This window comes from Aeromicrobium sp., assembly GCF_023146395.1.
GTDB lineage: Bacteria > Actinomycetota > Actinomycetes > Propionibacteriales > Nocardioidaceae > Aeromicrobium.
Genome location: NZ_JAGLCD010000004.1, coordinates 283,114 through 506,683, shown reverse-complemented (window position 1 = coordinate 506,683; position 223,570 = coordinate 283,114). Strand labels below are relative to the sequence as shown.

229 protein-coding genes, 1 tRNA gene and 1 riboswitch (2 of these 231 running past the window's edge) are annotated in these 223,570 nt (G+C 71.2%); of the genes, 90 read left to right on the top strand and 140 right to left on the bottom strand.

Annotated elements, in window-relative coordinates; all coding sequences use genetic code 11:
• Window positions 1–1,010, top strand: the 3' portion of a protein-coding gene (locus KAG51_RS04515; protein ID WP_290581053.1) for a M20/M25/M40 family metallo-hydrolase. It extends 298 nt beyond the left edge of the window; 1,010 of the gene's 1,308 nt are visible here — the last part of the coding sequence; the start codon falls outside the window, past its left edge; its stop codon occupies window positions 1,008–1,010.
• Window positions 1,011–1,023: 13 nt separating this feature from the next.
• On the opposite strand, the gene KAG51_RS04510 is transcribed toward KAG51_RS04515, so the two are convergent.
• Together KAG51_RS04510 and KAG51_RS04505 are read right to left on the bottom strand one after the other, a co-directional pair.
• On the bottom strand, window positions 1,024–1,212 hold the full coding sequence (locus KAG51_RS04510; protein WP_290581051.1) for a DUF5703 family protein: 189 nt from the start codon (window positions 1,210–1,212) through the stop codon (window positions 1,024–1,026).
• A 15-nt stretch (window positions 1,213–1,227) separates the two neighbouring features.
• Entirely contained in the window at window positions 1,228–2,178 is a 951-nt protein-coding gene (locus KAG51_RS04505) for an aldo/keto reductase (protein WP_290581049.1), read from the bottom strand.
• 48 nt (window positions 2,179–2,226) lie between these two features.
• Here KAG51_RS04505 and KAG51_RS04500 point away from each other — a divergent pair, with 48 nt between their 5' ends.
• The gene (locus tag KAG51_RS04500; RefSeq protein WP_290581047.1) at window positions 2,227–3,069 is read left to right on the top strand and encodes an undecaprenyl-diphosphate phosphatase; all 843 of its coding nucleotides are present in this window, start codon (window positions 2,227–2,229) and stop codon (window positions 3,067–3,069) included.
• A gap of 19 nt (window positions 3,070–3,088) precedes the next feature.
• On the opposite strand, the gene KAG51_RS04495 is transcribed toward KAG51_RS04500, so the two are convergent.
• Together KAG51_RS04495 and corA are read right to left on the bottom strand one after the other, a co-directional pair.
• Window positions 3,089–4,312 carry an HNH endonuclease signature motif containing protein gene (locus KAG51_RS04495; protein WP_290581045.1) on the bottom strand — a complete coding sequence of 408 codons (1,224 nt, stop codon included), beginning with the start codon at window positions 4,310–4,312 and terminating at the stop codon, window positions 3,089–3,091.
• Between the two features lie 124 nt (window positions 4,313–4,436).
• Window positions 4,437–5,396 carry a magnesium/cobalt transporter CorA gene (gene corA / locus KAG51_RS04490; RefSeq protein ID WP_290581043.1) on the bottom strand — a complete coding sequence of 320 codons (960 nt, stop codon included), beginning with the start codon at window positions 5,394–5,396 and terminating at the stop codon, window positions 4,437–4,439.
• Window positions 5,397–5,470: 74 nt separating this feature from the next.
• Here corA and mshC point away from each other — a divergent pair, with 74 nt between their 5' ends.
• Window positions 5,471–6,694, top strand: a complete 1,224-nt coding sequence (mshC, locus tag KAG51_RS04485) for a cysteine--1-D-myo-inosityl 2-amino-2-deoxy-alpha-D-glucopyranoside ligase (protein ID WP_290581041.1) — start codon at window positions 5,471–5,473, stop codon at window positions 6,692–6,694.
• Between the two features lie 14 nt (window positions 6,695–6,708).
• Here the strand turns inward: mshC and KAG51_RS04480 are convergent, their stop codons facing one another.
• Window positions 6,709–7,560 carry a PAC2 family protein gene (locus KAG51_RS04480; protein WP_290581039.1) on the bottom strand — a complete coding sequence of 284 codons (852 nt, stop codon included), beginning with the start codon at window positions 7,558–7,560 and terminating at the stop codon, window positions 6,709–6,711.
• Between the two features lie 19 nt (window positions 7,561–7,579).
• Complete coding sequence (gene metH / locus KAG51_RS04475; protein WP_290581037.1) at window positions 7,580–11,368, bottom strand: methionine synthase; 3,789 nt, start codon at window positions 11,366–11,368, stop codon at window positions 7,580–7,582.
• A 238-nt stretch (window positions 11,369–11,606) separates the two neighbouring features.
• Between metH and KAG51_RS04470 the strand changes: the two genes are divergently transcribed.
• The 3 genes from KAG51_RS04470 (at window position 11,607) to KAG51_RS04460 (ending at window position 14,080) form a co-directional block, all read left to right on the top strand.
• The gene (locus tag KAG51_RS04470; RefSeq protein WP_290581035.1) at window positions 11,607–12,368 is read left to right on the top strand and encodes a hypothetical protein; all 762 of its coding nucleotides are present in this window, start codon (window positions 11,607–11,609) and stop codon (window positions 12,366–12,368) included.
• A 126-nt stretch (window positions 12,369–12,494) separates the two neighbouring features.
• On the top strand, window positions 12,495–13,334 hold the full coding sequence (locus KAG51_RS04465) for a hypothetical protein (RefSeq protein ID WP_290581033.1): 840 nt from the start codon (window positions 12,495–12,497) through the stop codon (window positions 13,332–13,334).
• A gap of 86 nt (window positions 13,335–13,420) precedes the next feature.
• The gene (locus KAG51_RS04460; protein ID WP_290581031.1) at window positions 13,421–14,080 is read left to right on the top strand and encodes an HAD family phosphatase; all 660 of its coding nucleotides are present in this window, start codon (window positions 13,421–13,423) and stop codon (window positions 14,078–14,080) included.
• Window positions 14,081–14,089: 9 nt separating this feature from the next.
• Here the strand turns inward: KAG51_RS04460 and KAG51_RS04455 are convergent, their stop codons facing one another.
• Entirely contained in the window at window positions 14,090–15,013 is a 924-nt protein-coding gene (locus KAG51_RS04455; protein WP_290581029.1) for a PD-(D/E)XK nuclease family protein, read from the bottom strand.
• On the opposite strand from KAG51_RS04455, the gene KAG51_RS04450 reads away from it, so the two are divergent.
• The 18 genes from KAG51_RS04450 to KAG51_RS04365 all read left to right on the top strand — a co-directional run bounded on the left by KAG51_RS04450 (window position 14,997) and on the right by KAG51_RS04365 (window position 33,398).
• The gene (locus KAG51_RS04450; protein ID WP_290581027.1) at window positions 14,997–15,923 is read left to right on the top strand and encodes a site-2 protease family protein; all 927 of its coding nucleotides are present in this window, start codon (window positions 14,997–14,999) and stop codon (window positions 15,921–15,923) included. The two genes, KAG51_RS04455 and KAG51_RS04450, sit on opposite strands and share 17 nt — an antisense overlap.
• The gene (locus tag KAG51_RS04445) at window positions 15,920–16,825 is read left to right on the top strand and encodes a tRNA (adenine-N1)-methyltransferase (protein WP_290581025.1); all 906 of its coding nucleotides are present in this window, start codon (window positions 15,920–15,922) and stop codon (window positions 16,823–16,825) included. The genes KAG51_RS04450 and KAG51_RS04445 overlap by 4 nt, the downstream gene beginning before the upstream one ends.
• A 99-nt stretch (window positions 16,826–16,924) precedes the next feature.
• Window positions 16,925–18,673: a proteasome ATPase gene (arc, locus tag KAG51_RS04440; protein ID WP_290581023.1), complete on the top strand. Its 1,749-nt coding sequence runs from the start codon at window positions 16,925–16,927 to the stop codon at window positions 18,671–18,673.
• Complete coding sequence (locus KAG51_RS04435) at window positions 18,674–19,141, top strand: GNAT family N-acetyltransferase (protein WP_290581021.1); 468 nt, start codon at window positions 18,674–18,676, stop codon at window positions 19,139–19,141.
• A gap of 69 nt (window positions 19,142–19,210) precedes the next feature.
• A complete protein-coding gene (locus KAG51_RS04430) occupies window positions 19,211–19,903 on the top strand; it encodes a TetR family transcriptional regulator (protein WP_290581019.1) in 693 nt (230 codons plus the stop codon).
• The gene (locus KAG51_RS04425; protein ID WP_290581017.1) at window positions 19,900–20,829 is read left to right on the top strand and encodes a TIGR01777 family oxidoreductase; all 930 of its coding nucleotides are present in this window, start codon (window positions 19,900–19,902) and stop codon (window positions 20,827–20,829) included. The genes KAG51_RS04430 and KAG51_RS04425 overlap by 4 nt, the downstream gene beginning before the upstream one ends.
• A gap of 36 nt (window positions 20,830–20,865) precedes the next feature.
• The gene (gene dop / locus KAG51_RS04420; protein WP_290581015.1) at window positions 20,866–22,374 is read left to right on the top strand and encodes a depupylase/deamidase Dop; all 1,509 of its coding nucleotides are present in this window, start codon (window positions 20,866–20,868) and stop codon (window positions 22,372–22,374) included.
• Window positions 22,375–22,437: 63 nt separating this feature from the next.
• Window positions 22,438–22,632, top strand: coding sequence for a ubiquitin-like protein Pup (locus KAG51_RS04415; protein WP_290581013.1), 195 nt, complete (start codon window positions 22,438–22,440; stop codon window positions 22,630–22,632).
• Window positions 22,632–23,459: a proteasome subunit beta gene (gene prcB, locus KAG51_RS04410; protein ID WP_290581261.1), complete on the top strand. Its 828-nt coding sequence runs from the start codon at window positions 22,632–22,634 to the stop codon at window positions 23,457–23,459. The genes KAG51_RS04415 and prcB overlap by 1 nt, the downstream gene beginning before the upstream one ends.
• 16 nt (window positions 23,460–23,475) lie before the next feature.
• Window positions 23,476–24,171, top strand: coding sequence for a proteasome subunit alpha (prcA, locus tag KAG51_RS04405; RefSeq protein WP_290581011.1), 696 nt, complete (start codon window positions 23,476–23,478; stop codon window positions 24,169–24,171).
• 5 nt (window positions 24,172–24,176) lie between these two features.
• A complete protein-coding gene (gene pafA / locus KAG51_RS04400) occupies window positions 24,177–25,538 on the top strand; it encodes a Pup--protein ligase (RefSeq protein WP_290581009.1) in 1,362 nt (453 codons plus the stop codon).
• Between the two features lie 94 nt (window positions 25,539–25,632).
• Window positions 25,633–26,643, top strand: a complete 1,011-nt coding sequence (locus tag KAG51_RS04395; protein WP_290581007.1) for an FKBP-type peptidyl-prolyl cis-trans isomerase — start codon at window positions 25,633–25,635, stop codon at window positions 26,641–26,643.
• Between the two features lie 39 nt (window positions 26,644–26,682).
• Entirely contained in the window at window positions 26,683–27,651 is a 969-nt protein-coding gene (locus tag KAG51_RS04390) for a WYL domain-containing protein (RefSeq protein WP_290581005.1), read from the top strand.
• Window positions 27,648–28,622, top strand: coding sequence for a WYL domain-containing protein (locus KAG51_RS04385; protein ID WP_290581003.1), 975 nt, complete (start codon window positions 27,648–27,650; stop codon window positions 28,620–28,622). The genes KAG51_RS04390 and KAG51_RS04385 overlap by 4 nt, the downstream gene beginning before the upstream one ends.
• Window positions 28,622–28,888: a Sec-independent protein translocase subunit TatA gene (tatA, locus tag KAG51_RS04380; RefSeq protein WP_290581001.1), complete on the top strand. Its 267-nt coding sequence runs from the start codon at window positions 28,622–28,624 to the stop codon at window positions 28,886–28,888. The genes KAG51_RS04385 and tatA overlap by 1 nt, the downstream gene beginning before the upstream one ends.
• A 48-nt stretch (window positions 28,889–28,936) precedes the next feature.
• On the top strand, window positions 28,937–29,704 hold the full coding sequence (gene tatC / locus KAG51_RS04375) for a twin-arginine translocase subunit TatC (RefSeq protein WP_290580999.1): 768 nt from the start codon (window positions 28,937–28,939) through the stop codon (window positions 29,702–29,704).
• Window positions 29,701–30,612, top strand: coding sequence for a diacylglycerol kinase family protein (locus KAG51_RS04370; protein ID WP_290580997.1), 912 nt, complete (start codon window positions 29,701–29,703; stop codon window positions 30,610–30,612). The genes tatC and KAG51_RS04370 overlap by 4 nt, the downstream gene beginning before the upstream one ends.
• Before the next feature lie 35 nt (window positions 30,613–30,647).
• Window positions 30,648–33,398, top strand: a complete 2,751-nt coding sequence (locus tag KAG51_RS04365) for a DEAD/DEAH box helicase (protein WP_290580995.1) — start codon at window positions 30,648–30,650, stop codon at window positions 33,396–33,398.
• Here the strand turns inward: KAG51_RS04365 and KAG51_RS04360 are convergent.
• The gene (locus KAG51_RS04360; protein WP_290580993.1) at window positions 33,389–34,300 is read right to left on the bottom strand and encodes a 5'-3' exonuclease; all 912 of its coding nucleotides are present in this window, start codon (window positions 34,298–34,300) and stop codon (window positions 33,389–33,391) included. The two genes, KAG51_RS04365 and KAG51_RS04360, sit on opposite strands and share 10 nt — an antisense overlap.
• Window positions 34,301–34,398: 98 nt before the next feature.
• Between KAG51_RS04360 and KAG51_RS04355 the strand changes: the two genes are divergently transcribed.
• The 4 genes from KAG51_RS04355 to KAG51_RS04340 are packed head-to-tail and all read left to right on the top strand — an operon-like array spanning window position 34,399 to window position 38,363.
• Window positions 34,399–34,977, top strand: a complete 579-nt coding sequence (locus KAG51_RS04355) for a hypothetical protein (RefSeq protein ID WP_290580991.1) — start codon at window positions 34,399–34,401, stop codon at window positions 34,975–34,977.
• Between the two features lie 40 nt (window positions 34,978–35,017).
• On the top strand, window positions 35,018–36,100 hold the full coding sequence (locus KAG51_RS04350; protein ID WP_290580989.1) for a Xaa-Pro peptidase family protein: 1,083 nt from the start codon (window positions 35,018–35,020) through the stop codon (window positions 36,098–36,100).
• Between the two features lie 11 nt (window positions 36,101–36,111).
• The gene (lnt, locus tag KAG51_RS04345; protein WP_290580987.1) at window positions 36,112–37,611 is read left to right on the top strand and encodes an apolipoprotein N-acyltransferase; all 1,500 of its coding nucleotides are present in this window, start codon (window positions 36,112–36,114) and stop codon (window positions 37,609–37,611) included.
• The gene (locus tag KAG51_RS04340; RefSeq protein ID WP_290580985.1) at window positions 37,608–38,363 is read left to right on the top strand and encodes a polyprenol monophosphomannose synthase; all 756 of its coding nucleotides are present in this window, start codon (window positions 37,608–37,610) and stop codon (window positions 38,361–38,363) included. Before lnt ends, KAG51_RS04340 begins: the two co-directional genes overlap by 4 nt.
• Window positions 38,364–38,365: 2 nt before the next feature.
• On the opposite strand, the gene KAG51_RS04335 is transcribed toward KAG51_RS04340, so the two are convergent.
• The 7 genes from KAG51_RS04335 to KAG51_RS04305 all read right to left on the bottom strand — a co-directional run bounded on the left by KAG51_RS04335 (window position 38,366) and on the right by KAG51_RS04305 (window position 45,361).
• Window positions 38,366–38,749, bottom strand: a complete 384-nt coding sequence (locus tag KAG51_RS04335; RefSeq protein WP_290580983.1) for an RNA polymerase-binding protein RbpA — start codon at window positions 38,747–38,749, stop codon at window positions 38,366–38,368.
• Between the two features lie 101 nt (window positions 38,750–38,850).
• The gene (locus tag KAG51_RS04330; RefSeq protein ID WP_290580981.1) at window positions 38,851–40,170 is read right to left on the bottom strand and encodes an MFS transporter; all 1,320 of its coding nucleotides are present in this window, start codon (window positions 40,168–40,170) and stop codon (window positions 38,851–38,853) included.
• Window positions 40,170–40,901, bottom strand: coding sequence for a glycerophosphodiester phosphodiesterase family protein (locus tag KAG51_RS04325; RefSeq protein ID WP_290580979.1), 732 nt, complete (start codon window positions 40,899–40,901; stop codon window positions 40,170–40,172). Before KAG51_RS04325 ends, KAG51_RS04330 begins: the two co-directional genes overlap by 1 nt.
• A gap of 24 nt (window positions 40,902–40,925) precedes the next feature.
• Complete coding sequence (locus KAG51_RS04320) at window positions 40,926–42,419, bottom strand: UDP-N-acetylglucosamine 1-carboxyvinyltransferase (RefSeq protein WP_290581259.1); 1,494 nt, start codon at window positions 42,417–42,419, stop codon at window positions 40,926–40,928.
• A gap of 69 nt (window positions 42,420–42,488) precedes the next feature.
• Window positions 42,489–43,460 (bottom strand): DMT family transporter, encoded by a 972-nt coding sequence (locus tag KAG51_RS04315; RefSeq protein ID WP_290580977.1) that lies wholly within the window; start codon window positions 43,458–43,460, stop codon window positions 42,489–42,491.
• Window positions 43,457–44,119, bottom strand: a complete 663-nt coding sequence (locus KAG51_RS04310; RefSeq protein ID WP_290580975.1) for an MBL fold metallo-hydrolase — start codon at window positions 44,117–44,119, stop codon at window positions 43,457–43,459. The genes KAG51_RS04315 and KAG51_RS04310 overlap by 4 nt, the downstream gene beginning before the upstream one ends.
• Before the next feature lie 36 nt (window positions 44,120–44,155).
• On the bottom strand, window positions 44,156–45,361 hold the full coding sequence (locus KAG51_RS04305) for an oxygenase MpaB family protein (RefSeq protein ID WP_290580973.1): 1,206 nt from the start codon (window positions 45,359–45,361) through the stop codon (window positions 44,156–44,158).
• Between the two features lie 44 nt (window positions 45,362–45,405).
• Between KAG51_RS04305 and KAG51_RS04300 the strand changes: the two genes are divergently transcribed.
• Genes KAG51_RS04300 through KAG51_RS04285 form a run of 4 tightly spaced genes read left to right on the top strand, consistent with a single transcriptional unit; the run spans window position 45,406 to window position 48,035 of the window.
• Window positions 45,406–46,017 (top strand): TetR/AcrR family transcriptional regulator, encoded by a 612-nt coding sequence (locus tag KAG51_RS04300; protein ID WP_290580970.1) that lies wholly within the window; start codon window positions 45,406–45,408, stop codon window positions 46,015–46,017.
• Between the two features lie 26 nt (window positions 46,018–46,043).
• Window positions 46,044–46,904, top strand: coding sequence for an alpha/beta hydrolase (locus KAG51_RS04295; protein ID WP_290580969.1), 861 nt, complete (start codon window positions 46,044–46,046; stop codon window positions 46,902–46,904).
• Window positions 46,905–46,950: 46 nt separating this feature from the next.
• Window positions 46,951–47,616: a 4a-hydroxytetrahydrobiopterin dehydratase gene (locus tag KAG51_RS04290; RefSeq protein ID WP_290580967.1), complete on the top strand. Its 666-nt coding sequence runs from the start codon at window positions 46,951–46,953 to the stop codon at window positions 47,614–47,616.
• The gene (locus KAG51_RS04285; RefSeq protein ID WP_290580965.1) at window positions 47,613–48,035 is read left to right on the top strand and encodes a tetratricopeptide repeat protein; all 423 of its coding nucleotides are present in this window, start codon (window positions 47,613–47,615) and stop codon (window positions 48,033–48,035) included. Before KAG51_RS04290 ends, KAG51_RS04285 begins: the two co-directional genes overlap by 4 nt.
• On the opposite strand, the gene KAG51_RS04280 is transcribed toward KAG51_RS04285, so the two are convergent.
• Window positions 47,980–48,576 carry a TetR/AcrR family transcriptional regulator gene (locus KAG51_RS04280; protein ID WP_290580963.1) on the bottom strand — a complete coding sequence of 199 codons (597 nt, stop codon included), beginning with the start codon at window positions 48,574–48,576 and terminating at the stop codon, window positions 47,980–47,982. The two genes, KAG51_RS04285 and KAG51_RS04280, sit on opposite strands and share 56 nt — an antisense overlap.
• Window positions 48,577–48,661: 85 nt before the next feature.
• Between KAG51_RS04280 and KAG51_RS04275 the strand changes: the two genes are divergently transcribed.
• On the top strand, window positions 48,662–50,881 hold the full coding sequence (locus tag KAG51_RS04275) for an MMPL family transporter (protein WP_290580961.1): 2,220 nt from the start codon (window positions 48,662–48,664) through the stop codon (window positions 50,879–50,881).
• A gap of 7 nt (window positions 50,882–50,888) precedes the next feature.
• Window positions 50,889–51,905 (top strand): LLM class flavin-dependent oxidoreductase, encoded by a 1,017-nt coding sequence (locus tag KAG51_RS04270; protein ID WP_290580959.1) that lies wholly within the window; start codon window positions 50,889–50,891, stop codon window positions 51,903–51,905.
• A gap of 18 nt (window positions 51,906–51,923) precedes the next feature.
• Here KAG51_RS04270 and KAG51_RS04265 read toward each other — a convergent pair whose 3' ends face one another.
• Genes KAG51_RS04265 through KAG51_RS04255 form a run of 3 tightly spaced genes read right to left on the bottom strand, consistent with a single transcriptional unit; the run spans window position 51,924 to window position 54,290 of the window.
• Entirely contained in the window at window positions 51,924–52,481 is a 558-nt protein-coding gene (locus tag KAG51_RS04265; RefSeq protein ID WP_290580957.1) for a dihydrofolate reductase family protein, read from the bottom strand.
• Window positions 52,482–52,490: 9 nt separating this feature from the next.
• A complete protein-coding gene (locus tag KAG51_RS04260) occupies window positions 52,491–53,093 on the bottom strand; it encodes a class I SAM-dependent methyltransferase (protein ID WP_290580955.1) in 603 nt (200 codons plus the stop codon).
• 9 nt (window positions 53,094–53,102) lie between these two features.
• On the bottom strand, window positions 53,103–54,290 hold the full coding sequence (locus tag KAG51_RS04255; RefSeq protein ID WP_290580953.1) for an HNH endonuclease signature motif containing protein: 1,188 nt from the start codon (window positions 54,288–54,290) through the stop codon (window positions 53,103–53,105).
• A gap of 86 nt (window positions 54,291–54,376) precedes the next feature.
• Here KAG51_RS04255 and KAG51_RS04250 point away from each other — a divergent pair, with 86 nt between their 5' ends.
• On the top strand, window positions 54,377–55,156 hold the full coding sequence (locus tag KAG51_RS04250) for an alpha/beta fold hydrolase (protein WP_290580951.1): 780 nt from the start codon (window positions 54,377–54,379) through the stop codon (window positions 55,154–55,156).
• Here the strand turns inward: KAG51_RS04250 and KAG51_RS04245 are convergent.
• Window positions 55,077–56,081 (bottom strand): EamA family transporter, encoded by a 1,005-nt coding sequence (locus KAG51_RS04245; protein ID WP_290580949.1) that lies wholly within the window; start codon window positions 56,079–56,081, stop codon window positions 55,077–55,079. The genes KAG51_RS04250 and KAG51_RS04245 overlap by 80 nt on opposite strands.
• 46 nt (window positions 56,082–56,127) lie before the next feature.
• Between KAG51_RS04245 and KAG51_RS04240 the strand changes: the two genes are divergently transcribed.
• Window positions 56,128–56,634: a MarR family transcriptional regulator gene (locus tag KAG51_RS04240; RefSeq protein ID WP_290580947.1), complete on the top strand. Its 507-nt coding sequence runs from the start codon at window positions 56,128–56,130 to the stop codon at window positions 56,632–56,634.
• On the opposite strand, the gene KAG51_RS04235 is transcribed toward KAG51_RS04240, so the two are convergent.
• Window positions 56,549–57,022 carry a hypothetical protein gene (locus KAG51_RS04235; RefSeq protein ID WP_290580945.1) on the bottom strand — a complete coding sequence of 158 codons (474 nt, stop codon included), beginning with the start codon at window positions 57,020–57,022 and terminating at the stop codon, window positions 56,549–56,551. The two genes, KAG51_RS04240 and KAG51_RS04235, sit on opposite strands and share 86 nt — an antisense overlap.
• Before the next feature lie 41 nt (window positions 57,023–57,063).
• On the opposite strand from KAG51_RS04235, the gene KAG51_RS04230 reads away from it, so the two are divergent.
• Window positions 57,064–57,660, top strand: a complete 597-nt coding sequence (locus tag KAG51_RS04230; RefSeq protein WP_290580943.1) for an HD domain-containing protein — start codon at window positions 57,064–57,066, stop codon at window positions 57,658–57,660.
• 693 nt (window positions 57,661–58,353) lie between these two features.
• Window positions 58,354–58,491: a hypothetical protein gene (locus KAG51_RS04225; RefSeq protein ID WP_290580941.1), complete on the top strand. Its 138-nt coding sequence runs from the start codon at window positions 58,354–58,356 to the stop codon at window positions 58,489–58,491.
• A 104-nt stretch (window positions 58,492–58,595) separates the two neighbouring features.
• On the opposite strand, the gene KAG51_RS04220 is transcribed toward KAG51_RS04225, so the two are convergent.
• From KAG51_RS04220 to KAG51_RS04195, 6 genes are all read right to left on the bottom strand, one after another.
• Window positions 58,596–58,799: a hypothetical protein gene (locus KAG51_RS04220; protein ID WP_290580939.1), complete on the bottom strand. Its 204-nt coding sequence runs from the start codon at window positions 58,797–58,799 to the stop codon at window positions 58,596–58,598.
• Window positions 58,800–58,889: 90 nt separating this feature from the next.
• Entirely contained in the window at window positions 58,890–59,912 is a 1,023-nt protein-coding gene (locus tag KAG51_RS04215; RefSeq protein ID WP_290580937.1) for a zinc-binding dehydrogenase, read from the bottom strand.
• A gap of 3 nt (window positions 59,913–59,915) precedes the next feature.
• The gene (locus tag KAG51_RS04210; protein WP_290580935.1) at window positions 59,916–60,467 is read right to left on the bottom strand and encodes a pyridoxamine 5'-phosphate oxidase family protein; all 552 of its coding nucleotides are present in this window, start codon (window positions 60,465–60,467) and stop codon (window positions 59,916–59,918) included.
• A 30-nt stretch (window positions 60,468–60,497) separates the two neighbouring features.
• Window positions 60,498–61,493 (bottom strand): phosphotransferase, encoded by a 996-nt coding sequence (locus KAG51_RS04205; protein WP_290580933.1) that lies wholly within the window; start codon window positions 61,491–61,493, stop codon window positions 60,498–60,500.
• Complete coding sequence (locus KAG51_RS04200; RefSeq protein ID WP_290580931.1) at window positions 61,490–62,029, bottom strand: AAA family ATPase; 540 nt, start codon at window positions 62,027–62,029, stop codon at window positions 61,490–61,492. The genes KAG51_RS04205 and KAG51_RS04200 overlap by 4 nt, the downstream gene beginning before the upstream one ends.
• 58 nt (window positions 62,030–62,087) lie before the next feature.
• On the bottom strand, window positions 62,088–62,723 hold the full coding sequence (locus KAG51_RS04195; RefSeq protein ID WP_290580929.1) for a LysE/ArgO family amino acid transporter: 636 nt from the start codon (window positions 62,721–62,723) through the stop codon (window positions 62,088–62,090).
• Between the two features lie 72 nt (window positions 62,724–62,795).
• Here KAG51_RS04195 and KAG51_RS04190 point away from each other — a divergent pair, with 72 nt between their 5' ends.
• Entirely contained in the window at window positions 62,796–63,677 is an 882-nt protein-coding gene (locus KAG51_RS04190; protein ID WP_290580927.1) for an ArgP/LysG family DNA-binding transcriptional regulator, read from the top strand.
• A gap of 10 nt (window positions 63,678–63,687) precedes the next feature.
• Here KAG51_RS04190 and KAG51_RS04185 read toward each other — a convergent pair whose 3' ends face one another.
• Together KAG51_RS04185 and KAG51_RS04180 are read right to left on the bottom strand one after the other, a co-directional pair.
• On the bottom strand, window positions 63,688–65,109 hold the full coding sequence (locus tag KAG51_RS04185; protein WP_290580925.1) for an NAD(P)/FAD-dependent oxidoreductase: 1,422 nt from the start codon (window positions 65,107–65,109) through the stop codon (window positions 63,688–63,690).
• 58 nt (window positions 65,110–65,167) lie between these two features.
• Entirely contained in the window at window positions 65,168–65,560 is a 393-nt protein-coding gene (locus tag KAG51_RS04180) for a hypothetical protein (RefSeq protein ID WP_290580923.1), read from the bottom strand.
• Window positions 65,561–65,695: 135 nt separating this feature from the next.
• On the opposite strand from KAG51_RS04180, the gene KAG51_RS04175 reads away from it, so the two are divergent.
• The 3 genes from KAG51_RS04175 to KAG51_RS04165 all read left to right on the top strand — a co-directional run bounded on the left by KAG51_RS04175 (window position 65,696) and on the right by KAG51_RS04165 (window position 68,124).
• Window positions 65,696–66,634, top strand: a complete 939-nt coding sequence (locus tag KAG51_RS04175) for a DUF808 domain-containing protein (protein ID WP_290580921.1) — start codon at window positions 65,696–65,698, stop codon at window positions 66,632–66,634.
• A gap of 133 nt (window positions 66,635–66,767) precedes the next feature.
• On the top strand, window positions 66,768–67,547 hold the full coding sequence (locus KAG51_RS04170) for an aldolase/citrate lyase family protein (RefSeq protein ID WP_290580919.1): 780 nt from the start codon (window positions 66,768–66,770) through the stop codon (window positions 67,545–67,547).
• Window positions 67,548–67,596: 49 nt separating this feature from the next.
• Window positions 67,597–68,124, top strand: a complete 528-nt coding sequence (locus KAG51_RS04165; RefSeq protein WP_290580917.1) for a DUF1992 domain-containing protein — start codon at window positions 67,597–67,599, stop codon at window positions 68,122–68,124.
• 15 nt (window positions 68,125–68,139) lie between these two features.
• Here the strand turns inward: KAG51_RS04165 and KAG51_RS04160 are convergent, their stop codons facing one another.
• Window positions 68,140–68,760 carry an L-threonylcarbamoyladenylate synthase gene (locus tag KAG51_RS04160; protein ID WP_290580915.1) on the bottom strand — a complete coding sequence of 207 codons (621 nt, stop codon included), beginning with the start codon at window positions 68,758–68,760 and terminating at the stop codon, window positions 68,140–68,142.
• Between the two features lie 22 nt (window positions 68,761–68,782).
• Window positions 68,783–69,157 (bottom strand): VOC family protein, encoded by a 375-nt coding sequence (locus KAG51_RS04155; RefSeq protein WP_290580913.1) that lies wholly within the window; start codon window positions 69,155–69,157, stop codon window positions 68,783–68,785.
• Window positions 69,158–69,277: 120 nt separating this feature from the next.
• On the opposite strand from KAG51_RS04155, the gene KAG51_RS04150 reads away from it, so the two are divergent.
• The 4 genes from KAG51_RS04150 to cobA are packed head-to-tail and all read left to right on the top strand — an operon-like array spanning window position 69,278 to window position 73,530.
• Window positions 69,278–70,081, top strand: coding sequence for a phosphoadenylyl-sulfate reductase (locus KAG51_RS04150; RefSeq protein ID WP_290580911.1), 804 nt, complete (start codon window positions 69,278–69,280; stop codon window positions 70,079–70,081).
• A gap of 55 nt (window positions 70,082–70,136) precedes the next feature.
• Window positions 70,137–71,048 (top strand): sulfate adenylyltransferase subunit CysD, encoded by a 912-nt coding sequence (cysD, locus tag KAG51_RS04145; RefSeq protein WP_290580909.1) that lies wholly within the window; start codon window positions 70,137–70,139, stop codon window positions 71,046–71,048.
• The gene (locus KAG51_RS04140) at window positions 71,048–72,325 is read left to right on the top strand and encodes a GTP-binding protein (RefSeq protein ID WP_290580907.1); all 1,278 of its coding nucleotides are present in this window, start codon (window positions 71,048–71,050) and stop codon (window positions 72,323–72,325) included. Before cysD ends, KAG51_RS04140 begins: the two co-directional genes overlap by 1 nt.
• 5 nt (window positions 72,326–72,330) lie before the next feature.
• A complete protein-coding gene (cobA, locus tag KAG51_RS04135; RefSeq protein WP_290580905.1) occupies window positions 72,331–73,530 on the top strand; it encodes a uroporphyrinogen-III C-methyltransferase in 1,200 nt (399 codons plus the stop codon).
• A gap of 103 nt (window positions 73,531–73,633) precedes the next feature.
• Here the strand turns inward: cobA and KAG51_RS04130 are convergent, their stop codons facing one another.
• Genes KAG51_RS04130 through KAG51_RS04115 form a run of 4 tightly spaced genes read right to left on the bottom strand, consistent with a single transcriptional unit; the run spans window position 73,634 to window position 75,405 of the window.
• Window positions 73,634–74,083 (bottom strand): SRPBCC family protein, encoded by a 450-nt coding sequence (locus KAG51_RS04130; protein WP_290580903.1) that lies wholly within the window; start codon window positions 74,081–74,083, stop codon window positions 73,634–73,636.
• Between the two features lie 8 nt (window positions 74,084–74,091).
• Window positions 74,092–74,487: a hypothetical protein gene (locus KAG51_RS04125; RefSeq protein ID WP_290580901.1), complete on the bottom strand. Its 396-nt coding sequence runs from the start codon at window positions 74,485–74,487 to the stop codon at window positions 74,092–74,094.
• Complete coding sequence (locus tag KAG51_RS04120; RefSeq protein WP_290580899.1) at window positions 74,480–74,845, bottom strand: hypothetical protein; 366 nt, start codon at window positions 74,843–74,845, stop codon at window positions 74,480–74,482. The genes KAG51_RS04125 and KAG51_RS04120 overlap by 8 nt, the downstream gene beginning before the upstream one ends.
• On the bottom strand, window positions 74,842–75,405 hold the full coding sequence (locus KAG51_RS04115) for an alpha/beta fold hydrolase (RefSeq protein WP_290580897.1): 564 nt from the start codon (window positions 75,403–75,405) through the stop codon (window positions 74,842–74,844). Before KAG51_RS04115 ends, KAG51_RS04120 begins: the two co-directional genes overlap by 4 nt.
• Here KAG51_RS04115 and KAG51_RS04110 point away from each other — a divergent pair.
• Genes KAG51_RS04110 through KAG51_RS04095 form a run of 4 tightly spaced genes read left to right on the top strand, consistent with a single transcriptional unit; the run spans window position 75,358 to window position 77,729 of the window.
• Window positions 75,358–75,555 carry a hypothetical protein gene (locus tag KAG51_RS04110; protein WP_290581269.1) on the top strand — a complete coding sequence of 66 codons (198 nt, stop codon included), beginning with the start codon at window positions 75,358–75,360 and terminating at the stop codon, window positions 75,553–75,555. The genes KAG51_RS04115 and KAG51_RS04110 overlap by 48 nt on opposite strands.
• Before the next feature lie 41 nt (window positions 75,556–75,596).
• Window positions 75,597–76,202 carry an ECF RNA polymerase sigma factor SigK gene (gene sigK, locus KAG51_RS04105; RefSeq protein ID WP_290580895.1) on the top strand — a complete coding sequence of 202 codons (606 nt, stop codon included), beginning with the start codon at window positions 75,597–75,599 and terminating at the stop codon, window positions 76,200–76,202.
• On the top strand, window positions 76,199–76,891 hold the full coding sequence (locus KAG51_RS04100) for an anti-sigma factor (protein ID WP_290580893.1): 693 nt from the start codon (window positions 76,199–76,201) through the stop codon (window positions 76,889–76,891). Before sigK ends, KAG51_RS04100 begins: the two co-directional genes overlap by 4 nt.
• A 28-nt stretch (window positions 76,892–76,919) precedes the next feature.
• The gene (locus KAG51_RS04095) at window positions 76,920–77,729 is read left to right on the top strand and encodes an alpha/beta fold hydrolase (protein ID WP_290580891.1); all 810 of its coding nucleotides are present in this window, start codon (window positions 76,920–76,922) and stop codon (window positions 77,727–77,729) included.
• Here KAG51_RS04095 and gcvP read toward each other — a convergent pair.
• The 10 genes from gcvP to KAG51_RS04045 all read right to left on the bottom strand — a co-directional run bounded on the left by gcvP (window position 77,669) and on the right by KAG51_RS04045 (window position 86,201).
• Entirely contained in the window at window positions 77,669–80,494 is a 2,826-nt protein-coding gene (gene gcvP / locus KAG51_RS04090; protein WP_290580890.1) for an aminomethyl-transferring glycine dehydrogenase, read from the bottom strand. The two genes, KAG51_RS04095 and gcvP, sit on opposite strands and share 61 nt — an antisense overlap.
• A 67-nt stretch (window positions 80,495–80,561) precedes the next feature.
• Window positions 80,562–80,656, bottom strand: a riboswitch (glycine riboswitch).
• A gap of 93 nt (window positions 80,657–80,749) precedes the next feature.
• On the bottom strand, window positions 80,750–81,340 hold the full coding sequence (locus KAG51_RS04085; protein WP_290580888.1) for a MerR family transcriptional regulator: 591 nt from the start codon (window positions 81,338–81,340) through the stop codon (window positions 80,750–80,752).
• Between the two features lie 155 nt (window positions 81,341–81,495).
• Window positions 81,496–81,957, bottom strand: coding sequence for a bifunctional nuclease family protein (locus tag KAG51_RS04080; protein ID WP_290581257.1), 462 nt, complete (start codon window positions 81,955–81,957; stop codon window positions 81,496–81,498).
• Window positions 81,958–81,962: 5 nt separating this feature from the next.
• Window positions 81,963–82,667, bottom strand: a complete 705-nt coding sequence (locus KAG51_RS04075; protein WP_290580886.1) for a MerR family transcriptional regulator — start codon at window positions 82,665–82,667, stop codon at window positions 81,963–81,965.
• A complete protein-coding gene (locus KAG51_RS04070) occupies window positions 82,660–83,106 on the bottom strand; it encodes an FHA domain-containing protein (RefSeq protein WP_290580884.1) in 447 nt (148 codons plus the stop codon). Before KAG51_RS04070 ends, KAG51_RS04075 begins: the two co-directional genes overlap by 8 nt.
• 75 nt (window positions 83,107–83,181) lie before the next feature.
• Window positions 83,182–83,556 carry a glycine cleavage system protein GcvH gene (gene gcvH / locus KAG51_RS04065; RefSeq protein WP_290580882.1) on the bottom strand — a complete coding sequence of 125 codons (375 nt, stop codon included), beginning with the start codon at window positions 83,554–83,556 and terminating at the stop codon, window positions 83,182–83,184.
• 49 nt (window positions 83,557–83,605) lie between these two features.
• Complete coding sequence (locus tag KAG51_RS04060) at window positions 83,606–84,424, bottom strand: DUF881 domain-containing protein (protein WP_290580880.1); 819 nt, start codon at window positions 84,422–84,424, stop codon at window positions 83,606–83,608.
• Entirely contained in the window at window positions 84,417–84,749 is a 333-nt protein-coding gene (locus tag KAG51_RS04055) for a small basic family protein (RefSeq protein ID WP_290580878.1), read from the bottom strand. The genes KAG51_RS04060 and KAG51_RS04055 overlap by 8 nt, the downstream gene beginning before the upstream one ends.
• Window positions 84,746–85,582, bottom strand: a complete 837-nt coding sequence (locus tag KAG51_RS04050; protein WP_290580876.1) for a DUF881 domain-containing protein — start codon at window positions 85,580–85,582, stop codon at window positions 84,746–84,748. Before KAG51_RS04050 ends, KAG51_RS04055 begins: the two co-directional genes overlap by 4 nt.
• A 4-nt stretch (window positions 85,583–85,586) precedes the next feature.
• Window positions 85,587–86,201 (bottom strand): CDP-alcohol phosphatidyltransferase family protein, encoded by a 615-nt coding sequence (locus tag KAG51_RS04045; RefSeq protein ID WP_290580874.1) that lies wholly within the window; start codon window positions 86,199–86,201, stop codon window positions 85,587–85,589.
• A gap of 185 nt (window positions 86,202–86,386) precedes the next feature.
• Here KAG51_RS04045 and KAG51_RS04040 point away from each other — a divergent pair, with 185 nt between their 5' ends.
• Window positions 86,387–87,004 (top strand): superoxide dismutase, encoded by a 618-nt coding sequence (locus KAG51_RS04040; protein WP_290580872.1) that lies wholly within the window; start codon window positions 86,387–86,389, stop codon window positions 87,002–87,004.
• A 73-nt stretch (window positions 87,005–87,077) separates the two neighbouring features.
• Here KAG51_RS04040 and KAG51_RS04035 read toward each other — a convergent pair whose 3' ends face one another.
• On the bottom strand, window positions 87,078–89,078 hold the full coding sequence (locus KAG51_RS04035) for a bifunctional copper resistance protein CopD/cytochrome c oxidase assembly protein (protein ID WP_290580870.1): 2,001 nt from the start codon (window positions 89,076–89,078) through the stop codon (window positions 87,078–87,080).
• On the bottom strand, window positions 89,071–89,610 hold the full coding sequence (locus tag KAG51_RS04030) for a copper resistance CopC family protein (protein WP_290580869.1): 540 nt from the start codon (window positions 89,608–89,610) through the stop codon (window positions 89,071–89,073). The genes KAG51_RS04035 and KAG51_RS04030 overlap by 8 nt, the downstream gene beginning before the upstream one ends.
• 63 nt (window positions 89,611–89,673) lie before the next feature.
• Here KAG51_RS04030 and KAG51_RS04025 point away from each other — a divergent pair, with 63 nt between their 5' ends.
• The 5 genes from KAG51_RS04025 to rocD all read left to right on the top strand — a co-directional run bounded on the left by KAG51_RS04025 (window position 89,674) and on the right by rocD (window position 94,482).
• Entirely contained in the window at window positions 89,674–90,186 is a 513-nt protein-coding gene (locus tag KAG51_RS04025) for a hypothetical protein (RefSeq protein WP_290580867.1), read from the top strand.
• A gap of 86 nt (window positions 90,187–90,272) precedes the next feature.
• Complete coding sequence (locus tag KAG51_RS04020; protein ID WP_290580865.1) at window positions 90,273–90,998, top strand: YcnI family protein; 726 nt, start codon at window positions 90,273–90,275, stop codon at window positions 90,996–90,998.
• Entirely contained in the window at window positions 90,995–92,632 is a 1,638-nt protein-coding gene (locus KAG51_RS04015; RefSeq protein WP_290580863.1) for a copper resistance protein CopC, read from the top strand. Before KAG51_RS04020 ends, KAG51_RS04015 begins: the two co-directional genes overlap by 4 nt.
• The gene (locus KAG51_RS04010; protein WP_290580861.1) at window positions 92,629–93,261 is read left to right on the top strand and encodes a DUF1775 domain-containing protein; all 633 of its coding nucleotides are present in this window, start codon (window positions 92,629–92,631) and stop codon (window positions 93,259–93,261) included. Before KAG51_RS04015 ends, KAG51_RS04010 begins: the two co-directional genes overlap by 4 nt.
• Window positions 93,262–93,270: 9 nt before the next feature.
• Window positions 93,271–94,482 (top strand): ornithine--oxo-acid transaminase, encoded by a 1,212-nt coding sequence (gene rocD / locus KAG51_RS04005; protein ID WP_290580859.1) that lies wholly within the window; start codon window positions 93,271–93,273, stop codon window positions 94,480–94,482.
• Between the two features lie 205 nt (window positions 94,483–94,687).
• Here rocD and KAG51_RS04000 read toward each other — a convergent pair whose 3' ends face one another.
• From KAG51_RS04000 to KAG51_RS03970, 7 genes are all read right to left on the bottom strand, one after another.
• A complete protein-coding gene (locus KAG51_RS04000) occupies window positions 94,688–95,860 on the bottom strand; it encodes a glycosyltransferase family 1 protein (RefSeq protein WP_290580857.1) in 1,173 nt (390 codons plus the stop codon).
• A gap of 74 nt (window positions 95,861–95,934) precedes the next feature.
• Window positions 95,935–96,519, bottom strand: coding sequence for a TIGR00730 family Rossman fold protein (locus KAG51_RS03995; RefSeq protein WP_290580855.1), 585 nt, complete (start codon window positions 96,517–96,519; stop codon window positions 95,935–95,937).
• On the bottom strand, window positions 96,516–97,292 hold the full coding sequence (locus KAG51_RS03990) for an inositol monophosphatase (RefSeq protein WP_290580854.1): 777 nt from the start codon (window positions 97,290–97,292) through the stop codon (window positions 96,516–96,518). The genes KAG51_RS03995 and KAG51_RS03990 overlap by 4 nt, the downstream gene beginning before the upstream one ends.
• A 32-nt stretch (window positions 97,293–97,324) precedes the next feature.
• Window positions 97,325–97,942, bottom strand: coding sequence for a dihydrofolate reductase family protein (locus tag KAG51_RS03985; protein WP_290580852.1), 618 nt, complete (start codon window positions 97,940–97,942; stop codon window positions 97,325–97,327).
• Window positions 97,943–97,991: 49 nt separating this feature from the next.
• The gene (locus tag KAG51_RS03980; protein WP_290580850.1) at window positions 97,992–99,185 is read right to left on the bottom strand and encodes a dipeptidase; all 1,194 of its coding nucleotides are present in this window, start codon (window positions 99,183–99,185) and stop codon (window positions 97,992–97,994) included.
• Entirely contained in the window at window positions 99,182–100,288 is a 1,107-nt protein-coding gene (locus tag KAG51_RS03975; protein WP_290580848.1) for an alanine/ornithine racemase family PLP-dependent enzyme, read from the bottom strand. Before KAG51_RS03975 ends, KAG51_RS03980 begins: the two co-directional genes overlap by 4 nt.
• A complete protein-coding gene (locus KAG51_RS03970; RefSeq protein WP_290580846.1) occupies window positions 100,285–101,445 on the bottom strand; it encodes a DUF1611 domain-containing protein in 1,161 nt (386 codons plus the stop codon). Before KAG51_RS03970 ends, KAG51_RS03975 begins: the two co-directional genes overlap by 4 nt.
• A gap of 150 nt (window positions 101,446–101,595) precedes the next feature.
• On the opposite strand from KAG51_RS03970, the gene KAG51_RS03965 reads away from it, so the two are divergent.
• The 4 genes from KAG51_RS03965 (at window position 101,596) to KAG51_RS03950 (ending at window position 103,890) form a co-directional block, all read left to right on the top strand.
• Window positions 101,596–101,775, top strand: a complete 180-nt coding sequence (locus KAG51_RS03965; RefSeq protein WP_290580844.1) for a hypothetical protein — start codon at window positions 101,596–101,598, stop codon at window positions 101,773–101,775.
• 63 nt (window positions 101,776–101,838) lie between these two features.
• Window positions 101,839–102,876 (top strand): GTP 3',8-cyclase MoaA, encoded by a 1,038-nt coding sequence (gene moaA / locus KAG51_RS03960; protein ID WP_290580842.1) that lies wholly within the window; start codon window positions 101,839–101,841, stop codon window positions 102,874–102,876.
• Between the two features lie 37 nt (window positions 102,877–102,913).
• Window positions 102,914–103,414 carry a MogA/MoaB family molybdenum cofactor biosynthesis protein gene (locus tag KAG51_RS03955; protein WP_290580840.1) on the top strand — a complete coding sequence of 167 codons (501 nt, stop codon included), beginning with the start codon at window positions 102,914–102,916 and terminating at the stop codon, window positions 103,412–103,414.
• A complete protein-coding gene (locus KAG51_RS03950; RefSeq protein ID WP_290580838.1) occupies window positions 103,414–103,890 on the top strand; it encodes a molybdenum cofactor biosynthesis protein MoaE in 477 nt (158 codons plus the stop codon). Before KAG51_RS03955 ends, KAG51_RS03950 begins: the two co-directional genes overlap by 1 nt.
• Here the strand turns inward: KAG51_RS03950 and KAG51_RS03945 are convergent.
• From KAG51_RS03945 to modA, 5 genes are read right to left on the bottom strand one after another with little or no spacing between them, the layout of a single operon-like run.
• A complete protein-coding gene (locus KAG51_RS03945; protein WP_290580836.1) occupies window positions 103,845–104,078 on the bottom strand; it encodes a MoaD/ThiS family protein in 234 nt (77 codons plus the stop codon). The two genes, KAG51_RS03950 and KAG51_RS03945, sit on opposite strands and share 46 nt — an antisense overlap.
• The gene (gene moaC, locus KAG51_RS03940; protein WP_290580834.1) at window positions 104,075–104,554 is read right to left on the bottom strand and encodes a cyclic pyranopterin monophosphate synthase MoaC; all 480 of its coding nucleotides are present in this window, start codon (window positions 104,552–104,554) and stop codon (window positions 104,075–104,077) included. Before moaC ends, KAG51_RS03945 begins: the two co-directional genes overlap by 4 nt.
• Before the next feature lie 33 nt (window positions 104,555–104,587).
• Complete coding sequence (locus KAG51_RS03935) at window positions 104,588–105,649, bottom strand: ABC transporter ATP-binding protein (protein WP_290580832.1); 1,062 nt, start codon at window positions 105,647–105,649, stop codon at window positions 104,588–104,590.
• Window positions 105,646–106,431 carry an ABC transporter permease gene (locus tag KAG51_RS03930; RefSeq protein ID WP_290580830.1) on the bottom strand — a complete coding sequence of 262 codons (786 nt, stop codon included), beginning with the start codon at window positions 106,429–106,431 and terminating at the stop codon, window positions 105,646–105,648. The genes KAG51_RS03935 and KAG51_RS03930 overlap by 4 nt, the downstream gene beginning before the upstream one ends.
• Complete coding sequence (gene modA, locus KAG51_RS03925) at window positions 106,428–107,237, bottom strand: molybdate ABC transporter substrate-binding protein (RefSeq protein WP_290580828.1); 810 nt, start codon at window positions 107,235–107,237, stop codon at window positions 106,428–106,430. The genes KAG51_RS03930 and modA overlap by 4 nt, the downstream gene beginning before the upstream one ends.
• A gap of 107 nt (window positions 107,238–107,344) precedes the next feature.
• Here modA and KAG51_RS03920 point away from each other — a divergent pair, with 107 nt between their 5' ends.
• The 5 genes from KAG51_RS03920 (at window position 107,345) to KAG51_RS03900 (ending at window position 111,616) form a co-directional block, all read left to right on the top strand.
• Window positions 107,345–108,028 carry a hypothetical protein gene (locus KAG51_RS03920; RefSeq protein ID WP_290580826.1) on the top strand — a complete coding sequence of 228 codons (684 nt, stop codon included), beginning with the start codon at window positions 107,345–107,347 and terminating at the stop codon, window positions 108,026–108,028.
• Window positions 108,029–108,167: 139 nt separating this feature from the next.
• Complete coding sequence (locus KAG51_RS03915) at window positions 108,168–109,340, top strand: molybdopterin-dependent oxidoreductase (RefSeq protein WP_290580824.1); 1,173 nt, start codon at window positions 108,168–108,170, stop codon at window positions 109,338–109,340.
• Window positions 109,337–109,765, top strand: a complete 429-nt coding sequence (locus tag KAG51_RS03910; RefSeq protein ID WP_290580822.1) for a hypothetical protein — start codon at window positions 109,337–109,339, stop codon at window positions 109,763–109,765. The genes KAG51_RS03915 and KAG51_RS03910 overlap by 4 nt, the downstream gene beginning before the upstream one ends.
• A gap of 13 nt (window positions 109,766–109,778) precedes the next feature.
• Complete coding sequence (locus KAG51_RS03905; protein ID WP_290580820.1) at window positions 109,779–110,579, top strand: S-methyl-5'-thioadenosine phosphorylase; 801 nt, start codon at window positions 109,779–109,781, stop codon at window positions 110,577–110,579.
• A complete protein-coding gene (locus KAG51_RS03900; RefSeq protein ID WP_290580818.1) occupies window positions 110,576–111,616 on the top strand; it encodes an NAD-dependent epimerase/dehydratase family protein in 1,041 nt (346 codons plus the stop codon). The genes KAG51_RS03905 and KAG51_RS03900 overlap by 4 nt, the downstream gene beginning before the upstream one ends.
• On the opposite strand, the gene KAG51_RS03895 is transcribed toward KAG51_RS03900, so the two are convergent.
• From KAG51_RS03895 to KAG51_RS03885, 3 genes are read right to left on the bottom strand one after another with little or no spacing between them, the layout of a single operon-like run.
• Window positions 111,617–113,023: a hypothetical protein gene (locus KAG51_RS03895; protein WP_290580816.1), complete on the bottom strand. Its 1,407-nt coding sequence runs from the start codon at window positions 113,021–113,023 to the stop codon at window positions 111,617–111,619. It lies immediately after the preceding gene.
• Between the two features lie 60 nt (window positions 113,024–113,083).
• Window positions 113,084–115,753, bottom strand: a complete 2,670-nt coding sequence (polA, locus tag KAG51_RS03890; RefSeq protein WP_290580814.1) for a DNA polymerase I — start codon at window positions 115,751–115,753, stop codon at window positions 113,084–113,086.
• Between the two features lie 35 nt (window positions 115,754–115,788).
• On the bottom strand, window positions 115,789–116,376 hold the full coding sequence (locus KAG51_RS03885) for a GNAT family N-acetyltransferase (protein WP_290580812.1): 588 nt from the start codon (window positions 116,374–116,376) through the stop codon (window positions 115,789–115,791).
• Between the two features lie 197 nt (window positions 116,377–116,573).
• Here KAG51_RS03885 and KAG51_RS03880 point away from each other — a divergent pair, with 197 nt between their 5' ends.
• Genes KAG51_RS03880 through KAG51_RS03865 form a run of 4 tightly spaced genes read left to right on the top strand, consistent with a single transcriptional unit; the run spans window position 116,574 to window position 120,626 of the window.
• On the top strand, window positions 116,574–117,914 hold the full coding sequence (locus KAG51_RS03880; RefSeq protein WP_290580810.1) for a hypothetical protein: 1,341 nt from the start codon (window positions 116,574–116,576) through the stop codon (window positions 117,912–117,914).
• A gap of 10 nt (window positions 117,915–117,924) precedes the next feature.
• Window positions 117,925–118,920: a branched-chain amino acid ABC transporter permease gene (locus KAG51_RS03875; RefSeq protein ID WP_290580808.1), complete on the top strand. Its 996-nt coding sequence runs from the start codon at window positions 117,925–117,927 to the stop codon at window positions 118,918–118,920.
• Complete coding sequence (locus KAG51_RS03870) at window positions 118,910–119,812, top strand: ABC transporter ATP-binding protein (RefSeq protein WP_290580806.1); 903 nt, start codon at window positions 118,910–118,912, stop codon at window positions 119,810–119,812. The genes KAG51_RS03875 and KAG51_RS03870 overlap by 11 nt, the downstream gene beginning before the upstream one ends.
• On the top strand, window positions 119,805–120,626 hold the full coding sequence (locus tag KAG51_RS03865) for an ABC transporter ATP-binding protein (protein WP_290580804.1): 822 nt from the start codon (window positions 119,805–119,807) through the stop codon (window positions 120,624–120,626). The genes KAG51_RS03870 and KAG51_RS03865 overlap by 8 nt, the downstream gene beginning before the upstream one ends.
• Before the next feature lie 265 nt (window positions 120,627–120,891).
• On the opposite strand, the gene KAG51_RS03860 is transcribed toward KAG51_RS03865, so the two are convergent.
• Complete coding sequence (locus KAG51_RS03860; RefSeq protein WP_290580802.1) at window positions 120,892–122,154, bottom strand: ABC transporter substrate-binding protein; 1,263 nt, start codon at window positions 122,152–122,154, stop codon at window positions 120,892–120,894.
• A 166-nt stretch (window positions 122,155–122,320) separates the two neighbouring features.
• Entirely contained in the window at window positions 122,321–122,929 is a 609-nt protein-coding gene (locus tag KAG51_RS03855; RefSeq protein WP_290580800.1) for a response regulator, read from the bottom strand.
• Window positions 122,930–122,957: 28 nt separating this feature from the next.
• On the opposite strand from KAG51_RS03855, the gene KAG51_RS03850 reads away from it, so the two are divergent.
• Window positions 122,958–123,040 (top strand) — tRNA-Leu (locus KAG51_RS03850).
• Window positions 123,041–123,047: 7 nt separating this feature from the next.
• On the opposite strand, the gene pyk is transcribed toward KAG51_RS03850, so the two are convergent.
• From pyk to gltB, 3 genes are all read right to left on the bottom strand, one after another.
• Window positions 123,048–124,499, bottom strand: coding sequence for a pyruvate kinase (gene pyk / locus KAG51_RS03845; RefSeq protein WP_290580798.1), 1,452 nt, complete (start codon window positions 124,497–124,499; stop codon window positions 123,048–123,050).
• A gap of 158 nt (window positions 124,500–124,657) precedes the next feature.
• On the bottom strand, window positions 124,658–126,124 hold the full coding sequence (locus tag KAG51_RS03840; protein ID WP_290580796.1) for a glutamate synthase subunit beta: 1,467 nt from the start codon (window positions 126,122–126,124) through the stop codon (window positions 124,658–124,660).
• A complete protein-coding gene (gltB, locus tag KAG51_RS03835) occupies window positions 126,117–130,655 on the bottom strand; it encodes a glutamate synthase large subunit (RefSeq protein WP_290580794.1) in 4,539 nt (1,512 codons plus the stop codon). The genes KAG51_RS03840 and gltB overlap by 8 nt, the downstream gene beginning before the upstream one ends.
• Before the next feature lie 219 nt (window positions 130,656–130,874).
• Here gltB and KAG51_RS03830 point away from each other — a divergent pair, with 219 nt between their 5' ends.
• On the top strand, window positions 130,875–131,654 hold the full coding sequence (locus tag KAG51_RS03830; protein WP_290580792.1) for a DUF4190 domain-containing protein: 780 nt from the start codon (window positions 130,875–130,877) through the stop codon (window positions 131,652–131,654).
• Window positions 131,655–131,673: 19 nt separating this feature from the next.
• On the opposite strand, the gene hflX is transcribed toward KAG51_RS03830, so the two are convergent.
• The 4 genes from hflX to KAG51_RS03810 are packed head-to-tail and all read right to left on the bottom strand — an operon-like array spanning window position 131,674 to window position 135,567.
• Window positions 131,674–133,095: a GTPase HflX gene (gene hflX / locus KAG51_RS03825; RefSeq protein WP_290580790.1), complete on the bottom strand. Its 1,422-nt coding sequence runs from the start codon at window positions 133,093–133,095 to the stop codon at window positions 131,674–131,676.
• Window positions 133,092–133,937: a diaminopimelate epimerase gene (gene dapF, locus KAG51_RS03820; RefSeq protein ID WP_290580788.1), complete on the bottom strand. Its 846-nt coding sequence runs from the start codon at window positions 133,935–133,937 to the stop codon at window positions 133,092–133,094. The genes hflX and dapF overlap by 4 nt, the downstream gene beginning before the upstream one ends.
• Window positions 133,938–133,946: 9 nt before the next feature.
• A complete protein-coding gene (miaA, locus tag KAG51_RS03815) occupies window positions 133,947–134,873 on the bottom strand; it encodes a tRNA (adenosine(37)-N6)-dimethylallyltransferase MiaA (protein WP_290580786.1) in 927 nt (308 codons plus the stop codon).
• 58 nt (window positions 134,874–134,931) lie between these two features.
• Window positions 134,932–135,567 carry a hypothetical protein gene (locus KAG51_RS03810; RefSeq protein ID WP_290580784.1) on the bottom strand — a complete coding sequence of 212 codons (636 nt, stop codon included), beginning with the start codon at window positions 135,565–135,567 and terminating at the stop codon, window positions 134,932–134,934.
• A 56-nt stretch (window positions 135,568–135,623) separates the two neighbouring features.
• On the opposite strand from KAG51_RS03810, the gene KAG51_RS03805 reads away from it, so the two are divergent.
• The 3 genes from KAG51_RS03805 to KAG51_RS03795 all read left to right on the top strand — a co-directional run bounded on the left by KAG51_RS03805 (window position 135,624) and on the right by KAG51_RS03795 (window position 141,194).
• Window positions 135,624–136,199 carry a hypothetical protein gene (locus KAG51_RS03805; protein WP_290580782.1) on the top strand — a complete coding sequence of 192 codons (576 nt, stop codon included), beginning with the start codon at window positions 135,624–135,626 and terminating at the stop codon, window positions 136,197–136,199.
• Between the two features lie 82 nt (window positions 136,200–136,281).
• Window positions 136,282–139,161, top strand: a complete 2,880-nt coding sequence (locus KAG51_RS03800) for an MMPL family transporter (RefSeq protein ID WP_290580780.1) — start codon at window positions 136,282–136,284, stop codon at window positions 139,159–139,161.
• Window positions 139,161–141,194: a YhgE/Pip domain-containing protein gene (locus KAG51_RS03795; RefSeq protein ID WP_290580778.1), complete on the top strand. Its 2,034-nt coding sequence runs from the start codon at window positions 139,161–139,163 to the stop codon at window positions 141,192–141,194. The genes KAG51_RS03800 and KAG51_RS03795 overlap by 1 nt, the downstream gene beginning before the upstream one ends.
• 3 nt (window positions 141,195–141,197) lie before the next feature.
• Here KAG51_RS03795 and miaB read toward each other — a convergent pair whose 3' ends face one another.
• Window positions 141,198–142,679, bottom strand: a complete 1,482-nt coding sequence (gene miaB, locus KAG51_RS03790) for a tRNA (N6-isopentenyl adenosine(37)-C2)-methylthiotransferase MiaB (RefSeq protein WP_290580776.1) — start codon at window positions 142,677–142,679, stop codon at window positions 141,198–141,200.
• Between the two features lie 101 nt (window positions 142,680–142,780).
• Here miaB and KAG51_RS03785 point away from each other — a divergent pair, with 101 nt between their 5' ends.
• Together KAG51_RS03785 and KAG51_RS03780 are read left to right on the top strand one after the other, a co-directional pair.
• The gene (locus KAG51_RS03785) at window positions 142,781–143,170 is read left to right on the top strand and encodes a MerR family transcriptional regulator (RefSeq protein ID WP_290580774.1); all 390 of its coding nucleotides are present in this window, start codon (window positions 142,781–142,783) and stop codon (window positions 143,168–143,170) included.
• A 45-nt stretch (window positions 143,171–143,215) separates the two neighbouring features.
• Window positions 143,216–144,208, top strand: coding sequence for an aldo/keto reductase (locus tag KAG51_RS03780; RefSeq protein WP_290580772.1), 993 nt, complete (start codon window positions 143,216–143,218; stop codon window positions 144,206–144,208).
• 16 nt (window positions 144,209–144,224) lie between these two features.
• Here the strand turns inward: KAG51_RS03780 and KAG51_RS03775 are convergent, their stop codons facing one another.
• A complete protein-coding gene (locus KAG51_RS03775) occupies window positions 144,225–144,683 on the bottom strand; it encodes a hotdog fold domain-containing protein (RefSeq protein WP_290580770.1) in 459 nt (152 codons plus the stop codon).
• Between the two features lie 60 nt (window positions 144,684–144,743).
• Here KAG51_RS03775 and KAG51_RS03770 point away from each other — a divergent pair, with 60 nt between their 5' ends.
• Window positions 144,744–145,223: an SRPBCC family protein gene (locus KAG51_RS03770; RefSeq protein WP_290580768.1), complete on the top strand. Its 480-nt coding sequence runs from the start codon at window positions 144,744–144,746 to the stop codon at window positions 145,221–145,223.
• Between the two features lie 10 nt (window positions 145,224–145,233).
• Here the strand turns inward: KAG51_RS03770 and KAG51_RS03765 are convergent, their stop codons facing one another.
• From KAG51_RS03765 to dapA, 11 genes are all read right to left on the bottom strand, one after another.
• A complete protein-coding gene (locus KAG51_RS03765; protein ID WP_290580766.1) occupies window positions 145,234–145,767 on the bottom strand; it encodes a regulatory protein RecX in 534 nt (177 codons plus the stop codon).
• 5 nt (window positions 145,768–145,772) lie between these two features.
• Window positions 145,773–146,888, bottom strand: coding sequence for a recombinase RecA (gene recA / locus KAG51_RS03760; protein ID WP_363316140.1), 1,116 nt, complete (start codon window positions 146,886–146,888; stop codon window positions 145,773–145,775).
• 192 nt (window positions 146,889–147,080) lie between these two features.
• Window positions 147,081–147,275: a DUF3046 domain-containing protein gene (locus KAG51_RS03755; protein WP_290580764.1), complete on the bottom strand. Its 195-nt coding sequence runs from the start codon at window positions 147,273–147,275 to the stop codon at window positions 147,081–147,083.
• Between the two features lie 7 nt (window positions 147,276–147,282).
• Window positions 147,283–147,585 carry a helix-turn-helix transcriptional regulator gene (locus tag KAG51_RS03750; RefSeq protein WP_300232175.1) on the bottom strand — a complete coding sequence of 101 codons (303 nt, stop codon included), beginning with the start codon at window positions 147,583–147,585 and terminating at the stop codon, window positions 147,283–147,285.
• Window positions 147,586–147,614: 29 nt separating this feature from the next.
• Window positions 147,615–148,136: a nicotinamide-nucleotide amidohydrolase family protein gene (locus KAG51_RS03745; RefSeq protein WP_290580762.1), complete on the bottom strand. Its 522-nt coding sequence runs from the start codon at window positions 148,134–148,136 to the stop codon at window positions 147,615–147,617.
• A 4-nt stretch (window positions 148,137–148,140) separates the two neighbouring features.
• Window positions 148,141–148,770 carry a CDP-alcohol phosphatidyltransferase family protein gene (locus KAG51_RS03740; protein ID WP_290580760.1) on the bottom strand — a complete coding sequence of 210 codons (630 nt, stop codon included), beginning with the start codon at window positions 148,768–148,770 and terminating at the stop codon, window positions 148,141–148,143.
• A gap of 29 nt (window positions 148,771–148,799) precedes the next feature.
• On the bottom strand, window positions 148,800–149,240 hold the full coding sequence (locus tag KAG51_RS03735) for a hypothetical protein (protein WP_290580758.1): 441 nt from the start codon (window positions 149,238–149,240) through the stop codon (window positions 148,800–148,802).
• Window positions 149,241–149,250: 10 nt separating this feature from the next.
• The gene (locus KAG51_RS03730; protein WP_290580755.1) at window positions 149,251–151,734 is read right to left on the bottom strand and encodes a DNA translocase FtsK; all 2,484 of its coding nucleotides are present in this window, start codon (window positions 151,732–151,734) and stop codon (window positions 149,251–149,253) included.
• Between the two features lie 78 nt (window positions 151,735–151,812).
• Entirely contained in the window at window positions 151,813–152,526 is a 714-nt protein-coding gene (locus tag KAG51_RS03725) for a hypothetical protein (RefSeq protein ID WP_290580753.1), read from the bottom strand.
• A 114-nt stretch (window positions 152,527–152,640) separates the two neighbouring features.
• Window positions 152,641–154,320 (bottom strand): ribonuclease J, encoded by a 1,680-nt coding sequence (locus tag KAG51_RS03720; RefSeq protein WP_290580751.1) that lies wholly within the window; start codon window positions 154,318–154,320, stop codon window positions 152,641–152,643.
• Between the two features lie 79 nt (window positions 154,321–154,399).
• Complete coding sequence (gene dapA, locus KAG51_RS03715; protein ID WP_290580749.1) at window positions 154,400–155,305, bottom strand: 4-hydroxy-tetrahydrodipicolinate synthase; 906 nt, start codon at window positions 155,303–155,305, stop codon at window positions 154,400–154,402.
• A gap of 149 nt (window positions 155,306–155,454) precedes the next feature.
• Between dapA and KAG51_RS03710 the strand changes: the two genes are divergently transcribed.
• On the top strand, window positions 155,455–156,246 hold the full coding sequence (locus tag KAG51_RS03710; RefSeq protein ID WP_290580747.1) for a thioesterase family protein: 792 nt from the start codon (window positions 155,455–155,457) through the stop codon (window positions 156,244–156,246).
• Window positions 156,247–156,302: 56 nt separating this feature from the next.
• On the opposite strand, the gene KAG51_RS03705 is transcribed toward KAG51_RS03710, so the two are convergent.
• Window positions 156,303–156,776 carry a dihydrofolate reductase gene (locus KAG51_RS03705; protein WP_290580745.1) on the bottom strand — a complete coding sequence of 158 codons (474 nt, stop codon included), beginning with the start codon at window positions 156,774–156,776 and terminating at the stop codon, window positions 156,303–156,305.
• On the bottom strand, window positions 156,773–157,582 hold the full coding sequence (locus KAG51_RS03700) for a thymidylate synthase (protein WP_290580743.1): 810 nt from the start codon (window positions 157,580–157,582) through the stop codon (window positions 156,773–156,775). Before KAG51_RS03700 ends, KAG51_RS03705 begins: the two co-directional genes overlap by 4 nt.
• Window positions 157,583–157,650: 68 nt before the next feature.
• On the opposite strand from KAG51_RS03700, the gene KAG51_RS03695 reads away from it, so the two are divergent.
• The 4 genes from KAG51_RS03695 to KAG51_RS03680 all read left to right on the top strand — a co-directional run bounded on the left by KAG51_RS03695 (window position 157,651) and on the right by KAG51_RS03680 (window position 159,930).
• Window positions 157,651–158,145 carry a hypothetical protein gene (locus KAG51_RS03695; RefSeq protein WP_290580741.1) on the top strand — a complete coding sequence of 165 codons (495 nt, stop codon included), beginning with the start codon at window positions 157,651–157,653 and terminating at the stop codon, window positions 158,143–158,145.
• Window positions 158,142–158,690: a GNAT family N-acetyltransferase gene (locus KAG51_RS03690; protein WP_290580739.1), complete on the top strand. Its 549-nt coding sequence runs from the start codon at window positions 158,142–158,144 to the stop codon at window positions 158,688–158,690. The genes KAG51_RS03695 and KAG51_RS03690 overlap by 4 nt, the downstream gene beginning before the upstream one ends.
• Window positions 158,687–159,388 (top strand): AzlC family ABC transporter permease, encoded by a 702-nt coding sequence (locus KAG51_RS03685; RefSeq protein ID WP_290580737.1) that lies wholly within the window; start codon window positions 158,687–158,689, stop codon window positions 159,386–159,388. The genes KAG51_RS03690 and KAG51_RS03685 overlap by 4 nt, the downstream gene beginning before the upstream one ends.
• Window positions 159,389–159,624: 236 nt before the next feature.
• Complete coding sequence (locus tag KAG51_RS03680) at window positions 159,625–159,930, top strand: AzlD domain-containing protein (RefSeq protein WP_290580735.1); 306 nt, start codon at window positions 159,625–159,627, stop codon at window positions 159,928–159,930.
• Here the strand turns inward: KAG51_RS03680 and dapB are convergent.
• From dapB to rimP, 14 genes are all read right to left on the bottom strand, one after another.
• Window positions 159,927–160,670, bottom strand: coding sequence for a 4-hydroxy-tetrahydrodipicolinate reductase (dapB, locus tag KAG51_RS03675; protein ID WP_290580733.1), 744 nt, complete (start codon window positions 160,668–160,670; stop codon window positions 159,927–159,929). The genes KAG51_RS03680 and dapB overlap by 4 nt on opposite strands.
• Before the next feature lie 31 nt (window positions 160,671–160,701).
• Window positions 160,702–161,085: a type II toxin-antitoxin system VapC family toxin gene (locus KAG51_RS03670; protein ID WP_290580731.1), complete on the bottom strand. Its 384-nt coding sequence runs from the start codon at window positions 161,083–161,085 to the stop codon at window positions 160,702–160,704.
• Entirely contained in the window at window positions 161,082–161,333 is a 252-nt protein-coding gene (locus KAG51_RS03665; RefSeq protein WP_290580729.1) for a hypothetical protein, read from the bottom strand. Before KAG51_RS03665 ends, KAG51_RS03670 begins: the two co-directional genes overlap by 4 nt.
• A gap of 9 nt (window positions 161,334–161,342) precedes the next feature.
• The gene (locus KAG51_RS03660) at window positions 161,343–162,536 is read right to left on the bottom strand and encodes an aminotransferase class V-fold PLP-dependent enzyme (protein ID WP_290580727.1); all 1,194 of its coding nucleotides are present in this window, start codon (window positions 162,534–162,536) and stop codon (window positions 161,343–161,345) included.
• A gap of 87 nt (window positions 162,537–162,623) precedes the next feature.
• Entirely contained in the window at window positions 162,624–164,861 is a 2,238-nt protein-coding gene (locus KAG51_RS03655) for a polyribonucleotide nucleotidyltransferase (RefSeq protein ID WP_290580725.1), read from the bottom strand.
• A 348-nt stretch (window positions 164,862–165,209) separates the two neighbouring features.
• On the bottom strand, window positions 165,210–165,464 hold the full coding sequence (gene rpsO / locus KAG51_RS03650; RefSeq protein ID WP_290581251.1) for a 30S ribosomal protein S15: 255 nt from the start codon (window positions 165,462–165,464) through the stop codon (window positions 165,210–165,212).
• Window positions 165,465–165,629: 165 nt separating this feature from the next.
• Complete coding sequence (locus tag KAG51_RS03645) at window positions 165,630–166,583, bottom strand: bifunctional riboflavin kinase/FAD synthetase (RefSeq protein ID WP_290580723.1); 954 nt, start codon at window positions 166,581–166,583, stop codon at window positions 165,630–165,632.
• A gap of 59 nt (window positions 166,584–166,642) precedes the next feature.
• The gene (locus tag KAG51_RS03640; protein ID WP_290580721.1) at window positions 166,643–167,881 is read right to left on the bottom strand and encodes a phospholipase D-like domain-containing protein; all 1,239 of its coding nucleotides are present in this window, start codon (window positions 167,879–167,881) and stop codon (window positions 166,643–166,645) included.
• A gap of 10 nt (window positions 167,882–167,891) precedes the next feature.
• On the bottom strand, window positions 167,892–168,776 hold the full coding sequence (gene truB / locus KAG51_RS03635; RefSeq protein ID WP_290580719.1) for a tRNA pseudouridine(55) synthase TruB: 885 nt from the start codon (window positions 168,774–168,776) through the stop codon (window positions 167,892–167,894).
• On the bottom strand, window positions 168,773–169,216 hold the full coding sequence (gene rbfA / locus KAG51_RS03630) for a 30S ribosome-binding factor RbfA (RefSeq protein WP_290580717.1): 444 nt from the start codon (window positions 169,214–169,216) through the stop codon (window positions 168,773–168,775). The genes truB and rbfA overlap by 4 nt, the downstream gene beginning before the upstream one ends.
• A 110-nt stretch (window positions 169,217–169,326) precedes the next feature.
• Entirely contained in the window at window positions 169,327–172,143 is a 2,817-nt protein-coding gene (gene infB / locus KAG51_RS03625; protein WP_290580715.1) for a translation initiation factor IF-2, read from the bottom strand.
• Between the two features lie 138 nt (window positions 172,144–172,281).
• Window positions 172,282–172,599: a YlxR family protein gene (locus KAG51_RS03620; RefSeq protein WP_290580713.1), complete on the bottom strand. Its 318-nt coding sequence runs from the start codon at window positions 172,597–172,599 to the stop codon at window positions 172,282–172,284.
• Window positions 172,596–173,636: a transcription termination factor NusA gene (gene nusA / locus KAG51_RS03615; RefSeq protein ID WP_290580711.1), complete on the bottom strand. Its 1,041-nt coding sequence runs from the start codon at window positions 173,634–173,636 to the stop codon at window positions 172,596–172,598. The genes KAG51_RS03620 and nusA overlap by 4 nt, the downstream gene beginning before the upstream one ends.
• A gap of 1 nt (window position 173,637) precedes the next feature.
• Window positions 173,638–174,099, bottom strand: coding sequence for a ribosome maturation factor RimP (gene rimP / locus KAG51_RS03610; RefSeq protein WP_290580709.1), 462 nt, complete (start codon window positions 174,097–174,099; stop codon window positions 173,638–173,640).
• A 127-nt stretch (window positions 174,100–174,226) separates the two neighbouring features.
• Here rimP and KAG51_RS03605 point away from each other — a divergent pair, with 127 nt between their 5' ends.
• Both KAG51_RS03605 and KAG51_RS03600 read left to right on the top strand, forming a co-directional pair.
• Window positions 174,227–174,661, top strand: a complete 435-nt coding sequence (locus KAG51_RS03605) for a hypothetical protein (protein ID WP_290580707.1) — start codon at window positions 174,227–174,229, stop codon at window positions 174,659–174,661.
• Complete coding sequence (locus KAG51_RS03600; protein WP_290580705.1) at window positions 174,658–175,038, top strand: DUF4439 domain-containing protein; 381 nt, start codon at window positions 174,658–174,660, stop codon at window positions 175,036–175,038. The genes KAG51_RS03605 and KAG51_RS03600 overlap by 4 nt, the downstream gene beginning before the upstream one ends.
• Before the next feature lie 24 nt (window positions 175,039–175,062).
• On the opposite strand, the gene KAG51_RS03595 is transcribed toward KAG51_RS03600, so the two are convergent.
• From KAG51_RS03595 to KAG51_RS03560, 8 genes are all read right to left on the bottom strand, one after another.
• Complete coding sequence (locus KAG51_RS03595) at window positions 175,063–176,802, bottom strand: proline--tRNA ligase (protein WP_290581249.1); 1,740 nt, start codon at window positions 176,800–176,802, stop codon at window positions 175,063–175,065.
• A gap of 29 nt (window positions 176,803–176,831) precedes the next feature.
• On the bottom strand, window positions 176,832–177,200 hold the full coding sequence (locus KAG51_RS03590; protein WP_290580703.1) for a hypothetical protein: 369 nt from the start codon (window positions 177,198–177,200) through the stop codon (window positions 176,832–176,834).
• Window positions 177,201–177,241: 41 nt separating this feature from the next.
• Window positions 177,242–178,054 carry a DUF4081 domain-containing GNAT family N-acetyltransferase gene (locus KAG51_RS03585; protein WP_290580701.1) on the bottom strand — a complete coding sequence of 271 codons (813 nt, stop codon included), beginning with the start codon at window positions 178,052–178,054 and terminating at the stop codon, window positions 177,242–177,244.
• Window positions 178,055–178,207: 153 nt separating this feature from the next.
• Window positions 178,208–179,359, bottom strand: a complete 1,152-nt coding sequence (gene ispG, locus KAG51_RS03580) for a flavodoxin-dependent (E)-4-hydroxy-3-methylbut-2-enyl-diphosphate synthase (RefSeq protein ID WP_290580699.1) — start codon at window positions 179,357–179,359, stop codon at window positions 178,208–178,210.
• Between the two features lie 37 nt (window positions 179,360–179,396).
• Complete coding sequence (locus KAG51_RS03575) at window positions 179,397–180,695, bottom strand: M50 family metallopeptidase (protein ID WP_290580697.1); 1,299 nt, start codon at window positions 180,693–180,695, stop codon at window positions 179,397–179,399.
• The gene (gene dxr / locus KAG51_RS03570; RefSeq protein ID WP_290580695.1) at window positions 180,692–181,894 is read right to left on the bottom strand and encodes a 1-deoxy-D-xylulose-5-phosphate reductoisomerase; all 1,203 of its coding nucleotides are present in this window, start codon (window positions 181,892–181,894) and stop codon (window positions 180,692–180,694) included. The genes KAG51_RS03575 and dxr overlap by 4 nt, the downstream gene beginning before the upstream one ends.
• Before the next feature lie 86 nt (window positions 181,895–181,980).
• Window positions 181,981–182,775, bottom strand: a complete 795-nt coding sequence (locus KAG51_RS03565; RefSeq protein WP_290580693.1) for an ABC transporter permease subunit — start codon at window positions 182,773–182,775, stop codon at window positions 181,981–181,983.
• Window positions 182,772–183,683, bottom strand: a complete 912-nt coding sequence (locus KAG51_RS03560; RefSeq protein WP_290580691.1) for an ATP-binding cassette domain-containing protein — start codon at window positions 183,681–183,683, stop codon at window positions 182,772–182,774. The genes KAG51_RS03565 and KAG51_RS03560 overlap by 4 nt, the downstream gene beginning before the upstream one ends.
• 129 nt (window positions 183,684–183,812) lie before the next feature.
• Here KAG51_RS03560 and KAG51_RS03555 point away from each other — a divergent pair, with 129 nt between their 5' ends.
• From KAG51_RS03555 to katG, 5 genes are all read left to right on the top strand, one after another.
• Window positions 183,813–184,997: a histidine kinase gene (locus KAG51_RS03555; RefSeq protein WP_290580689.1), complete on the top strand. Its 1,185-nt coding sequence runs from the start codon at window positions 183,813–183,815 to the stop codon at window positions 184,995–184,997.
• Window positions 184,994–185,665, top strand: a complete 672-nt coding sequence (locus tag KAG51_RS03550; protein ID WP_290580687.1) for a response regulator transcription factor — start codon at window positions 184,994–184,996, stop codon at window positions 185,663–185,665. The genes KAG51_RS03555 and KAG51_RS03550 overlap by 4 nt, the downstream gene beginning before the upstream one ends.
• 23 nt (window positions 185,666–185,688) lie before the next feature.
• Window positions 185,689–186,681, top strand: coding sequence for an SDR family NAD(P)-dependent oxidoreductase (locus KAG51_RS03545; protein ID WP_290580685.1), 993 nt, complete (start codon window positions 185,689–185,691; stop codon window positions 186,679–186,681).
• A gap of 61 nt (window positions 186,682–186,742) precedes the next feature.
• Entirely contained in the window at window positions 186,743–187,204 is a 462-nt protein-coding gene (locus tag KAG51_RS03540) for a Fur family transcriptional regulator (protein ID WP_290580683.1), read from the top strand.
• A complete protein-coding gene (katG, locus tag KAG51_RS03535; RefSeq protein WP_290580681.1) occupies window positions 187,201–189,471 on the top strand; it encodes a catalase/peroxidase HPI in 2,271 nt (756 codons plus the stop codon). The genes KAG51_RS03540 and katG overlap by 4 nt, the downstream gene beginning before the upstream one ends.
• Window positions 189,472–189,572: 101 nt before the next feature.
• On the opposite strand, the gene KAG51_RS03530 is transcribed toward katG, so the two are convergent.
• The 13 genes from KAG51_RS03530 to rpsB form a co-directional block, all read right to left on the bottom strand.
• Window positions 189,573–190,025, bottom strand: a complete 453-nt coding sequence (locus KAG51_RS03530) for a hypothetical protein (protein WP_290580679.1) — start codon at window positions 190,023–190,025, stop codon at window positions 189,573–189,575.
• Window positions 190,026–190,766 carry an enoyl-CoA hydratase gene (locus tag KAG51_RS03525; protein WP_290580677.1) on the bottom strand — a complete coding sequence of 247 codons (741 nt, stop codon included), beginning with the start codon at window positions 190,764–190,766 and terminating at the stop codon, window positions 190,026–190,028.
• Window positions 190,767–190,807: 41 nt separating this feature from the next.
• Window positions 190,808–191,968 (bottom strand): 23S rRNA (adenine(2503)-C(2))-methyltransferase RlmN, encoded by a 1,161-nt coding sequence (rlmN, locus tag KAG51_RS03520; RefSeq protein WP_290580675.1) that lies wholly within the window; start codon window positions 191,966–191,968, stop codon window positions 190,808–190,810.
• A 152-nt stretch (window positions 191,969–192,120) separates the two neighbouring features.
• On the bottom strand, window positions 192,121–193,107 hold the full coding sequence (locus KAG51_RS03515; RefSeq protein ID WP_290580673.1) for a putative zinc-binding metallopeptidase: 987 nt from the start codon (window positions 193,105–193,107) through the stop codon (window positions 192,121–192,123).
• A 51-nt stretch (window positions 193,108–193,158) separates the two neighbouring features.
• Window positions 193,159–193,722, bottom strand: a complete 564-nt coding sequence (locus tag KAG51_RS03510; RefSeq protein WP_290580671.1) for a hypothetical protein — start codon at window positions 193,720–193,722, stop codon at window positions 193,159–193,161.
• A 77-nt stretch (window positions 193,723–193,799) separates the two neighbouring features.
• On the bottom strand, window positions 193,800–194,672 hold the full coding sequence (locus tag KAG51_RS03505) for a transglutaminase family protein (protein WP_290580669.1): 873 nt from the start codon (window positions 194,670–194,672) through the stop codon (window positions 193,800–193,802).
• Window positions 194,673–194,682: 10 nt separating this feature from the next.
• A complete protein-coding gene (locus KAG51_RS03500; protein WP_290580667.1) occupies window positions 194,683–197,151 on the bottom strand; it encodes a circularly permuted type 2 ATP-grasp protein in 2,469 nt (822 codons plus the stop codon).
• A 2-nt stretch (window positions 197,152–197,153) separates the two neighbouring features.
• The gene (locus KAG51_RS03495) at window positions 197,154–200,528 is read right to left on the bottom strand and encodes a transglutaminase family protein (RefSeq protein WP_290580665.1); all 3,375 of its coding nucleotides are present in this window, start codon (window positions 200,526–200,528) and stop codon (window positions 197,154–197,156) included.
• Window positions 200,529–200,926: 398 nt separating this feature from the next.
• Window positions 200,927–201,781 (bottom strand): phosphatidate cytidylyltransferase, encoded by an 855-nt coding sequence (locus KAG51_RS03490; RefSeq protein ID WP_290580663.1) that lies wholly within the window; start codon window positions 201,779–201,781, stop codon window positions 200,927–200,929.
• A gap of 8 nt (window positions 201,782–201,789) precedes the next feature.
• The gene (gene frr, locus KAG51_RS03485) at window positions 201,790–202,344 is read right to left on the bottom strand and encodes a ribosome recycling factor (RefSeq protein ID WP_290581247.1); all 555 of its coding nucleotides are present in this window, start codon (window positions 202,342–202,344) and stop codon (window positions 201,790–201,792) included.
• A complete protein-coding gene (gene pyrH / locus KAG51_RS03480) occupies window positions 202,344–203,090 on the bottom strand; it encodes a UMP kinase (protein ID WP_290580661.1) in 747 nt (248 codons plus the stop codon). Before pyrH ends, frr begins: the two co-directional genes overlap by 1 nt.
• A gap of 131 nt (window positions 203,091–203,221) precedes the next feature.
• A complete protein-coding gene (gene tsf, locus KAG51_RS03475) occupies window positions 203,222–204,037 on the bottom strand; it encodes a translation elongation factor Ts (protein ID WP_290580659.1) in 816 nt (271 codons plus the stop codon).
• A 41-nt stretch (window positions 204,038–204,078) separates the two neighbouring features.
• Entirely contained in the window at window positions 204,079–204,993 is a 915-nt protein-coding gene (gene rpsB / locus KAG51_RS03470; protein WP_290580657.1) for a 30S ribosomal protein S2, read from the bottom strand.
• A gap of 350 nt (window positions 204,994–205,343) precedes the next feature.
• Here rpsB and KAG51_RS03465 point away from each other — a divergent pair, with 350 nt between their 5' ends.
• Entirely contained in the window at window positions 205,344–206,330 is a 987-nt protein-coding gene (locus KAG51_RS03465; RefSeq protein ID WP_290580655.1) for a peptidoglycan DD-metalloendopeptidase family protein, read from the top strand.
• Window positions 206,331–206,335: 5 nt separating this feature from the next.
• Here KAG51_RS03465 and KAG51_RS03460 read toward each other — a convergent pair whose 3' ends face one another.
• The 19 genes from KAG51_RS03460 to KAG51_RS03370 all read right to left on the bottom strand — a co-directional run.
• Complete coding sequence (locus tag KAG51_RS03460; protein ID WP_290580653.1) at window positions 206,336–207,256, bottom strand: tyrosine recombinase XerC; 921 nt, start codon at window positions 207,254–207,256, stop codon at window positions 206,336–206,338.
• Between the two features lie 12 nt (window positions 207,257–207,268).
• Window positions 207,269–208,369 carry a DNA-processing protein DprA gene (gene dprA, locus KAG51_RS03455; RefSeq protein ID WP_290580651.1) on the bottom strand — a complete coding sequence of 367 codons (1,101 nt, stop codon included), beginning with the start codon at window positions 208,367–208,369 and terminating at the stop codon, window positions 207,269–207,271.
• Window positions 208,366–209,943, bottom strand: coding sequence for a YifB family Mg chelatase-like AAA ATPase (locus KAG51_RS03450; protein WP_290580649.1), 1,578 nt, complete (start codon window positions 209,941–209,943; stop codon window positions 208,366–208,368). The genes dprA and KAG51_RS03450 overlap by 4 nt, the downstream gene beginning before the upstream one ends.
• Window positions 209,943–210,305: a YraN family protein gene (locus KAG51_RS03445; protein WP_290580647.1), complete on the bottom strand. Its 363-nt coding sequence runs from the start codon at window positions 210,303–210,305 to the stop codon at window positions 209,943–209,945. The genes KAG51_RS03450 and KAG51_RS03445 overlap by 1 nt, the downstream gene beginning before the upstream one ends.
• A gap of 82 nt (window positions 210,306–210,387) precedes the next feature.
• Window positions 210,388–210,702, bottom strand: coding sequence for a DUF2469 domain-containing protein (locus tag KAG51_RS03440; protein WP_290580645.1), 315 nt, complete (start codon window positions 210,700–210,702; stop codon window positions 210,388–210,390).
• Window positions 210,703–210,721: 19 nt separating this feature from the next.
• Window positions 210,722–211,393 carry a ribonuclease HII gene (locus tag KAG51_RS03435; RefSeq protein WP_290580643.1) on the bottom strand — a complete coding sequence of 224 codons (672 nt, stop codon included), beginning with the start codon at window positions 211,391–211,393 and terminating at the stop codon, window positions 210,722–210,724.
• Window positions 211,394–211,403: 10 nt separating this feature from the next.
• A complete protein-coding gene (lepB, locus tag KAG51_RS03430; protein ID WP_290580641.1) occupies window positions 211,404–212,090 on the bottom strand; it encodes a signal peptidase I in 687 nt (228 codons plus the stop codon).
• A 59-nt stretch (window positions 212,091–212,149) separates the two neighbouring features.
• Window positions 212,150–212,500 (bottom strand): 50S ribosomal protein L19, encoded by a 351-nt coding sequence (gene rplS, locus KAG51_RS03425; protein WP_290580639.1) that lies wholly within the window; start codon window positions 212,498–212,500, stop codon window positions 212,150–212,152.
• Window positions 212,501–212,873: 373 nt separating this feature from the next.
• Entirely contained in the window at window positions 212,874–214,127 is a 1,254-nt protein-coding gene (locus tag KAG51_RS03420) for an ammonium transporter (protein WP_290580637.1), read from the bottom strand.
• A gap of 174 nt (window positions 214,128–214,301) precedes the next feature.
• Complete coding sequence (trmD, locus tag KAG51_RS03415) at window positions 214,302–214,982, bottom strand: tRNA (guanosine(37)-N1)-methyltransferase TrmD (protein WP_290580635.1); 681 nt, start codon at window positions 214,980–214,982, stop codon at window positions 214,302–214,304.
• A complete protein-coding gene (gene rimM, locus KAG51_RS03410; protein WP_290580633.1) occupies window positions 214,982–215,515 on the bottom strand; it encodes a ribosome maturation factor RimM in 534 nt (177 codons plus the stop codon). The genes trmD and rimM overlap by 1 nt, the downstream gene beginning before the upstream one ends.
• 23 nt (window positions 215,516–215,538) lie before the next feature.
• A complete protein-coding gene (locus tag KAG51_RS03405) occupies window positions 215,539–215,787 on the bottom strand; it encodes an RNA-binding protein (RefSeq protein ID WP_290580631.1) in 249 nt (82 codons plus the stop codon).
• A 2-nt stretch (window positions 215,788–215,789) separates the two neighbouring features.
• Complete coding sequence (gene rpsP / locus KAG51_RS03400) at window positions 215,790–216,275, bottom strand: 30S ribosomal protein S16 (RefSeq protein WP_290580629.1); 486 nt, start codon at window positions 216,273–216,275, stop codon at window positions 215,790–215,792.
• Between the two features lie 262 nt (window positions 216,276–216,537).
• A complete protein-coding gene (locus tag KAG51_RS03395) occupies window positions 216,538–218,487 on the bottom strand; it encodes an ABC transporter ATP-binding protein (protein WP_290580627.1) in 1,950 nt (649 codons plus the stop codon).
• Entirely contained in the window at window positions 218,484–220,217 is a 1,734-nt protein-coding gene (locus KAG51_RS03390) for an ABC transporter ATP-binding protein (RefSeq protein ID WP_290580625.1), read from the bottom strand. The genes KAG51_RS03395 and KAG51_RS03390 overlap by 4 nt, the downstream gene beginning before the upstream one ends.
• Window positions 220,218–220,271: 54 nt before the next feature.
• Window positions 220,272–220,808, bottom strand: a complete 537-nt coding sequence (locus KAG51_RS03385) for a gluconokinase (RefSeq protein WP_290580623.1) — start codon at window positions 220,806–220,808, stop codon at window positions 220,272–220,274.
• A gap of 83 nt (window positions 220,809–220,891) precedes the next feature.
• Window positions 220,892–221,701, bottom strand: a complete 810-nt coding sequence (locus KAG51_RS03380; protein ID WP_290580621.1) for an MBL fold metallo-hydrolase — start codon at window positions 221,699–221,701, stop codon at window positions 220,892–220,894.
• Window positions 221,701–223,284: a signal recognition particle protein gene (gene ffh / locus KAG51_RS03375; RefSeq protein ID WP_290580619.1), complete on the bottom strand. Its 1,584-nt coding sequence runs from the start codon at window positions 223,282–223,284 to the stop codon at window positions 221,701–221,703. The genes KAG51_RS03380 and ffh overlap by 1 nt, the downstream gene beginning before the upstream one ends.
• A 58-nt stretch (window positions 223,285–223,342) precedes the next feature.
• Window positions 223,343–223,570, bottom strand: the 3' end of a protein-coding gene (locus tag KAG51_RS03370; protein ID WP_290580617.1) for a [protein-PII] uridylyltransferase. It continues 2,061 nt past the right edge of the window; only the last 228 of its 2,289 coding nucleotides appear in the window; the start codon falls outside the window, past its right edge — the gene reads right to left on this strand; its stop codon occupies window positions 223,343–223,345.

Sequence of the window (223,570 nt, the reverse complement as noted above, 5' to 3'; positions counted from 1 at the left end):
CGTTCGCGGCGGAGGTCGTCGACGGGTACCTGTTCGGGCGGGGTGCGGTCGACATGAAGGACTTCGACGCCATCGTCCTGGCGGTCGTGCGTGAGCGGCAGCGCACCGGCCGCGTGCCCGACCGCCCCATCACGCTGATCTTCACCTCCGACGAGGAGGCCGGCGGCGTGCTGGGCGCGCAGTGGTTGGCGACCCACCGGCCGGACGTCCTGGAGGGCTGCACCGAGGCCATCGGCGAGGTCGGGGGATTCTCCACCGAGGTCGGCGGGCAGCGGCTCTACCTGATCGAGACCGGCGAGAAGGGCATCTCGTGGATGCGCCTGACGGCCACGGGCACCGCCGGTCACGGGTCGATGAAGGCGCCGGACAACGCGATCGTCCACCTGTCACGGGCCCTGGTGGCGCTGGGCGAGCACGCCTGGCCGGCCGAGCCGGGGCCGTCGATGCAGGCACTGTTCGCCAAGGTCCGCGAGCTGACCGGAGAGACGAGCACCGATCCGGACGAGATCCTGGCCCACTTCGGGGCGGCCGTGCGGATGCTCGGCGCCGGAGTCCGCAACTCGACCAATCCCACGATGCTCTCGGCCGGGTACAAGCACAACGTGATCCCCGGCGAGGCGGTCGCGTTCGTCGACGGCCGCTACCTGCCCGGCCACGCCGACACCTTCCTGCCTGCGGTCCAGGAGGTCGTGGGGGCACAGGTCCTCGTCGAGCCGCACATCAGCGACATCGCGCTGGAGTACCCCTTCGCCGGCGACCTGGTCGATGCCATGACGGTCGCGATCCACAAGAACGACCCGGGCGCCCACGTCGCGCCGTTCGTGATGTCGGGCGGCACGGACGCGAAGGCCTGGGACCGGCACGGCATCACGTCCTATGGATTCGCTCCGCTCAGGCTGCCGGCCGACCTCGACTTCACGGCCCTGTTCCACGGCGTCGACGAGCGCGTGCCGGTCGACGCGCTCGAGTTCGGCTGCCAGGTCCTCGACGACTTCCTCGACATCGCCTGACGCGGCGCCCGGCTCAGACGAGCGTCGGTCGCATCCGGATGATCTTGCGCCGCAGCCGCACGGTGCGCTGACCGGACCGGTCGCGCCGGAGGCGGGCGAGCTCCCATCCCTGGTACTCGGCGGCATCGGTCAGCATGCGGCACACCGCGTTGCGTGACGTGGTGCGCGAGATCGTGAGGTCCCAGAACTCGTACTCGACCATGGTGACTCCTTCTCGCTACCGGGGGCTCGACACATCGTCGAGGGCCAGGGTGATCTCGGGCGGGAGCGCGAGCTCCTCGGTGCCCAGCAGCTCGCTCAGCTGCGCGGGGGTGCGGGCGCCGACGACGGCCGACGCGACGGCGGGCCGGTCCCGGACCCACGCCAGCGCGACCTGAGCCGGGCTGAGGCCGAGGCCGTCGGCAGCGCGGGCGACGGCTTCCACCGTGGCCGAGGGGCCTGGACCGAGGTACTCCGCCAACCAGCGGCTGAAGCCGTCGTCGGCTCCGCGGGAGTCGGCCGGGGTGCCGGTGCGGTACTTGCCGGTGAGGACACCGCGTCCGATCGGGGACCACGCGAGCAGACCCATGCCGAGATGCTGCAGGGCGTCGACCAGTCCGCTCTCGGGCACGCGCTGCAGCAGCGAGTACTCCACCTGGGTGCTGACCAGGCGCAGGCCTGCGGGACGCCCCGCCAGCCGCTCATGGGCCAAGGCCGTCTGCCACGGCGCGAAGTTCGACAGTCCGACGTACCGCACCCGACCGGAGTCGACGGCGTGCTCGAGCGCCGCGAGCGTCTCGTCGAGAGGCACGGAGTCGTCCCAGCGGTGCACCTGCCACAGGTCGAGGTGATCGGTCTGGAGCTCGCGGAGCGTGCGGTCGAGCTGGTCGAGCACGGCGCCGCGTGAGGTGTCGGCGACGGCGCCGTCGACACCGGGTCCGAGGCCGCACTTGCCGGCGATCTGCACGCGGTCACGGACTCCGCGTTCGGCCAGGACGGCGCCGAGCAGCTGCTCGGCGTGACCGTCACCGTGCACCGGCGCGGTGTCGATGAGGGTGCCGCCGGCGTCGAGAAAGGCGTCGAGCAGCTCGCCGGCGGTGTACCGGTCAACCTGGGTGCCCCAGGTCATGGTGCCCAGCGCGAGCCGGGAGACCCGGAGGCCGGAGTGACCAACCCGACGCCGCTGCATGCGCACAGGTTAGTCAGGGCCCGGTCAGGTGGCCGGTAGGCTCACCGCGTGGATGACGTCCTGCGGTCTGTCGTTCTCGGTCTGCTCCAAGGGCTCACCGAGTTCCTGCCCATCTCGAGCAGTGCCCATCTCGCGATCTTCCCGAAGTTCTTCGGCTGGTCCGACCCGGGCGCGGCCTACACGGCCGTGGTCCAGATCGGTACGGAGATCGCCGTCGTCCTCTACTTCTGGCGCGACATCTGGACCATCGGGTCCGGCTGGGTCCGCGGGGTGTTCTCGCGTGCGGCACGTCAGGAGCCCGAGTGGAACATGGGCTGGTTCGTCATCATCGGGTCGGTGCCGATCGTGCTGATCGGGCTGGCCCTGGAGAACCTCATCGACAGCGAGTTCCGCAACCTCTGGGTCATCGGCACGACGCTGATCGTGCTGGGCATCGTGCTGGGCGTCGCGGAGCGGGTCGGCCGCAACGCCAAGCCCATCGACGACCTGACCTGGGGCCATGCGGTCCTGTTCGGACTCGCCCAGGCGGCGGCGGTCGTCCCGGGCGTGTCCCGGTCCGGCGCCACGATCAGCATGGGCCTGTTCCTGGGCTACGAGCGCGCGGCGGCCACGCGGTACGCATTCCTGCTCGCGATCCCGGCGGTCGTCGGCGCCGGCATCTACAAGCTCAAGGACATCCCGGGCGGCGACAACGCCTACGGTGTCGGTCCGACGATCCTGGGCACGGTCGTGGCCTTCGCCGTTGGCATCGCGGTGATCCACTGGTTGCTGCGGTACGTCAGCACGCGCTCGTACGCCCCGTTCGTGGCGTACCGCATCGTGCTGGGCTCGGTCGTGCTGATCTTGCTCGGCACGGGCGTCATCACGGCCGACATCGCGATCAACGGGTAGGTGCCTCGCGCCGGACTGCTCACGTCCGGCGGTGCGGCCGCGGCGGGGGAGCGTCGTAGGTGTGGCCGGTGGGGGTGGTCCATCGGATCGAGCCATTCGGATCGCGGGCCACGTGCCACCCCGGGAGCTCCTTGACGAGGTTCGAGAGTCGGCACAGGCCCTGGGCGTTCTCCTCGGTCGTGGGTCCACCCGAGCGGTGCGGCCGGATGTGGTCGATCTCGCGGATCCGGCAGTCGCAGGACGGTTGTCGACATCGGTGGTGGTCACGCGTCCGGACCCACGAGGCGAGGGTGCCGGTGAAGCAGCGGCGGGTGCGGTCGAGCCCGGCCAGGGAGCCCGCCGCGTCGGTGAAGAGTCGGCGGTACCAGCTCTGGTGGGCTCCGTCGACGAGTTCCGCGCCCAGCTGCGGCGAGATGGGGCCGTGGCCGGCGAGCTCGGCCGCGACGGGCTGGCCCTGGAGCGCCTCGACGGGCATCAGGACCGACAGCTCGATCTCGGGACCCGCCAGCGTCTCGATGCCCGTGGCCCGCTCGAACAGCGTGTTGACCATGATCTGGCCGCGGTCGCGCTCGTCACCGCGAGCCCGCAGTCGGTCGGCGTGCACCTGTAGCGACTGCCGGATGCCCACGAGCTGTTCGGCCGGACCGTGCACGATCAACGTGCCGACGCCGTCGGGCTCGTCCCAGTACGTGACGTACTGCTGGGCGCGGGCAGTCTTCTCACGCTGGGCCGCAGCCTGGACGTCGTGCTCGACGACAGCGGTGCGAGCCAGCTCCGCGGCACGGCGGGGACTGACTCCGTCGAGCCGGCCCTCGAGCACGGCGTCGACGGCCGTCGCGGTGTCCACGTCGAGGTCGCGCACGACCCTCACGACAGCACGCACGGTGCCCTCCGACACCCGCCCGCCGCCGAACGCCGCGCGGAGCGCCGGCATGCTCCGCAGGTGCACGGCTGTCGCCAGCATCGTGCGACCGGCCGTCGGCGACATGCCGCGCGCGAGTGCGGTCTCGGCGGCGACGGTGAGCGACGGGTCACCCTCGAGCGAAGGCCCAGTGGAGCTGCGAAGCGCGTGGAGGGCGTCGACCTGCTCGACGATGCGGGCCTGTGTCACGCGCAGAAGTCGTTCCAGGGCCGCGATCGCGTCGATGTGCTTGCCGCCCATCAGGTCGATCGTCTCGTGCACGCCGAAGTCGGCACTCGCCACCGCGGCGAGCACCTCTTCAGGTGCCAGGTCCTCGAACATGGAACCAGTCAAACGACCCCCACTGACACGGTCCCGGCGGCAGGGGCCATGCTGGGAAAATCTGTGGAAAACCCTGGAAATGCAGCCGTCTGAGTGCGTCAGCGCGGGCGCTCAGCGCCCTGCCTCACAGCCAGCCCGACTTCTTGAACCGGCGGTAGATGTACGCGCACAGCCCACCCATCACGGCGAGACAGATCGGGTAGCCGGCTCGCCACGACAGCTCAGGCATGTACTGGAAGTTCATGCCGTAGATCCCGGCGATCGCGGTCGGGATGGCGAAGATCGTGGCGCCCGCGGCAAGCTTGCGCATGTCGGAGTTCTGCTGGACGCTCAGCTGCGCCAGATGGGCCGTCAGCGCGTTGTCGAGCAGGTGGTCGATCGTGTCGATGGCCTCGGCTGCCCGACTGAGATGGTCGGCGATGTCGCGAAAGTACGGTCTGGCCTCGGCCGGCTGCGCGGTCTCGGAGAACCGGACGACCGGCTCCTTGAGCGGCACGACGGCGCGCCGGAACTCCAGGGCCTCGCGCTTGAGCCGGTAGATGCGCGTGGAGTCGCTCGTGAGCTGGTCGGAGAAGACCGACGTCTCGACCTCCTCGACATCGGTCTCGAGCTCGCGGGCGATCTGCTCGTAGCGGTCGACGATCGTGTCGACGACCGCGTACAGGGCCGCGGTCGGCCCGTGTGCGAGGGCTTCGTTGCGCTTCTCGGCGCGCCGGCGACCCTCGACGAGCGAGGGACCGCCGTGCCGGACCGTCAGCAGGTACTTCTCGCCGAGGAACAGGTTGACCTCGTGGGTCTCGATGTCGTCGTCGCTGTACGAGACCATCCGCATCGACATGATCAGGTGGTCGCGGTACCGCTCGATCTTGGGACGCTGGTGCCGCTCGAGCGCGTCCTCGATCGCGAGCGGGTGCAGACCGAGCACACCGCCGACCCGCTGCATCTCGTCCGTGGTCGGGTTGTTGCACCCGATCCACAGGAAGTCGTCGTCGCCGAGCCCCGCCAGCGCGGCCGTGAGCTCCTCGGTCGTGGGTCCCGTGTCCTCCCGGGAGCCGTCGCGGTACACCGCGCAGTCGATGATCACGCAGCCATGGTGCCAGCGACGGCGCCCGGACGGCCGTCGCACCGCCGCTCGTGGGCGGCCGATAGTCTCGGCGCATGCGCAGCTGGTCAGGTCCCCCCGTGCCGTCCCTGGCCGACGGGGGACTCGGAACCGGCCCTGTTCCGGTCGTGCACGACACCGCGGCCGGCGAGGCCCGGACGCTCGACGGCGAGGGCGATGCCCGCCTCTACGTCTGCGGCATCACGCCCTACGACGCCACCCACCTCGGCCATGCCGCGACCTACCTGACGTTCGACCTGCTCCAGCGCGCGTGGCTCGACCAAGGCCGGGGCGTGTCGTACACGCAGAACGTCACCGATGTCGACGACCCGCTGCTCGAGCGCGCCACGGCGACCGGTATCGACTGGGTCGAGCTCGCCGAGCGCGAGACGCAGCTGTTCCGCGAGGACATGGCGGCGCTGCGGATCCTCCCCCCGGAGCACTACATCGGCGCGGTCGAGTCGATCGACCTGGTGGTCGACCTCGTCGAGCGTCTGAAGAAGGCCGGCGCGGTCTACGCCGTCGACGACGACCTGTACTTCGAGGTGCACGCGGATCCGGGCTTCGGCTCGGTGTCCGGCTGGGACGCCGCGGCGATGGCGCGGATCTTCGCCGAGCGCGGCGGCGACCCCGAGCGTCCGGGCAAGCGTGATCCGCTCGACTGCCTGCTCTGGCAGGCCGAGCGTCCCGGTGAGCCGGCCTGGGACTCCCGTCTCGGTCGCGGCCGCCCCGGCTGGCACATCGAGTGCGCGGCGATCGCGCTGGCGCACCTCGGCACCGACTTCGACGTCCAGGGCGGGGGATCGGACCTGGTCTTCCCGCACCACGAGATGTCGGCCTCCGAGGCCAGCGTCGCGACCGGTGAGCGCTTCGCCCGGTCCTACGTGCACGCCGGCATGGTCGGCTTCGAGGGCGAGAAGATGAGCAAGTCGAAGGGCAACCTGGTGCTCGTGTCGGGTCTGCGGGCCGCCGGCCACGACCCCATGGCGATCCGCCTCGCGCTGCTGTCGCACCACTACCGCAGCGACTGGGAGTGGTTCGACGAGGAGATCACCGCCGCGGAGGCGCGCCTCGCCGCGTGGCGACGGGCCGTGGATCGGCCCACCGCCGCCCCCGCCGGTCCGGTCGTCGCCGCGATGCGCGCAGCGCTGGCGGACGATCTGGACGCGCCGGCCGCCCTGGCGGCGGTCGATGCCTGGGCCGCCGCGAGCGGCGACGACACCGCGGCCACGACCCAGCTGCGCACCGCGGTCGACGCCCTGCTCGGCGTCGCTCTGTAGCTTCCGGTCGTCGGCTACCGGTCGTCGGTGCTGCCGCGCCGGCGCAGGTATCGCTCGAACTCGCGGGCGATCGCGTCGCCCGAGGCCTCCGGGAGATCGCTCGTGTCACGCTCGGACTCCAGGGCCCGGACGTAGTCGGCGATGTCCTCGTCGTCCTCCATGACTTCCTCGGCGCCGCGCTGCCAGGCCTCGCTGAGCTCGTCGAGAACTCCCTGGGGCAACGGGATCGAGAGGGCGTCCTCCACCGCACCTAGCAGCGCGAGCGTGGCCTTGGGGCACGGCGGCTCGGCCAGGTAGTGCGGCACGGCGGCCCACAGCGACAGGGCCGACATGCCGAGATTCGTGGCCTCCTCGACCAGGGCCGTCGTGATGCCCACGGGGCCGCTGTAGTGCGAGACCTCGACCCCGGGCGCGACGCGCGCCGAGATGCCGTTGCTCGACCCGCTCACGGGCACCGGGCGCGTGTGCGGGGTGTCGGCCAGGAGCGCTCCAAGCGTGATGACGTCCGTGACGCCCGCGAGCGACGCGATGCCCAGCACCGTGCTGCAGAACCCGCGCCAGCGGAAGTTCGGCTCGTGGGCGCGCAGCAGGAGCACGTCGCGGTCGGCGCCCGGCGGACGGGCCACGAAGAGCGTGGGCGTGGGCCACACCAGCGCCGGGCGGCCCTCCTCGTCGCGGCGCAGCAGCGGCCGGTTCACCTGGAAGTCGTAGTACTCCTCGGGATCGAGCTCGCCGAGCACCTCCGCGTCCCACTCCTCCACCAGGTGGGCCACGGTGCCCGACGCGGCGTCCGCGGCATCGCTCCAGCCTTCGAAGGCCGCGAGCAGCCACGGGTCGCGCAGCGGGGGGATGTCGTCGAACGTCACGTGAACAGCCTAGGACGGTTCACTCGTTGTCGGAGCGGTAGCCAAGATTGGGGGAGAGCCAGCGCTCGGCCTCGTCGACGCTCCAGCCCTTGCGGGCCGCGTACTCGGTGACCTGGTCACGGCCGATGCGGCCCACGACGGTGTACTGCGACTTCGGGTGCGAGAAGTACCAGCCGCTGACCGAGGCGCCAGGCCACATCGCCATCGAGTCGGTCAGCTCGATACCGGTCTGCGCCTTGACGTCGAGCAGGTCCCACAGGATCTGCTTCTCGGTGTGGTCGGGGCAGGCCGGGTAGCCCGGAGCCGGACGGATGCCGACGTACTTCTCGGCGATCAGGGCGTCGTTGTCGAGCGACTCCTGCGGCTGGTAGCCCCAGAACTCGGTGCGGACCCGCTCGTGCAGGCGCTCGGCGAAGGCCTCCGCGAGCCGGTCGGCGAGCGACTCCAGCAGGATCGCGTTGTAGTCGTCCAGCGCCGCCTTGAACTCGGTGACCTTCTCGGAGCTGCCGAGCCCCGTGGTGACCGCGAAGCCACCGACGTAGTCCTGCAGGCCGGAGTCCTTGGGCGCCACGAAGTCGGCCAGGCACTTGTGGGCCACGCCGGCGCGGTGCTCGCTCTGCTGGCGCAGGTGGTGCAGCGTCGTGCGCACCTCGTCGCGGTGGTGGTCGGCGTAGACCTCGATGTCGTCGCTGCCGACCTGGTTGGCCGGGAACAGGCCGATCACGCCGTTTGCGTGGAGCCACTCCTCCTCGATCAGCTGGTCGAGCATCTGCTGCGCGTCGTCGTACAGCTTGCGCGCGGTCTCGCCGGTCGAGGGGTTGTTGAGGATGTCGGGGAAGCGCCCCTTCATCTCCCAGGCGTTGAAGAACGGCTGCCAGTCGATGTACGGGCGCAGCTCGGCCAGCGGGTAGTCCGTGAACGTGCGCACGAACGCCCCGTCGGCGTCGAGCTCGGGCGGCACCGGCGGGGTGTAGTCCGCCCAGTCGATGTCGGTCGCGTTGGCCCGCGCCGCCTCGATCGAGAGCAGTGGCTTGGCGTCGGACCGGGCCGCGTGGCGCTCGCGCAGGGAGTCGTAGTCGGTCTGCAGGTCCGAGAGCAGGCTCGGGCGCTGGTCGTCGGAGAGCAGCGCCGCGACGACCGGGACCGAGCGTGAGGCGTCCTTCACCCAGACGACCGGGCCGTGGTACTTCTGGTCGACCTTGACCGCGGTGTGCGCCCGCGAGGTCGTGGCCCCACCGACCAGCAGCGGGATGTCGAAGCCCTGGCGCTCCATCTCGGCCGCGAAGTTGACCATCTCGTCCAGGGACGGCGTGATGAGCCCCGACAGGCCGATGACGTCGGCGTCGTGCTCCTTGGCCGCGTCGAGGATCTTCTGCGCCGGGACCATGACACCGAGGTCGATCACGTCGTAGTTGTTGCACTGCAGCACGACGCCGACGATGTTCTTGCCGATGTCGTGGACGTCGCCCTTGACCGTGGCCATGACGACCTTGCCGTTGCTGCGGCCGGCGTCCTCGGGGTTCTTCTCGGCCTCGATGAACGGGATCAGGTGGGCGACGGCCTTCTTCATGACCCGTGCCGACTTGACGACCTGCGGCAGGAACATCTTGCCGGCGCCGAACAGGTCGCCGACGACGTTCATGCCGTCCATCAGCGGTCCCTCGATGACCTCCAGCGGGCGGCCACCGCGCGCCGCGATCTCCAGGCGCAGCTCCTCGGTGTCGCTCTCGGCGAACTCGTCGATGCCCTTCACGAGCGCGTGGGTGATGCGCTCGCCGACCGGCAACGAGCGCCACTCGGCCGCGGCGACCTCGGCCTTCTCGCCGGAGCCCGCGTACTCGCCGGCGACCTCGAGCAGGCGGTCGGCGGCATCGGGGCGCCGGTTGAGCACGACGTCCTCGATGCGCTCGCGGAGCTTCTCGTCGACCTCGTCGTAGACCACGAGGGCGCCCGCGTTGACGATTCCCATGTCCATGCCGGCGCGGGTCGCGTGGTACAGGAACACCGCGTGGATCGCCTCACGCACCGCGTTGTTGCCGCGGAACGAGAACGAGACGTTCGAGACGCCGCCGGAGACCTTGACGTGCGGCAGGTTCTCCTTGATCCACCGCGTGCCCTCGATGAAGTCGATGCCGTAGGTGGCGTGCTCCTCGATGCCGGTGGCGACCGCGAAGATGTTCGGGTCGAAGATGATGTCCTCGGCCGGGAAGCCGACCTCGTCGGTCAGGATCCGGTAGGCGCGCCCGCAGATCTCCTTGCGACGCTCGAGGTCGTCGGCCTGGCCCTGCTCGTCGAAGGCCATGACGACGACGGCCGCGCCGTACTTGCGGCACAGACGGGCCTGGTGGACGAACTCCTCCTCGCCGGCCTTCAGCGAGATCGAGTTCACGATGCACTTGCCCTGGACGTTCTTGAGGCCCTCCTCGATGACCTCCCACTTCGAGGAGTCGACCATGATCGGGACCTGGCAGATGTCGGGCTCGCTGCTGACGAGCCGCGTGAAGCGACGCATCGCCTCGACGCCGTCGATCATGCCCTCGTCCATGTTGATGTCGATGACCTGCGCGCCGTTCTCGACCTGCTGGCGCGCGACCGACAGGGCCGTGGGGTAGTCGCCGTCGCGGATGAGGTTGCGGAAACGGGCCGAGCCCGTGATGTTCGTGCGCTCGCCGACGTTGACGAACAGCGAGTCCTCGGTGATGTTGAGCGGCTCCAGTCCGGACAGCCGCATCGCGGTGGGGACCTCGGCCGGCTGGCGGGTCGGCACGCCCTCGAGGGCGGCCGAGATCGCGGCGATGTGAGCCGGGGTCGTGCCGCAGCACCCGCCGGCGGCGTTGACGATGCCGGCCTCGGCGAACTCGCGCAGGATCGCCGCCGTCGTCTCGGGCTCCTCGTCGTACTCACCGAAGGAGTTCGGCAGCCCGGCGTTCGGGTAGGCGTGCACGAAGCAGTCGGCGATGCGGGACAGCTCGGCGATGTAGGGCCGCAGCTCCTGGCCACCCAGCGCGCAGTTCAGGCCGACCATGATCGGACGCACGTGGCGGATCGAGTTCCAGAACGCCTCGGTGACCTGACCCGTGAGCGTGCGCCCCGAGGCGTCGGTGATGGTGCCGGAGATCGCGACGGGCCAGCGGCGATCGACCTGCTCGAAGAAGGTCTCGAGCGCGAAGATCGCGGCCTTGGCGTTGAGCGTGTCGAAGATCGTCTCAACCATGAAGAGGTCGACCCCGCCGGCGGCGAGCCCTCGGATCTGCTCGCCGTAGGCGTCGACCATCTCGTCGAAGGTGATGTTGCGGGCCGCCGGGTCGTTGACGTCGGGGGAGATCGAGCCCGTGCGGTTGAGCGGGCCGATCGCTCCGGCGACGAACCGCGGCTTGTCCGGGTTCAGCGCGGTGAACTCGTCGCAGGCCGCCCGGGCGAGGCGTGCCGACTCCACGTTCAGCTCGTACGCGAGCTCCTCCATGCCGTAGTCGGCCAACGAGATCCACTGGCAGTTGAAGGTGTTGGTCTCCAGGATGTCCGCACCGGACTCCAGGTACTCGCGGTGGATGCCGCCGATGATCTGTGGCTGGGTGATCGTCAGGAGGTCGTTGTTGCCCTGGATGTCGCTCGGCCAGTCGGCGAAGCGCTCACCGCGGTAGCCGGCCTCGTCGGGACGGTCGCGCTGGATCGCGGTGCCCATCGCGCCGTCGATGATGACGACCCGCTGCCGGAGCAGGGTCGACAGGGCCTCGGTGGCGTCGGGTCGCCACTCGGCCCGCTCCTCGGCGGTGGGCGCGGCGGTGCTGGGGATGCTGGTGGTGGTCACGCGATTCCTCGGATCCAATGAGTGGTCTGGGGAACCTCCAGCCGGCAGCGGGCTCGCGTGGGCGTCGAAGGTCGTACCCGTTCATTGTGCCACGCAGCCTGCGAATTCGAGGCGTGTCGCAGACGACTCGGTCGGTGACCTCGGGAACATTCGGCCGACCCGGCGCCTCGGAGACATGACCACCCCGACCGGGCACGACGGCCCGCCGGACACCGCACCCACATCGGGAGGAACCACGATGGCCACCGAGCAGACCCGACACGAAGCCGCCGATCCCCAGACCCCGCCGCACCGGCTCCAGGAGCTGACGAGCGACCCCGAGCTCTGGGCGCTGATCGCCGCCAACCCCAGTGCCTACGACTCGCTCGTGGCCTGGCTGGGCCAGCACGGTGGTGACGACGTCCGTGCCGCGATCGCGGGCCGCGCAGCGTCCGCCGGACCGACCCCTCCGCCGGCCGCGCCCGCGCCCCAGGCGCCCCAAGCCCTTCAGGCTCCTGCTGGGGGCCGCGCCGGCGGTTCGACCAAGGGCCTGTGGATCACGCTGGGCGTCCTGGTCTTTCTGCTCCTCAGCGGTGCCGTCGCCACCGGCGTGTGGGCCCTGACCCGGGACGACGACTCCACCACCACGACCGACGGCGACGAGAAGACGACCGACACCGACGACGACGAGAAGACATCCGACGACGGCGACGAGGACGACACCAGGGACGACGAGTCCTCCGATCTCACCTGCGACGACCTCGCCGACCTGGAGGACGCCGCCGACGACCTGACCTACTACTACCCGGGCCTCGACGACGAGGAGATGCTCGAGGACGCGGTCAGCGTGATTGAGCAGTTCGAGGACTACGACGACGAGGACGTCGTGGAGATCGTCGAGGTCCTGCTCACCTACGCCGAGACCATCGCGGAGGACGAGGACGCGATCATCGGCCCGGAGTGGGACGACGCGCTGGACGCGAAGTTCGACCTCGGTGACTACGTGTTCGAGGAGTGCTGAGCCAGGACGCTGGCGGTGCCCGTGCTGCGACATCGCGGTACGGGCACCGCCGTCCTGCACTAGGCTCTTCCCGATCTTGCCGCGGCGGAGCGCCGCGACGACCCGCACTCTTGAGGGGAACCACCGATGGCCACCGACGAAACCCGCGCCGAGGCGAGCAATCCCGGCACCAGCCAGGCTCGACTCCAGGAGCTCACGAGCGATGCCGAGCTCTGGCCGCTCATCGCGGCCAACCCGAACACGTACGACGCCCTGCTGACCTGGCTCGGTGAGAACGGCGGGCCCGACGTCCAGGCGGCCATCGCGTCCCGCGGCGGCGCCGCGGAGCCCACGTCGGTGCTCCCGCCCGCGCCGCAGGCCCCGGTCGGCCCGCCGCTGACGCCCCCGCCCGGTGGCGCCGCGTTCCCGCCGCCGGGTGGAGCGACCCCGCCGCCGGCCGGCTTCGCGGCTCCCGGCGCGCCGCAGGGCGGGTCCGGTGGGTCGAAGAAGGGCCTGTGGATCACTCTGGCCGTCCTGGTCTTCCTGCTCGTGGCCGGCGGCATCGGCACCGGCGTCTGGGCCCTGACCAAGGGCGACGACTCCGACGACGACAACGACACCACGCAGTCCGACCCGTCCGACGAGCCCACGGACGACTCCCGCGACTCCGACCGCGACGACGACTCCGACCGTGACGACGACGCGTCGGACTTCTGCGACGTGATCGACGAGGTCGACACCGCGGCCTTCGACATCTACCTCTACTTCCCGGGTCTGGACGAGGTCGACGACCTGGAGGAGGCGCAGGCCGTTCTGGAGGACAACATCGACGACGCACCGAGCGACGTGGCTGACGCCATGGAGGTCCTGATCGACTACGCCGATCTCGTGGCCGACCTGGACAACAGCAGCGACATACCGTCCGACGCCGAGGACGACGCGTCCGACGCGTACGACGTCGTGTTCGAGTACTACCTCGACTGCTGACGACCCAGCCGGTCGGCGATGGCCCGCCTCCCGCGCCCCTCGAGGGTGCTGGGGGCGGGCCTTTCTCGTTCTGACAGGATCGTGAGGTGGCACCCACCCTTCCGGCCGCGGTCCTGTGGGACCTCGACGGCACTCTCGTCGACACCGAACCGCTCTGGATCGCCGCCGAGCACGAGCTCGCCGACCAGGTGGGTGGCACCTGGACCGCTCAGGACGCCCTCCAGCTCGTGGGATCGGACCTGCTGACGTCAGGACGCCTGCTCCAGCAGCACTTCGACACGGCCATGACGCCGGCGGAGATCGTCGACTTCCTCGTGACACGCGTGGCGCGCGGTCTGGCCGAGGGCGCGCCCTGGCGTCCCGGCGCGCGCGAGCTCGTGCTCGCCTACGCGCAGGCCGGCGTGCCGCAGGCGCTCGTGACGATGTCGTACGCGGTGCTCGCCGATCCGATCGCGGAGTCGTTGCCGCTGGACGGGGTGGTGACCGGCGACCGGGTGACCCGGGGCAAGCCGGATCCGGAGCCGTACCTGACGGCGGCTCGGATGTTGGGCGCCGATCCGGCGGCCTGCGTCGCGGTGGAGGACTCCGAGACCGGAGCCACCTCGGCGACCGAGGCCGGCTGCCAGGTGCTGGCCGTGCCCCACATGGTGCCGGTGGACGCGCACCCGAGACGGCGCCACGTGACGACCCTGGACGGCCTGACGCCGCACGCGGTTGCGACGTTGTTCACCGGCCTCGGCGCCTGAGCCGCTGGGTCACTCCACCCGGAAGGCGGGCATCGGCAGCACGGTGCCCCCGCCCTCGGGGCACAGGTCGCGATGAGCGCAGAACCGGCACAGGCCGCTGGGCCGCGGCCGGAAGTCGCGTGACTCCAGCGCCGTGGCCACCGCGGCCCAGATGGCGCGCAGCTTGCGCTCGGTGGCCAGCAGATCGGCCTCGGTGGGCACGTACCGCAGGATCTGGCCGTCGCCGAGGTACATGAGCTGCAGCAGCGACGGCAGCACGCCCCGGGCGCGCCAGACGACCAGCGCGTAGAACTTCATCTGGAACAGGGCCGTGTCCTCGAACCGCTCACCCGGGGAGCGCCCGCTCTTGTAGTCGACGATGCGGATGCGGCCGTCGGGGGCGACGTCGATGCGGTCGACGATGCCGGCCAGGACGAGCTCTTCCTCCGCCGCGGTCTCGAGGTGGCCCTCGACCCGGACCTCGCGCTCGGCCGGCTCGAGGGTCTGCGGGTTCTCGAGCCGGAAGTAGGCCTCGAGCAGTGCCTCGACCGAGGCGAACCAGGCATCGCGATCAGGGGTGCTCTCGGGGAAGAGCGTGGCCAGTCGGACGTCGTCGGCCAGCACCCGCTCCCACGCCGCGTCGACCAGGGCCTTGGCGGCCTCGGGCGTGCGGCCGGCGGCCGGCAGGTCGTAGAGGTCCTCGAGCACGGCGTGCACGAGCGTGCCCCGGGCCGCGACCGGAGAGGCGGGCTCGGGCAGGCGGTCGATCGTGCGGTACCGGAACAGCAGGGGACACGTGAGGAAGTCCGACGCCCGGCTGGGCGACAGGCGACGTCGCACCACGATCTCGTCCGTTCCAGCGACCATGAGCAGCACGGTATCCGGCCCGACCGACAGGTCGGGGAGGCGCACGGCGACCCACGATAGGTTGGGCGCCATGTCGACCTCGGGCACGATCCGCCTCGGGCGGGTGTGGTCCGTCCCGGTGCGCGTCCGTCCCGGCGCCGTGCTCATGGGCATTGTCCTGGTCGCCCTGTTCGCACCGCGCCTGGCCGATGCCGGATTCACCCGTCCCTGGGTCGTGGCGGTCCTGGCGGTCGCCTCGCTGTACGTCTCGGTGCTGCTGCACGAGGTGGCTCACGTCGCCGCGGCGCGTCACTTCGGTCTCCCGGTCCACTCGGTCACGCTGCACCTGCTGGGCGGGGAGACGCTGCTGGAGTCCGACAGCGCGACCGCCCGCCAGGAGCTCGTCACCGCGATCTCGGGCCCGGTCGCCTCGGCCGTGGTGGGCCTGGCGGCCCTCGGTGCGGGCGCGGCGGCCAGTGGCAGCAACGCCGCCGTGCTGACGACCCTCGGGTGGATCAACGTGCTCGTCGCCGGCATCAACATGCTGCCCGCGCTGCCCCTCGACGGCGGCCGCGTCGTGCGGGCGCTCGGCTGGGCGGTCACGGGTCGCGAGCGCACCGGCATCGTCGTGGCGGGATGGTCCGGCCGCCTCGCCGGGCTCGCGAGCTTCGGACTCGGCGGGTGGCTCTTCCTGCAGGACCGGCGCACCGCGTGGATCGACCTCGCCCTGTGCACCGTCGTCGGACTCTTCCTCTGGGCCGGCTCGACGCAGTCCCTGCGCATCGCCGATCGTGCGGCGCGCGTCGAGCGGCTGCACGTGCGCCGGATGTTCGACTCCTCGCGCCCCGAACCCGACTGGCCGCACCTGGACGTCGACCTCCGCGGCGACGCGCTCCTGCGCGCCATGAGCCAACAACCTGCGGAGGCGTACGCCGTCGTCGACGAGGACGGCGAGGTCCTCGGAACGCTGCGCACCCGCACCGTCAACCGTGTCTACCGAGTGGGAGCCCGACGATGACCAGCCCCGAGAACGCGCCGCTGTGGAGCCGGCGTGGACCCTTCGCCGAGGGCGAGTGGGTCCGGCTCAGCGACGCGAAGGGCCGCAAACACAACATCCAGCTCGTCGCCGGCAAGGAGTTCTCGACCAAGAAGGGCCAGATCCGCCACGACGACATCATCGACAGCCCCGAGGGGATCGTCGTCGAGGCCTCGTTGGGCGGGGAGTACCAGGTGTTCCGCCCGCTGCTGTCGGAGTACGTCGTGTCGATGCCGCGCGGGGCCGCGATCATCTACCCGAAGGACGCGGCCCAGATCGTCACGTGGGCCGACATCTTCCCCGGGGCCCGGGTCGTGGAGGCCGGTGCCGGCTCCGGCAGCCTGACGGCGTGGCTGCTGCGGGCCGTGGGCCCCGAGGGCCACGTCGGCTCGTACGAGATCCGCGAGGACTTCGCCGAGATCGCCCGCGCGAACGTCACGCAGATCGCCGGCGACCACCCCGCGTGGACCCTCACGGTCGGCGACGTCCGCGAGGTCGTGGCCGAGACCGAGATCGACCGGCTGATCCTCGACATGGTCGACCCGTGGAGCTGCGTGCCGATGGCGGCCGAACGGCTCGTGCCCGGTGGCGTCGTGTGCGCGTACGTCGCCACCACGACCCAGCTGTCCCGGTTCGTCGAGACCCTGCGCGAGCACGGGGAGTTCACCGAGCCGCGGTCCTGGGAGACGCTCGAGCGCAACTGGCACACCGAGGGTCTGGCCGTGCGCCCCGCGCACGGCGCAGGATCGCACACGGCCTACCTCGTGACGGCCCGGCGCATGGCACCCGGCCAGAGGGCCCTGGCCAAGACCCGCCGCCCGGCCCCCGGCGCGTACGGCCCCGACTACACCGGCCCCCGCCCGGCGGACCTGCCGAGCACGTGACCGTCCGGTGCCCGCGCCGCGTCACACGCCGACGTGCGATCGACACAGTGCTGCAACGTCCTCCGGGGTAGTGTCGAGGCCACGAGCTGGAGGTGTCACATGCCCGATGACGATGCACGTCCCACCCACCCCGACTCGCGCGCTGCCTCGGCGGCCGCGGAGGCGGAGCTGGCCTACCTGCGCGCCGAGGTCGACCACCTGCGCCGTCGGCTGAGCGGCGACGTCTCCGCCGACTCGCGGCTGCGCGAGATCGAGGCGAAGCTCGCCGCGACCTCGGCCCAGAACGAGCGGCTCACGAACACGCTGCGCGAGGCCCGCGACCAGATCGTGACGCTCAAGGAGGAGGTCGACCGGCTCGCGCAGCCGCCGACCGGTTTCGGCACGTTCCTGCAGCTCAACGACGACGAGTCCGTCGACGTGTTCACCGGCGGCCGCAAGATGCGCGTCAACGTCAGTCCGGCCGTCGACCGCGAGGCGTTGCAGCGCGGTCAGGAGGTCATCCTCAACGAGGCCATGAACGTCGTCCTCGCGCTCGAGTTCGAGCAGACCGGTGAGGTCGTGCTGCTCAAGGAGGTCATGGCCGACGGCGAGCGCGCCCTCGTGCTCGGCAACGCCGACGAGGAGCGGGTCGTGCGGATCGCGGCCAGCCTGGCGGACGTCAAGCTGCGGGCCGGCGACTCCCTGCTGCTCGACGGGCGGTCGGGCCACGTCTACGAGCGGGTGCCGAAGAGCGAGGTCGAGGAGCTCGTGCTGGAGGAGGTCCCCGACGTCGACTACACCTCGATCGGTGGTCTCGGCAGCCAGGTCGAGGTCATCCAGGACGCCGTCGAGCTGCCCTACCTGCACCCCGAGGTCTTCGTGGAGCACGAGCTCCGTCCGCCCAAGGGCATCCTGCTGTACGGCCCGCCCGGCTGCGGCAAGACCATGATCGCCAAGGCCGTCGCGGCCTCGCTGGCCCGCAAGGTCTCGGAGAAGACCGGCGAGGAGGGGCGCAGCTTCTTCCTCAACATCAAGGGCCCCGAGCTGCTCAACAAGTACGTGGGCGAGACCGAGCGGCACATCCGGCTCGTCTTCCAGCGTGCTCGCGAGAAGGCGAGCGAGGGCACCCCGGTCATCGTGTTCTTCGACGAGATGGACTCACTGTTCCGCACCCGCGGATCCGGCGTGTCGAGTGACGTCGAGAACACGATCGTGCCGCAGCTGCTGAGCGAGATCGACGGTGTCGAGGGCCTGGAGAACGTGCTGGTCATCGGTGCCTCGAACCGTGAGGACATGATCGACCCGGCCATCCTGCGTCCGGGCCGCCTCGACGTGAAGATCAAGATCGAGCGCCCCGACGCCGAGGCCGCCCGCGACATCTTCAGCAAGTACCTGACGTCGCGACTCCCGCTCCACGCCGACGACCTCGCCGAGTTCGGCGGCGACCGCGACGCCTGTGTCGCCGGCATGATCCAGCGGGTGGTCGAGCGGATGTACACCGAGACCGAGGAGAACCAGTTCCTCGAGGTGACGTACGCCAACGGCGACAAGGAGGTCCTGTACTTCAAGGACTTCAACTCCGGCGCGATGATCCAGAACATCGTCGACCGGGCCAAGAAGATGGCCATCAAGGACTTCCTCTCGGCCCAGCAGCACGGCATCCGGGTGCAGCACCTGCTGCAGGCCTGTGTCGACGAGTTCAAGGAGAACGAGGACCTGCCCAACACGACCAACCCCGACGACTGGGCGCGGATCTCGGGCAAGAAGGGCGAACGCATCGTCTTCATCCGCACGCTGGTCTCCGGCAAGTCCGGCGGCGAGCCGGGCCGGTCGATCGACACCGTCGCCAACACGGGCCAGTACCTGTAGGTGACGCTCGAGATCAAGGTCGTCTCCTACGCCGGGGACGACGCGCAGCTGCTCACGGCCGAGGTGCAGGCCGAGTACGGCCGGCGGTACGGGGGAGACGGCGACATCTCCCCGATCGACCCGTCGCAGTTTGACGCGCCCGACGGCCTGTACCTCGTGGGCTACGTCGAAGGCGAGCCGGCGGCGTCCGGCGGCTGGCGCCGCGGGGGACCGCGCGGCGCCAGCGATGCCGAGATCAAGCGGATGTACGTGCGTCCGGCCTTTGCCCGCCAGGGGCACGCGCGCGCGATCCTGGCCGAGCTGGAGCGCACGGCCCGCGCGGCCGGCGTCAACCGGCTCGTGCTCGAGACCGGACTGGCCCAGCCCGAGGCCATCGCCCTGTACGGGTCCAGCGGCTACGAGGCGATCGAGCCGTTCGGCTTCTACGCGTCCTACGGCGACTCCGTGCACTTCGGCAAGGAGCTCTAGCGCGGATTGAACACGTTCAGACGACTCGTGTAGCCTGCAGTTGAACACGTTCAACTGCAGGAGGTGGGCATGGCACGCACGGCGGCCGAGACGCGCGAGCTTCTCGCGGACACGGCGCTGCGTCTGTTCCGGGAGCACGGCTTCGACGCCACGACGATGCGTCGCATCGCGGCCGAGGCAGGTGTCTCGATCGGCAACGCCTACCACCACTTCGCCGGGAAGGACGAGCTCGTTCAGGAGCTCTACGTCCGCATCCAGGACGAGCACCGAGCAGTCGTCGAGCCTCGGCTGGTCGAGGGGGCGCCACTCGCCGACAACCTGCGCAGCGTGCTGCACGCGGGCCTCGACGTCATGAGTCCCTACCACGGCTTCGGTCAGACGTTCTTGCGCATCGCGGTCCAGCCGACCTCGAGCGCGAGCCCGTTCTCGGCGGACTCGGCACCGGCGCGGGAGCGCGCGCTCGGCCTGATGCGTCTGGCCGTCGACCGCTCCGGCACGAAGGTCTCGCCAGGACTCGGCGCCCGGCTGCCGCAGCTGCTGTGGCTCACCCACCTTGCCGTCACCCTGCACTGGGTCACGGACACGAGCCTCGACCAACGTCGCACTCGCACGTTGGTCGACGGACTGTGCCCGGTGGTCGGGCGGGCGATCGCGTTGTCGCGCCTGCCCGTCGCTCGCGGCCTCACCGATCAGGTCCTGATCCTGCTCGACAGCCTCTCCACCGATCTCGCGGACCCCGCCACGAAAGAGAGCGTCTCGTGACCGCTGCACGCACGATCGTCATCGCCGGCGCCTCGGGCTTCGTGGGTCGCCACCTGGTCGCGACCTGGCGCGCAGCGGGCCACCGCGTGCGCACGATCGGGCGGGCCCCGACCGACGACGCGCGCTGGGCCGACCCCGCGAGCCTCGGCACGGTGCTCGAGAACTCCGACCTCCTGGTGAACCTGGCGGGGCGCTCGGTGAGCTGCCGGTACACCAAGCGCAATGCCGACGCCATCTTCTCGTCCCGTGTCGGCACGACCGCCGGGCTCGGGCGGGCCCTGTCCGAGACCAGGCGTCCTCCCGCCCTCTGGGTCAACGCCAGTACCGGGACGATCTACCGCGACGCCCGCGATCGCCCCATGGACGAGCTGACGGGCGAGATCGGCAGCGGCTTCTCGGTCGAGGTCGCCCGGGCCTGGGAGCACGAGCTGCGCGCCGCCCCGACCGACGTGCGTCGCGTCGCCCTGAGGATGTCGATCGTGCTGGGCACCGGTGGCGGTGCCGTGAACCCGATCATCAACCTGGCCAGACTGGGTCTGGGCGGCCCCATGGGTGACGGGGGCCAGGTGTTCAGCTGGGTGCACCTCGACGACGTCCTCGGAGCCATCGAGCACCTTCTCGCCAGGCCCGACCTGTCCGGACCGGTCAACGTCGCCTCGCCCCATCCGGTGACCAATGCCGAGCTCATGGCGGCCACCCGTTCAGCGGTCGGACGGTCCCACGGTCTGCCGACCCCGGCCTGGCTGCTCGAGGCAGGAGCGAGGATCATCCGCACCGAGGCCGAGCTCGTGCTCAAGAGCCGGTGGGTCGACCCCGGCGTGCTGCGTGACTCCGGATTCGAGTTCCGCCACCCCCATCTCGCAGGAGCGCTGGAGCAGATCCTGGCCACCAGCCCCGGCGGCATCCTCGCCACGCAGCTCGGGTGACACCCGGGCCTGCGGTGCGCCCCCTAGGGTGGGCCCATGACGGTCCGCCGGGTCCAGGGCAGCGAGGTCGAGTACGGCATCGCAGTGCAGGGCCAGCCCCACGCCAACCCGATGGTCACCTCCACCCACGTGGTCAACGCGTACGCGGCAGCGCACGACCTGACCCGCCGGGCACGCTGGGACTTCGAGGAGGAGAGCCCCCTGCGGGACGCCCGTGGGTTCGACCTGAGCCGCGGTGACGCCGACCCGTCGCAGCTGACCGACGAGGACCTCGGCCTGGCGAACATCATCCTCACCAACGGCGCGCGCCTGTACGTCGACCACGCCCACCCGGAGTACTCCAGTCCCGAGGTCACGAACCCGCGCGACGTCGTGATCTGGGAGAAGGCCGGCGAGGAGGTCATGCGCTCGGCCGCCGAGCTCGCCGGACGCATCCCGGCCAACGGCACGATCGTGCTCTACAAGAACAACGTCGACAACAAGGGTGCGTCCTACGGGTCGCACGAGAACTACCTCATGAACCGGTCGGTGCCGTTCGAGCAGATCGTCACCCACCTCACGCCGTTCTTCGCCTCCCGACAGATCGTCTGCGGCGCCGGGCGGGTGGGCCAGCAGCAGGACGGCAGCGTCCACGCCTTCCAGATCAGTCAGCGGGCCGACTACTTCGAGGTGCCGGTCGGGCTCGAGACGACCCTGAAGCGGCCCATCATCAACACCCGCGACGAGCCGCACGCGGACGCGCGCAAGTACCGCCGCCTGCACGTCATCATCGGCGACGCCAACTGCGCCGAGACCTCGATCTACCTCAAGCACGGCCTGGCCTCGCTCGTGCTCTCCCTGGTCGAGGCGGGGGAGACCGTCACCGACCTGGCCCTGGAGAACCCGGTCCGGGCGCTGCACCAGATCTCCTACGACCCCACCCTGCGCACGGCCGTGACCCTCGCGGACGGCCGCACCATGACGGCCCTGGACCTGCAGGGGGAGTACCTGACCCGCTCGCGGGCGTTCGTCGAGCGGCAGGGTGACGACGATCCGCAGACGCACGACGTGCTGGACCGGTGGGAGAGCGTGCTGACCCGGCTCGCCCGCGACCCCATGGAGCTGGCCACCGAGCTCGACTGGGTCGCGAAGCTCGCGCTGCTCGAGCGCTACCGCGAGCGGGACGGCCTCGACTGGGACCACCCGAAGCTCCACCTGGTCGACCTGCAGTACCACGACGTGCGACCCGAGCGCGGACTGTTCCACCAGCTCGTGCGCACCGGACGGATGCAGCGACTCGTCGATCCGGCCGAGATCGAGGCCGCTGTCGAGGCGCCCCCGACCGACACGCGCGCCTACTTCCGCGGCAAGTGCCTCCAGCACTTCGCCGGCGACATCGCCGCCGCCTCGTGGGACTCGGTGATCTTCGACCTGCCGGGGTACGCCTCCCTGCAGCGCGTGCCCACGCTCGAGCCGCTGCGGGGGACGCAGGAGCACGTCGGCGCGCTGTTCGACGCCGGGCCCACCGCGACCGAGCTGTTCCGGGCGCTGACGACCGGCGACTGAGGGCGGGCCGGACACCCCGCGTTCGTCACGCGGCTGCAACCGATCTGGGTCTAGGGTGAAGACATGTCCGAGCAGCAGCACAGGAGCAACCGTCCGGCCAAGGACGACGAGCAGCAGGTCGACGACGTCCCGGTCGACACCGAGGCCAAGGCCAAGCTGGACGACGACGTCGACTCGATCCTCGACGAGATCGACGACGTGCTCGAGGAGAATGCCGAGGAGTTCGTGCGCAGCTTCGTGCAGAAGGGCGGGCAGTGATGCTGCCCGATGCCTTCCGCTCGGCAGGATCGGCCTCCTTCTCGGAGTTCCTCACCCAGCACGCCCCTGACCAGATGCCCGGCGCCGGCCGTGAGCGGACGCCGGAGCACACCGGCGCCGTCGACGGGGTCACCCACGGCACCACGATCGTCGCGGCCACGTTCCCCGGTGGGGTCGTCATGGCCGGTGACCGTCGCGCCACGATGGGCAACGTCATCGCGCAGCGCGACATCCAGAAGGTCTTCCAGACCGATGAGTACTCGTGCGTCGGCATCGCCGGAACTGCCGGTCTCGCGGTCGAGATGACCCGCCTGTTCCAGGTCGAGCTCGAGCACTACGAGAAGATCGAGGGCACGGTGCTCTCCACCGAGGGCAAGGCCAACCGCCTCGCCACGCTGATCCGCGGCAATCTCGGCATGGCGATGCAGGGACTCGCCGTCGTGCCGCTGTTCGCGGCCTACGACCTCGACCTGGGTGTCGGACGCATCTTCGCCTTCGACGTCACGGGCAACCGCAACGAGGAGCGCACGTTCCACTCGGTCGGCTCGGGCTCGCTGTTCGCCCGCGGATCGCTCAAGAAGCTCTACCGCGACGACCTCTCCGAGCGCGACACCGTCACGGCGGCGGTGCAGGCGCTCTACGACGCCGCCGACGACGACTCGGCCACGGGCGGGCCCGACCTGGCCCGGCGTATCTTCCCCATGGTCGCGGTCATCACCGCCGACGGCTTCCGGGCGTACTCCGACGACGAGACCGCCGCGATCGCCGACCAGGTCGTCGCCGCCCGACTCACCGCGCCGGACGGCCCGTCCGCGCCGCTGATCTGACGAAGGGAGCGGCACCATGACGCAGCAGTTCTACGTCTCGCCCGAGCAGCTCATGAAGGACCGGGCCGACTTCGCCCGCAAGGGCATCGCCCGCGGCCGGTCGGTCACCGTGGTCCAGTACGCCGACGGCATCGCGTTCGTCGCCGAGAACCCCTCGCAGGCCCTCCACAAGATCAGCGAGATCTACGACCGCATCGGCTTCGCGGCCGTGGGCCGGTACAACGAGTTCGAGAACCTCCGGATCGCGGGCGTCCGTCTGGCCGACCTGCGGGGCTACTCCTACGACCGGCGCGACGTCACCGGACGCAGCCTGGCCAACGCCTACGCCCAGACCCTCGGCACGATCTTCTCCTCCGGCGGCGAGAAGCCCTACGAGGTCGAGCTGTTCGTGGCCGAGCTCGGCGCCGACCCCGAGGCCGACCAGATCTACCGCCTCACCTACGACGGCTCCGTCGCCGACGTGCGGGGGTGGGCCGTCATGGGGGGCACGACCGAGTCGGTCGAGCAGTGGTTCACCGATCACTACACCGCCGGTCTCGACCTGGGCGCAGCGCTGCGCCTGGCGCAGTCGGCCCTCGGCCACGACGACGCGGCGCCGCGTGAGGTGCCGGCGACCTCGCTGGAGGTCGCGGTGCTCGACCGCACCCGCAGCCAGCTGCGCAAGTTCAAGCGCCTGCCCGACGCCGTCGTGGCCGAGCTGCTCGGGGAGTAGTCGACATGGACCGGCGCATCATGGGCATCGAGAACGAGTACGGCGTCACGTGCTCGTTCAAGGGCCAGCGCCGCCTGTCGCCCGACGAGGTCGCGCGCTACCTGTTCCGCCGGGTCGTGTCCTGGGGCCGCAGCAGCAACGTCTTCCTGCGCAACGGCTCGCGGCTGTACCTCGACGTCGGCAGTCACCCGGAGTACGCCACGCCCGAGTGCGACGACGTCGCTGAGCTCGTGACGCACGACAAGGCCGGCGAGCGCATCCTCGAGGGACTCATGCTCGACGCCCAGCAGCGGCTGAGCGACGACGGCATCGAGGGCGACATCTACCTGTTCAAGAACAACACCGACTCCGCCGGCAACTCCTACGGCTGTCACGAGAACTACCTGGTCACCCGCAGCGGTGAGTTCAGCCGGATGGCCGACGTCCTGATCCCGTTCCTGGTGTCGCGCCAGATCATCTGCGGGGCCGGCAAGGTGCAGCAGACCAGTCGCGGCACGATCTTCTCGGTCAGCCAGCGGGCCGAGCACATCTGGGAGGGCGTCTCCAGCGCCACCACCCGCTCGCGGCCCATCATCAACACCCGCGACGAGCCGCACGCCGACGCGGAGCGCTTCCGCCGGCTGCACGTCATCGTCGGCGACTCCAACATGAGCGAGACCACGACGCTGCTCAAGGTCGCCACGACCGAGCTCGTGCTGCGCATGATCGAGGCCGGCGTCACGATGCGTGACCTGACGCTCGACAACCCCATCCGGGCGATCCGCGAGATCTCGCACGACATGACGGGACGCAAGAAGGTCCAGCTCGCCAACGGGCGTGAGCTCTCGGCGCTGGAGATCCAGGCCGAGTACTTCGGCAAGGCCGCGGAGTTCGTCGACCGGCAGGGGATCGACGACCCGGTCGTGCACCGGGCGCTCGACCTGTGGGAGCGCACCCTCAAGGCGGTCGAGTCCGAGGACCTCTCGCTCGTCGAGCGCGAGATCGACTGGGTCATCAAGCTGCGGCTGCTCGAGCGCTACCGCACGAGCCACGACCTGAGCTGGGGTGATCCGCGGATGGCCCAGCTCGACCTGGCGTACCACGACATCCGCCGCGACCGCGGTCTCTACTACCTGCTGGAGCGCAAGGGAGCCGTCGCGCGGGTCACGCGCGACCTGGACGTGTTCCGGGCCAAGTCCGTGCCGCCGCAGACCACGCGCGCCCGCCTGCGGGGCGAGTTCATCAAGCGGGCCCAGGAGCGCCGCCGCGACTTCACGGTCGACTGGGTGCACCTCAAGCTCAACGACCAGGCGCAGCGCACCGTGCTCTGCAAGGACCCGTTCCGGTCGGAGGACGACCGCGTCCAGCGGCTCATCGACGGCATGTGACCGCGGCGGGCCAAGCCGTGCGGGGTGATTGGCTAGGGTGGGGCTCGCTCTGTCGTCGATGGCGCGTCCGTGCGCTGATACCCGAGGTCCTTCCGTGCGCCGCAACACCGTTCTCGCCCTGTCCACCGTGGTGGTCATGGCGGTCGTCGCCGCCCTGCTGATCGTGCTCACCCGTGGCGACGACTCCCTCGCTGGCGTGAGCGTGACCGAAGGCGAGGTCCCGACGATCAACGTCGACGAGCCGGTCGAGGTCGATCCGGGCGATCCGAAGGTCGATACCCTGACCGAGGGTGACGGGCGCGAGGTGGCCGAGGGCGACTACTTCCGCGCCAACTACATCTTCGCCGACGGCGAGACCGGCGAGCAGCTCGAGTCGTCGTACGAGCCGCCGGCCGAGGGGGCGCCGGCCTCGTCCGTCGTCTTCGAGATGACCCCGTCCGACGAGGCCGCCTCGCCGCAGTCGGCCCCGGGCCTGCCGGGTGGACTGGTCGACGCGTTGGCCGACACCACGGTGGGATCCAGCGTGCTGGTCGCCCTGACCGCGGAGGACTTCTTCGGATCCGACGTCTACGACCAGGCCGAGGCTCAAGGTGGTGCCGATCAGCTGCCGTACACCCGCGAGCAGGTGCTGCTGTTCTACCTCCAGATCGAGGACTCGATCGACACCAAGGCCGATCCGGCCCCAAAGGGCGAGGAGACCGACCTGCCCGCCGGCGTGCCGTCCCCGATCGTCGACGGCGACTCGGTCACGGGCCTCGACGGTGCCGGCGCCACCGAGCCGGTGGCCGACGGCGTGTTCCCGGTCATCACCGGCGACGGTGACGCAGTGGAGGCCGACGACTACGTCTACGCCAACTACGTGGGCCAGCTCTACCCGGATGGCGAGGTGTTCGACTCCTCCTTCGAGCGCGACGCCCCTTCGCTGTTCTCCCTGACCGGGGTCATCCCGTGCTGGACGAACGAGCTCACGGGGCAGACCGTCGGGTCGCGGGTCGTGCTGACCTGCACCTCCGAGAGCGCGTACGGCGAGGGCGGCGGCGCCGGCGGCGCGATCCCGCCGAACGCTCCGCTGACCTTCGTCGTCGACATCGTCGCGACCCTCTGAGCCGGGGACTTCGTGGCCGAGCGCAAGTCCGAGAGGTTGATGAACCTCATCTTCCTGCTGCTCTCGACCCGCCAGTTCCTGACCAAAGACCAGGTGCGGGCCGCGATCGAGGACTACCGCGACTCCGGCGACGAGGCCTTCAACCGCATGTTCGAACGCGACAAGGGCGAGCTGCGCGATCTCGGCATCCCGCTCGAGATCGGCAGCTTCGACCCGCTCCACGAGGACATGCAGGGCTACCGCATCCCGCGTGACGCCGCCGAGCTGCCCGAGCTCGAGCTCACGGCCGAGGAGTCCGCCGTGATCGGACTGGCCGCCCAGGTCTGGGAGCACGCGGGGCTCGCCGGTCAGTCGGGTGATGCGCTGATCAAGCTCAAGGCCGCAGGAGTCGCGATCGACACGAGCGCCGTGCCGTTGGCGCAGCCGCGGATCCCGGCGGCCGAGCCGGCCTTCGACGCGGTCTGGGAGGCCGTCCGGGCGCACCAACCGATCCGCTTCACCTACGGGCGCACCGGCGAGGCCCCGGCGGAGCGCCACCTGCAGCCGTGGGGCGTCCTGTCGTGGCGCGGACGGTGGTACGTCGGCGGCCACGACCTCGATCGTGAGGGTCCTCGCATGTTCCGCGTCTCGCGCATCCTCGGTGAGGTCCGACCGGCCGGTCCCGCGGGGTCGTACACGGTCCCCGAGGGCGCCTCCGTGCGTGATCTGGCGGCGTCCTTCACCACGAACGATCCGGTGGGGGAGGCCGTGCTCCGTGTCCGTCGTGACCGCGCCCTGCCCCTGCGCCGTCACGCACTGGCGGTACGACCGCTCGACGACGAGCACGACGAGGTCGTCGTCGGCTACCGCTCGACGTGGGAGCTGGCCGCCGCCGCCGCCTCGTTCGCGCCCCACGTGCTCGTCGTGGAGCCTCCCGAGGCACGCTCGCTCGCGATCGAGGTGCTGCGCTCTGCCGCGGAGGCCAACGCCGACGCCGACACCGACTCCGACGAGCAGGCGCTCGCATGAGGCCGTCCGCCCGCGACGTGCAGCGCCGTCTGGCCCTGGTGCCGTACCTGCGGAGCAAGCAGGGCGTGTCGGTCGACGAGGTCGCCCGGGAGTTCAACGTCAAGCCGCGCGTGATCCGCAAGGACGTCGAGCAGCTCATGATGACGGGGGTCGGCGCGCACGGCGGCGAGCTCATCGACATCGACCTGTTCGCCTTCGAGGACGACGACCGCATCTACATCTCGAACGCCGACTTCATGACCCGGCCCATGCGGATCAACGGCGGTGAGGCCGCGGCGCTGATCGTGGCGCTGCGGGCGCTCCGCGATGCCGCCGGCCACGCCCACGCCGACGTCGTCGACTCGGCGCTGTCGAAGCTGCAGGGTGCGGTCGGCCACCAGACCCCCGAGTCCGTCGCCGTCGTCGTCGAACCGGTCGACCACGACGTGCTGGGCGCCGTGCGCCGTGCCCTCGGCGCCGGCCGGCGCCTCGAGATCGTCTACACGACGGCGTCTCGCGACGCCGTCTCGACCCGGCAGGTCGACCCGATCGCGATGTTCGTGCGCGAGGGCCACGAGTACCTCGACGCCTGGTGCCACTCCGCCGAGGGGCAGCGGTTCTTCCGCCTGGACCGGATCGAGCGGGCGGAGGTGCTCGACACGCCGGTCGAGAGCCGGACCGTGGTGCCCCGCCGCGGCGACGCCGGCTTCTTCAGCTCCGGCGAGGGCGCCCTGCAGGTCGAGCTCGAGATCACCCCGGCGGCGCGATGGGTCGTGGAGTACTACGACGCCGAGGTCCTCGACGACTCCAGCGACCTCTGGCGGGTGTCTCTCGTGGCCGGTGACGAGGCCTGGGTGCGCCGACTCGCGCTCCGGGCCGCCGGGTCGATCCGGGTCCTGGCGCCGGACACGGTGCGGTCTGACGTGACGGAGCATGTCCGCTCAGCCCTGGCGGCGTACGATGGGCTCACGCCCGCAACCGAGGAGTTCTGATGTTCAAAGGTATCGGCGCACCCGAGATCCTGCTGATCCTGGCGGTGGTGCTGCTGTTCTTCGGCGCTGCGAAGCTTCCCGAGCTTGCGCGCGGCTCCGGCCGCGCCCTGCGCATCTTCAAGTCGGAGATCAAGGAGCTCGAGGACGACGACCAGAAGCGCGCGAGCGACACGGAGGCGTCGACCGACACCACGTCCGACGCCGAGGAGCGGCGGACGCGTCAGGTCGAGATCACCCGCGTCGACGGTCCCGACGACAAGCGCTGATCCGCCTTGGGGCGGAACAAGGGCGCTCCAACGGCGCCCGGCGGCAGCATGCCGCTCCTCGATCACCTGCGTGAGCTGCGGTCCCGGCTGCTCCGCGGTGTCCTGGCGATCGTGGCCGCCACGGTGCTCGGGTTCGTCTTCTACGAGCAGCTCCTGGCGTTCCTGACCGAGCCCTACCGTGGCATCGAGCCGCAGCTGGCCGACCAGGGGATCGACACCAATCTCGTCATCACCGGTATCGGTGGCGCGTTCCAGTTCCAGCTCAAGATCGCGCTCGTGGCCGGGATCGTCATGGCCAGCCCGGTCTGGATCTGGCAGCTGTGGGCCTTCGTCCTGCCGGCGCTGCACCGCCACGAGCGCCGCGGGGCGCTGCTGCTGACCGGGATCGGGGTTCCCCTGTTCCTGGCGGGGGTCGCCCTGGCCTACGTCATCCTGCCCAAGGCCATCCTGCTCCTGATCGGCTTCGTTCCCGACGGCTTCGAGAGCCTCGTGAGCGGGACCGAGTACTACGACTTCATCATCCGCATGATGCTGGTGTTCGGGATCGCCGCGGAGATCCCGCTCGCGGTCGTGCTGCTGAACCGCCTGGGCGTCGTCAGCGGCAAGGCCCTGGTGCGAGCCCGCCCCTGGACCGTCGTCGGGATCTTCGTCTTCGCCGCCGTCGCGACGCCCAGCACCGATCCGCTCACGATGCTGTTCCTCGCGATCCCCATGACGATCCTGTACCTGGTGTCGGAGACGATCGCGCGGCTCACCGACCGGCGCCGGGCCGCGGCCGTCCCGGAGATCAGCGACGACGAGGCCTCGCCCCTGTGAGGCGCGCGGCCCTCGTCGTCAACCCGATCTCCGGCAGGCGCAGGGGCGAGGCCATCGCCACGGTCGCGGCGGAACGGCTGCAGGATGCCGGCTGGACGCTCGACCAGGTCACGGGCGACGACCTCCCGTCGGTCCGCTCCTCGCTGCGGGCCGTCCTGGCCGGGGGAGTCGACACCGTCGTGGTCGTCGGCGGCGACGGCGCCCTCCACGGCATCCTCGACCTCCTCGTCACGTCAGACGCGACCCTCGGGCTCCTGCCCGCGGGCACGGGCAACGACCTCGCTCGGGCGCTCGGGCTGCCCTACCGTGATCCGGAGGCCTGTCTCGACCTGCTCCTGGCCAGTCCGCCGCGTCGCATCGACCTCGCCCGGGTCCGCTGCGGTGAGCAGGAGCGTCTCGTCGCGACCGTCGTGGCGTCGGGCTTCGACTCCAAGGTCAACGAGCGCGCCAACGCGATGCGCTGGCCCCGCGGCAACATGCGGTACAACATCGCGATCCTCGCCGAGCTCCGCGCGTTCGCGCCGATCCCGTTCGTCCTGGAGCTGACCGACGCCGGCGGAGCCACGAGCCGTGTCGACACCGACGCCATGCTCGTCGCGGTCGGCAACGGCCCGTCGTTCGGTGGCGGGCTGCGCATCGCCCACGGCGCCGTCCTCGACGACGGCCTGCTCGACGTCTGCCTGATCCGCCCCGTCAGCCGCTCGCTCCTGGTCCGCACCTTCCCGAAGCTGCAGCGCGGCACGCACGTGACCATGCCCGAGTTCGAGCGCCGGCTGGTCCGGTCGGTACGGCTCGACGCCCCGGACATCGTGGGCTACGGCGACGGTGAACGCCTCGGTCCGCTGCCGCTGTCGGTCGAGATCGTGCCGGCCGCCCTCGCGGTGCTCGCGCCCGCCAGCGAGGGCTGACCCCACCCCCGCCCGCCCTTCCGTAGGCTGGGGCCATGCCCAGTCCGTCGGAGGCCTACGCGCGGTCGCGGGCCGAGCGTCAGTTCCCGCACCTCACCGAGTTCCGCGGCCACCACACGTTCCCGCTCGACGACTTCCAGGTCGAGGCGTGCCGCGTGGTCGAGGCGGGGCAGGGCGTGCTGGTGGCGGCGCCGACCGGGTCGGGCAAGACGATCGTCGGCGAGTTCGCGGTGCACCTGGCCCTCGCCACGGGGCGCAAGTGCTTCTACACGACGCCCATCAAGGCGCTCTCGAACCAGAAGTTCCACGACTTCGGCGACCGCTACGGTGCCGAGAACGTCGGACTGCTGACCGGGGACAGCAGCATCAACGGTGACGCGCCGATCGTGGTCATGACGACCGAGGTGCTCCGCAACATGCTCTATGCGCGCTCGAGCACCCTCGAGGGGCTCGGCTTCGTCGTCATGGACGAGGTGCACTACCTCGCCGATCGCTTCCGCGGCGCGGTCTGGGAGGAGGTCATCATCGGGCTCCCGGAGTCGGTCAGCATCGTCTCGCTGTCGGCGACCGTGTCCAACGCCGAGGAGTTCGGCGAGTGGCTCACCGAGGTGCGCGGCGACACCGTCACGATCGTCGAGGAGCGTCGTCCCGTCCCGCTGCACCAGCACGTCCTGGTCGGCCGCAAGCTGTTCGGGCTGTTCGAGGAGGGGGCCGCCAGCCCCGAGGGCGGCCCCGTGGTCAACCGCCAGCTCGAGCGCTTCGCCCGCGACGACTGGCAGCTGAGCCGCCTGCAGAAGGGGCGCCCGCGCAAGGGCGGCCATCGCCCCCGCACGCGGCACACGACGCCGTCACGCCTCGAGATCGTCACGAAGCTCGAGCAGGAGGGCCTGCTGCCGGCGATCTGCTTCATCTTCAGTCGCGCGGGGTGCGCCGCTGCCGTGCAGCAGCTGCTCGACGCGCGCCTCATGCTGACGACGCCCGAGGAACGCCTCGAGATCGAGACCTACGTCGACGAGGCGTGCTCGCACCTGCCCGACGAGGACCTCCACGTCCTGGGGTTCCACGAATTCCGCGAGGCGCTGGGTCGCGGCATCGCGGCCCACCACGCCGGCATGCTTCCGACGTTCAAGGAGTGCGTCGAGCACCTCTTCAGCCTCGGGCTGGTCCGCGTCGTCTTCGCGACCGAGACCCTGGCGCTCGGCATCAACATGCCGGCCCGCTCGGTCGTGATCGAGAAGCTCAGCAAGTGGAACGGCGAGAGCCACGTCGACGTCACGGCGGGGGAGTACACCCAGCTCACGGGTCGCGCGGGCCGGCGCGGCATCGACGTGGAGGGCCATGCCGTCGTGCTCTGGCAGGCCGGATTCGACCCCCGTCAGGTCGCTGGCCTGGCCTCGCGCCGCACGTACCCGCTGAACTCCTCCTTCCGCCCCTCGTACAACATGGCGGTCAACCTCGTGGCCCAGGTCGGCCGCACGACCGCGCGCGACCTGCTGGAGCAGTCGTTCGCCCAGTTCCAGGCCGACCGCGGGGTCGTGGGACTCGCCCGCCAGATCCACAAGTCCGACGAAGCCCTCGAGGGCTACCGCGAGGGAGCGACCTGCCACCTGGGCGACTTCATGGAGTACGCCGACCTGCGCCGCCAGATCAGCGACATCGAGAGCGAGACGTCCCGCGCGCGCAAGGCCCGGGCGAGGGAGGGCGTCGCGTCGTCGCTGCTGGCCCTCAAGCGCGGCGACATCATCGAGGTGCCGCGGGGCAAGTGGGCCGGTGCGGCCGTCGTGCTGGACCCCGGCCACCCGGCCGACCGTGAGGGGCCTCGTCCGTTCGTGCTGACCGAGGGGCGACACGCCCGCCGGCTCGCCGCGAGCGACTTCAGCGGCCCGGTCGAACCTGTCGGGCAGATGCGGGTGCCGAAGGGGTTCAACCCGCGCAGCCCGCAGTCGCGGCGCGACCTGGCCTCGACCCTGCGCAGCCGCGCACCACTGGGCCGACACGGCCATGACGGCGACGACCGTCACGCACGCCCGTACCGGGGCGCAGGCGACGGTCACGCCGACGAGGACCCGCGCATCACCGAGCTGCGGCGCCTGATCAAGGCTCACCCGTGCCACCAGTGCCCCGACCGCGAGTCCCACGCTCGCTGGGCCGAGCGGTACCACCGGCTCGAGCGCGAGACGCTGCAGCGGCGGCGCACGATCGAGCAGCGCACCAACACCGTCGCGCGGGAGTTCGACCGGGTGTGCGAGGTCCTCGACGAGCTGGGATACCTCGAGGGCGACACGATCACCGACACCGGGCGTCGCCTCCAGCGGATCTACGGCGAGCTCGACCTGCTGATCAGCGAGTGCCTCAACCAGGGCCTCTGGAACGGTCTGACGCCGCCGGAGCTCGCGGCCGTCGCCAGCGGGCTGACGTACACCTCACGCAATCTCGACGACGCCCCGCCGCCGCAGTTCGTGACGCAGCGCACGCGTGACGTCGCAGCCCGCATGGGGGAGGTTCACCTCGACCTGGCGGCCCTCGAGCGTCGTCACCGGCTGCGGTTCCTGCGCGATCCCGACTTCGCCTTCGCCCAGGGCGTCGGGATGTGGGCCGACGGAGCGCCGCTGCACGAGGTCCTGAGCGTCACGGGGCTCGCGGCGGGCGACTTCGTGCGGTCGGTCAAGCAGCTCATCGACGCGCTCGCCCAGATCGCGGTGGCCGCGGGCGACGACACCGCCCTGCGCACGACGGCGCGACGGGCGCTGGACTGCCTGCGCCGCGGGGTCATCAGCTACAGCTGAGCCAGCAGGCGCTCGACGGGCCCGGCCACGCCCCACCGTTCGCCGAAGGCCAGCAGCGCCTCGCGGTCGGGGCTCGCCGGTCGCGACGGAACCTCGACGTCGAGGTCGGTGCGCACCGCGACGACCGTGCGCGCGGCCGCGACGTAGTCCCGCGAGGCCAGCAGCGAGGCGCGCGGGCGTGGCTTGATCGAGGAGTCCTCGTCCTGCGCCGCCGCGAGGATGTCGTCGAGGCCGCCGAACTCGTTCACCAGGGTGGCCGCGGTCTTCTCGCCGATGCCGGCCACCCCGGGCAGTCCGTCGGAGGCGTCACCGCGCATCACGGCGTAGTCGACGTAGGACGCCGGCTCGATGCCGTACTTGGCGCGGATCCAGGCGGCGTCGACCGTGTCGAGCTGGGCGACCCCGCGAGCGGTGTAGAGCACGCGCACCGGACGGGCGTCGTCGACGAGCTGGAACAGGTCACGGTCGCCCGTCACGACGTCGACCGGTCCGTCCCAGCGGTGCGCGAGGGTGCCGATCACGTCGTCGGCCTCGGCCTCGGGGGCACCGATCACGGCCAGGCCGGCGAGCCCGAGCACCTCGGCGATCAGCGGGACCTGGGGCGCCAGGAGGTCGGGGGTCTCCTCGACGCCGGTGCCGTCGGTGGGGCTTCCCTCGGCCAGACGCTGGGTCTTGTACGAGGGCACCAGGTCGACGCGCCACTGCGGTCGCCAGTCGTCGTCCCAGCACGCCACGACCGCCTCGGGGGCGTCGTCACGACCGATCAGCGTGGCGGTGAAGTCGATCATGCCGCGCAGCGCGTTGACGACCGTGCCGTCGGGCGCCGTGAGCGAGTCGGGGATGCCGAAGAACGCGCGGTAGTAGAGGCTCGCGGTGTCGAGGAGCAGCAGACGTCCGGCCATGCGCCGATCCTAGGGTCACGCTGCCCGTGACGGATCGAGGTCCACCGCGTTAGACGCTTCACCGGGGCACCACGTCCCGCCGCACGAGAGGACGCCCCGTGATCGACGCACTCGATCGTCTCCGGCAGCTGGCCTTCGGCGCCGTCGCCGCGCTGCTGGTGGCGACGCTCGTGGTCGTCGTGCTGCGCGGTCTCGACGAGCCCAGCAGCGTGTCGTCGGGAGCCCCGGCCGATCGCGACGAGGGCCGGTCCGCTCCCGCCGTCCCCGACGCTCCGGCCGGCCTCGGTCCGGAGCCAGGTGGCGTCGTGGACGGCGACACCAGCGCCGGCGGCGACCTGGTGCTCGTGTCCGAGGAGGTCGTCCTGAGCCCTCGGGGTCCTGCTGCACCGTCGGCGCCTGCCGACCCGCCCCGGGGGACGAGCCGACCCGTGACCCCGACCCCGCCAGCGCCGACCCCGCCAGCGCCGACCCCGCCAGCGCCGACCCCGCCAGCGCCGAGTCCGCCCGTGACCCCCACGCCTCCGCCCACGCCTCCGTCCCCGCCGCCGAGCGCGCCCCCTGCGCCGTCGAAGCCCGCCGTCGTCAGCGTCTCGGTGCTGTCCGGCGGACAGCTGCTGGCCGTCGACGTGAACCTCGGTGCCCCGAACCTCGTGAATCTCTCGGTCCTGCAGCCGTAGCGGTCTGCGAGGGCGCCAGGGCGCTCGGTAGGCTCGTGGCATGCAGCGACTGGACCGTGCCCGAGACCTCGCCGCGGCAGCCGGCATCGACGCCCTGCTCGTGACTCCCGGCGCCGATCTTCGCTATCTCACGGGGTACGCGGCCAAGCCGCTCGAACGCCTCACGTGCCTCGTGGTCCCCGTCGGCGCAGCTCCCTTCCTGGTGGCTCCGAATCTCGAGGTCGCGGCGGCCGAGGCGGCCGGTGTGGAGCTGGAGATCGTGGGGTGGAACGAGACCGACGACCCGTTCGCGATCCTCGCGGCCCGCCTCGACGGCACCGCCCGGCTGGCGATCGACGACGAGATGTGGGCCTCGCGCGTCCTGGCTCTGCGTGCGGCGATCCCCGGCGCGGAGCAGGTCCTGGCCGGACCCGTGCTCACCGAGCTGCGCATGCGCAAGGATCCCGCCGAGATCGCCGCGCTGCGTGAGGCCGGTGCCGCGATCGACCGCGTCCACTCCCGCATGGCCGAGTGGCTCAGGCCCGGCCGCACCGAGCGAGAGGTCGGCCACGACATCGCCCGGGCCATCGTCGACGAGGGACACGAGAGCGTCGACTTCGTCATCGTCGGCAGCGGCCCCAACGGCGCGTCGCCGCACCACGAGGTCTCCGACCGGGTCATCGAGGTGGGCGATCCCGTCGTGGTCGACATCGGCGGCACGACACCGGAGGGCTACTGCTCCGACAGCACCCGCAACTACCTCGCCGCCGGCACGGTGCCGCACGAGTACGCCGAGGCCTACGCGGTGCTGCACGAGGCGCAGGCCTCCCAGCGGGCCTCCGCGCGCGCCGGCGTCACCGCCGAGTCGGTCGACCGGATCGGCCGTGACCTGATCGCGAACGCCGGGTTCGGCGACCTCTTCATCCACCGCACGGGTCACGGCATCGGCACGCAGACGCACGAGGAGCCCTACATCGTGGAGGGCAACGACCGCGTCCTCGAGCCGGGCATGGCGTTCTCGATCGAGCCCGGCATCTACCACCCCGGACGTTTCGGGGCCCGGATCGAGGACATCGTCGTCTGCACGACCGACGGCCTCGAGGTCCTCAACGAGACCGAGCGTCAGCTCGTCGTGCTGGACTGACCGGCACCTCCGTGAACCTCCGGCTGGCTGCCTGCCTCGTCGTCCTCTCCGGGGTCCTCTCGTCGTTCGCGTTCGAGCCGCTCGCCGTCCCGTACGCGATGGTGATCGGCCTGGCGGTGCTGTTCGGCGTGCTGCGCCGGCTCCCGGACCTGCGGGGGACTGGCGTGTTCGTCCTGGGGACGTTGTGGGGGCTGGCCTACTTCGGCCCGCTGATCTGGTGGATGCGGGCCGTCAGCGACGGCGCCTACGTGGGTCTGGTGATCGCGGAGGCCCTCCTGCTCGGTCTGGTCGCACTGCCGCTGCGGTCCGTCGCGCGACGGCCCGCCTGGCCCGTGCTCATGCCAGCGGTCTGGCTGCTCGGCGAGCAGGTCCGCGGATCGTTCCCCTTCACCGGGTTCCCGTGGGGACGTCTCGTGCACACCGCGATCGACACGCCCCTGGAGTCGTGGGTGCGTCTGGTCGGCCTGCCCGCCACGTCGTTCCTGATGGCGTGCCTGGCCACGGCGCTCCTGCTGGTCGTCGATCGTGCCGCCCGACACCGCACGCTGGCCACGGCCGGGTTCGTCGGCGCTCTCGTGGTCGGAGCGCTGCTCCCGGTGGGGCTCGTGGGCGCCCAGGACGCCCCGAGCGCACGGTTCGCCCTGATCCAGGGCGACACCCCGGGGGAGTTCCTGCAGTGGCCGCCGGGCGCGATCTTCGCGCTGCACGCCGCCCAGACCCAGCGTCTGGTCGACCGGATCGAGTCGGGTGAGGCCGAGGCGCCCGACATCGTGCTCTGGCCGGAGAACTCCACCGACACCGATCCGCGGAACCGGCCCGACGAGAGTGCACGGCTCGACGCCCTGGTGGCCGAGCTGGGCGGCCCGATCCTGGTCGGCGGCCTGCTCGACGGACCCACGAGCGACACCGTCGAGAATGCCGGCCTGGTCTGGACCGAGGACGGACCCGGCGAGAAGTACGTCAAGCGCAAGCCCGTGCCGTACGGCGAGTACGTGCCGTTCCGCGACTCGCTCGGCAGCCTGGTGCCCCGGATCGACCGCGACATCCCGCGCGACATGGTGGCCGGTGACGAGCCGGGGGCCCTGACGATCAACGACGTCCGGATCGGCGACACGATCTGCTACGACATCGCCTACGACGGCGTCGTCGCCCAGGCCATCGACGACGACGCGCAGGTGCTCGTGGTCCAGACCAGCAACGCGGCCTTCACGGGCACTGCGCAACCGGGGCAGCAGTGGGCGATCTCCCGGCTCCGGGCGATCGAGACCGGCCGCTGGGTGCTCGTGCCCTCGACCAACGGGATCTCCGGCGTCATCGACGCGAGCGGCGACGTCGTCGCCCGCGCTCCGCTGCGTCAGCCGGCCACGATCGAGACCGACGTGCCCCTGGCCGACGGGACCACGCCGGCGGCCCACCTCGCACGGCCCCTCGAGCTCCTCGTGCTGACCCTCGGTGTGGTGGGATGGGGGCTTGCCGTGACGGCGCGACGACGGGAGGGCACGAGACCGTGAGGACGCTGGTCGTCGTGCCGACCTATGACGAGGCCGAGTCGTTGCCGCGGCTCCTGGACGGGCTGGCCGTCCACGCTCCCACGGTCGACGTGCTGGTCGTGGACGATGCGTCGCCCGACGGCACCGGGATCATCGCCGACCGCCTGGCCCGGCGCGACGAGCGGGTGCACGTCCTGCACCGGCCGGGCAAGCTGGGCCTCGGCGTCGCCTACCGGGCGGGCTTCGCGTGGGCGCTCGCCCGTGACTACGACGTGATCGTGGAGATGGACGCCGACGGGTCGCACCGCCCCCAGGACCTGCCGGTGCTGCTGACCGAGCTGGCCCGTGACGCACCGGGCACCGGTGCCGATCTCGTGCTCGGGTCGCGCTGGGTTCCGGGCGGGGGCGTCGTGAACTGGCCGTGGTACCGCAAGCTCATCTCGCGCGGCGGCACCTGGTACGCCCAGCAGGCGCTGGGCCTGTCGGTGAGCGACGTCACGGGTGGCTTCCGGGCGTTTCGACGCGCGACCCTGGAGCGGCTGCCGCTCGACGAGGTGTCCTCGCAGGGCTACTGCTTCCAGGTCGATCTGGTGCGGCGGGTCCTCGAGGCCGACATGACGGTCTCCGAGGTGCCGATCACGTTCGTGGAGCGCACCCGGGGCCGCTCGAAGATGAGCGGGTCGATCGTGCGCGAGGCGCTGTGGAAGGTGACCCTGTGGGGGGTCGAGCGTCGGGTCAGGCGGTTTCGCCGCGCGCTGACCCGACGCTCCTGAGCTCAGCGGCGCGCGGCCGCCTTCTTGGTGCGGCGGTGCAGATGCGGCGGGCCGATCTCGCCGGCCCGCAGCAGCTCGATGCGCTCGGTCAGGATCTCCTCGAGCTCGTCGACCGAACGACGCTCCAGCAGCATGTCCCAGTGGGTGCGGACGTGCTTCTCGTCCTTCGCCTCCGGCTCTGCGCCGTCGACGAGGCGACCGACGATGCCGGACTTGGGGTCCTCCCACTGCAGGGGGACCTCGGCCTCCTCGGCCATCGTGACGGTGAAGGTGCGGCCGTCGGGCAGGACGTACGCGACCTCCTGTCGCGGCGCCATCTCGACACCGCGCTCGTCCTCGAAGCTCTGGGCACCCAGTCGCGCACCGCGCAAGGCACGTTCAGCCATGATCGGACTCCTCTCGTGTCGTCTCTGCGTCAACGTACGGCAGGACTGTGAGATTCCCCTGAGCGGCGGTTCGGCGCAGGGTGATGACCTCGACGACCCATTCAGCCCGAGGTTGCGCGGTCCCGCACGTCGGACGGCACCGCGAGCAGGGCCAGGAGTCCCGCGCCCAGCACGAGCATGATGCCGAGGATGCCCCACCGGTCGTCGCCGCCGAGGAAGGCGCAGAGACCGAACAGTGCGGGGGACAGGAACGAGGCCGCCCGGCCCGTCATGGCGTAGAAGCCGAAGTTCTGGCCCTCCAGGCCCGGTGGCGTCAGGCGCACCAGGTAGGTCCGCGCGGCCGACTGGGCGGGGCCGACGAACAGGCAGAGCAAGAGCCCGAAGATCCAGAACATCGTCATGCCATCGACCATGAGCAGCACCAAACCGGCGAGCAGCATCGAGCTCAACGAGACGACGATCACGGCCCGCGGGCCCCGCAGGTCGTCGAGGCGACCCGCCGCCAGGGCGCCGGCGGCGGACACGACGTTGGCCACGATGCCGAACATGATGACGCTCTCGTCGGTGAAGCCGTACACCGACACCGCGAGGACCGCGCCGAAGGCGAAGACCCCCGCGAGGCCGTCACGGAAGATCGCGCTGGCGACGAGGAACTGCAGGACCACCCGGTCCTCGCGCCACAGCCGAGCCAGGTCGTGGCCGACGTCGCGGTAGGACTGCCGGATGCCGACCTTCTCGGCGGGGCTGGCCGACGCCGGGAGCTCCGGCACGATCAGCAGGACGGGCACCGCGAACACCGCGAACCACACGGCGGCGACGATCGCGACGACGCGGATGTTCAGGCCGTCGTCGGTCGAGACGCCCAGGAGGCCGCCGTCCCCCGTGATCAGCCCGAAGAAGCAGATCAGGAGCAGCACGATCCCGCCGAGGTAGCCGAACGCCCACCCGATGGCCGAGACCCGCCCGACGTTGAGCGGCGTGGAGACCTGCCGCAGCATCGCGAAGTACGGGACCTGCGACAGCTCGAACAGGATCTCGCCCACGACGAGCAGCAGCAGTCCGAGCCACAGGTAGGAGGCGTCCTCGCGCACGAAGAACATCAGCGCGGTCATGGCCACGACGCCTGCGGTGAGGAAGGCGAGGGACCGGCGGCGGCCGCCCCCGGCGTCGGACCTGCGCCCCGTGACGGGCGCGAGGACGGCGATCACGACCGAGCCGGCCGCGACCGACCACGCGAGCCAGGTCGCGGCCGAGACCGGACCGCTGAGGTCGTCGCCGACGCCGTCGACGAGGTAGACCGAGAAGACGAACGTGATGATGACGGCGTTGAACGCCGCCGACCCCCAGTCCCAGAGGCTCCAGGCCAGGACCTGGCGGCGGGTCGTCGCGGTGGCCACGGCGTCGGACGTGCGCTCGGTCATCAGTTCTCCCACGTGCCGAGGGCGACGAGGACGTCGCGCAGCGTGTCGGTGCGGTCGGTGAAGATCCCGTCGACTCCCAGGTCGACGAGCCGTTCGATCTCGCGCGGCTCGTCGATCGTCCAGACGAGCACGCCCACGCCGGTCGCATGGGCCGCCTCGACGAATCGCCGCGTCACGACCGGCAGCCCCTTGCGCCGGGCCGGCACGCTCAACCACCGGTAGGACGGGCGACGCCGCGATGGCGGCACGACGAGCGCCTCGACGACCTCCCGGCGCGAGGCCGCGGTGTCGGCCTGGGGGAGACGCTCACGGATCGCGAGCGCCCGGCGGTGGTCGAAGCTGCCCAGGCAGACCCGGTCGACCGCGTTCTCCGCCTCGACGACCCGACAGGTCTCCTCGACCGCATCGGCGGCCTTGACGTCGATGCTGAACCAGGCCTCGGGATGCGCCCGCAGCAGGGCGTCGAGACGGGGGATGCGCGCCCGGCCGTCGAGCCTGAGCTCGTCGACCCGCGCGGCGTCGAGGTCGCCGATGTGCAGACGCTGCCCCGTGAGGCGGTGCAGCTTGACGTCGTGGCTGACGTAGGCCACGCCGTCGCGCGAGCAGACGACGTCGGTCTCGAGGTGGCGGTAGCCGAGGGACGCCGCGTGGGCGAAGGCCTCGAGGGAGTTCTCGATCCCCACGTTGGTCGCCGTGAGGCTGCCCCCACGATGGGCGATCGCGATGGTCACGCCCCCACGCTAGGGCGTCCGGGGTCAGATGTCGCGGAAGGTCTCGATCCGCGCGCCGAGGGCGTTGAGACGCTCGGCGAGATCCTCGTACCCACGGTTGATGACGTAGACGTTGCGCAGCACCGACGTGCCCTTGGCCGCCAGCATCGCCAGGAGGATCACGACGGCCGGCCGGAGCGCCGGCGGGCACACCATCTCGGCGCCGCTCCAGTGCGTGGGCCCCTCGACCAGCACGCGGTGCGGGTCCATCAGCGTGACCTTCGCGCCGAGCTTGTTGAGCTCGGTCAGGTAGATCGCCCGGTTCTCGTAGACCCAGTCGTGCAACATCGTCTGGCCGGTCGCGGTCGCCGCGATGACCGCGAAGAACGGCAGGTTGTCGATGTTGAGCCCGGGGAACGGCATGGGGTGGATCTTGTCGATCGGGGCCCGCATGACCGACGGGTGCGTCGTGACGTCGACCAGGCGCGTGCGGCCGTTCTCGGCCAGGTACTCCGGGCTCTGGTCGTAGCGAAAGCCCATGTCCTCGAGCACCGCGAGCTCGATCTCCATGAACTCGATCGGGACGCGTCGCACCGTGATGCTCGACTGGGTGACGATCGCGGCGGCGATCAGGCTCATGGCCTCGATCGGGTCCTCGCTCGGTGCGTACTCGACGTCGCGGCTGATGCGCGGTGAGCCGGTGACACGAAGCGTCGTGGTGCCGATGCCGTCGATCTCGACCCCCAGCTCGGTCAGGAAGAAGCACAGGTCCTGGACCATGTAGTTCGGGCTGGCGTTGCGGATGACCGTCACGCCGTCGACCCGGGCCGCCGCGAGCAGCGCGTTCTCGGTCACGGTGTCGCCACGCTCGGTCAGGACGATCGCGCGCTCGGGGACGTGCGGCGTGGCGTCGGCGTGGTAGCTGCCCTCGGTCGCGACGACCTTGAGCCCGAAGTGCTTCAGCGCCGTCATGTGCGGCTCGACCGTGCGCGTGCCGAGGTCGCAGCCGCCGGCATACGGGAGCTCGAAGGTCGGCTCCCGGTGGATCAGCGGGCCGAGGAACATGATGATGCTGCGCGTGCGGCGGGCTGCCTTCTCGTCCATCTGGTCGAGCTTGAGCTCGGCGGGGACGACGAGCTCGAGATCGTTGTCGGAGTTGAGCCAGCGGGTGCGGACGCCGATCGAGGAGAGCACCTCGAGCAGACGGTTGACCTCCTCGATGCGCGCGACCTTGCGCAGCACCGTCGTGCCCTCGTTGAGCAGGCACGCGCACAGCAGCGCGACGCCGGCGTTCTTGCTCGACTTGACGTCGATCGAGCCGTGCAGCTCGGTGCCTCCGTGGACCCGGAGGTGACTGGGGCCCGACGACCCGACGTTGACCAGGCCGGAGTCGAGCGCGCTGCCGATCCGCGCGAGCATCTCGAGGGTCAGGTTCTGCGAGCCCTTCTCGATGCGGTTCACGGCGCTCTGGCTGGTGCCGAGCGACTCGGCAAGCTGGGCCTGGGTCTGGTTCGCCCGGACGCGGGCGTCGCGGATCATGGTGCCGATGCGCGTCAGGTAGTCGTCAGTCACCGCGCCAGCGTATCTCGCATATGAGATACGACAAGCTCAGGCAGGCGGCGTGTCCAGCTCGGGGGCCGGCGGGGTGAGCAGCAGTGCGACGGCGACACCCACGAGGGCGACGACACCGCCGGCGATGCCCAGGGGTCCGACCGTCACCGCGGGATCGATCACGTCGAGCACCTCGGCCGTCACGACCTGTCCGGCGATCATGCAGAGCCCGAGCACCAGGACGCCGTACGCGTGCACCGCGATCGCCGCGACCATGATGAAGCCGATGCCCAGGACGCCGCCGAGGTACAGCCAGGGCGTCGTGGGCAGCTCGCCGATGCGCCCGTCGACCAGGAACGAGACCGCGAGCAGCACCAGCAGCGCCGCCGTGCCGACGAGGAAGTTGTTCCACGTCGTGGCGGGGGAGCCGACGACCTTCGACACCCGGCCGTTGAGCGCCTGCTGGACGGCCTGCGCGATGCCGGTCGCGAAGGCGAGCAACGCGAGCCCGAGCGTCACCCACGTCGCGCCGGTCTCGATCTGGTCGAGCGCCTTGAGCAGGACCGCGACGATCGCGAACGCCGCGGCGACGGCACGCCCGGTCGAGGCCCGCTGTGCGAGGCCGGGACCGAAGCCCAGGTGGTCGACCACGAGCGAGCTCAGCGACTGACCCGCCGTGAACGCCACGATGAACATCGCGACCCCGATCGTGCCGACTGCGATGCCCTGGCTCGCGACGAAGAACGCGCCACCCAGCCCGCCGAGCAGCTCGTACCACCGCAGTCGCCGGACGGCGCGGGCGTGCGCGAGCCGGCGCATCGACGCGCGTCCTGAGCCGGTGGCCACCACGACGACGGAGATGACCGCGAGGCCGCTGCCGAAGCTGATCACGGCCGCCATCACGCCCGACCGCAGACCGCTCCCGATCTCGTCGGCCAGGGCGCCGTTCACGCGCGACTGCAGCGCCACGAGCGCGCCCGCCAGCACCATCAACGGCACCATGGCGATCCGCGGGACGGTCGTGGTCACGCGTCCTCGCCGGCGAGGAGGACCTCGGTGCCGGCGGTCTGGTCCAGGCGGCGCACGTCGTCGACCCCGCCGTGGTTCACGACGTGGTTCCAGTAGATGTCGTAGGCCAGGGCCGAGATCGTGCAGTCGTGCACGGGGAACGCGACCCGAGGTGCGATCCTCTGCAGGAACTCGACGGTCTCGGAGACCTTGGCCCAGGGCGCGCCGAGCGGCAGGGCCAGCACGTCGACGTCCTCGGGGGTCGTCGCATAGCTGTCGCCCGGGTGGAAGAACGTCGGCTCGCCGGGCGCCGTCACGACGAGGCCGACATTGTCGACGATCGGGAGCGAGGGCAGGATCTCGGCGTGCTGACGTCCGGCACCGCGCAGCACGAGGTCGCCGACCTCGTGGCGGTCGCCGTCGGTGTGCGCCTGCCACGGACCGCCCAGCTCGCCGGCGCTCATGGGGTCGGCGAGCAGCAGTGCCTCGGGATTTGCGGCGACCAGCGCGCCGACCCGGTCACGATCCAGGTGGTCGGGGTGCTGGTGGGTCACCACGACCGCGTCGAGGTGGTCGAGCTCGAAGACCGCGGGGGAGCTGAACACGCCCGGGTCGACCAGGATCCGGCGGCCCGACGACTCCACGAGCACGGCCGCATGTCCGAAGCGGGTGATCTGCACCGGTCCATCATGCGCTCAGGGCCCCAGCCGGTGCGCTCAGGGGCTCAGTCGGGCCACGTCCGGGGCATCGTCGCCGAAGTACCGGTACATCTGCTCGTCGCGGTACGCCCGGGACCACCGGTCGACCCGGTGGCGCCCCCAGGAGGTGCGCATCAGCACCCGGTAGCGCCACAGGTTGCCCGGCAGCACGAGGGCCGTGGCCCACGGCAGTCGCACCGGCAGGCGCAGGTCGGCCAGGCCCCGTCGCCCGAGGAACGGGCGGAGCATGCTCAGCAGGCGACGTGGCGCGTACCAGCGCTGCAGAGCGGCGAACCTGCGGAAGTGCAGGTCGGCCTGCGCCTCGACGATCGATCCGGCGAGCCGAGCACCGGCCGGCGTGACGTCGTCCTGGGCCAGCAGCACGTGATAGTTCAGGCGGTGCTGCTGGCGCTCGGTGTCGAACAGCCAGTCGTCGTCGACGCCCATGAGCCACCCGACGTACTTCCACAGGTGCATCACGGCCAGCGACTCCTCGCGGCTCACCGTGACGCCGAGGGCCCGCACGCCCAGCAGGAGCGCCCCGGTGAACAGGCCGAGGGTCGCGGCCTGGTCGGTCTGGTTGATGGGGCGGCCCCAGTGGGCGGAGTCCCAGTCGGGGTGGGAGTCGAACCGGTGGTTGACCAGCGCGTGCATCAGGCGGACGTGCGCCGTGAGCTTCCAGCCGGCTCCCTCGCGCCGCATCGCGTCGTGCTCGGTGACGGCGATGCTCCACTGCTGCGTCTCGGCCAGGCGGCGCCGGGTCATGTCGCCGGTCAGTCCGCCCGTGGCGACCAGCAGGTCGGTGGGTCCACCGAACCGGTAGCCGCCGATCAGGGACAGCTGCAGCAGGACGTCGCCGGCATTGCGTCCCAGGCGCCGGTAGACCTGGGCCCCGCGGTTCATCAGCTCGACGTCGACCCACGCGGGCGTGTCCTCCAGGGTCGCGAAGAACTCCCGGAGGGCCGCTGGAGCGTCGGGGACGGAGTCGACGCCGTGCGCGAGCGCCTGGTGGAACTGGTCCAGACGCACGCGGTCGTCGCCCCGGGAGCGGATCGCGGCCGCGAGGCGGGCCCCGGTCTCGTCGACGGTCCAGAACCGCTCACCGATGCGGGTCATGAGGTCCTCGTCGACCTCGCCGACGCGACCGACGACGCGCAGGATCTTGCCGATCCTGGCGCCTCGTTCCTCGGCAGCGCGGAAACGGGTGGGCGGTGCTGCTGACATGTCGGGAGCGTGACACGAGCAATTACTCGCATACAATTCGCGTCATGACACCCCCACGGCCCGGGCTGCGCAAGTCGCCGCAGCAGGAGCGGTCCAAGCACATGGTCGACCGCATCGTCGCCGCCGGCCGCCAGGTCGTGGTCGAGCACGGCTACGAGCGCGCCACGACCAATCGCGTCGCGGAGGCCGCCGGCATCAGCCCCGGCTCGCTGTACCAGTACTTCCCGAACAAGGAGGCGGTGCTGGCCGCCGTCATCGACGCGTACTCGGCCGAGATCGCCGAGCAGCTGACCGCGGTGGTGACCGAACGTCTCGACCGTCCGCCGCTGGAGCTCATGCGGGCGTCCTACGAGGGCCTGCTCGAGATCCTCGAGGGCAACCGGGAGTACGTCCGGCTGATGGCCCGCGAGCTGCCGCGGGCTCGCGTCGCGCCGCATGTCGACCAGCTCGAACGTCGCCTCAGCGAGCTCGTCGGCGCCTATCTGACCGTCTCGCGGCCCACCGACCGCGTCCGGCCCGCGGTCTCGGCCTGGCTGCTCGTGCGCATGGTCGAGCACCTGTGCGTGCAGTGGGTGCTGGAGGAGCCGGACTTCTCGCGCGAGACGCTCGTCGACGAGCTGGTGCACCTCAGCGCCGCCCACCTGGCACCCACCTGAGCTGCATCCCGCTCCGAACTTCCTCCATGCCGCTCCTCGCCGACGCCCAGGCCCTGCTGATGGGCGCGACCGCCCGCCTGACGGTGCACTACGGGCGTGATCGCGTGTTCGCGGGCGCAGAGCTCCCGGCGCCGCGCCGCCTGAAGGTCCCGACGCGTCATGGTCGGGTCACGTGCGAGGTCTACCGCGATCCCCGACGTGCGGGGCGGGCGCCGGTCCATGTGCACCTGCACGGCGGCGCCTTCCTCATGCGGTACCCGCGGATGGACGACTTCTGGTGCCGCTACCTGGTGGCGCGCGCCGGGCTGACGGTCGTGAACGTCGACTACGACATCGCCCCTCGCCGCCGCTACCCGGTCGCCCAGGAGCAGGCGCACGACGTTCTCGCCTGGGTCCAGGAGAACGGCGACTGGGAGCAGGACCGCGTGACGATCAGCGGGTTCAGTGCCGGCGGCAACCTGGCCGCCTCCGCCTGCCTCCAGGCTGCTGACCTCGGGACACCGCTGCCGCGCCTGCAGCTGCTCGGCGTCCCCTCGCTCGACGTCTCCACCATCGACAAGCCCGCGCCCGCGGGGGCCATGATCTCCCCGGCGGTGATCGACCTCGTGCGCGCGACGTACTTCCGCGACGCCGAGCGCCGCACCGAGCCCTACGCCTCGCCGCTGCTGGCGCCGAGCCTCGCCGGACAGCCGCCCGCGCTGGTCGTGACCGCGGCCCGAGACCGGTTGCGTGCGGAGGCGGTCGCGTACGTCGCCCGGCTCGAGGAGGCCGGCGTCGCGGTCCAGCACCTCGACCTGCCCGGGCGCGACCACTACTTCCTCGACGGTCCTGCCGAGGCGGCCCACCAGGTCATGGAGCAGATGGCGACCGCTGTCGCCGACGCCTGAGGCGGCCGAGCTGGTAGTCGGTGCCGGATCGAGCGAGACTCGAGGCATGAGTGACTCCTCGACTCCCGTCCCGACCGCCGAGCTCCTCGCCGAGGGCCTGCACGACTGGGTGCTGGCCGAGCGATGGCTGCACGCCCGCTTCGCGACGCCGGACTACGTCAGCGGTCTTGCGCTCGTGGTCGCGATCGGCGACGCCGCCGAGAGCGCCGAGCACCACCCGGACGTCACGCTGCGGCACGGCCACGTCGAGGTCCACCTGCGCAGCCACGACGTCGGCGACCTCACGCGGCGCGACCTGCGCCTGGCCCACCGCATCACCGAGCTCGCCGCGGAGCACGGTGCCGAGGCGCGTCCGGCCTCGGTGCGCCTGCAGTCGCTCGCGCTCGACGCCAGCGACCTCGCGGCGGTGGGTCGCTTCTGGTCAGCGGCCTACACCGGCTCGCCGGACCACGTCGACGGCAACGACGTGATCGACCCCGACACGCACGAGCTGCTGCTGTGGCTGCAGCCCACCGGCCCGCACGCCGAGCCCCGTCAACGGTTCCACGTCGACCTCTGGGTGGCCCCCGAGGCCGCTCCGGATCGCATCGCCGCGATCCTCGACGCAGGCGGCACCCTCGTCAGCGACGCGGAGGCGCCGTCCTTCACGGTGCTCGCCGATCCGGAGGGCAACAAGCTCTGCATCTGCACCTGCCTGGACCGCCGGCCATGAGCACCGCAGACGACGCGGTGCGACTCTTCGAGGAGGCGGGAGAGCACGACAGCGCCGGCCGGGAGGCCGAGGCCGCGGTCCTGTACGAGCAGGCCATGGCGCTCGGGCTCGACGCGGCCCGCTCGGACCAGCTGGTGATCCAGTACGCCTCGACCCTGCGCAACCTCGACCGTGCGGACGAGGCCGTCGAGCTGCTGCAGGCACTGCCGGCCGACAGCTCGGTCGGGACGGCCCGGGCTGCGTTCCTGGCCCTCGCGCTGCGCGACGCCGGCCGGCCCGACGAGGCTCTTCGCATCGCGATCGAGGCCCTGCTGCCGACGCTTCCGCGGTACCACCGTTCGGTCGCGGGCTACGCCGCCGAGCTCACGGACGAGGCAGACGAGGGGCCAGCGCGCCGGTCTGCTCGAGCTCGGCGATGACCTCACGCACGGCGTCCGGCACCGAGGTGTCGTGTCTCGTGCGCAACCGGTCGGAGGCCCGTTCGAGGACCAGGACGGCGGTCCAGGAGAGGACCGAGGCGACGATGTCGTCGGCCGGTGCGCCTCGCCGGTGCGCCAACGCCGCGGTGAGCTGCACGTGGGTCTGCAGCAGCCAGTCCAGGAGCCGGCCGTGCAGCCGCGGGTTCTGCTGGATCAGGTCGCGGACCCGCCCGGTGTACACCGGCTCCTCGCCGCTGGAGGTCACGAGCTCCACGAGGGCCCGGCCCAGGGCCTCCTCGGTCGGCTCGTCCGCAGGGCGGGCGAGCAGCAGCTCGGCCAGCCGCTCCGGTTCGGTGAGGTACGCCGTGCCGAGCAGGTCCTTGGACGGGAAGTACCGGTAGAGGGTCGACAGTCCGACCTCGGCGGCTTCGGCGACGTCCTCCATCGTCGTCGCCTCGTAGCCGCGCCGGAGGAAGAGCGCCATCGCGGCCTCGATGATCGTCGCCCTCGTCCGTGTGGCATTCGTCTCGCGCAGGCCCATGGGCGCATCCTAGGGGCCGATGAGAGACTGTCTCACGGTGGGAGGAACTCTCATTTTCTGACACCCGTCCTCGAGGGAGCAGTCGATGGCCTGGAACTTGTACCGACTCGGCCGGTGGAGCTTCCGCCACCGCTTCCGCGTCATCGGCGTGTGGGTCGTGCTCCTGGCCGTCGGCGGTGCCGGAGCCGTCTTCCTGTCGGGTCAGACCGATGACTCCTTCCAGCTGCCCGACACCGAGTCGAGCCAGGCGTTCGACCTCATCAAGGACCGCACCGACGTCCAGGCCGACGGTGCGGTGGCCCGACTCGTCGTCACGACCGACGGGGGAGGAGCCCTCGACCGCGCCGTCGTCGAGGCGGCGCTGAAGACCGCCACGACCGACCACGTCGCCTCGGTCGCCGACCCGTTCACGACCGGCACCGTGTCCGAGGACGGCACCACGGCCTACGCCACGATCACCTACGACCGCACGGGACCTGAGCTCTCAGGCGCCGACCGCGACGCTCTCACCGAGGCCGTCACCCAGCTCGAGGACGCCGGCCTCACCGCGGCCGTGGGCGGCGACGCGGCCGAGACCCCGGCACTGAGCCACACCTCCGAGATCATCGGCATCGCGATCGCGCTCGTCGTCCTCGCGATCACCTTCGGATCGCTCGTGGCCGCCGGCATGCCGCTGCTCACGGCCATCGTCGGCGTGGGTCTCGGCATCCTCGGCGTCACCACCCTGACCGGCTTCATGGACCTCTCGTCGGTGACCCCGGCGCTCGCGAGCATGCTCGGCCTGGCCGTCGGCATCGACTACGCGCTCTTCATCATGTCGCGGTTCAAGCACGAGGTGAGCCAGGGTCGCGATCTCGAGGAGGCCGCGGCGGTCGCGACCGGCACCGCAGGATCTGCCGTGGTCTTCGCGGGGCTCACCGTCATCATCGCCCTGGCCGGACTGTCGGTCTGCGGGATCACGTTCCTGACGCAGATGGGCCTGGCCGGCGCCGCCACCGTGGCGATCGCCGTCGTCGTGGCGCTCACGCTGCTGCCCGCACTGCTGGCGCTCGTCGGCAAGCGGATCACCTCGGGCCACCTCCCTGGCCTGCACGACATCGAGCCCGGGGCGCACGAGCGCACGGCCGGTCACCGCTGGGTCCGGCTCGTGACCCGCCACCGGGTCCCGACCCTCGTCCTCGGCGTCGCCGGCGCCATCGCGCTGTCGATCCCGGTCGCGTCGATGGAGCTGGCCCTTCCCGACGACGGGTCCCGGCCCGCCGACAGCTCCCCGCGACAGGCCTTCGACCTGATCGCGGAGAACTTCGGTGCGGGCGCCAACGGCCCCCTGACGGTCGTGATCGACACCGCCCAGGCTGGCGACCCCGTCGCGGCCGTCGACGCCGCGGTGAGCGAGATCGGCACGATCAAGAAGGACGTGGCCGCCGTCGTGCCGCCCGTGACCGATCCCGGTGACGCCACGTCGGTCGCGACCTTCCAGGCCCAGCTCGAGCAGGTGCGGTTCGCCACGATCACGGTCGTGCCCGAGAGCGGTCCCTCCGCCGAGGCGACCAAGCAGCTCGTCCGCGACATCCGCGCCGGCCTGTCGGACCTGGAGTCGGCCACCGGAGCCGTTCCCTACGTCACGGGACAGACCGCCGCGGGCGTCGACATCGCGCAGTCGTTGAGCGACGCGTTCCCGGTCTACCTGGCGGTGGTCGTCGGGCTGGCGTTCGTGCTGCTGGTCCTGGTGTTCCGCTCGGTCCTCGTGCCGCTGAAGGCCGTGATCGGCTTCCTCGGCTCGGTCGGGGTCTCGCTGGGGGCCACCGTCGCGGTGTTCCAGTGGGGGTGGCTCAGCCAGCTCATCGGCATCGACACCAAGTCGCCGGTCATGTTCATCCTTCCGCTGCTGCTGACCGGGATCCTGTTCGGCCTCGCGATGGACTACGAGGTGTTCCTGGTCTCGCGGATGCGCGAGGAGTTCGTCCACGGCCGCGGGGCCCGCGAGTCGGTCGTCACCGGGTTCACCCACAGCGCCCGGGTCGTGACCGCCGCGGCGCTGATCATGACCGGCGTCTTCGCCGGATTCGCCCTGGCCGACGACATCATCATCAAGACGATCGGCTTCGCGCTGGCCGTCGGGGTGATCGTCGACGCCTTCCTGATCCGCATGACCCTCGTGCCGGCCTTCATGTCGCTCGTGGGCCGGCCCATGTGGTGGCTGCCACGGTGGCTCGACCGGTTGTTGCCAAACGTTGACATCGAGGGGGAGTCGTTGACCCGCGAGCTCCAGAAGGCGGGAATGGCTGAGGCTCCGACGCGTTGACATCACCGTGAAGAAGATCGGTTTCCTGTCCTTCGGCCACTGGTCCGACACGCCGCACTCGCAGACACGGTCGGCGTCCGACGTGCTGCTGCAGTCGATCGACCTGGCGGTCGCCGCCGAGGAGCTCGGTGCCGACGGGGCGTACTTCCGGGTGCACCACTTCGCCCGACAGCTGGCGTCGCCCTTCCCGCTGCTGGCCGCGGTCGGGGCCCGCACGTCCCGCATCGAGATCGGCACCGGGGTCATCGACATGCGGTACGAGAACCCGCTGTACATGGCCGAGGATGCCGGAGCCGCCGATCTCATCTCCGGCGGCCGGTTGCAGCTCGGCATCAGCCGGGGATCACCGGAGCAGGTCGTCGACGGCTACCGCTACTTCGGCTACGCGCCGCCCGAGGGCGCGACCGATGCCGATCTCGCCCGCACGCACGCCGACGTCTTCCTGCAGGTCATCCAGGGCGGTGGGTTCGCCGAGCCCAGCCCGCGTCCGATGTTCCCGAACCCGCCCGGCCTCCTGCCGATCGAGCCGCAGTCCCCGGGCCTGCGTGACCGCATCTGGTGGGGCGCCGGCAGCCGTTCCACCGCCGAGTGGACCGCCCAGCAGGGCATGAACCTCATGAGCTCGACGCTGCTCACCGAGGACACGGGCGTGCCGTTCCACGAGCTGCAGGCCGAGCAGATCCAGCGCTTCCGCGACGCCTGGACGACGGCAGGACATGAGCGGGAGGCGCGGGTCTCGGTCAGTCGCAGCATCTTCCCGCTCGTCGACGACCGTGACCGCGCCTACTTCGGCGGCTCCGGCAGCAGTGACCAGGTCGGCTACATCGACGGCGGTGTCGCGCGCTTCGGCAAGACGTACGCGGCCGAGCCCGACCGTCTGATCGAGGAGCTGCGCGAGGACTCCGCGGTCGACGCGGCCGACACCCTGCTGCTGACGGTCCCGAACCAGCTCGGCGTGGACTACAACGCCCACGTGCTGGAGTCGCTGCTCACGCACGTCGCGCCGGCGCTCGGCTGGCGATAGGAAGCGCTCAGGGAGCGTTCACGCCGCTCGTCGATAGCGCAGCGCCACGGCGCCGTTGCTCAGCGGGTCCGCCGAGACGAGGTCGAGGTGGCGTGCGCTCGGCAGACCGCTCTCGTGGAGGGTCGGGCCGCGTCCCGCGATCCGGGGATGGAGCAGGAACACGTACTCGTCGATCAGGTCCATCCGGTCCAGCTCGGCTGCCAGGGTGACGCTGCCGAGCAGCACCCCAGCGGGCGTCTGGTCCTTGAGCTCCTGCACGGCCGTGCGCAGGTCGCCGACCAGGTGATGGCTGCCCGTCCAGGGGAAGTCGTCGCGGGTCGAGGAGACGACGTACTTGGGCTTGGCCTCGAGCTTGACGGCCCACTCCCGGATCGCCGGCGGTGCCTCGACCTCGCCGCGCGCGACGGCCGGCCAGGACGACTCCATCATCTCGTAGGTCGTGCGGCCCCAGAGCATCGCTCCACCGCGGTCCATCAGGTCGGTGAAGAGTGCGTGCGTCTCGTCGTCGGCGATGCCCGACTCGTGGTCGACGCACCCGTCGAGCGTGACGTTGATGCTGTACGTGAGCAGGCCCATGGGCCGAGGCTAGATGCTCCTGCGGGCAAGGAGAAGACCCTGCGGTCGCGCCGGAGGGTGGTGACGCGTCCGGGCGTCCGTGACGGTCATGCCGGCACGCTCCACGACCTCGGTCAGGGCCTCGACCGACCAGTAGAAGGCGGTCACCACCGCATGGTCGAACGGTTCGCGTGCCGGGCCGTCGAAGAAGCCGATCGCGAGGCTCCCGCTCACCCGGAGGCTCCGAGCGAGCGCCGCGAGGGCCACGTCGATCGCCGCGGGATCGGTGTGGATCAGCGAGAACCAGGCCAGGACGCCGCCCAGGCTCCCGTCCGGCACGCCGAGGTCCTCGGCGCACCCGATCCTGAAGCGCGCCGCGGGGTATCGCGCCCGCGCGTCCTCGAGGAATGCTTCGACCGGATCGATGCCCTCGACGTCCAGGCCGGCCCCGTGGAGCAGGTTCGTCCACTGGCCCGGACCACACCCGACATCCAGGATCGGGCCGCCGGTGCCCTGCGCCCACGCGAGGATCGCCCGGCGATCTGCCTCGTCGGCATGGTCGATCCGTCCGACGACCTCGACGTACTCCGCGGCACGGCGCGCGTACGCCTCCCGCACCTGGTCGATCGTCACCGCGCCACCCTAGGCGGCGGTGTCGAGGTTGAGCTCGATGGTGAGTGCGCGTCCGGGGCCGGTGTGTCTGAGGTGGTCCAGGAGGTGGGGGGTGATGTCGTGGCCTTTGTAGGCGTGGTGCGGTTTGCAGCGCCATCGCAGGTTGCTGGCGCGGGTGGGTCCTTGGGGCCAGGGGATGTGGTGGTCGAGCTCGCATCGTTCGGCGGGGACGAGGCATCCGGGTGTGGTGCAGACGCCTGATCTGAAGGTCAGGGCCCGTCTGAGGGTCTCCGGTGGGCTGTAGCCCTGGTATTGGTGGGCGAGGACGTCGTTGGTGATGGGGTCCAGGAGCATGCGGTGCCAGAACGCTTCGCCGGCGAAGGCTGATTCGAGGGCCCAGTCGGTGGGGACCTGCCAGGATCCGTCGGCGGCTTCGACGGGTCCGTCGGTGGCGCCGGTGAGGATGGCGGCGTCGATCGTGACGGCGATGTCGCACCGCAGTCCGGGGGTGCCGGGGAGGTGGTCGGCCGGGGCCGAGGTCAGCACGTGGACCAGCAGGTCCGCGCGGCGTTGGGCGTGGGACCGCTGGAGGCCGTCGGCCTTGTCGGAGCGGCGGTGGGTCGTGGCGAGTCGTTCGAGGCGGTTCTCGATCGCTGCCGCCTGGTGGGAGGGCAGGTAGGCCTGCAGCCAGGCCATGGCGTCGTCGGTGTGCTCGACGCGCACGTGGCGTCTGGTCCGTTCGGTCTCGGCGCGCTCGCGGACCAGGTCGGCCTCGACCCGCGCGACGAACCGGCGCAACCACCGCCGCAGCTCGGCCAGGGTGTGGGTGCGGGCGTAGGGGACGGCTTCGTCGTCGAGACGTTGGCGGGAGTCGTCTCGCTGGAGCTTCTCGATCGTCAGCGAGATCTCCCGCACCCGACCCGCGTCGAGGTGCCCACGACTGAAAGCCGTCCACACCTTCGGGGTGTGCTCGATGACCCGGTCGGCCGCAGCGAGCCGGTTGACGACCTGCCCCTCCGACAGGCCCGTCTCGGCCGCGATCTGCAACGCGACCGCCGAACGCTCCAGCATCTGCCGCATCGGCGTCGCATCACGCCGCACCCGAGCCAGCGCACCATCGCGATAGCCGACCATCGCGGCCCACTCCGCAGCCTCGGCCTTCGCGCGTTCGCGCGTCACGCGACGCAGATCGCGCAACGTCGGGAACGAGGAGGACATGAGCCCATGCTAGTCGAACAGATGTTCGAGAGCAAGAGTCTTCGCCGAGGAAACGCCTCTCGTCGGCGAGTCGATAGGGTCGACCCGTGACGATCTACGCGAAGCAGGTGGGGGAGACCGGCGAGCGCGTCGTCTTCCTGCACGGGCTCTTCGGCCAGGGCAAGAACTTCACGCAGGTCGCCAAGGCGCTCCAGCCGGAGCTGACGTCGTTGCTCGTCGACCTGCCGAACCACGGCCGGTCGTCGTGGTCCGAACAGGTCGACTACGCCGAGATGGCCGATGCGGTGGCCGACTTCCTGAGGTCAGGATTCGCGGCGGACGGCCCCGTGCACCTCGTGGGGCACTCGATGGGCGGCAAGGTTGCGATGGTCCTGGCCCTGCGCCACCCCGAGCTGATCGACCGACTCGTGATCGTCGACATCACGCCGGGCGACAGCGACGGCGCGGGGGAGTTCGAGCACCTCCTCGGCAGCCTCGCCTCGGTCGACCTCGCGACGATCGATCGCCGCAGCGAGGCCGACGCGGCCCTGCAGGAAAAGATCCCGAGCCCCACGATCCGCGGCTTCCTGCTGCAGAACCTCCGCGCCGGCGATGACGACCGCTACACCTGGCAGGCCAATCTCGACGTGCTGCGCCGCGACCTGGCGACGATCGGCAGCTTTCCCGAGATCGACGCGACCTTCGACCATCCGGTGCTCTGGGTCGCGGGGGAGACCTCGCCCTACGTCCAGGAAGAGGACGAGGAGCGCATGCGCCAGCTCTTCCCCCGCACCCGACTGGTCACGATCAAGGGCGCGGGCCACTGGGTGCACTCCGAGCAGCCCGAGGCCTTCGTGTCAGCCTTGCGTGTCTTCCTGACCGCCTGACCGCTCGACCGGCGGGACGGGCTGATGCGACGGCGGGGGAGACGGAGACTGGGACGGGACCACGCCGCGCCCGGGCACCGGGGTGCGACGGCGCGCGGGTGACGACGGCGATCGCCGCGAGCGTCAGGGCGACGCCGGCCAGCTGCAGCGGCGCGAGCCTCTCCTGCGTCAGGACCGACCCCAGGACGACCCCCGTCACGGGGTTGAGCAGTCCGATGACGCCGACCGCGCCCGCGCGGATGCGCCGGAGCCCGGCGAACCAGCAGACGAATGCCAGCGCCGTCGCCACGACCGAGGTGAAGACATAGCCAGCAGCGGCCGCCGGGCCGACCGCCGGAGGCCGCCCCTCCACCGCGATCGCTGCAAGGGTCAGCAGCGCACCGCCGGCCACGAGCTGCCATGCCGTCGTGGCGAGCACCGGGGTGTCGTCGGCCCACCGGGTGGCCAGGACCGAGCCGAAGGCTGACAGCCCCAGTGCGGATGCCGACGCCAGGACGCCCGAGACGGCGAGCTCGCCTCGGGCGCCACCGACCAGCAGGACGACACCGGTGATGCCACCCACGGCGCCGACCAGGGTGTGCACGGTGGGACGCTGCGCGAGGAGCCACCAGGCGAATCCGGACAGGGCCAGGGGAGCGAGGGCCATGATCGACGCGGCGACGCTCGACGGCAGCGCCTGCGCGGCGACGTAGACCAGCAGGAAGAACGCACCGATGTTGACCGAGCCCAGCACGGCGCTGCGCCACCACCAGGCTCCGCGGGGCAGCTGGCGCGCCAGCAGGAGCAGCAGCATCCCGGCCGGAAGTGCGCGGATCGCTGCGCCCCACAGGGGAGCGTCGGCCGGAAGGAGCTGGCGGGTCACGACGTACGTCGCGCCCCAGGCGAGTGGGGCGACTGCGGTCACGGCGATCCATTTTGCTTCCATGGAAGATATATTAGCATTTCTCTTCCCTGGAAGATATGCTCACCTCATGGAGGATCGTGTCGCCCGCATCATGGGCCAGTGGCAGGTCGAGCGTCCTGACCTCGACGTCAGCCCCCAAGGGGTCATCGGACGGCTCCACCGCCTGGCCGACCGGCTGCGCGACGAGCTCGTGGCCGAGTACGTGCACCACGGGCTCGGCGAGGGCGAGTTCGACGTGCTGGCGGCACTCAGGCGGATCGGCGAGCCGTTCGAGCTGGCGCCGGGTGAGCTGGCCCGTCACACGATGGTCACGACCGGTGCGATGAGCAAGCGGATCGACCGGCTGGAGGAGAGCGGCCTCGTCACCCGCCGCACGAGCGTCGGCGACCGCCGCGGACGGGTCGTGGGTCTGACGCCGGCCGGTGTCGCCGTGATCGACGAGGCCTTCACGGCCCACATCGCCAACGAGCACCGTCTGGTGGCTCCGCTCAGCGACGAGGAGCGCGCCGATCTGGAGCGTCTCCTGGCCCGGTGGCTCGAGGCCCTCGAGGGTCCCGAGCTCGTCTCGCGCTGATCCACCAGGCCCAGGCGCCGGTGCACCACAGGGCCCAGGCGATCAGCACGGGCTGAAAGAACAGACGAGTCAGGCGCGCGCCGTCACTGTCCAGCCCGAACGCGTCCGCACCCTCGACGTACTGCGACACGTTGCCGGGGAAGACCGCGACGAAGAAGGCGGCAACGACCCAGCCGACGAGCGGACGCCGGACAGTGGGCACCAGCAGCGCGACGGCCAGGGCGACCTCGACGACGCCCGAGGCGACCACGACGAAGTCGGTATCGAGCGGCAGCCACTCAGGCACCTGGGCTCGGAACGTCTCGCGGGCCCAGAACAGGTGCGACAGTCCCGCGAATCCCAGAAAGCTCGCGAGCAGCCACCGGGCGATCGTCGTCAGGGCGGTCATGGGTCGAGCCTAGGTCGTGCGGCGCTCCTTGGCTGAGTCACATGGACGACGAGGAGCTCGTGAGCGATCGCAGCCCGTGGCCCGACGACCTCGACCACCGCGTGCGTCAGCAGCTCACGTTCGTCGCGGAGGCCGACAAGCTCAAGACGATCCTGCGGGCCTCGCCGCTGGCCGCCGCCGATCGCCGCGAGAACGATGCGGAGCACTCGTGGCACCTGGCACTCATGGTCATGCTGCTCGCCGAGCACGCCGACGAGCCGATCGACGTCGGCCACGCGATGCAGCTCGTCGTGATCCACGACCTGGTGGAGATCTACGCCGGCGACAGCCCCGTGTTCGATGCCGCAGCTCGGGCCGGGCAGCAGGAACGCGAGGAATCGGCTGCCGAGCGACTCTTTCCGCTGCTGCCTGAGGACCAGGCTGCCCGCCTGCGTGGCCTGTGGGAGGAGTTCGAGGCCGGCGTCACGCCCGAGGCGCGATTCTGCAAGGCGATGGACCGGCTCGAGCCGATGCTGCTCAACTGGCTGAATCACGGCGGCACCTGGCAGATGCCCGGGCCACCGAGTCGACCGTCCGCGCTCGCGAGTCCAGCGTCGTCGCCGGATCCACGGCTCTGGGCGACGTTGTCGGGCGCCTGATCGACGAGGGCCTGGCACGAGGCTGGATTCGGCGCGACGACGGCGCGGAGAGCCCCTTTCCCGATCCTCCACAATGATCCGATAATGCACATTATGTCAACTAGCGCAGAGTGGACGAACTCCACGGAGCAATCAGCCTCCGATTAGGACCAGGCGAGGACGCGCATCTGACCAGATGCACCTGGCGGTTCACGCTTGGTTCGAGGGCGGCGTCGAAGGTTGCGACTGCGGGCGCAACGAAGCGATGCGTGACCTGAGTTCCGACTGGCGCCGGATATAGGCCCAGCCCCCGAACATGACGCGGCCCCTGGCGTCGCGATCGACGCGCCGACCGTATGCCGCGCTCTCACAACCGGTCGCGGACCATGCGCCTGGCCCATCCACCCACGGTTGTTCAAGACTCATGAGGTCGATCCCAAGGGGTTCGGTTAGAGCAGACCCTCAATCACAGCGAGCAGCGCTCCGCACGTGAAGGAGTACACGGTGAACATCAAGTACACCTGCCAGAAGGGCCGCCGCTTGATCTTTTGGCGGCGACGCAACTGCCAGTATCCCAGGACGTAAGCGGCGACCAGCACGAATCCCACTGATAGGACCCAGTCGGGGTGCTCCACCGGTTCGTCTCCTGTCGCTCCCTCTGTGGCAGCAATCTAGGACAGCAGTTCCGGTTTCTGCATCCGCAACCCTGACCGCGTGTTGTCCGTCTCCGGCCAGTCCGACCGATGGGCGAAGCTGTGGTTCCAGATCATCAAGCCACTGGACGAGGTGTTCGGCCCCTCAGACGCCTCTGCCGGCCGCGCTGACGCGGTCGGCAATCCCACCGAGCGCTGATGGTGGCCTGGGTCGAGCCCTCGGCGTAGATGGGAGCCGAGACGGGCCGAGGCGACATGACAGTCAATGTGAAAACCGACCATCCCCTGCACCGGGACGCCAGCTCAAGCAGCGGGTGCGCCGGACTCGATCTCCGCGTGCAGGGCTGCACCAGTGATCCAGGCGCCGACCACGAGCGCGACAAGGTACGTCAGCAGACCGAGGCCGTAGCGGCCGCCGCCGACCAGCAGGAGCACCCCGGCGACCGAGCCGACCAGGATGATCACGAGGCCCGCGGCGAAGCCGATGTCAGGGGTCCAGCGAGGCATGAGTCCCCCGTTCTCGAGGGGCCGGCGTCGGATCGGCGGCCCGTCCTCTCATCGTGAAGCGTGTGGCGGGAACGGCAAGTCGACCACGCGTCACCAGTGCAGGACGAGCTTGCCCACGTGCTCACGACGTTCGAACTGCTCGTGCGCGGCCCGCACGTCCTCGAACCGATAGCGCCCGGCGACCACGGGGGCGATCTCTCCGGCGTTGGCGGCGGCCACGAGCAGCTCGAACTGGTGTGGCGTGTGCATCGTCGAGCCGAGCAAGGAGATCGAGCGCAGGTACAGCTGGCGCAGGTCCAGCTCGACCACGGGCCCCGCGACGGCGCCGGCTACCACCCAGCGGCCTCCTGGCCGGACGTGCGGCATGATCTCGGCGACCAGCGGGCCTCCCACGACGTCGGCCACGATGTCCACCCCCGCAGGCGCCAGGGTCGCCAGCCGCTCGCCGACGCCACCACCCGCCCGGTCGATCACGACGTCGGCACCGGCCTCACGGACGGCTTCGGCCTTGTCGCCGGAGCTGAGGGCGAGGACCCGGGCACCTCGGGCGGCCGCGAGGCCCACCAGGGCGAGCCCCACCCCGCCCGAGGCCCCGGTGACCAGCACGGTCTCCCCTGCCCCGAGACCTGCGCGCTCCAGCATTCCCGTGGCCGTGCCGTAGGAGATCGGCAGGCACGCCAGCTGCTCGTCGGTCAGGGGCGACGCCGTCACGTCGTGCGCCCGGTTCGCCTGCACCAGGACCTGCTCGGAATAGCCTCCGTCGACCTCGCTGCCCAACACCGCCGCCACGAGCGGTTCGGGACCGTCCGAGTACCGCACGACGGGGTCGACCAGGACGCGTCGACCGACGAGGTCCTCGGAGACGCCGTCACCGACCAGGGCCACGTGTCCGCACACGTCGGCCCCCTGCACGCGCGGGAAGTCGATCGGCCCGAGCCATCCCGCCGGCTCGGCGGTGCCGTACGCCCCCGACCTGGTCCACACGTCGGTGTTGTTGAGCGAGACCGCCGCGACCTCGACGACGACCTCACCTGGGCCCGGCACGGGTGCGGCGACGTCACGCAGCTCCAGCACCTCCGGGCCACCGAAGCGCGTCAGCGCGACCGCACGCACGGGTCAGGCGCCGACGGGCAGGCCGGGCAGGCCGTCGATGCTGACGGCGTTCTTCTGGGCCCGGTACTCCTGGAGCCCGTCCGGACCCTTCTTCTCGGCGTGCTGGCGGATCAGCTCCCGCTCCCCTGCCATCTCCATGACCGGGACGCCCCACCCGCACGAGTCGCTGATGCGGGTGACGTCGACCGTGATGACGGCCCGCGTGCTGGGGTGCTCGGGCTTGAGGGAGGCGACCTCGTCGAACCCCGGCTCCCCCGGCAGGAACACCGACCCGTGTCCGTGCAACCGGACGATGCGCGGACGCTGGCCGAAAGAGGTGAACATGACGCACACCCGCCCGTTCTCGCGCAGGTGCGCGATGGTCTCGACTCCGCTGCCGGTGTAGTCGACCCAGCCGACCCGGTGCGCGTCGAGCACCGCGAAGGAGTCATGGCCGCGCGGTGACATGTTGACATGGCCGTCGCCGCTGAGAGGTGCCGTCGCGACGAACCACATCGGCTGCTCGGCCATCCACGTGCGGAGGTTGTCGTCGATCGCGTCGAAGAGCTTGCCCATGGCCCGAGCATAGGCCCGTAGCGACGTCGGTCAGGGGCGTCGCTCCCCCGTCGCCGCGACCAGATGGTCACGCAGGATCGGGTGCGACGGATCGTCTGCGAGCTCGCCAGCGTCGTCCAGCAGGCGGCGCCAGGACTCGCATCGGTGCAGGATCGCCATCCGCCGTGCCGGCTCGAGCAGGTCACGCAGCGAGGCCAGGTCGGCGTGGTCCCGCCACTGCTGCAGGTAACCCTCGGCGATCACCTGCGCCCGCGGGTCGCTCCAGTCGGGTCCCCACGGCCAGGTGCCGGTCGTCATGGCGATCGGCACCTGCAGCACCGCGAACGGATGCGACCAGAACGCGTCGCCCACGTCGATCCAGCGGGGTTCCGTGCCAGGGCGACCGAATGTGTTGGCGGGGCTGGCGTCGTTGTGCTGAAAAGTCGACGCGATCGGTGACGCCGCCAACCGTTCCGACCACTCCGCCACGTCGTCCAGCCGGGACAGGACTCGCGTCGCGGCCTCGACCGTCAGGTGCTGCGCATGTGACGACGGCAGGTTGGCCAGTCGCTGAGCCAGGACGTCGACGTACTCCACCGCGTCGCCTGCCGGCATGGCCGGCAGCCCGGCTGAAGCGAGCGGGTCGTGCTGCGTCGACAGACGCTGCTGGAGGCGCGCCAGCGCGGCCACGACCAGGCCCCACTCCTCGTCTCCCCTCCCCCGCAGGTTCGCGCCGAGATCGGGAAGCAGCACTCGGCCCGACCTCGCGTCCACGGCCACTGGACGCACGAAGTGATCCGGCTCGAGCTCGGCGAGGGTCGAGAGCAGCGCCGGCTCGAAGCCCTGACCCGGGGCGCACTCCTTGAACCACAGGCGCCCACGGTCGGTCGGGACCTCGATCACGACGGACCAGAAGCGCATGTGCAGCGTGCGCATCTGCCCCGTGAGCGTCCGGCCGTCAGAGGCCGCGGCGCCCTGGATCCAGGTGGACGCCTCGCGGCGCCACTCCGGGCTCCCCCAGCGGCGGAGCGTGTCCTCGACCGTCACAGCCGGAACGCCGGGTCGCCGGCGGCGGCCCGGACGCGGTCGAGCGTGCGCGTCTCGTCGTCGGCACTCGTGTCGAGCACGTGCCGCTCCAGCTCGCCGAGGTCCGCAAACTGGTCCCACATGTGCAGCACGGGTTCCGGATCCACGAGGTCGTCGGCGCCCGATCGACCCGTGGCGCGCTCAAGGGTGACCGCGCGGTCGGGGCGCAGCACCAGGTACGACACGGGGACGTCGGACCAACGAGGCTGGCCGGCGCGGACGTGGTCGAGCATCCACGGGCCCAGGACTCCGTCGACGACCGTCGCGAAACCCCCGCTGGCGTACGTGAACGCGGCGGCGACGACGGCGTCCATGACCGCGTGGTTCTGGGCATCCGCGGCGGGCTCGTAGGGCGGGATCGCGCCGGAGACGATCGCCGACCAGAAGTCGTCGGTGTGGAGGTGCACGCCGGGACGGAGCTCGCGGGCCAGCTGCCGTGCCGTCGTGGTCTTGCCCGCCCCCGGAGGTCCGGTCAGGAGGATCAACGGACCGGCCATGATCGCCACGCTAGGGCACGGCACCAGAACGGGTCGACCTCAGCAGTCCGCGGCGGCGTCATCCTCGAAGCAGCGACACCGCGATGACGACCATGACCAGGGCGATCAGCCCGTCGAGCACCTGCCACGACCGCGGGGTCCGCAGCACCCCGCTGAGGTGGCGCGCCCCGTACCCCAGGGTGGTGAACCAGGCGACGCTGCCGATGGCCGCACCCAGCGCGAACCACCAGCGGTCCTCGCCGTGCGTCGTGGCCACCGACCCGAGCAGGAAGACCGTGTCGAGGTACACGTGGGGGTTGAGCCAGGTCAGTGCCACCGCTGTCGCCGCGACTGTCGCGGTGCGTGACCGGACGGCCACGGTCGCACCAGACGTCGCCTGTCCCGCTCCCCCGCCCGCCGGAGTCAGCTCGCCGCCGCCCACGACCGCTCGGCGAGCGGCCAGCGCGGCGTACCCCAGCAGGAAGACCGCACCCGCGAGTCGAGCGCCGTTTACGAGCCACGGCACCGCCTCGACGAGCCGCCCGAGCCCCGCCACCCCTGCGGCCACGAGGACCGCGTCCGAGGCCGCGCAGATGACCACCACGAGCCCCACGTGCTCGCGACGGACGCCCTGGCGCAGCACGAACACGTTCTGGGCGCCGATCGCGAGGATCAGCGACAGCATGACGAGGAATCCGGGGACGACGGCGAGCATGGACCGCACGCTACGGATCGGCCATCATGAACACCAGCAATGATCCGTCACGTACATGAAGGAGAGCTTCAGTTGGACCCGCACCTGGCTCTCACCCTGGCCGCCGTCGTCGACGAGGGCACGCTCGACGGCGCCGCGCGCCGCCTCCACCTCACGCCCTCCGCGGTGAGCCAGCGGATCAAGACCCTCGAGGAGCATCTTGGACAGCGCCTGCTGGTGCGCTCACGCCCCGCCCGGCCGACGGCTGCGGGAGAGGCCGTCGTGCGTTTCGCTCGGCGCTACGCCGTGCTCGCCCTCGAGGCGGCGCGCGACCTCGGCTCCGAGGGCGAGAGCACCCGTGCGCGCATCACGGTGGCGGTCAACGCCGACTCGCTCGCGACCTGGATCCTCGCCCCGGTCACCCGCTTCGCCTCGGCCCACGACGTGGAAGTCGACCTGCTCCGCCTCGACCAGGAGCGCACGGTCGACCTGCTCGAGTCGGGCGTGGCGCTGGCAGCGGTGACGTCGCAGCGCGAGGCGGTCGCCGGATGCCGATCTACTCCCCTGGGCCACATGGCCTTCACGGCCATGGCCTCACCGGCGTGGATCGATCGGTGGCTGCCGGACGGACCCGACCCCGAGCACCTCGCCCAGGCGCCCCGCGTCGACTTCGATCGCGACGACACGCTCCAGCTCGACTGGCTGCGCCAGCAGGGCGTCGACGGAATCCACTCCCCTCGCCACCTGGTGCCGTCGACCCATGACATCGCCCGGGCCGTCCAGCTCGGACTGGGCTGGGCCCTGGTGCCGGAGCGGCAGGGCCAGGAGCTGATGTCGGCGGGCCTGCTCACGGCTCTCGGCGGCCCCGTCGTGACGACGGCGCTGTTCTGGCAGCGCTGGAAGGGCGGTTCACGCCTGCTCGACGCGCTCACCGACGAGATCGTCGACGAGGCCCGCCAGCACCTTCGCCCATGAGGGGGGAACCCTAGAGCCGACGCAGTGCCGACTCCGCCGCGTGGAAACCGCCCATGCCGTGCACGCCGGGGCCCGGAGGCGTGGCCGCCGAGCACAGGTACAGGCCGTCGCCGAGTCGGTACGGGTCCACCGCGATCCGCGGCCGCAGCACGACCTGACGCGCCGTGTTGGCCCCCACGTTGATGTCGCCCCCGACATAGTTCGCGTTGTACGACTCCAAGGCTGCAGGGCCACGGACCACCGTGGCGAGGATGCGGTCGCGAAACCCCGGGGCGAATCGCTCGATCTGGTCGACGAGGGCGGCCGTCGCGTCACCGGTGTACCCGTGCGGAACGTGGGCGTACGCCCAGATCGGGTTGACCGTGCCCCGCGACCGACTGGGATCGGCGAGGTACTGCTGACCCACGAGCACGAACGGTCGATCGGGCATCTCGCCGCGACCCGTCGCGGCCTCGGCCGCTGCGATCTCGGCCGCCGCACCACCCACGTGCACCGTGCCGGCCCGACGGGTGGCGGCTGCGGTCCACGGGATGTCACCCTCGATCGCGAAGTCGACCTTGTGGACGGCGGGGCCGTAGCGGTAGCGCCCCAGCTGGCGCCGCACCCGGGCCGAGATCCGCTCCCCCAGGATCCGCAGCGCCGCGGCGGGCGAGGTGTCGAGCAGCACGACGTCGGGGCGCCGGCCGAGGGGCTCCTCGACCTGCGTGAGCGACGTGACCTCGACCCCGGTGCGCACCGCACCCCCGAGCGACTCCAGGAGCCTGACGAGCGCGGTCGAGATCGCCCCGGTTCCCCCGTGGGCGACCGGCCAGCCAGCGGCGTGTCCGGCGGCGGTCAGCATCAGCCCGACCGACGACGACAGGGGCCGGTCCAGACGTCCGAAGGCGTGCGCCGCGACCCCCATCGCAAGCGCCTTGGCGGGCTCGTCGCGCCACCGTCTGACGGCCCAGGTCGCCGGAAGCGCGGCCTGGGCACCGAAGCGAGCGAGGGCGACCGGGTGGCGCGGCACGTGGACGATGGGCTGGAAGACCTCGCCGACGAGCCGGTCGAAGTTCCGGGCCTGGGCGCCCAGCGAGCGCGCCCACCGGCGGCCGTCGACGCCCAGCGACTCCGCCGTCACGTCCATGTCCCGTGAGATCAGACCGGCACGTCCGTCGTCCAACGGATGGGCGAGGTCGATCTCCGGGTAGTCCCAGGTCAGGCCGTGCTCGTGCAGGTCGAGGCTCGCCAGGTAGGGCGAGACGACGCCCGTGGGGTGGAACGCGGCGCAGTCGTCGTGCAGCAGGCCTGGCAGCGTCAGCTCACTCGTGCGCGTGCCACCGCCGGGACGGTCCGCGGCCTCCAGCACCGTCACGTCGACGCCGGCCTGCGCCAGCCGGATGGCGGCGGCCAGCCCGTTGGGCCCGCTGCCGATCACCACCGCGTCGGTCATGCGTCACTCCCTCGTCGTCGAGTCACGGCCCACTGCGGGCAGTATCCCCCGCGACGCGTCAGCGAGCAGGGCGCACCCCTGCCCGGCCCACGTGCACCCGCACCCCCAGGTCGAGGTCGCTCGCGTGCGTTGCGGCCACGAGACGTTCTCGAGCCGCGAGCAGGTCGTCCACCAGCCGGACGGCACGCTCGGACAGTCCGTTCGTCGTGGCCAGACGGACGGCGCCGAGCCCTTCGACCGTGTTCCGGATCCCGATGTCGAGGATCGCGACCTCGCCGAGCACGTCGTCGGCGGCGATCTGTCGCACGATGTCGGCGACGGTGCGCCCGCAGGGCTCGATGCCGGCGATCGACACGGTGTCGCCGCAGACGCGGATGACCGACCCGTCGAAGGACTCCATCGCCCGCGTGAGGCGGTCGGCCTGGGTCTTCGCGGTGACGTGGTCGGACATCGAGACCTCCTGGTGCTGCGTCGTCGACCGCGGGGTGCGGGCGACACGATGCTCAGAGGCCAGGTGGCACGGCGATGTTCCCGCGCTGTCCTACGCTGAGCCCGTGAACCTCGTGCGGAGACCCGGAGCGGCTCGGTGAGCGGCGGTCTCGTCGCGCTGCTGGACGACGTCGCGGCACTGGCTCGCCTCGCAGCGGCCTCGATCGACGACGTCGGCGCCGCGGCCGGCAGGGCGAGCGCCAAGGCTGCAGGCGTCGTGGTCGACGACGCGGCCGTCACCCCGCGCTACGTGCAGGGGCTCAAGCCCGAGCGAGAGCTGGCGATCATCGGCCGGATCGCCCGTGGCTCGATCATCAACAAGCTCGCGTTCATCCTGCCGGCGGCGTTGCTGCTGAGCCAGTTCGCGCCCTGGCTGCTCACCCCGATCCTGATGCTCGGCGGCACCTACCTCTGCTACGAGGGCGCCGAGAAGATCTGGGAGAAGCTCAGCGGGCACGGTCACGCGACCGCTGAGCCGGCCAGCGTGTCGGGGCCGGAGCAGGAGAAGTCCGTCGTCTCCGGCGCCGTGCGCACCGACTTCATCCTCTCGGCCGAGATCATGGTCATCTCGCTCAACGAGGTCACCGACGAGCCGTTGCTGAGCCGCGCCGTGATCCTCGTGGTCGTCGCGCTCGGGATCACGGCGCTCGTCTACGGAGTGGTCGGGCTCATCGTCAAGATGGACGACATCGGCCTGGCCCTGACGCAGCGCGCGGGAACGCTGGCCCAGTCGGTGGGCCGCGGGCTCGTGCGAGGCATGCCCGTCGTGCTCGCGACTCTCGCCACGGTCGGTGTCGCGGCGATGCTCTGGGTCGGCGGCCACATCCTCCTCGTGGGCGCCGAGGACCTCGGGTGGCACGGGCCCTACGACCTCGTGCACCATCTCGAGCACGCAGTGCACGACGCCACTGCCGGCGCCGGGGCGGTTCTGGGCTGGCTCACGAACACCGTGGCCTCGGCCGTCGTGGGCGTGGCAGTGGGCGCCGTGGCTGTCGCGGCGATGCACCTCGTCCCGCGCCGAGGCTCGGCCCACTGAACGTCTCCGGGCTCGCACGCAGGTGAAGTGCGTCACCTGGCGTCGACGTGACTTGGGAGTAGTCGCGGCGGGTTCCTAGGCTCGTCCAGTGACCGCAGTCCAGGTTGATCCTTCCCTCACCGTCCCCCTCCCGATGGCCCGATCGTGGCGCCTCATCTCGGCCGCCTCGATCGACGAAGCCGAACCCGGTGAGCTCGACGCGGCCGACGTGACCCTGCTGGACCTCGAGGCCGGCTGCCCCGACGAGCTCAAGTCGTCCGGGCGCGAGGCCGTCGCGCGCCACGCCGATGCGGGCCACACCGTCTGGATCCGGCTCAACGGCGCCACCACGAGCGAGTGGCACCACGACGTCGCGCTGGCCGCACGTCACCCCCAGATCGCGGGCGTCATGCTGGCGATGACCGAGTCCGGCGACGAGGTCCGCGCGACGCTCGAGGCGGTCGGCAAGCCGGTCGTCGCGATGGTCGAGACGGCGCGTGCGTTCGTGCGACTGGCCGACATCGCCACGTCCGGCGCGGCGCGCATCGCCTTCGGCACCGGTGACTTCCGTCGCGACCTGGGCATCGGCAACGACCCGACCGCCCTGCTGCACGCACGCTCGCAGCTCGTGCTCGTGAGCCGAGGACACGACCTGCCGCCCCCGATCGACGGGCCCACGGTCGCCGACGACGCCGAGGTGGCCCGGACCGACTCCGCGCGCGCACTCGCACTGGGGATGACCGGTCGCATCTGCCTGACCCACACGCACACCGTGGTGGTCAACGAGGTCTTCGCCCCGTCGTCCACCGACGTCCTCGCAGCACGCACGCTGCTCGAGGCACCCCCGCAGGGCTACGCCGGCGCACTGGCTCCGCGTCTGGCGCACGCCCGCCAGGTCATCCACCGCGCCGGAGTCTTCGGCATCGACTCCTGAGCGTTGCCCCTCGGCTGCTCCCGACCTACCGTCGGAGGCAGGTGATGACATGGAACGACCATCCGACGACCGGCCGGAGCCGGACCGGCAGCGCGACGACGAGCCGGGCCCCGAGCGGCGGCGACGACCCGAGGACACGGCGATCTGGGTCGACCTGCAGATCCGTGCGGCGATGGAGCGCGGCGAGTTCGACGACCTGCCCTACACCGGCAAGCCGCTCCCGGAGCACCTGACCTCGACCGACGATCCCGACTGGTGGCTCAAGGGCCTGATCGAGCGCGAGCAGATCACCGGGGTCCTGCCCGAGGCCCTTCAGCTCCGCAAGGACGACACCGAGCTGGAAGCGCGCCTGGACCGCATCGCCCGGCCGAACGACGTCCGCGAGGCGGTCGCCGAGTTCAACCGGCGCATCGTCGAGGCACGACGCCAGCTCAACGGCGGCCCGCCGGTGATCACTCCCCTGCGCGACGTCGAGGCCGAGGTCACCGCCTGGTTCGAGCGTCGTCGTCGACGCAGCGCAGCAGCGCCAGCCCCACCGCCCGAGCCAGGGCGTCGTCGGTGGTTCCGACGACGCTGACCGGCGCGACGCACGCTAGGCGAACGGGCTCGTGTCGCCGGCACCCTCGCGGACGATCTCGGCCACGCCGTCGAGGAAGTCGACCACCGTGGTCGGCGACGGCGAGACCTCACCGGAGTCGACGACCGCCTCGACGTCGTGGTCCAACGTCTCCTTGATCGTCCACGCGTCGACCATCGCCTCGTCCTGCCCCGGCAGGATCAACGTGCTCGTGAGGATCGGCTCGCCGAGGGCGGCCACGATCGCCTGGGTCACGGCGTGATCGGGGATCCGTGCCCCGACGGTCTTCTTCTTCGGGTGCAGCAGGCGCTTGGGGACCTCTCGCGTCGCCGGCAGGATGAAGGTGTACGGGCCGGGCGTCGCGGACTTGATCGCGCGGAAGACCGCATTGTCGACGTGCACGAACTGCCCCAGCTGCGAGAAGTCGTGGCAGATCAGGGTGAAGTGGTGCTTGTCGTCGAGCTGGCGGATCGCGCGGATCCGATCGAGGGCCCCGGCATTGCCGATCTGGGCGCCGAGGGCGTATCCCGAGTCGGTCGGGAACGCGAGCAGGCCGCCCTGGCGGATCAGGTCGACCGCCTGGTCGACGGCGCGCTGCTGCGGGTTGTCCGGATGGATGTCGATGAAGCGAGCCATCAGGCCAGTATGCCTGCGGCCCTCAGCGCGCGATGACCGAGAACACGTTGCCGGACGGATCGGTGAACCAGGCGATGTCCGGACCGTGGCCGCGCATCTCCCCGTGCTCGTCCTGCGGCGCGCCCTCGTAGTGGAGGAAGGCCACACCCCGCGCGGTGAGCTCCGCAACGGCCGCGCCGACGTCGTCGACCGGGAGGTTGAGCACGGTGAAGGATGCCGGCTCGTGCTCCTCCCCCTTCGGGTACGCGATCACGACGTGCTCGTCGCCCAGGTGGATCTCGCCGATGCCCATGTCGCCCTCACGGGCGTCCAGACCCAGCACGTCGCGATAGAACGCCAGCGCCTGCGGGACGTCGTCGACCGAGAAGCCGCTGAAGGGGCGGAAGAACCTGACCATGACCCCAGTGTGATGCACATCACCTGAATCTGTTTCGTGATGCGGACAGACCGGCGACGGGAGCGGTCCTCCCGAGGGGCCGACCTACGCTGGGGCTCCTGCCGATCGTGAAGGAGTGCCATGGCTGCCGTCAGCCTCACCCTTGCCGAACGCCGCGAGCGCCAGCAGCGCCACGACGCCGAGCGCGCCGAGCACCTGGCCGGGCGCGAGCACCTTCTCGCACCGCGGCAGAGCAACGCCGAGCTGGAGGAGATCGCTCGCGCTGCCGAGGCCCGCTTCGACCGCCCGGACACCACCTCGGCCGAGGTGCTCGCCTGGGTCGCCGACACGTTCGGCCTGCGCACCGCCGTGGCCTGCTCGATGGCCGATGCCGTGCTGCCCGCCGTGGTCGCCGAGCACATCGACTGGGTCGACACGCTGTTCCTCGACACCGGTTACCACTTCTCCGAGACCCTCGGCACCCGCGACGCCGTGGAGTCGTCGATGCGGCTCACGATCGTCGACGTCCTGCCGCAGCAGACCGTCGCCGAGCAGGACGCCGAGCACGGTGCCGAGCTGCACCGCCGCGACCCCGCGCTGTGCTGCCAGCTCCGCAAGGTCGAGCCCCTCGCCCGCACGCTCGCCGGCTACGAGGCCTGGATCACCGGCGTGCGCCGCGACGAGGGCCCGACCCGCGCCGACACGCCCTGGGTCACCTGGGACACCAAGAACGGTCTGGTCAAGATCAACCCGCTCGCGACCTGGACCTTCGACGACGTGCTCGACTACGCCCGCGACCACGACATCGTGGTCAACCCGCTCGTGAACGACGGGTACCCATCGATCGGATGCGCACCGTGCACGCGCCGCGTGGCCCCCGGCGAGGATCCCCGGGCCGGACGCTGGGCGGGGTTCGACAAGACCGAGTGCGGTCTGCACACCTGACCCGCCCTGCCCGCCATCAGCCCCGAGAACACCCGCCCCGAGAACCCAAGGAATCATGACGACCGTCGATACCCGACGACTCACCCACCTCGAGTGGCTGGAGTCCGAGTCGATCCACATCATCCGTGAGGTCGTCGCCGAGTTCGAGCGCCCGGTGCTGCTGTTCTCCGGCGGCAAGGACTCGGTCGTGATGCTGCACCTCGCAGCCAAGGCCTTCTGGCCCACGCCCGTGCCGTTCCCGGTGCTGCACGTCGACACCGGCCACAACTTCCCCGAGGTGATCGCCTACCGCGATGCCACGGTCGAGCGACTCGGGCTGCGGCTCGAGGTCGCTCGCGTGCAGGACTACCTGGACGACGGGCGTCTGCGGGAGCGCGCCGACGGCACCCGCAACCCGCTGCAGACCCAGCCTCTGCTCGACGCGATCGAGGGCCACCGCTTCGACGCCGTCTTCGGTGGCGGTCGTCGCGACGAGGAGAAGGCCCGGGCGAAGGAGCGCATCTTCAGCCTGCGTGACGAGTTCGGTCAGTGGGACCCGCGCAACCAGCGCCCCGAGCTCTGGAACCTCTACAACGGCCGACACACCCCGGGCCAGCACGTGCGGGTCTTCCCGCTCAGCAACTGGACCGAGCTCGACGTCTGGCAGTACATCGGGCAGGAGAAGATCGAGCTCCCGCCGCTGTACTACGCGCACGACCGCGAGGTCTTCGAGCGTGACGGCATGCTGCTGTCGGTCGGTGAGTTCGCCCAGCCGAAGGACGGCGAGACCGTCGAGACGCGCACCGTGCGCTATCGCACCGTTGGCGACATGTCGTGCACCGGCGCCGTGGAGAGCCCGGCCAGGACCGTGGAGGACGTCATCGCCGAGGTCGCGGCCACGCGCGTGACCGAGCGGGGCGCCACGCGAGCCGACGACCGCATGTCGGAAGCGGCCATGGAAGACCGCAAGAAGGAAGGGTATTTCTGATGGGGACTCTTCTTCGACTGGCCACGGCCGGATCGGTCGACGACGGCAAGTCCACCCTCGTGGGCCGGCTCCTGTACGACTCCAAGTCGGTGCTCGCCGACCAGTTCGACGCCGTCGAGCGGGTCAGTCGCGACCGTGGCCTGGCCCAGGCCGACCTCGCCCTGCTGACCGACGGGCTGCGCTCCGAGCGCGAGCAGGGCATCACGATCGACGTCGCGTACCGCTACTTCGCGACCGCTGAGCGGTCGTTCATCCTCGCCGACTGCCCCGGCCACGTGCAGTACACCCGCAACACCGTCACGGGCGCCAGCACGGCTGACGTCGTCGTGCTGCTCGTCGACGCGCGCAAGGGCGTGCAGGAGCAGACGCGCCGCCATCTCGCGGTCTCGTCGCTGCTGCGGGTCCCGCACGTCATCGTGGTCGTGAACAAGATCGACCTGGTCGACTACGACCAGGCGCGCTACGACACGGTCTCCGCAGAAGTCAACGCCACGGCGACGGCGCTGGGGCTCAGCGACGTCGTCACCGTCCCGGTCTCGGCCCTGGCGGGCGACAACGTCGTCACCCGGTCGGGACGCACCCCGTGGTACGACGGCCCCAGTCTCCTGGAGCTGCTCGAACAGCTCTCGCCGGCGGGCGAGCCGCAGTCGGAGCCCCTGCGCTTCCCCGTGCAGCTGGTCATCCGGCCCCAGCAGGCCGCCGGCGAGCGCTTCCGCGACTACCGCGGGTATGCCGGACAGATCGCCTCGGGGCTGGTGCGGGTCGGTGACCCGGTCACGGTGCTGCCGAGCGGGCGCACCAGCACCGTCGCCGGCATCGACACCGCCGACGGCGAGCTCTCGGAGGCCTACGCGCCGCAATCGGTCACGCTCCGTCTGGACGACGACGTCGACATCGCCCGTGGCGACCTCATCGTGACATCCCGCAGCGTGCCGGCGCCCACCCAGGACGTCGACGGAACCGTGGCCTGGCTGTCCGACCGTGAGCTTCGGGCCGGCACCAAGGTGCTGCTGAAGCACGGCACGCGCACGGTGCAGGCGATCGTCAAGCAGGTCGGTGGGCGCCTAGACCTCGACGCCGCACAGCTGCGCCAGGCCGACACGCTCGGGCTCAACGACATCGGACACGTCACGCTCCGTCTCGCCGCCCCCATCGCCGCCGAGGAGTACCTGCACTCGCGCGCGGCGGGAGCGTTCCTGCTGATCGACGCGCACGACGGCACGACGTTGGCCGCCGGCATGGTCGGCGACGCGTTGCTCGCCACGGCCGCGGTCTGACGCGGGTGTCCGGACCGACTGGCAACCTTCCCCTCACGCTGCGCGTGGCGGGACGCCGGGTGCTGGTGGTCGGCGGCGGGCACGTCGCGACCCGTCGGACCCAGGCCCTGGTCGACGCCGGCGCCGAGGTGGTCGTGGTCTCCCCCGAGGCCAGCGCCAGCCTCGGCGAGCTCGCCGAGCTGGGCGCCGTGACGTGGTACCGGCGCGGCTACGGGTCCGGCGACCTCGACGGGGTCTGGCTCGTGCAGACCGCCACGGACTCCCCCGTCGACGACCTCGTCGCCGCGGACGCCGAGGAGCGCCGGATCTGGTGCCTCAAGGGCGGTGACCCGGACGCCGCCACGGCCTGGGTGCCGGCCGTGGCCCAGGTCGACGACGTCACGATCGCCGTCAGCGGCGGTGGCGATGCCCGCCGTGCGTCGCGACTGAGGGACGCCGTCGCCGCCGCGCTCCAGGGCGGCGACCTGCCGCTGCGTCACCGCACGCACCACCCGGGCGGCTCGGTCGCGCTCGTGGGCGGTGGACCGGGCGACCCGGGGCTCCTGACCTCGCGCGGACGACGGCTGCTGGCCGAGGCCGACGTGGTCGTGGTCGATCGGCTGGGCCCGGTCGAGCTGCTCGACGAGCTGTCTCCGGACGTCGAGGTCATCGACGTGGGCAAACGTCCCGACCACCATCCGGTGCCGCAGCACGAGATCAACCAGATCCTGGTCGACGAGGCCCTCGCCGGCCGGGTCGTGGTCCGCCTCAAGGGTGGCGACCCCTACGTCCTGGGTCGCGGCGGCGAGGAACGCCTCGCCTGCGAGGCCGCGGGCGTCCCGGTCGAGGTCGTGCCGGGCGTCACGAGCGCCATCTCAGTTCCGGCCGCTGCCGGCATCCCGGTGACGCATCGCGGCGTCGCCACCGGATTCACGGTCCTGACCGGGCACGAGGAGCTGGGGCACCTGCCGCTCGGCGGCCACCACACGATCGTGATGCTGATGGGGGTGCGCCGGCTTGCCACGACGGCCGAGGAGCTCATCGCCGCCGGCCACGACCCCCAGACGCCGGCCGCAGTAGTCGAGCGCGGCTCGCTCCCGGACCAGCGGGTCACGGTCGGCACGCTCGCCACGATCGCGGAGCGGGCCGCAGCAGCCGGAGCACGAGCCCCCGCGGTCACCGTGATCGGCGACGTCGTACGCCTCTCCCCCAGCTGGACCGACTGACCCGAGGGGGCCCGCAAGATGTGGACACTTCCGCACGTTCTGAGGGTGGATTCGCGTGCGCTTCTGTCCACATCTTGCGGGTACGCGTCAGTCACGCTTGCTGTCACGCCACCCAGGCGCGGAGGGCTCGTTCGCCTCGGCGCATCACGTACCGGTGTGACGCCACGAAGACGGGGCGCAGGACCGGCCGCGTCCACCGCATCCAGGGCCGGTTCACGGTCACGGTCCAGTCGATGTGCACCCTCGTCCCGCCCCCCGGATCGCTCGTGAGCACGATGCGGCCTGCCCCGTTCAGGTCGCCCGTCGACTCGACCGTGATGGTGTGCGGCGGCTCGGTCCGCAGCGCGTGGAGGCGAAACCTCAGCCGGTACCCGAGCCGGCTACGCGTCACGACATGAAGCGCGTCCTCACTGCGGCTCCGTACCTCGAGGTCGGGCCACCAGGCGAACGGATCCGGCGCGTCCACCAGCTGCTCGAAGACCGACCAGACGTCGGCCAGAGGCGCGCCGACGCGCCAGACCGAGACCAGGACGTACCGGTCGCGAGCAGCCACAGGTCCGGTCAGGACCTGACTCGGCGGACCCACCACAGGCCGACGAACGGCAGCACGAGCGGGATGAACCCGTACCCGGCGCCGAAGTCGCTCCAGACCGTGGCGTCCGGGAACAGCTCGGCGTCCACGAGCGTCAGGACGCCGACCCCGAGCACCCCCGCGAGCTCGAAACCGATCGTCGCGACGGCGAGCGAGCGACGGTCGGTCGCGAGGGCGTAGGTCGCGACGACGTAGACGAGGCCGGCGACGGCCGACAGCGCGTACGCCACCGGCGCCTCGGAGGCCTTCGCCGAGAGCTGGTAGAGCGAGCGTGCGGTCGCCGCGAGCGCGAAGACCGCGTACACCGCGACGAGCGCCCGCCCGAACCCGGTGGACGTCGTCGCGGAGGAGGCCGGGTCAGACATACGCGCCCTGCCAGATGCCCAGCACCCGGACCACCAGCACCGCGATCGTGAGCATCGCGACCAGCACGACGCCGGTCCCCCACCGGGACTTCTCGGCCACGCCCCAGATCACGGCGGCCGGCGGAATCACGACCACCGTGACGAGGTACGAGATGAACAGGACGCCGTCGACGTCGCGCTCGGTCCTCGCCAGAGCGATCGAGCCGCCGACCAAGAGGGCCAGGAGCACCAGCTCCAGGACGATCACGACGTAGAACAGGCCGTTGGTGAACGCCTCGTCGCGCCACATGAGCCACCCGGCATATACCGCCGCGACCACCGCGAGGCCGGCCACCGCGTAGGCGACGGGATCGTTCACATGGTTCCTCTCAGGCGGATCTCCGCCACGGAGTCTGTCACAAACCGATTCCACGTCGACACGCGGCGGAACATGAAGTGACCCACCCCCGGCAACGGGGTCCACTCGACGCTCGTCGCGACCGATCGCGCCCGCTCGGCCCAGGCCTTGCTCAGCGGCGCCGAGGTCCACCGGTCGCGCGTCCCGTGGAGGATGCGGACGTCCCGATCCACCACCCCGGCGACAGGTTCGCCCTCCGGGAGCCACGGCGCCAGGCCCACGACGCCGATGACGCCCTTCTCGTCGGCGACCCGGCACGCCGTGCGCCCGCCCATCGAGTGCCCCACCAGCACGATCGGGAGGCCCGGGTGCGCCTCGCGCAGCTCGGCCAGCGCCGCGCGTGCGTCACCCACCGGTGACGGGTCGGCCGGGTCGTTCCACCCACGCGCCCCGAAGCGGATGACGTACGTGACGGCGGTGCCGTCGAACGCGCCGACGCGCTTCGCCATGGCATTGACCCGCCACCAGCTGGCGTGCTTCTTCTCGACCGGTTCGAGGTTGTGCTCCTGGCCACCGTGCAAAAACAAAACGATGCACCGGGCATCGGACGTATCGTGGACTCGAGCAAGATCATGGCTCACGCCGGACATCGTCACACGCGCCAGCGAGCTACGCAGACCGTGCACGACGTGATCGAGGACACCGAGAATTCGCACCCATCCGAGGGTTGAGCAGCGGCGAATATCTCATGAACCCCCCAGAGAGGCATCCCATGGCCACATCACCAGCGTCGCGACCGGGCGACAGCCGCCCGCTCAGCGCGGTCGGCTCCGACCCCGCGCCGAACCTCGACGACCTGTTGGTGCGCACGGCCCGTGGTGACGATCGTGCCTTCGCGGCGCTGTACGACGAGCTCGGCGCCTCGGTGCTCGGGCTGGCTCGCCGCCTGATCCGCAACCCGGCGCGCGCCGAAGAGGTCACCCAGGAGGTGTTCCTGCAGGTGTGGCGCACCGCCGCCCGGTTCGATCCGGACCGCGGTCGGGCCAAGACGTGGGTGCTGGTCCTGGCCCACCGCCGCGCCGTCGACGCCATCCGTCACGACCAGGCCGCCTCCGACCGCGAGGACGCCTACGAGTGGGTCGGTCAGGATCACGACGTGGTCTCCGAGGAGGTCATCGTCAACCTGGAGCACCAGCAGGTCCGCCGCTGCATGGACGGCCTGACCGAGCTCCAGCGCGAGGCCGTGAACCTCGCCTACTACGGGGGCTACACCTATCCGGAGGTCGCCGAGCTGCTCGACGCGAACCTCGCCACCGTCAAGACCCGCATGCGCGATGGACTCATCCGCCTGCGCGACTGCATGGGAGTCGCCGCATGAGCATCGACCTTCACTCCCTGATCGGGCCGTACGCGCTCGGAGCCCTCGACACCGACGAGCGCGAGGACTTCGAGTCCCACCTCGACTCTTGCGCGACGTGCGCCGAGGAGCTCGACGGCTTCATCGCCACGACCGTCCGCCTGGGTGAGGCCGTGGCCGAGGAGCCCCCGGCTGCCCTGCGCGCCTCGATCCTCGCCGCTGCCGCCCAGACCTCGCAGGAGCGACCCACGGTCGTGGCGCTGCGTCCTCGCGCCCTGCGCCGGCGTCTGCCGGCCCTCATCGCCGCGGCGGCCGTCGTCGTGGCCGCCGCCGGTGTCGCGGGCTACGTCGCCGAGCACCAGCAGGTGCAGGACGTCCGCGCCGAGCAGTCCAACGTCGAGCGCGTCATGACTGCGGCCGACGCCGTCACGAGCGAGAGCCAGCTGGGCTCGGCCTCGATGTCGCTCACGCACTCGCGCTCCGAGGACGCGATCGTCCTCGCGGTCAAGAAGCTCCCGGCCGTCGACGACAAGACGTACCAGCTCTGGACGGTCCGCGACGGCGTCACGACCTCCGCGGGCCTGGTCGACACCAGCGACCTGGTCTACGTGGGCGGGGTCGACGGGGTCCAGCAGATCGCCCTGACGGTCGAGCCCGCCGGTGGCTCGGAGCGGCCGACATCGCTGCCCGTGGCCACCATGGCGCTCTGACCCGTCCCCGACGCGCCAGGATGGTCCGGTGTCTCCTCCGATTGTCCTGATCAACCCGGCGATGGCCGTCGGCTCGCGCTACTACGAGCCGCTGGTCGCGTCGTTCGAACGTCGCGGCTGGGCGGCGCGGGCGCTGGCCCGTCGTGGCTTCGAGGACGATCTTCCCACCGCCTCCCGGCACGACGACTGGTCCTACGCCGACGAGATCGATGACCTCGCGCGTGCGATCACCACGGCGCGCGCCGAGGCGCCGAGACGCCCGGTCGTCGTGCTGGGTCACAGCCTCGGCGGGCAGATCACCGCCGGTCTGAGCACCGGCGTGGACGCCGCCGAGCGCGGCCCCGACGCCGTGATCGGCATCGGCGCCTCCACCCCGTGGTTCCGCCGGTATCCCCGCGGTGGCCTGCCCGTGCTCGCCGCCGGGGCCATGGCCTGGCCGCTCACGTTCGCGTTCGGCTACCTCCCCCGCCCGGCGTTCGGCGCACCGGGGGCACGCACGCTGATGCGCGAGTGGGGCGCGTGGGCCGTCACGGGCCGGCCGCCGTTCCCGGTCGCGCAGCGGATCGCGGTTCCCACGCTCGTGATCAAGCTGCAGGCCGATCCCTATGCGGTGTCAGCGGCCACGGACGACTGGGTCGAGCGGTTCTGCGACCCGGCCCGCACGACCCGTTGGACGCTCACGCGCGAGGCGGCCGGCCCGGACGGCACGACCGATCACGTGCGCTGGGTGCGCAGCCCCGAGGCCGTCGTCGACCGCATCGTCGACTTCTGGACGGCTCAGGCCTCGGCGAAGGCCTCCAACGGGGGGCACGTGCAGGCCAGGTTGCGGTCGCCGTAGGCCTGGTCGATCCGCGCGACCGGCGGCCAGTACTTGTCGTCGGTGGAGCCTGAGGGGAAGACCCCCGACGCGACCGGGTAGCCGTGCGACCACTCCAGCAGCTCGCGCGCGGTGTGCGGGGCGTTGACCAGCGGGTTGTCGTCGGCCGGCAGCTCGCCTCGGGCGACCTGGTCGATCTCGGCCCGGATCGCGAGCATCGCGTCGCAGAAGCGGTCCAGCTCGGCCAGGTCCTCGGACTCGGTCGGCTCGATCATGAGCGTGCCCGCGACCGGGAAGCTCATCGTCGGCGCGTGGAAGCCATAGTCGATGAGCCGCTTGGCGACGTCGTCGATCGTGAGCCCGGCCTGCTTCGTGATGGGACGCAGGTCGAGGATGCACTCGTGCGCCACGAGCTCCTGGTCGCCGGAGTACAGCACGGGATACGCATCGCCCAGGCGCTTCGCGACGTAGTTGGCCGCCAGGACCGCGACCGAGGTCGCCTGCGTGAGCCCGTCGGCCCCCATCAGGGCGATGTACGCGAACGGAATCGGCAGGATGCCGGCCGAGCCGTACGGTGCGGCGCTGATGGGGCCGAGCCCCTCGCGCCGCGACACGTCCGGATGCAGCGGGTGGGTGGGCAGGAACGGGGCGAGGTGCTCCCCCACGGCCACCGGGCCGACGCCGGGACCGCCGCCGCCGTGCGGGATGCAGAACGTCTTGTGCAGGTTGAGGTGCGAGACGTCGCCGCCGAACTCGCCCGGACGGGCATGCCCGACGAGCGCGTTCAGGTTGGCGCCGTCGACGTACACCTGACCGCCGTGCTCGTGCACGATCTCGCACAGCTCGGTGATGCCGTGCTCGTAGACCCCGTGGGTCGACGGATAAGTGACCATGATCGCCGCGAGCTCGGCGGCATGCGTCGCGCACTTGGCACGGAGGTCCTGCAGGTCGACCTCTCCCTCGTCGGTCGAGGCCACCACGACCACCTTCATCCCGGCCATGACGGCCGACGCGGCGTTGGTGCCGTGGGCCGAGCTGGGGATCAGGCAGACCGTTCGGGCCTCGTCGCCGCGGCTGCGGTGGTACGCCCGGATCGCCAGCAGGCCCGCGAGCTCGCCCTGGGATCCCGCGTTCGGCTGGATCGAGACGCGGGCGTACCCCGTCAGGTCGGCCAGCCACCCCTCGAGCAGGTCGATCAGCTCGATGAAGCCCGTGGCGTCCTCCGCCGGCACGAACGGGTGCAGCTCGGCGAAGCCCGGATAGCTGATCGGCTCCATCTCGGCCGTCGCGTTGAGCTTCATGGTGCAGGACCCGAGCGGGATCATGCCGCGGTCGAGCGCGTAGTCGCGGCCGCTGAGCCGGGTCACGTAGCGCAGCATCTGCGTCTCGCTGCGGTGCTCGGAGAAGACCGGGTGGGTCAGGATCGCGTCGGTGCGCAGCAGGCCGGTGGGCAGGGCGGAGCCCGGGGTGCCGGCCTGCGGATCGACCCCGAACGCCTCCAGGACGGCGATGACGTGCTCCGGCGTCGTGGCCTCGGAGGTGCTGACCCCGACATGGTCGGCGTCGAGCTGCCGCAGGTGCACACCGGCGGCCCGGGCCGCAGCCACGATCTCGGCAGCACGCTCCGGGGTCTGGACCGTCAGGGTGTCGAAGAACGCCTCCGACCGCAGGCGCAGCCCGCCGGCGCGCAGGGCGCTCGCGATGGTCGCGGCGTGCGCGTGGGTCCGCGCCGCGATCTCCCGCAGGCCCTCGGCGCCGTGGTACACGGCGTACATCGACGCCGTGACCGCGAGCAGGACCTGCGCCGTGCAGATGTTGGACGTGGCCTTTTCCCGGCGGATGTGCTGCTCGCGGGTCTGGAGGGCGAGCCGGTAGGCCGGTCGCCCGGCGGCGTCGACCGAGACCCCGACGAGCCGGCCCGGCAGGTGTCGCTCGAGTCCAGCGCGGACGGCCATGAAGCCGGCGTGCGGACCGCCGTAGAACATCGGGACGCCGAAGCGCTGGGCCGAACCGACGGCGACGTCGGCACCCATCGAGCCGGGCGAGGCGAGGAGCACGAGCGCCAGCGGGTCGGTCACGACGACGGCGAGCCCGTTGGCGGCGTGGGTCGCCTCGATCACGGCACGGGGGTCGACGATCGCACCGTCGCTGCGCGGGTAGGCGATGATCGTGCCGGCACAGTCCTCGACCGGCAGACCCTCGGACAGGTCGGCGTGGACGAGCTCGATGCCCATCGCCTCCGCCCGGGTCGCCACGACGGCGATCGTCTGCGGGTGCAGACCCGTGTCGACCACGACCGGAGCCTGGTCGCGCCCACGCACGGCCCGGCGCACGAGCGTCATCGCCTCCGCCGCGGCCGTGCCCTCGTCGAGCAGCGAGGAGTTGGCCGTGGGAAGACCGGTCAGGTCCCCGACCAGGGTCTGGTAGTTCAGCAGGGCCTCGAGCCGGCCCTGCGAGATCTCCGGCTGGTACGGCGTGTAGGCCGTGTACCAGGACGGGTTCTCGAGCACGTTCCGGCGGATCACCGGCGGCGTCAGGGTCGGGTGGTACCCCAGACCGATCATCGCGACACCCGGGGTGGTGCGCTCCGAGAGCGCCCGCAGGCGGGCAAGCACCTCGTGCTCGCTCTGGCCGACTGCCGAGACCTCGGTGGCGTGCTGCGTGCGGATGCCCGCCGGGACGGCGGCCGTCATCAACGCCTCGAGCGAGTCGAAGCCGACTCGCTCGACCATGGCGGCGATGTCGGAGGGGCGGGGGCCGATGTGGCGATCCACGAACGAGGTCACGAGACGCTCCAGAGGGGTCGAGGGGCTGAGCTCCCCTCCCCTTCTGTCGGCAGACCTCCAGAATTGCTTCGTCCGCGTGGTCCGGGATGCCTGAGAGGTTCCGGGGAGGAATTGCCCCTTCGGCGCTGCCCTGGGTGGGTCAGTCTCTCCCACACGGCGTCTACAGCCCGGTCAGCCTAGCAAGGCGCCACGGCGCCCACGTCACGAACGCGCGCGGTGTGCGTCACGCGCGGACCGCGGCGCGAAGGACCAGGCTCAGCTGGCGCCGCGCGCGCGGCGACGAGCGGAGAGCTCGTCGGTCAGGAACGTCTCGTCGACGGTCTGCTCGCTGGGCAGCTCGTGGAGCGAGCCCTCGATCTCCTTCCACACACCACCGATGGCGATGCCGAACACACCTTGCCCGCCGCGCAGCAGGTCGATGACCTCATCGGCGGAGCGGCACTCGTAGACGCTGGCGCCGTCGCTCATCAGGGTGACCTGGGTGAGGTCGTCGGTGCCACGCTGGCGCAGGTGGTCGATCGCGGTGCGGATCTGCTGGAGCGAGACGCCCGCGTCGAGCAGACGCTTGATGATCTTGAGCAGCAGGATGTCGCGGAACGAGTAGAGGCGCTGGGTGCCCGACCCCGTGGCGGACCGCACCGAGGGCTCCACGAGCTTGGTGCGGGCCCAGTAGTCGAGCTGACGGTAGGTGATGCCGGCGGCCGAGCAGGCGGTGGGACCGCGGTACCCGGTGCCCCCGGGGACGGGTGCCAGGTCGTCGTCGAAGAGCAGACCCTGGTCGCCGGCTGCGGCAGCAGCGTCGTCGCGCCCCGAGGTGTCAGGTGCAGCGTCGCGGGGTTCGATCATGGCACGGCCCTTCGATGGCGTCGGTACGGGGAAGAGTACCCCGAACGAATTGCACCGGGGTCATTTCGACAGCACCCTCAAGTTAAAGGTGAGGGTTAGGGTGGTCAAGCACCACGGCGGCGTGTCGGCGACTCATCTGGAGCCTGGCGCGTGCGCTAGGCGAAGTCCTCGGGGTCGACGTCGTCGAGGAACTCGCGGAACCGCTCGACCTCAGCCTCCTCGTCGGACTCGGGCAGGAGACCGGCGGCGTCGAGCACGTCCTCGGCGACGAGCACCGTGGCCCCCGTGCGCAGGGCGAGCGCGATGCCGTCCGACGGCCGGGCCTCGACGACCGCACCGGACTCGAAGTGCAGCTCGGCGTAGAAGATCCCGTCGCGCACGTCGACGATCTCGACCCGCTGCAGCTCGTCGCCCAACGCCTCCACCAAGGTCCCCATGAGCTCGTGCGTGAGCGGACGCGCGGTGGGGGTGCCCTGCAGCGCGAAGGCGATGGCCGAGGCCTCGACCGCACCGATCCAGATCGGCACGACCCGAGCCCCGCCGACTTCGCGCAGCAGCACGAGCGGCTGGTTCGCAGGCATGTCGACCCGGACGCCGACGATCTCGACCTCCCGCACCGTCGTCACCCCTGCAGCAGCGACCGGAGCACCAGCGTGTGCAGCCGGATCGACCCCGCCGCGAGCGCAGCCGCGGTGGCCTCGGCGTCGTCGCCCGACCGCGGCCCCACGACCTGGTCGACCAGATCGGCCTCGCGCTGGGCCGCGGTGCGGACCTGGCGCAGGTGCCGGGGCTCGACGCCGAGCCGGGCCAGGTCGGCCACCGCACTCGCGATCGCCAGGTCGTCGCCGTCGTAGTACTTCTGCCGCGCGCGGCGCACGATCAGACCGTGGGCCTCGATCTCCTCGAGCAGGGCCTGGTCGATGTCGGCCTGCTCGAGCAGGTCCTCACGCGTCAGACGAGCCCGGCTCGGACGCTCCGAGAACGTCTCGGCCGTGGGCAGCCCGTCCTCGGCGAGCGCGAGGTGCCGGCCGGTCTGGTCGGTGGGCACGCGACCGTTGTCGAGGTCGTCGAGCACCTGACGGATGTGGCTCAGCGGCCAGAACGCGTCGCGCTGCTGACGCAGGATGAAGCGCAGGCGTTCGACGTCGTCGAAGCTGAACTTGCGGTAGCCCGACGGCGTGCGCTCGGGCTCGAGCAGGCCCTCGGACTCGAGGTACCGGATCTTCGTGATCGTCAGGTCGGGGAACTCCGTCAGGAGCTCGTCGAGGACCTTGCCGATGCCGAGGCGCTCGAAGGAGGCAGCGCCGCCCGTCCCACGATCACCCACGGCCACGCGTGGCGCTGCTGTCGAAGAACAGGAGCCGGAACTTGCCGAACTGGACCTCGTCGCCGCCCGCGAGCGTGATGTCGCGCTCGATCCGGTCACGGTTGACGTACGTGCCGTTCAGGCTGCCCTTGTCGGAGACCACGAAGGTGTCACCCTCGCGCCGGAACGTGGCGTGGCGACGCGAGACGCTGATGTCGTCGAGGAAGATGTCGCTGCCCGGGTGACGACCGACCGTGACCTCGTCGGCGTCGAGCAGGAAGCGGGCGCCGGCCTCGGGACCGCGCTGCACCAGCAGCATCGCCGAGCCGTTGGGCAGCTTCTCGACCGTGGCCAGGTCGTCGGCCGACATCTCCTCGGTGTCATGGTCGACGTAGGGAATGTGCGTCGTGTGCTCGACCGCGTCACGCGGGTCAGGCTGACCGTCACCTGGCGTCGTCATGTCCACTCCCTTCCGGCGGCGAAGAGCACGCGCGCGGCGCGTGCCGTTGGAGACTCAACCTAACATCCGGCGGCGTCACGCCGAGGTGAGTCCCGCGTACTCCTCAGGCGTGAGGAGACCCTCGGTGGCGTCGTCGAGAACGCGCACCTTGAAGAGCCATCCCTCACCGTAGGGATCGGAGTTGATGACCTCCTCGCCGCCGTCGAGCGCCTCGTTGCGGGCCACGACCTCGCCCGAGACCGGGCTGAAGATGTCGCTGACCGACTTGGTCGACTCCAGCTCCCCCACCGTGGACCCGGACTCGACGGTGTCGCCCACCGTCGGCAGCTCCACGTAAACGATGTCGCCGAGCTGGTCCTGGGCGAAGTCGGTGATGCCGATCGTGACGACGTCGCCGTCGACGCGCACCCACTCGTGCTCTTCGCTGTAGTGCAGGTCCTCGGGGATCACGGGCGCTCCTTCAAGCAGTCCGAACGGGGGTCGGTGGGGGTCGATCAGGTCAGGAAACGTTGCGAGCGTACTCGGGCGACACGACGTCAGCCAGGGCCGTGATCGTGATGCTGTCGACGCGCTCGACCGAGAGTGTGCCACCTCGGGACTCGACCCGGTCGGCAATGCCACCGCGGAAGTCGATCGCCGGCGCCATCGTCGCAGGATCGCCGATCGCCTCGATGACGTACGGGCCCTCGACCTGCTTGCCGGACACCAGCACGTCCCCCGTCGCGGGGTCGTCGGCGAACCACGTCTGGGCCACGACGCGAGCGAAGCCGTTGATCACGATCGCCTCGGCGCCAGCGTCGCGCAGCTCCTGGACGGTGTCGAGCAGGAGCGAGGCCCCGACCGTGTCACCGGGGTCGGACAGGGTCAGCCGCACGCCGGGCCCCGTGGCCCCGACCGTGCCAGCCAGGATCGAGAGGTCGTCGAGGCGGCGCTGGGCCTCCTTCTGAGCGGTCTCCGAGGCGTTGGTGGACGACCGGAGATCGTCCCGCGTGGCGGTCAGGTCCTCGATCTGGTCCGAGAGGCGCCCGTTCGTCGCGTCGAGCGTCTTGAGCAGCTCCACGAGCTCGACGCTGCGGAGGTTCTGGTAGCTGTCGGCCTCGTCCTGGCCCAGCTGGACGGTGACCGTGAAGGCCAGCAGACCCAGCAGGACCGCCGTGAGCAGCTGTCGGGCCCGCCGGCGCCCGACGGGACGAGGGCTCGCGTCCCCCGTGTCCTCACGAGCGTCGTCCTCAGGGCCGTCCGCCGAGCTGTCCGCCGTGCCGGCTTCGGGGCTCTCGTCGGCGCTCGTCGCGAGGCGCACGTCGTCGTCCTCAGGCATGGAACACCCGCCGTCGGATGGCCGCCGCGTTCGCGAAGATCCGGATGCCCAGCACGACCAGGACGCCCGTCGAGAGCTGGGAGCCGACCCCCAGCTGGTCCCCCAGGAACACGATGAACGCGGCGATCAGGACGTTGGAGACGAAGGACACGACGAACACCCGGTCGTCGAAGCGCCGCTCGCCGAGGGCGCGCAGCGCGCCGACCACGGCGTCGAGGGCCGCGACGATCGCGATCGGGAGGTAGGGCTGCAGGGCGATCGGCACCTCGGGCTGCAGCACCAGACCCACGGCGACGCCCGCGACCAGACCGAGGATCGGGATCATGAGGTTCCTTCCTCGGCCGGCACCGGGGTGGCGCGGGTGATGGTCGTGCGGTGTGCGGGTGCCGCAGGCAGCACCTGATCGTCGGCATCGACCACGCTGTACGTCAACTCGTCCTGATTCTGCCGACGCTTCCAGTATCCGTCCTCGCCGCTGACCTCGAGACGTTCGCGGATCGCGTCGCGGTCACCGATGACCGAGAAGACGTACGGCGCCCCGATCGAGGTGAAGTTGATCGTGATCGCCCCGCCGGCCGCGCGCAGCGACGTGAGCGCGCCCCAGCGCTGCCCGTTGACGGCCAGGGCCTCGGCCCCGCCGATCCAGAGCTCGTTGACCATGGCCCGCAGCTCACCGTCGCCGAGGTTGAGCCCCTCGACCGGGTCGATCGTGATGCGCACCCCGTCGCCCCGGACCTGCGATGCCCCGGCGGCGAGCTCGTCGGCGAGCTCGTCGGGGGTCTTCTGCAGGTCGCCGCGTAGCGACGCGACCTCGTTCTCGAGCGTGGCGACCTGGAGCTGGAGATCGGACTGCAGGCGCTGGCCCTGCTCGATGTCACCCAGCAGGGCGTCGCGGGTCTCGCTGCGGGACGGGCGGTCCTGGTAGTACTGCACTGCGGTGATCGTGACCATCAGGGTGAACAGCGTCAGCACGAGGGCCGTGGCCGCGGTGTTGAGACCGCGCGATCGCGAGTACCGTCCGGGGCGCACGACGTAGTAGTCGTCGTCGAGCGCACGTTCGGCGATCTGGTCCAGCAGACCCGTGGCCTCGCGGCTGTAGGGGGTGCGCTCGGGCCTGGACGAACGGTCACCAGGGGCTCCCGCGGGGTCGGAGCGCATCGGATCAGACCGGTCGTCGGTCGCGGCGGGTCGGACGGTCCTCCGGGGCCAGGCGCGGCGACGTGGTCAGCAGGCGACGCACCTGGAACGCGTACAGGACCCCGCCCCACCAGTAGAGCCCGACACCCCAGATGGCGAACGCCCAGCCGAACACGTTGGCCAGGTCGGCGACCGTGCCGGCCCCGTCGCCGAGCAGCAGGAGCGGGAAGGCGTAGAGCAGACCAGCCGTCGCCGCCTTGCCCAGGAAGTGGACCGGCAGCGAGCTGAAGCCGCGGGTCCGCAGGAAGGGCACCAGGCTGAACAGGAACACGTCGCGCAGCGGGATCGCGACCACGAGCCACCACGGGATGATCTCGCGCAGGCCCAGGCCCACCACGACGGCCAAGATGTAGAGCCGGTCGGCGACCGGGTCCAGGATCGCGCCGATCTTCGAGGTCTGGCCCAGCGTGCGGGCGAGCTTGCCGTCGAGGTAGTCGGTCACGCCGGAGATGATCAGGACGAGCAGGGCAAGCTCGTCCCACTCCGGTCCCAGGACGAGCCACAGGAACACGGGCACCAGCAGCAGCCGGACGAAGCTGAGGGCATTGGGCACCGTCAGCACGCGATCCTCGGTGTTCATCACCGGCAAGACTAAGCCATCGGTCCGCGGACCGGCCGCCACGCGTGGCGCGTCGTCGTTCCACATCGAGAGACGGTGCAGGGCTCGTGCTGCGCGGTTCGGTGCGAGTGCCAAGATGGAGAGCGAACATCAACTCCACCCCATCGAACTAGGCGGGGCCGTGGGCCCCGACCCGAGGAGGACGCGTGGCTGACTACAGCTTGCCCGATCTGTCGTACGACTACGGTGCCCTGGATCCGCACATCTCCGGCAAGATCATGGAGCTGCACCACTCCAAGCACCACGCCAACTACGTCGCTGGCCTGAACACCGCGCTGGAGAAGCTCGAGGAGGCGCGCGAGTCGGAGAACTTCGGCGCGATCGCCGGCATCGAGAAGAACCTGGCGTTCAACCTGGGTGGTCACATCAACCACTCGATCTTCTGGAAGAACCTCTCCCCCGAGGGCGGCGACAAGCCCACGGGTGACCTCGCGGCCGCGATCGACGAGAACTTCGGCTCCTTCGACAAGTTCCGCGCGCACTTCGAGCAGACGGCTCTGACGATCCAGGGATCCGGCTGGGCCATCCTGGCCTGGGACTCCCTGGGCCAGAAGCTGCTCGTCGTGCAGCTCTACGACCAGCAGGCCAACATCCCGGCCACGCTGATCCCCATCACGCAGCTCGACATGTGGGAGCACGCGTTCTACCTCGACTACCTCAACGTCAAGGGCGACTACGTCAAGGCGTTCTGGAACATCGTCAACTGGGCCGACGCCCAGGAGCGCTTCACTGCGGCGACCACGGGCGGCCAGATCATCTTCTGACCTGGTTCACCCACGACGAGGGGCCCGCACCGATCAGGTGCGGGCCCCTCGTCGCGCGCGCAGGGGTGGGGGGTCAGCGCCGGTCGCGCTCGGCGATGCGACGCAAGCGCTCGTTGTAGGCCTTGAGCTCGGCGTCGTCGTCGCGGTCGGCGGCGCGGTCGATGCGGCGCTGCTCGCGCAGGTCGGTGCGGAACCACTGCACGAGCAGCGCGATCATGACGATCAGCAGCGGCACCTCGCCGAGCGCCCACGAGATGCTGCCGCCCAGGTACTGGTCGTGCACCAGGTCGGTGAGGTACGGACGGTCGAGGTCACGGTAGAACGACTCGCCCGTGGGGACCGTGGCCGACATCACCGCGATCGAGAAGAACGCGTGGAACGGCAGGGTCACGAGCATGACGCCGAACCGCGCCAGCGGGACCAGGCGACGCGGTGACGGGTCGACGCCGATGATGACGTAGTAGAAGAGCGTGCCGACCGCGAGGAAGTGCAGCTCCATGCCCACATGGCCCAGGATGCTGCGCATCAGGGTGTCGAACAGCGGCGTGAAGTACAGCGCGTAGAGGCTGCCGATGAACAGCGCGGGCCCGACGACGGGGTGGGTCAGGAAGCGCGCGACCCGCGAGTGCAGGGCGGCGGTGAGCATCCCGCGGGGCGACACCTCGCCCGGCTGGCGTGGCCCTGGCAGCGCCCGGAGCGCCAGGGTGACGGGGGCGCCCAGCACCAGGAAGATCGGCGCGACCATCGACAGCAGCATGTGGCTGACCATGTGCGCGCTGAACAGGACGTGGGAGTACGTGCCGAGCCCGCCCATCGTGGCCCAGGCGACCACCACCATGCCGAGCGCCCAGGCGATCGAACGACCGACGGGCCAGCGGTCGCCGCGCCGTCGCAGCACGAGCACGCCGGCGATGTAGAGCGCCGATCCGAGCCCGACGACGGCGATGCCGACGCCGCTCGGATAGATGCTGGTGAGGAATCGCTCGACCGTCGGGGCCGGGGGCATGGGGCCACCGATGAGATCCTCGGCCGGGGTCAGCAGGACGTCGCCCACGGGCGGTGCGGTGCGCGACAGCGCCACGGCGACGCCGATCGTGCCGACCATCAGGAGGATCTCGCTGGCCGCGAGGCGCGCGAACCCGCCGCCGACCGCCACGATGCGTCGGCGCTGGTACCAGCCGAACACGCCGAGCGCGAGGAAGGCCACCGCCTTCACCGTGACCATCCGGCCGTACTCGGACCCGAAGAGCTGGTCGATCGAGGACGCGCGGACGGAGGCGTTGAGCACGCCGGAGACGCCGACCACGGCGAAGCACCAGGCTGCGACGGTCGAGTAGCGGGCGATGGCCGGCTCGATCCGGCGGCTCCCCCGGCGCGCGACCCAGCCGAGCGCGACGAGCCCCCCGACCCAGACCGCCACGGCCGTCACGTGGAAGTACAGGCTCACGGTGGCCAAGGAGTGCGATCCTCCCGAGGCCGCGTGGCCCGAGAGCGCCGCGGGCAGCAGCACGAGCAGGGCGAACACGCTCCAGCCGGCCAGGGCCCGCACCCCGATGGTCCAGCGCAGCACGAGCGCCAGCACGAGGGCGCCGAGCGCCTGCAGCACCAGGCTGCGTCCCACCTCGCTGTCGCGCGTGACGGCGACCAGGACGTCGCTGTCGAGCTGCGTGAGCGGCACCGCGAACAGGTCGGCCGACGTCACGACGTAGAGCAGCACCGTCGAGCCGAACCAGATCCAGGCGCCACGACGCGCGATGCGGACCCCGTCGACCGCGAGGCCCTGCGCGTCGTGACCCGAGGAGGGCAGCAGCACCGCCGCCAGCACCAGGAACCCGATCACGACGATCGCGGCGAGGTCGGCCACCAGGGTCAGCGACGGCAGGAGCCAGCCGACGAGGGGGCCGGGATCCGGAAGACCGACGGCCGGCGGCTGGGGCGCCGACCCGCCGATCACCATCGTGAGGACCAGGGCCGTGAACGCCACCGTGGTGCCGACCGCGACCGCGAGTCCAGGTCCGGTGGGCGCCGAGGGGGTGACCTCGGTCGTGCGCTCGGGTGTCAGCTGGTCAGTCATGGCTCGACCCCGTTCGCCGGCGTTGCAGGAGCAGGGCGACCAGGGCCAGCCACGGCAGGGCCACGAGGGCGATCCACCACCAGCGCGACGACGTGACCTGCTCGAACGTGCTGGACTCGACGGTCTCCCCCGTCGTGACGTCGAACTCCAGGGCCCCCTCGACGGGATGGCCGTCGGCGGAGATCACCCGGTAGTCGACCCGGTACGTGCCGGCCTGGCCCGGGTCCTCGACGGTCTGGACGACGTCGCGGCCGTCGATCGTGGCCTCCCCCTCGGCCACGACGGTCCCGTCGGGCGAGGCCACCGTGACGTAGGACGGACGGTTCATGTCCTCGTTGAACGTCAGCCGGACCTGCGGCGGCATCGTCGTGAGCTCGGCCCGTGACGCCGGGCTGGAGGAGACCAGACCCGCGTGAGCGAAGGCGGGTGAGGCGCCGTCGAACGACGCTGCTGCCAGCAGCGGCGTCACGAGCAGCAGCGCGGCGAGCAGGCCGGTGGACCGGGGGGTCGGACGCGAGAGGTGGACGGTCATGGCGCTGCTGAGCGTACCTGCCGGGGCCGAGGCGCCCCGATCGCGCTGCTAGGGTCCGCTGTCATGTGGGACCCGAGCCGTGGAGGCCTGCGCCTGGTGCGCGCCGCGGCCGTCGGCCTGGTCGTGGCCGGGGTCGCCTCGGCGTCCCACGTGCTGGGTGGGGGCTCCCACACGTCGTGGCTCGCCACCTCGCTGGCCGTCCTCGCCGTCTCGGGGGTGACCCTCCTGATCGGCGCGCGTCGCATCGGCGCCGCCACCCTGCTGATCCTGCTGTCGCTCGCCCAGGTCGGCGTCCACACGCTCACGGGCTACCTCCACGGACACGCCGCGTGGCACGACCCCGCGATGCTCCTGGCTCACCTCGCGGGCGTCGGTGCCAGCGCCGGGCTGCTGGCGCGGGGCGAGGCCCTGCTGTGGCGGCTCCACGCGTGGTTGAGCCCGTCGCTCGTGGGTCGCCCCTCGCCCGCGCCGGTCGTGACGCGTCCCGTCGCCCTGGCCACGGTCGTGCCGCGCGCCCTCACCCCGCTGCTGATCGGCTCCCTGAGTCGCCGCGGTCCCCCGCTGTCGGTCGTCTGACACCCCGGACGCGCCCCGTGGCGCGCCCGTCGTCGTCGTGCGCCCTGCGCGGCGACGTCCCGACCGACCTCTGAAGGACCATCTGCATGAACCACTTCACCCTGCCCACCCGAGCCGTGCGACGACTTGCCGTGGGCAGTGCCCTCGGCCTCGGTGCGGCGACCCTCGCCGCCGGTGCCGCGAGCGCCCACGTCACCGTCACCCCGAGCACGACCGCCTCGGGGGCGTACTCCCTGCTGACGTTCAGCAACCCGCACGGATGCGACGGATCACCCACCACGAAGGTCAGCATCTCCATCCCGGACGGCATCTACGCCGTGACGCCGACGCGTCACGCCGACTACACGATCGAGAAGGTCATGGAGCCCTTGGCCGACCCGGTCGACGACGGGCACGGTGGCGAGTACACCGAGCGCGTCTCCGAGGTCGTCTACACCGCGACGACTCCGCTCCCGGACGGCTACCGCGATGCGTTCGAGCTCCAGCTCAAGCTCCCCGAGGGCGAGGCCGGCGAGCAGCTCGCCTTCCCCACGATCCAGACCTGCGAGACCGGGGAGACGGCCTGGATCGACGAGACCGTCGAGGGCGAGCCGGAGCCCGACGCGCCGGCCCCGGCCTTCACCTTGACGGCCGCCACCGACGACGGCCACGGTCACGACCACGGCTCCGGTGACGAGTCCGACACCGCGGCCAGCGCGGCCGACGAGTCCGCGTCCGGCACCGGCGCAGTCGGCTGGGTGGCGCTGGCGCTGGGCGCCAGCGGCTTGCTGCTCGGCGGCGCGGCCTTCGCCAGGAGTGGCTCGCGTTCGTGATCGCCACGACGCTCCGGCGGGCACGGCTCCTGGCCGTGCCCGCCGGGCTGCTGCTCCTCAGCCTGGGCCTGCTGGCCGCACCGGCCTATGCCCACGCCTCCTTGATCTCGACGAGCCCGGCCGACGGCGAGGTGCTGACCGAGTCCCCGGCCGAGATCGCCTTGACCTTCTCCGAGCCGGTGCGTCTGACCGACGGCGTCGAGCTGTTGGACAGCGACGGCGCTCCCGTCGCGGCCGACATCAGCGCCAGCGACGAGGTCGTCACGATCACCCCCACGGACGAGCTCGGCGACGGCACGTACATCGTCGGGTGGCGGGTCATCTCGGCCGACAGCCATCCCGTCGCGGGTGGGCTCAGCTTCTCCGTGGGCGCCCCGTCAGCCACCACGGTCGACCTGCCGACAGCCGACGCTCCGCGCGACGTCGACCTGCTGCGCAAGACGGCCGAGGCCGTCCGCTACGGCGGCGTGCTCGTCGCCGCCGGTCTGCTCCCCTTCGGTCTCCTGGTGGCCACCTCGGCCGGACGCGAGTCACCGGTCGCCCGGCGCCGCCTGCAGCGCACCGGGGCGATCGCCGCCGTCCTCGCGGTGCTGGCTGCCGTCGCCCTGGCCCCCCTGACCGCCCTCTGGCAGAACGCCACCGAGCTCTCCGGGCTGGGGAGCGCCCTGGTCACGGCGTCGACGTGGCAGACCAGCACCGGCGCTGCCGCCCTCGTGCTGGGCCTCACGCTGGCGCTCGCCGCCGTGACCGTGCGCCGCGCCCCGGCCCTCGCGCTCGCCGCAGCCGCCGTGGCGGTCGGGTCGTTGGCGGTCGTGGGCCACACCCGGACCTTCGGGCCCGTGTGGCTGGTGCTGACCGCGGACGTGCTGCACACGGTCACGGCCGCGGTCTGGGCCGGCGGCCTGGTCGGCCTGGTGCTGCTGCTCACCGCGGGCCGCGCGGTCCGCGCCATGCACGTGCAACAGGCCGTCCGCCGCTTCTCCGCCGTCGCCCTCGTCTCGTTCGCCGTCCTCGTGGTCTCCGGCAGCGTGCTCTGGTGGCGGGTGCCCGCCACGGTGAGCGGCCTTCCGGACAGCTCGTACGGAGTGCACCTGATCGTCAAGCTCGCCCTCGTCGTCGCCCTCCTGCTGGTGGCCGCCTGGAACCTGCGCCACCTGCGGACCCACCGCACGATCGAGCTCGGTCTGCTGCGGCGCACCGTCGTGGCGGAGGTGGTCCTCGTGGCCGTCGTCACGGCCGTCACGGCCGGGCTGGTGACGCAGGTGCCGCGGGCCAGCGAGGCCGCCCCCGTGTCGGCGGCGCCCGCACCGGCCGAGCTCGACCTCGATCTCGGAGACGGCGTGCGCGGCACGTTGGTCCTGACCCCGGGCGGGGTGGGCACCAACAGCGCCCAGCTGACGGTCGTCGACGCGGGTGGAGCGCCGGTGGTGGCGCTCGAGCCACCTCAGGTCTCGGTCGGCATCGAGGAGTTCGAGCTCGGACCGTTCCGGCACGAGCTCGTCGAGGTCGCCCCCGGCTCCTACGAGGGCAGCATCGACCTGCCGATCGCCGGCACCTGGCGCATCGACGTCGGTGTGCGCATCTCGACCTACGAACGCCCGTCCGACTCCGCCGTCCTGGAGGTGACCGAATGACTCGCACGAGCACCCGAGGCGCTCTGGTCCTGGGGCTGGTGACGGCCCTGCTGTGCTGGGGCGTCGCCCCCGCGTCGGCCCACGTGATCCTGGACCAGGCGGTGCCGCAGGGCGACGGCTCGGTCGAGGTGACGTTCACGTTCGACCACTCCTGCGACGCCTCGCCCACCGTCGAGCTGGCCGTGGCCGTGCCCGAGGGTGCCGAGATCCTCGGTGGCACGGGCCCCACGGGCTGGACCGCCACGACCGAGGAGTCGCGCGTCGTGTTCGCCGGTCCAGGGATCGGCGACGGCGCCGCCCCGCGCTTCGCGGTGATCGCACGCCTGACCGGCTCGGTCGGCCAGGCGCTGCTGTTCCCGACACGGCAGAGCTGTGCGAACGGGGACGGGTACGACTGGGTCGACACCTCGGAGTCCGCCGAGCGGCCCGCTCCCCGGCTCGTCGCCACGACGGCGGTGCTCGCCGAGGTCGTGGCCTCGACGGCTCCCGGCAGCTCAGGCAGAGGGCCAGCGCTGCCCGATGACGGCGCATCGGCACGCCAGCTCGCGGTCGCGCTCGGGGTGCTGGCCCTCGTCGTGTACGTCGCGGCCCGCGGCGCTCTGCGTCGCGCACGCCCGGGAAGCCGTTAGCGTGGGGGCATGGCCGAGCATCTGACGACCCAGTCCGTGATCGAGCTCGACGACGCATGGGGGGCCCACAACTACCACCCGCTGCCCGTCGTGATCGCCGAGGCCGAGGGGGCCTGGGTCACCGACGTCGAGGGACGGCGTTATCTCGACTTCCTCTCGGGGTACTCCGCGCTCAACTTCGGGCACCGTCACCCCGCGCTGCTCACGGCCGTGCGCGATCAGCTCGACCGGCTCACCCTGACGTCGCGGGCGTTCCACAACGACCGCTTCGGCGCGTTCTGCCGCGACCTCGCCGAGCTCACCGACACCGAGATGGTGCTGACGATGAACACCGGCGCCGAGGCGGTCGAGTCGGCCATCAAGGTCGCGCGCAAGTGGGCGTACGAGGTCAAGGGCGTCGGCTTCGACGCCGCCGAGATCATCGTGGCGTCCGGCAACTTCCACGGTCGCACGACCACGATCGTCTCCTTCTCCGACGATCCCGCGGCGCACGACAACTACGGTCCGTTCACGCCCGGTTTCGTGACGGTGCCGTACGGCGACGCCCAGGCCGTGCGTGACGCGATCGGACCCAACACCGCCGCGGTCCTGATGGAGCCGATCCAGGGCGAGGCGGGCGTCGTCGTGCCGCCCGAGGGGTTCTGGGCCGACGTCCGCAGCGCGTGCGACGAGAACGACGTGCTCATGATCGCCGACGAGATCCAGTCCGGCCTGGCCCGCACCGGCACGCTGTTCGCGCTCGACCACGAGGGCGTGCGTGCTGACCTCTACACGCTCGGCAAGGCGCTCGGCGGCGGGATCATCCCGGTCTCGGCGGTCGTCGGACGGCGTGACGTCCTCGGGGTGCTGAAGCCGGGCCAGCACGGCTCGACGTTCGGCGGCTACCCCGTGGCGGCCGCGGTCGGTCACGCCGTCGTCGACCTCCTGCGCACCGGCGAGTTCCAGGAGCGCTCGACCGAGCTCGGCGCCCATCTGCACGCGCGCCTGGGTGAGCTGGTCGGCCACGGCGTCGCGACGGTCCGCGGCCGGGGGCTCTGGGCCGGGGTCGACATCGATCCGGCGGCCAAGACCGGCCGCGAGGTCTCGATGGTCCTGCGCGACCAGGGCGTGCTCTGCAAGGAGACGCACGAGCGCACCCTGCGCATCGCTCCCCCGCTGGTCATCACCCGCGACGAGATCGACCACGCGGTCGACGCGCTGGCAGCCGCGCTGCAGGCGTAGCTCCCCGGTCGATCCCCCACTGCAGCACGACGCCGTCCTCGGCGACGACGGAATCTGAGGGATCGTGGTGGGGGCCTGACGCAATCCGAGGGGTTGCGGGTGCCGGAGCACCCTCATCCCCTCAGATCAGGCCCTCCGAGCCGCCACAAACCCTCAGATTGCGCCCCACTCGGTGGGTCCCACTCGGTGGGTCAGGCTCAGTGGGTCAGGCTCGGGAGCTGCCGCGCTTGCGCAGGAGACCGAGGGGGAAGGGCTCGGCGGGAAGGCCCGCCTCGATCGCGGCGGAGTAGTGACCGACGAGCTCGCCGCACACCGACGACCAGCGGCGGTCCTGCACGGCGCGGCGCGCCGCCGTCCCGAAGGCGCGACGCTTCGACTCGTCACCGGTGAGGTCGCGGACGTGGTTCGCCATGGCGGCCAGGTCGCCGGGCGGGTAGAGCCATCCCGTGCGGCTGTGGTCGACCAGGTCGAGCGGGCCGCCCTTGGCCACGGCCACGACCGGCACCCCGGCCGCGAGTGCCTCCTGCACGACCTGGCAGAAGGTCTCGGTCTCACCCGGGTGCACCAGGACGTCGAGGCTCGCCACGTGCCGCCCCAGCTCGGCGCCGTGCAGCATCCCGGTGAAGTGGGCGGTCGGGAGCGCCGCGGCGAGCTTCGCCCGGTCCGGACCGTCGCCGACGACCACGACACGCACCCCCGGGACGCCCGCCAGGGCCGCGAGGTCCGTGACCTGCTTCTCGGGCGCGAGGCGGCCGACGAACCCCACGAGCTTCTCCCCGTGCGGCGCGAGCTCGCGGCGCAGTGCCTCGTCGCGGTGGTCGGGCGAGAACCGGGCGGAGTCCACGCCCCGTCGCCAGATCCGGATCCGCTCCACGCCTTGCGCCTCGAGCGCAGCCACGGCGCTCGAGGACGGCGCGAGGGTGACCGCGGCGCGGTCGTGGATGTCGCACACGCGCCGCCAGAGCAGGCGCTCGGCCCAGGGCATGCCGTACTCGGCGGCGTACGCGGGCACGTCGGTCTGGTACACCGCGACGGTCGGCACCCCGAGCTCCCGGGCCGCGAGGGTCGCGCGCCAGCCCAGCACGAACGGCGAGGCGAGGTGCACGACGTCCGGACCGAAGTCCTCGAGGAGGCGCTGCAGGCGCGCCACCCCGCCGGTCGCGACCCGCACGTCGGGGTACATCGGCAGCGACCACGACGGCACCGTGACGACGCGGGCCCCGTGCACGTGCGCCGGCACCTGCCCCGCGGCACTGTCCGGCACGATGACGAGCACGTCGTCTCCACGACGCTCGAGGTGCTGCAGGACGTGCAGCACGGAGGTGACCACTCCGTTGGTCTGAGGCAGGAACGATTCCGCGACGATGGCAATCCTCATGTCGCCCACGTTCGAGGTGGCGTCTGACGAGGCGGAGACGTCGTGGTGACGTGTCGGCGAACGCCTGGGGTGGATCAGGGCCGGGCGTCGTAGCCCTTGGTCTGCGCGGGCAGCGGCTCGGCCAGCCGGCCCAGGAGCGCGTCGAGGTCCTGGTCGAAGCTCACGAGTCCGGAGTGCTCGGCCGTCAGGAACCCGGTCCGGACCATCGAGTCGACCAGCGCCGAGAGCGGCTGCCAGAAGCCGCCCACGTCGTAGAAGGCGCTGCGCTTGGCGTGGATGCCGAGCTGGGTCCAGGTCCACTGCTCGGTGATCTCCTCGAGCGTGCCCATGCCGCCGGGCAGCGCCAGGAACGCCTGGGCGCGCTCGGCCATGATCGCCTTGCGCTCGTGCATCGTCTCGACGACGTGCAGCTCGCTCAGCCGCGCGTGAGCGACCTCCCGCTCGTCGAGCGACCGGGGAATCACGCCCACGACCTCGCCGCCGGCGGCCACGGCCGCGTCGGCCACGGCTCCCATCAGACCCACCCGTCCCCCGCCGTAGACGAGCGTGATGCCTCGCTCCGCCAGCGTGCGCCCCACCTCGACGGCGGCGGCCTCGTACGCCGGGTCGGCGCCGAACCGGGATCCGCAGAAGACCGCGACGGACGACAGCGTGCTCACGCGGGCAGCTCCCCCGTGAGGCGCGCGGTCAGCTCCCGGGTCGACGATGGCGGTCCGGCTGCCGACCAGAGCAAGCCACCGAGCTCGAGCTGCACCGCGCTGCAGCCCGCGCCAGCGACGATCGCGGCGCCGGGGAGCCAGTCCCACGCGGGCGTGCTGTGCTGGAACCACGCACCGATGCGCCCCGTGGCGACGCCGACGAGATCCATCGACCCCGAGCCGAGCATCCGCAACGTCGCGGCGCCGGAGGCGGCGCGCAGGAAGGGCTCACGGACGTGGTCGTGGGCGATGCCGCTGGGGTGCAGGTAGCTCGCGACGCTCAGGTGCGCGAGGCCGAGGTCCTCGCGATCACCGATCGGCTCCCCGTTGGCGGTCGTCGGCAGGTCCGGACCGCCGACCCACACCGTGCCGGTCGCGTGGTGCGCGACGGCGCCCAGCACCGCGACGTCGTCCTGCGTCAGGGCGATCGCCGAGCACCAGTAGTCCGAGCCCGAGGCGAAGTTGTAGGTGCCGTCGACCGGGTCGATGACCCACCGCCGGCCCGACGTGCCGTCGCGGGCGGCGCCCTCCTCACCCAGCAGTCCGTCCGCGGGACGGTGGGTCGTGAGCGTCTCGACCACGAGCTTCTCGGCCGCGTGGTCGGCATCGGTCACGACGTCGGACACCGAGGTCTTGCGGGCCACCTCGAGGCCCTCGGTGCGCATGTGCGCGGCGAGCTGCGCGGCATCGGTGACGAGTCGGGCGGCGAGCAGGGCATCGTCGATCAAGGTCACGGCCAGACCCTAGCCGGTCGGGCGTGGGCCGCTCAGCGCAGCACGCGGTAGGTCAGGTGCGTCACGTGCGCGGTGGACCGTGAAGACACCTGCTCGAGCCGGGTCGGCGGGACGCCCTCGAAGAGTCGCTGACCGGCCCCGAACAGGACCGGCACGACGTGGAGCCGCAGCTCGTCGACCAGGCCGGCGGCGAGGAACTGGTTCAGGGTCGTCGCGCCGCCCGCGATCGCCACGCGGCCCCCGTCCTTGGCGCTCTCGCCGGCGGCCGCCACGGCGCGGTCGAACGCGTCGCGCATCCCACCGGTCACGAAGGTGAAGGTCGTGCCGCCCTGCAGCACGAGCGGATCACGGTCGTGGTGGCTCAGCACGAAGACCGGCGCTCGGTACGGGGGCTCGTCGCCCCACCAGCCGGTCCACTCCAGATCGTGCTCGCCCCGACCCGGTCCGAACATGTGACGCCCCATGACATAGGCGTCCGCGCCCACGATCGCCTCGACCTCCTCGGCGTTCGACGCGGCGTCCTCGAACCGCCAGCGCGCCAGCGCCTCGAAGTCGCAGTCACCGAACGGACGCTCGAGACTCTGGGTGGCGTCGACCCCCGAGGCATAGCCGTCAAGCGACACCATCATGTCGGCGGTCACGTGCACCATCGCCAGCACCTCCAGATCGTCCCGTGAGCCCAGGGCAGACTAGCGACGATCAGGACAGCTCGGCACCCATCCGCATGCGGGACGGGGGCCGTGCGGCCCCGAGCCGCTCAGCCACGGGCATCGCGGCACGCATGACCCGCAGCACGTTGCCGCCGGCCAGCAGCTCGCAGTCGGCATCGGTCCACCCTCGGCCCACGAGCTCGGCGAACAGCGCCGGGTAGCCCGACACGTCGGGCAGGTCGTCGGGAAAGTCGGGCGTGCCGTCGTAGTCGCCGCCGATGCCGATGCCCTCGACACCGAGGATCGACCGGGCGTGCTCGAGGTGGTCGGCGACCTGGCTGAGCGTCGTGCGTGGCGGTGGGTTCTCCGCCATGAACTGCTGGCGGACTGCCGCCCGCGAACCCCGGGTGCCCCCGAGGAGACCTCGGGCCTGCAGGTGATCCTCGAGCCGGGTCTGCCAGGCGTGATACTCCGCCGAGACGAACTCCGGCACGAAGCTCACCATGCAGAGTCCCCCGTTGTCGCGCAGCCGGTGCAGGACCTCGTCGGGCACGTTGCGGGGGTGGTCGACGAGGGCGCGACAGCAGGAGTGGCTGAAGATGACCGGCGCCTCGGTGACGTCGAGGGCGTCGTTCATGGTCTCGACGGAGACGTGGGAGAGGTCGACGAGCATGCCGATGCGATTCATCTCGGCCACGACCTCCCGCCCGAACCGGGTGAGCCCGTGTGCCGCGGGGGCGTCGGTGGCCGAGTCGGCCCACGCGACGTTCCGGTCGTGGGTCAGCGTGAGGTAGCGGACCCCGAGCATGTGGAGCGTGCGGAGCGCCCCCAACGAGTTGCCGATCGAGTGCCCTCCCTCGGCGCCGATCAAGCAGGCGATACGTCCGTGCCCCTGGGCCGCCACCACGTCCTCGGCGGTCACGGCGAGGACGAAGTCGTCGGGATACGCCGCGATCATCTGGTGCACGAAGTCGATCTGCTCGAGCGTCGCGACGAGCGCTCCGTCGTCGGCCAGGTCGGTCGGCACCCACACCGACCAGAACTGCGCGCCCACGTGGCCGGCCCGGAGACGCCTGACGTCGGTGTGGGTCAGATCCGCCGTGTCGTGGAGGTTCAACGCCTCCAGGTCGTAGTCGGCCACCTCGCGCGCGACCCAGGGCAGGTCGTTGTGTCCGTCGATGATGGGTTGCCGCGTGAGGATCCGCGAGGCCCGGGTGAGCCGCTCGGCGGGGGTGTCGGTCATGCGGCTCCTCGGGTGGGGACAGGGGCGGGAAGTGGTTCGGCGGGCCCGGAGGTACCAGTGCGGACGAAGGGCGACGTCATCGCACGCACGAGAGCGCTGTAGTCGAGCTGGAAGCCGATCTCGTCGCCCACCACGACCCCGTGGTCACCGACGTCGAGGACGAGGTGGTCGCTGCTGGCGGCCAGGACCGACATCCCCGCCGGCGGGGTGGCACCGTCGGGATCGACGTCCTGGCGCCCCAGGGCCAGGATCGCCTGGCGGACGAGCCCGGGTCGACCGCGGTGCGGCGTGCGGCCGAAGGCGTCCTGGCCGGTCGTGCCCCACGACCGACGTGGCTTGGTCTGCACCTCGATGACCTCGGCGGCCAGGGTGAAGGCGTCGGTGCGCAGGCCCTCGACCACGTGACGGTGCAGCGGCTCGGTGCCGAGCAGGATCGACTCCCCCAGCCGCAGCTCGTTGACGCGTCCGACGTCGTCGGTGCCGAAGGCCCAGTCCAGGTTGGCGGAGTTGCCGCCCGTCACGACCGTCAACGGATGACCCACGCGCGCCTCGACGAGGTCGACCAGCACCGAGAGCTGGTCCATCTTGTCCTGGTCGGGGACGATGCCGCTGCGGCACGCGAGATTGGTCCCAAGTCCGGTCAGCCGGAGACCGGACAGGCCGGCGACCGTGGCGGCAAGGTCGACGACCTCGTCCACGGCCACGCCCTCGCGCAGGTCGCCGAGCTCGACCATCAGCACGACGTCGTGCACGACACGCTCACACAGCGCTGCGGCCGACAGGGCTGCGAGCACGACGGCCTCGGTGTTGAGGCTCTGGTCGCTGCCGCGGACGACACGGTCGACCTGGCTCAGCATCGGCGAACGGATCAAGGTCAGCGGAGTGCCGGGATCGGCTGCCCGCAGCCGTTCGAGGTTCTCGACCCGGGAGTCCCCGATGGCCGTCGCCCCACCTCGTAGCATCGCCGCAGCCACGGCCGTCGACCCCAGCGAGGCCTTGGACACCCCGGTCACCCGGATGCCGCGCGGCACGAGGCGGTCCACCAGGACCCGCGTGTTCTGCGCGATCACGTCGAGGTCGACGTCGAGACGAGGCGCCGTCACCGGGCGGCCGGCTCGAGGCGCGCCTCGAGCTCCGGGAACGCCAGCACGACCATCTCGACCAGGCGGTCGAGGGACCGCGTCAACGGATCTGTCGCGGGCAGGCCGAGGTCGTCCTCGAGCGTGACGATGGCCTCGCTGATCTCGTCGTCGGTCATGTGCTCGTGGTTGACCGTGACGCCGATGACCCGCGTGTCGGCGAAGGCCTCGATCAACGCGATCTCGCTCGCCGCGGTCGGCATCGCGACCATCGGGAAGTCGCCCAGCACCTCGCGCTTCGGAGCGTGCTGCACGATCACCGCGGCGGGGCGGCTGCCGCGCAGGATGTGGCCGGAGGTTAGGTACGCCGGATGGCTCAGCGCCCCCTGGCCCTCCACGACGATGACGTCGGGGTCCTCGTTCTCGAAGGCCCGCACGACCTGGTGCTCGACCTCGCCAGAGATGAACTGCGGCACGAGGGCGTCGAGCGCTGCTCCGTACCTGCCGCCCTGGATCAGGGTCGTCTGACCGGTGCCGACCATGACGGCCTTGATGCCGGCGGCGTTGAGGGCCTGCACCAGCAGGGTCGACGTGGTGCGCTTGCCGATGGCGCCGTCGGTCCCGAGCACCGCGATCCGGGGACACGTGACGTCGAAGATGCGCCCGGAGAACAGGTGCAGGTCCTTGGTCTCCTTCGGGCGCCGGATGTCGGTGATCGTCACGTTCGCCAGGAGGCTGGCCGCCGCGAACTCAGGGTCGTCGTTGAGGAACTCGTGCAGGCCGTTGACGATGTGCATGCCCCGCGAGATGCCGTCCAGGAGCACGAGACGTTGAGCCGTCGAGAGCAGCCCGTCGGCGGGTGCCACACCGCAGATCAGGTAGTCCGGCACGAACCCGGCAGTCGCGACGGCAGCGTCCAGGCTCGCCAGCACGGGAATGCCGTTCGGGGTCCCGTCGAGGAACTCGCCCGCGTCCACCCCGGCCTGGCGGCTGTCGATGACGCTGAGGATCTCGTACTTCTCGGAGTGGCGGACCAGCCCGTTCGCAGTCTTGCCGTCCTGCTCGCCGAACTGGCCCTCGCAGTACGTGATCGCGGTGCTGCCGATCGGCAGCGATGCTCCGTGGCCGGGCTCGGTCTGGCCACGCGTGCCGAGGTCGGACGAAGGAACGGCGGGATGCATGGGTCTCCTCGGGAGGTCCTTCAGAGGAGGCGTCCCAAAAAGAGAGCAAGGCCAGCAGGCCGGACGGTCGACGTAAGCGTCTTCCCTGAGTGCGGCACGATGCCGACGTGCTCAGGCTACCAGTCAGCGCGCCGCCGATAGCCTGTCGCCATGGCGCAGCGGCTCCGGCACTCCTCCCTGATCCTTCCGCTGGACGAGGGCGTCGACAACCAGGCCGTCGACCGCCACATGCTGCTCTGGACCGAGGGCGGCTGGTCGCTGCAGCACTTCAGCACGACCGCTGATCCTCGGAACCACTCGTTCCACTTCATCTGGGCTCGCGCGGACTGACTGGACGGCGGCCTGTGGCACGTCGATCCGCAGATCCTGGCGCGCCCGCCTACGCTGGGTCCGATGAGCATCGGCGTGGAACCCTCCACCAGCACGGGCCTGGTCGACTCCTTCGGCCGGGTCCACTCCGACCTGCGCATCTCCCTGACCGACCGCTGCTCGCTGCGGTGCACGTACTGCATGCCGGAGCAGGGCAATGTGTGGCTGAGTCGCTCGAGCATCCTGTCGGCCGCCGAGATCGCGCACGTCGCCCGCGTGGCCGCGGACCTCGGCGTGACCTCGTTCCGACTCACCGGCGGCGAGCCGCTGCTGCGGGTCGACCTGGCCGAGATCGTGGCTCAGGTTGCCGGACTGCGCAGCGGCGGCTCGCCGGTCGAGGTCACGCTCACGACCAACGGGATCGGCCTCGCCGAGCGCATCGACGAGCTCGTGGCGGCGGGCCTGTCCCGGGTCAACATCAGCATCGACACGGTGCGGGCCGACCGGTTCCTGGAGCTCACCAAGCGCGACCGGCTCGCTGACGTGCTCGCCGGGATCGAGGCCGCTGCGGGCTCGCCGCTGCGACCGCTCAAGCTCAATGCGGTCGCGATGCGCGGCGTCAACGACGACGAGCTGGTCGACCTGGTCGACCTGGCCCTCGCCCACGACGCCGAGATGCGCTTCATCGAGCAGATGCCGCTCGACGCGGGGCACGTGTGGGACCGCTCCACGATGCTGACGCGTGACGAGATCCTGACCGTGCTGGGCGAGCGGTGGTCCCTGACCCCGGTTCCCGGGCGCGGCGACGCCCCGGCCGAGAGGTTCGAGCTCGACGCCGGCCCTTCGACGGTCGGCGTGATCGCCTCGGTCACGGCCCCGTTCTGCGGTGCCTGCAACCGTTTGCGGCTCACGGCCGACGGGCAGCTCCGCAGCTGCCTGTTCGCGACCGACGAGCTCGACCTGCGCGGCGCGCTGCGCACGGAGTCCCTCACCGACCTCGACCGCGACCACGAGATCGCGGACGTCCTACGCCGGTCGGTCGGCGCCAAGAAGGCCGGACACGCGATCGGCGACCCGCTGTTCCTGCAGCCGGTGCGCGGCATGAACGCGATCGGCGGCTGACGCGATCATCGCCGGACGGCAGTGGGATGCTGGGGGCATGACCCCCCCTGGCCTGCGCGCGAGCGTCATCACGGTCTCCGACCGCGCCCGGGCCGGCGCGGCCGAGGACCGCAGCGGTCCCCTGGCGGTGAGCCTCCTGACGGAAGCGGGCTTCGAGTGCCCGCCCGCCACGGTGGTGGCCGACGGGGCCGACTCGGTCGAGCAGGCCCTGCGCGGCGCCCTGGACGACGGCGCACGTCTCGTCCTCACGACGGGCGGCACGGGCGTGGGTCCGCGGGACCTGACGCCCGAGGGCACCGCTCCGGTGCTCAGCCGCGCGCTCCCCGGGCTGGTCGAGGAGATCCGCCGGATCGCGACCCGGGAGACCGCCGGCGGCATGCTGTCGCGCGGCCTGGCCGGAGTCGTCGACGGACCCGCCGGCACGAGTGCGGTAGTCGTCAACCTCGCCGGCTCCACGGCCGCCGTCCGTTCAGCGGTGCCCGTCGTCCTGGCCGTCGCGCCGCACGCGATCGCCCAGCTCGACGGCGGAGACCACTGATGCACAGCGAGGTCGTCCTGGCCACGGTCAGCGACGCGCCGCTCGACGTCGCCGCTCACCTCACCGCGGTCGCGCACCCCGCCGCGGGGGCCGTGGCGACCTTCGTCGGCCAGGTCCGCGACCACGACCCCGAGGCCGACGGCACGGTCGAGCTGCTCGAGTACGAGGCGCACCCCGAGGCCGAGGACGTCCTCCGCACGATCGCCACGCGGGTCGCGGCCGACCGTCGCGTCCGGGTCGCCGTCAGCCACCGCGCGGGGTCACTCGCGGTGGGCGACGCTGCCGTCGTGATCGCCGTCGCCTCGCCGCACCGCGCCCTCGCCTTCGAGGTGTGCCGTGAGCTGATCGAGACGATCAAGACCGACCTGCCGATCTGGAAGCGTCAGGTCGACACCTCCGGTCGATCGGCCTGGAAGGGCATCGGTGACGATCAGCCGCCCGCGAACGGCGGCAGCACATCGGCCTCGACGGCCTGATCCAGGGGGTGCTCGTCCGCGCGGCGGGCCCCGTCGACCAGCAGGGCGCAGTGCCCCAGGAGACGCTCCAGCGCCGGGTGGTCGCGCACCATCGCGGCCCGCAGCTCGCCCACGGTGGCCTCGCCACGCGACTCGCTCGCGATCCCGGCGGCCTCGCGCGCGGCGGCGAAGTAGCGGACCTCGATCACGCCGACTCCCCCGGTCGGGACCAGTCCCCGGACCGTCCGCCGGACTTCGCGACGACCCGCACGTGCTCGAGGCTCGCCGCACGGTCGGTGCCCTTGACCATGTCGACCACGGCGAGCCCTGCGACCGCGACGGCCGTCAGGGCCTCCATCTCGACCCCCGTGCGGTCGGCCGTGCGGACCGTGGCCTCGATCTCGACACCGTCGTCGCTGATCGCCAGGTCGACCGTGACGCCGTGGACGCCGATGACGTGCGCCAGCGGCAGCAGCGACGGGGTGGCCTTCGCGGCCTGGATGCCCGCGATCCGCGCCACGGCGAGCACGTCACCCTTGGGCACCGAGCCAGCGCGCAGCGCGGCCACGACGTCGGCGGAGCACCGCACGGCGCCGCGGGCGGTGGCCGCTCGCACCGTGGGCTGCTTCGCGGTGACGTCGACCATGCGCGCGTGACCGGCGTCGTCGAGGTGGGTGAACTCCATGACGCGATCCTCCCAGACCTGCGGGCACGGGTCTCAGGGTCGTCGCGCGGCGTGCACCGCGACCTCGACGGCCTTGACCGCGAGGTGCACCTCGGCACCGGGGACCAGCTCCAGGTCGGCCGCGGCGGACGGGGTCACCTCCGCGGTGATCGTGAGGGATCCGACAGCCGTCGTGACCCGCACCCGGTCACCGAGCGGCTCCACGTCGGTCACCACGGCAGCCAGGGCGTTGCGCGGACTCCCGGAGGGCGGCTGCGGGTAGACCGAGACCGCCGCGGGCGAGAACACCGCCACCGCGGCGCCCCCGGTCGGTAGCGGCTCCGACGACGGCAGACCGGTCAGCACGGCATCGCCGTGGACGACCGCCCGGCCGTCCCAGCGTCCGGCGACCAGGTTCAGACCGGCAATGCGTGCCGCGAACGCGCTGCGGGGCCGGGTCAGGACCTCCTGGGTCGCCCCGTCCTCGACGACACGCCCGCGCTCGAGCACGACGACGCGGTCGGCCAGCAGGAGGGCGTCGAGCGGGTCGTGGGTCACGAGCAGCACGGTCCGGTCCGCGAGCGCCCGACGCAGGACCTGACGCAGGGCCGGCACGACGTCGACGTCGAGAGCCGCCATCGGCTCGTCCAGCAGCAGGACCGCGGGATCAGCAGCCAGCGCCCGTGCCACGGCGACGCGTTGCGCCTGCCCACCGCTCAGCCGGTCCGGTCGCCGGTCGGCCAGGTCCTCGACGCCGACCTCACGCAGGTGGGCCCGTGCGGCCGAGCGCGACGCCCTGCGCCCTGCGCCCGTCGACCGCGGCGCGAAGGCGACGTTGTCGAGCACCGACAGGTGCGGGAACAGCAGCGGGTCCTGCGCCAGCAGCGCGACGTGCCGCCGGTGGGGTCGCACGCCGGTCAGGTCGCGGCCGTCCAGGACGACGTGTCCCGAGGTCGGGGCGACCAGACCGGCGACCGCGCCCAGAACGGTCGACTTGCCCGCGCCGTTCGGGCCGAGCAACGCGAGGGTCTCGCCATGGGCGACCTCGAGCCGGACCGTGACGTCACGGTCGTCCACCACGATGTCGAGCACGAGCCCTGACCGCGCCGTCGTCACGTGTCACCTCGACCGGGGCGAGCCACGCCGATCACGACCACGGCCACCACGACCAGCACGAGCGAGAGCGCCACCGCCGCATCGGGATCCGCGAACCGCTCGAGATAGATCTGGGTCGGAAGCGTCGTGGTGCTGCCCTGCAGAGCCCCCGCGAAGGTGACGGTCGCGCCGAACTCCCCCAGGGCCCGGGCGAAGGCCAGCACCGCCCCCGCGAGCAGCCCCGGCAGCACGAGCGGCAGGGTGACCCGGCGGAACACCGTGGTGGGCGACGCTCCGAGCGTCGCCGCCACGACCTCGTACCGCTCCCCGGCCGTGCGCAGGGCTCCCTCCACCGAGATCACGAGAAAGGGCAGCGACACGAAGGTCTGCGCCATCACGACTGCCGCGGTCGAGAAGGCGATGTCGAGGCCGAGTACCTCGAGCGTCGGGCCGACCACCCCGCGCCGACCGAACGTGGCGAGCAGGGCGATGCCACTGACCACGGGAGGGACCACGAGCGGCAGCAGCACGAGGGCCCGCAGGACGCCCTGCCCGGGAAATCTCGTCCGGGCGAGCACAACCGCCATCGGCACCCCCAGCAGGAGGCAGAGCAGCGTGCTCGTGCCGCTCGTGCGCAGGCTCAGCCACAGCGCGTCCCGCGCCGACGCCGACCCGACGAGGGTGCCAAGATCACCCCACTCGACGCGGCTGACCATCGCGACCAGGGGCAGCAGCACGAACAGCAGGCCCAGCACGGCCGGGACGTAGAGCCACCGCGGCACCCCGACTCCCGGGCCCCTCACGGCGGACCGAACCCGGCGTCGCGCAGCACCCGCTGCCCCGCCTCGCCCCGGACGAGATCGGCGAACTCGCGCGCGCGGTCCGCGCGCGGCGAACCCTGGACGACGGCGATGGGATAGGTGTTCACGACCGCGGCCGCCTCGGGCACCGCGATGACCTCGACCGCGTCGCGACTCGCCGGGGGCACGTCGGTGACGTAGACCAGACCCGCATCGGCCTCGCCGGCCGCGACCTTGCCGAGCACGTCGGTGACCGACTGCTCCTCGCTGTCGGGCCGCAGCTCCACCCCGGCAGCCGCCGCCACCTCCCGGGTCGCACGACCGCACGGCACCTCGGGAGCACACACCACGACGTCGAGGTCGGCCTCGGCCAGATCGGCGATCGACCTGACGCCGCCCGGGTTGCCGGCAGGCACCACGATCTGCAGCGTGTTGGTGGCGAACGGGGCCGGATCGACCACGAGGTCCCCGAGTGAGGCCATGGTCTCCTGGTCGGCCGAGGCGAACACGTCGGCCGGGGCCCCCGCACGGATCTGGGTGGCCAGATCGGCCGAGCCACCGAAGCTCACGGTCACGTCGACATCGGGGTGCGCGGCCTCGAACTCGGCCTCCAGATCACCGAACGTCGACGACAACGACGCGGCCGCGAACACGACGAGAACTTTTTTTCCGGCGTTCCCACCGCTCCCGCACGCCGCGAGGAGCAGCACCAGGAGCATCGCCAGACCCAGCCGAAAGCCCTGCGGTTGCAGGGCAACGGCACGGTGCGTGGACGTGCTCGGCGCGCCCTCGCACCCGTCGTCGGTCATGGCTGGAGCGTAGTCGTGCCGAGAACTTTTTCGTGAGCGACCAATCCGGTCTCCGCACCGTGGCGAAACATCCATGTACACCCCGCCAGACGAACAAAGGATTCATCATGAGCGCCTTCAAGACGCTGAAGACCCGCAAGGTCATGACCGGCCTCGCGATCGCCGCCGTGGCCTCGCTCCCCCTGGCCGCCTGCTCCTCCACCGACGACGACTCGTCGAGCTCGAGCTCCGACACCCAGATCGCCGAGCCCGTCGCTCGCATCAACGCCCTCTCGGGCGAGGACACCGGCATCCTCCTGGACGCCGGCTTCGCCGAGGCCCTCACGACCCTGGGCCTGACCCCGGGCACGGTGGGCACCGCGACCCTCGCCGACGGCTCGATCAACTTCCCGATCACCGGCGGCAACGTGACCTACTTCGAGCCCGGCACGGCCAAGCCGTACGTCATCGGCCAGGTCCAGCACGAGGGCTCGGGCCTGTCGCTGACCGCCGGCGACACCGTCGTCGAGCTGACCAACTTCAACGTCGACCCGGGCATCTCGCGTGTCTACGGCGACGTGTCGGTCAACGGCGAGACCGTTGTGACCAGCGCCTTCCTGTTCCAGCTGCGTGGCGCCACGCTGAAGCCGCTGCAGACCGAGGGTGACACCGCCATCCTCGAGGGCACCAAGGTCTTCATCTCGCCCGTCGCCGCCGATCTGCTCAACAGCACCTTCGGTACCGACGCCGTGACCGACCAGCTCCTCGTGGGCGTCGCGAAGATCACGGTCAACACGACGCCGGCTTCCTGAGCCTCGTCTCTGATCGAACCTGATCGCACCACTGCCCCGGTCCCTTCGTGGGGCCGGGGCAGTGGCGGCGATCAGGAGTAGGTTGCAGGTCAGGCCGACCGGCCGGACCACCAGACGCGTGCGAGGAGGTGACGACGGCATGAGGCTCCCCACCGTCGAGGACATCGAGCGGCGCATACCGCGCCCCGAGGACTTCCAGAGCCGCGCCCGCGGCACCCAGCTCACGGCCCGTGTCGGCGTCGCCCTCGGCATCGCGTTCGGCCTCTGCTTCCTGACCGGGCTCTGGAGCCACGCCCAGTACGACCCGCCGGGCTGGCTCCCCATCGGACCGCAGCCGACGCAGCTGTACCGCGTCACGCAAGGGCTCCACGTGCTCTCGGGCATCGCCGCGATCCCGTTGCTGCTGGTCAAGCTCTGGTCGGTCTTTCCCCGCCTCTTCATCCGGCCGCCCACGTCGTCGTGGCGCGAGCTCGCGGTCGAGGGCCTGGAGCGCGCGTCCATCGGGGCGCTCGTGGGGTCCTCGGTCTTCATGCTCGCGAGCGGCCTGCTCAACATCGCGCAGTGGTACCCCTGGGACTTCAGCTTCCGCGCGACCCACTACGCCGTGGCCTGGATCGCGATCGGGTCGCTCATCGTGCACATCGCCGTCAAGCTCCCGGTCATCCGGCGGGGCCTGGGCGCCCAGATCGACCACCCCGAGCAGCACCTCGACCCGGACGCCGTGGCGCGCCGCACGGTCCTGGTGGGCGCGTTCGCCTCGGCCGGTCTCGCCGTGCTGCTGACGGCCGGACAGACCGTGCCGTTCCTGCGCCGCCTGTCGGTGTTCGCCGTCCGTGACGGTCAGGGGCCTCAGGATCTCCCGGTCAACCGCACGGCCAAGGCCGCCGGTGCCGTCGAGGGGGCCACCGATCCCGCCTTCGCGCTCGAGATCGTCGTCGGCGGCCGCACCGTGACGCTCGACCGCGACCAGCTGCTCGCCCTGCCCCAGCGCACCCACCGGCTGCCCATCGCCTGCGTCGAGGGGTGGAGCCGCAACGCCGTCTGGACCGGTGTCGCCGTGCGCGACCTCATCGCGATGGCCGGCGGCGACCCAGCCTCGGAGGTCACCGTGCGCTCGATGCAGACCCGGGGTGCGTTCCGGACCTCGGTCCTGCCGAGCCAGTTCGTCGAGGACCACCGGACCCTGCTGGCCCTGGAGCTCAACGGCGAACCGCTCAGCCTCGACCACGGCTTCCCGTGCCGCATCATCGCTCCCAACCGGCCCGGCGTGCTCCAGACGAAGTGGGTCCGACAGCTGGAGGTCACCTCATGAGGGCCGCACGGTTCATCCTGGGCGCGATCGGCGTCGGATTCGGCCTCTGGGGTCTGTGGCTCATGCGTGACTTCACGGGCCAGCAGCTCGTCTCGACGGGAGTCTGGCTCGCGGGCGGCATCCTGGTGCACGACGCCGTCCTGGCTCCGGTCACCGTCGGTCTCGGCGTCCTGGCCTCCCGGCTGCTCCCGGGGCACTTCCGCGCGGCCACGAGCGTCGCGTTCCTGCTGTGGGCGACACTGACGGTGGTCTTCCTGCCCGTGCTCAGCGGTCAGGGCGGCAAGCCCGACAACGACTCGATCCTGAACCGGCCGTACCTCGCGAGCTGGCTCGTGCTCACCGGCGTCCTCGCGGGAGCGGCGATCATCGCCGGCCTGCGGCGCCGCGCCCACGCGTCCGGCGCTGCCGCGACCGCCGAGGACTGACAGACTCAGGTTCGTGAACACCCCAGCACGTCCTGAGATCGCCGTGATCGGCGGCTCCGGCTTCTACACCTTCCTCGAGGCGCCCGAGACCGTCGAGCTCCAGACCCCCTACGGAGCGCCGTCGGCCCCGATCTCGATCGGCACCGTCGACGGCCGCAGCGTCGCCTTCCTGCCGCGACACGGGCCGCACCACCAGTTCCCGGCCCACCAGGTCCCGTACCGGGCGAATCTCTGGGCGCTGCGCAGCCTCGGGGTCCGCCAGATCCTGGCCCCCTGCGCCGTCGGCGGGCTGCGCCCCGAGCTCGGGCCCGGCACCTTCGTCGTTCCGGATCAGCTCGTCGACCGCACCTCGGGCCGGGTCCAGACCTACTTCGACGAGGGCGCGGTGCACGTCTCGTTCGCCGACCCGTACTGCCCGCGCCTGCGCTCCCACCTGGTCGACGGCCTCCAGGAGCACGCCCCGGTCGACGGCGGGACGATGGTCGTGATCGAGGGCCCACGCTTCTCGACCCGCGCCGAGTCGCAGTGGTACGCGGCCCAAGGGGGCGCGATCATCAACATGACGGGGCACCCCGAGGCCGTCCTGGCCCGGGAGCTCGCGCTCTGCTACGCGACGGTCGCGCTCGTGACCGACCACGACGCGGGGGTCGACGCCTCGACGTCGGTCAGCATGGACGAGGTCTTCGCCGTCTTCGCCTCGCACACCGACACCCTCAAGGGGACCCTACGGACGGTCGTGGGGTCGGTGGGGGCCCGTGACTGCGCGTGCGGATCGTCGGTCGACGGCATGAACCTGCCGGTCGAGCTGCCGTGAGGATCCTGCTCACGGGGGCCGCGGGGTTCATCGGCACGCACATCGCCCGGCAGGCACGGGCGCGGGGCCACGAGGTCGTCGGCCTGGACGCCTACCTGCCCGCGGCGCACGGTCCGGACGTGGCGCCGGACCCGGCGATCGCCCGCCGGGACCTGCGCACCGACGACGTCGACGACCTGCTCGTCGGGATCGACGTCGTGTGCCACCAGGCCGCCATGGTCGGCAACGGCGTCGACGCCCAGGACCTGCCGGCCTACGCCGAGCACAACGACGCCGGCTCGGCCCGCCTCCTGGCCGCGATGGCGCGCACCGGGGTCGCGGACCTCGTCATGGCCTCGTCGATGGTGGTCTACGGCGACGGCCGGTACACGTGCCCGGTCGACGGTGACGTCCCACCGGCCGTGCGGGAGGACGCCGATCTGCACGACGGCCGGTTCGAGCCGCGCTGTCCCCGTTGCCACGGCGACATCACCTGGCGCGAGATCGGCGAGGACACGCCGTTCCTGCCCCGCACGAGCTACGCCGCCTCGAAGGTCGCGCAGGAGCACTACGCCTCGGCGTGGTGCACCCTGCAGACCGCTCGGGCGATCGCCTTGCGCTACCACAACGTCTACGGCCCTGGCATGCCCGCGGACACCCCCTACTCCGGCGTCGCGGCGATCTTTCGGTCGGCGATCGCCCGGGGCGAGGCACCCCGGGTCTTCGAGGACGGCCAGCAGGTGCGCGACTTCGTGCACGTCACCGACGTCGCCCACGCCAACGTCCTGGCGATCGAGCAGGTCGCCGAGCACCCCGCCGGGCTGACCGCCTACAACGTCGCGTCGGGGCGCACGTTCACGATCGGCGAGATGGCCGCGACGCTGGCGCGCGCGGCCGGGGGCGACGCGCCGGTCCTGACCGGCGACCACCGGCGCTTCGACGTGCGCCACGTCGTGGCGTCGCCGGCGGCCGCCACGGCCGGACTCGGCTTCACCGCGCAGATCGCGCCGGAGGTCGGCCTCGCGCGCCTCGCGTCCGATCCGCTGCGCACCCGCTGACTACCAGCGCGTCAGCAGCAGCTGCTGCACCAGGAGGGCGATGACCACCTGGGACGCCAGCAGCGGACGGTGCCAGCGTCGCGGCAGGAGCAGCGGCAGCGCGACGACCCAGATCGTGAAGGGCATCCAGATCCGTTCGACCTCGGCCTTGCTCATGCCTGACAACGTCGCCACGAGGATCGTGAGCATCGCCGCGGCCGCCAGCCCGGCCAGGACCGTGCGGTCCCGCGGGCTCGCCGCTGCGTCGTCGCAGGGTGCGACGTCGGAGGTCTCCTGGGCCCGCTGGTCGGCCAGCACCAGACGTCGGTCGAACGCCCCGCGCAGGGCGGCGACGCCGCGGGGGAAGGCCGCCCAGACCGCGAGTCCGACCGTGAAGGTCCACGCCGCGACGTCGGCCCACACCCAGTAGGAGTAGGCCCGCTCCGAGGCGATGCCGTCGTAGTAGCGCTCGCGCAGGACCGGGTAGGCCTCCCACCAGGCGAATCCGAGCGCCGTGAACACCGCGGCCACCGCGAGCGCACCGCCGAGGGCCCACGGCAGTGCGCGCCAGGAGCGGCCCAGCCACAGCACGGCCAGGGCGAGGATGCCCAGCAGGACCAGGCCGTAGGAGAGGTACACGCACAGTCCCAGCAGCAGGCCCGCGCCGATCCCCGCGCTGACGCGGTGGCGCGGGACGCAGGTGGCCACCGCCAGCAGACAGAGCCCCCACGCCGCGACCGCGGTGAACACCGCATCGCCGTTCACGCCCATGTAGACCGCCACGGGCGCCAGCACGATCCACGGCAGGGCGGCCCGGGCGAGCTTCTCCGAGCCCAGGACCTTCAGCGTGTGCAGCACCGCGACGATCGCGGTGCTGCCGATCGTGACCACGACGACGCCGATCCAGAACGGATCGGTGATGCCGAGCCGGTCCACCAGGACGAAGAAGAGCAGGGCTCCGGGCGGGTGTCCGGCCACGTGGGTGCGCCAGTTGTCGACCGAGTCCATCGGGATGTGGTCGATGAAGGTGCGCAGCATCGGCAGGATCGCGTCGACCCGCTGCGCGTCGTAAACGTACTCCCCCGGCCGGTCGACGACGTCGAAGACGCGGGCGAGACCGTGCGGGCCCTCGGTCATCGCGACGGCCATGGTCCACAGCCACACGCCCGCGTAGCCGATCAGCAGCGTCCTGCGCCAGCTCGAGGCGGCCACGAGCCGGGGCAGCCCCACGACGAGAAGAACACCGATCAGCACGGCCGGGATCGTCATCCAGCCGATGCGCGGGTCCCAGTCGGCGTGCAGCGGAGGCCAGTTGACCCGCACGTCCTCGCCCGTCACGCGCGGCACGAGGATCGCGGCACCCACCAGGACGACGGCGACGGCGGCCGAGATCAGCGCGGCCCGACCGGACTTCAGGCGATCAGTCACGGTGTCCAGCGTAGGGGGGCGAGCCTCGTCGCGCCGAGGAGCCGGCGTCAGTGTCCGGCGTCAGTGGCCAGCGGCGTGCCAGGTCGGGCCCACCCCGACCGACACGTCGAGCGGCACCGACAGATCGGCCGCGCCCGCCATCTGCTGGCGCACCAGGGTCTCGACCGCGTCGTGCTCTCCCGGCGCGACCTCGAGCACGAGCTCGTCGTGCACCTGCAGCAGCAGGCGGGTGCCGAGCCCCTGCGCGGCCAGCTCACGCTGCACCCCGAGCATCGCGACCTTGATGAGGTCGGCGGCCGAACCCTGGATCGGAGCGTTGAGGGCCATGCGCTCGGCAATCTCACGGCGCTGCCGGTTGTCGCTCTGCAGGTCGGGCAGGTAGCGGCGCCGGCCGAGCATCGTGGCGGTGTACCCGGTCTGGCGCGCCTCGTCGACGACACCGAACAGGTAGTCGCGCACCCCGCCGAACGTGGCGAAGTAGTCGTCCATCAACACCTGGGCCTCGCCGGGCTTGATGCCGAGCTGCTGCCCGAGCCCGAACGACGACAAGCCGTAGGCGAGGCCGTAGTTCATGGCCTTGATCCGGGCCCGGAGGCCGCCGTCGATCTCCTCGGGCGTCCGGTCGAAGACCTTGGCCGCCATGACGGTGTGGAAGTCGTGACCGGACTTGAACGACTCGATCAGACCGGCGTCCTCGGACAGGTGCGCCATGATGCGCATCTCGATCTGGCTGTAGTCGGCCGTGAGCAGGGTCTCGAAACCCTCACCCACCGTGAAGGCCTCGCGGATGCGGCGCCCCGACTCGGTGCGGATCGGGATGTTCTGCAGGTTCGGGTCGAAGGAGCTCAGGCGACCTGTGGCGGCGATGGTCTGCGCGAAGGTCGTGTGGATACGGCCGTCGGCCTGCACGGTCTTCTGCAGACCCTCGACGGTCTGTCGCAGGCGCGTGACGTCGCGGTGCGCAAGCAGATGGGCCAGGAAGGGGTGCTCGGACTTCAGGAACAGCGACTGCAGCGCATCGGCATCGGTCGTGTAGCCCGTCTTGGTCTTCTTGGTCTTGGGCAGGCCGAGCTGATCGAACAGCACCTCCTGCAGCTGCTTGGGCGAGCCGAGGTTGACCTCACGGCCGATCGCCTCGAACGCCTGCTGCGCGGCCTCGGTCATGCGCGAGGTGAACTCCGCGTGCAGGGCGTCGAGGTGTCCGGAGTCGATCGCGATGCCGTGGTCCTCCATCGCCAGCAGGACTCCCGAGAGGGGCAGCTCGAGATCGTGCAGCAGCGGCAGGGCGCCGGCGGCCTCGAGCTCGGGCTCCAGGAGGGCCCACAGGTCGAGCGTGGCACGGGCTCGTTGCACCGCGGTGTGGTCGGTCTGGTCCTCGAACGTGAGCTGGCCCGAGGAGTCGACGTCGACGAGCTCACGCTTGAGGTAGCGCATCGTGAGATCGGCGAGGTCGTAGGCGCGCTGGTCGGGCCGCAGCAGGTACGTCGCGATCGCGGTGTCGGCCGTGACGCCCTCGACGGGCCAGCCCTGGGCACCCAGGGCGTGCAGCTGACCCTTGGCGTCGTGCAGCACCTTGGGCCGGGTCGGGTCGGCCAGCCAGGCGGCCACGGCCGCGTCGTCGGCCGGGTCGAGCTCGGCGGCGTCGAGCCACAGGGCGTGACCGTCGGCCGTGGCGATCGAGAGCGCGTCGACCCGGGCGCCGACCGTGCTGGTGACCCCGACGACCTCGACGCCGACCGGCGCGTCGGTGTGGGCCTCCAGCCACGGTGCGACCTGGCCGGGGCCCGGCACCGTGAGCTCGATGTCGACCGCCGCGCTGGCGGCCGACTCCTCCGCGGTGGCCCCGCCACCCAGGTAGGAGAACAGCCGCTCGCGCAGCGCGGCGAACTCGAGGGCGTCGAAGACCCGGTGGATCGCCTCACGATCCCACTCGTTGCTGAACGCCAGCTCCGCCGGCACGGCGCCGAGGTCGAGATCGCGCACGAGGGCGTTGATGCGCCGGTTGCGCAGCACGTCGTCGAGGTGGTCGCGCAGGGACTGACCGGCCTTGCCCGGGATCTCGGCGACGCGGTCGACGATGTCCCCCAGCGAGCCGTACGTGGCGAGCCACTTGGCGGCCGTCTTGGGGCCCACGCCCGGCACGCCGGGCAGGTTGTCGCTCTGCTCGCCGACCATGGCGGCCACGTCGGGGTACTGCACCGGCGGGACGCCGTACTTCTCCTGGACCGCCTCCGGCGTCATGCGGGCGAGGTCGGAGACCCCCCGCTTGGGATACAGCACCGTCGTGCGCTCGGTGACGAGCTGGAGCGCATCGCGGTCGCCGGTGCAGATCAGGACGTCCATGCCCGCGTCCTCGGCCTGCAGGCTCAAGGTGCCGATGATGTCGTCGGCCTCGAAGCCGTCCTTCTCGAAGGTGCGGATGCCGAGCGCGTCGAGGACCTCCTTGATCAGGGGCACCTGGTTCTTGAACTCGTCGGGCGACTTCGCGCGGTTGGCCTTGTACTCGCCGTACTCGGCCGTGCGGAACGTCTGGCGCGACACGTCGAAGGCCACCGCGACGTGGGTGGGCTTCTCGTCGCGCAGGACGTTGATCAGCATCGACGTGAACCCGAAGACCGCGTTGGTGTGCTGACCCGTCGTGGTCGCGAAGTTCTCGACGGGCAGGGCGAAGAAGGCACGGTAGGCCACCGAGTGGCCGTCGATCAGCAGCAGTCGGTCCACGCAGGCCACCCTACGGCTCCCCTCGGACGTCCAGCGCGCGCACGTCAGCCGGAGCGGCCCTCCCGGCGGCGCATGGACCGGCGCACCGCCAGCATGCGTCCGGTCGGTGAGGTCGTGGCGCGCGCCGCGACCCGGGCCCGGAGGGTCTGGCTCGTGATGGCCCGCACCGAGGCGACGGGGCTGAAGCCGAGCTTGGCCAGGTACCGGGCGGGCTCGCGCGCCGCTCCGGGGATGATCGCCAGGTAGAGCGCGCACTCCTGTGCCTCGCCGTGCTCGGCGACCGCCAGGAGCATCTGCCAGGCGATGCCGTGCCGGCGACGGGACGGGTCGACGACCAGGTCGGTGACCACGAGGGCGCGGGTCGTCGTGACCGGGGTGACGGTCATGACCGTGGCCGCCACGGCGCCGACGACGTCGTCCTCGTGCAGCGCGACCCACACACCGCGGTGCGGGTGGTCGAGCTGGAAGGCCAGGGCCTCGGTGGCCTCGGCCGGGTCGGGCCGGTGCCACAGCGTCGCGTGTCCGGCGCCGGCCTCCCCGCCCTCGTCGACCGCGTGCTGCCACAGCTCGGCCAGTGCCTCGGCGTCGTCGAGGGTCGCCGGCCGGACCGTGAGGGGGAGTCGCGGTCGCATGGGCGCCAGACTACGCCGCCGCGCCACCAGCCCGCGCCGGGTTCACGAAAGCCGGCGACGGCGTCATGAGGGCGTCACCAGCGACACCCAATCGTTACCTGTGAGCTCGCCGACTCCCGCGCCAGCGGCCCTGGATGGAGGTACGCTCCCATGAACTCGAGCCCCACTCGAGCCCATCCAGCCCCCAGGAGACCCGCGTGCGACGGACGACCCACGTGCTCGTCACGGCGGTGCTCGCTCTCATGGTGCTCCTCCTGCCCGCCGCTGCGGCGAGCGCCACGGAGGACCCGAGCCCGACACCCGCCACCCCGTCAGCCTCGACCCCGGCGCCTGCCGACACGCCCCCGCCGGGCGCGTACGTCGGCGTGACGCTCGTCGACAGCTCGACCGAGCCCCCCACCCCCGTCCCCGGCGTCACGCTGGTCGTGTCCTCGGCCGACGGCGACGAGGTCGGCGAGGGGGTGACCAACGACGACGGACGTGCGTTCATCTCGATCCCCGAGCGCGGCGAGTACACCGTCGAGCTCGACGAGTCGACCCTGCCCGACGACGTCGAGTTCGACGGATCCACGACGCGCACGGTCAACGCCCTGCTCGAGGGCGGCAACTTCGTGCAGTTCCAGATCGGCGTCGCCGCGGTCGACGAGGTCCCGTTCGCCGAGAAGTTCATGACCGCGTTCATGGGTGGCATCAAGTTCGGCCTGATCATCGGCCTGGCCGCGCTCGGCCTCTCGCTGATCTTCGGCACGACCAAGCTCACCAACTTCTCGCACGGCGAGCTCATCACGTTCGGCGCCATCGCGACCTACGTCATGAACCGGGCCTTCGGACTGCCCGTGATCCTCGCGGTCGTCGCGGCGGTGGTCGTGTCGGCGGTGTTCGGCTGGCTCCAGGACAAGTTCCTGTGGAGACCCTTGCGGAACAAGGGCATCGGCATCATCGCGATGATGATCGTGTCGATCGGCTTCGGCATCTTCCTGCGCTTCATCTTCCAGTTCAGCTTCGGCGGCTCGCGGCGCTCGCTCTCGCAGTACGTGACGCAGAAGCGCCAGGACTACGGCTTCTTCTCGCTGGCTGACAAGGAAGCCGCCATCATCATCGTGGCGATCGTCGTGCTCACGGTCACGTGCATCGGACTGATGCGGACCCGGCTCGGCAAGGCGATGCGCGCGGTCTCCGACAACCCAGCCCTCTCGGCCTCGTCGGGCCTGCGAGTCGACGGCGTCATCCGGGCGGTGTGGATCCTCGGCACCGCGCTCACCGGCCTGTCGGGCGCGCTGCTGGCGATCAACAGCCAGGTCAACTTCCAGATGGGCTTCAAGCTCCTGCTGCTGGTCTTCGCCGCAGTCACCCTCGGTGGCCTTGGCACGATCTGGGGCGCCCTGCTCGGCTCGATGATCATCGGCATCCTCTACGAGGTCGGGCCGCTCTTCGGCATCCCGTCCTCGATCAAGGAGGTCGGTGCTCTCGTCGTCCTCATCCTCATCCTGCTGGTCCGACCGCAGGGCATCCTCGGTCGACCCGAGCGCATCGGCTGAAAGGAACGTCATGGACTTCGGAACCATCCTCAGCAGCGCGCTCGCCTCGGCCCTCGGCCCGACCGCGATCGTCTACGCCCTGGCCGCGATCGGCCTCAACGTCCACTTCGGCTACACGGGCCTGCTCAACTTCGGCCAGGCCGGATTCATGGCCGTGGGCGGCTTCGGGCTCGCGGTCTGCGTCGTGACCTACGACCTGCCGTTCCTGGTCGGCATCCTGATCGCACTGCTCGCGACGGTCGTGCTCGCGATCATCCTGGGCGTGCCGACGCTGCGCCTGCGGGCCGACTACCTCGCGATCGCCACGATCGCGACGGCCGAGATCCTGCGTCTGGTCTTCGGCGCGGTCGAGACCAAGGACGTCTTCGGTGGCTCGAACGGCCTGAGCGGCTTCGGTCAGGCCTTCAACGAGCTCAACCCGTACGACCGGGGCATCGACATCGGCATCATCTCCTACCGCCGTGGCGACCTCTGGACCCTCACGGTCGGCTGGTCCCTCGTGATCCTGGCGTGCCTGCTCGTCTGGCTCCTGATGCGCAGCCCCTGGGGCCGCGTGCTGCGGTCCATCCGCGAGGACGAGGACGCCGTGCGCTCGCTCGGCAAGAACGTCTTCGCCTACAAGATGCAGGCGCTCGTCCTGGGCGGTGTGTTCGGTGGCCTGGGCGGCATCGTGCTGGCGCTGTCCCAGAACAACATCAAGGGCTCGGACTTCTCGACCAACGTGACGTTCTACGCCTACACCGCGCTGCTGATCGGTGGCGCGGCCCGGGTGCTCGGCCCGGTCATCGGCGCGATGATCTTCTGGTTCCTGATGACGGGCATCGGCTCGTTCTTCAGCCAGGCCACCGGCGGCTCCGACCCGCTGATCCCGAGCGACATCATGACCGACACCCAGGCCAGCCTCGTGCGTCTGATCCTGGTCGGTCTCGGACTCATGCTGCTGATGATCTACCGCCCGCAAGGGATCTTCGGCGACCGGAAGGAGCTGGCCATCGATGCCCGCTGACAACCACTCCCCGCTCGCCGGCGTCGCGGCCACGCCCGGGGTGCCCAAGCCCGACCCGATCGTCAAGGGCTCGAACATCACGCGCCAGTTCGGCGGTCTGAAGGCCGTCGACGTCGACCACCTCGAGATCCAGCGGGGCGTCATCACGGCCCTGATCGGGCCGAACGGTGCGGGCAAGACGACCCTGTTCAACCTGCTCACGGGCTTCGACGTGCCCGACACCGGCGAGTGGTCGTTCAACGGCACCTCGCTGCAGAAGGTTCCCGCCTACAAGGTCGCCCGCCGCGGCATGGTCCGCACGTTCCAGCTCACCAAGGTGCTCTCGAAGCTGACCGTCATCGAGAACATGCGGCTGGGCGCCACGGGTCAGCGGGGCGAGAAGTTCTGGTCCGCACCGTTCCGGCCGCTGTGGTCCTCGCAGGAGGACGCCACGACACGCCGGGCCGACGAGCTGCTCGCCCGCTTCAAGCTCGACGCCAAGCGCGAGGACTTCGCCGGATCACTCTCCGGTGGCCAGCGCAAGCTGCTCGAGATGGCCCGCTCCCTCATGGTCGACCCCGAGCTGATCATGCTCGACGAGCCCATGGCGGGCGTGAACCCGGCCCTGAAGCAGTCGCTGCTGGGGCACGTGAAGTCGCTGCGCGACGAGGGCCGCACGGTCCTGTTCGTCGAGCACGACATGGACATGGTGCGCGACATCTCCGACCGGGTCATCGTGATGGCCCAGGGCACGATCGTCGCCGAGGGCACGCCCGACCAGGTCATGTCCGACCAGGCCGTGATCGACGCCTACCTGGGTTCGCACCACGACACCGACATCACCGAGATGGACGAGAGCTCGCTCGAGGCCGCAGCCGAGCACGAGCTGGACGAGGAGGCCACCCATGACTGAGGCCGCGGCCCACGATCCGGAGCGCGACGCCGAGCGCAGCGCCAACTTCGACGAGGAGAACCGCAAGCACGCAGCCGGCGCCGACGGCGCCGTCCTGCGCGCCGACGGGCTGATTGCCGGCTACCTGCCGGGCGTCAACATCCTCAACAGTGCCGATCTCTACTGCCAGCCCGGTGAGCTCGTCGGCATCATCGGCCCCAACGGCGCCGGCAAGTCCACGCTGCTCAAGTCCCTGTTCGGACTCGTCAAGATCCACGAGGGCACCGTGACCCTCAAGGGCCAGGACATCACCAACCAGCGCGCCGACACCCTCGTGACGGCCGGCATCGGCTTCGTCCCCCAGACGAACAACGTGTTCCCGAGCCTCACGATCGAGGAGAACCTCGAGATGGGCTGCTACCAGCAGCCCAAGCACTTCGCCGAGCGGTTCGCCTTCGTGACCGACCTCTTCCCGCGCCTCGGCGAGCGCCGCAAGCAGCGCGCCGGATCGCTGTCGGGCGGTGAGCGCCAGATGGTCGCGATGGGTCGGGCGCTCATGATGGATCCGCAGGTCCTCCTGCTCGACGAGCCCTCGGCCGGGCTCTCCCCCGTGCTGCAGGACGAGGTCTTCGTGCAGACCCGCAACATCAACAAGGCCGGCGTCTCGGTCATCATGGTCGAGCAGAACGCCAAGCGGTGCCTGCAGATCTGCGACCGGGGCTACGTGCTCGACCACGGCCGCACGGCGTACTCCGGCACCGGCAAGGCCCTCGCCGACGACCCCAAGGTCATCGAGCTGTACCTGGGCACCCTGGGCCAGAAGAAGGCCAGCTGACCCACCGCAGCACGGTCTCGCACGCACGAGACCGACGAGGGCCCCGGACATGCTGTCCGGGGCCCTCGTCGTCTCCGCGTGACGCCCGCCCGACTCACGCGGGCTCGCCGTCGGCGAGGGCGATCGCGCGCTGGGCCCTGAGTTCTGAGCCCTGGGCCCTGAGTTCTGAGCCCTGCGCCTGGAGAGCTGGGACACGACGAACCCCCCGGGACCGTGGTCCCGGGGGGTTCGTGCGAGAGGTGGTTCTACCTCGTCAGCGACTCGCTCAGATCGTGCCGCTGATGTACTTGACCGGCGTGTAGGTGTTGTCGGGTCCGTACTGGTAGATGCCGATCGAGGCGGCCGTGGGGCTGCCCGTCTCGCCCAGCTCGATCGGACCGGAGACACCGTCGTAGTCGATGTCCTCACCGTCGGCCAGGAGCTCGGCGCACTCGGCGAAGGTCGTGCACTTCGTGCCGCCCTCGGTGACGCCCGGGATCTCCTCGGCGATCTTGTCACCCGCGTCGCTGTCGGCCGCGATGGCCGCCAGCGCCGAGACGATCGTGGCGTCGTACGACTCACCCGCGTAGGCGAAGTCGGTCAGGCTCGGGTCGATCGTGAGCAGACGCTCACGGAAGTCACCGGCAGCCTCGGCACCGGGGATGGTGCCCTTGGTGCCCGCGAGCGTGCCCGCCGGAAGATCCTCGCTGTAGTCGGCGGTGTTGCCGTCGACGAAGTACGTGCTGACCGTCTGCGGACCCACACCGGCCGAGACGAGCTGCGGCACGATCGTGGTGGTCTCCTCGAAGGCGACCAGGACGACCGCGTCAGGCTGCGACTCGGCGATCTCGGCGACCTGCGAGTCGTACGACTGCGCGTTCTCGCCGTAGAAGACCGTGGCGGCCACGGTGCTGCCGGCGGCCTCCAGGCCCTTCTTGATCTCCGCGGCCAGCGTCTCGCCGTAGGCGTCCTGGCGGGCCAGGATCGCGACGTTCTGCTTGCCGTCCTCGATCAGGAGGTTCGCCATCACGGCGCCCTGCAGGATGTCCGACGGCGCGGTCCGGAAGTACAGGTCCGGGTCGGCGAACTTGCCGTTGTCGAAGTCCGTCGAGGTGTTGGCCGGCGAGAACATGACCGTGCCGGCCGACATGATCTTGTCGACGACCGTCATCGAGACGCCCGAGGAGGCGGCACCGATGATGACGTCAGAGTCGGCGTCGAGCAGCTTGTCGGTCTCCGCCGCGGCGATGCCCGAGTCGGTGTCGCCCGAGTCGGCCTTGACACCCACGACGTCCTGGCCCAGCACGCCGCCGGCCTCGTTGATCTCCTGGATCGCCAGGTCGACGCCGGCAAACTCCGGCGGGCCGAGGAAGGCCAGGCTGCCGGTCTGCGGCAGCAGCATGCCGATCGTCAGCACGCCGTCGCTCCGGGAGGGGGCCGAGCTGTCGTCACTTCCACCGTCGTCGTCGCCGCCGCCACATGCGGCGAGCACCAAGGCGCTCGTGGCGGCCACGGCTGCGAGACGGAACGTCTTCGTCCTGCGCGTCATCAGTCCTCCGGGGTTCTCTGTGGACGCACGTCCGGGTGTGACCCGGACCATGCGGATTACGAGGAACTTAGCCCGTTGGCGTGTCATTTGTGTGACAGTCGCCGGACCGCCGCACGTCGTAGCCAAGTTGTAACCTCGGGTCCCGGACGCGGGGCGCCGACCGAGGTCAACCGGTGATCTCCGGCCCCTTCTCGATGACCTGCTCCGCGACCTCGCGCATCGACAGCCGCAGGTCCATCGCCGACTTCTGGATCCAGCGGAACGACTCGGTCTCGCTGATCCCGAACGACTCCTGCAGCACCGACTTGGCCCGCTCGACGAGCTTGCGGGTCTCGAGCCGGTCGGCGAGGTCGCGCGTCTCGGACTCGAGCGCCGTGATCTCGCCGAACCGGCTGCGGGCCATCTCGATCGCGGGCGCCAGGTCCGACTTCCGGAACGGCTTGACCAGGTACGCCATGGCCCCTGCCTCGCGGGCCCGTTCGACGAGGTCACGCTGGCTGAAGGCCGTCAGCAGGACGACCGGCGCGAGACGCTGGTCGGCGATGCGCGAGGCCGCCTCGATCCCGTCCAGGCGCGGCATCTTGATGTCCATCAGGACGACGTCGGGCCGGTGCTCGGTCACCAGCGCGATCGCCTGCTCGCCGTCCGAGGCCTGGGCGACGACGTCGTACCCCTCCTCGGCGAGCATCTCCGCGAGGTCGAGCCGGATGAGTGCCTCGTCCTCGGCGATGACGACGCGGACGGGCGGGGTCGCGGGGTCACGGGGTGGGGTCACATGAGAAGGTTATCGGGCTTCACAGCCGGCCGACATGGCGGAATGGTAGACGCGATGGTCTCAAAAACCATTGTCCGAAAGGGCGTGCGGGTTCGAGTCCCGCTGTCGGCACCGAGGCTCAGGCCTGGATGTCCTGGTACGCCGGGACGACCCGGTTGATCGCGTCACCGATGCGGTGGATGCGCAGGGCGTTGGTGGAGCCCGGGATGCCCGGGGGTGCACCGGCCACGACGACGACCTCTTCACCCTCGGAGCAGCGAGCCGCCTCCAGGAGCGCCTTGTCGACCTGCATGACCATCTCGTCGGTGTGCACGACCTCCTTGACCAGGAGGGTCTCGACCCCCCAGGTCAGCGCGAGCTGGTTGCGCACGTGCTCGTGCGGGGTGAACGCGAGCACGGGGATGTGCGAGCGGTAGCGGGCCATGCGGCGCGCCGATCCGCCCGTCGTGGTGAAGGCCACGAGGTAGCGGGCGTCGACCGCCTCGCCGACCTGCTGCGCGGCCTTGCACACGATGCCGGTGCGGGTGCGCGCCTGCCACGTGTAGGCGGCCATGCGCGGAAGGCCGTGGTCCTCGGTGGACTCCACGATGCGCGCCATCGTGCGCACCGTCTGGATCGGGTACTCCCCCACGCTGGTCTCGCCCGACAGCATCACCGCGTCGGCGCCGTCGAGCACCGCGTTGGCGACGTCGGACGCCTCGGCCCGGGTGGGACGCGGGGCCGAGATCATCGACTCGAGCATCTGGGTCGCCACGATGACCGGCTTGGCGTTGCGCCGCGCCTTCTCGACGATGAGCTTCTGGACGATCGGCACGTCCTCGAGCGGCAGCTCGACGCCGAGGTCGCCGCGCGCCACCATGAAGCCGTCGAAGGCGTCGACGATGTCGTCGAGCGCGTCGACGGCCTGGGGCTTCTCGATCTTGGCGATGATCGGACGGTGGATGTCCTCCTCGCTCATGATCTTGCGGACGTCCTCCGCATCACGCGCCGAGCGCACGAACGACAGGGCGATGAAGTCGACGCCGGCGCGCAGCGCGAACCGCAGGTCGTCGATGTCCTTGGCGCTCATGGCCGGGACGCTGACGGCGACGCCGGGCAGGTTGAGGCCCTTGTTGTTGCTGAGGACGCCGGCCGTCTCGGCGATCGTGACGACCTCGGTCGAGGTGACCTCGAGCGCGCGCAGACGCACCCGACCGTCGTCGACGAGGATCTCGTCGCCCGGGGAGACGTCACCGGGCAGGCCCTTGTAGGTCGTGGAGCACCGCTCCTGGTTGCCGTCGACGTCCTCGATCGTGATCGTGAAGCGGTCGCCGAGCGCGAGCTCCACGGGCCCGCCGGAGAACCGCCCGAGCCGGATCTTGGGCCCCTGCAGGTCCGCGAGCACGGCGATCGCCTTGCCCGTCTGCGCCGCGGCGGCGCGCACGAACTCGAGATTCGACTGGTGGTCGGTCTGCTCGCCGTGGCTCATGTTCAGGCGGGCCACGTCCATGCCGGCCTCGGCCAGCTGGAGGATCCGCTCGGCGGTGTTGACCGCGGGGCCGAGGGTGCAGACGATCTTGGCTCTACGCACCCCTTGAGCCTATCGACCCTCACCCATTACCCGACAGTCACGACCCACATTGCCGCTCGCGAGAGAGTTTGTTGCGCTCGCGAGAGACTTTGCGCAGGCCAGGAGGCCACAATTTCTCTCCTGACCACCAACAAAGTCTCTCGCGAGCGGCACCTGCCTCAGACGACGAGGGGGCGGGCGGTCGGGGGGATGGGGCTCGGGAGAGTCGTCGAGCCCTGGAGGTAGGCGTCGACGCCGGCAGCGGCGCCGCGACCCTCCGCGATGGCCCACACGATGAGCGACTGACCACGGCCGCAGTCACCCGCGACGAAGACGCCGGGGACGCTGGACATGTAGTTCTTGTCGCGCTTGACGTTGCCCCGCTCGTCGAGCTCGACCCCGAGCTGCGCCACGACCCCGTCGGTCTCCGGGCCGGTGAAGCCCATCGCGAACAGCACGAGCTGCGCCGGGATGACCCGCTCCGTGCCCTCGACCTCGGTGAACTTCCCGTCGACCATCTCGACCTCGCTGATGCGCAGGCCGCTGACGTTGCCGTGCTCGTCGCCGATGAACTCCTTGGTCGAGACCGCGTAGACGCGGTCGCCGCCCTCCTCGTGCGCCGAGGCGACGCGGTAGGTCATGGGGTAGGTCGGCCACGGCTGGTTCTCCGGGCGCTCCTCCCCCGGCTGCGGCATGATCTCCAGGCTCGTGATGCTGCGGGCGCCCTGACGGATCGAGGTGCCCAGGCAGTCCGCGCCGGTGTCGCCGCCGCCGATGATCACGACGTCCTTGTCGGTCGCCACGATCTGGTCCTCGACCTCTTCACCGAGCGCAGCGCGGTTGGCCTGCGGGAGGAAGTCCATCGCCTGGTGGATGCCCTGGTGCTCGCGCCCGTCGATCGGCAGGTCGCGGCGCACCGTGGCACCCGTGGCCAGCACGACGGCGTCGTACCGGTCGCGCAGCTGGCTGCCCGTGAGGGTCTCGCCGACCTGGACCCCGGTGCGGAAGACCGTGCCCTCGCGCTGCATCTGGGCGATGCGACGGTCGACCTGGACCTTTTCCATCTTGAACTCGGGGATCCCGTAGCGCAGCAGGCCGCCCGGCTTGTCGTCACGCTCGTACACCGCGACGGTGTGACCGGCACGCGTCAGCTGCTGCGCGACGGCCAGACCCGCCGGGCCCGAGCCGATGACCGCGACCGTGCGCCCGGTCAGGAACTCCGGCGCCTGGGGCTTGACGTTGTTCTGCTCCCACGCCTTGTCGATGATCGCGACCTCGACGTTCTTGATCGTGACGGGGTCGCGGTTGATGCCCACGACGCACGCCGTCTCGCACGGCGCCGGGCACAGCCGCCCGGTGAACTCCGGGAAGTTGTTGGTGCGGTGCAGCCGGTCGATCGCGTCGTCCCAGTCGTCGCGCCAGACCAGGTCGTTCCACTCCGGGATCAGGTTGCCCAGCGGGCAGCCCTGGTGGCAGAACGGGATGCCGCAGTCCATGCAGCGTCCGGCCTGCTCGGAGATGATCGGCAGGAGCGCCTTGCCCGGACCACCCGGGTAGACCTCCTTCCAGTCGTGGACCCGCTCCTCGACGGGCCGCCGGGGGGCGACCTCTCGGGGCGTCGTGATGAATCCCCTGGGATCAGCCATTCGCGGCCACCTCCATCATGCGTGCAGTCGTCTCGTCGTCGGACAGCCCTTCGGCCTGGGCGGCGGCCTGCGCCTCGAGCACCTTGCGGAAGTTGACCGGCATGATCTCGACGAAGCGCTCGAGCGAGGCCGGCCAGTCGGCCAGCAGCCGTTCGGCGAGCTCCGAGCCGGTCTCCTCGGCGTGCCGGCGCACGAGCTGCTGGAGCTCCTCGGCGCTCTCGGCCGGGACGGCGCGCGTCTCGACCATCTCGCGGTTGACCAGCGACTCGTCGAGGTCGAGGACCCAGGCGATGCCACCGCTCATGCCGGCGGCGATGTTGCGACCGGTCGGGCCGAGGATGGCGACGCGACCGCCGGTCATGTACTCCAGCGCGTGGTCGCCCACCCCCTCGACCACCGCGCGAGCACCGGAGTTGCGGACGCAGAAGCGCTCGCCCACCCGGCCCCGCAGGAAGATCTCGCCGCCGGTGGCCCCGAAGCCGATGACGTTGCCGGCCACGATGTGGTCCTCGGCGACGATCTTCGCCTCGCGCGGCGGACGCACGATCAACCGGCCGCCGGAGAGGCCCTTGCCGACGTAGTCGTTGCCGTCGCCCTCGAGGCGCAGCGTGATGCCGCGGGGCACGAACGCGCCGAACGACTGACCGGCCGCACCCGTGAAGGTGATGTCGATCGTGTCGTCAGGCAGTCCCTCGCCCCGGTAGCGCTTCGTGACCTCGTGGCCGAGCATCGTGCCGGTCGTGCGGTTGACGTTGCGGATCGCGATCTGCGCACGCACGGGCTCGCCCCGCTCCAGCGCATCGGCGCTGAGCGCGATGAGCTCGGTGTCCAGGGCCGCGTCGAGGCCGTGGTCCTGCGTCGTGGTGCAGTGTCGGGCTGCGCCCTCGGGGAGCTCGGGCACGTGGAAGATGGGCGACAGATCCAGGCCCTGCGCCTTCCAGTGGTCGACCGCCCGACGCGTGTCGAGGACCTCGGCGTGGCCGACGGCCTCCTCGATCGTGCGGAATCCCAGCTCGGCCAGGATCTCGCGGACCTCCTGCGCGATGAACTCGAAGAAGTTCACGACGTACTCGGCCTTGCCGGAGAACTTCTCCCGCAGCTGCTGGTTCTGCGTCGCGACGCCCACAGGGCAGGTGTCGAGGTGGCAGACGCGCATCATGATGCAGCCGCTCACGACGAGCGGGGCCGTCGCGAAGCCGAACTCCTCCGCACCCAGCAGGGCGGCGATGACGACGTCGCGGCCGGTCTTCAGCTGGCCGTCGCACTGCACGACGATGCGGTCACGCAGCAGGTTGAGCAGCAGCGTCTGCTGGGTCTCGGCCAGGCCGAGCTCCCACGGTCCGCCCGCGTGCTTGAGCGACGTCAGCGGCGAGGCGCCGGTGCCGCCGTCGTGGCCGGAGATCAGCACGACGTCGGCCTTGGCCTTCGAGACGCCTGCCGCGACCGTGCCCACTCCGACCTCGGAGACGAGCTTGACGTGCACACGCGCCGACGGGTTGGCGTTCTTCAGGTCGTGGATGAGCTGCTTGAGGTCCTCGATCGAGTAGATGTCGTGGTGCGGCGGCGGGCTGATGAGGCCCACGCCCGGCGTGGAGTGCCGGGTCTTCGCGACCCACGGGTACACCTTCGGTCCGGGAAGCTGGCCGCCTTCACCGGGCTTGGCACCCTGCGCCATCTTGATCTGGATGTCGTCGGCGTTGGTCAGGTACTCCGAGGTGACGCCGAAGCGCCCCGAGGCGACCTGCTTGATCGACGACCGACGCTCGGGGTCGTACAGCCGCTCCGGGTCCTCGCCGCCCTCGCCGGTGTTGGACTTGCCGCCGAGGCGGTTCATCGCGATCGCCAGCGTCTCGTGCGCCTCCTGGCTGATCGAGCCGTAGCTCATCGCGCCGGTGGAGAACCGCTTGACGATCTCGCTGACCGGCTCGACCTCGTCGATCGAGATCGGCGCACGCTCGCCGTCCTTGAACGCGAACAGGCCGCGCAGCGTCATGAGCCGCTCGGACTGGTCGTCGACGCGCGAGGTGTACTGCTTGAAGATGTCGTAGCGACCCGTGCGGGTCGAGTGCTGCAGCCGGAAGACCGTCTCGGGGTCGAAGAGGTGCTCGGGGCCCTCACGACGCCACTGGTACTCGCCGCCGACCTCGAGCATCCGCGGGCCGGCGATGCCGGACGTGGGGTAGGCGACGGCGTGACGGGCCGCGACCTCGGCCGCGATCACGTCGAGGCCGACGCCGCCGAGCTTGCTCGACGTGCCGGTGAAGTAGGCGTCGATGACGTCCTGCTCCAGGCCGATGCACTCGAAGATCTGGGCGCCGGTGTACGACGACACCGTCGAGACACCCATCTTGCTCATGACCTTGAGCACGCCCTTGCCGAGGCCGTAGACGATGTTGCGCGCGGCCTTGGACGGCTCGACGCCCTGCACGAAGACGCCCTCGCGGGCCAGGTCCTCGCCGGTCTCGAGCGCCAGGTACGGGTTGACGGCCGTGGCGCCGAACCCGATCAGCAGCGCGACGTGGTGTACCTCGCGCACGTCTCCGGTCTCGACGATCAGACCGGCCTGCGTGCGCAGCTTCTCGCGCACCATGTGGTGGTGCACCGCGCCGGTCAGCAGCAGGGACGGGATCGGCGCCAGGTCGGCGTTGGAGTGCCGGTCCGACAGCACGATGATGCGGGCGCCGTCGGCCACCGCGCGCGACACGTCGGCGCAGATCTCGTCGATCTTGTCCTTCAGGGCGCGTCCGCCGCCGGCGACGTCGTACAGACCCCGCACGACGTGCACGCTGAACCCCGGCATGTCGCCGTCCTTGTTCATGTGCCGGATCTTGGCGAGCTCGTCGTTGTCGATGACGGGGAACGGCAGCTGCAGCATGCGGCAGCTCGCGGGGCTCGGGTCGAGCAGGTTCTTCTCCGGGCCCATCGTGCCGGCCAGCGAGGTCACGATCTCCTCGCGGATCGAGTCCAGCGGCGGGTTGGTGACCTGCGCGAAGAGCTGGCTGAAGTAGTCGAAGAGCTGCCGGGGGCGCTCGGAGATGGCCGCGATCGGCGTGTCGGTGCCCATGGACCCGATGGCCTCGGCGCCGGTGCGGGCGATGGGCGCGACGAGCTTGCGCACCTCCTCCTCGGTGTACCCGAAGACCTGCTGGCGGCGGGTGACCGAGGCGTGCGTGTGCACGATGTGCTCCAGGTCGGGCAGGTCCTCGAAGCGGACCAGGCCGGAGTAGAGCCACTCGTCGTAGGGGTGCTCGGAGGCGAGCTGGCCCTTGATCTCGTCGTCCTCGATGATGCGGTGCTCGTCGAGGTCGAGCAGGAACATCCGGCCCGGCTCGAGGCGGCCCTTGCGGACGATCGAGGCCTGGTCGAGGTCGAGCACGCCAGCCTCCGAGGCCAGCACGACGAGGCCGTCGTCGGTGACCCAGAAGCGGCCCGGACGCAGGCCGTTGCGGTCCAGGACCGCACCGATCTGGGTGCCGTCGGTGAAGGTCACGCAGGCGGGCCCGTCCCAGGCCTCCATGATCGAGGAGTGGAACTCGTAGAACGCCCGGCGGGCGGGGTCCATGACCGTGTCGTTCTCCCACGACTCCGGGATCATCATCATGACGGCGTGGGGCAGGGTGCGACCGCCCAGGTGCAGCAGCTCGAGCACCTCGTCGAGCGAGGCGGTGTCGCTGCCGTGCGGGTCGCAGATCGGGAACAGGCGCGAGATGTCGCCCGGGATGAGGTCGCTCTCGAGCAATGCCTCGCGCGCCCGCATCCAGTTGCGGTTGCCGCGCGCGGTGTTGATCTCGCCGTTGTGGGCCACGAAGCGGAACGGGTGCGCCAGGGGCCAGCTGGGGAAGGTGTTGGTGGAGAACCGGCTGTGCACGATGGCCAGCGCCGACTCCATGCGCTCGTCACGCAGGTCGGGATAGAACGCGTCGAGCTGCTCGGTCGTGAGCATGCCCTTGTAGACGAAGGTGCGGGCCGACAGCGACGGGAAGTACACGTCGTTCTCGTGCTCGGCGCGCTTGCGCAGGCCGTAGGTGTGGCGGTCGAGCTCGACGCCCTCGAGCGAGCCGTCGGGCGAGGTCACGAACAGGGTCGAGAAGCTCGGCATCGCCCCCAGGGCCATGTTGCCGAGGATCGACGGATCGACCGGGACGTCGCGCCAGCCCAGGAACGTCAGGCCCTCCTCGGCGGTCAGCGCCTCGATCGCCGCCTTGGCCTCGGCGGCCCGGTCGGCGTCGGCCGGCAGGTAGGCGATGCCCGCGGCGTACCGGCCCGGCTCGGGCAGGTCGACGTCGGCCACGGCCCGCAGGAAGCGGTCCGGGACCTGCAGGAGGATGCCCGCACCGTCGCCGGTGTCGGGTTCGCCGCCCACGGCGCCACGGTGGTCGAGGTTGCGCAACGCCGTGAGCCCTTTGGCCACGATGTCGTTGCTGGCCACACCCGTGAGCGTGGCCACGAAGGCGACACCGCACGCGTCGTGCTCGTTCGCCGGGTCGTACAGGCCCTGGGCGGTGGGAAGGCTGGAGAACAAGGCGCTCACATGAGTCCCCTTCAGCGTCGTCGACAAGTCGTGCATTCCGTGGACGACGTTGGCCGCGGCAGCAGTCCATCATGACACGCGCCGGACACACGGACGAATCAGGCCCGCCTCAGTGCGACCATCCCGCCCCGCAGTGGCTCCTGGCGCCCTACCCTGTCCGGGACCTGTGGTGGCGTTCGCTGTCCGGTCGCCCACCTGCGACTGACAGGACCGCCGCCCGTGACCGACGCCCCGCCGCCCGGCGGTCCTGACCGCGACCCCTTCGGCCAGCCCGTACAGACGCCACCGGCGCAGCGGTATCCCGCGTACCCGCCTCAGCCGTGGTACCCGGGATGCCCGCCCTATCCGCCGGGTCCCCCACAGCCGGGCGAGGACGCCGCGGCCTCCCGCACCAAGGCGGTCTGGGCCCTGGTACTCGCGATCCTTCCCCTGTGCCTGACCTGGATCGCGGCGGCCGTGCTCGCGATCATGGTCCTCGTCGGCCCTCACGACGGTCAGCGGCGCGGTCGGGGGATGGCGTGGGCCTCGCTCGTGATCGTGACGTTGTGGACGATCGGGAGCGTGATCCTCGCGGTCGTGCTGATCGCCTCCGTGCCGGCCGACCGCGACGACAACGGCGACATCACGTCCGGAGGCGAGGTCTCCGTGGAGGACCTGGTGGTCGGCGACTGCCTCGCGGAGGAGTTCAGCGGCCACGAGGAGAACGTCTACACCGTCAGCGCACGGCCCTGCGACGAGCCACACAACGGGGAGGTCTTCCACGACCTGGAGCTGACCGAGCCTGAGTTCCCGGGCGACGCCGAGATGAGCGAGATCGCCGACAGCACCTGCTACCAGGCGTTCGAGCCGTTCGTGGGACTGACGTACGAGGACTCCGAGCTCGACTTCTACTACTACGTGCCCACGGCACAGACGTGGAAGTACGGCGACCGCCTGGTCACGTGCGTCCTGATCAGCCCGGAGGACGTCTCGGAGACCCTCCAGGGCAGCGAGCGCTGAGCCGCACCCGGGGAACGCCTCAGACGCTGTAGGGGTCCAGCTCGTGCGCGAGCTGCTCCCCCACCCGCGCGACGACGTGGGTGCCGTCGGCCTCGTGGGCGATCGTCTCGATGTCGCCGGAGGTGTGGATCTGGTTCAGCAGGTCACCGCGCTCGTACGGCAGGACCAGCGAGACCTGCACGGCCGGACGGGGCAGATCGGCCTCGATCGCCCCGAGGAGCTCGTCGATGCCCTCGCCCGTGCGGGCGCTGACCACGACCGCGTGCGGTTCCCGGGTCAGCAGGCGGGCCAGCGCCACCTGGTCGGCCTGGTCGGCCTTGTTGACCACGACGATCTCGGGCACGTGGATCGCCTCGATGTCGGCGAACACCTCGCGCACCGCGGCGAGCTGACCCTCCGGATCGGGATGGGAGCCGTCGACGACGTGCAGGACCAGGTCGGCGTCACCGACCTCCTCCAGCGTCGAGCGGAAGGCCTCGACCAGCTGGTGCGGCAGGTGACGGACGAAGCCGACGGTGTCCGACAGCGTGTAGACGCGTCCGTCGGAGGTCTCGGTGCGGCGCGTCGTCGGGTCCAGGGTCGCGAACAGGGCGTCCTCGACCAGCACGCCGGCGCCGGTGAGCCGGTTGAGCAGGCTCGACTTGCCGGCGTTGGTGTACCCGGCGATCGCGACCGACGGCACCTCGTGGCGACGGCGGTTGGCCTTCTTGGTGTCCCGCGTCGTGCGCAGGTGCGCCAGCTCGCGGCGCAGCTTGGCCATCTTGGCCTGGATGCGCCGGCGGTCGGTCTCGAGCTTGGTCTCACCGGGGCCGCGACCACCGATGCCCTCGCCTCCGGCGGCACGTCCGCCCGCCTGGCGCGAGAGATTGCCGCCCCAGCCACGCAGACGCTGCGTCTGGTACTGCAGCTGGGCGAGCTCGACCTGCGCCTTGCCCTCGGCGCTCTTGGCGTGCTGCGCGAAGATGTCGAGGATCAGGGCCACGCGATCGACGACCTTGACCTTGACCCGGTCCTCGAGGTTGCGCAGCTGGCTCGGGGCCAGCTCCCCGTCGCAGATCACGGTGTCGGCGCCGGTCGCCTCCACGATCTCGTGCAGCTCGGCGACCTTGCCACTGCCGATGTACGTGGCCGGATCAGGCCGCGAACGTCGCTGGATCAGCGCGTCGAGCACCTCGGACCCGGCGGTCTCGGCCAGGAGCTTGAGCTCGGCGAGCGAGTTCTCGGCATCCTCGGCGCTGCCCTCGGTCCAGACACCGACCAGGACGACCCGCTCCAGGCGCAGCTGCCGGTACTCGACCTCGGTGATGTCCTCGAGCTCGGTGCGCAGACCGGCGACGCGGCGCAGCGACTGGCGTTCGGCGAGCTCCTGCCCGATCTCCTCGAACCCGGGCGACTCCACCGGGATCTCGGTCACGTCACGGTCCAGGTCGGCTCGACTCATGCGCGCCACTCCATCTCCCCCGCTGCCACGATGACGGCGGGACCTTCCAGCACGAGGCGATCGTCGGCCGTCCACTCGACGTGCACCGTGCCGCCCGGCACGTCGACGCGGTACCGGACGGGCGCCTCCCGCGTGGGCCGCGCCCCGTCGGCGAGCGCCGCGGCGAGTCCGACGGCGCAGGCACCCGTGCCGCACGACCGGGTCTCACCGGAGCCACGCTCGTGCACGCGCATCGCGACGTGGCGGTCGCCGCGTCGCTCCACGAACTCGATGTTGACGCCGTCGGGATAGACCCCGGCGTCGTACCCCGGCTGCTCCACCAGTGGTCCGGCGTCGGCCACCGCGTCGACGAACGCGACCGCGTGCGGATTGCCCGTGTGGACCTCCCGCGCCTTCCAGGCGTGGTCACCGACCGTGACCTCCGAGACGTCACCGACGACGAAGGGACCCATGTCGACCCGGAGGTCGTCGCCTGCCAGCGTGACGACCTTGACCCCGTCGCGGGTGCCGATCCGCACCGGGCTGGCGGCGTCGACGAGGGACTCCTCGACCAGGTGGCGCGCAAACACGCGCACGCCGTTGCCGCACATCTCGCTGATCGAGCCGTCGGCGTTGCGGTAGTCCATGAACCACTCCGCGCCCGCGAGATCGAGGTCGGGGTCGACGTCGATCGCGGCGGTCCGCACGACCCGCAGGACGCCGTCGGCGCCCAGGCCGCGGTGCCGGTCGCACAGCTCGGCCACGAAGCCCGGATCGAGGTCGCCGAGCACCCGGCCGTCGTGGTCGGGCAGCAGCACGAAGTCGTTCTCCGTGCCGTGTCCCTTCAGCCAGGTGAGGTGCATCCCTCCAGTCTAGGCCGGGTGCGGTGGTGACGAGGCGGCGGCGACCGCGCGGTCGACCAGGTCCGGCGCGTCGTGCGGCAGCCAGGTCACCCGGGGGTCCTTGCCGAACAGGCGCTCCTGACGTCGCGCGAACCGCTGCGTGCCGCGCACGGTGCGGTCACGGGCCTCCTGCTCGTCGATGCGCCCGGCGATCAGGTCGAGGACCTCGGCGTACCCGAGCGCGCGTGACGCCGTGGGCGAGTCAGCCAGCCCGCGGGCCGCCAGGGCCCGCACCTCCTCGACCAGGCCGGCCTCCCACATCGCGTCGACGCGGGCCGCCAGGCGTGCGTCGAGCACGTCGCGGTCGGCGGTGAGCCCCACGAGGGACACCGGGCCGATGACCGACTCGTACGCGGGCATGTGGGCGCGGAAGGGCTGACCGGTGAGCTCCAGCACCTCGAGGGCACGGACGATCCGGCGCCCGTTCGACGGCAGGATCTGGGCGGCCGCCGCGGGATCGCGTCCGGCCAGCTCCTGGTGCAGGACCGCCGACCCGACCTGGTCGAGGCGGCGCGTCCACCGCGCGCGGACGTCCGGGTCGGTCCCCGGGAAGTCGAGGTCGTCCAGCACAGCACGGACGTACAGCGACGAGCCGCCGACGACGACCGGCACGACTCCTCGGGCCTGGCAGTCGGCGACCGCCCGGCGGGCAGCGGTCTGGAACTGGGCCACCGACGCGGCCTGTGCGAGGTCGAGCACGTCGACGAGGTGGTGCGGGACGCCTCGCCGCTCGGCGACCGGCGTCTTGGCCGTCCCGATGTCCATGTCGCGGTACAGCTGGTAGGCGTCGGTGCTGATGACCTCGCCGCCGAGCCGGCACGCCAGCTCGATCGCTAGGTCGGACTTGCCCACCCCGGTCGGGCCCACCACGGCCACGAGGTGATCGACCCGTCCCATGGGCGCCATCCTCGCACCAGCACCTCGCCGCGTCGTCCGCGGCGCCGGCTCAGTCGGCTCACTCGTCCCAGCTCCACTGCGCGACCCACAGCCCCACGCCGAGCGGTGCACCGCGGTAGAGCAGGCGCGCCGTGACCTCGTGGTGGGCGGCCGCGGCGCGGAGCCATGCCAGCGCCGGCAGGCCACCGATCATCAGCTCGCGGACCGTGACGTGGTCCAGGTCGTCCAGCACCCGCAGGTCACCCGAGGCCAGCGCGGTCGACAGGCGTGCGTCGACCCCCTCGGCACGCGGATCGAGGTGTCCCGGAGCGCGCTCGCTGCGGCAGGCGGTGCCGTCGGCCACCACGAGCACGGCGTCGTCGCCCGCCCCCGTGGCACGTCCCGGTCCGGCGTACGCGCGTCGACCGCCCCAGCCGGCATCGTCCAGCAGCCAGGCTGCCGTGGCGAAGGCGACCGGCACCGGACCAGAGGCGACCTGGGCGGTGGAGACGCCGTAGGGCCGCAGGTCCAGGGCCGAGGTCTCGTCGGCGTCCTCGGGGGCGTCGGCCACCACCAGGACTCGACCCGGGCGCGTCGCGAGCAGTTGCTGCACCGCTGACCGAGCCGCGGCGCGGACCTCGTCGAGCTCGGGAGCCAGGCCCGAGATCGCCGGCACCAGCGCGGGCGACGCGGGGACGATCACGGCGGAGGGCACCGCACGAGCCTAGCCATGCCGGCCCGGCGCCACCGACCACGTGACACCATGTCCCCGTGGTCGATCCGCTGCCGCCCTACCCCCCTGCGCAGGACGCGTGGCGGTTCGCGCCCCCGCCGGTCTCGCGCCGGTGGCTCTGGATCGCGATCGGCACGAGTGTCGCCTCGGCCGTGGCCGTGGTCGGGCTCATCGTCGTCCTGATCGTGGCCGGTGGCTCGGACCTCCCGGCCTCGATCGACGAGCCCGAGATCATCGACGCCGTCGACGTCGGGTGCAACACCCTCGCGGCCGGGGTCGAGCCGGTCTCCGTCGACGGCCTGGCGGTCGACCGGCCGGCGCGCATCGAGGCCCAGACGTCCGTCGTCCGGGAGGTCGTCGCGAGCTGGCGCGACCTCGACGCCGACCTGCGCGCGTCCGACGAGCCCTTCGACGACTGGCTCGACGACTGGGACCGGCTGATCGAGGCGCGCGACGCCTACGTCACCGAGCTCCAGAGCAACCCGAACGCCCTGTTCGAGGAACCGGAGGTCGACGGGGAACCGATCGTCGACCGCATGGACGCCGTCATGACGGGGTGTCCGGTGCCGGAGACCCTGCTGAACCCCGACGCCGGCATCGCGCGCAACGCCTGACGGCGGCCGGTGTGACCCAGCCGACACCTCGATCCGGTTTGGATACATTGACGTATCGAATACGGGATCGTATCTTCAACGCGTGTCGACCTTTCTGTACGCCCTGGGCCGCTGGGCGTACGTCCACCACCGTCGCGTCGTCCTGCTCTGGGTCGCCGCGATCATCGCCGTGGGAGCAGCGGCTGCCGCGCTCGGCGACGGCACCCGCGACTCCTTCGAGATCCCGGGCACGGAGTCACAGGACGCGATCAACGCCCTCGACCGCACGTTTCCCGAGCTGAGCGGCGCCGGCGCGACGATGGTGATCGTCGCACCGGAGGGCGAGACGGTCGACGACGCCCGCACCCGCCGACTCGTGGAGGCGGCCGTCGCGCAGATCGCCACGATCGACAGCGTGACCGAGGTCGTGTCGCCCTTCGACGAGGGCAACGCCATCGGCATCTCCCCCGATCGGGAGGCCGCCCAGGTCCTGGTCCAGTTCGACGTCGGCCTGGAAGCGGTCGCCCCGTCGGCCAAGGACGACCTGATCGCCACGGCGACCGCCCTGGACGAGGCCGGCTACACCACGGCCTTCGGCGGCGACGTGTTCACCAGCACGGGTCCACAGCTCTCGATCGTCGAGATCTTCGGCGTCGTCATCGCCTTCATCGTGCTGTTCCTGATGTTCCGCTCGCTGCGAGCGGCCGTGATCCCGATCGTCACGGCGCTGGCCGGCGTCATCGTGGCGGTCGGCCTGACCTTCGCGGCGACCGGATTCGTCACGATCTCGAGCACGGCTCCGCTGCTCGCCCTGATGATCGGCCTCGCGGTCGGCATCGACTACGCCCTGTTCATCGTGTCGCGCCACCGCGAGCTCCTGGGCGAGGGCGTCGAGCCCGACGAGGCGACGGCCCGCGCCACCGCCACCGCCGGCTCCGCGGTCGTCTTCGCGGGTGCCACGGTCGTGATCGCCCTGGTCGGCCTCAGCATCGCGCGCATCCCGTTCCTGACCGTCATGGGCATCGTGGCGGCCTTCGCGGTCGTCGTGGCGGTCGCGGTCGCCCTCACCCTGCTCCCGGCGATGTTGGGACGAGCCGGCACCCGGCTCGCACCCGACCGTGAGCACCCGCCCGGAGCCTTCTCCCGGCGCTGGGTGCAGACCGTCATCCGGTTCCCCAAGACGGCCATCGTGCTGATCGTGGTCGGCCTGGCGATCACGACGATCCCGGCCCCCGACCTGCGCCTGGCCCTGCCCACGAACGGCTCCGCACCCCACGACTCGACGCAGCGCGAGGCGTTCGACCTGATCGACGAGTACTTCGGCCCCGGATTCAACGGCCCCCTGCTCGTCACGGCCGACCTCATCACCTCGACCGACCCGATCGGCGTCGTGGACGACGTCACGGCCGACATCCGGCGCCTGGACGGCGTGGCCGCGATCGGTCTCGCGACCCCGAACCGCACCGGAGACACCGGAGTCATCCAGGTCATTCCCACCTCCGGACCCGACGCCGTCGCGACCCACGACCTCGTCGACCGCCTCCGTGCCCTCGCTCCGGGCTGGGAGCAGGAGCACGGCGTCCAGGTGCAGGTCACCGGTCTGACGGCCGGGGGAATCGACATCTCCGACCGCCTGCAGTCGGCCCTGGTGCCCTTCGGGATCGTCGTGGTGGGCCTGTCGGTCCTCCTGCTGCTGATCGTGTTCCGCAGCGTCGTCGTCCCCCTGAAGGCCACGCTCGGCTTCCTGCTGTCGACGGGAACGGCCTTCGGCGCCGTCGTGGCGGTGTTCCAGTGGGGCTGGCTCGGACCCGTGGTCAACCTCGACTCCCCCGGACCGCTCATCAGCTTCCTGCCGATCATCCTCATGGCCGTGCTGTTCGGCCTGTCGATGGACTACGAGGTGTTCCTCATGTCGCGCATGAAGGAGGAGTACGTCCGCAGCGGCGATCCGCGCCGCGCGATCGTCGACGGGTTCGTCGGCAGCTCGCGCGTCGTGACCGCCGCGGCCGTCATCATGCTCGCGGTCTTCGCGGCCTTCGTGCCCGATGGCGACCCCAACATCAAGTCGATCGCCTTCGCGCTCGCGATCGGCGTCTTCGTGGACGCGTTCCTGATCCGCATGCTGTTCGCGCCGGCGGTCCTGCAGCTCTTCGGCGCCCGCTCCTGGCGCCTGCCGAAGCGCCTCGATCAGGTCCTGCCGCACATCGACGTCGAGGGCGAGGCACTGCACCGCCGGGTCGAGCTGCAGAGCTGGCCGCGTCGCGACTCCACGGCTGCGGTGACGGCCGCCGGACTGACCACGGCGGGCCCGCACGGTCCGGTCTTCAACGACGTCACGATCGACCTCCCGGAGCACGACTGGCTCGTCGTCCACGGGCCGAGCGGATCGGGCAAGACCGCACTGCTGCTGACCATCGCCGGACGGATGGACTACGACCAGGGACGACTGCGCGTCAACGGGCACCTGCTCCCCCAGGAGGCCCGCGCCGTGCGGCACTCGGTCGCCCTGGCCGAGATCGCGGGTCTCAACGACCTGGACGTCAACCTGACGGTCGACCAGCACATCGCCGAGCGACTGTCGATCCGTCGCTTCGGGCTCTGGGTGAGCAGGTCGCGGATCGCCCCGGTGCGCCAGCAGCTCGACCGTGCGCTCGCGCACGCCCACGCCGCGCACGGCGTGCCGCACGTCCCGGTCGAGGGCTCGGTGCCGGTCGGGCGCCTCTCGCCGCTGCAGCGCACGCTCCTCGGTGTCGTGCTCGCCCTGCAGGAGTCGCCTCGCGTCGTCGTCCTCGACGGGGCCGACGACCTCCGCATCGGCGACGACCTCGCCCTGCTCTGGGGCGCGCTCGAGCACCTCCTGGAGGACTCAGGGGCATCGCTCGTGGCGAGCGTCGTGTCCGTGAGCGCTGCGCCCCCGCCGTCCGACCGGGTCCACCTCCTGGAGCTGGACACCGCCCGCACCCTCGACGAGCTGATGCTGTGATGATCCCCTCCCCGTCCCTGCCCTGGTTCGAGCTCGCGCGTCTGCGCCGCAGCCGACTGGCCCGCGCGGCCGTCGTCGCGGTGACGATCGTCCCGCTCCTGTACGGCGCCCTCTACATCTGGGCCAACCTCGACCCGACCGGGAATCTGGACAAGATCCGGGCCGCGGTGGTCAACGAGGACGAGATCGTCGAGGTCACCGCACCCGACGGCACGACCCAGCCCGTCGCGATCGGCCGTGTGCTGGCCGCCGACCTCATCGGCGACGACGACGGCTCGAACTACGACTGGGTGCTGACCGACGCGAAGGACGCCTCCGACGGCCTGGCCTCGGGCGAGTACAAGGCCGTCCTCACGATCCCCGAGAACCTCTCGGCCGCCGCGACCTCGACCTCGGCAGATCCGGCGCAGGCCGTGCAGGGACAGCTCGACCTGCGCACCAACGACCGGGTCAACTACATCAACGGCACGATCGCCGAACGCATCCTGGACGCGGCCCGTACCGCGCTGAACGCCCAGGTCACCGAAACCTACCTCGACAACGTCTACCTCGGGTTCAGCGACATCCGCGCCTCGCTGCAGGAAGCGGCCGATGGCGCTGCCGACCTGGCCGGTGGGGCACGCGAGCTGGCCGACGGCACCAGTTCGGCCGCGACCGGGGCTCGGCAGCTCGCGGCCGGCAACCGCGAGCTGGCCGGCGGTGCCGCGCAGCTCGACGGCGCGGTCGGCCAGCTCGCCGCCGGGCTCGGCCTGCTGCGCTCCCAGACCGGGACCCTGGTCCAGGACACCCAGCGACTCGCAGACGGCGCGGGCCAGGTCGCCGCCGGCACCGACCAGGTCAACCAGACGGTGCAGACCGTCACCCAGCGGCTGCTGGACGCGACGAGCGACGCGGCCGCTGACATCGACGCCCTGGCCGCGCAGCTGACGACGCTGGCCGACCAGTGCGAGGCGGCGGGGCCGCCCGAGGGCTGCGCCCTGCTGCGCGAGGCCGCGAGCCGGTCCGGCGAGCTCACGGCGTTCGTCGGCACGGTCCGCGGGCAGGCCGAACAGGTCCGCGCCGACACCGCTGCACTGGCCGCGGGAGCCAACCAGGTGGCGGACGGCAACCGCCAGCTCGCCGGTGCCGTGCCCACGCTCGTCAGCGCTCTCGACCAGGCGGCCGGCGGCGCCTCGACCCTCGCCGACAGCACGGGGCGGCTCGCCGACGGGGCCGCCTCTGCCGCGTCCGGGGCCGACGACCTCGCGGCCGGGGTCGGCCAGCTGGCCTCGGGGGCCGATCAGCTCGCCGCGGGCTCGTCCGACCTCGCCGACGGCCTGGCCGCGGGCGTCGACCAGGTCCCCGACTACGACGAGCAGGAGCGGCAGAACCTCGCCTCGACCGTCGCCACGCCGATCGAGGACGCGGCCGACCGCGTCAACGGGGTCGCGAACTACGGCACCGCGCTGGCGCCCTACTTCATGGCCCTGGCCCTGTGGGTCGGCGCGATGGCGATCTACCTCCTGCTGCGCCCGCTGTCGGACCGGGCGATCGCGTCGACGGCCGGCAGCGCCAGGATCGCCCTGGCCGGCCTGGCACCCGGTCTGGTGCTCTCGGCCGTGCAGGCGCTCCTGCTCGTGGCCGTCGTCGAGGGGGTCGTCGGCATCCACGCGGAGGACCGTCTGCTCCTGGTCGGCACCGCACTGGCCGCAGGCGTCGTGTTCACCGCGGTGAACCAGATGTTCATCGCCCTGTTCGGCGCCGCCGGCCGGTTCCTCGCACTCGTCGTCGTGTGCCTGCAGCTGACCTCGGCCGGTGGCACGTACCCGATCGAGACGGCGCCGGGATTCTTCAACTTCTTCCACGACCTGCTGCCGATGACCTACGTCGTCGACCTGTTCCGGGCAGCCACGGCCGGCGGCGGGGAGTCGGTCGGGCGGGACTTCTTCGCGCTCGCGGTGTTCACGGTGCTGGCGCTGGCGGTCACGGTCGTCGCGGCCTACCGACGACAGCGGGTCACGATGGGCCGGCTGCACCCCGAGCTCGTCGTCTGATCCTCAGGTCGCGCAGGCGGGGGCCGGAGGCAGCGGCTCCGGCACGCCGAGACCTGGCATGCCGAGTCCGACCGGGGTGCCAGGCCTGACCTCGGTCGTGCCCCGGCGGGCGGCCCAGGCGTCGCCGGCGGCCGTCGTGCGCGCGCTCAGCGGCGGGAGGTCGCTCATCAGGTGGTGCGGAGCGGCCGAGGTGATCTCGACCTCCACGACGTCGCCGGGTCGCACCTGCGTGTCCGCCGGGACGAAGTGGACCAGACGGTTGTCGCGCGCACGCCCCGTGAGGCGCTCGGTCGCCCGGTCCTTCTTGCCGCTCGTGTCGGAGACGAGCAGCTCGACGCGCCGGCCCACGAGCGCCTGGTTCTCCGACCACGCGATCTCGTCGACGACCTCGGCCAGGCGCAGGTACCGCTCCTTGACGACCTCCGGGGCGATCTGGTCGTCGAGGTCGGCGGCCGGCGTGCCGGGGCGTGGGGAGTACTGGAACGTGAACGCGCTGCTGAACCGGGCACGGCGCACGACGTCGAGGGTCTGCTCGAAGTCCTCGTCGGTCTCGCCCGGGAACCCCACGATGATGTCGGTCGTGATCGCCGCGTCGGGCATCGCGGCGCGGACCCGATCGATGATGCCCAGGAACTTCTCGCGCCGATACGACCGGCGCATGCGCTTGAGGACGTCGTCCGAGCCCGACTGCAGCGGCATGTGCAGCTGCGGCATGACGTTGGGCGTCTCGGCCATCGCCGCGATGACGTCGTCGGTGAAGTCCTTGGGATGCGGACTCGTGAACCGCACCCGCTCCAGACCCTCGATCTGGCCGCACGCGCGCAGGAGCTTGCCGAACGCCTGCTTGTCGCCGAACTCGACGCCGTAGGAGTTGACGTTCTGGCCCAGCAGCGTGACCTCGACGACACCGTCGGCGACGAGCGCCTCAACCTCGGCGAGAACGTCGCCCGGGCGACGGTCGCGCTCCTTGCCGCGCAGGCTCGGCACGATGCAGAACGTGCAGGTGTTGTTGCAGCCCACGCTGATCGACACCCAGGCTGCGAACACCGAGTCGCGCTTGGTCGGCAGCGTCGACGGGAAGGTCTCGAGCGAGTCGAGGATCTCGACCTGCGCCTCGGACTGCACTCGGGCTCGCTCCAGGAGCACCGGCAGCGACCCGACGTTGTGGGTGCCGAAGACGACGTCGACCCAGGGGGCCTTCTCGGTGATGGTCGCGCGGTCCTTCTGCGCCAGGCAGCCCCCGACCGCGACCTGCATCCCGGGCTTCTCCGCCTTGAGGCTCGCGACGTGGCCCAGGTTGCCGTACAGCTTGTTGTCGGCGTTCTCGCGGACCGCGCAGGTGTTGAACACCACGAGATCAGGCGTGGCACCGCCGGCCTTCTCGGCGGCGGTGTACCCGGCCGTCTCGAGCAGACCGCTGATCCGCTCGGAGTCGTGCACGTTCATCTGGCACCCGTAGGTGCGCACCTCGTAGGTCTTCGTCATGACCCGTCAAGGATACGCGCCGACGACCCACAGACCGACCCGAGCCGACTCGCACACCACGCCTCCTGACACCGCCACCGGGTGGCGAGCAGACTGACGACATGCCGAACCACCCACGCACCATCGCCGCAGCAGCCGCCGAGCTCGGCGTGTCGGTCGACACACTGCGCTACTACGAACGGGACGGGCTGCTGCTGCGGGCCGTGCCTCGCGGCGGCAACGGTCACCGCACCTACACCGATGTCGACCTCGGGTGGATCGAGCTGGTGACCCGACTCCGGTCGACGGGGATGCCGATCCGCGACATCCGGCGCTACGCCGAGCTCGTCCGGGCCGGTTCCGGCAACGAGACCGAGCGCCTGGCCGTGCTGACCGCGCACCGCGACGAGGTCGTGCGCCAGCTCGAGGAGGTCTCGGCCCATCTGGTCGCCATCGAGACCAAGATCGCGACGTACCACGCCCGACTCCGCCCGCGCGAGAAGTCGGCCTGACCGAGGGCTTGACCTGGAGCGCACTCCAGGTTGTTGGCTGGGGTCATGACCATCAGCACACGCACGCTCGGCACCGCCACACCTCTGACCGTGTCCGCTCTCGGCCTCGGGTGCATGGGGATGTCGGAGTTCTACGGCACCCCGGACGAGGCCGGCGGAATCGCCACGATCCACCGCGCCCTGGATCTCGGAGTCACGTTCCTCGACACGGCCGACATGTACGGACCCTTCACCAACGAGCAGCTCGTCGGCCGGGCGATCTCCGGACGGCGCGAGGACGTGCAGCTCGCCACCAAGTTCGGGAACGAGCGCCTGCCGGACGGCACGCGCCTGGGGGTCAACGGCCGACCCGACTACGTGCGGCGGGCGTGCGACGCCTCGCTGGCGCGACTCGGGGTCGACCACGTCGATCTCTACTACCAGCACCGTGTCGACAAGTCCGTGCCGATCGAGGAGACCGTCGGCGCCATGCGTGAGCTGGTCGAGGCGGGGAAGGTCCGGCACCTCGGGTTGTCCGAGGCCTCGCCCGAGACGATCCGCCGCGCTCACGCGGTGCACCCGATCACGGCCCTGCAGACCGAGTACTCGTTGTTCACCCGTGACCTGGAGGCCGAGATCCTGCCGACCCTGCGCGAGCTGGGCATCGGACTGGTCGCCTACTCACCGCTGGGTCGCGGCCTCCTGACCGGCGCGGTCCCGGCCGACGGGTTCGCCGAGGGCGACAGCCGCGCGTCGGCCTACTTCCCCCGTTTCGCCGGGGAGAATCTGCGGGCCAATCTCGCCCTCGTCGACCAGGTGCGTCTTCTCGCCGACGACCTGGGCTGCACCCCGGGCCAGCTCGCTCTGGCCTGGGTGCACGCTCAGGGCGAGGACATCGTGCCGATCCCGGGCACCAAGCGGGTGGCCTATCTCGAGGAGAACGCCGCTGCGCTGGACCTCACGCTGAGCGAGCAGGACCTCGCGGCGCTGGCGGCCGCCGTTCCGTCGGGCGCGGTCGCCGGCGACCGCTACGGCGACCTGAGCACGATCGACGACTGAGGCCGAGTCGCGGCGGCTACTTCTTGGGGGTGACCCAGAGGTGGATCGTGCCGGCCACGACGACGGTGCCGTCCTCGCGGGTGGCCTTGACCGTGATCGGCACGTCCGGGCCATTCGCCCAGTCCTCGGGCGAGGACTCGGCCGTGCAGATCAGGTCGGTCGTGGACTTGGCGAGGTACTGGACCTCCATGCCCTTGGGCAGCCACCGCGCATCCTTCGGGCAGGTCGCCTCGGCCAGCAGACCCATGGCCGCCTCCAGGCCGTTGCACACCGCGATCGCGTGCACCGTGCCGATGTGGTTCTGCACGGCACGACGCTTGGGCAGCGAGATCTGGGCGAAGTGCGGGTTCATCTGGTCGACCCGCAGGTGGATCGAGCCGAAGTAGGGCGCCTTCTGGCTGAACGCCAGGGAGAACAGGCGCTTGCCCTGCGGGAGCGCACTGAGCTTGCGAAAGAGATCGTAGGTGGAGGCCATGACCCCGATGTTACTCGCAGGTAATGGTCGCCGGCCATCGAGGCTGCGTACCGTGGCGGCATGCCGCACGTGGTCGCTGAAACCTGGGTCCCGGTGAGCCCGGAGACCGCCTTCGCCGTGTCGCAGACGACCGGAGAGACCCGGCTGCGCTGGGACCCCTTCATCCGGCACCAGCACCTGATCGATGCTGAGGCGCCCGCCAAGGGCGTCCGGACCTACACCCGGGCCCGCGTGGGCCCGGCCATGATCAGCGAGTACGTCTCGTACCGACCGCCGACCTCGGTGGGGATGACGATGGTGCGGGGTCCCTGGTTCTTCGCGGTGTTCGGTGGCGGGTGGAGGTTCGTACCGGAGCAGCGTGCCGGCGTGGACGGCTGCCGCGCGACCTGGAAGTACAGCTACACGATCGCGCCGCGATGGCTGCGCCCGGTGGCCGAGCCGATCGGGCAGTGGGTGCTCGGGCGCGAGATCCGCACGCGGATCGCCGCCTGGGCGCGGGGCTGCACCGACCCGGAGGTCGTCGCCGCGATCGAACCGTGAATCCGGCCGCTCAGAGCGAGTCGAGCGGTTCGGGCTCGGCGCCCAGCTCGGACCGCACGACCTCGAAGGCCAGCCCCGGCGGATAACCCTTGCGCGCCAGCATGCCGACCAGCCGCCGGGTGCGGACCTGGTCGTCGAGCCCCCGCATGGTGCGGAGCTTGGCCTGCACCAACCGGTGGGCCGCCTGCCGCTCGGCCTCCGGATCGATCTCCGCCAGCGCCTCACGAGCGATCTCGTCGTCGACGCCCTTCTGGCGCAGCTCCATCGCCAGAGCGCGGCTGGCCAGCCCCTTGCCACGCTGGCGCCCCTCGACCCAGGAGCGGGCGAAGGCTGCGTCGTCGACGAAGCCGGCCGCCTCGAACCGGTCAAGCACTGCCGCGGCGATCTCGGCGGGCACCCGCCGCTTGGCGAGGGCCCGCTCGAGATCGGCCCGACTGTGCGCCCGCTCGGCCAACCGGTCGTAGAGGACCTTCATGGCGAGCGTGCGCGCCTCCTCGGGATCCAGGCCCGAGTCGGACTCGTCAGACTCCGCGTCGTGGTTCATCGAGCTCAGAAGTCGACCTCGGTGACCGAGGTGGGCTCGGCGTCGCCGGAGTCGTCGACCTCCTCGACAGCGGCATCGACACCCACGCCGAGGTGCTCCTTGACCCGGCGCTCGATCTCGAGGGCCAGATCAGGGTTGTCGGCGAGGAACTGACGAGCATTCTCCTTGCCCTGGCCCAGCTGATCGCCCTCGTAGGTGTACCAGGCGCCGGCCTTGCGCACGATGCCGGCGTCGACGCCCACGTCGATCAGCGAGCCCTCACGGCTGATGCCCTTGCCGTACATGATGTCGAACTCGGCCACCTTGAAGGGCGGGGCCAGCTTGTTCTTGACGACCTTGACCTTGGTGCGGTTGCCGACCATGTCGGTGCCGTCCTTCAAGGTCTCGATGCGCCGCACGTCGAGTCGGACCGAGGCGTAGAACTTGAGCGCCTTGCCACCCGTGGTGGTCTCGGGCGAGCCGAACATGACGCCGATCTTCTCGCGCAGCTGGTTGATGAAGATCGCCGTGGTGCCCGAACCGTTGATGGCGCCGGTCATCTTGCGCAGCGCCTGGCTCATGAGACGGGCCTGCAGGCCCACGTGGCTGTCGCCCATCTCGCCGTCGATCTCGGCCCGGGGCACCAGGGCCGCGACCGAGTCGATGACGATGATGTCGAGCGCACCGGAGCGGATGAGCATGTCGGCGATCTCGAGCGCCTGCTCACCGGAGTCCGGCTGAGAGATCAGCAGGGCGTCGGTGTCGACGCCGAGCTTGCGGGCGTAGTCGGGGTCGAGCGCGTGCTCGGCGTCGATGAAGGCGGCGACTCCGCCGGCCTTCTGGGCGTTGGCGACCGCGTGCAGCGCGACCGTGGTCTTGCCCGAGGACTCCGGGCCGTAGATCTCGACCACACGCCCGCGGGGCAGACCGCCGATGCCGAGCGCGACGTCCAGGGCCGTGGCTCCGGTGGGGATGACGTCGATCTTGGTGCGGCCTCGCTCCCCCAGACGCATCACGGCACCCTTGCCGTGGGCGCGGTCGATCTGGGCGATCGCGTTGTCGATGGCCTTGCTGCGCTGATCGGCGGAGCCGCCCTCACCGGTCAGGCGAGGGACGGGGGTCAGGGCTGTCTTGGGAGGCATCAGGAGATCCGTTCGGTCGTCGGTGGCGAGGCATCGTCGACGCTAGGAGAGCCCGCAGACATTTTGTGGACCTCATCGATCCGCCTGTGGGTCGATCCACCCTGTGGATCGGCGCTCTCGGTTACGTCACCTCACCTGTGACAATACGGGAACAGGTGTTCGAAGCAGGCGCGACACGCCGAACCGGCGTGCTCAGCGCTCCGAGGGGGGCAGCTGGAGACGGGCGTGCACCGCTCGCCAGACCTGCTTGGGGTCGACACCGCCGTCGAGCGCCTCGGTGGGCGTGCGGTGGTCGAGCTCGCCGATGACCTGGGTGTCGGCCCAGACGCGCGCGTAGGACTCCCCCAGGTGGAGGTCCATCCGCTCCCAGAACTCGCTGTGCCGCACCGTCGCCTCAGGCCGCCGAGGCCCGGACGCCGTCGGCGCCGATCGAGGACACGGTGGCCAGCGGGGCGGAGACGACCTCGTGCAGCTCCATCTGGTCGGCGACGTCACGCAGGACGGCCGAGAGCGGGACGTCGAGGGCTTCGGCGAGCGCCGCCAGGAGCTCGGAGCTGGGCTCCTTCTGACCGCGCTCGATCTCGGAGATGTAGCCGAGGCTGACGCGCGCCTTGCCAGAGACCTCCCGCAGCGTGAGACCGCGCTCGGCCCGGCGCGCGCGCAAAGTCTCGCCGACGAGCTGTCGCATCGTGGTCACGCGCTCACCTCCAGGTCTACCTCGGGTCTCTACTCCTGCTCAACGCCGGAAGGACCGAAGTTCTTCCGGCGGCCGTCAGGCTCTGACGTCAGCGTAGCGACTGCGTGCGACAGGCAGGAGGCCACGGTCTCCTGACGGATCGTGTCGCGGTCCCCGGCGAGGTCGAGACGCCAGTCGCGGGTGCCGTTCCGCGTAGCGACCGCGACGTGCACCCGACCCACCGGCTTGCCCTCGGTGGCGACGGGGCCGGCGTTGCCCGTGGTGGCCAGGCCGACGTCCGCACCGAGCCTGGCCCGCACTCCCTCGGCCATGGCCCGGGCGACCCGCGCGTCGATCGTGCCGACCTGGGCCACGAGCTCGGCCGGCACGCCGAGCACCGTGCTCTTGACCTCGGCCGCGTAGGCCACGACTCCCCCACGCACGACGGCCGAGGCCCCCGGCACCGACACCAGCGCGGAGCAGAGCGCGCCACCGGTCAACGACTCCGCCGTCGCGACGGTCATTCCGCGCTCGACCAGGGCTGCGATGAGGGAGGTCGCACCGACGTGCATCGACTCAGGCGTTCTGTGCCGCGAGCCACGCGGCGCGGAGCCGGCGGGCGTCGATGACGTACTGCACCCCGGTGACCATCGTGATGACGTACGCGACCGCCAGGAAGGCGTGGGCGACCCACATCGTGACGTCGCTGGCCGTGGTGTCCCAGATCTCCAGCGGCAGGCAGTACAGGCCGAGCGCCCCGGCCTGCATCGTGGTCTTGATCCGCCCGCCCTGGCTGGCCGGCATGACGCCGTACTTCGCGATGAACAGGCGCATGATCGTGATGCCCCACTCCCGCACCAGGGTCGTGATCGCGATGACCCAGAACAGCCAGTGGTCGAAGATGATGCCGAGCCCGATGAAGGCCATGCCGGTCAGCGCCTTGTCGGCGATCGGATCGGCGAGCTTGCCGAAGTCGGTCACCAGGCCCCGGCTGCGGGCGAGGTCGCCGTCGATGCGGTCGGTGATCATCAGCAGCGCGAACGCCACGAACGACCAGACCCGGGTCGAGACGTCCGAGCCGCCGTCGACCAGCAGGAGCCAGCCGAACACCGGGACACCGGCGATCCGCAGGACCGTCAGCGCGTTGGCGATGTTGAGGTTGCTCGGCGGCGGGCTGTCACGGGTACCGGACTGGGGGTCAGGCATGGAGGCCTCTCAGGCGGGGGCGGGACGCCTCAGTATGCGGCAGGGCCGCGGCGGCGCGCCAACTCGGCGACCGCCTGCTCCAGGTCGACCGTGGTCGCCAGGCCGACGGGCGTGGAGAAGACCTTGCGTCCGTCGAGGCTGATGACCTTGACGCGCGCGTCGTGACGGATACCGGCGCGAGGCTCGACGCGGATCTCGCCCATCTCGTCCCAGAGCAGCCCGGTCCAGCCGTCCTCGGTCTGCAGGCGCACGCCGTGGTCGTCGGCGACGAACAGCGGCGTCGACGGGTCCAGCGTGCCTCGCAGCAGCGTGAGGGCCAGCAGCGTCAGGACGCCCGTGCCGATCCACAGCAACGGCTCGGGGCGGTCGTAGGCGAACCAGCCCAGCCCGCCGGCGACGGCCAGGCACAGCAGTGCGACGAGGGCGTAGAGACCCACGCGCCGGTGGATCTCGAACGGCTCGTGCATCACGGGGCCCCCTTCACTCAGCACCGATCGTGGCCAGGACCTGCTCGAGCTCGTCGGGCTTGATCAGCACGTCACGAGCCTTGGAGCCCTCGCTCGGGCCGACGATCCCACGGCTCTCCATGATGTCCATCAGACGTCCGGCCTTGGCAAAGCCCACGCGCAGCTTGCGCTGCAGCATCGAGGTCGACCCGAACTGCGTGTTCACGACGAGCTCGACGGCCTGCATCACGAGGTCGAGGTCGTCGCCGATGTCGTCGTCGAGCTCGCGCTTGCTCTGCTGGACCGCTGTCACGTCCTCACGGTACGCGGGCTCGAGCTGGGCCTTGCAGTGGTCGACGACCGCCACGATCTCCTGCTCGGTGATCCAGGCGCCCTGCATGCGCATGGCCTTGCTGTGCCCCATCGGCAGGAACAGGCCGTCGCCCTGGCCCACGAGCTTCTCGGCTCCGGGCTGGTCGAGGATCACGCGGCTGTCGCCGAGCGAGCTGGTCGCGAACGCCAGACGGCTGGGCACGTTGGCCTTGATCAGGCCGGTCACGACGTCGACCGAGGGCCGCTGCGTCGCGAGCACCAGGTGGATGCCGGCCGCGCGTGCCAGCTGGGTGATCCGGACGATCGAGTCCTCCACGTCGCGCGGGGCGACCATCATGAGGTCGGCGAGCTCGTCGACCACGACCAGGAGGTAGGGGTAGGGCGCCAGCACGCGCTCGCTGCCGGGCAGCGGCTGCACGGCACCGGAACGGACCGCCTTGTTGAAGTCGTCGATGTGCCGGAAGCCGTAGGCCGACAGGTCGTCGTAGCGCAGGTCCATCTCGCGCACGACCCACTGCAGCGCCTCGGCCGCCTTCTTCGGGTTGGTGATGATCGGGGTGATCAGGTGCGGGATGCCCTCGTAGGCCGTCAGCTCGACCCGCTTGGGGTCGACCAGGATCATCCGGACCTCGTCGGGCGTCGTGCGCATCAGGATCGAGCTGATCATCGAGTTCACGAAGCTCGACTTGCCCGAGCCGGTGGCGCCGGCCACGAGCAGGTGCGGCATCTTCGCGAGGTTGGCCACGACGTAGCCGCCCTCGACGTCCTTGCCCAGACCCACGACCATCGGGTGGTGGTCGCCGCGGGCCTTGGTCGAGCGCAGGACGTCGCCGAGGCTGACCATCTCCTTGTCGGCGTTCGGGATCTCGACGCCGATCGCGGACTTGCCGGGGATCGGGCTGAGGATGCGGACCTCGTTCGAGGCGACCGCGTAGGCGATGTTCTTGCCGAGCGCCGTGACCTTCTCGACCTTGACCGCGGGACCGAGCTCGACCTCGTACCGGGTCACGGTGGGGCCCCGGGTGTAGCCCGTGACCGTGGCGTCGATCTTGAACTGCTCCAGCACCTCGGTCAGCCGCTCCACCACGGCGTCGGACGCCTGGCTGCGCGCCTTGTGCGGCGTGCCCTCGCGCAGCACGGTGCTGTCCGGGAGGGAGTACAGGACGTCGCCGGCGAGCTCGAGCTGCTCGGCACGGGCCGGGAGCGGCTCCATCGGCACGTGTTCGGCCGGGCTCTCGTCGACGTCGTCGACGGGCGGGACGGGGCGCTTGACGCCGGGCGGGGGCGTGGGGGTCTCGTCGACCGCGTGGTCGTCCGGGTCCGCCACGATCGGGTCCTCGTAGGGCTCGTCGGCCTGGCGCTCGGTACGGGGGTGGCGCTTGGGGTCCTCGGCGGCGTCGACGGGATCAGGCGAGCGGCGGGCGACGCGGTCGCGCAGGGCCCGCACCCGCTCCGGGATCGCATGGATCGGCGTGTTGCTGAGGATCAGCACCCCGAAGGCCACGACGAGCACGAGCAGCGGAGCCACGACGTACGGGGTCTTCAGCAGGTCGATCAGGATCGCCGAGAACAGATAGCCGATCGCTCCCCCGGCGTCACGGACGGCGGCCATGTCGTTGGGCCGCGGCACGCCGTGGGCGACGTGCACGAGGCCCAGGACACCGCCGACGACGGCGGTCCAGGCGATGGCCTGGCGTCCGGCCGGGCCCTGCGCGTCGGGCCGGCGCAGGGTCCGCCACGCGATCACGACCAGCACGATCGGGACGGCGCCGGCGAGCACGCCGACACTTCCCTCGCAGATCTGGCGGACCCCCCGCCCGACGGGGCCGGGGATCTGCCACCAGGTCGCGGAGGCCGCCACGATCGCGAGTCCGAGCACGGCCAGGCCCACGCCGTCGCGCCGCTGAGCGGGGTCGAGGTCGCGAGCGCTGCTGCCGATCGAGCGCGCGATCGCGCCGACCGCGGCGGCCAGTCCGACCCAGATCGCCCGGAGGAGGCGCCCCAGGCCGGTCACGACGGCACCGAGACCGCCGCCGGAGGATCCGCCGCCCTTCGGGGCAGGCTTCTTGGCCGCCGGTCGGCGGTTCGCAGGGGCTCGGGCCGGGCCTCGCTTGCCGCTGGTGCGACTACGGGCCTGGGAACCGGACGGCCGCTTGCGCGGCGGGGAAGACGTTCGGGTCGCCATGGCGAAAGCCTAAAGGAAGACTCGAGCCTTTCTCAGGATTGACGCGGCGAACGGCCGCGTGGCGGCCTCGGTCGTGCCCTACCCGAGGGCGACGTGGTGCTCGCCGTCCTCACCCGTGACCCAGCCCGAGCGCGAACGGGCCCGGGCGAGCACGAGGCCCACGAGCCGCTGGTCCGGCGCCCCCGCGGGAACCAGCGGCGCCGTCACGACGTCCGCACCGCAGGCCAGCATCTCGTCGTGCGCGGCACCCGAGGTCAGGACGTACGAGCTGACGACGACGCGCTTGCCGTAGGCCCGCGCGATGTCGATCGCTTCGTCGAGCCCGGTGTCGAGCCCCGCCAGCGTGCCGATGTGCACCCGCCCACCCCAGACCGCGCTGAGCAGCCGAGCGGCCTTGCTGACGTCATCGACCGCCGCGGCGTCCGTGAGCGCCTCGGCCGCCAGCACGATGCTGTCGTCGGGGCGGGCGCCGGCCTCGATGAGGCGTTGCACGCCGATCTCGGCCAGCACCCAGTCCGGCCCGATCGGAGCGGTGACCGACACCGACGGGTCCAGACGGGCCGCGGCGATCATCGCCCGCAACGGCAAGGGATCGCGGGTCAGCAGCAGCGGGACGATCGCCCGCGGACCGGCCGTCGTGCGCACGACCTCGGCCAGGGCCGGCGACTGCTGGTCGACGTACCCGTCGGCGACGTCGAGACCGTGCGCCTCACGACGCACCGCGTTGACCAGTCGCGAGACGTTGGCCCGTCCCTCCGGGCTGTGCGTCCCGGCCGAACCGACGATCAGCACCCGGCTCACCACGGTGCCGCCCCCCACGCCTGTGCCACGTCCACCGCTTCAGGGTGAGCCGGTCGTGTTTCGACCCGGTTTCCCGATCGGGTCGAAGCCGTGACAATCGGCGGGTCAGGCCTCGATGACGATCGGCACGATCATCGGGCGACGGCGCAGCGTGCGCCCCGCGAACGAACCGAGGGTACGCCGCACGACCTGCTGGAGCTGGGCGGTGTCGCGGGTGCCGTCGGCGAGCGCGTCCTCCAGTGCACCGGCGATCTTGGGACGGACCGCGTCGAAGACGCTGTCGTCCTCGGCGATGCCGCGGGCGTGGATCTCCGGGCCGGAGACGATCTTGCCGGTCGAGGAGTCGATCACGACCACGACCGAGATGAAGCCCTCCTCGCCCAGCACCCGGCGATCCTTGAGGTCGGAGTCGGAGATGTCACCGATCGAGGAGCCGTCGACGTAGACGTACCCGCAGTCGAAGGCGCCCGTGATCGAGGCGTGGCCGTCGACGAGGTCGATGACGTAGCCGTCCTCGGCCAGCAGGACGTTGGGGACCCCGGTCTTGCGCGCCAGCGCCCCGTTGGCGTGCAGGTGCCGGATCTCGCCGTGCACGGGCATCACGTTGGTGGGCTGGACGATGTTGTAGCAGTACAGGAGCTCACCGGCCGAGGCGTGCCCCGAGACGTGCACGAGCGCGTTGCCCTTGTGCACGACGTTGGCGCCGAGCTTGGTCAGGCCGTCGATGACGCGCGAGATGGAGTTCTCGTTGCCGGGGATGACCGACGACGCCATGAGCACGGTGTCACCGGGCTCGAGCTCGACCTGCTGGTGGCTCTTGTTCGCCATGCGCGACAGGGCGGCCATGGGCTCGCCCTGGGAGCCGGTCGACATCAGCACCATCTTCTCCGGCGGCGCCGCGTCGATCTTGTCGACGACCACGCCGTCGGGCACGTGCAGGTAGCCGAGCTCGCGCGCGATCTGCATGTTCCGCACCATGGAGCGGCCGACGTAGGCGACCTTGCGGCCGTGCTTGGCCGCCATGTCGAGCACCTGCTGAACACGGTGCACGTGGGAGGCGAACGACGCCACGATGATGCGCTTCTCGCTCCGGGCGAACACGGCGTCGATCGCGGGCGTGATGTCGCGCTCCGGGGTCGTGAACCCCGGCACCTCGGCATTGGTCGAGTCGGTGAGGAACAGGTCGACGCCGGCCTCGCCGAGGCGGGCGAAGGCGCGCAGATCGGTGATGCGGCCGTCGAGCGGCAGCTGGTCCATCTTGAAGTCACCCGTGTGCAGCGCGACACCGGCCGGGGTCGTGATCGCGACGGCGAGCGCATCGGGGATCGAGTGGTTGACGGCCACGAACTCGGTCCCGAACGGGCCGAACTGCAGCGTGTCACCCTCCTGGACGACGTGCCGCGGCACCTCCTTCAGGCGGTGCTCCTTCAGCTTGGGGGCCACGAGGGCCAACGTGAGCTCCGAGCCCACGACCGGGATGTCGCCGCGCTCGCGCAGCAGGTACGGCACGGCGCCGATGTGGTCCTCGTGGCCGTGGGTCAGGACGATCGCGACGACGTCGTCGAGGCGGTGACGGATCGGCTGGAAGTCCGGCAGGATCAGGTCGACGCCCGGATGGTGCTCATCGGGGAACAGCACACCGCAGTCGACGATCAGCAGCTTGCCGCCGTACTCGAACACGGTCATGTTGCGACCGATCTCACCGAGACCGCCGAGCGCGAACACGCGCAGGGCTCCCTCAGGCAACGGCGGCGGGGTGGTCAGATCGAGGTGAAGATGGCTCATGCCGAAACCGCCTTCAAAAACGTGATGGTAGGCGGATTCGCCATGAGATCTCCTTCGTTTGTCGCTCGCTGGCGCTCGCTCATGCAGTGACTTTCTGGATGGCGGCGCGGATGATCGCGACCTGCTCGTCGGTGGCCTGCGACAGGGGCAGGCGCACCCGGGATGAACTGATGAGGCCCAGCTCGTGGGCGGCGACCTTGGCGGCGATGGCGCCCTGGGTCTGGCCCATGATCGCGGCGACAAGACCGATGAGGTCGCGGTCGATGCGTCGGGCGGTGGCCAGGTCACCGGCGTCGACCGCCTCGACCATGGCCTGGTACTGCGGTCCTGCCACATGCCCCACGACGCTGACGACACCGGCCGCCCCGACGGCGAGCCAGCCGAGGTTGAGGACGTCGTCGCCGGAGTAGAGGGCGAGGTCGGTGTTCTCCATGATCCAGGCTCCGCGGTGGAGGTCGCCGACGGCGTCCTTCATCGCGGTCACGGTGGGCCGGTCGTTCATCGCGAGGTACGTCTCGCGCGTGAGCTCGGTGCCGGTGCGCCCGGGGATGTCGTAGAGCATGATCGGGACGTCGCCGGCCGCCTTCGCCACCGCGTCGACGTGACCGATGATGCCGGCCTGCGGGGGTCGGGAGTAGTACGGCGTGACGAGCAGGAGGCCGTGCGCCCCGATGCGTGCCGCGGACTCCGCGAGCTCGACCGAGTGGCGCGTGTCGTTGGTGCCGACCCCTGCCACGACCGTGGCGCGGTCGCCGACGGCTTCGAGCACCGCCGCCAGCAGGCGACCGTCCTCCTCGCCCGTCGTGGTGGGCGACTCCCCCGTCGTGCCGGAGACGACGAGCCCGTCGTTGCCCGCGTCGACGAGGTGTGACGCGAGCTTTTGCGCGCTCTCGAGGTCCAGGGCACCGTCGGCGGTGAACGGGGTGACCATCGCGGTGAGCACGCGCCCGAAGGGCGCGCCGGCCGTGGCGAGCGGTGACGTCATGACGTCACCTGCCCCACACGACCACCTTCGCAGGTGACGACATGCCACGTGCCCGTGTCCACTCGCTGGCGCTCGCTCATGGTGCGAGGTTATCGCGGCACGTCGGTGGCCCTGCGGCCCGCACGCCCTCGGCCCGGCAGGATGGCGTCATGACCTACGAGCTCGATGCCGCCACCTGGTCCACCCCCGTCTCACCGGGCGTCCGCTCGGTCGAGCTGACGGCCGAGTGGAACACACCCGCTGGTACGGCCAATGGCGGCTACCTCCTGGCGATCCTCGTGCGCGCGGCGCTCGAGGAGTCCGACAAACCCGACCCCCTCTCGGTCGCGGTGACCTACCTCAAGCCGACCACGCCCGGTCCTGCCGTCGTGACCGTGACGCCGGTGCGGGAGGGCCGCCGGGTCTCGACGTTCACGGTCGTGCTGAGCCAGGGCGGCACGCCGATCACCCACGGCGTCGTCAGCCTGCACGACGCCGACCTGGCCGGTGCGAAGCAGCACCTGGACGAGGTCCCGCCCGCCTTGCCGGCGCCCGAGGACGGCGTCGACCCGATGGCGGGGTTCCCGCCCGAGCTGGTGCCGGCCGTCGCGCGTCGCTACACGACGCGGCACGCCACGGTGCCGGGCTGGCTCGCCGGCGCACCGTCCGGCGACCCGACGGCGCACTTCTGGATCCGGCCGGTCGACGGCCGGCCCGTCGATGCCTTCGCGGCCGGTGCGATCGTCGACGCCTACCCGCCGGTGCTCGCCGATCTCGGCGAGCTGGCCTCCTCGACGATCCAGCTGACGGTGCACTTCTGGCGCCGTTTCACGGCCGAGTGGGTCCAGATGGAGGTCGTCACCCACCGCACCGTCGACGGGTTCCACGACGAGGACGTCCGTCTGTGGGACCCGGAGGGTCGGATCGTGGCGACGAGCCGCCAGATCGCACTCCTGGCGTAGCCAGGACCGAGGGCAGAGCTGGCGTAGCCAGGACCGCGACGGAGCAACCGGCAGATTCAGGCGCGCTGGTAGGTGACGACGTCGAACTCGGCGTGGGGCTCCTGGGCCACCTCGACCCACGCCTCCCAGTCGATCTCGGGGAACCACGCATCACCCTCGGGCGCCTGGCGCACGCGGGTCACGATCATCGTGTCGACCAGGTCGCGCTCGAGCGCCTCGGCGTAGACCTGGGCACCGCCGACGAGCATCGGCTCCTCGCCCATCGCGGACGCGAGCGCGATCGCGTCGTCGAGCGAGTGCGCCACTTCCACGCCCTCGGCCGACCAGTCCTGCTGGCGGGTCACGACGATCGTCGTCCGGCCCGGCAGTGGGCGCCCGATCGACTCGAACGTCGTGCGTCCCATGATCATGGGGTGCCCGAGCGTCACCCGCTTGAAGTGCGCGAGGTCCTCGGGCAGGTGCCACGGCAGCGTGCCACCGGCGCCGATGACGCGGTTCGAGCCCATCGCCACCACGAGGGTGAGCGTCATATGGCGATCGGGGCCTTGATCAGCGGGTGCGGGTCGTAGCCGGTGACCTTGATCGCGTCGAAGCCGAATCCGTCGATGTCGGTGACCGACGGGTCGAGCCACAGCTCCGGAAGCGGCCTGGGCTCCCGGATCAGCTGCAGACGCGCCTGGTCGAGATGGTTCAGGTAGAGGTGGGCGTCCCCGAGCGTGTGGACGAAGTCGCCCACCTCGAGACCCGCGACCTGCGCGACCATGTGCGTCAGCAGCGCGTAGGAGGCGATGTTGAACGGGACGCCGAGGAAGACGTCGGCCGATCGCTGGTAGAGCTGGCAGCTCAGGCGACCCGGGCCGCCTGCCTGCGGGGCGACGTAGAACTGGAAGAACGCGTGGCACGGCGCGAGGGCCATCGCGTCGAGGTCGGCGACGTTCCAGGCGCTGACGATGTGCCGGCGCGAGTTCGGGTCGGTCTTGAGGGCCTCGACCACGTCGCGCAGCTGGTCGATCGTGTCGCCCGACGGGGTCGGCCAGGACCTCCACTGGTGCCCGTAGACGGGGCCGAGCTCACCGTCGGCGTCGGCCCACTCGTCCCAGATCGAGATGCCGTTCTCCTGCAGCCAGCGCACGTTGGTCTCACCGGAGACGAACCAGAGCAGCTCGCCCACGACCGACTTGAGGTGGATCTTCTTGGTCGTGACGAGCGGGAAGCCCTCCTGCAGGTCGAAGCGCATCTGGTGGCCGAACACGCTCCGCGTCCCGGTGCCCGTGCGGTCACCCTTCTCGATGCCGTCGTCGAGGATCCGCTGCACGAGATCGAGGTACTGCTGCATGCCCCGAGGCTACCGAACCGGGCCCGGCACCGGTGGGAAGCCGGACCGCGCTGTGCGAGAATCCGGCCATGGCACAGAACGAGTACGACGCCACGCCCCGGGAGCTGCGGAACTTCGCGCTCCTGCAGATCGTGCTGACGGCCGCGTTCCTCGCCGCCCTGTTCTGGATGCTGGGCGGCACCGACGCCGATCGCCCGCACTGGGCCGTCTGGGTCGGCCTGCTCGCCGCGGTCGCGATCGGCGGCTTGCTGGCCGACCGTGTCTGGCTCTCGGCCGCACCGCTCGATCCGGCCACCGACCCCGAGGAGAACCGCAGCGCCGCCGTCGGGGTCTATGCGGCCCAGACGGTCCGCAAGCTCATCCTGTGCGAGGCCCCCCTTCTGCTCGCCGTGCTCGTGGCGTTCGTGACCGACTCGGGCGGCTGGCCCATCGCCATCGCCGGCCTCCCCGGCCTCATCGTCATGGCCTTCGAGGTCTGGCCCTCGCTGCGCAACGTCTCCATGACCGCGACGATGCTCGACGCGAACGGTGCCGAGTCGGACCTCATCGACTCGTTCGTGTGAGCGGGGCATCGGCCGCCGGGTCCGGGGACGCCGTTCGCCTGGCCTGGCCGGACGACGCCACGACCATCGCGGCGCTCCAGCGCGAGGCCTGGCTGGCCGACTGGCTCGAGCTCGACCAGCTCGGGGCCGCCTTCGGTGACCTCGACGAGCACGCCGGCCGCTGGCGCAGCACCCTCACGCACTCCCCCGAGGCCCGCTTCCGGGTCCTGGTGGCCACCAGCGACGACGTCGTGGTCGGGTACGTCGTGGTGCATCCCGGCACCGATCCCGACGCCGACCCGGTCCGCGACGCCGAGATGGGCGATCTCGCGGTGCTCCCGTCTGCGCGGCGTGCCGGACACGGCACGCGCCTGGTGCAGGCGGCGGTCGACACCACGGCGGCCGACCGGTTCGTGTACCTGCGCACGTGGGTCGCGGCCGGCGACGACGGCGCGCGGCTGCTCCTGACGTCCGGCGGGTGGTCCTCCGACGGCGCGTACCGCGAGCTCGAGGCGCCCGACGGCCGCCGGGTCAAGCAGGTTCGCCTGCACACCGCCGTGGCATGACCGACGCGCAGAACCACGACGCCGACCCCGACCCCGACGCCGACCGGGCCGTCATCCGGGACGCCCTCGGCGTGGGGATCGGCGTGGGCCTGTACGGCGTCACGTTCGGAGCCCTCGGACCAGCGGCCGGCCTGAGCGTGTGGCAGACGTGTGCCCTGTCGCTCCTGGCCTTCACGGGCGCCTCGCAGTTCGCCTTCGTCGGCGTCGTGGCCTCGGGGGGATCCCCCGTCGCCGGCGCGCTCACCTCGGTGCTGCTCGGGGGCCGCAACGTGTTCTACGGCATCAGCATGGCCTCACACCTGCAGGTCCGCGGGTGGCGGCGGTGGGCCGCCGCACACCTCGTGATCGACGAGTCGACCGCGATGGGCGTCACCCGCCCGACCTCCCACCAGGCCCGCCTGGGCTTCTACTGGACCGGCATCACGATCTTCCTGATCTGGAACCTCACGACCGCCGCAGGCGCGATCGCCGGGGACGCGATCGGCGACCCCGAGGCGATCGGCCTCGACGGCGCCGTCGCCGCCGCGTTCCTGGGGCTGCTGTGGCCGCGCCTGGACTCCGCCGTGCCCCGAGCCGTGGCCGTCACGGGCGTCGTGCTGGCCCTGCTCCTCGTCCCGTTCACCGCACCGGGGGTGCCGATCATCCTCGGCGGGCTCTCGGCCGTCGCCCTCGGCCTCGTCTGGGGTGGTCGGAGATGACCGAGCGGCAGCGAGGGAACCATGAGCACGTCATCGCGACGCCGCCGTACTGTGCCGTTCCCACGGCGGTGGCGCAATGACCGAGCGGCAGCGAGGGAACCATGAGCACGTCATCGCGACGCCACCGTACTGTGCCTTTCCCACGGCGGTGGCGCAATGACCGAGCGGCAGCGAGGGAACCATGAGCACGTCATCGCGACGCCGCCGTACTGTGCCGTTCCCACGGCGGTGGCGCGATGACTGATCTCTGGTGGGGCGTGCTCGCGGTGTGCGTCGGTTGCTACGCGCTGAAGCTCGCGGGCCTGTCGGTTCCGCCGGCGGTGCTCGAGCACCGCCTGACGGTGCGCGCCACGGCCCTGATCCCGGTCGGCCTGCTCGCCGCCCTGGTGGCCGTGCAGGCCGCCGCGGGTGACCGCGAGGTCGTCGTGGACGCCCGCCTGGCCGGCGTGGCGACCGCCGTGGCCTGCCTGCTGGCCCGGGTGCCGTTCCTGCCGATGCTCGTGCTCGCCGCGGCGGCCACGGCTCTCGTGCGTCTGGTCTAGAGTCCGAGGGCCGCGTCGAGGCCGACCGTGACGCCGGCGTTCGACGGCGCCCACCGCAGCGCGCTCAGGACTCCGGGCATGAACGACTCCCGCGTCGAGGAGTCGTGGCGCAGGTTCAGGATCTCGCCGGTGCCGCCGAGGATGACCTCCTGCGAGGCCACGAAGCCCCGCGCGCGCACGGCGTGCACCGGGACGCCGGCGACGGTCGCGCCGCGCGCCCCGTCGGGGTCGGTTGTGGTGGCGTCCGGCAGGGGGTCGGAGCCGGCTGCCTCCCGCGCCTGCGCGATCAGCTCGGCGGTGCGGGTCGCCGTGCCCGAGGGCGCGTCGATCTTGTCGGGGTGGTGCATCTCGATGACCTCGACCGACTCGAAGAACGGCGCTGCCACGGCCGCGAACTTCATCATCAGGACCGCGCCGATCGAGAAGTTCGGCACCACGAGGATCCCGATGCCCGGGTGCTCAGCGCTGATCGCCTGCACCTCGGCCATCGTCTCGTCGCCGAATCCCGAGGTGCCGACCACGACGTGCACGCCGTGCTCGACGCACCAGCGGACGTGGTCGAGTGCGACGTCGGGGGTCGAGAACACCAGGGCGACGTGGGCCGCCTCCTCGGTGATCGTGGCCAGGTCGTCGCCGACGTCGATCGTCGCGACGACCTCCAGGTCGTCGCTGGCGTCGATCGCCTGCACCGAGGTCGAGCCCATGCGTCCGTTCGCGCCGATCACGGCCACTCGCGTCATGGTCATCAGCCTAGTGACCCGGCACCGGAGGTCACCTCGTGGCGTCGACGATGAACGAACGGTCGAGCGCGAGGAGCCGTCGATCAGCGGTGAGGAACAGCAGTCCCTCGGCGGCAGACTGCGCCACGAGGGCACGATCGAACGGGTCGTGGCCGTCGAGCTCGGGAAACGCCCGCATCGCGTCGGCGTGCTCCGCGACGAACGGCAGCTGCCGCAGCCCCACCTCGTCGAGTCGCTCGACCAGGTCGGCCGGGACCCGGAGCTTCCCGCTGATGTGCTTGATCTGCATCTCCAGATGGCTCACGGACGAGTAGTGCACCGGATGGTGCGACCCGATCAGCTCGACCGCTCCCGGTCCTGCTTTCGACTCCCCGTGCACGAGCCAGATGATCAGGCTGGTGTCGAGCAGGATCACTGCACACCAAGGTCGTCGTCGAACATCGCCCGGACCTGCGCGTCCGCCTCCTCCGTGAAGGCCTGCTCCCAGTCGTCGCCGAACAGTCCCGGCATCGACCCGAACAGCGGTTTGCGCGGGTGGACCGAGCGCCACTCCATGATCGGCGTGCCGGCTCGCGCCACGATGACGGTCTCGCCCTCCTCGACGGCGCGGGCGAGGCGGGACATCTGCGTCTTCGCCTCGTGGATGTTGACCGTGATCGGCATGAGGCCAGGTTAGTCCAGTGGACCAACCTGGTCCAGCACCTCGGCGAGCATTGAGAGGCCATCGACGAGCTCGGTGAAGCTGGTCGTGAGCGGCGCGAGTCCGAGTCGCACCAGGTCGGGCTCCCGGAAGTCCGGGATGACGCCTCGCTCAGTGAGTCGCTCGGCGATGGCGCGAGCGTCAGCCAGGCGCACCGTCACGTGACTCCCCCGACGCGCCGGGTCGCGCGGCGTGACGACCTCCAGGCCCAGCGCGTCGAGCATCTCGATGCAGAACGACGTCAGCGCCTCGGACTTCACGCGTGCGGCCGCCACACCTGCCTCGGCGGCCAGGGCCACTCCCTCGCGCACCGCGAGAAGCCCGGCGACAGGAGGGGTCCCGGTCAGCATCCGGCGGATCCCCGCCGCGGGCCGGTACTCGTCGGCCATCGCGAAGAGGTCGTCGGCGCTCCACCACCCAGGCAGCGGCTGCTCGAGACGCGCGTGGTGACGGGCGGCGGCGTAGAGGAACGCGGGTGAGCCGGGACCGCCGTTGAGGTACTTGTAGGTGCAGCCCACGGCAAGGTCGGCCCCCGAGGCATCGAGGTCGATCGGCACGACGCCCGCGGAGTGGCACAGGTCCCAGACCACGACGGCTCCGTCCGCGTGCGCTCGAGCCGTGAGGCCGGGCAGGTCGAGCAGCGCACCCGTGCGGTAGTCCACGTGGCTGACCAGGACCACCGCCGTGCGCTCGTCGATCGCTGTCCCCAGGTCGTCGACCTCGACGATCGCGAGCCCGCGGTCCGCCGCGACGCGACGCGCCAGGTACCGGTCGGTCGGGAAGTCCGCGGCGCTGACGACCAGCCGGTCGCGCCCCGGCGCGAGCGAGACGGCCGCGTGCAGCGCCTTCGCCAGGCACACCGACGTCGAGTCGGCCACGACGGTCTGGCCCGGCGCAGCCCCGAGCAGCGCGCCGACCTCGTCGCCCACCGTGACCGGGAGGTCGACCCACCCCTCGGACCACCCCCGGATCAGGCGACCGCCCCACTCCTCACGCACGAACCGCGCCAGGCGCTCCTGCGTCCGGCGCGGAAGGCGCCCCAGCGAGTTGCCGTCGAGGTAGGCGACGACGTCGGGGTCCAGGACGAACGCGGAGCGGAAGCCCGCCAGAGGATCGCTCGCGTCGAGGGCCGCAGCCCGCTCCCGGAAGGAGTGGAAGTCAGTCATGGTCGGGCGATCGTCGCACACCCCGGACGCACCGGACCCCGGCTCCCACGAGAGGGGAACCGGGGTCCGGTGATGGTGCTGGGTCGATCAGGCCTCGGAGGGGGCCTCGTCGGCCGCGGGGGCGTCAGCGGCCCACGGCTCATCGTCGGACTTCTCCACGACCGGGATCAGCGACAGCTTGCCGCGGTCACCGATCTCGGCGATCTCGACCTGAATCTTCTGACCGACGCTGAGCAGGTCGTCGACGTTGTTCACGCGCTGGCCGCCGTTGAGGTCGCGCAGCTTGCTGATGTGCAGCAGCCCGTCCTTGCCCGGCAGCAGCGAGATGAACGCGCCGAAGTCAACCGTCTTGACGACCGTGCCGAGGTAGCGCTCGCCGACCTCGGGCATCGTCGGGTTCGCGATCGAGTTGATCGCGGACCGGGCGGCCTCGGCGGCGTCGCCGTTGTCGGCGCCCACGAAGACCGTGCCGTCGTCGTCGATCGAGATCTTGGCGCCGGTGTCGTCCTGGATCTGGTTGATCATCTTGCCCTTGGGGCCGATGACCTCACCGATCTTGTCGACGGGGATCTTGATCGTGATGATCCGCGGGGCGTAGGGGCTCATCTCGTCGGGCTCGTCGATGGCCTCGGCCATGACGTCGAGAATCGTGAACCGGGCGTCGCGCGCCTGGGTCAGCGCACCGGCGAGCACGTCGGCGGGGATGCCGTCGAGCTTGGTGTCGAGCTGCAGGGCGGTGACGAACTCCCGCGTGCCGGCGACCTTGAAGTCCATGTCGCCGAAGGCGTCCTCGGCTCCCAGGATGTCGGTCAGCGTGACGTACTCGGTCTTGCCGTCGACCTCACCGGAGATGAGACCCATCGCGATGCCGGCGACCGGGGCGCGCAGCGGCACACCGGCGTTGAGCAGGCCGAGCGTCGAGGCGCAGACCGAACCCATCGACGTGGAGCCGTTGGAGCTCAGCGCCTCGGAGACCTGACGGATCGCGTACGGGAACTCCTCGCGCGGCGGCAGCACCGGCAGCAGCGCACGGCCGGCGAGCGCGCCGTGGCCGATCTCGCGACGCTTGGGCGAGCCCACGCGACCGGTCTCACCGGTCGAGAACGGCGGGAAGTTGTAGTTGTGCAGGTAGCGACGCTTCGTCTCGGGGCTCAGCGTGTCGAGCTTCTGCTCCATGTCGAGCATGTTCAGCGTCGTGACACCCAGGATCTGGGTCTCGCCGCGCTGGAACAGCGCCGAGCCGTGGACGCGCGGGATGACGCCGACCTCGGCCGACAGCTCGCGGATGTCGGCCAGGCCACGGCCGTCGATGCGGACCTTGTCGCGCAGGACGCGCTCACGGATGACCGACTTGAGGACGGAGCGGACGGCGGCGCCGAGCTCCTTCTCGCGACCCTCGAACTGCGCACCGAGCTGCTCGAGCACGTCGGCCTTGATCTCGGCCTCGCGCTCCTCGCGGTCGGCCTTGACGGCGATGCGGGCGGCCTCGGCCAACGGGGCCTTGGCGATGGCCTCGACGGCCTCGAAGGCGTCGTCCTCGTAGTCGAGGAAGACCGGGAAGTCGCGGACCGGCTTGGCGGCGGTCGAGGCGAGCTCGGCCTGGGCCTCGCACAGCTGCTTGATGACGCCCTTGGCGGCCTCGAGGCCCTCGGCGACGATCTCCTCGGTCGGGGCCTGGACGCCCGACTGGACGAGCTCCCAGGTGACCTCGGTCGACTCGGCCTCGACCATCATGATCGCGACGTCGTCACCGGCGATGCGGCCCGCGACGACCATGTCGAAGACGGCGTCCTCGAGCTGGCTGTGGCTGGGGAACGCGACCCACTGGCCGTCGATCAGCGCGACGCGGGTGGCGCCGACCGGGCCGGTGAACGGCAGGCCGGAGATCTGCGTCGACGCCGAGGCGGCGTTGATCGCGAGGACGTCGTACGGGGCGTCCGGGTTGAGCGCCAGGACCGTGATGACGACCTGGACCTCGTTGCGCAGACCCTTCTTGAAGGTCGGGCGCAGCGGACGGTCGATCAGACGGCACGTGAGGATCGCGTCCTCGGACGGGCGGCCCTCGCGGCGGAAGAACGACCCCGGGATGCGACCGGCGGCGTACATCCGCTCCTCGACGTCGATCGTGAGGGGGAAGAAGTCGAAGTGGTCCTTGGGGTGCTTGCCGGCCGTGGTGGCCGACAGCAGCATGGTGTCGTCGTCGAGGAACGCCGACACGGCGCCCGCGGCCTGCTGGGCCAGCTGGCCCGTCTCGAAGCGGACCGTGCGGGTGCCGAAGCGACCGTTGTCGATCACGGTCTCGACAGTGTGGATGGAATCCGTCATGGATGTCCCTTCCGTGGGCAGAGCCCACTGATGACATGGGCGCGAAGGCCCAGAGTGGAGGACGGGGCACAGGCCTGGACCGACACGTCGCGCCGGGCGCCGACCTCGGTGAGGTGCGGCGCGGCGCGAGCGGTGTGTCGGGAGGCCGGGATGGGCCCGGGGTGTTCCGGTCTTCGATCGAGGCCCGCGGAGCGACGACGTGGTGTCGACCTGCTCCGAGAGCCACTACCGAGGACCGAACGGCTGGCCTGTTCCTCGCCCGTGGTTGTGCGTGATTCAGTTGTGAGGGTTCAACAGTGATGATGCACCGCGGGCGGCCGTCCCGGTGGGACGACCGCCCGTGGCGTGTCAGCGACGCAGACCGAGGCGCTCGATGAGGCCGCGGTAGCGCTCGATGTCGGTGTTCTGCACGTAGTTCAGCAGACGACGACGCTGGCCGACGAGCAGCAGCAGGCCGCGACGGCTGTGGTGGTCGTGCTTGTGCTCCTGCAGGTGACCCGTGAGGTGCGAGATGCGCTGCGTGAGCAGAGCGATCTGGACCTCAGGAGAACCGGTGTCACCCTCGTGGGTGGCGTACTGCGCGATGATGTCGGCGCGGGACATGTCCGCCACGGTGGGCGCAGCAGTCTTCTTGGACATTCGATACTCCTGGAGTCGTAGCGCGGCGCACCCGGGCATGTTCTTCGGGGCATGGGATCCGCGGCCGGTACACGGCATCTCTCAGGCTATCAGTGAACGACCGTGCGGAGCCAATCCGGTCCGTCCCGCTCAGGCGAGGATCGCGCGGGCGCGGTCCACGTCGGCGTGCATCTGCTCGACGAGGGCCTCGAGCGACTCGTAGGCCTCCATCCCTCGCAGACGCTCCACGAGCTCGACGCGGATGCGGTGCCCGTACAGGTCGAGCCCGGTGCGGTCGATGACGTAGGACTCCACCCGGCGCGAGACACCCTCGAAGGTCGGGTTGTCGCCGACGGACACCGCCGCGGGCCACCGCTCCGGGGAACCGCCGGACGCCGCACCGTCGAAGTCCAGGACCCACGCGGCGTACACCCCGTCGGCGGGGGTGGCCTGAGCCTCCGGCACCGGCACGTTGGCAGTCGGGAAGCCGAGCTCGCGACCGCGCTGCTCGCCCCGCGCCACCACGCCGTTGACCTCGGCCGGGCGTCCCAGCACCGCGGCCGCCCCGACGACGTCGCCACTCTCGACGAGGCGGCGCACGAGGGTCGAGGAGTACTCCTCGGAGCCTCCCGCCAGCTCGAGCGCCTCGGTGACGAACCCGTGGTCGGCTCCGAAGGCGGCCAGGCAGACGACGTCGCCCGCGGCCTTGCTGCCGTAGGTGAAGTTCTGACCCACCACGACGTGGGAGGCCCGCAGGTCGTCGACCAGGACCCGCTGGGCGAACTCGTCCGGCGACCACGCGGCCATCGCGCGGTCGAAGGCGAGCACACGGACCTCGTCGGCGCCGCCCTCGTGCAGCAGCTCGACCCGGCGCTCGAGGTCGCTCAGCAGGCGGGGCGCACGGTCGGGTGCGAACACCGCGATCGGATGGGGGTCGAACGTGACGGCGACGACCTGCTCCCCCGCGGCGTCGGCGACCTCACGGGCCCGGGCCAGGAGCGTCTGGTGTCCGAGGTGGACCCCGTCGAACGTGCCGATCGTGACGACGGTCGACGAGGTCGACGGGGCTGAGCCCGCCCCCTTCACGTCTCGCCAGATCGCCACGGCAGAACTGTGCCACACGATCTCGGGGCGCACCCTCGTGCGGGTGGCTCGCGTCCGGCCTACAGCAGCGGTCGCAGCGGCCGCAGCAGCAGCTCGCACGCCCGCGACACGATCCAGCGCCGTTCCCACTCGGCGCGCGTCAGCTCGGTGCAGTTCGTGAGGTCACGGGCGAACACGTCCTCCAGGTGGGCCGCAAGGCCCGGGTCGACGACCTCGACGTTGACCTCGTAGTTGCCGCTGAGGCTCAGGCGGTCGATGTTGGCCGTGCCGATCGTGCTCCACTCGCCGTCGATCGTGCACGTCTTGGCGTGCACCATGTGGTCGCGGTATCGGTGGATGCGGACCCCGGCGGCGAGCAGACGGCCGTAGAACCCCCGGGAGAGCCAGTCGGTCACGACGTGGTTCGAGATCTCGGGGACGATGATCGTGACCGCGACCCCCCGCTGACGCGCCTGCAGCAGCGACTCCAGGATGTCGTGGTCGGGGATGAAGTAGGCCGCAGTGATGTGGATGTGCCGCGTCGCGCGATCGATGGCCTCCAGGTACATGCCTCGGATCGGGAAGACCAGCTGGCGCGGCACGTTGCGGTGGATGCGGACGCGGGGGTCCCAGTCGGTCGAGCCCGACCCCTGGATCGGCGCGTCCGGGCGCAACATGTTCCAGAAGTCGACGAACGCGTTGGCCAGGTCCCACACCGCCGACCCGCTGATCCGCAGGTGCGTGTCGCGCCACTGGGTCGCGTACAGCGACCCCACGTTGTAGCCGCCGACGAAGCCCACGGTGTCGTCGACCACCAGGATCTTGCGGTGGTCGCGTCCCCACCGCCGCGGGCTGAGCGGCCGGAACCCCGCGCTGTAGGCGGGGTAGCGCAGCACCTGGATCCCGGGGCCGAAGGCGAAGAAGCGCCGCGGGACCACGAGGTTCGCGAAGGCGTCGTACACGACGTGCACGCGCACCCCGCGCTCGGCGGCCGCCTGGAGCGAGGCCTTGAAGCGGCGCCCCTCCGCATCGCCCTTGATGATGAACGACTCGAAGAAGATGCGGTGCTCGGCGGCGTCGATCGCCGCGATCATGTCGTCGAAGACGTGGTCGCCGTAGGTGTACACGGTGGCGGCGCCGCGGGCCGTCTGGACGGTCGCCGGTGGCGTGACCGGGAAGCCGTCGGCGCGCTTGCCCCGCAGGACCTTGCGGATCTTGGTCGTGCCCATGATGCCCGCCACGGCGGCGACCACCGCGACGCACCAGGACTTCAGGACCTCCCACGCGACCCGTCGTGGCGACGGCAACGACGACCACATGGCCGCCACCCTAGACGAACACCGACACCGGCCTGGCCGTCGCGCCTCGCTGCTCGTACAGCGCGAGGAACGTGCCCACCGGGTCGAACAGCGCGACCGGACCGGGCGCGCCGAGGTCGATGCTCGTGAGCGTGCGGCCGAACCGCACGTCGTCGGCCTGCTCCTGCGTGAGGTCGTACGAGGCGAACGCCAGGCGGGTGACGGTGTCGAGGCCGATGACCTGCCAGTCCTGCGCCAGGTCCTCGAGCGTGGCGGCGTGCTCGAGCGTGAACGGCCCGACCCGGGTGCGCCGCAGCATCGTCAGGTGACCTCCGACCCCGAGCGACTCCCCCAGGTCGCGGGCCAGCGCCCGGACGTACGTGCCGGTCGAGCACTCGACGTGCACGTCGACGTCGACCAGGCCGCCCGCCGGGCGGACCGCTCGGACCGAGAGCTCCGAGACCCGGACGGGACGGGCCGCGAGCCGCACGTCCTCGCCCGCACGCACCCGCGCGTAGGCGCGCTGGCCGTCGACCTTGATCGCGGACACCGCCGACGGGACCTGGGAGATCTCACCGCGCAGCGGCTCGAGGGCCCGCTCGATCTGCTCGGCGCTCAGGTGGGAGGCCGGCGTCGTGGACACGACCTCGCCCTCCGCGTCCTCGGTCACGGTGGCCTGGCCCAGCCGGATCGTGGCGTCATAGGCCTTGTCGGTCAGCTGGAGCTGGCCGAGCAGACGCGTGGCTCGGCCGATGCCGAGCAGCAGCACCCCCGTGGCCATGGGGTCGAGCGTGCCGGCGTGACCGACCTTGCGCGTGCCGGCCAACCGGCGGCCCCGACCCACGACGTCGTGCGAGGTCCAGCCGCTCGGCTTGTCGACGACCACCAGGCCGGGCGTGACCTCGGGCTGGGTCACGCCTCGTCGTCCTCGTCGGCCTCGTCGGCAGGTCGCTTGTAGGGGTCGGCCTCGCCGGCGTACTGCGCCCCCTCGGCCCGGGCCGCGACGTCGGCGTCGGACTCGCGCGCCTTGGCCAGCAGCTCCTCGATGTGTCGCGCACTGTCCGGCACGGCGTCCAGGAAGAACTCCAGGCTGGGCGCGAGCCGCAGGTTCAGTCGCTTGGCGACCTCCGAGCGCAGCATGCCCGTGGCGCTGCGCAGCGCGGCGCCGCTGCCCTCGATCGCCTCGGCGTCGCCGAGGACGGTGTAGAAGATCGACGCGTGCTGGTTGTCGCCCGTGACCCGGACGTCGGTGATCGTGACGAAACCGAGGCGGGGGTCCTTGACCCGACGCTCGAGCAGCTCGGCGACGATGACCTTGATGCGGTCGGCGATCTGGTGCTGGCGTGCTCCGGCCATGGTGCTTCTCCTTAGTTCTCCAGCCTCACTGGCTGGGGTGCGACGACGCAGGAGCCTCGGAGCCTGCCCGGGTGTGGGCAGGCTCCGAGGCTCAGCCGTCGTGGCGCGAGTCAGGCGCGGGGCTTCTCGCGCAGCTCGAAGGACTCCACGACGTCGCCGTTCTTGATGTCGCCGTAGCCCTTGAGCACGAGACCGCACTCGAAGCCCTCGCGGACCTCGCTGGCATCGTCCTTCTCGCGCTTGAGGCTCGCGAGGTCGAGGTTGTCCGCGACGACGGTGCCGTCACGCAGCAGCCGGGCCTTGGCGTTGCGCTTGATCGTGCCGCTCGTGACCATGCAACCGGCGATGTTGCCGATCTTGGACGAGCGGAAGATCTCGCGGATCTCCGCCGTGCCGAGCTGGACCTCCTCGAACTCGGGCTTGAGCATGCCCTTGAGCGCGGCCTCGATCTCCTCGATCGCCTGGTAGATGACCGAGTAGTACTTGATCTCGACACCCTCGCGATCGGCGAGCTCGGTGGCCTTGCCCTGCGGACGCACGTTGAAGCCGATGATGACGGCGTTCGACGCGGCGGCGAGGTTGACGTCGGTCTCGGTGATGGCACCGACACCGCGGTCGATGACGCGCAGCGCCACCTCCTCGCCGATGTCGATGTTCGCCAACGAGTCCTCGAGCGCCTCGACCGAACCGGAGCCGTCACCCTTGAGGATGAGCAGGAGCTCGTCGGTCTCGCCCTTCTCCATCGAGGACATGAAGTCCTCGAGGGTCCGGCGGCCGCTGCGCTTGGCCAACAGCGCGTTGCGCTCGCGCGCCTCACGCTTCTCGGCGATCTGCCGCGCGATGCGGTCGTCGGTGACGACCATGAAGTTGTCACCGGCACCGGGCACCGAGGTCAGGCCGAGCACGAGGGCCGGACGCGACGGCGTGGCCTCCTCGATCGTCTCCCCGAACTCGTCGAGCATCGCCCGGACTCGGCCGAAGGCCGAGCCCGCCACCAGCGTGTCGCCGACGCGCAGCGTGCCGCGCTGGACGAGCACCGTGGCGACCGGACCACGACCGCGGTCCAGGTGCGCCTCGATCGCGAGGCCCTCGGCGTTCTGGTCGGGGTTGGCCCGCAGGTCCAGGGACGCGTCCGCGGTCAGGACGACCGCCGCGAGGAGGTCCTCCATGCCGGTTCCGGCCTTGGCCGAGACGTCGACGAACATCGTGTCGCCGCCGTACTCCTCGGGCACGAGGCCGTACTCGGTGAGCTGACCGCGCGCCTTCGACGGGTCGGCGTCGGGCTTGTCGATCTTGTTGACCGCCACGACGATCGGCACGCCGGCGGCCTTGGCGTGGTTGAGCGCCTCGACCGTCTGCGGCATCACGCCGTCGTCCGCCGCCACCACGAGGATCGCGATGTCGGTGGCCTGGGCGCCCCGGGCACGCATGGCGGTGAACGCCTCGTGACCCGGGGTGTCGATCAGGGTGATGGCGCGCTCGACGCCGTCGAGCTCCGTGGCGACCTGGTAGGCACCGATGGACTGGGTGATGCCACCGGCCTCCTTGGCCACCACGTTGGAGTTGCGCAGGGCGTCCAGGAGCTTGGTCTTGCCGTGGTCGACGTGACCCATGACGGTCACGACCGGCGGACGGGCCTCCAGGTTGGTGTCGTCGCCCTCGTCCTCGCCGAACTCCAGCGAGAAGGACTCCAGCAGCTCGCGGTCCTCGTCCTCAGGCGAGACGATCTGGACGTCGTAGTCCAGCTCGGTGCCCAGGAGCTGCAGCGTGTCGTCGTTGACCGACTGCGTCGCGGTGACCATCTCGCCCATGTGGAACAGCACCTGGACGAGCGAGGCTGCGTCGACGCCGACCTTCTCGGCGAAGTCGGTCAGCGACGCGCCGCGCGCCAGGCGGACGGTCTCGCCGTTGCCCTTGCGGACCCGCACCCCACCGATCGCCGGCGCCTGCATCTGGTCGAATTCCTGACGCTTCGCGCGCTTGCTCTTGCGACCACGTCGGACGGGACCACCGGCGCGGCCGAAGGCACCCTGGGTGCCGCCACGGCCGGCGCGACCCGGACCACCGGGACCGCCACCGGGACGGCCGCCGAAGCCACCGCCACCACCGGGACGACCGGCGAAGCCGCCGCCACCGCCACCACCGGGACGACCGGCACCGCCACCGGCACCGCCGGGGCGTCCACCGGGTCCACCCGTGCGTCCACCGGGGCCGGGGCGACCGCCACCGGGTCCGGAACGCGGCGGGGTGAGTCCCGACTGCTTCGGCATCATCGCCGGGTTCGGACGCGGCATGCCCGGGCGCGCCGCGGCGCCGCCCTCACGAGCGGCCGGCGGACGCGGCGGGCGCTCCTGAGCCATGCCCTGCTTCGACGAGAACGGGTTGTTGCCCGGGCGCGCCGTCGGACGCGGACCGCCGGGCCGCGGGGTCGAGCCTGCGGAGCCACCAGCCGGTCCGGCCGGAGGACGGGGGCCGGGGCGCGGACCCGGGGTCGGGGCTGCGGGGGTCTCGGTGGCCGCGGCCTCAGCCTCGGGCGGCGCGCTCGCGGCCGGCGTGTCGGCCGGTTCGGGAGCCGGCGCGGCCTCGGGGGTCGCGGGCGACTGCGGCGCCCGCGGGCCGGGACGCGGACCCGGGGTGGGCGGGGTGACCGTGACGGCCTCGGAGGCCTCGGTCGGCACCGTCGGCTGACCGGCGTCGGGCGCGACGGTCTCGCTCGGGGCCGGGCTCGACGCCTTCTTGGCGGGGGCCTTCTTGGTGCCCTGGGCGCGCAGCGCGTCGCCGTGCTCCTCCTTGAGACGGCGGACCACGGGGGCCTCGACGCTCGACGAGGCGGACTTCACGTACTCACCCATGTCCTTCAACGTGGACAGGATGATCTTGCTCTCGACTCCGAGCTCACGTGCGAGCTCGTGGACTCTGACAGCCACTGTTCTCCTTCATGGGGTCTGACCGATCCCCCGAAGGGCTGATCAGACCAGGTTGACGTGCAAGTTCATCGGAACGTACTCATCGAGTGCTCATGAGCTGAGTGCTCCGCTTCCGGTCGGGGGGCCAGGCCCCTCTGGTCAGGTGGTGGTCGTCGGTCCGGCGACGTCCTCGATCAGATCGAGGTCGAGCGGCCCCTCCACACGGAGTGCCCGCCCGAACGCCTTGCGGCGTCGCGCCAGGTCCAGACACGCTGGGACGGGGTGCACGTGTGCGCCTCGTCCCGGCATCGTCCGCCCCGGATCGGGCGTGACCACCGTGGTGGCTCCCGCCCTGACCGCGACGAATCGGACCAGTGTGGTCTGGGGCGCCCGCTCTCGGCAACCGATGCACGTGCGCCAGACCGTGGACGAGTCTACCCCGTCGGCGGTGGTGCCCTCTCCCCCGGTCGAGATCACGCCGACTCGGGGGCGGTGTCGGAACGGATGTCGATGCGCCACCCGGTGAGCTTGGCGGCCAGCCGTGCGTTCTGCCCCTCCTTGCCGATCGCGAGCGAGAGCTGGAAGTCCGGCACGACGACCCGGGCCGCACGGGCGGCCTCGTCGACGACCGTGACACTGATGACGCGCGAGGGTGAGAGGGCGTAGCCGATGTACTCCGCCGGGTCCTCGCTGTGGTCGACGATGTCGATCTTCTCGCCGTGCAGCTCGTGCATGACGTTGCGCACCCGCGATCCCATGGGGCCGATGCAGGCCCCCTTGGCGTTGACGCCGGGCACGGTCGCCCGCACCGCGATCTTTGAGCGGTAGCCGGCCTCACGGGCAATGCCGACGATCTCGACCGACCCGTCGGCGATCTCGGGCACCTCGAGCGCGAACAGCAGGCGGACCAGGTTCGGGTGGGTGCGCGAGACCTTGACCTTCGGTCCTCGGGTGCCCTTCTCGACCTCGTAGACGTAGGCCTTGATGCGCTCGCCGTGGGCGTACTTCTCGTCCGCGACGCGCTCGGTGGCCGGCAGGAGGGCCTCGACCTTGCCGAGGTCGATCAGGACGTCGCCGGGCACCCGGCCCTGCTGGATGATGCCCGACACGACGTCGCCGACCTTGCCCGAGAACTCCCCGAACGTCTGCTCGTCCTCGGCCTCGCGCAGGCGCTGCATGATGACCTGACGGGCGATCGCGGCGGCGGTGCGTCCGAAGTCGTCCGGCGTGTGGTCGAACTCCTCGCTGAAGCGCGGGGCCGGAGGCGCCGCCTTCAGGCCCTCGCCCTCGACGCCCTCGTCGGCCGGGTCGACCGGAGGCGTCTCGAGCCGCTCGCGCGCCAGCACGGCGACGTGCCCGCTGCGACGGTCGAGCGTGACCCGCGCCTGCGGGAGCGCTCCGGGCACCTTGTGGTAGGCCGAGAGCAGCGCCTGCTCGATCAGCTCCACGACGACGTCGAAGGCGATGTCCTTCTCGCGCTCGAGAGCACGCAGGGCCGTCATGTCGATGTCCATGTCAGGCGTCCTTTCGGTTCAGCTCGACCTGCACCACGGCGGTGCGGATCTCGGAGTACGGCACACGGCGGTCGACCTTGGCCACCGTGAGGGTCGCAGCGTCGTCGTCAGCGCCCACGACCCGCCCCGCGAAGCGGTCGCCGTCGACCGGCGTCACCGCGACCAGGCGGCCCACGTTGCGCTGCCAGTGCCGCGGCAGGGTGAGCGGTCGATCGGTGCCGCGCGAGGTGACCTCGAGCGTGAACGGCCCGTCGCCGACCGCCCGGGAGGCCTCGGGGTCCTCGTCGATCGCCGCGGAGATCTCGCGCGAGACCGGCCCGAGGGCATCGAGGTCCACTCCGCCATCGGCGTCGACCACGATGCGCAGGAGGCGACGCTGACCACCGCCGAGCGTGAGGTCGTCGAGGTCGAGCCCGTGCACTCCCACGACGTCGCGCACGACGTCGGCGATCCGGTGGTCCATCTCGTCTCCTCGACCAGAAAAGGGTGGGCGACGCCGGTGCCGGGTTCGATTGTGGGGTTCGATTGTCGGCACCCGCGTGCAGGTGTCAGCGCCACCCTACCCGGGCCGGGTCGGCTAGCCTGCCACCGTGACCCGGCGACGAACTCTGCTGCTCGGAGGCGTCGCGGTCGCCGGTGCTGCCGCCGTCGGGGGCGTCGCGGCGGCCGGCCGGCTCGACGACGTCGCCCGTGAGCTCGGCATCGACCCGGTGCCCCGCCCCGCCGAGGGCGACACCGCACTGCTCGCCGAGGCCGCCGAGGACCAGGCGCGACTGATCGCCGTGGTCGGCGCCCTGTCCCCGACCCTCACGGCGCTGCTGACCGAGCAGCTCGAAGCGCTCGGTGGCGCCGAGACGGTCCGCATCGACGCCGCCACCGACCTCGCCGCGGCCCGTGCGGCCTTCACGGAGGCCGCAGCCTCCCGCGCTCGTCAGGCCACCGACGCCGTCTCCCCCGACCTGGCGCGCACCCTCGGCTCGGTCTCGGCCTGCCTGACGCTGATGGGCACGGGAGCCGTCACATGAGCGACCTCGCCCGGGTCCTCGCGCTCGAGCACGAGGCCGTGTGGACCTACGGCCTGATCGGCGGCGCGTTCGAGACCCTGCGGGAGCAGGCCGACTCGGCCTACCGCGCCCATCGCAGCGAGCGCGACCGACTCCTCGCGGTCGTCGACGAGCCGGTGCCGCCCCAGGTGGCCTACGAGCCGGTGACGCTGACCGACGAGGCGGCCGCGCGTCTGCGGGCCCAGGGCGTCGAGGCCCGCATCGCCGCGGCCTGGAGCGCCGTCGTCGGCATCGTGACCGGGCCGGACCGTGCCGACGCGATCACCGCACTCACGACCGCCGAGGCCGCCCGACTCGCCTGGGGCGGCACGGCCGTCGCGTTCCCCGGTCTCGACTGACCGTCGTCCGGACGGCGCGGATGCTTACCCCGCGCGCAGGTGCTCCACGAGCTCGCCGACCGCGACGTCGCTTCGCTCGCCCGTGGCGCGGTCCTTGACCTCGACGACCCCGTCGACGTAGCCGCGTCCGACCACGACGATGGTCGGCATGCCGAGCAGCTCGGCGTCCTTGAACTTCACGCCGGGCGAGACCTTGGGGCGGTCGTCGAACAGGACCTCGATGCCGGCGGACTCCAGGTCGGCGACGACCTGCTCGGCTCCGGCGGCCGTCGCCTCGTCCTTGCCGGCCAGCACGACGTGCACCTCGTAGGGCGCGAGCTCCTTCGGCCAGATGATGCCGAGATCGTCGTGCGAGCTCTCGACGACGGCGGCCACGGCACGCGAGACGCCCACGCCGTAGGAACCCATCGTGACGGTGGCGAGCTTGCCGTCCTCGCCCTGCACCTGCAGACCGAGGGCATCGGCGTACTTGCGACCGAGCTGGAAGATGTGGCCCATCTCCATGCCACGGGCGAGCTCGAGCGGGCCGGAACCGTCCGGCGCGGGATCGCCCGCGCGGACCTCGGCGGCCTCGATCGTGCCGTCGGCGGTGAAGTCACGGCCGGCGACCAGGTCGATCACGTGCCGGCCGGGCGCGTTGGCCCCCGTGACCCACCGTGTGCCCGGGACGACCCGGGGGTCGAGGAGGTAGCGGATGCCGGTGCTGCTCGCCGTGCCCAGCGCGCCCGGGCCGATGTAGCCCTTCACGAGACCGGGGTGCCGGGCGAACTGTGCGTCGTCGAACGGCTCGACCTCGGCGGGCGAGACCTGCGTCTCGAGTCGCTTGGCGTCGACCTCGCGGTCGCCGGGCACCCCGATCGCCAACGGCTCGGTCGTGCCGTCGGGGTGGCGCAGCAGCACCAGGACGTTCTTGAGGGTGTCGGCCGCGGACCAGGGGCGGTCGTCGCGGGGAAAGGTCTCGTTCAGGTGCGCCACGAGCGTCTCGATCGTGGGCGTGCCGGGCGTGTCCTCGACGTGGGACTCGGGCAGACCGTCGAGCGGCTGCGCAGGCGGCACGACCGTCGTGACGGCCTCGACGTTGGCGGCGTAGCCGCCCGGCGAGCGCACGAACGTGTCCTCCCCGATCGGCGTGACCGCGAGGAACTCCTCGCTGGCCGACCCGCCCATCGCGCCGGAGTCGGCGTGGACGATGACGTACTCCAGCCCGAGCCGGTCGAAGATCCGGATGTAGGCGTCGCGGTGGTTGCGGTAGCTGACCTCGAGACCCTCGTCGGTGACGTCGAAGGAGTAGGAGTCCTTCATGACGAACTCGCGACCTCGCAGGATGCCGGCGCGCGGACGCGCCTCGTCGCGGTACTTCGTCTGGATCTGGTAGAGCGTCGTGGGCAGGTCCTTGTACGAGGAGAACAGGTCCTTGACCAGGAGCGCGAACATCTCCTCGTGCGTCGGCCCGAGCAGCAGGTCGTTGCCGCGGCGGTCCTGCAGGCGGAAGAGATTGGGCCCGTACTCGGTCCAGCGGTTCGTGGCCTCGTAGGGCTCGCGCGGCAGGAGCGCAGGGAAGCGCACCTCCTGCGCGCCGATCGCATTCATCTCCTCGCGCACGATCTTCTCGACCTTGCCCAGCACGGCCAGGCCGAGGGGCAGCCACGAGTAGATGCCCGGCGCGGCGCGTCGCACGTACCCGGCCCGCACCAGCAACCGGTGGCTCGGGACCTCGGCGTCGGCCGGGGCGTCGCGGAGCGTACGGACGAACAGCTGGGTCATGCGCATGCGCACGACCCTACTGAACCGCCTCACTGGGGCGTACGGGCCGCCTTGCGCGCGATGCGGAGCAACGGGAGCTGGAGCGGGAGGCGGGCGACCGTGCCGACCTTGAACCACGTGGGTGCCTTGCGGCTCTGCAGCACGTCGGCAGTCATCTGCACGTTGGCCGGGAACACGCCGATCAGCAGCAGAGCGGCGAGGCGACCGCCCCAGCGCCGCGTCTGCGGGCGCGCGAGCAGCAGGGCCGATCCGACCTCGACGACGCCGGAGGCGTACACGAGCTCCTTCTTGTACGGCAGCGGCTTCGGGACGATGCGCTCGAACGGCTCGGGCTTCACGAAGTGCAGGATTCCCGCACCGGCGAGCAGGACGGTGAGGAACTTGATGTCACGGGGCATGTGCGGACTCTACGGCGTCGGGAAGCTCGGCGCCGGAGCCGTCAGAGCAGCACCGTGGCGAAGGTGTCGTGCTGGCGGAACCCGGCCCGCAGGTAGGTACGGTGGGCCCGCTCGTTGTGCCGGTTGACGTACAGGCTGACGGTGGGGGCGAGCTGGTCGCGCACGAGGTTGACGACCCCGGCCATGGCGGGTGCCGCCAGGCCGCTGCCGCGCAGCTCGGGCGCGACCCACACGCCCTGCAGCTGGCAGGTGCCCGGGGCGAGGGCGCCGACCTCGGCCTTGAACAGGACCTTGCCGTGCTCGATGATCGCGAACGACCAGCCCTGGGCGATGAGCTGGGCGACCCGGGACCGGTACAGGTTCCCGTGGGTCGCCTCGGGATCGACGCCGACCTCCTCGGTGAACATCTGGACGCACGCGGGATAGAGCAGGTCGAGCTCGTCGACCATGACGTGGCGCACCCGCAGGTCCGGGGCGATCGCCGGCGCGTGGTCGATCAGCAGGAACGGCTGGTCCGGTCGCACGGAACGGGCTGGTCCCCACAGCGGCTCGAGGACGTCCCACAGCTGGATCACCGCCTCGCGGGGCCCGGCGATCGAGGACGGGCGGACCGAGCTCAGGGCGAGGACCTCGGCGAAGGCGTCGACGGCCTCCGGGCCCGCCTGGCCCGGAACCACGTTGGCGCCGCAGTGGCACACCGAGGTGAGGTGACCGTCGACGAACCAGCCGAGGATCTGCCCGCCCAGCCACCGAGGCTCGAGCCGGGTCAGGTCACCGCGGTGTCGCAGGAAGACGTTGACGTCCGGGTCGGCGTCGACGACGCGGCGGAACTCTGCGAGGTCGACGGGAGCCAACGCGCGTACCTCTGTGCGGGTGCCGAGCACGACACGCTCCCTTCGACCGACTGGGGACAGCGTAGGACGTGGGGGTTCTCCGCACCTCCCGGCGGGGGTGCCGGGCCGTGGGCGGCAGATCAGGCACGGGGGTGCCGGGCCGTGGGCGGCAGATCAGCCGCTGACCGAGACCTCGGCCGCGCCGCCCTCGACCGGTTCCATGTCCTCGGCGATGCGCATGGCCTCCTCGATCAAGGTCTCGACGATCTTGCTCTCCGGCACCGTCTTGATGACCTCGCCCTTGACGAAGATCTGACCCTTGCCGTTGCCGGACGCGACACCGAGGTCGGCCTCGCGGGCCTCGCCGGGGCCGTTGACGACGCATCCCATGACGGCGACGCGGAGCGGGACCTCGAGCCCGTCGAGCCCGGCGGTGACCTCCTCGGCGAGCGTGTAGACGTCGACCTGGGCGCGGCCGCACGAGGGGCAGGAGACGATCTCGAGCTTGCGCGGACGCAGGTTGAGCGACTGCAGGATCTGGATGCCGACCTTGACCTCCTCGACCGGCGGCGCCGACAGCGAGACGCGGATCGTGTCGCCGATGCCCTGGCCGAGGAGGTAGCCGAAGGCCGTGGCGCTCTTGATCGTGCCCTGGAACGCGGGGCCGGCCTCGGTGACGCCGAGGTGCAGCGGCCAGTCGCCGCGCTCGGCGAGCATCTCGTACGCCCGGGCCATGATGACCGGGTCGTTGTGCTTGACCGAGATCTTGAAGTCGTGGAAGTCGTGCTCCTCGAACAGCGAGGCCTCCCACACCGCGGACTCCACGAGGGCCTCCGGCGTGGCCTTGCCGTACTTCTCGAGCAGGCGCTTGTCGAGCGAGCCCGCGTTGACGCCGATGCGCAGCGAGACGCCCGCGTCCTTGGCCGCCGTGGCGATCGCGCCGACCTGGTCGTCGAACTTGCGGATGTTGCCCGGGTTGACCCGGACCGCCGCGCACCCGGCGTCGATCGCGGCGAAGACGTACTTGGGCTGGAAGTGGATGTCGGCGATGACGGGGATCTGCGACTTGCGGGCGATCGCCTCGAGCGCGTCGGCGTCGTCCTGGCTCGGACAGGCGACCCGCACGATGTCGCAGCCTGCGGCGGTGAGCTCGGCGATCTGCTGCAGCGTGCTGTTGACGTCCGACGTCAGCGTCGTCGTCATGGACTGCACCGAGACCGGGGCGTCACCACCGACGTCGACCGAGCCGACCTTGATCTTGCGCGAGAGCCGCCGCGGCGCCAGCACGGGCGACGGTGCTTCAGGCATGCCCAGATCGATGTCCATGCTGACGAATCTAGCGCCCGCTACCTGACCTGCAGCCTCAGGTCACGCTGACCGGGTTGACGATGTCGGCGTAGATCAGGATCACGCTCATGACGATCAGCACGAGGCCCACGACGTAGGCCACGGGCAGCATCCGGGCGACGTCGACGGGCCCGGGGTCGGGCCGACCTCGCAGGCGGGCCCAGCGCGACCGGGCGCCCTCCCACAGCGCCCCGGCGATGTGCCCGCCGTCCAGCGGCAGGAGCGGCACGAAGTTGAACAGCGCCAGGAAGAGGTTGAGGCTCGCCAGGAGGGTCAGGACCCGCTGCGCGCGCTCGGCCCAGGTGGGCTGGTCGACCGTGACGAGCTCGCCCGCGACCCGGCTGGCGCCCACGACGCTGATGGGGCTGTCCTCCTTGCGCTCCTGGCCGAAGGCCGCCTTGACGACGTCGACCATGCGCGACGGGAGGTGGGCGATGGCCTCGGCGGTGCGGGTCGTGGTCTCCCACATGACCTCGCCGACGTACAGCGGTCCCTCGCGCTGGTAGGTGAACTCCGGCGAGACGCCCAGGAACCCGACGTTCTCGACCCGGTCCGGGTCGTCGACGGCGAGTCGCTCGAGCACCGACGTCGTGACGGGAACCGTCGCGGTGGCCCCGTCGCGGACGTAGGTGATGGTCGAGGTGTCGGCGCCGTTGGCCCGGATGAGTGCGGTCAGCTCCTCCCAGGTCGTGACCTGGGTCCCGCCGAAGGCCGTGATCTCGTCACCGGGCTGGAGGCCGATCTCGCTGGCCGGGGTGGGCGGGTCCTGGGCGGTGCACGTGCGCCCGGCCTCGGCGTCGCTGATGGCGCAGTCGGAGACCGACGCGACCGTGGTCGTGGGCTGCTCGACCCCGAAGCCCATGATGACGACCGCGAAGAGGAAGGCCGCGATGACGACGTTGACCATGGGCCCGCCGGCCATCACGATGACCTTCTTCCACCACGGCAGCTTGTAGAACAGACGGGGCTCGTCGGCGGTGGCGATCGTGTCGTACTCGGCCTGGCGGGCGTCGGTGACGAGCTGGGTGAACAGTCCGGTGTTGGTCGAGCGCACCGCGTGCGGGTCGTCGCCCGGTCCGGGCGGGAGCATGCCGACGAGCTTGACGTAGCCACCGAGCGGGATCGCCTTGAGCCCGTACTCGGTCTCGCCGCGCTTGGTCGACCAGATCGTGCTGCCGAACCCGACGAAGAACTGGGTGACCTTCACCCCGAACTTCTTCGCGGGGAACATGTGGCCGCACTCGTGCAGGGCGATCGAGATCGCCACGCCGAGCAGGAAGGCGATGACACCGAGGGCGTAGATCACGGCGGTCATGCGGTCTCGATCCTGTGACGGGCCCGGTCCCGGGCCCACGCGTCAGCGGCGAGCACGGCCTCGAGCGTGAGGTCTGCGGAGGCGGTGTCCGGCTCCTGGAGATGCTCCTCCAGGACCGCAGCCACCGTGTCCACGATGCCGAGGAAGTCCAAATCTCCCCCGACGAACGCGTCGACGCACACCTCGTTCGCGGCGTTGAACACCGCCGGCGCCGTGCGTCCGAACCGCCCCGCGCGCCGCGCGACCTGCACGGCCGGGAACGCCTCGTCGTCGAGCGGCTCGAACTCCCACGTGACGGGCGCGGTCCAGTCGCAGCCCCTCGCGGCGCCGGGCACCCGCTCGGGCCAGGCCAGCCCGAGCGCGATCGGCAGTCGCATGTCGGGCGGCGAGGCCTGCAGCATCGTGGAGCCGTCGACGAACTCGACCATGCTGTGCACGACCGAGCCGGGATGCACGACGACGTCGATCCGGTCGAAGTCGATGCCGAACAACAGGTGCGCCTCGATGACCTCCAGCCCCTTGTTCACGAGCGTCGAGGAGTTGATCGTGATGACCGGGCCCATGTCCCAGGTCGGGTGCGCCATGGCCTGCTCGGGGGTGACGCCGGCGAGCTCGGCGCGCGTGCGACCGCGGAAGGGTCCACCGCTCGCCGTGACGAGCAGTCGTCGCACGTCGGCGGGGTCCTCCCCCTTGAGCGCCTGCGCCAGCGCCGAGTGCTCGGAGTCGACCGGCACGAGCTGGCCGGGCCCGGCCGCCGACGTCACGAGCTCGCCCCCGACGATGAGCGACTCCTTGTTCGCGAGGGCGACCGTGGTGCCGGCACCCAGGGCGGCGAGGGTCGGGCCGAGACCCACGGCGCCGGTCATGCCGTTGAGCACGACGTCGCACGTCATGCCGGCCACCTCGGTCGCGGCGTCCCGGCCCGCCAGCAGGCGCGGGATGCGGTGGTCACCCTGCTCCCAGCCGCGGCGCTGCGCCTCGGCGTACAGCGCGAGCTGGACGTCCTGGGCCGCCGTCGCCTGCGCCACGGCCACGACCTCGACCTCGTGGGCGATGGCCTGCTGCGCGATCAGCTCGGGGCGCCCTCCCCCGGCCGCCAGGGCCACGATGTCGAAGCGGTCCGGAGCGGCCTCGACGACCTCGAGGGCCTGGGTGCCGATCGATCCGGTGGAACCAAGAATGGCGACACGCTTGCGCATGCCGCCATTCTGGCTCACGGGTACTGTCTGCCGCCCGTAGCCCGGCACCCTCGCCACCGATTCCCCCGATCCGGTGACGAGAAGCTCTACTTCACCTCGGCTCGAAGGACCGACCACACGCCGACGGCCAACGGGATCCAGAACCAGATCAGGCTCGACGTGCCGAGCTGGGCCCACTGCTCCCCGCTCAAGGTGTCGCCGTTGAACAGGGGGATCTGGGCGTTGCTGAAGTCGATCCACGGCTGGATGTCCGCGAACCACTCCTGCAGCGCGGCCAGCAGGCTCAAGATGGCCGGAAGGACGAACGAGTACACGAGATAGGCCACGACCGCAGCGGCGGAGTTGCGCAGCAGCACACCGAACATGAAGCCGATCAGAACGCCGAAGATGTTGCCGATGAACAGGTAGACGACGTCCAGGACGTCGAGGTTCCAGACCGGGCTGATGCCGTTGATCGCCGCACCGACGACGTTGCCGAGCGCTCCCACGACGAAGGCGAACAGGATCGCCACCACAGCGACGATGATGCTGCTCGCGGCCTTGGCACCGATCACGGCCCCGCGGTGCGGCGCGAGGGTGAAGGTGACCAGGCCCGAGCGCTGGCTCCACTCCGAGGTGACCGCGAGGGCAGCGATGATGGGCAGGAACAGCGACAGCGGCGTACCGAAGGCGGCTCCGAAGATCCCGAACGACAGCTCGCTGTCCGGCACGAAGGCGATGACAGCGACCGCCGCGAGAACCGAGATGATCAGGCTCGTCGCGACGAGCCAGAACCCGGAGCGGGTGTCGAACATCTTGCGGAGCTCGACCGTGACGAGCCGGCTGAACGGCACGCCCGGACGCTGGGTCTGGATCGTGACAGGGGACGTTGCGGCGCTCATGCGGCACCTCCGGTGGTGACGACACCCTCGCGCTGGGTGGTGGCGGTCAGCTGCAGGAACATCTCCTCGAGCCCGGCGCTGTCGGCGCCGCGGAGCTCGATGAGGGCCAGGCCGGCTGCTGCGGCGACCTGACCGATCTGGACGGGCTCGGCGTCGACCGAGAGCCCGTCGCCCTTCGGGGTGGCGGTGAAGCCTCCCTGCGTCAGGGCGGCGGCCAGGGCAGCGTTGTCGGCTGCCTGGACGTAGGCGCCGGCGCCCTGGAGGAGCTCGGCCTTGGTGCCCTGGGCGACGATCTTGCCGTTGCCGATGACGATCAGCTCGTCGGCGATGATCTCGATCTCGTGGAGCAGGTGCGACGAGAGCAGCACCGTGCCGCCCTGGTTGGCGTAGGCCCGCAGCAGGCTGCGCATCCAGTGGATGCCGGCCGGGTCGAGACCGTTGGCCGGCTCGTCGAGGATCAGGATCTTCGGGTCGCCCAGCAGGGCGTTGGCGATCCCGAGACGCTGGCGCATGCCGAGCGAGTAGTTCTTGACCCGTCGCTTGGCCTCGGAGTCCGACAGGCTCACGAGCGCGAGCATCTCGTCGACGCGTGCCTTGGGGAGGCCCATCGTCAGCGCGCTGAGCGTCAGGATCTCGCGCCCCGTCCGTCCGGCGTGCTGGGCCGAGGCGTCGAGGAGCACGCCGACCTGAGTGCCCGGGTTCGGGATGTCGCGATAGGAGACGCCGCCGATCGTGGCGGAGCCGGAGTCGGGGATCGTGAGACCGGCCATGATGCGCATCGTCGTGGACTTGCCGGCGCCGTTGGGCCCGAGGAAGCCCGTGACCGTGCCGGGTTGGCAGGTGAAGGAGACGTCGTCCACGGCGCGGAACGCGCCGTACGTCTTCGAGAGGTGTTCGACCGTGATCATGTCTCCACCTTGTCGGCGCGGGCACCGGCGCGCATCCGTCCGGGGTCCACAGGTCAGCGCCGAAAGTATGACCACGCCCAAGCCTCTCGGCCGGTCTCGACCTCCGCCCGGCTCGCCTAGGCTGACGCCGTGAGCACGATCTCCGCGGGAGGACGGCAGCAGGTCTTCGCCCCGCTGCCCATCTCACGGTGGGGCCACACCTGGCGTCTGCTCCTGGTGCTCGCGATCAGCGCGGCCGCGTGGGTCGAGGCGGCGATCTGGCAGTGGCAGCACCTGCGCGCGTGGTTCTGGGCCGATCTCGGCGTCGGCATCGCGAGTCTCGTGCTCGCGCACTGGCGTCGCCGCTTCCCGTTCACGGTCGCGCTGGTCACCAATGTCGCCACGATCGGTTCGTTCTCGTCCGGTGGCCCAGCGACGTTGACGCTGTTCTCCCTCGCCACGCGGCGTCGATGGCGCGAGATCGTCCCGATCACGCTCGTGGCCATGGCGGCGGGGCTGGTCAGTCTCCGTAGTGCTCCCGGATCGCAGGAGGACGACCTGATCGTCACCGGTCCGGCACTCGTCGCGATCCTGGGCGTCATCGTGGCCTGGGGCATGTACGTGGGCTCACGTCGCGAGCTGCTCGGGACGCTGCGGGAGCGGGCCGAGACGGCCGAGTCGGAGCAGGCCGCCCGCGTGGCGCAGGCACGGACGAGCGAGCGGACGCGCATCGCGCGCGAGATGCACGACGTGCTCGCGCACCGGATCTCGACCGTCACGATGCACGCCGGTGCCCTGACCTACCGCGAGGACCTGACGGCGGCCCAGATGCGCGCGACCGCCGAGGTCATCCAGGACAACGCCCGGCAGGCTCTCGTGGAGCTGCGCGAGGTCCTCGGCCTGCTCCGCGAGGAACCCGGCGACGCCGCGCCCGAACGCCCGCAGCCGGACGCCACGGACCTCGACGCCCTGATCCGCGAGGCGATGACCACCGGGCTTCGCGTCAGCCCGACGATCCAGGTCGACACCTCCGGCGTCCCACCGACCACGGGGCGCACCGCCTACCGCGTCGTGCAGGAAGCCCTCACGAACGTCCGCAAGCACGCGACGTACACCGCCGTGAGCATCGACGTGACCGGATCGCCCGGCGAGGGGCTGCGCGTCGTGGTCAGCAACCGCCTGCCGATCGGTCAACCGGCCCACGACCTTCCGGCGTCCGGTCTGGGCCTCATCGGACTGCGGGAACGGGTCGAGCTGGCCGGTGGCCGGCTCGACCGGGAGATCACCCCGCAGCGCGACTTCGTGCTCTCGGCCTGGCTACCGTGGCCCGCATGAGCCAGACGACCGAGAGCGCGGTGCGCGTGCTGCTGGTCGACGACGACGCCCTGGTGAGGGCCGGGCTGGCGCTGATCCTCGGCGGGTCTGAGGCCCTGACGGTCGTCGGGGAGGCCGGCGACGGGCGTGAGGCGGTCGAGGCCGTGCGCCGCGGGGGCGTCGACGTCGTGCTGATGGACATCCGCATGCCCGTGCTGGACGGGATCGAGGCGACGGCCCAGGTCCTCGCCCTCCCGGACCCGCCCAAGGTCATCGTGCTGACGACCTTCGACGCCGACGACTACGTCGTGCGCGCGCTGGCGGCTGGGGCCCACGGATTTCTCCTCAAGGACACCGCGCCCGCCACGATCGTCGACGCGGTCGGACGGGTCGTGGGCGGTGAGCCGATGCTGTCCCCCACGATCACGGCCCAGCTCATCCGCCAGGTCACCGACGCAGCCCCGACCTCCGCGGTCGACGAGGCACGCGGCCGGGTCTCCGGCCTGACCGAGCGGGAGCTCGAGGTGGCGATCGAGGTCGGACGCGGGGCGTCGAACGCCGAGATCGCCGAGAACCTCTACCTCAGCCTGGCGACGGTCAAGGCCCACATCGCACACATCTTCGCCAAGCTCGACGTCACCAACCGGGTGCAGGTCGCCATCCGGGTGCACGACGCCGGGCTGTTGTAGACCAGATCATCTAGCGTGACGGCATGAGCCTCCCTCGCCCCGTCACCGATGTCCTCGACACCGCCCTCGACAAGGTCGTTCCGGCCGGGTACTCATCGATCGGGCCCGCTCTGCGGCGTCGCTGGTGGCCCGCCGATCCCCCGGCGGGCGCACTCACCGGCCGTCACGTCGTCGTCACCGGGGCGAGCCGTGGGCTGGGCCTCGCCGCCGCGACGGAGCTGGCGCGCCTGGGCGCCACGGTGCATCTCCTGGGGCGCGACCAGGCCCGGCTGGACCAGGCCGCGGCCGGCATCCGCGTCGCGGTTCCCAACGCCGACGTCCTGCCCGAGACGTGCGACGTCAGCGACCTGGACGACGTGCGGGCCTATGCGGCGCGAACGGTGGAGTCGGTGCCCCGCCTCCACGCCCTGGTGCACAACGCGGGGGTCATGCCGCCGAGTCGCACCGAGTCGGCCCAGGGCCACGAGCTGACCCTGGCCACCCACGTCGTCGGGCCGCTCCTGCTGACCGAGCTGCTGCGCCCGGCGCTCGCCGCCGCGGACGACTCCCGCGTGCTGGTCATGTCGTCCGGCGGGATGTATTCGGCGCCCCTGCAGGCCAGCTGGGCCCACGACCTGCAGTACCGCGAGGGCACCTATCGAGGTATCCGGGCCTACGCCCGCACCAAGCGCCTGCAGGTCCTGCTGGCCGAGCAGCTGGCCACGCGGCTGGCCGCCGACGGCGTGGTGGTCCACAGCATGCACCCCGGATGGGCCTCGACCGAGGGCATCGCCGAGAGCATGCCGGGATTCAACCGCGTCGTGCGCCCGATCCTGCGCGACGCCCGGTCGGGCGCCGACACGCTCGTGTGGCTGACCGCCTCGCCGGAGGCCACGACCTCCACGGGACTGTTCTGGGCCGATCGCCGTCCGCGCTCCACGACGTACCTCCCGTGGTCGACGGAGGACCCGCAGCTGCGGCGTCAGGTCTGGGACGCCGTCGCGACGATGGCCGGCATCGAGCACGCCCCGGCGTGAACGCCACGCCGAGGCCTCCTGATCTTGAATCGATCCAGAAACTGACGGTAGGGTCGAGGGCATGTCGACGACCGACGCCGAGGCGCTCCTTCGCGGGGCGTCCCTGCGCGTCACGCGCCCGCGTGTCGCGGTGCTCGACGCCGTCCACCGGCACCCGCACGCCGACACCGACACCGTGATCCGCGCGGTCCGCCGCGAGCACGCCCACGTGTCGCACCAGGCCGTCTACGACGTGCTGCGCGCGCTCACCGACGCAGGCCTCCTGCGCCGGATCCAGCCGGCCGGGGCCACGGCGCGATACGAGGCGCGGGTCGGCGACAACCACCACCACGTCGTGTGCCGCACGTGCGGCGCCATCGCCGACGTCGACTGCGCCGTCGGCCACGCCCCCTGTCTGACCGCCTCCGCCGACCACGGGTTCGTGGTCGACGAGGCGGAGGTCGTCTACTGGGGCACCTGCCCCGCGTGCGCGGCCGCCCAGAGCATCCCAGCTGTCACCGCATCCACGGAAGGAAGCACATGAGCGACCCCCAGGACCCCCGTCCCGAGAGCCCGCAGGGCGTCGACCGGAAGGCCGAGGAAGGCTGCCCGGTCATGCACGACTCCGCTGCCGCGAGCGGCAGCGAGAGCGAGAACCCGGCGATCGACGCACCCACGCCGAAGAGCGGCCGCCCGCACACCAACCAGGACTGGTGGCCCAACAGCCTCGACCTCTCGGTGCTGCACGCGCACTCCGCGAAGGGCAATCCGCTCGGTGCGGACTTCTCGTACGAGAAGGAGTTCCAGAAGCTCGACCTGGCCGAGCTGCGGCGCGACATCGTGGAGGTCCTCAACACCTCGCAGGACTGGTGGCCGGCCGACTTCGGGCACTACGGCGGCCTGTTCATCCGCCTGAGCTGGCACGCTGCCGGCACCTACCGGATCTACGACGGCCGCGGCGGCGCCGGCGACGGCTCGCAGCGCTTCGCCCCGCTCAACAGCTGGCCCGACAACGCCAACCTCGACAAGGCCCGCCGTCTGCTGTGGCCGGTCAAGCAGAAGCACGGCCAGAAGATCTCGTGGGCCGACCTGCTCGTCTACGCCGGCACGGTCGCGCTGGAGGACATGGGCTTCACGACCTTCGGCTTCGGCTTCGGCCGCGAGGACGTCTGGGAGCCCGAGGAGATCTTCTGGGGCCCGGAGGACACCTGGCTGGGCGACGAGCGGTACTCCGGGGAGCGCGAGCTCGGCGAGGCCCTCGGCGCCGTGCAGATGGGCCTGATCTACGTCAACCCCGAGGGCCCCAACGGCAACCCCGACCCGATCGCCTCGGCGCACGACATCCGCGAGACGTTCGCCCGGATGGCCATGAACGACGAGGAGACCGTCGCCCTCATCGCGGGTGGTCACACGTTCGGCAAGACTCATGGCGCCGGCGACGCCGACCTGGTCGGCCCGGAGCCCGAGGGCGCCCCGCTGGAGGAGCAGGGCCTCGGGTGGCGCAGCTCGTTCGGTTCCGGCAAGGGCGCCGACGCGATCACATCGGGCCTGGAGGTCACGTGGACGTCCACGCCCACGCGCTGGAGCAACGACTACTTCACCTTCCTGTTCCGCTACGAGTGGGAGCTCACCAAGAGCCCCGCCGGCGCGTACCAGTGGGTCGCCAAGGACGCCGACGAGGTCGTCCCGGGCCCGACGCCGGGCTCCCCCAAGCGCAAGCCCACGATGCTCACGAGCGATCTGGCCCTGCGCTTCGACCCCGCGTACGAGAAGATCTCGCGCCACTTCCTGGAGAACCCCAACGACTTCGCGAAGGCGTTCGCCAAGGCCTGGTACAAGCTCCTGCACCGTGACATGGGCCCCGTCGACCGCTACCTCGGCCCGTGGGTCCCCGAGCCGCAGCTCTGGCAGGACCCGGTGCCCGCCGTCGAGGGTGACCTCGTCAGCGCGGCCGACGTCGACGCGCTGAAGCAGACCGTGCTGGGCTCCGGCCTGACCACGGCGCAGCTCGTGTCCACCGCGTGGGCCTCGGCGGCCACCTTCCGCTCGACCGACAAGCGCGGCGGCGCCAACGGCGCCCGGATCCGGCTCGAGCCCCAGCGCAGCTGGGAGGTCAACCAGCCCGAGCAGCTCGCCACGGTGCTGGAGACCCTGGGTGGCATCCAGCGCGAGTTCAACGAGGCCGGCGGCGCGCAGATCTCGCTGGCCGACCTGATCGTGCTGGCCGGCTCGGCCGCGGTCGAGCAGGCGGCTCGCGACGCCGGCGTCGACGTCACCGTGCCGTTCCGGCCCGGTCGCACCGACGCCACGCAGGAGCAGACCGACACCGACTCGTTCCGGGTCCTGGAGCCGCGGGCCGACGGATTCCGCAACTACCTGCGCCCCGGCGAGAAGACCCAGCCGGAGACCCTGCTCGTCGATCGCGCGCACATGCTCGACCTGACGGCGCCGGAGATGACGGTGCTCGTGGGCGGTCTGCGGGCGCTCGGGAACAACGTCGGCGGCACCCAGCACGGCGTCCTCACCGATCGGGTGGGGGTGCTCAGCAACGACTTCTTCGCGCACCTGCTGTCGCCCGGCACCCGCTGGGTGGCGTCGCAGGACCAGGAGCACGTCTTCGAGATCCGCGACGTCGCCACCGACGAGGTCCGCTGGACGGCCACCGCGGTCGACCTGATCTTCGGCTCCAACTCGCAGCTGCGAGCGCTCGCCGAGGTCTACGCCAGCGAGGACGCGCAGCAGAAGTTCGTCACGGACTTCGTCGCCGCGTGGACCAAGGTCATGGAGCTGGACCGGTTCGACCTGGCCTGAGCCCCAGAACGTGTCGCGGCCCGGCCACCTGCGAAGGTGGCCGGGCCGTTCCTCGTCCTGACCGGCTCGCGGCCTGGGTCAGAAGCCGCGTCAGGACTGCGTCAGAGCTGCACGGGGCGGCCGTCGAGCAGCGCGTCGACCACGTCGCCGTGCTGCTGACGCCAGGCCTGCACGCCGTCGAGGTCGACCGCCGGAGCCGGTAACGGATCGGTGCGGCCGATCTCCCGCAGCGCGGTCCACGGCACCTCCTCGGCGCCGACCGAGGCGACGACAGGATCACCGGACAGCGCGGCCCCACCCTCGCCGGGCACGACCTGGAGACGTAGCGCCGCGAGCACCGTGAGGGCGCGAGGGCGACCCGAGACCGCCAGGTGGAGCGTGTCGCCGTCGCCGAGCCCGAGGATCCGCAGTCCTCCGGCGACTGACGCGACCTGGTCGAGCAGCTGAGCGAAGGTCAGGTCACCGTCGGCGTCCGACAGTGCGACGTCGTCGGCACGTCCGTGCACCACGTGGTGGTCGAGCGTGAGGAAGGCCAGGCTCGACGTGCGCGACATTCAGACGCCCCGGAAGACCGGCTGGCGCTTCTCCTGGCGTGCCAGGGCCGCCTCCTTGACGTCCTCGGACGCCCAGACGTCGCGGAAGCTCTGCTCGATCGCGGCGTCGTCGGCGCTCGATCCGTTCAGCGCCAGCTTGTTGTGCGCGATGGCCAGGGGCGCGAGCCGGGCGATGTCACCGGCCCACGCCAGCGCGTCCTCGAGGGTGCCCGCGCGGTCGGCGAGCCCGCAGTGCAGCGCCTCGTCACGGTCGAGCGACTCCCCCGCGATCATCAGCCGGCGTGCCCGTCCGGTTCCCGCGAGCGCGGCGAGGGTCCGGATGGTCCAGGCGTCGACGGCCATGCCGTTGCGGGCTGTGGGCACCGCGAACTTCGCGCTGGCGTCGGCCACGCGGAGGTCGCAGGCCATCGCGAGCTGGGTGCCGGCGCCGATCGCCGGGCCGTTGACCGCTGCCACGAGTGGCACCGGAACCCGGGCCAGGTGGTGCAGCATCCCGTACAGCGCGTCGAGGAACTCGTCGCCGTACACCCCGCCGAGGTCGGCACCCGAGCAGAACGACGAGCCCTCCCCGGTCACGACGATCGCCCGGGCGCCGGTGTCGACGGCCTCGTCGACGGCCGCATGGATCGCCAGGCAGAGATCGGTGTTCAGCGCATTGCGTCGATCGGGACGGGTCAGGGTGAGGACGGCGACGTCTGCGTCGCGGCGTGCGTCGAGGACGCTCGTGTCGAGATCCGGCATGCGCTCACGCTATCCGGGCCACAGGGCGGACCGGAGGCGGCCTACTCCGTGGCCGCGAGCTGTCCGCAGGCCGCGTTGATCTCGTCGCCACGCGTGTCGCGGATCGTCGTGCTGATGCCCTTGGCCTCGAGCCGGCGGACGAACTCGCGCATGTCGTCGCTGCGCGAGCGGGTGAAGACCTGGCCGTTGAGCATCGGACCGCTGTCGGTGGGGTTGAGCGGGATCAGGTTGACGTGCACCCAGCTCCAGTCGCCGTAGGAGTTCAGGACGTCGGCGAGCAGGTCGGCGCGCCAGGCCTGATCGTTGATGTCGCGCATCATGGCGTACTCGATCGAGACCCGGCGCTTGCTCTGCTTGGCGTACTCCCACGCGGCCTCGACCGTCTCGCTGACCTTGAAGTGGGTGTTGATCGGCACGAGCTCGTCGCGCAGCTCATCGTCGGGCGCGTGCAGCGACACGGCCAGCGTGACCGGGATGCCCTCGTCGGTGAGCTGCCGGATCCGTGGCACGAGCCCGACGGTGCTCAGCGTGATGTTGCGGGCCGACAGGCCCAGGCCGTCGGGCGCCGGGGCCACCATCCGACGGATCGCGCCGATGACGGCCTTGTAGTTGGCCATCGGCTCACCCATGCCCATGAACACGACGTTCGACAGCCGGCCAGGCCCACCCGGAACCAGGCCGTTCGCCATCGCCGCCGCGCCGTCGACGACCTGGTCGATGATCTCGGCGGTGCTCATGTTGCGCTGCAGGCCGCCCTGGCCCGTGGCGCAGAAGGGGCACGCCATGGCGCAGCCGGCCTGGCTGGACACGCAGATCGTGGCCCGCTCCGGGTAGCGCATGAGGACCGACTCGACGAGGGCCCCGTCGAACAGGCGCCACAGCGTCTTGCGCGTGGTGCCGTGGTCGGCCTCCATCGTGCGGACGGGGTCGAGCAGCGTGGGCAGGAGCGCGGTCGCGATGGCGTCGCGGTTCTTGGCCGGCAGGTCGGTCATGTTGGCCGGATCGCGCTCGAGGCGGCCGAAGTAGTGGTGCGCGACCTGCTTGACGCGGAAGGCCGGCTCGCCGAGCTCGGCGGCCGCGGCGGCACGCTCCTGCGCCGAGAGGTCGGCGAGGTGGCGCGGAGGCTTCTGGCGTCCGCGCGGCGGCGCGATCACGAGCGGCAGCGCGCGCTTCGTGGCGGGCTCGACCTGCGGATCAGTCATCCCACCAGTGTCTCACCCGAGACCAGCACGCACCGAATCGTCGAGCGTGAGTCACGGGTCACGGGTCGCGGGTCGTGAGTCACAGCAGGATGTGGACACTTCGGCACCTCCGCGGGGGCTCACAGCGTGCCGACGTGTCCACATCTGGCCGATCAGGCGGGACGCACCCGCAGCGAGTCGATGAAGTCGAGCTTGGCCAGGACCTTGGGCGGGATGACGAACGGGTAGAGGTCGTCGGCGCCCATGCTCCGATTGATCTGGTTCAGCGCGGTCGAGAGGGGGATCCAGACACCCGTCACGAGGTCGCTGAAGATGCTGAAGGCGTCCGGATCGACCGTCATGAGCCCGTTCCAGCGAGCCGTGTCGACCGTGTCCTGGATGTGGAGCAGGTGGGCGAAGGTCTCCGCGAAGTCCTCGAACGGGTGCATCGTGGCGTAGGTGCTGATGTAGCTGTCCGCCCAGTCGGCGGGAGGTCCGTCGTTGTAGTGCCGCTCGATCTCGTCGGCGTAGGAGATCTCCTCGTTGCCGAACAGCTCGCGCGCCTGCCCGATGAGGTCGCCGCGCACGTGCTGGGCCTCCATGTAGTGGCCCACCTCGTGCCGCAGGTGGCCCAGCATCGTCCGATAGGGCTCGGCGAGCTCGGCCTGCACCTTCGCGCGGTGGGCGTCGTCGCCCTCGGCCAGGTCGATCGTGATGAGGCCGTCCTCGTGGCCGATCACGACGTTCTCCTCGACGCTCGAGAGCAGGTCGAAGCACAGACCCTGCTCCGGGTCTTCCTCGCGCGTGACCCAGCCGAACCCCAGACGGGTCAGCTCGACCAGCAGATGACGCTTGGCCGCCTCCGCGACCGGCAGCTGGGCCAGGCCGACCGGGTCGTCGTCGGCGGGCCGGGTGCGGGTGAGCTGGCACGACTCGCAGGGCTCACCCTCGATCCGGGTCAACCAGGTGCACCCGGACAGGTTGAGATTGGGGCACACGTGCCACACCAGGCCGTCCGGGGCGACGAAGGCGCCCTCGTCGTCCACGACCACGACATCGGCGGTCTCCCGCCAGTACCCGAGCGAGGATCCGCAGACGACGCAGACACTGTTCTCGAGGTAGAGCCGGTTGTCACAGGTCGAGCAGCTGAAGTTGCGCACGCCCCAGTGTGGCGGCTGGGCGTGCGGGCCGCGCGCCGAGCCGGCGGCCCGTCAGACCGGCGTCTCGGCCCCGTCGTAGAGGAAGCTCGCGTCGTCGATGAGCCACGAGCCGTCGACCAGCACCAGGTCGTAGGTGTACGTGTCGGACGCCTGCTCGACCTCACCGCGTTCGAGGTACTCCCACGACTCCTCGGTCTCGATCCGGGCCCGCGATCCGTCGACCGAGACGTGAGTCACCTCGATGCGGTAGGTGCGCCAGAAGTCGCGGGGCTTGCCGACCTGGATCTCCTCGAGGCCCTCGCGAAAGCCCGCGCAGGTCGAGTAGTCGGCCTCGGCCTGGCCGTAGGCGGCGCGGAAGTCGGCAGTCGTCGTCTCCTGGAACGTGGTGCAGTCGGCATCGCGGAACGACCGGTCCCACGCGAGCACGACCTCCGTCGGGTCAGGCACCCCCAGGGGGACCTGCCCGCCATCGTCACGGCCACCGTCACGGCTCGCGATGCCGGCGACGAGCCCGAGCACCATCCCGAGCACGATGATGGCCAGCCCCGCCAGCGCCGTGAGGTGCTTCCAGTACCTCGACGCGACGGACGACCCGACCTCCTGCATGCCGACCATGCTGGCAGATCCGCCCCGAGCCGTGGGACGGTCACGCTCCCACGACGCCATCAGACCCGCCAGACCCTTCAGGCCCGTCAGACCGGCGCGACGTCGACCTCGACGTCCAGCAGCGACGTCGAGGCCTCGCTGTAGATGACGCCCTTGACCGGTGGGACGTCGGCGTAGTCGCGACCCCACGCGGTCGTGACGTACCGCTGCCCGGCGCACTGGTCGTTCGTCGGGTCGATCGCCAGCCACGTGCCACCCGGGACCCAGACCGCGGCCCAGGCGTGCGAGGCATCGGCACCGACCACGCGGTCGCGACCCGGTGGCGGGTCGGTCGCGAGGTAGCCGCTGACGTAGCGCGCGGCGAGCCCGTGGGACCGCAGGCACGCGAGCGTCAGGTGGGCGAAGTCCTGGCAGACGCCGGCCCGCGTCTCGAACAGGTCGTCGATCGTGCTGGTCACCGTCGTCGCCCCCTGCTCGTACTCGAAGTCCCGGTGGATCCGGTGCACGAGATCGAGCGCCGCCTCCGCGATCGGGCGCCCGGGCAGGAGCGACTCCCGGGCGTAGGCGAACGCGGTGGGCGTGTGCGGGACCAGTTCGGACCGCAGGGCCAGCTCCCGCGCCGACCACGCGTCGTCCACGTCGACGCGGTGACGGGGCCGACACAGCTCCCACGGCTGGGCGTCCGCACCGCCATCGCGCACCTCCGGCAGCACCTCGACGTCCGAGCGAGCCTCGACGCGCAGCACCCGGTGGCGCTGGTCGACCTGGAAGTACGTGCGCGTGTTGCCGAAGTGGTCGACCGTGGCCCGCAGGTCGGTGGCGACCGGGTCGACGACGACCTCGTGCGCGCCGACCCGCTGCCAGGGCAGCTCCCGCGGCGTCACGTGGGCGATGCCGTAGCTGTCAGTGACGTCCTCGTCGTAGGTGTAGGTCGTGGTGTGCCGGACCCGGTACCTCATCGCTGCCACCTCACGCCGAGCCCGTCAGGTCGAACGAGCGCGGGGTCGGCGCCGGTGCCAGGTGGACCTCGACGACGGCGTCGGCGAAGCGGGTGAGGAGCCCGCGGACCGCGCCGAGGGTCTGCTCCAGGTACGGCCGCCGCTCCCCCTCGATCGCCACGAGCCGGGCGAGGTCGACCCCCTCGAGCTCGATCCGCAGGTCGGCCAGCAGCCGCTCCGGTCGGGTGGACCCGGTCGAGGCCGGCAGCCCGTGCAGCGCGTCGGCGATCCGCTCCAGGTTGAACGCGACCGATCGCGGGTTGTCGGCATCGAACATCAAGAGCTCGACGACGCCGGCGGGCCGCACGTACCCGCGATAGCGACGGCGGTGCGTCACGGCGCTCTCGGCGATGCCTAGGACCGAGGTCAGGACGTCGCGGTCGACGTCGATGCCGCGCCGTGTCGTGACGGTGCCGTCGACCAGGCGGACGACCTGCTGGCACCGCTCCACGGCCCGCCCCAGCACGATCATGCGCCACCCGTCGTCGCGCATCATCGAGTCGGTCACGCCGTGCAGCGCCGAGATCGCCGTCAGCATGCGCCCGGCGGAGTCGTTGACCTGCAGGCTCAGGCGCGAGTCGGCCAGGACCCCCGACGCGCGGTCGATCGCACCGAAGACCCGCCAGACGTCGGGCGAGAGCTGGTCCCGCACCGCCTGGGCGGCGTCGCGCAGGGAGCCGATGGACTGCGCGACCGACCCAGGGCGGAACGGATCGAGCAGGACCGAGCGCAGCTCGTCGTCGTAGGCCGCGCCGTCAAGGGTCCCCGCGTCGGGTGGACCGTCAGGCCCGGGGCTGAGGTCGTGCAGCTTGCGCACCAGGACCTGCAGCGTCTGACCTCCGGCCGACCACGGCCGGTACCGGAAGTCCTGGGCCAGCCCGTGCGCCGCGATCACCAGACGCAGGGTGTCCTCGGCCCGCTCGGCGTAGCGGCCGAACCAGAACATGTCCTCGAGCACGCGCGGCACCATCGCCGCCGGCGCTCGCACGGTGGTCATCGGCAGGACCTCGAGCAGGCGCTGGTCGGGCTCGTCGGGCCGCTCCTTGAGCACCCAGACGTCCTTGCTCCGCGGGACGCGTCCGGTCTCCATGATCGATCCCAGTCCGCCCAGGAGCGTGCGGTAGGCCGAGCCGTACCGCACGCTGAAGGTGCGGATCACGACCGGCTCGGGCCGGACCCCGAGCGGACCGAGTGCCGCGGTCTGGGAGTGGTGGGGCCGCTCCTGCGCCACGAAGCGGTGCGGCTCGGCGTCGACGAGCTCCAGGAGCCGTTCGGGATCGAGGTCGGCCGGGAGCGGCGAGCGGTCGATCGTGCGGATCGTCAGCTCGTCGGCGCGGGCCCGCACGAGCTCCAGCTCGGCCGGGTCGCCGAGCCAGTAGGACCGGATCGACGGCAGCCGCAGGGGCTCGTCGAGCAGCACCTCGCAGGCGCGGTCCAGGAACGGCGCGAGCCCGAGGTTCTCGACGACGCCGGACCCGAGTCCGTTGACGACCGTGACGGTGCCGCGGCGCACGGCCTCGACCAGACCCGTGACCCCCAGCTGGGAGTCGCCGCGCAGCTCGAGCGGATCGCTGAAGCTCGCGTCGACGCGCCGCACGATGACGTCGACGCGCTCCAGGCGCCCGTAGGCCCGGAGCCACACGATGCCGTCGCGCACCACCAGGTCACTGCCCTGCACGAGCGGGAAGCCCAGGCTCGACGCGACGAACGCCTGGTCGTAGGCGGTCTCGGACTGAGGTCCCGGCGAGAGCAGCACGACCCGGGGATCGCTCGTCTCCCCCGGTGCCGCGTCGATCATCGCCGCACGCACCGCCTGGAAGAACGGCGCGACCCGGTGCAGGGAGGCACCGCGGTACAGCTCCGGCACGACGCGGCTGATCACGCGCCGGTTCTCCATCGCGTACCCGATGCCGGACGGAGCGCCGGTGCGATCGGCGAGCACCTGCCAGTCACCCGTGGCGGTGCGGGTCACGTCGCTCGCGGTGATCAGCAGCGGGTGCGGCTCCCGGGCGCTGCCCCGCAGGACGCGCAGGAAGCCGGAGTGGCCGAGCACGACCTCCGGCGGCACGACACCGGACGACAGCAGCGTCTGAGGTCCGTAGAGGTCGACGAGCACCGCGTTGAGCAGCTCGGCCCGTTGAGCCAGACCGACCTCCAGCGGGGCCCACTCCTGCGCCGACACGACGATCGGGACCGGGTCGAGACGCCACCACGAGGGCGACTCGCCCGGCCGCGAGTACCGCACGCCGTCGTCGCTCAGGAACCGGACGATGTCGCCGCTGATGCGTTGCAGCTCCTCGTGGGTCAGCCCGATCGCGGAGCTGGCGAGCGCCTTCCAGGCAGGGCGCAGCGAGCCGTCGGGCGCCACGACCTCGTCGTACCGGGTGGGCTCGGGCGACAGCGTCGGCTGCGCGACGGCCGTCGAGTAGTCCTGCAGCACCGTCAGCCGAGCCCCCGACCCGCGTCCGGTGCCCCCGGGGCTCGGCGCAGGTCCAACGTGCGTGGGTACTCCGGTGCCATGGCCCGGGCGCCGCGCTCACGGGCGGCCGCGACGTCGACCCGGCCCGGGGTGTGCCCGAAGGGCTCGAAGCGGCTCGCGCGCCGCGCCTCGGCCGAGGCGGCGTTGACCGGTGCGTGCTCGTAGTTCCGCCCGCCCGGGTGCACGACGTGGTACGTGCACCCGCCGAGCGAGACCTGCGCCTCGGCGTCGACGAGGTCGAACCGCAGCGGGGCGTGCACCTCGATCGTCGGGTGCAGCGCAGACCATGGCTGCCACGCGCGGTAGCGGACACCGGCGTAGTACTCGCCGGGGGTCCCGGTCGACGTCAGGGGCACGGGGACACCTTGGCACGTGACGAGGTGCTTGCGCGGGTCGACTCCCCGCACCAGGACCTGGAGTCGCTCGACCGAGGAGTCGACGTACCGGGCGGTGCCACTGCCCGTCGCCTCCTCCCCCAGGACGTGCCACGGCTCGATCGCGGCACGCAGCTCGATCTCGACCAGGGCGCCACGCGCCTCCACCAGCGTGCGCCCCAGCCGCGGGAAGCGGAACTCCACGAACGGGTCGAGCCAGCTCTGCTCGAAGGCGATGCCGGCCTCCCGCAGATCGGCCACGACCTGGCCGATGTCGCTCGCGACGCCCTGCGGGAGCAGAAAGTCCTCGTGCAGGGACGTGCCCCAGCGCACGAGGGAGTCGCGGCTGGGCGTGCGCCAGAACATCGACACCAGCGAGCGCACGAGCAACGCCTGCACCATCGCCATCTGCGGATGAGGGGGCATCTCGAAGCCGCGCAGCTCCAGGAGGCCGAGACGGCCGCGCGAGGAGTCGGGGCTGTAGAGCTTGTCGATGCAGAACTCGGCGCGGTGGGTGTTGCCGGTGAGATCGGTCAGCAGGTGGCGCAGGACCCGGTCGACGAGCCACGGGCGCCCCGGGAGGTCCCCGTCACCCTCGGCTCCCTCCTCGCGGTCGTCTCCCGGGGCCAGCTGCGTCTGGTCCGCGAGCCGTGCGAGCTCGGCGAGCGCGATGTCCATCTCGTACACCGCCTCGGGGCGTCCCTCGTCGAAACGCGGGGCCTGGCTGGTGGGGCCGATGAAGCGGCCCGAGAACAGGTACGACAGCGACGGGTGGCGCTGCCAGTAGCGGATCAGGCTGCCCAGCAGGTCAGGACGACGCAGGAGTGGTGAGTCCGCGGGGGTCGGTCCTCCGAGCGTGATGTGGTTGCCGCCACCGGTGCCGGTGTGCGATCCGTCGAGGTCGAACTTCTCGGTGCCCAGACGCGTCTGGCGCGCGGCCGCGTACAGCGTGTCGGTCAGGTCACGGAGCTCGCCCCACGTACGGGTGGGCTGCAGATTGACCTCGATGACGCCGGGATCGGGGGTCACGACGAGCTGCGTGAGTCGGGAGTCCGGCGGCGGGGCATAGCCCTCGACCACGACCGGTGTGTCGATCTCGGCGGCGACCTTCTCGAGGGTCGTGACGAGCGTGACGTAGTCGTCCAGACGCTCCGTCGGTGGCAGGAACACGAACACGAAGCCGTCGCGCGCCTCGACGGCCAGGGCCGTCGGCGGAGCATCGTGCGGCTCGATCGTCAGGACGCTCGGCAGGACGGGCTTCAGCGGGGGCCCGGACTCCAGGTAGGACGGATCGCCCGAGGGCTCCGGCTCCGACCACGAGATCGAGTCGAGCGGCAGCCGCAGCCCCACGGGCGAGTCCCCCGGAGCGAGGACCAGACGACCGCGGCGGAAGGTCCACCGCGGGCTCGACCAGGTCTCCCCCGTCACGACCGGCAGGACCCAGCCCGTCGGCTCGCCGATCCCGGCGTCCAGGGCCTCGGCCCAGGCCGGGTCGATCCGTTCCGGTAGGTCCTCCGGCGCGTCGCCGTCAGGTCGCCGCAGGGCTGCGGCGAACGGCACGAGCGGGTCCTCCCACGCCGCGAGGACGCGGTCGTCGTCGAGTCCCAGCGCGGCGGCGAAGGCCTTGGCGAGCCGCTCGGCCCGAGCCGGCGCGTCCGTCAGCGCCTCATCGGCGTTCCAAGGGTCGGCGAGCAGCTCGGGCCGCGACCAGAGCGTCTCGCCGTCGGTGCGCCACTGCAGCGCGACCTGCCACCGCGGGAGCGGCTCTCCCGGATACCACTTGCCCTGGCCGCGGTGCACCAGTCCGCCGCCGGCGTAGATCTCGCGCAGGCGCCGGGCGAGCTCCCCCGCGAGCCGGCGCTTGTCCTCGCCGTCGGCGGCCGTGGTCCACTCCGGCGAGGTGGCGTCGTCGATCGAGACGAACGTGGGCTCGCCACCCATCGTCAGGCGCACGTCGTCGGCGACGAGGCGGGCGTCGACCTCCTCGCCGAGCGCGTCGACCCGGGCCCAGGCCTCGTCGGTGTACGGCAGCGTGACGCGCGGGTCCTCGTGCACCCGTGCCACGACGTTCGAGAACGAGAAGTCGACGTCGGCCGGCTCCATCAGGCCCGTGATCGGTGCGGCGCTCGCCGGATCGGGCGTGGCCGACAGCGGGATGTGCCCCTCTCCGGCGAACAGGGCCGAGGTGGGGTCGAGACCGATCCAGCCGGCGCCGGGGACGTAGACCTCCGCCCAGGCGTGCAGGTCGGTGAAGTCCTCCGTCGCGCCGGTCGGCCCGTCGAGGGCCTGGGCGGCCAGGAGGGGGTCGGTCGCCAGCTGCACGAGGTAGCCGGAGACGAAGCGGGCCGCGAGGCCGTACTGACGCAGCAGCGAGACGAGCAGCCAGGCGCTGTCCCGGCATGACCCGATCGCTCGCTCGAGCGTCGTGTCGGGGGTCTGCACCCCGGGCTCCATGCGCACGGAGTACTCGACGTCGCGATGGACCGCGGCATTCAGCCCGACCAGGAAGTCGACGATCGGGACCCCGTCGTCGGGCAGTGCCGGCAGGGCTGCGCGCCACTGGGACACGAGGGGGCCGGACCCCTCGCCCGCCCCCTCGGCGACCGGCGCGAGATAGGGCGCCAGGTCGGCGCGCAGGCCCGGCTCGTAGCTGAACGGGAACCGTTCGGCGTACGCCTCGACGAAGAAGTCGAAGGGGTTGATGACCGTGAGGTCGGCGACCAGGCCGACCGTGATGTCGAGGCGGTCGACCGGCTCGGGGAACACCAGGCGCGCCAGCCAGTTGCCGAACGGGTCCTGCTGCCAGTTCACGAAGTGGCCGGCCGGCTCGACCCGCATCGAGTACGCCTCCACCGGCGTGCGCGAGTGCGGCGCGGGCCGCAGACGCACGACGTGCGGGCTGAGCCGGACCCGGCGGTCGAACGTGTACGTCGTACGGTGCTCGAGCCCGACCTTGATCGCCATGTGACCACCCTGCACGACGCGCGTTACCGGCGCGTGTCGGGCCGGAGCAACCACGCCGGGCCGCACCACCCGGTGGTCGGGGAGGAGCAACCACGCCGGGCCGCACCACCCGGTGGTCGGGGTGGAGCAACCACGCCGAGCAGCACCACCCGGTGGTCGAGTGGGTGCGAGCTCTGCGAGCGCCCGTACCGAGACCCGGTCAGCCGACCGCAGCCTTCGCGACCGCCCCGCCCCACCGAGACCCAGCACCCGACCCGGGTCTCGATACGGCCGCCTCGTTCCTCGGCGAGCCACTCGACCAGCGGGAAGGTGCCGGGCCCACTCGACCAGCGGGGGGGGGTGACGGGCTCGCTGGACCAGCGGGAGGGTGGCGGGCTCGCTCGACCAGCGATGGTCCGTCAGGCGACGGGCACGAGGTAGTGCAGCACGACCCAGGCGACGGGCGCGACCATGATGAGCGAGTCGAGCCGGTCCATCAGGCCCCCGTGGCCCGGGAGCAGGTCGCCCATGTCCTTGATGCCGATGTCGCGCTTGATGAGCGACTCCGAGAGGTCGCCCAGCGTCGCCATCACGACGCTCGCCACACCCAGCACGACACCGGCCCACCAGTCGCCCTCGAGCGCCAGCACGACCACGGCGACGCCGGCCCCGATGCCGAACAGCAGGGATCCGGCGAACCCCTCCCACGACTTCTTCGGGCTGATCGTCGGGGCCATCGGGTGCTTGCCGAAGAGGACGCCGGCGATGTAGCCCCCGGTGTCCGAGGCGATCGTGGCCACGATGAACGCCACGATGCGCCACGGGCCGTCCGACTCGTCCAGCATCAGCAGGACGAAGACCCCCATGAGCGGCAGGTAGGCCAGCACGAACAGGCCGGCACTGACATCACGGACGAAGCCGTCGGCGCCATCGGCGAGCCGCCACACGAGCGTGGCGATGACGGTCAGCGCCATCGCGAAGGCGGTGGCCTCCATGTCGGCGTAGAACGCCGACAGCAGCATCGCCGTGCCACCCACCGCGACCGGCAGGATCGGCACCCGGATGGAGGCCGTGGTGAAGGCCCGCGTGAGCTCCCACATGCCGATCAGCAGGGCGATCACGACGACCGCGACGAACAGGTCCTTGACGAAGAACAGCGACGCGACGACCGTGAGGCCGAGGCTGACGCCGACGCCGATCGCGGCCGGCAGGTTGCGGCCGGCCCGGCCGTGATCCTTGGCGGGGGCGGCCGACTCGGCGGCAGAGTCGGTCATGGAAGAGGTCACACCTCGAGGAGCTCGGCCTCTTTGCCCTTCAACAGCTCGTCGACGGTGTCGACGTACTTCTTGGTGAGGGCATCGAGACGCTTCTCCGCGCCGGTGTTGTCGTCCTGCGAGATCTCGGAGTCCTTCTCGGCCTTGTCGAGCGCCTGCTTGGCATTGCGGCGCACGCCACGGATCGCGATCTTGCCGTCCTCGGCCTTGGTGCGCGCGAGCTTGATGTACTCCTTGCGGCGGTCCTCGGTCAGCTCGGGCAGGGTCACCCGGAGCACCTTGCCGTCGTCGGACGGGTTGACGCCGAGGTCGGAGTCGCGGATGGCCTTCTCGATGGCCCCCTTGGCGCTCGCGTCGTAGGGGCTGATGATGACCGTGCGCGGCTCGGGCACCTGGAAGCCCGCGAGCTGCTGCAGCGGCGTGGGGGTGCCGTAGTAGTCAGCCGTGATCTGCGCGAACATCGCCGGGTGTGCCCGCCCGGTGCGGATCGCCGCAAACTCCTCGCGGGTGTGCTCGACGGCCTTGCCCATCTTGGTGTCGGCCTCGCGGAGTGTCTGGTCGATCACGGTGCTTCTCCTGTAGTCGTGCCATTGTTCGGGTCAGATCCGGCGTGGACCAGCGTCCCGATCCTCTCACCCCGCAGGGCGCGCGCGATGTTGCCCTCGCCCTCCATCCCGAACACGATCATCGGGAGCTTGTTCTCCATGCAGAGCGCGAACGCCGCAGCGTCGACGACCTTGAGGCCGCGCTGCAGCGACTCGGCAAACGTCACGTCGTCGTACTTGCGAGCCTCCGGGTCGGTGCGCGGGTCGGCGTCGTACACGCCGTCGACACCGTTCTTGCTCATCAGGACGATGTCGGCCTTGATCTCGAGCGCCCGCTGCGCGGAGACCGTGTCGGTCGAGAAGTAGGGCATGCCGGCTCCCGCGCCGAAGATCACGACGCGACCCTTCTCGAGGTGCCGGACCGCGCGCCGCGGGATGTAGGGCTCGGCCACCTGGGACATCGCGATCGCCGACTGGACGCGGGTCTCGACTCCCTGCTTCTCGATGAAGTCCTGGAGGGCCAGGGCGTTCATGACCGTGCCGAGCATGCCGATGTAGTCGGCGCGTCCGCGTTCCATGCCGCGCTGGCTGAGCTCGGCGCCGCGGAAGAAGTTGCCGCCGCCGACGACGATGGCGACCTGGACGCCGTCACGGACGGCCTCGGCCACCTGCGCAGCGATGCCGTTGACGACGTCGGGGTCGATGCCGATGGCTCCTCCGCCGAAGACCTCACCGGACAGCTTGAGAAGGACGCGGCGAGCCATGGTGTGGAGTTTATCGGACTCACGCCGGTGGACCTGCGGCGGGAGAGACGAGGCAGGACCCGTGACGAGGGGCTCATGACGCAGGGCCCCGTGGATCGCTCCACGGGGCCCTGCGTCGTCGGATCAGTGCCTCAGGCGCCGATCTCGATGTGGGCGAAACCGGTCAGCGTGACGCCGGCCTCGTCCAGGACGGTCTTGACCGTCTTCTTGTTGTCGGTGACCGACGGCTGCTCCAGCAGGACGACGTCCTTGAAGAAGCCGTTGACGCGACCCTCGGTGATCTTCGCGATCGCCTGCTCGGGCTTGCCCTCCTCGCGGGCCGTGGCCTCGGCGATCTCGCGCTCCTTGGCGACGACGTCCTCGGGGACGTCCTCGCGGGTCAGGTAGCGCGGACGCATCGCGGCGATCTGCATCGCGGCGCCGCGGGCGGCGTCGACGTCGTCGCCGGAGTACTCCACGAGCACGCCGACCGAGGGCGGCAGGTCGCTGGCGCGGCGGTGCAGGTACGTCGCGACCTGACCGTCGAACGTCGCGACACGACCGAGCTCGAGCTTCTCACCGATGACCGCGGCCAGGGCGCTGATCGCCTCGGCGACGGTCGTGCCGTCGTCGAGCGTGACCTGCGCGAAGGCCTCGGCGTCGGCCGGACGCGCGGCGTCGGCCGTGGCCGCGAGCTTGGTGGCCAGCTCGATGAACTGCTCGTTCTTGGCCACGAAGTCGGTCTCGGAGTTGAGCTCGACGATCGCGTGCCCCGAGGAGGCGACGAGACCCGAGGAGGCCTCGCGCTCCGCGCCACGCTTGGCGGCCTTGGCCGCTCCCGTGATGCGGAGGATCTCGACGGCCTTATCGAAGTCACCGTCGGCCTCGGTGAGCGCCTTCTTGGCGTCCATCATGCCGGCGCCCGTGGCGTCACGGAGCTTCTTGACATCAGCGGCGGCAATCGCCATGTGTCGCTACCTCAATTCTGGGAAGGGGAGGAATCTCTGGATCAGGACTCGGTGGAGGCGGTGCCGGACTCCGCGGGCTCGGTGGTCTCGGCCGTGGCCGGGGCCTCCTCCGCGGGCGTCTCGACCGGAGCGGCCTCGGCGGCGGGAGCAGCCTCGGCAGCCGGGGCTGCGGCGGCGTCGGTGCTCAGCAGCTCCGCTTCCCACTCGGCCAGCGGCTCGCCGGCGCCGAGCTCCTCGCCCGCCGACTCCTCACCGGTCTTGGCGCCACCGCGGGACACGAGGCCCTCGGCGACGGCGTCGGCGATGACCCGGGTCAGCAGCGCGACGGAACGGATCGCGTCGTCGTTGCCGGGGATCGGGAAGTCGACCTCGTCGGGATCGCAGTTGGTGTCGAGGATCGCGACGATCGGGATGCCGAGCTTCTTGGCCTCGTCGACCGCCAGGTGCTCCTTCTTGGTGTCGACGATCCACAGCGCCGCCGGCGTGCGGGCCATGTCGCGGATGCCGCCGAGCGTGCGCGAGAGCTTGTCGAACTCGCGGCGCATCTGGAGGAGCTCCTTCTTGGTGCGACCCGAACCAGCGACCTGGTCGAAGTCGATCTCCTCGAGCTCCTTCATGCGCTGCAGGCGCTGGTGCATCGTGGTGAAGTTGGTGAGCATGCCGCCGAGCCAACGCTGGTTGACGTAGGGCATGCCGACGCGGGTGGCCTGCTCCTGGATCGGCTCCTGCGCCTGACGCTTGGTGCCGACGAACAGGATCGTGCCGCCACGGGCGACGGTGTTCTTGACGAACTCGTAACCGGCATCGATGTACGCCAGCGACTGCTGGAGATCGATGATGTAGATGCCGTTGCGCTCGGTGAAGATGAAGCGCTTCATCTTGGGGTTCCAGCGGCGGGTCTGGTGTCCGAAGTGGACACCGCTCTCCAGCAGCTGACGCATGGTCACGACGGCCATGGTGATCTCTCGTTTCTGGGCACGACGGCCCGTTCCTGGTTGACGCGCGGACACCGTGCCCGCGCCCTGGTGCCGTGACGGGGTCCACCGGTCCCGATACTGCTGGGGCCGGACCAGGACCCTCGCCCGCGGTGGCTGCGCTCCCAGGCCGAACCCGTGAGCGACGCCGATGCGGATGACGGCACGCGAAGTCACCCCCAGAAGGGGTGCTCCGGCCATGGTAGGCCACGAGGGCCGTCGGCACGAAATCCGCGGCGCACGAGTCGAAGGTCGCCGTCCACAGCCTGCCTCGATCCACAGTCGGGTCGATCGTGGTGCCGGACCGACGCCGCGTGCGCTGACGTGGATCCATGAGACGACGCCACGATCTTCGCCGGCCCGCGTACCGTCACCGGCTCGCGTCCTGCACCCGTCGCACCGTTCACAGGGTTCGCGCCGGCCGCACGGTTCGCACCTTCCGCACCGGGGCCGTGCTGCTCGCCGTGCTCGCGGTGGCCGGCACGTCCGCATCGGCCCGGGCCGACGGATCCTGGTCCTGGCCCCTCGCCGAGCGCGACATCGATCGCTCGTTCACCGCTCCCCCGGACCCGTACGCCGCCGGCCACCGAGGCCTCGACCTCGCCGGTGCTCCCGGCGAGATCGTCACGGCCGTGGCGGCCGGCACCGTCGCCTTCGTCGGCGACGTCGCCGGAACTCCCGTCGTGACGGTCACCCACGGCGCGGAGCGCTCGACCTACCAGCCGGTGCAGGGCACCGTGGAGGTCGGCTGGAGCGTCGTGGCCGGTCAGCCCCTCGGCACCCTGCTGCCCGGCCACGTCGGGTGCGGCGCCGCCGCGTGCCTGCACCTGGGACGGATCAAGGGCGAGACCTACCTCGATCCCGCCGAGCTGCTCGGCGGCAGGTACCGGCTCATCAGTCCGGACGGTCCGGTGCCGACCCCTCCCGCGCTCGGCACCGGCGAGCTCCAGCCGCCCGTCACCGCGCCCGTGACCTCGGGCTTCGGCATGCGGATCCATCCGATCACCGGCGAGCCTCGCCTCCATGACGGGATCGACTTCGGCGCACCGTGCGGCACCCCCGTGCGGGCGGCAGGAGCCGGCAGCGTGACCCGGGTCGGCCACGCCGGTGGCTACGGGCTGCGGGTCGAGATCGACCACGGAGCCGGACGGGTCACCTCCTACAGCCATCTGTCGTCAGCGGCGGTGACCGTGGGATCGTCGGTCGCTGCCGGCGACGCGATCGCGACGATCGGCACGACCGGCACGTCGACGGGATGCCACCTGCACTTCTCGGTCCACGACGCCGGCGTGGCCCTTGACCCGGCGCCGCTGCTATGAGCAGCTCAGGCGCGCGGGTGTGCCTGGCGGAACGCGGCCCGGAGCCGCTCGTTGCTGACGTGCGTGTAGATCTGCGTCGTCCCGATCGAGGCGTGGCCGAGCACCTCCTGGACCGACCTGAGGTCGGCGCCCCCCTCGAGCAGGTGGGTCGCCGCGGTGTGCCGCAGACCGTGCGGACTCAGGTCGGGGACGCCCTCGACCTCGGCGAGCCGGCGGTGCACGACCTCGCGCACGGTGCGCTGGTCGATGCGCCCGCCGCGCACCCCGAGGAAGATCGCCGGACCGCTGGCGCTCGTCGCGACCTGCGGCCGGCCGTGCTGGAGCCACGCCTCCACGGCGTCCTGCGCCGGCAGGCCGAACGGCACCGCACGCTCCTTGCGGCCCTTGCCGAAGACCCGGACCAGACGCCGGGCCCGGTCGAGGTCGTCGACGTCGAGCCCGACCAGCTCACCGACCCGGATCCCGGTGGCGTAGAGCAGCTCGAGCATCGCGAGGTCGCGCGTGCCGGTGACGGCCTCGGTGTCGACCCGTGCGGCGGCCGCGTCGAGCACGGCGCGGATCTCGCTCGCGCTCAGCGTGGCCGGCAGCTCCCGGCGCGCGGCCGGTGAGACCAGGAGGGCCGCGGCGTCGGTCTCGGACCGGCCGGTCCGGACCAACCAGGCGGTGAAGACCCGCAGCGAGGTGCTCCGCCGCGCCAACGTGGAGCGGGCCCGCCCGAGCGAGCGCTGCTGGGCCAAGTGGCTGCGCACCGCGCGGATCGTGAGAGCGGCCGGATCGCGGACCCCCAGGCGCTCGGCGTGGTCGGCCAGGCCCCGGACGTCGCTGACGTAGCCGCGGACCGTGTGCTCGGTGAGGTCACGCTCGAGCCGGAGATGACGCTCGTAGTCGTCGATGACCCGGTCCCAGGCCGCGTCGCTCTCGCTCACGCCCCCACTGTCTCAGCCGGGCAGGGGTCCGAGCGCGATCCAGCCGCCGTCGGCGCGCCGGGCGTGGCCCCGACGTTCCAGCAGGGCCAAGCCGGCCCGAACCTGGCGCAGCGACGCGTCGAGCAGCACGACGAGCTCGCCCACCGTGACCCCACCCTCGCGCGGCAAGGTGGCGTGGAGACGACGCGAGTCGTCGGTCAGGGTCTCCGTGGCGCCAAGGTCGGACCATCCCAGCCCGTCGAGCTCCTGCGCCACGTCGTCGGCCGACGTGACGAGCACGGCCTCGCCCTCGCGGACCGCACGGTGGGCGCCACCGGACTGCTGCGAGAGCACCGAGCCCGGCACCGCCATGGACGACCGCCCCAGACGGTCGGCCCACCGCAGCGTGTTGAGCGATCCGCTGCGTGGGGCGGCCTCGACGACCACGGTGCCGGCTCCCAGAGCCGCGATGAGCCGGTTGCGCGTCAGGAAGCGGTGGCGGTGCGGTACGGATCCCGGTGGGTGCTCGGCGATGATCCATCCCTCGTGGGCGATGCGGTCCAGCAGGGTCGCGTGGGCCTGGGGGTACGGGACGTCGACCCCGCACGCCAGGACCGCGACCGTGCGTCCCGCCACGGCGAGCGCCCCACGGTGGGCACAGGCGTCGATGCCGAAGGCCGCGCCGCTGACGACGGTCCAGCCGCGGTCGGCGAGATCAGCGCCGAGGTCACCGGCGACCTCGGCACCGTACGTGGTGCAGGACCGTGCTCCCACGACCGAGACGGCGCGGTCGACCTCCAGGGGCCCCTCACCCCGGACCCAGACGCCCCACGGGGCCGCACCGTGGTCGTCGACGCCGGCCAGGTCGCCGAGAGCAGCCGGCCAGGCCGGGTGCGCCGGGGTGATCCACCGTGCGCGGGCGGCAGCGCCGGCGTCCAGCACCTGATCGACCGGCGCGAGGGCCACTCGCTCGACCCACGCCTCCGGCACGTGGGGCGACCCCGACTCACCGCGGCACGCCCCGGCGACCGCCGCGATGCCGTGACTGGACACCAGGTCGCGGGCCAGGGCGTCGAGCGGCTCGGTGGCGATCGACAGCACCAGGCGGTCGCGCTCGGACTCGCCGCGGTTCATGCCGCGACCAGCGACCGCATGGCGGCGTCGAGCGGGAGGTCCGAGCGCAGACTCAGCGCGGTGCGGACGTCGGCGCCGCCGGGGAGGTCGTGGCCGTGCAGGTCGGCGACGCTCCAGGCCAGGCGCAGGACCCGGTCGGCGCTGCGCGGATTGAGCTTGTCGGCGTGCAGCTGCCGGTCGAGCAGCACCCGCGCCTCCTCGGCGAGGGGCCACGCCTTGCGCAGCTCGGTGCCGGGCACGTCCGCATTGGTGCGCCAGGGCGTGCCCGCGAGACGGCTTCCCTGCCGGTCGCGAGCCTCGAGCACCCGCTGGGCGAGCTCGACCGTGCGGCGTCCCGCGGCCACCGTGGCGGCGAGCTCGGGGCGGCTGGGCGCGGTGAGCGTGCGCCGGATGTCGATGCGGTCGCGGATGGGCCCGGAGATGCGCTCGCCGTAGCGACGGCGCATAGCGGGCGTGCAACGGCACGCAGAGTCGAGCGTGGCGGCCTGTCCGCACGGGCAGGGGTTCGCCGCGATGACGAGCTGGAACCGCGCGGGGTACACGACGGTGCGGGCCGAGCGGGCGACCACGATGCGACCGCTCTCCAGCGGCTGCCGCAGCGCCTCGAGGACGTTGACCGTGAACTCCGGCGCCTCGTCGAGGAACAGCACTCCGCGGTGCGCGAGGCTCATCGCGCCGGGCCGCACCTGCCGGCTCCCCCCGCCGACGATCGCGGCCGCGCTGGCCGTGTGGTGCGGGTCGAGGAACGGCGGCCTCGTCAGCAGCGGCACGTCCGGCGCGAGCAGGCCGGCGACCGAGTGCACCGCGCTGACCTCGATCGCGTCCTGGCGGCCGAGATCGGGCAACAGACCCGGGAGGCGCTGCGCGAGCATCGTCTTGCCGACACCCGGGGGCCCGACCATCGAGAGGTGGTGCCCGCCGACCGCCGCGACGAGGACCGCGAGGCGGACGTCCTCGTGGCCCGCGACGTCGGCCAGGTCCAGGCCGGAGAGCCGGTCTGCCGACCCCCACGGCGCCGCCGCCGGCGGCTCGATCGGCGGCACCGGCGGGTCGTCGGGCACCTCCTCCCCCGTCATCAGCGCCACCAGGTGGCGCAGGGACCGCACCCCGGTGACGGCGATGCCGTCGACCAGCTCGGCCTCCGGCACGTTGACCTCCGGCACGACCACGTGGGTGCACCCCGCCTCTGCCGCCGCGAGCGTGGCCGGGAGGACCCCCGGCACGGCCCGGAGCCTGCCGTCGAGTGCGAGCTCGCCCACGAACGCGGTGCCGGCGAGCGCCTCGGCCGGTACCGCCTTCTGGGCCGCGATCACGGCCATCGCGATCGCCAGGTCGTAGTGCGATCCCGACTTGGGCAGGGTCGAGGGCGCCAGGTTGATCGTGATGCGCTGGTCGGGCCACGGAGCCCCGGAGTTGACCACGGCGGACTTGCAGCGGTCCCGGGCCTCGTTGACGGTGACGTCCGGCAGCCCGACGATGACGGTGCGCGGCAGACCGCCGACGATGTCGGCCTCGACCTCGATCGCCCGCCCGGTCAGGCCGTCGAGGGTGACCGAGACGACCCGGCCCGACATCAGGCCACGCCCCGGATGCGGTCGACCTCGGCCGGCCCGGTGCGCGGCACCACGACGCTCACGACGTCGATCCGCACCGCGCTGGGCTGCACGTCGTGCGCCTCGAGCCACGCCGTGGCGAGCCGTCGCAGCCGGGTGGCCTTGTGCGCCGTGACGGCCTCGAACGGGCCGCCGAACTTGGTGCTGCTGCGGGTCTTGACCTCGACGATCACGAGGGTCGAGCCGTCACGGGCCACGAGGTCGATCTCGCCGAAGCGACACGTCCAGTTGCGGTCGAGGATCACGAGGCCCGCGGCCACGAGGTGGTCGGCGGCGATGCGTTCGCCGTAGGCCCCGAGGGCCTGGTTGCGCGCGTAGGTCATGCCCATGACCCTCGTCGCAGTCGTCCTCGGCGGCGAGGGCCTGATCGTGGGCTGTGGACGGCCGCGCCGTGTGGAGAACCCCTCAGTCGGAGCCGGGCGGCACCTTGAAGTCGGAGTCCTGGAGCTCCTCGACGTTGACGTCCTTGAAGGTCAGCACCTTGACCTGCTTGGCGAAGCGCGCCGGCCGGTAGATGTCCCAGACCCATGCGTCGGTGAGGGTGACCTCGAAGTACGCGTCACCCGTCTCCGAGCGCACCTTCACGTCGACCGCGTTGCAGAGGTAGAACCGTCGGTCGGTCTCGACGACGTACTTGAAGATCTTCACGACGTCGCGGTACTCGCGGTACAACGCCAGCTCGGCGTCGGCCTCGAAGCGGTCCAGGTCCTCGGTACTCATCTCTCGCTCCGCTGGGGGCTCATGCGTCGCTCCGCTCGTGGTTGTGCGTGCTGCCCGTCAGGACGGCGCGGACGTTGGCCCAGCTGCGCCGGTGCTCGGGACAGGGTCCATGGTGCCGCAGGGCTTGCTCGTGCGCCGCGGTGGAGTACCCCTTGTGGGTCGCGAAGTCGTAGTGCGGGTACTGGTCGTGGAGGTCGACCATCAGCGCGTCGCGGGTGACCTTGGCGACGACGGACGCCGCGGCGATCGAGGCCGCCACGCGGTCGCCCTTCCACATCGCCAGGCCCGGCACCCCGAGTCCGTCGACCGGGAACCCGTCGGTCAGGACGTATCCGGGTCGCACCGGGAGACGGGCGAGCGCTCGGCGCAACGCCTCGATGTTCGCCCGGTGGATGCCCATGCGGTCGCACTCCTGCGGGCTGATCACGACGACGTCGACCGCGACGGCCCGCTCCATCACCAGGTCGAAGCACCGCTCACGCCGGGCGGGCGTCAGCAGCTTGGAGTCAGCCAGACCGGGGATCTCACGGTCGAGCACGACCGCGGCCGCCACGAGCGGGCCCGCCGACGCTCCGCGCCCCGCCTCGTCGACGCCCGCGACGGGCGTGAGGCCGCGCCGCTCCAGCGCACGCTCGTAGCCGTAGAGCCCGGCGTCGCGGCGGATCGTGCGTCCTCGCAGTCGCGTGGTCATCGCTCGCGGCTCAGCGGGGTGGCGAGTCGGGCACGTCGTCGAAGGCGTCGACGTGGCCCAGGCCACCGAGCCGGTTGAGGGGCCACACCCTGACCCAGGCGATGCCCACGACGTCGTCGACCCGCACCTGACCACCACCGGGGTCGCCCAGGTGGGCCACGGAGTCGGCGGAGTTGCCGCGGTTGTCACCCATGACCCAGAGGTAGCCGTCCTTGACGATGACGTCGAACTCGCGATCGCGGATGACGGTGGGGTCGAGCACGTAGGGCTCGTCGATGGGCTGGCCGTTGACCAGCAGACGGCCGCTGCCGTCGCAGCACTGCACGTGGTCACCACCGACCCCCACGACGCGCTTGATGAGGTGGTTGCCGGTCGGGAACAGACCGATCGTCTCGAGCGCCTTCTGGAACGGGTTCGGGTCGACGGGCTCGCCCTGGATCCCGAGCCATCCGCCGGGGTCCTCGAACACGACGATGTCGCCCCGGTGCGGCTCCCCGGTCCAGAGCGACACCTTCTGGACGAGCAGCTTGTCGTTGACGAGCAGCGTGGGCTGCATCGACTCCGAGGGGATGTAGAACGCCTGCAGGAAGAAGGTCTTGACCACGATGGCCATGACCGTCGCGATCACCACCAGGAGCAGCGACTCCTGCCAGATCGGCAATCCGCGCTTCTGGCGGTGTTCTCTGCTCGTGGCCACCGGGGAAGCGTAACGGGGCGGACCGAAGGTCCGCCCCGTGACACCCGCTGGTTGCGCGATCAGATCTCGCGCTTCTCCTTGATCTTCGCGGCCTTGCCACGGAGGTTGCGCAGGTAGTACAGCTTCGCGCGGCGCACGTCACCGCGGGTGGCGACCTCGATCTGGTCGATGATCGGGGTGTGCAGCGGGAAGGTGCGCTCGACGCCGACGCCGAAGCTGACCTTGCGGACCGTGAAGGTGCGCCCGATGCCCGAGCCCTGCACCTTGATGCAGACGCCCTGGAAGACCTGGATGCGGGAGCGGTTGCCCTCGACGACCTTGACGTGCACCTTGAGGGTGTCGCCGGCGCGGAAGTCGGGGACGTCGTCGCGGCGGGACTCCGCAGCGACCTGGTCGACGATGTTGGTCATGGTGTGCTCCTCGCTGGTGCCACAGGTCACCGACGGTCGGTCAGAAGATGGTTGCCTTCCGCCGCAGTGGCGGGAGGGAGGATCGGCGTGTGTGGTCGAGTCCCCTGTGGCAGAGGCGACCACGCCGAGGGTCAATGGTGCCACATGCTCCCGTTCCCGCGGAAATCGGGCGTCCTGGCCCCGCTGTGGTCACCCCAGGCCGAACCGAAGGCGAGGCAGGCGCCCGGGCGAAGTCCGGCACCGGCGAGGGACGAGCCGGTGATGCCGCGAGGGACGAGCGGCGCGCCACACGGCGGAACGCCCGCCGGAGCGTGTCCGACGGGCGTTCCTGATCCAGACCGGGCCCGAGCCCGTTCAGGTGGGTGGGAGGAGATCAGTCGAACTCGTAACCGCCACCGTGCAGCACCGTGTCGATGCCGGCGATCTCGTCCTCCTCCTTGGCGCGGAAGCCGATCGTCTTCTCGATCGCCAGGCCGATGATGTAGGCGACGACGAAGGAGAACACGATGACCGTCAGCGACGACAGGATCTGCGCGAACAGCAGGTCCGTCTCGCCACCGAAGAACAGGCTGCCACCCGTCAGCGTCTCCGAGCCGAAGAAGCCGATGTAGACACAGCCGATGAAGCCGGCCACCAGGTGGATGCCCACGACGTCGAGCGTGTCGTCGTAGCCGAGCTTGAACTTCAGGTCGACCGCGAGGGCGCAGACGACACCCGAGACGACGCCGAGCACGAGGGCCCAGACCGGGGTCAGGAAGGCGCAGGCCGGCGTGATGGCGACCAGGCCGGTCACGATGCCCGAGGCCGCGCCGACCGCGGTGGCCTTGCCGTCACGGAAGGTCTCGACGATGATCCAGCCGATCAGCGCGGCGGCGGGGGTGATCAGCGTGTTGAAGAAGATCAGCGAGGTCTGGCCCTCGTCGGCGCCGTAGACACCGGTGTTGAAGCCGAACCAGCCGAACCACAGGATCGCGGCACCGATGAGCACGAGCGGCACGTTGTGCGGCTGCGACTCCTCCTTGGAGAAGCCGACCTTGCGCTTGCCGAGCACCAGCGCCAGCGCCAGCGCAGCAGCACCCGCCGACTGGTGGATGATCGTGCCGCCGGCCCAGTCGAGCGCAGCACCGAAGCCGTAGACGTCGTTGGCGAGCCAGCCGTAGAAGTTGCCGTCGGCGTCGACGCCGAAGAGCCACCGGAAGGTCGGGAACACGACGAACGTGGCGAACAGGGCCGCGAAGAGCATCCACGGCCAGAAGCGGGCGCGATCGGCGACGGCACCCGAGACGAGGGCCACCGTGATGATGCAGAACGCGACGAGGAACGCGTGGCCACCGAAGAGGTTGCCCGCGTCACCGCTGCCGGCCGACGTCACCAGGTCGGTCATGCCGAAGTCCTCGAACGGGTTGCCGAAGTACTCGCTGCCTCCGCTCGTGCCGTTGCCGGCGATGCCGGTGCCGCCGTAGAGGACGTAGAGGATCGTGACGACCGCGATCGAGCCGAAGCTCAGCATCATCATCGACACCACGGACTTGGCCTTGACCAGGCCGCCGTAGAAGAACGCGAGTCCTGGTGTCATAAAGAGCACGAGAGCCGTGCAGATCAGCTGCCAGGAAAGATCGACTGACATTTCAACCTCATTTGCCTGTTGGGGGGGAGACAACTCGTCAGGGCAGCCTCGTTGCTGCGCCGAATGCGTCGTCAGTCTGGCGTTGCCAGATTCCCTCAGGCTTGCCTCAGGATCACGTCCGCGTTACGACATCGCGGCTCATGTGAACAGAAGGTAACGCCGGCACGGCGCGGGTCACGGGAGCAGATCAGGGCGTCGGGCGCGGGTGCGCTCGAGCGACCGTTCCCGGCGCCACGCGGCGATCCGCTCGTGGTGGCCCGACAGCAGGACCTCCGGGACGTCGCGGCCGCGCCACGAGGCGGGCTTGGTGTAGACGGGGTACTCCAGCAGCCCGTCGGTCCCGTGCGACTCCTCGACGAGCGACTCGGGATTGCCCATGAACCCCGGCAGCAGGCGGACCACGGCCTCGATCACGGCCAGCGCCGCGACCTCTCCCCCGTTGAGCACGAAGTCACCCAGGGAGACCTCCTCGACCCGCCACCGGCTCGCGGCCTCGTCCACGACCCGCTGGTCGATGCCCTCGTAGCGGCCGCACGCGAAGACGAGGTGCTGCTCGGCGGCGAGCCGCGCGGCGTCGGACTGGCGGAACGAGCGGCCCGAGGGGGTGGGCACGACGACGACGCAGTCGTCGCTCGCGACGGCCTCCAGACCCTGACCCCACGGCTCGGGCTTCATGACCATGCCGGCGCCGCCGCCGTACGGGGTGTCGTCGACGGTGCGGTGACGGTCGGTCGTCCACTGCCGAAGGTCGTGGACACCGAGCTCGAGCAGGCCGTTCTGCCGGGCCTTGCCCGGCAGCGACAGGTCGAGCGGGGCGAGGTACTCGGGAAAGATCGTGATGACGTCGATGCGCATCAGCCGGCGTCGTCCCGCACGATCTCGGCCGCATCGGGATCGATCAGGCCCGGCAGGTCGACCACCGTGAGATGGCCGGCCTCGAGGTCGACCTCGGGGACGAGGGCCTCGACGAAGGGCACCAGCACCTCACCCGTGGGGGTCGCCACGACCAGGAGGTCCTGGGCGGGCAGGTGGTCGACCCGGGCCACGGTGCCCACGACGGCCTCGCCGACGCGGACCTCGAGACCCGTCAGCTGGCGGTCGTAGAACGCGTCGTCGTCAGGCGTCTCGGCCGGATCGACCTCGGCCTCGAGCACCTGGCCGTGCAGGGTCTCGGCCGCCGTGCGGTCGGGGATCTCGGCAAAACGCACGACGAGCTTGGCACCGTGCTGGCGCGACGCGGCCACCGTGAGCGAGCGTCCCCCGGAGCAGACGACGGACGAGCCCGGCGCAAATCTGCGCTCGGGCTCGTCCGTGCGGACCTCGACGGCCAGCTCGCCGCGGATGCCGTGGGCCCGGCCGATCCGGCCGATGACGACCATGACGGTCATCGCCCGTGCTCCGTCACACCGGGTCAGCGACGACGGTCGACGTCGACGAAGTCGATGCGCGCCGCATCGCCGGCGACCGCGGCGGTCACGGTGCGGATCGCCGCGGCCGTGCGGCCCTGGCGTCCGATGACCTTGCCGAGGTCGTCGGCGTTGACGCGAACCTCGAAGAGGTCGCCGCGACGCGTCTGCTTGGCACGCACGTCGACGTCGTCGGGGTGAGCGACGATGCCGGACACGAGGTGCTCGATCAGCTCGACGGTGGGCGCAGCCATGATCAGGCCTCGGCGGGCTTCTCGTCGGCCGGGCTCTCCTCGACGGCGGGCGTCTCCTCGGCCTTCGGCTCCTCAGCCTTGGGCTCCTCGGCAGCGGCGTCGTCAGCCTTCGACTCGGCCTTCTTGGCCGACTTCTTCTCGGTCGTCGCCTTGGCCTTGGGCTCGGCGTGGAGCTCCTTCAGCGCGGCGTCGAACGCGGCGGCCTTGTCGGCCTTCTCGGCGGGCTGCTTCAGGGTCGAGGTGCCACCGATGTCGCCGGTGATCGTGAGGATCGCGGCGACCGACTCGGTCGGCTGGGCGCCGACGCCGAGCCAGTACTGAGCACGCTCGGAGTTGACGTGGATCGTCGACGGCTCGGTCTTGGGGTTGTAGGTACCGATCTCCTCGATCACGCGACCGTCGCGCTTGGTGCGCGAGTCGGCGACGACGATGCGGTAGAACGGTGCGCGGATCTTGCCCATCCGCTTGAGGCGAATCTTGACGGCCACGGTTGTGGTGTCTCCTTGATGCTCGGAACGAGATGACGTGCCGGTACGGGTGGGGACACGCGCCGGGTGAGTCTGGGGCCGCGGTCGGTGTGGGTGAGAGGGTCCTCACCGCCCGTCGGACACAAGGCGACATTGTGCCACGGACGCACGGAGCCCTCCAACTCGCCACGGGACGGTGAGTGTTCCACCCAGGGCGGTGAGTCATCCACCGTACGGCCGCTCATGCGGTGGATGACTCACCGCCCGAGCCAACAAGGGTGGATCACTCACCGCCCACCTGGTCCACGGGGGCGGCGAACTGTGCCGCGTAGAGCCGCTCGTACACACCACCGGCCGCGCGCAGCGACGCGTGGGTGCCCTGCTCCACGATCCGGCCGTCGCTCATGACGACGATGTGGTCCGCCTCGGTGATCGTCGACAGCCGGTGGGCGATGACAAAGCTCGTGCGCCCCGACCGAAGACGGGCCATCGCTGCCTGCACGAGCGCCTCGGTGCGGGTGTCGACCGAGCTGGTGGCCTCGTCCAGGACCAGGATCGACGGATCGGCCAGGAAGGCGCGCGCGATCGTGAGCAGCTGGCGCTGGCCGGCACTGATCGACGACCCCAGGTCGTCGATCGGTGTGTCGTAGCCCTCGGGAAGCGTCCGGACGAAGTGGTCGACCGAGGCGGCCTCGGCGGCCCTGACGACGTCCTCCTGCGACGGGTCGTCTGCCCCGTACGCGATGTTCTCGCGGATCGTGCCGGCGAACAGCCAGGTGTCCTGCAGCACGACCCCGAACTGGTCGCGCAGGGCGTGCCGGTCCATGCCGGCGATGTCGACCCCGTCCAGCGTGATGCGCCCGCCGTCGAGCTCGTAGAAGCGCAGGAGCAGGTTCGTGAGCGTCGTCTTGCCCGCGCCCGTCGGACCCACGATGGCCACGGCCTGTCCGGGCTCGGCGACCAGGTCGAGCCCGGTGATGAGCGGCTCGTCGGGGGTGTACGCGAACTCGACGTCCTCGAAGACCACCCGCCCCCGCACCAGTGTGGGGAACGGCGCGTCCTCGGGCTCGGTGGACTCCTCCGCCTCGTCGAGGAGCTCGAAGACCCGCTCGGCCGACGCGACGCCGGACTGGACGAGGTTCACGAGCGCGGCGATCTGGGCCAGTGGCTGCGTGAACTGCCGGGAGTACTGGATGAACGCCTGCACCTCGCCGATGCTGAGCTGGCCCGACGCGACCCGCAGCCCGCCGACGACCGCGACCAGGACGTAGTTGAGGTTCGACACGAACATCATCAGCGGCTGCAGGGCGCCACTGAGGAACTGCGCACGGAACGCGGCGTCGAACAGGTCGTCGTTGTGCTGCCGGAACGTCGCACGTGCCTCGGCCTGGCGGCCGAAGACCTTGACGACGTCGTGGCCCGTGAACACCTCCTCGACGTGCCCGTTCAACCGGCCCGTGGCCCGCCACTGGGCCGCGAAGTGCGGTTGCGACCGCTTCGCGACGAACCGCATGATGACCGCCACGACCGGCACGGTCACGACCGCGACGAGGGCGAGCAGCGGCGAGATCAGCAGCATCATGGCGAGCGTGCCGATCATCATCAGCAGGCTCCCGAGGAACTGCGAGATCGCCTGCTGCAGGGACTGGGCGACGTTGTCGATGTCGTTGGTGGTGCGTGACAGGATCTCGCCGCGCTCGGACCGGTCCAGATAGGCCAGCGGCACACGGTGCAGCTTCGCCTCGACCTCGTCGCGCAGGTCGGCGACCATGTGCTGCACCACCATGGTCGTGGTGCGGCCCTGCAGGTACATGAACCAGGCGCCGATCGTGTACAGCACCATCACGGTGATCAGCGCCAGGGCCAGCGCCCCGTGATCGACGCCCTGGCCGGGTTGCAGGTCGACCGAGCCGACGAGCGAGGCCAGCTGGTCCTCGCCCCGGGCCCGCAGGGAGGCCACGACCTCGGACTTGCTGGAACCTGCGGGGAACTGGCTCGACAGGTAGCCCGTGAAGACGATGTCGGTCGCGTGGCCGAGCACGCGCGGCCCGATGACCGACATCGTGGTGCCGACGACGCCGAAGGCCAGGATCGCGCCGGCGGCCAGGCGGTTGCGGAGCAGGCGGCCGAGCAGGCGGCGGAACGTCGGACCGAACTGCGTGGCCTTCTGCGCCGGCGGCGTCATGCCCGCACCCGGGCCGCGCACGGGGGGCGCCGGTTGCCGGTTGCTCATGACGCCTCCTCCTCGGTCAGCTGCGACAGCACGATCTCGCGGTAGACGGTGCAGGTCGCCATGAGCTCGCGGTGCGTGCCCGTGCCGACCACGCGGCCCTCGTCGAGCACGACGATGCGGTCGGCGTGGCGGATCGTGCTCACCCGTTGCGCCACGACGAGGACGGCGGCCTCGGAGGTGACGGGTCGCAGCGCGGCCCGCAGCGCCGCGTCCGTGGCGTAGTCGAGGGCCGAGAACGAGTCGTCGAACAGGTAGACGGCGGGGCGTTTGACGATGGCCCTCGCGATCGCGAGACGTTGGCGCTGTCCCCCGGAGACGTTGGAGCCACCCTGGGCGATCGGGGTCTGCAGCCCCTCGGGTCGACGTTCCACGAAGTCACGGGCCTGGGCGATCTCCAGGGCCTGCCACAGCTCGGCGTCGGTGGCGTCCGGACGTCCGTATCGCAGGTTCGAGGCGATCGTGCCCGAGAACAGCATCGCCTTCTGCGGTACCAGACCGATCGCCGCCCACACGTCCTCCGGGAGCAGCGTGCGCACGTCGTGGCCGTCGATCTCGACCCGTCCGCCGGTGACGTCGACGAGACGCGCGACCAGGCCGAGCAGCGTGGTCTTTCCGCTGCCGGTCGATCCGATGATGGCCGTCGTCTCGCCCGGCCGGGCCACCAGGTCGACGTCGTGCAGGACGTCCTGCTCGGCCCCGGGGAACGCGAAGGACGCACCGCGGAGGTCGACGTGCCCGCGCCGGACGGTCGTCGGCACGGCACCGGGCGGGGCGAGCACGCTCGGCTCGGTCTCCAGGACCTCGGTGATGCGCTCGGCCGAGACCTCGGCCCGCGGCCAGAGCATGAAGATGAAGGTCGCCATCATGACCGACATCAGGATCAGCACCAGGTAGTTCTGGAACGCCGTCAACGTGCCGACCTGGAGGTCACCATTGCCGATCCGGTACCCGCCCAGCCACGTGGCCAGGGCGACCGAGAGATTCATGACCAGCATCACGGTGGGGAACATCAGCGACATCAGCCGGCCGGCGGCCACGGCGACGTCCCGGTACTCGCGGTTGGCCTCACCGAACCGTGCGGTCTCCTCGTCCTCCTTGACGAAGGCCCGGATGACCCGGATGCCCATGATCTGCTCGCGCATCACGCCGTTGATGCGGTCGACGCGACCCTGCATCACGCGGAACAGCGGGCGCATCTGCCGGATGATCAGCCCGACGCTCACGACCAGCGCCGGCAGCACGACCAGGAGCAGACCGGACATCACGACGTCCTCGCGCAGCGCCATGACGACGCCGCCGACCGCCATGATCGGGGCCGTCACGAACATCGTCAGCAGCATGAAGCCGAGCAGCTGCACCTGCTGCACGTCGACGGTCGAGCGCGTGATGAGCGTCGGTGCGCCGAGCTGGGTCATCTCCCGAGCCGCGAAGGTCTCGACCCGGTCGAACACCGCCGCCCGGAGGTCGCGGCCGAGCGCCATCGCCACCCGCGCTCCGACGTAGACCGCGGCGACCGTCGCGACGACCTGCACCAGGGTGACCGCGAGCATGACGCCCCCGAGCCGCCAGATCAGCCCCGTGTCGCCGGCCACGACGCCCCGGTCGATGATGTCGGCGTTCAGGCTCGGGAGGAAGAGGCTGGCCAAGGTCTGAGCGACCTGGAGCACCAGCACGACCAGCAGCGAGGCTCGATAGGGAGCCAGGTGTCGACGAAGCAGCGGGACGAGCACTGTTGCACGCTACAACGAGACCCGTGCGCCCCCTCCTCGCCGGCGTCGAGCGGCCTAGGCGTGGTCCTCGCGCTCGAGCGCCTGCAGCCCCGCCCGCTCGACGAAGGCGTCGACGATCTGCTCGATCGGTGGCGCGATGTCGAACGACCAGCCGCACTCGTCGTCCTGCAGCGGCTCGAGGGTGTGTTCCTGGGACTCCAGCAGGCTGGCCGGCATGAAGTGGTCACGCTTCTCCATGCGCTCCTGGATCAGGTCGTGGTCGCCCTCTAGGTGCAGGAAGATGACGCGCTCCGCGTCGCCGCGCAGGACGTCGCGGTAGGACCGCTTGAGCGCCGAGCAGCTGATGACGCCGCCGCCCGCGGCGTGCTCGGCGAGCCACTGGCCCACGAGCTCCAACCACGGCCACCGGTCCTCGTCGGTCAGGGGCGTGCCGGCCGACATCTTCTCGATGTTGGAGCGCGGGTGGTAGTCGTCCCCGTCGGCGTAGGGCAGGCCGAGCCGGTCGGCGACCGCGTTCCCGACCGCTGACTTGCCGGTGCCCGAGATGCCCATCGCCACGATCAGCGGCGCGTCGTGCTCCTGGTCGTCCATGGCCCGACCGTACGCCCCGACACGGCGGTCGGCAGGACGAGACGCGACGAAGCGGGACTCCCGGGATCGGTCGCCCCTTGCGCTCACGCGCGGTCGGCCGTGGAGAACGCCTCACCATCGCGTCCGGGCCGGGCACCGACCACGGCAAGTCGCGCCCGCAGCTCGGTCTCGGGCGGGTTGTGGTGGCTGAGGTGCACCGCGACCACGTCGGTCGAGTCGTTCACGGCACCGACCCCACGCAGCGCGGCGACGAGCTCGGCGAAGGACTCGAGGTGCAGGTGCCCGTCCGAGACGTCCGTGGCCAGGCCGAAGGTCTCCTCGAGCACCACGACGTCGTAGTCCGCCTCCGCGACGGCGCGGACCCAGGCGTCGTCCCACGGGCCCGTGTCGCAGCCCCACAGCAGGCGCCCGCCGTCACGCGCGGTCACGTCGTAGAGCACCGCGTCGCCGGGCGCCATGACGCGATGGTTCGCCGGGAGGACGCGCACGCGGTGCGTGCCGAGGTCGATCGCGTCACCGGCGTGCACCTCGACCCACCGCACCGGGGCGTCGGGCGCGACCCACGGCCGGCACGCGTCCAGCACGGCCGCCGGGCCGATCACGTCCAGCGGACCGTCGTCGACCCACGACCGGAAGAGCAACAGCTGCGGAGCGAGGTGGTCGACGTGGGCGTGGCTCACGAGCAGGTGCCGGACCTCGGCGAGGTCGCCTCCCGCCCGGGTCGCCGCACCGGGACTGTCGGCGTTGCCGTCGATCAGCAGCACGTCGTCGACGAGCGCGCTGGTCGGTACCCGGATGACGCCTCCGGCTCGCTGGGCCGCGCACGACTCACACCGGCAGAACGCCTGCGGCCACCCGTCGGCCGAACCCGTGCCCAGCAGCCGGACCCGCACTAGAGCAGGTCCCGCAGCTCCTTGGGCAGCTCGAAGTCGGTCGGCGCGTCCTGGCCGAAGCCGAAGGCGCCCGCACCGTCGGCGGGGGCCGCGGCGGTGCCCTTGCCCTTGGCCTCCGCGGCGCGCTTCGCCGGGTTGCCGGACGTGCGCTTGCCCTTCTTCTTCTGCTGCGGCTTCTGGCGTGCGCCCGCCCGCTTGCCGGGCATGCCCGGCAGACCCTGCATGCCCGGCATGCCGGGGACTCCGCCGCCCTTGGCCATCTGCTGCATCATCTTGGACGCCTCGAAGAACCGGGTCACGAGCTGGTTGACGTCGCTGACCTGGCGTCCGGAACCCTTCGCGATGCGCGCGCGTCGGGAGCCGTCGATGATCTTGGGGTTCTCGCGCTCCTGCGGCGTCATCGAGAGGATGATCGCCTTGACCTTGTCGAGCTCGCTGTCGTCGAGGGCGGCGATCTGGTCCTTGAACTGCCCCATGCCGGGCAGCATCCCCAGCATCTTGGTCATCGAACCCATCTTCGCGATGGCCTCGAGCTGGGCGAGGAAGTCGGTGAGGGTGAACGCCCCGCCGGCGAGCTTCTCGGCCGCCTTGGCCGCCTCGTCGGCGTCGAACGCCTTCTCGGCCTGCTCGATGAGCGTCATGACGTCGCCCATGTCGAGGATCCGCGAGGCCATGCGGTCGGGGTGGAAGACGTCGAAGTCGGTGAGCTTCTCGCCCGACGACGCGAACATGATGGGGCGACCCGTGACCTGACGCACCGACAGCGCGGCGCCGCCGCGGGCGTCACCGTCGAGCTTGGTCAGCACGACGCCCGTGAAGTCGACGCCGTCGGCGAACGCCTGCGCCGTCTGCACGGCGTCCTGGCCCGTCATCGCGTCGATGACGAACAGGACCTCGTCCGGGTCGACGGCGTCGCGGATGTCGGACGCCTGCTGCATCAGCTCGGCGTCGATGCCGAGGCGACCCGCGGTGTCGACCACGACGACGTCGTGCAGGGTGCGCCGCGCCTCGGCGATCGAGGCGGTGGCGACGGCGACGGGATCACCCACGGATGCAGTTCCCGCCCCAGGGCCGGGACCCCCGCCGGTGTTCCCGGGCTCCGGCGCGAAGACCGTGACGCCGGCCTGCTCGCCGACGACCTGGAGCTGGTTGACCGCGTTCGGGCGCTGCAGGTCGCACGCCACGAGCATCGGACTGTGGCCGTTGTCCTTGAGCCAGCGACCGAGCTTGCCCGCCAGCGTGGTCTTGCCGGCTCCCTGCAGGCCCGCCAGCATGATGACGGTCGGGGCCGTCTTGGCGTACCTGACCCGTCGCGTCTCGCCGCCCAGGATCGTGACGAGCTCGTCGTTGACGATCTTGATGACCTGCTGCGCCGGGTTGAGCGCCTTGCTGACCTCGACCCCGTTCGCCCGCTCGGTGACCCGGGCGACGAAGTCGCGCACGACGGGCACGGCGACGTCGGCGTCCAGCAGTGCCAGGCGGATCTCGCGGACCGTGGCGTCGATGTCGGCCGGACTGAGTCGGCCCTTGCCACGCAGCGAGGTGAACGCGGACTGCAGGCGGTCTTGCAGGGAGTCGAACACGGAGTTCCTCACGTACAGGGTGGAGCGTCGGACAGCCCGATCAGCCTAGCCGAGGGGTTCAGGCCAACGCGGACTCGACGGTCGCCCGTACGTGCTCGGCGAGCGTCGGGTCGAGCGGGTCTCCCCCGGCGTCCACGAGGTAGAAGACGTCGCGCACCTCGGCACCGAACGTGCTGACGTGCGCCGACCGGATCGAGGCGCCCGCCTCGTGCACGGCCCGGGCGACGAGGTAGATCAGACCGCGCCGGTCGAGGGCTCGGACCTCGAGCATCGTGCCCGTCAGGTT

What these genes read in the sequence shown, in the direction of transcription:
- KAG51_RS03655 (WP_290580725.1), bottom strand. Translation starts at nt 164,861, where the DNA reads ATGACGGATTCCATCCACACTGTCGAGACCGTGATCGACAACGGTCGC.
- KAG51_RS03840 (WP_290580796.1), bottom strand. Translation starts at nt 126,124, where the DNA reads ATGGCTGATCCCAGGGGATTCATCACGACGCCCCGAGAGGTCGCCCCC.
- KAG51_RS03665 (WP_290580729.1), bottom strand. Translation starts at nt 161,333, where the DNA reads ATGCCGATCACGGTCAACATCCACGAGGCGAAGACGCAGATGTCCCGC.
- KAG51_RS03465 (WP_290580655.1), top strand. Translation starts at nt 205,344, where the DNA reads ATGAGACGACGCCACGATCTTCGCCGGCCCGCGTACCGTCACCGGCTC.
- KAG51_RS04235 (WP_290580945.1), bottom strand. Translation starts at nt 57,022, where the DNA reads ATGACCGCCCTGACGACGATCGCCCGGTGGCTGCTCGCGAGCTTTCTG.
- KAG51_RS03740 (WP_290580760.1), bottom strand. Translation starts at nt 148,770, where the DNA reads ATGCCTGACCCCCAGTCCGGTACCCGTGACAGCCCGCCGCCGAGCAAC.
- KAG51_RS03965 (WP_290580844.1), top strand. Translation starts at nt 101,596, where the DNA reads ATGGCGCAGCGGCTCCGGCACTCCTCCCTGATCCTTCCGCTGGACGAG.
- KAG51_RS04240 (WP_290580947.1), top strand. Translation starts at nt 56,128, where the DNA reads ATGGAGGATCGTGTCGCCCGCATCATGGGCCAGTGGCAGGTCGAGCGT.
- KAG51_RS03440 (WP_290580645.1), bottom strand. Translation starts at nt 210,702, where the DNA reads ATGAGTACCGAGGACCTGGACCGCTTCGAGGCCGACGCCGAGCTGGCG.
- KAG51_RS04280 (WP_290580963.1), bottom strand. Translation starts at nt 48,576, where the DNA reads ATGGGCCTGCGCGAGACGAATGCCACACGGACGAGGGCGACGATCATC.
- KAG51_RS04505 (WP_290581049.1), bottom strand. Translation starts at nt 2,178, where the DNA reads ATGCAGCGGCGTCGGGTTGGTCACTCCGGCCTCCGGGTCTCCCGGCTC.
- KAG51_RS04305 (WP_290580973.1), bottom strand. Translation starts at nt 45,361, where the DNA reads ATGTCAGCAGCACCGCCCACCCGTTTCCGCGCTGCCGAGGAACGAGGC.
- rlmN (WP_290580675.1), bottom strand. Translation starts at nt 191,968, where the DNA reads ATGACTGATCCGCAGGTCGAGCCCGCCACGAAGCGCGCGCTGCCGCTC.
- ispG (WP_290580699.1), bottom strand. Translation starts at nt 179,359, where the DNA reads ATGGACATCGATCTGGGCATGCCTGAAGCACCGTCGCCCGTGCTGGCG.
- KAG51_RS04430 (WP_290581019.1), top strand. Translation starts at nt 19,211, where the DNA reads ATGGCACGCACGGCGGCCGAGACGCGCGAGCTTCTCGCGGACACGGCG.
- KAG51_RS03435 (WP_290580643.1), bottom strand. Translation starts at nt 211,393, where the DNA reads ATGACCACGCGACTGCGAGGACGCACGATCCGCCGCGACGCCGGGCTC.
- sigK (WP_290580895.1), top strand. Translation starts at nt 75,597, where the DNA reads ATGGCCACATCACCAGCGTCGCGACCGGGCGACAGCCGCCCGCTCAGC.
- rplS (WP_290580639.1), bottom strand. Translation starts at nt 212,500, where the DNA reads ATGACCAACATCGTCGACCAGGTCGCTGCGGAGTCCCGCCGCGACGAC.
- KAG51_RS03420 (WP_290580637.1), bottom strand. Translation starts at nt 214,127, where the DNA reads ATGTCAGTCGATCTTTCCTGGCAGCTGATCTGCACGGCTCTCGTGCTC.
- KAG51_RS03540 (WP_290580683.1), top strand. Translation starts at nt 186,743, where the DNA reads ATGTCGACGACCGACGCCGAGGCGCTCCTTCGCGGGGCGTCCCTGCGC.
- KAG51_RS04025 (WP_290580867.1), top strand. Translation starts at nt 89,674, where the DNA reads ATGTGGGACCCGAGCCGTGGAGGCCTGCGCCTGGTGCGCGCCGCGGCC.
- prcA (WP_290581011.1), top strand. Translation starts at nt 23,476, where the DNA reads ATGACGCAGCAGTTCTACGTCTCGCCCGAGCAGCTCATGAAGGACCGG.
- KAG51_RS04275 (WP_290580961.1), top strand. Translation starts at nt 48,662, where the DNA reads ATGGCCTGGAACTTGTACCGACTCGGCCGGTGGAGCTTCCGCCACCGC.
- KAG51_RS03395 (WP_290580627.1), bottom strand. Translation starts at nt 218,487, where the DNA reads ATGAGCAACCGGCAACCGGCGCCCCCCGTGCGCGGCCCGGGTGCGGGC.
- KAG51_RS03770 (WP_290580768.1), top strand. Translation starts at nt 144,744, where the DNA reads ATGCCGCACGTGGTCGCTGAAACCTGGGTCCCGGTGAGCCCGGAGACC.
- KAG51_RS03530 (WP_290580679.1), bottom strand. Translation starts at nt 190,025, where the DNA reads ATGTCGCGCACGTCGAGCCTGGCCTTCCTCACGCTCGACCACCACGTG.
- KAG51_RS04030 (WP_290580869.1), bottom strand. Translation starts at nt 89,610, where the DNA reads ATGACCGTCCACCTCTCGCGTCCGACCCCCCGGTCCACCGGCCTGCTC.
- KAG51_RS04125 (WP_290580901.1), bottom strand. Translation starts at nt 74,487, where the DNA reads ATGTCTGACCCGGCCTCCTCCGCGACGACGTCCACCGGGTTCGGGCGG.
- cysD (WP_290580909.1), top strand. Translation starts at nt 70,137, where the DNA reads ATGACGACCGTCGATACCCGACGACTCACCCACCTCGAGTGGCTGGAG.
- prcB (WP_290581261.1), top strand. Translation starts at nt 22,632, where the DNA reads ATGCTGCCCGATGCCTTCCGCTCGGCAGGATCGGCCTCCTTCTCGGAG.
- KAG51_RS04165 (WP_290580917.1), top strand. Translation starts at nt 67,597, where the DNA reads ATGGAACGACCATCCGACGACCGGCCGGAGCCGGACCGGCAGCGCGAC.
- moaC (WP_290580834.1), bottom strand. Translation starts at nt 104,554, where the DNA reads ATGGAGTTCACCCACCTCGACGACGCCGGTCACGCGCGCATGGTCGAC.
- nusA (WP_290580711.1), bottom strand. Translation starts at nt 173,636, where the DNA reads ATGGACATCGACATGACGGCCCTGCGTGCTCTCGAGCGCGAGAAGGAC.
- KAG51_RS03405 (WP_290580631.1), bottom strand. Translation starts at nt 215,787, where the DNA reads ATGGCTGCGCCCACCGTCGAGCTGATCGAGCACCTCGTGTCCGGCATC.
- recA (WP_363316140.1), bottom strand. Translation starts at nt 146,888, where the DNA reads ATGCCTCCCAAGACAGCCCTGACCCCCGTCCCTCGCCTGACCGGTGAG.
- rbfA (WP_290580717.1), bottom strand. Translation starts at nt 169,216, where the DNA reads ATGGCCGGAGCACGCCAGCACCAGATCGCCGACCGCATCAAGGTCATC.
- KAG51_RS04495 (WP_290581045.1), bottom strand. Translation starts at nt 4,312, where the DNA reads ATGTTCGAGGACCTGGCACCTGAAGAGGTGCTCGCCGCGGTGGCGAGT.
- KAG51_RS04220 (WP_290580939.1), bottom strand. Translation starts at nt 58,799, where the DNA reads ATGCCTCGCTGGACCCCTGACATCGGCTTCGCCGCGGGCCTCGTGATC.
- KAG51_RS04290 (WP_290580967.1), top strand. Translation starts at nt 46,951, where the DNA reads ATGAGTGACTCCTCGACTCCCGTCCCGACCGCCGAGCTCCTCGCCGAG.
- arc (WP_290581023.1), top strand. Translation starts at nt 16,925, where the DNA reads ATGCCCGATGACGATGCACGTCCCACCCACCCCGACTCGCGCGCTGCC.
- hflX (WP_290580790.1), bottom strand. Translation starts at nt 133,095, where the DNA reads ATGAGTCGAGCCGACCTGGACCGTGACGTGACCGAGATCCCGGTGGAG.
- KAG51_RS04140 (WP_290580907.1), top strand. Translation starts at nt 71,048, where the DNA reads ATGGGGACTCTTCTTCGACTGGCCACGGCCGGATCGGTCGACGACGGC.
- KAG51_RS03680 (WP_290580735.1), top strand. Translation starts at nt 159,625, where the DNA reads ATGACTGATCTCTGGTGGGGCGTGCTCGCGGTGTGCGTCGGTTGCTAC.
- KAG51_RS04045 (WP_290580874.1), bottom strand. Translation starts at nt 86,201, where the DNA reads ATGAACACCGAGGATCGCGTGCTGACGGTGCCCAATGCCCTCAGCTTC.
- KAG51_RS04300 (WP_290580970.1), top strand. Translation starts at nt 45,406, where the DNA reads ATGACACCCCCACGGCCCGGGCTGCGCAAGTCGCCGCAGCAGGAGCGG.
- KAG51_RS03640 (WP_290580721.1), bottom strand. Translation starts at nt 167,881, where the DNA reads ATGTGGTCGTCGTTGCCGTCGCCACGACGGGTCGCGTGGGAGGTCCTG.
- KAG51_RS04050 (WP_290580876.1), bottom strand. Translation starts at nt 85,582, where the DNA reads ATGCGCTCCGACCCCGCGGGAGCCCCTGGTGACCGTTCGTCCAGGCCC.
- KAG51_RS03450 (WP_290580649.1), bottom strand. Translation starts at nt 209,943, where the DNA reads ATGTCGGGCCGGGTCGTCTCGGTCACCCTCGACGGCCTGACCGGGCGG.
- KAG51_RS03550 (WP_290580687.1), top strand. Translation starts at nt 184,994, where the DNA reads ATGAGCCAGACGACCGAGAGCGCGGTGCGCGTGCTGCTGGTCGACGAC.
- KAG51_RS04415 (WP_290581013.1), top strand. Translation starts at nt 22,438, where the DNA reads ATGTCCGAGCAGCAGCACAGGAGCAACCGTCCGGCCAAGGACGACGAG.
- KAG51_RS03510 (WP_290580671.1), bottom strand. Translation starts at nt 193,722, where the DNA reads ATGGTCGGCATGCAGGAGGTCGGGTCGTCCGTCGCGTCGAGGTACTGG.
- KAG51_RS03775 (WP_290580770.1), bottom strand. Translation starts at nt 144,683, where the DNA reads ATGGCCTCCACCTACGATCTCTTTCGCAAGCTCAGTGCGCTCCCGCAG.
- KAG51_RS03710 (WP_290580747.1), top strand. Translation starts at nt 155,455, where the DNA reads ATGACCTACGAGCTCGATGCCGCCACCTGGTCCACCCCCGTCTCACCG.
- KAG51_RS03720 (WP_290580751.1), bottom strand. Translation starts at nt 154,320, where the DNA reads ATGAGCCATCTTCACCTCGATCTGACCACCCCGCCGCCGTTGCCTGAG.
- KAG51_RS03780 (WP_290580772.1), top strand. Translation starts at nt 143,216, where the DNA reads ATGACCATCAGCACACGCACGCTCGGCACCGCCACACCTCTGACCGTG.
- KAG51_RS04055 (WP_290580878.1), bottom strand. Translation starts at nt 84,749, where the DNA reads ATGATCCCGATCCTCGGTCTGGTCGCGGGCGTCGCCGTGGGTCTGGTG.
- KAG51_RS03865 (WP_290580804.1), top strand. Translation starts at nt 119,805, where the DNA reads ATGACTGAGGCCGCGGCCCACGATCCGGAGCGCGACGCCGAGCGCAGC.
- KAG51_RS04295 (WP_290580969.1), top strand. Translation starts at nt 46,044, where the DNA reads ATGCCGCTCCTCGCCGACGCCCAGGCCCTGCTGATGGGCGCGACCGCC.
- KAG51_RS03870 (WP_290580806.1), top strand. Translation starts at nt 118,910, where the DNA reads ATGCCCGCTGACAACCACTCCCCGCTCGCCGGCGTCGCGGCCACGCCC.
- KAG51_RS03660 (WP_290580727.1), bottom strand. Translation starts at nt 162,536, where the DNA reads ATGACTGACTTCCACTCCTTCCGGGAGCGGGCTGCGGCCCTCGACGCG.
- KAG51_RS03795 (WP_290580778.1), top strand. Translation starts at nt 139,161, where the DNA reads ATGATCCCCTCCCCGTCCCTGCCCTGGTTCGAGCTCGCGCGTCTGCGC.
- KAG51_RS03545 (WP_290580685.1), top strand. Translation starts at nt 185,689, where the DNA reads ATGAGCCTCCCTCGCCCCGTCACCGATGTCCTCGACACCGCCCTCGAC.
- KAG51_RS03695 (WP_290580741.1), top strand. Translation starts at nt 157,651, where the DNA reads ATGGCACAGAACGAGTACGACGCCACGCCCCGGGAGCTGCGGAACTTC.
- KAG51_RS03950 (WP_290580838.1), top strand. Translation starts at nt 103,414, where the DNA reads ATGCACAGCGAGGTCGTCCTGGCCACGGTCAGCGACGCGCCGCTCGAC.
- KAG51_RS04335 (WP_290580983.1), bottom strand. Translation starts at nt 38,749, where the DNA reads ATGGCTGAACGTGCCTTGCGCGGTGCGCGACTGGGTGCCCAGAGCTTC.
- KAG51_RS03575 (WP_290580697.1), bottom strand. Translation starts at nt 180,695, where the DNA reads ATGACCGCCGTGATCTACGCCCTCGGTGTCATCGCCTTCCTGCTCGGC.
- mshC (WP_290581041.1), top strand. Translation starts at nt 5,471, where the DNA reads ATGCGCAGCTGGTCAGGTCCCCCCGTGCCGTCCCTGGCCGACGGGGGA.
- KAG51_RS03685 (WP_290580737.1), top strand. Translation starts at nt 158,687, where the DNA reads ATGACCGACGCGCAGAACCACGACGCCGACCCCGACCCCGACGCCGAC.
- KAG51_RS04060 (WP_290580880.1), bottom strand. Translation starts at nt 84,424, where the DNA reads ATGCCTGAGGACGACGACGTGCGCCTCGCGACGAGCGCCGACGAGAGC.
- KAG51_RS04450 (WP_290581027.1), top strand. Translation starts at nt 14,997, where the DNA reads ATGTCGACCTCGGGCACGATCCGCCTCGGGCGGGTGTGGTCCGTCCCG.
- KAG51_RS04170 (WP_290580919.1), top strand. Translation starts at nt 66,768, where the DNA reads ATGGCCCGATCGTGGCGCCTCATCTCGGCCGCCTCGATCGACGAAGCC.
- KAG51_RS03705 (WP_290580745.1), bottom strand. Translation starts at nt 156,776, where the DNA reads ATGACGCTCACCCTCGTGGTGGCGATGGGCTCGAACCGCGTCATCGGC.
- KAG51_RS04085 (WP_290580888.1), bottom strand. Translation starts at nt 81,340, where the DNA reads ATGATCGAACCCCGCGACGCTGCACCTGACACCTCGGGGCGCGACGAC.
- KAG51_RS04195 (WP_290580929.1), bottom strand. Translation starts at nt 62,723, where the DNA reads ATGCTCGCCGTCGTCCCCGGATTCCTCGTCATGCTGTCGCTGATCCTC.
- dprA (WP_290580651.1), bottom strand. Translation starts at nt 208,369, where the DNA reads ATGAACCGCGGCGAGTCCGAGCGCGACCGCCTGGTGCTGTCGATCGCC.
- dxr (WP_290580695.1), bottom strand. Translation starts at nt 181,894, where the DNA reads ATGCGCAAGCGTGTCGCCATTCTTGGTTCCACCGGATCGATCGGCACC.
- KAG51_RS04000 (WP_290580857.1), bottom strand. Translation starts at nt 95,860, where the DNA reads ATGAGGATTGCCATCGTCGCGGAATCGTTCCTGCCTCAGACCAACGGA.
- moaA (WP_290580842.1), top strand. Translation starts at nt 101,839, where the DNA reads ATGAGCATCGGCGTGGAACCCTCCACCAGCACGGGCCTGGTCGACTCC.
- rimP (WP_290580709.1), bottom strand. Translation starts at nt 174,099, where the DNA reads ATGGACCACCGGATCGCCGACGTCGTGCGCGACGTCGTGGGAGTGCAC.
- KAG51_RS04070 (WP_290580884.1), bottom strand. Translation starts at nt 83,106, where the DNA reads ATGACGACGCCAGGTGACGGTCAGCCTGACCCGCGTGACGCGGTCGAG.
- KAG51_RS04245 (WP_290580949.1), bottom strand. Translation starts at nt 56,081, where the DNA reads ATGGAAGCAAAATGGATCGCCGTGACCGCAGTCGCCCCACTCGCCTGG.
- KAG51_RS03600 (WP_290580705.1), top strand. Translation starts at nt 174,658, where the DNA reads ATGAGCGACCTCGCCCGGGTCCTCGCGCTCGAGCACGAGGCCGTGTGG.
- pafA (WP_290581009.1), top strand. Translation starts at nt 24,177, where the DNA reads ATGGACCGGCGCATCATGGGCATCGAGAACGAGTACGGCGTCACGTGC.
- KAG51_RS04465 (WP_290581033.1), top strand. Translation starts at nt 12,495, where the DNA reads ATGGCCACCGACGAAACCCGCGCCGAGGCGAGCAATCCCGGCACCAGC.
- KAG51_RS04385 (WP_290581003.1), top strand. Translation starts at nt 27,648, where the DNA reads ATGAGGCCGTCCGCCCGCGACGTGCAGCGCCGTCTGGCCCTGGTGCCG.
- KAG51_RS04365 (WP_290580995.1), top strand. Translation starts at nt 30,648, where the DNA reads ATGCCCAGTCCGTCGGAGGCCTACGCGCGGTCGCGGGCCGAGCGTCAG.
- KAG51_RS04010 (WP_290580861.1), top strand. Translation starts at nt 92,629, where the DNA reads ATGACTCGCACGAGCACCCGAGGCGCTCTGGTCCTGGGGCTGGTGACG.
- miaB (WP_290580776.1), bottom strand. Translation starts at nt 142,679, where the DNA reads ATGACGAAGACCTACGAGGTGCGCACCTACGGGTGCCAGATGAACGTG.
- KAG51_RS03385 (WP_290580623.1), bottom strand. Translation starts at nt 220,808, where the DNA reads ATGGACGACCAGGAGCACGACGCGCCGCTGATCGTGGCGATGGGCATC.
- KAG51_RS04035 (WP_290580870.1), bottom strand. Translation starts at nt 89,078, where the DNA reads ATGACTGACCAGCTGACACCCGAGCGCACGACCGAGGTCACCCCCTCG.
- KAG51_RS04360 (WP_290580993.1), bottom strand. Translation starts at nt 34,300, where the DNA reads ATGGCCGGACGTCTGCTGCTCCTCGACACCGCGAGCCTCTACTACCGC.
- katG (WP_290580681.1), top strand. Translation starts at nt 187,201, where the DNA reads ATGAGCGACCCCCAGGACCCCCGTCCCGAGAGCCCGCAGGGCGTCGAC.
- trmD (WP_290580635.1), bottom strand. Translation starts at nt 214,982, where the DNA reads ATGCGCATCGACGTCATCACGATCTTTCCCGAGTACCTCGCCCCGCTC.
- KAG51_RS03765 (WP_290580766.1), bottom strand. Translation starts at nt 145,767, where the DNA reads ATGAACCACGACGCGGAGTCTGACGAGTCCGACTCGGGCCTGGATCCC.
- KAG51_RS03910 (WP_290580822.1), top strand. Translation starts at nt 109,337, where the DNA reads ATGAGGGCCGCACGGTTCATCCTGGGCGCGATCGGCGTCGGATTCGGC.
- rimM (WP_290580633.1), bottom strand. Translation starts at nt 215,515, where the DNA reads ATGACCGTCATGGTCGTCATCGGCCGGATCGGCCGGGCCCACGGCATC.
- KAG51_RS04470 (WP_290581035.1), top strand. Translation starts at nt 11,607, where the DNA reads ATGGCCACCGAGCAGACCCGACACGAAGCCGCCGATCCCCAGACCCCG.
- KAG51_RS03730 (WP_290580755.1), bottom strand. Translation starts at nt 151,734, where the DNA reads ATGGCGACCCGAACGTCTTCCCCGCCGCGCAAGCGGCCGTCCGGTTCC.
- KAG51_RS03885 (WP_290580812.1), bottom strand. Translation starts at nt 116,376, where the DNA reads ATGCGACCGCGACTCCCCCTCACGGTCCGGCCGGCGACCCTCGACGAC.
- KAG51_RS04350 (WP_290580989.1), top strand. Translation starts at nt 35,018, where the DNA reads ATGCAGCGACTGGACCGTGCCCGAGACCTCGCCGCGGCAGCCGGCATC.
- KAG51_RS04230 (WP_290580943.1), top strand. Translation starts at nt 57,064, where the DNA reads ATGGACGACGAGGAGCTCGTGAGCGATCGCAGCCCGTGGCCCGACGAC.
- KAG51_RS04020 (WP_290580865.1), top strand. Translation starts at nt 90,273, where the DNA reads ATGAACCACTTCACCCTGCCCACCCGAGCCGTGCGACGACTTGCCGTG.
- KAG51_RS04330 (WP_290580981.1), bottom strand. Translation starts at nt 40,170, where the DNA reads ATGACCGAGCGCACGTCCGACGCCGTGGCCACCGCGACGACCCGCCGC.
- modA (WP_290580828.1), bottom strand. Translation starts at nt 107,237, where the DNA reads ATGACCGACGACGGGTGCGAGGGCGCGCCGAGCACGTCCACGCACCGT.
- KAG51_RS04160 (WP_290580915.1), bottom strand. Translation starts at nt 68,760, where the DNA reads ATGGCTCGCTTCATCGACATCCATCCGGACAACCCGCAGCAGCGCGCC.
- KAG51_RS04255 (WP_290580953.1), bottom strand. Translation starts at nt 54,290, where the DNA reads ATGTCCTCCTCGTTCCCGACGTTGCGCGATCTGCGTCGCGTGACGCGC.
- KAG51_RS04200 (WP_290580931.1), bottom strand. Translation starts at nt 62,029, where the DNA reads ATGGCCGGTCCGTTGATCCTCCTGACCGGACCTCCGGGGGCGGGCAAG.
- KAG51_RS04265 (WP_290580957.1), bottom strand. Translation starts at nt 52,481, where the DNA reads ATGGGCCTGCTCACGTACAGCATCAACGTCACGCTCGACGGGTGCGTC.
- KAG51_RS03875 (WP_290580808.1), top strand. Translation starts at nt 117,925, where the DNA reads ATGGACTTCGGAACCATCCTCAGCAGCGCGCTCGCCTCGGCCCTCGGC.
- KAG51_RS04100 (WP_290580893.1), top strand. Translation starts at nt 76,199, where the DNA reads ATGAGCATCGACCTTCACTCCCTGATCGGGCCGTACGCGCTCGGAGCC.
- rpsB (WP_290580657.1), bottom strand. Translation starts at nt 204,993, where the DNA reads ATGGCCGTCGTGACCATGCGTCAGCTGCTGGAGAGCGGTGTCCACTTC.
- KAG51_RS03785 (WP_290580774.1), top strand. Translation starts at nt 142,781, where the DNA reads ATGCCGAACCACCCACGCACCATCGCCGCAGCAGCCGCCGAGCTCGGC.
- KAG51_RS04150 (WP_290580911.1), top strand. Translation starts at nt 69,278, where the DNA reads ATGGCTGCCGTCAGCCTCACCCTTGCCGAACGCCGCGAGCGCCAGCAG.
- KAG51_RS03495 (WP_290580665.1), bottom strand. Translation starts at nt 200,528, where the DNA reads ATGGCGATCAAGGTCGGGCTCGAGCACCGTACGACGTACACGTTCGAC.
- KAG51_RS03860 (WP_290580802.1), bottom strand. Translation starts at nt 122,154, where the DNA reads ATGACGCGCAGGACGAAGACGTTCCGTCTCGCAGCCGTGGCCGCCACG.
- KAG51_RS03700 (WP_290580743.1), bottom strand. Translation starts at nt 157,582, where the DNA reads ATGCAGCAGTACCTCGATCTCGTGCAGCGGATCCTCGACGACGGCATC.
- KAG51_RS03980 (WP_290580850.1), bottom strand. Translation starts at nt 99,185, where the DNA reads ATGACCGACACCCCCGCCGAGCGGCTCACCCGGGCCTCGCGGATCCTC.
- pyrH (WP_290580661.1), bottom strand. Translation starts at nt 203,090, where the DNA reads ATGGCTCGCCGCGTCCTTCTCAAGCTGTCCGGTGAGGTCTTCGGCGGA.
- dapF (WP_290580788.1), bottom strand. Translation starts at nt 133,937, where the DNA reads ATGCACCTCACCTGGCTGAAGGGACACGGCACGGAGAACGACTTCGTG.
- KAG51_RS04210 (WP_290580935.1), bottom strand. Translation starts at nt 60,467, where the DNA reads ATGGGCAAGCTCTTCGACGCGATCGACGACAACCTCCGCACGTGGATG.
- tatC (WP_290580999.1), top strand. Translation starts at nt 28,937, where the DNA reads ATGCCGCTCCTCGATCACCTGCGTGAGCTGCGGTCCCGGCTGCTCCGC.
- KAG51_RS03505 (WP_290580669.1), bottom strand. Translation starts at nt 194,672, where the DNA reads ATGAGGTACCGGGTCCGGCACACCACGACCTACACCTACGACGAGGAC.
- KAG51_RS03970 (WP_290580846.1), bottom strand. Translation starts at nt 101,445, where the DNA reads ATGCATCCCGCCGTTCCTTCGTCCGACCTCGGCACGCGTGGCCAGACC.
- miaA (WP_290580786.1), bottom strand. Translation starts at nt 134,873, where the DNA reads ATGGGACGGGTCGATCACCTCGTGGCCGTGGTGGGCCCGACCGGGGTG.
- KAG51_RS04180 (WP_290580923.1), bottom strand. Translation starts at nt 65,560, where the DNA reads ATGTCCGACCACGTCACCGCGAAGACCCAGGCCGACCGCCTCACGCGG.
- KAG51_RS04510 (WP_290581051.1), bottom strand. Translation starts at nt 1,212, where the DNA reads ATGGTCGAGTACGAGTTCTGGGACCTCACGATCTCGCGCACCACGTCA.
- KAG51_RS03595 (WP_290581249.1), bottom strand. Translation starts at nt 176,802, where the DNA reads ATGACCCAGCTGTTCGTCCGTACGCTCCGCGACGCCCCGGCCGACGCC.
- KAG51_RS03985 (WP_290580852.1), bottom strand. Translation starts at nt 97,942, where the DNA reads ATGGTGCACGTGACCGCCGACATGATGGTGTCGCTTGACGGCTATGCC.
- KAG51_RS03590 (WP_290580703.1), bottom strand. Translation starts at nt 177,200, where the DNA reads ATGCCCCGTGACATCAAGTTCCTCACCGTCCTGCTCGCCGGTGCGGGA.
- KAG51_RS03490 (WP_290580663.1), bottom strand. Translation starts at nt 201,781, where the DNA reads ATGACCGACTCTGCCGCCGAGTCGGCCGCCCCCGCCAAGGATCACGGC.
- KAG51_RS03745 (WP_290580762.1), bottom strand. Translation starts at nt 148,136, where the DNA reads ATGCACGTCGGTGCGACCTCCCTCATCGCAGCCCTGGTCGAGCGCGGA.
- KAG51_RS03565 (WP_290580693.1), bottom strand. Translation starts at nt 182,775, where the DNA reads ATGAGCGCCGCAACGTCCCCTGTCACGATCCAGACCCAGCGTCCGGGC.
- KAG51_RS04320 (WP_290581259.1), bottom strand. Translation starts at nt 42,419, where the DNA reads ATGATCCGCGACGCCCGCGTCCGGGCGAACCAGACCCAGGCCCAGCTT.
- KAG51_RS04445 (WP_290581025.1), top strand. Translation starts at nt 15,920, where the DNA reads ATGACCAGCCCCGAGAACGCGCCGCTGTGGAGCCGGCGTGGACCCTTC.
- KAG51_RS04185 (WP_290580925.1), bottom strand. Translation starts at nt 65,109, where the DNA reads ATGACCGACGCGGTGGTGATCGGCAGCGGGCCCAACGGGCTGGCCGCC.
- rpsO (WP_290581251.1), bottom strand. Translation starts at nt 165,464, where the DNA reads ATGTCCCGCGCCGACATCATCGCGCAGTACGCCACCCACGAGGGTGAC.
- KAG51_RS04155 (WP_290580913.1), bottom strand. Translation starts at nt 69,157, where the DNA reads ATGGTCAGGTTCTTCCGCCCCTTCAGCGGCTTCTCGGTCGACGACGTC.
- dop (WP_290581015.1), top strand. Translation starts at nt 20,866, where the DNA reads ATGACGGTCCGCCGGGTCCAGGGCAGCGAGGTCGAGTACGGCATCGCA.
- KAG51_RS03525 (WP_290580677.1), bottom strand. Translation starts at nt 190,766, where the DNA reads ATGCCGGATCTCGACACGAGCGTCCTCGACGCACGCCGCGACGCAGAC.
- KAG51_RS03955 (WP_290580840.1), top strand. Translation starts at nt 102,914, where the DNA reads ATGACCCCCCCTGGCCTGCGCGCGAGCGTCATCACGGTCTCCGACCGC.
- tatA (WP_290581001.1), top strand. Translation starts at nt 28,622, where the DNA reads ATGTTCAAAGGTATCGGCGCACCCGAGATCCTGCTGATCCTGGCGGTG.
- rocD (WP_290580859.1), top strand. Translation starts at nt 93,271, where the DNA reads ATGGCCGAGCATCTGACGACCCAGTCCGTGATCGAGCTCGACGACGCA.
- KAG51_RS03920 (WP_290580826.1), top strand. Translation starts at nt 107,345, where the DNA reads ATGAGCGCCTTCAAGACGCTGAAGACCCGCAAGGTCATGACCGGCCTC.
- tsf (WP_290580659.1), bottom strand. Translation starts at nt 204,037, where the DNA reads ATGGCGATTGCCGCCGCTGATGTCAAGAAGCTCCGTGACGCCACGGGC.
- KAG51_RS03915 (WP_290580824.1), top strand. Translation starts at nt 108,168, where the DNA reads ATGAGGCTCCCCACCGTCGAGGACATCGAGCGGCGCATACCGCGCCCC.
- dapA (WP_290580749.1), bottom strand. Translation starts at nt 155,305, where the DNA reads ATGACGTCACCGCTCGCCACGGCCGGCGCGCCCTTCGGGCGCGTGCTC.
- KAG51_RS04285 (WP_290580965.1), top strand. Translation starts at nt 47,613, where the DNA reads ATGAGCACCGCAGACGACGCGGTGCGACTCTTCGAGGAGGCGGGAGAG.
- KAG51_RS03445 (WP_290580647.1), bottom strand. Translation starts at nt 210,305, where the DNA reads ATGACCTACGCGCGCAACCAGGCCCTCGGGGCCTACGGCGAACGCATC.
- KAG51_RS04390 (WP_290581005.1), top strand. Translation starts at nt 26,683, where the DNA reads ATGAACCTCATCTTCCTGCTGCTCTCGACCCGCCAGTTCCTGACCAAA.
- KAG51_RS03560 (WP_290580691.1), bottom strand. Translation starts at nt 183,683, where the DNA reads ATGATCACGGTCGAACACCTCTCGAAGACGTACGGCGCGTTCCGCGCC.
- dapB (WP_290580733.1), bottom strand. Translation starts at nt 160,670, where the DNA reads ATGACGCGAGTGGCCGTGATCGGCGCGAACGGACGCATGGGCTCGACC.